The organism is Stenotrophomonas sp. LST15-1-1.1, from assembly GCF_040815575.1.
GTDB lineage: Bacteria > Pseudomonadota > Gammaproteobacteria > Xanthomonadales > Xanthomonadaceae > Stenotrophomonas > Stenotrophomonas lactitubi_B.
The window spans coordinates 225183-453773 of sequence record NZ_JBFPNJ010000001.1 but is presented as its reverse complement, the minus strand read 5'-3'; the positions used below and the strand labels follow the sequence as shown (position 1 = coordinate 453773).

Below are 228591 nucleotides of genomic sequence, written 5' to 3'. Positions count from 1 at the left end.
GCGTGACAGGGTAGCGCCATAGCTGAAGCGGTCGTCCCGCGATGAGATGCCATTGGTCGACAGCTGCGTCGCCGGCTCGCCATTGCGGCTGCGGGTATGCATCAGGTTGCCCAACGGCGCACGCGGAGACCTGCCCAGCGGCAGCGACACCATCAGCATCAGCCGGTTGTCCACCCGTGCCTGCTGAGCCCTTGCTGCCGGCATCTCCACGCCGGGAATGCTGTCCTGCAGGTAGCCGCGGCCGAAGTCGATCGAATCGCGGGTACGCTGGAAGTTGACGCTGTAGCTCAATGCCTTCCACTGGTTGCTGTAGCCGATGCTCAGGTCGAGCTGACGGCCGGGTGCGTTCCAGAAATCGCGGCGGGTGCCGATCACGAACAGCTGCCCACCGCGCTCACCCAGCTGCTGGTTCATGCTCAGGTCCATGCGGTTGCGCTGGCGCGCTACGGTGTCGATATGCAGATCGCGGGCGCGCGCATCACGCAGCGATGCCCAGTCGCGCAGGCTCACGTAGTCCCGGGTGGCATAGCGGTAGGCGGCCACGGCAAAAGACGTTCCGGTGCGCACGACGTTGCGGTTGTAGGCCAACCGGAAGCTGCTGCCGGACATCGGCGGCAGCCCCTGCACCGCCGTCCGCGCCAGCGACACGTCTGCGGCCACCGCGCCGAAGGATGTGTTGATGGCCGCACCTGCAAGGCCGGCACGGTAGTCCTCACCCACGACCATGCCGCCGTAGGTGCTGAGGGTGTTGCTGAGGCCGCGCTGGTATTGCAGCTGCAGCAGCTCTGGCGCCGCACGCAGCGAGCTTTCGTCGACCCGCCCGGCGGACATGCTCCAGCGCGACTGGCCCGGTCGCAGCAGCTGCGGTACCGCCGAGTACGGCACGGTGAAGCGGCGCGAGCGGCCATCCGCCTCGCGCACCTCGACTTCAAGGTCACCGGCGTAGCCGGTTGGATACAGATCGTCCAGTTCGAACGGCCCCGGCGCGACGCTGGCCTCGTGCAGCACGCTGCCGCGCTGGCGCACGATCACCCGTGCGTTGGTTTCGGCCACGCCGCGGATCACCGGCGCGAAACCCCGCTGCGACTGCGGCAGCATGCGATCGTCGCTGCCCAGGCGAACGCCACGCAGGCGTACGCCTTCGAACAGGTCGCCCGGCGTGGAGGTGTCGCCCAGCATCAGCTGCGCCTTCCACCGCACGATATCGTGCTGCAGATACGCGGCCGTTGAGCGGTAGCGCTGGGGTTGGTTGCCCCCCAGGGTCATCGCGCCCTGGTGCACCAGCTGCCATCCGGCGACGCGGCCGGTGGCGTTCAGCCCCAGGAAGCCCGAATAGCGGGCCGTGCTGCCGTTGTTGTAGTGATACGCGTTGGCGTTGTAGCTCAAGGCGAACGCGGGCACGCCGGCATCCCACTGGCTGGGATCGACGTAGCCGCGCGCTTCGTTGCGCAGGTAGAGCTGCGGCACCTGCAGGTCCAGCGTCTGGCTGCCCGCATCGAACGTTGCCGAGGCACCGGGCACCAGATCGCCCAGGCTTCCGCAGAACACCTCCTGCGGCCATGGCAACACGGGCAGCTGCTGCGCGTCGGCCTGCAGTCGTGCCGGAGCGATGCCGTACGCCTGCAGGTTGGCCGGATCCAGGCACAGGCGGGAACTGCCCTCCACATCGCGGTAGAGGATGTCGGTACGCGCCTGCCACTGTCCGTTGAGACGGACGTCGCCACGGTAGGTCCCCGGCGCGACATAGTCGGCCTGCGCGAAGCGTTCAAGATCCAGGCGGGCTGACGCACCGGCCGGCAGGAACGCTGCATCGAACGTCACTGCGTCATCGGCACCGGGTTCGGTCGCCCATGCGGTGTGGGTGAACAGGATGGTGGCCACCAGCATCGGCAGTCGGGCATGCCGCAGGCGACAGGCGCCGTTGCCCGGCGCCCGGATCGGGGCGTTCATCAGGGTGTCTCCGCGGGGACAGGGAAAGGCGCGCAACTGGTGCGCGCTGTAATCAGGGCTGCAAGGCAACCTGGGTCGGCACCAGGGCGCCGAAATCGTTGATGACGGTGATCGCGCCCTTCACCTCGCCCTGCGGACGAACTGAGAGATCCTCCAGCGCGAACTCGGCCTGTGCGAACGGTGCGACCATGCCACCGCCCTGCATGCCTTCTTCCTTGCCATTGGCCCACAGGCCGACGCTGGCGAAATTGACGTGGTAGGGCGTCGGGTTGTCCGCCCGCAGCACCAGTCCACCGGACGCGGAGTGCAGCGACCAACGGACCTTCTGGTGCGCCAGCACCGGCTCGCCAGCCAGGTTTGGCGGGCGGTAGAAGACCTTGATGCGGGTACGGAAGGCGAACTGAAGGATGTTGGCCGTGCTGCCACCGGTCTTCGGCGGGATCTCGAGCATGTTCAGCCAGTACAGCGTTTCACGATCGGCAGGCAGCGTGGCACCGGTGAACAGGATGCGGGCCGTCTGCTGCTTCTTCGGGTCGAGGCGGAACACCGGCGGTGCGACCGCGAACGGCGCCTTGGCGCTGTCCGGCGTGGACTGGTCGTCACCATCATCCAGCCATACCTGGACCAGCGCGGCGCGCTCGCCTTCGTTCATGAATTTGAGAGTGACTTCCTTGTCCTGCGCGGGATAGACCACGCGGGTGCCACCGATCACTACCGACGCGTCGGCAGTCTGGGCGAACAGTGCGCCAAGGGCGAGAACGCCGGCACAGAGCGTGCGGTTGAAGGAAAGCATGGATCACCTCTTCGATGAGGCCGGCCACAGGGCCGCCGGCACGTGCCGACGGCCCCGCGCGGCATCAGTTGTAGACAACCTTGTAGTTGACGTACGACTGCACGAAGCCGGGCGCAGCAGCGCCGTTGACGGCGACGTACTGGCTGGCCATGTCGATCACGGCGGTGTTGTTGGCGATGGTCACCGGATCGGTCTTGAAGGACGGGTCACGCAGATCGACCACGGCGTTCTTGTACAGCACCTGGATCTGGGTGTTGACGGCCGGTGCATTGGCTTCCTGGTTGCGCAGGTTGCCGTTGCCCGCGTCCACCTGGCCAGCGGTCGGGTCGAAGTACAGTTCGGCGATCTTGCCGTTCTGGCAGGTGCCCTGGCCCGGGCCGCCGATGACCAGCTGGAACGGGTGCAGGCCCGCGATGTCGCCGGCCGCTGCCAGCTGGTTGGCCTGGACCGGATCCATCGGCACGGTGATGTTGGTGGTGCCGATGGCGCCTGCACCGCCGGAGATCGTGCAGGTCAGGTCGGTCACTTCACCGGTGAATTCAATGACGCCCGAGCCATAGGACTGGGCATTGGCGGCCGCAGCGGCCAGCAGCAGGGTTGCAGCGGAAGCAATCGGGAGGAGCTTCATGGTGTTGGATTCTTCTTCACAGGTGTGATCCGCGCGAGGCGGTGGAAAGGCCCCGCCGCCGGGGAGGACGGCGGGGCCGGGGACGGGCGGGACACCTGGGGAGAAGCGTCCTTCCCGGCAGACCGGTTCATTGGCCTACGGGAGGAATGCTAGGAATCGAAGGCGATTGCCTCCATCGGACCCGGCCGAGATTTCGGCTGCGGTCGCTGAACGCGGGTTGCCCGCGGATCACGCGTCATCACGCTCGTCGTCGGCAGGCGCACGCAGATGCCAATGACGGCGCAGCTGGCTGCGGCGCCTCGGGGAGGCGAACAGGTAGTGATTCAGCAGTTCGAGGAAGTGCGCCTGCGCGGCTGCGGGCAGCTGGGTGAAGTGCAACAGCAGGGCAGTCAAACGGGGGTCGTCTCGAACGGACACATCATCACCGCAGCAAGGGATACCCCTCCGAGCCTAGGCATGGACAGCGGCAGGTCCATCGGACCCGTCCTCAATCAGTCGGCAGATCCTTCGCCACCAGCACCCGCGCGTGCGTTCTGTGACGCCTGCACAAGGCCGTGCGTCAGTGCGTACTCGAAGATCTCCGCATCGCGCTGCAATCCAAGCTTGCGCATCGCGGCGATCTTCTGCGTGCTGATGGTCTTGCGGCTGCGTCCAACGCGCTGGGCGATCTGCATCACGCTCAGCCCCTCGGCGAACATCCGCAGAACCTCCGACTCCCGCTTCGACAGGGCTTCTACCTCCTGCACATCACCCTGCGACTCAACCTCAGCGATCAGCCGTGCGATCTCCGCTGAAATGAAGGCCTGCCTGCGGCTGGCGGCATGCACGGCGGGAACCAGCTGTTCCAGCGGATCGCTCTTGCTGACGATGCATGACACCCCGGCCCGCTGGATCGAGCGCAGGACCATGGGACTTTCCATGCCGGTCAGCACCACCAGGTGCAGCGCCGGAAAGCGACGCTGCAGGAACCGCAGCAGGGTAACCCCATCCCCATAGCGGCCGTTGGGCATCGAGAAATCGCAGACCGCCACATCAACCGGTGTGCGGCTGAGCAGATCGACCAGTTCGGTGGAGTCGCGTACCAGTCCGGCGATGGCCAGGTCCGGCTCGGCCTCCACCAGGTGCTCCATGCCGGCCAGCAGGACCGGATGGTCATCGGCCACGACGATGTTCAACGGCATGCTCGCTTCCTCTCCTGATGGTGAACCGCACGACCTGCCCGGGGGCGGTCGGCTGCCTTATAGTGGTCCGCGCCAATTACGGCAATTTCTGTCGGTTTAATCAACAGAGACCCTCCATGTCCCATCCGATCATCCGCGTCGCCATCGCCGACGACCATCCGGTCATCCGCATGGGTATCGAAGCTGCCATCGACGAGATCCCCACCCTGTCCTGCATCGGCGCGGTAGGCGATTCCTCGGCCCTGGTCGCGCTGCTGCAGCAGACTGCCTGCGATGTCGTGGTGACCGACTACGCAATGCCCGGCGGCGCCTTCGGTGACGGGCTGCAGCTGCTCGACCATCTGCGCACGCACTTTCCCGACCTGCGCCTGATCGTGATGACCGGGCTCGACCAGCCGGCGATGATCCAGGCGCTGCACGCCAGCGGCATCGACCACATCCTGAGCAAGGCCGATGACACCAGCCACGTGCCAGCGGCGATCGCCGCAGCATGGGCCAACCGTCGCTACCTGTCGCCATCGATCACCCAGCTGCTGCCTGCACGCGGGGCGCCGCGCGCCATCGCAGCGCTGTCGCCCCGCGAGCACGAGGTGCTGGTGCTGTTCGTCTCGGGGCTGAGCGTCAATGAAATCGCAACCCGGCTGGACCGCCGCAAGCAGACGATCAGTACCCAGAAGACCGCCGGAATGGCCAAGCTCGGTATCGACAAGGACGCCGACCTGTTCAAGTTCGCCAGCGAACTGGGGCTGCGCACCCCCAGGCCGGATACGGAGTAGCCGCAGCCTGCTCACACGTCGTCCCGCAGGCCATCGCGATAGGCGTCGATCAGATCGCGCAGATCGGACAGCAGAGCAATGCGTTCGTCCTCCGGCAGCAATTGCCCTTCGCGCAGCAACCGTTCGGCATCGCCAAAACGCGTGCCAAGCGGTTTCTCACCCATCATCAGCAGCACGCCCTTCAGCGCATGCAGCTGCTCCAGCAGCACCTCGTCGTCGCCGCTCTCGCCTGCGGCCTGCATCCTGTCCAGATCGCGGGTGCTGCTTTCCACGAACAATGCGCGCAGCTTGTGCGGCTTGTCCTTGCCTGCCGGCGAAGGCGAGCGTGGTGGCGACGGCAGCGCCTGCAGGTAGCGGTCCAGCATCGCCAGCAGCCGGGCCAGGTCCAGCGGCTTGAGCAGCAGGTCGTCGATGCCCGCCGCGCGGCAGCGTTCGCGTTCGCTTGCCAGCGCAGTGGCGGTCACGGCGAGGATCGGCAGCGTTTCGCCGCGACTGCGGAGCGCCTGTGCAAGCTGGTAGCCATCAAGTACCGGCATGTTGATGTCGGTCATCACGATATCCCATGCGCCCGATTGCCAGCCGGTCAACGCCACCTGTCCGTTCTCCACCGCATCGACCTTGCAGTCCAGCTCCTCCAGCTGCTGCTGGATAAGCTCGCGATTGACCGGGTTGTCCTCCACCAGCAGAACACGGCCGCGCGCGCGGCGTACTCCGGCCTGCGGCGCAGCGGCGGGCACCCGCGGCACAGGCATCCGCTCCCCGCGCAGCGCCTGCAGCAGTGCCGGGCTGGCATAGCAGGAGACGTGCACTGCATCATCGCGCTGCTCCGGCGACAGCGGCCCCCTGGGATAGGCCCGCACGACCCTGGCATAGCTGGGCAGCACCGCCAGCTCTTCGTCATCGCTCCAGGCGCGGCGCTCGCCGAAGATCAACAGCGTGGCGTCTGGAGCGCCGTCGGCGGGTCGCTCGATCACCGTTACATCAGCGCCCCAGCGGTGCAGCAGCTGCCCGATTTCCTGCCGCCACTCCTGCGCCGACGACAACAAGGCAATGCGGCGAGCGGACAGCGGCTGGTCCGGCGCTGTCGCAACCGCTGAAGGCTGAACCGGCACGTCGAGGGTGAACACGCTGCCCACGCCCAGCGTGCTCTGCACCTGGATACGCCCCCCCAGCAGCTGCGCCAGCTGCTGGCACAGCGCCAGGCCCAGCCCGCTGCCGCCGTAGCGCCGCGAGACGCTGGCATCGCCCTGCTGGAAGGGCCTGAACAACGTGGTCACCTGTTCCTCGGAAAGACCAATGCCCGAGTCGACCACCTGCAGGCGCAGCTGCCGCTGCTCTCCCGTACCACCACCCGCCTCGGCGCGCAGCGTGATGCGACCGGAGGCAGTGAACTTCACCGCATTGCTCAGCAGGTTGTTGAGGATCTGGCGGATGCGGTGGACGTCGCCGATGAAGACCTCGTCCAGCGTTGGATCGATGGCGAAATACAGCTTCACGTCCTTGCGCTGGGCTTCGGGGGCATACAGCAGCGCAGCCTGTTCGATCAGCGGACGCAGAGCGAACGGCAGCGGATCGATGTCCAGCTGCCCTGCTTCGATCTTGGAGAAATCCAGCACGTCGCTGATGATCGCCATCAGCGAATCGGCCGACAGTCGAATCCGCTGCAGGCGCTCATGCTGGTCCGGCTGCAACGGCGACCGTGCCAGGAGTTCAAGATGCCCCAGCACGCCATTCAGCGGCGTGCGGATTTCATGGCTCATCGTCGCCACGAACGCTGTCTTGGCACGACTGGCAGCCTCGGCCGCTTCGCGCGCACGCTCCGAGTCCTGCCGCGCCTGTTGCAGCGTGTGCTGGAGTTCCACCTGCGCGGTGGCGTCGCGCATCGCGCACACCCAGACCGCCTGGTCGTGGTAATTGGCTGCCGCCAGGGCGACCTGCAACTGACGGGCGTCGTCGGTGCCGGCGTCCAGCGCCCAGTTGAATTCACCGCCACGGGCTGGCAGGCCACGTGCATGGGCGATCAGCTGCGCATAGAGTTCCGGGACGGCTTCGTCCTGACCGGATTCTCCGACCAGTTCGCGCGCCACCTGGTTCTGCAGCAGTGCGGCACCATCACGCCGGCGCAGCAGCGCCAGTCCCACCGGCGCGGTACCGATGATGGCTTGGCTCAGCGCCTCGCTCTCATACACCCGCGAGGCGTCGGCCAGCGCCGGTGCGAACACTCGACGGTCCATCCGCCACAGCAGCATCCACAGTGCAGCCAGGATCAGCAGTGCAGTGAACACGCGCAGCAGGATCGCCGCGTGTTGCTCGCGCCACAGGTCAGCCCAGCCGTAGAGGTGGGTAAGGCGCCAATCCACCCCGCGCAGCGCGCCGCTGACCAGGAACCGGCCATCATGGTACTGGCGCTGCCCGCTCGCCGAACGCGCATCCGACAGCGCCGCAGCCAGCGTGGCAGGTGACCGCGCCAGCGCCCCGCCCGCCATCACCACACGCCCGTCACCGGTGGTCACCAGGTAGCTGCCGGGATCGGTCGCTTCGAGTCGTCCCTTGAGGTTGTCGATGGATTCGAACACCACCCGGCGGAAGTACGGTACGTCCGCACGCGCCATTGTCATCACGCCAACCAACGCAGGCTGGCCGTTGAGCGGATTGTCACCGAGGAACGACACCAGGCGACGACCCTGCGCTGCGCCCACCACCGGACCGGGCGCGGGAAGCCGATCGCCCACGACAGCTTCCACCTGCATCAGCTTCTCGAATGCCTGGGCACGGGTCGGCACCTGCAGGGTCTGCAGCAGCTGGGCCTCGTCGATCACGCCGGCTACTGCCAGCAGTCGTCCCTTCGGCTCATAGGCGTACATCGTGATCGGCCCCTGCGTCTGCAGAGCGGTGATGGTCGCAGCCGTGTACGCCGAATACTCGTGCAGCATGCCCAGGTAGGCTTCCAGCTCGCCCTGTGGCATGGGCTGCGCAGGATTGCCCAGCACCAGCCAGGGCACCGATGCCCGTCCCTCCGCCCGCACCACATGCTGCCCCCCCTGCGACAGGAACTCGCCACGCAGAGGAGCACCCAAACGGCGCAGCTCGTCCTGCTGGTCCGTCCACAACGCGTCGTTGGTATTGATGCTGCTCGCATAGGCGCGATCGCGCTGGGACAGGAAATAGTCCAGCGCCGACTGCGCCTCCTGGAAGGTCTGCCGCTCGCGCGAATGGAACGCGCCGATGCCGCCGACAAGACTGGCTACCGCGGTCAGCACGATCAGGACGCTGATCAGCCCGCCACCACCGAACAGCAGGCGTCGCTGCAGCCTGCGCAGTGCGTCGATCTGGTTGATGGGCGCTGCAGGCACGGCCGGATGCATGATGTTTCCCCTTGAATGGTGTCGTGCGGTGGCGCCCGCGATGAATCTAGTCCAAGCCCTGCCCGACCGCCAGCAGCCGCTGCTCCGGCAAGGCCGGTGCCAGCAGCGCCTGCAGCAGTGACTCGCCGGAATAGCAGGATACCCGCCAGGTGACTCCCCGCCGTTGCGCGCGCAGGGGGCCATCAGCACTCACCCGCACCACGCACCGCCCGTCCTCGCCCAGAACCGGCAGTTCCCGCCCCGGCCCACGCTCGAACAGCACCAGCGGCGTGGCCGCATCGACATGGTGCTGGGCCAGCAGAGCGGGATCCTCAATCACCTGCACATGGGCGCCCCATGCCTGCAGGCGCCGGCTCAGTTCATCACTCCAACCGGCGGCGGCCGAGGCGAGTAGCACGCTGCGTCCTGCAAGCGGCCGAGGCGACGCGCCAGCCACGCGTTCCACCGGCACGGCAAAGGTAAACACACTGCCCACGGCGGGCGTACTGCGCGCATGGATCTCCCCGCCCATCCGCAGGCACAGTTCGCGGCACAACGACAGCCCCAGCCCGGACCCGCCGAAGCGGCTGATGATGCTGGCATCGGCCTGCACATAAGGCTGGAACAGCCGCTCCAGCTGCGACTGACTCAGGCCAATGCCGGAGTCAGCCACCTCCATCTGCAGCAACAGGGCATCGTCCTTCACGTCCACCCGCGCCCGCAGCGCGATGCGCCCGGAAAGGGTGAACTTCACCGCATTGCTGACCAGGTTGCGCAGTACCTGTTCGATCCGCGCCTGCGCGCCTTCCACCTGCGCAGGCACTGCCGCATCCACCGACAGGTCCATCACCAGTCCCTTGGCCTCGGCCAGCGGCGAGAACAGCACGGCAACCCGCTCCAGCAGGGCGATCGGCTCGAACGTCTCGGCCTGCAGCTCCAGCTGCCCCGCTTCGGCACGGGAAAAGTCCAGCACGTCGTTGATGATCTGCAGCAGCGAGTCGGCCGATTGGTTGATGCGGCGCAGACGCGCCTGTTGATCTTCATCGAGCGAGGACCGGCCAAGCAGTTCCAGGTGGCCAAGAATGCCGTGCAGCGGCGTGCGGATTTCGTGGCTCATCGTCGCCAGGAAGGTGCCCTTGGCGCGGCTCGCCGCTTCAGCGGCCTGGCGTGCCTGCGCCTGCTGCTGTTCGAGTTCCACACGCGCGCTGAGATCGCGCAGTGCGCACAGCAGCACGCTGCGCCCCTGGTAGGTGGCGCCCACCGCGCCAACCAGCAGTTGCCGGGCGGGTGATTTGTCGTTGGCGGGAACAGGGAGCTCGAACTCCACGGGCGCCTGGAACACGCCGGCCCCGGACTCATGTTCGGATGCCAGCTGTACCAGCTGCAGATACAGCGGTATGCCGCTTCGCTCGGCTGCCGCGGCATAGTGGCGCATCAGCTCGTTCTGCAGGACAGGACGGGCCTCTCCGCGGTCGATCAGGCAGAGCCCTACCGGCGACAACTGGATGAGGGACCGACTGAGCTGCTCGCCCTGGTAGACGCGTGCTGCGCGCGCCAGCGTCGGGCCGAACACGCGCCAGTGCAGCCAGGCGAGCAACGTCCAAAGGCCCAGCAGCAGTCCGCCGCCCAGCACGGCGGCCACAACGTACAAGCGCTTGCCATCCTGGGCGATGTCGCCCACGCAATAGGTATTCACCAGCAGCCAGTCGGTGCCGGCGACACGCAACGCCTGGTAGAAGCGCAGCCCTTGCCGGAACGCCACTACGGACTGATCACCCTGCCCGCCAGCGCGCAGCACATGCAACGCGCTGCCCAGCGGCAACCCGGCGGCATCCGCGGTGCCGGCAACCACCCTGCCATCAGCGGTCACTACGAAAGAGGTGCCGCGATCTGCAACCGCCATTACCCGTGCGAGCCGATCGGTGGGCTCCAGGGTCACGAATGTACCAATCGCGCCTCCCTTGTCGTGCGCCGAAAGCCGTACCGCGATCGAAGCGGCGGCGCTTACGGGATGGCGCACCAATGCGATCTGCATGGCGCTGTCCGTGCCGGGCGCAGCAGCTGCGGAGGGCGCCGACAGCCGTTGCAGCTGCTGGAACAGACCAGCGCGATGGCCGGCGCCGGTGGCAGCCAGCAGGCGCTGTTCGGTCAGCCCGTCTCCCAGCACCAGGAACTGGTGGCTGGGATCGAAGAAGAAGCCACTGGCGGCCGTATCCGGCTCCCCCTGGGGCGTACTCAGCCTGCGGATCACCGACAGCGAATGGGCCAACGTGAGATAGCGATCCAGGCGGGCAAGCGGCCAGGTGTCGGTACCGACCCCCAGCACCATCTGCGGAGCGCTTTCGGGCCCTGCGCTGACGATCATCCGCTGGCCACCAGACAGGTAGCGCTCGCGCTCCGCCAGGCGGGTCGCGGCATCGCTGTCCGGGCGATGCCGCCAGGCATATTCGGCCATGTTCAACATGCGCTGGTGTGCCGCATCTGCCGCCACCAGATGCGCCTCGACTGCGGCATGGGTGCGCTGCAGTCCTTCCAGACGACGTGTCTGGAAGCCGCTGGCATGCAGCAGCACCAGCGCGACCGCCCCGGCAACGATGGCGAGGCTGAGCAGGCAACCGCCCCACAGCAGCACGCGGTGCTGGTAGCGGCGCAGAGCACTGACGTCGCAGTCCTCGTCGTCGAAGGAGCCGCGTCCGCGCAACAGGGGGGGAAGGGAGGGAAACCAGTGCATGGGAGCAGGAGGCGACCCCGGCGCACAATGTCGGGGTGGCGCTCTCGTGGAAGGGCCGGTGATGGGATCACGAGGCTATCGGCGCCCTGCCTCGCTCCCCATAGGACAGGGCTGAGTTCGTTCCACCGCGACCTGCCTGGCGCCCTCGTGGCAGGCGGTCAGTCCTGCGGCAGGCGCCGCTGCTTCAGCCGTGTATCGGCCAGCCCCACCGCCAGCAGCACGATGCTGGTCAGCCACCCTGCGGCCAGCAGGTGCATCCATGGCAGCACGAAGCCGAGTACGACCAGCGCCGCCGCCCCTGCCAGGTGCGAGCGCGGCACGCGGCCGTAGACCGCCCGCTTGTACAGTGCGCTGCCCAACAGGTAGATCAACGGTCCCGCCGCAAGCATCGCGGCATACGGCAGGGTCACTGCCGCCTCCGGCTCGTCCATCACCAGATCATTGCCGACGGCGGTGGCGATGATGCCGGCGATCAACAGCGCGTGCACATAGTGGAAATAGGCGCCGATGCGACCCGGGTCGTCGGAGCGGGTGATGGTGTCGGTGGCGTCCCGGCTGGAGATGCCGAAGTACAGCCACCACATCGCGATCGTACCGGCGAAGGTCGCCAGCACCGCCGAAACCACCGCGCCACTCCAGTGCTCCACTTCGCTCAGCACGCCGCCGGTTGCCAGCAGCGTCTCACCCAGTGCGACGATCACGAACAGCTGGCAGCGCTCGGCCAGATGCCCCCCTTCGATGGTCCACTCGCGGGTCCGCGAACGGCCGAGGCCAGGAAACGCGAAGCCGAACATCGGCGAGATGTATTCGCAGGCTACGGCCAGCGCCCACAGCGCCAACCGCGCATGGCCTTCGACCGCCGCACCGGCCAGCCAGAAGCAGGCCGACACGCTGACCCAGGCCAGCATGCGCCTGAAATTGGCGGCCAGCGGGTGCACGCGCCCTACTTCCAGCAGGACGAACAGCGTCCGCCCCACCTGCATCGTGGCGTACGCGCCGGCGAAGATCCATGCGCGTCCGGCAAAGGCTTCGGGGATGGACGAAGACATCAGCAACGCCAGCAGCATCGTGACGAACAGCAGGCCGCGGATGCGCGGCGCTTCCGGGTCGAACCAGTTGCTGACCCAGCACGCGTACTGCCAGCCAAGCCAGACCGCAAACCACAGCACCAGCGTCTGCAGCACGCCCAGCAGGCCCAGGTGGTGCAGCAGGTGGTGGCTGAGCTGGGTGACGGCGAACACGTAGACCAGATCGAAGAACAGTTCTTCGTAGGTCACCCGTGCATGATGGCCATCGCGACGACGCAGGGCGGGAAGACGGGGCGTTGCCGGCATCACGGCTCCTTGGTTCAGCGGCCCAGCCGCCAGAAAATAACACCGGCTACCAGCGCCGGGACGGCAAACACCAGCAGCAGGATCGGCAGCTCCTCGCGCACCGTATAGCCCGCCCGGCTGACCCCCACCCACATGTTCGCCACCGACACCAGCAGCCAGGTGCCGATGAAGGCCAACAGCGCCGTGGGCAGCTGCGAGCTGCCCGTGCTCCAGAGCCTGCCGAACAGGGCGAAGACGCCCAGCAACAGGAACCCGCCGACGATCACCAGAAGCACGTGCATGGTCACTCTCTCCGATGGCTGCCCTGCAGCCTATCTGCAGCCAAGTGCGCGCTGCAGAGGGTGATCGTGGATTCACTTTCCCGAAGCGGCGAACAATCCCGTTGTCCGTCACCAGGGCCACACTGGATGACGCTGCACTGGCGTTGCCGCACGGGCCCATGGCGCCCTTATGGGTGCCATGAAATCTATGCGTGACGCGGCGAAGGAGGCCCATGCTAGTTTCTGGGCCTCCTTCATCGGTGTCCTCCCATGCGCCTGCAGACCCTCGCCATCAGCCTCGCTGCCCTGCTTCCCGCTGCAACTTCTGCCGCCGAACCGCCGCTGCCGCAACTGCGTGCCTACACCGTGGATGCGTCCTGGCTGAAGCCGATGGCACCACTGCAGATTGCCGACCACACCTGGCAGATCGGCACCGAAGACCTGACCGCGCTGCTGGTGCAGACGCCGCAGGGCGCGGTGCTGCTCGATGGCGGCATGCCGCAGATGGCCGACCACCTGCTGCGCAACATGAAAGCGCGCGGTGTTGCGCCGCAGGATCTGCGCCTGATCCTGCTCAGCCATGCCCACGCCGACCACGCCGGCCCGGTTGCAGCGCTCAAGCGCAGTACCGGCGCGCAGATCGTGGCCAATGCCGAATCGGCGGTGCTGCTGGCACGCGGAGGCAGCCACGACCTGCACTTCGGTGATGACATTACCTATCCGCCGGCAACTGCGGACAGGATCATCATGGACGGCGAGGTGGTCTCGCTCGGTGGCATCGACTTCACCGCGCACTTCGTGCCCGGCCACACCCCGGGCAGCACCGCCTGGACCTGGACCGATACCCGCCAAGGCACGCCGGTGCGCATCGTCTACGCCGACAGCCTGAGCGCACCGGGCTATCAACTGCAGGACAACCCACGCTACCCGCACCTGATCGACGACTACCGTCGCAGCTTTGCCACGGTGCGCGCCCTGCCCTGCGACATCCTGCTGACCCCGCATCCCGGTGCCAGCGGCTGGAACTACAGCGCTGGTGCCAAGGCCGGTGCCAAGGCCCTGACCTGCAAGGGCTATGCGGATGAGGCCGGGAAGAAGTTCGACGCGCAGCTGGCCAAGGAAGCGGCCGGGGCCCGCTGATCCTGTAGAGCCGAGCCGATGCTCGGCTTGCCGGCCGAACGCAGCCGAGCGTGGGCTCGGCTCTACACGCGGCGCGCCGAAGAAGGACTACGAGGATGCAGCCGAACGGGCGCTCGACACGCAGCTGGCCAAACGGCCGGGGCCCGCTGATCCTGTAGAGCCGAGCCGATGCTCGGCTTGCCGGCCGAACGCAGCCGAGCGTGGGCTCGGCTCTACACAGGCCCCGTGGAAGGGTGCCGGTCAGACCGACCGGCACCGCCACTGACTGTCAGCCTCCCTGGCCGTGCTGGGCGAAGGGCTCGGTGCTGCCGTCGGTGCGTACCAGCTCGACGGTGTACGGCTGCACATAGCCATCAGGCATTTCCATGCCCGGCGAGCCGGCCGGCATGCCCGGCAGCACCAGGCCACGCGCCGTCGGCCGTTCCTCCAGCAGCCGCTTGATGTCCTCGGCCGGAATATGGCCTTCCACCACGTAGCCAGCGATCTCGGCGGTATGACAGGACGCCTTGCCGGCCGGCACGCCGAGGCGCTGCTTGACCGGATGCATGTCATCGGTGTCACGTATCTCAACCGGGAAGCCGGCAGCCTTGAGGTGGTCGGCCCACACGCCACAGCAACCACAACTGGCCGTCTTGTGCACGATGGCCAGCGGCAATTCGGGATCGATCGTCGGCCCAGCCGCGACCGCGACTGCCGAGGCGGTTGTGATTGCGGTTGCGGACGAGGACACGGCCTCTTCGGAGGCGCGCGCGCAGGCAGTGCCCAGCAGAACGGTGGTAAGCAACAGGCTCAGGGAAAGCGTGCGGTTCATATGTCAGGTGGTCCTTTGCAATCGCAGGCGCGAGCGCCTGCCACCCACACGACGGATTCGCGTGGGTCAGGTAGATGAGGGGGTACTGCAGGACGGCAGGCACGCAATGCCTGCGCGCGATCAGGCGATCGGCGGACGGATCAGGTGCGGCAGCGCAGGCGCGGGATGACCGGGTCGCAGCGCGTCGCCGGGCACTGCACGCAGCGGCCATGCGGCAAGGCTTGCCGCCAACGGCAGCATGGCCACACTGGCCGGCACGCATTCGCAACCCTCGCTGCTGCACGCGCCTGCGTCCTGGTCATCGCAGCAGGCGGGCGCGGCAGAGATCGCAGTGTTGGCGCTCTCGTGAGGTGCACCGCAATGACCCTCGCTGGCCTGGCCGTTGATGCCGCCCGAGGCAAGCGCCAGCGCCGGTGCATTCAGCACCAGGGTCAGGAGCAGCATCAGTCGCAGCAGCAGGCCGGATATATCCACGGCTTGATGATAGCCGACGCACGAGGCACCCGTCGCCGCTGCCGGATGTCATCATGGAGGACGTTCATTGGAGCTTTTCCATGCCTGCCCGCTGCGCCTCTGCTGCTCTCCTGCTGTCTGCATTGCTGAGCCTTCCGGTGATGGCAGGCGAACGGCAATGGACCGTGCTGTCCAGCGGCGATGCTGACGACACCCATGAGCGCTGGCAGGTGAGCGCGACGCGGTTGCATACACTGCCCGCCTTCGACCCGGCACGCGCCGAGGCGCCGCTGTCGGTGCATCAAGCCACGGCGGCAGCGCTGGCCCACGCACGCCTGCGTTATCCCAGCGATGACTTCGTGGTCTCTGAGGTCAGCCTGCAGCGGTTCACCGCCGGCGCGGCGCCGCCTGCCGAAGACGCAGCGCGCGGCTGGGTGTACCTGGTCAGCCTCGATTACAACGCCAAGGGCTGGACCCAGATGGTGCCGGTACTGCTGGATGGCAGCATCGTGCTGAGCGACAACGAGGAACCTTAGGCACGGCGTCTCACGCCGGCACCTCGGCCTGCGCGCGCATCCGTACCGGAATGGATTTCGCCGCCGGCGTACCGCTGATCCGATCGTAGTAGTCCAGCGGCAGCAGCGGGTTCAGCTCCGGGTAGTAGCCGGCCAACGCGCCGCGCGGCATCGGATAGTCCAGCACGGTCAGGCCTTCGATGCGCCGCGTCACGCCATCGTCGCTGATCGTTTCCAGGCTCACCAGGGCTTCCTTGCCGAGCCCGCGTGCCAGACGGTCTTCGATGTTCATGAACACCACCATGCGGTCGTTGTACACGCCCCGGTAGCGGTCGTTGTAGCTGTAGATGGTGGTGTTGTACTGGTCGTGCGAACGCACCGTGGCCAGCCGCAGCATCTCCGGGTCATCGACCACCGTGTTCACTTCCAGGCCCGGCATGACGAGGATGTTGGCCTTTCCGTTCGGCGTCGGCCACACGCGCCGGCGCGGTGGAATATCCAGGTGGAAACCGTGCAGTGCCTGGATGCGTTCGTTGAAGCCTGCGTAGATGTCCGGGTAGACGGCGGCGATCAGGTCGCGGATCGGACCGTAATCATGCATGTACGCGGCCCAGTCCACCTTGCTGTCCGGCAACGCCGCCATCGCCATGCGGCAGACGATCTCCACTTCCGGCAGCACGTGCTCGCTGGCCGGCTCCAGCACGCCGCGCGAGGCGGTCACGTTGGACATCGCATCTTCGATGGTGACGAACTGTTCCCCCAGCGGCGTGCGGATCCACTCCGAGCGCGCCACTACCGGCAGGATCAGCGCGTCGCGGCCGTGCACAAGATGGCCTCGGTTGAGCTTGGTGGCGATGCCCACGGTCAGCTCCAGCCTGCGCATGGCCGCGTAGGCGCGTTCGGTATCGGGCACCGCATGGATGAAATTGCCGCCCATGCCGATGAACACCTTGGCGCTGCCATCCAGCATCGCCGCGATCGACTCGACCACGTGGTGGCCGTGTTCGCGTGGCGGATCAAAACCGAATACCTGCTGCACGCGATCCAGGTAGCGCGCGGTGGGCTTTTCATCGATGCCGACCGTGCGGTCGCCCTGCACGTTGGAATGCCCGCGGATCGGGCCGATGCCCGCGCCCGGCTTGCCGAAGTTGCCGCGCAGCAACAACAGGTTGGCCACCTGCTGCAGCAGCCGCGAACCCTGCTGGTGCTGGGTCAGGCCCATTCCATAGCAGATGACCGTCGCGCGCGAACGGATATAGATCTCCGCGCAGCGCCGTATCTGCTCCTGCGCGATGCCCGACACCCGCACGATCTCATCCCAGTCCTGCGCCAGCACGTCTTCGCGCAGTGCCTCCAGGCCAACGGTATGCTCGGCCAGGAAGGCATGATCCAGCACCTGCTCGCCCTGCGCTTCGCGCTCGAACATCACCTTCATCATGCCCTTGATCAGCGCCAGGTCGCCGCCGATGCGCACGTGCACGAACTCGCTGGTGATCTCGGTGGAACCGAACGTGGCCATCTGCACCACATCCTGCGGTTCGGTGAAACGGATCAGGGCGCGCTCGGGCATCGGGTTGACCGCCACGATCGGCACGCCGCGTTTGCGTGCTTCCACCAGGTTGCTCATCATCCGCGGCGAGTTGGTGCCGGTGTTCTGGCCCATCACGAAGATCGCCTCGGCGTGTTCGAAGTCGTCCAGCACGATGGTGCCCTTGCCCACGCCGATCGCCGGCGGCAGGCCCCGGCTGGTCGGCTCGTGGCACATGTTCGAGCAGTCCGGGAAGTTGTTGGTGCCGAACTCGCGCACGAAGATCGAATACAGGAAGGCCGCCTCATTGGGCGTGCGGCCGGAGGTGTAGAACTCGGCCTGATCGGGGCTGTCCAGCGCCTGCAGATGGCGGCCGATCAGCGCGAACGCCTCGTCCCATTCGCAGGGCACGTAGTGGTCGGTGGCAGCGTCGTAGCGCATCGGCTCGGTCAGCCGGCCCTGCAGTTCCAGCCAGTAGTCGGTCTGCGCCATCAGCTCGGTGACGGTGTGCTGGGCGAACAGCTCGCGGGTCACCCGGTGCTGGGTCGCTTCCCAGGCCAGGGCCTTGGCGCCGTTCTCGCAGAATTCCAGTTTCTTGCGATGGTCGGCATCGGGGAACGCGCAACTGGGGCACTTGAAGCCACCCGGCTGGTTCATGGCCAGCAGTGCCTTCGATCCCTTGCCGATCACGCTCTGCTGCAGCAGCACCTTGGCGGTCGCACCGGCGGCCCCCCAGCCGCCTGCCGGTTGGTTGTAGGGCTTGTAACGCGGCGGCTTCTGTTCGGACATGGTCGGACCTGCGTTGGTGGAGTGCCTGCCTGCAGTGCCGGGCCCGCGCCCGGCTGCCGTGGCCAGTCAAGCACGCCGGCAACCGCGGCGCCATAGCCAGGCTGTGGTAACGCAGGCTGCCATGGCAACGGTTATCGCCACGTCTTCACTGGAGGGCTGCGCTATTCTCCGGGCGTAGCCTGCCCTTCTGCTTTGCCCAGGATGTGCCGCATGCCCGGATCGACGCCGCCCTCCCCTCCACCCGCCGGCACGGCACTGCGCACGTTGCAGCGCTGGCGCAGCACGGGGCAGGAGCATCAGGTGGACGTGATCGCCGAAGAAGTGCCGGTGGCGATGCGCTACAACGGAGCCGCCTTCGCGGTGATGATGGCCACGCCGTGCGACCTGGAGGATTTCGCCCTGGGTTTCTCGCTCAGCGAAGGATTGATCGAGCGCCCCGACCAGCTGCTGTCCGCCGAGGTGCAGCCACAACTGGAAGGCATCGAGCTGAAGATGACCGTGTCCGCCGACGCCCCTGGCGCAGGGCTGGACCCCAACAATGGCCGCCTGCTGCCTGGTCGTGGCGGTTGCGGATTGTGTGGTGCGCGTCTGCTGGAAGACGTGCTGCGTCCGCTGCCGCCGCTGAAGGACCGCCGCACCTACCAAACGGCTGCGCTGCAGCGGGCGCTGGCCGGGCTGGCCGCGCAGCAACCGATGAATGCTGCCAGTGGTTCGACCCATGCAGCGGCCTGGGCCGATGCCAGTGGCCGCATCGGCTGGGTGCGCGAAGACGTGGGCCGTCACAACGCGCTGGACAAGCTGATCGGTGCGCTGCACCACAACGAGCACAGCATCGATGGTGGCCTGCTGGTGGTGTCCAGCCGCGCCAGCTACGAAATGGTCAGCAAGGCAGCGCGGGCCGGGGCCAGCGTACTGGTTGCCGTTTCGGCCCCCACCGCGCTGGCCATCGATCTGGCCCGCAGTGCCGGTCTGTGCCTGGTAGGGTTCGCCCGCGAAGGCGGCTTCAACGTGTATACGCACCCGGAGCGACTGCAGGGGGATGGCCTGCACGGCCATCCGCCTGCCTGATGAGGCGCCCTCAGCGGATGGACTGGGTGCTACACCTTCCGGGGCCGTTCGGGAGAGAGCAGCCCGCCGATCCGCTCGGTCAGCTGCGCGCGCACGTTCTCGTCCAGCTGGCCTTCGTACATGGCCTCGTAGATCCACAGGCCGTCGGCGGCCAGCCGCGCCACGAAATTGTCCAGCGCCGCAGGGTCGTCACTGCCGGCGGCCGGTGGCGATGGTGCCCAGCGCTGCACTACCGGTGCCCACGGCCGATCACTGGGAAACTCGGGGTCCACCGAGTCGAGCATGAACATCAGCTCGGCACGGGTGGCACTCTGCGCCGAAACCCGCACGAACGTCTGGTAGCGCTCCAGCGCAGTGGCCTCGCCAGCCGATTTGCCCAGCAGCGCCTCCATCGATGCTTCCCAGCTCTGCACCAGGTGCTCGTCGATGCCGCGCAGCAACGCTTCGCGCGACGGGAAGTGGTACAGCAGGCCGCCACGGGTCAACTGCGCCTCGGCCGCCACCGATTCAAAGGTGACCGCACGCACGCCGTCGCGGTTGATCACGCTGACGGCGGCGTCGAGGATGCGCTCGCGCTTGCTGGTTCTCATTGCCGTTATTTTACGCGATCGGAAGCGCCGTCGCGGCCGCCAGCACGTCCACGCAGCAGGCGCGCGATGATCACCGCGCCGGCCGCCAGCACCGCGCTGATCACCAGCAGCACGATCTGGTAACCGCGATCGTAGGCCGCAGTGGCCAGGGCGAACCACTCACCCTGCCCCGTGTCACGCGCCACGTGCAACGCCTGGGTGAACCCCTCGCGCGCGGCCGCGGGAATACCCGCCGACTCCGGCAGGAACGCGCCGTACATCGCGGCGCTCAGGCTGCCCAGCAGCGCGACCGCCAGCAGGCCACCGAACTCGTAGGACACCTCCTCCACCGACGAGGCCATGCCCGCACGATGCGGCGGTACGTTGTTGAGGATGGCGGTGGACGCTACCGAGATCGCAGCGCCCATGCCGAAGCCGGTGATCGCCATGCCGGCCACCACCCAGCCCAGGCCGTGCGGGAAGCCCAGCGCCACCACGCCCACACCGACCGCACCAGCCGCAAGGCCGCCGCAGATCAGCGGGCGCAGGCCGACGCGATGCAGCACGCTGCCGCCCAGCAACGCGCTGGGCAGGCTGCCCAGCGCCGCCACCGATACCAGCAGGCCGGCCTGCAACGGGCTGAGGCCGGCCACCAGCTGGAAACGCTGGGTGGTGAGCAGCTGCAGCCCGGCCATCGCAAACAGGGTGAACACTGCCGAGAGGGTGCCGGCAAGGAAGGCCGGGTTGCGGAAGATGGCGAAATCCAGCAGCGGATAAGGCAACTGCTGCTGGCGGCGGCTGAAGGCGAAGCCGGCGATGAGCGCCAGCAGCAGCGAGACAGCGCCCACACCGTACGAAGGCGGGGTGGCGATCAGCGACTTGATCGCCAATACCAGACCCGACAGCGCGGCCAGGGCCAGCAACGAGGACAGCAGGTCCCACGACCGCGTGCTGTCGCGCTGCCCTTCCGGTGCCAGCACCAGGGTCGCGATGAAGGCGACCACCACCACCGGCACGTTGATCAGGAACACCGAGCCCCACCAGAAGTGCTGCAGCAGCCAGCCACCGATGATCGGCCCCAGTGCCGCACCGACGATGGCCACCGAGCCCCAGATCGCGATGGCGATGTTGCGCTCGCGCTCTTCATGGAAGCTGAGCCCGATCAAGGCCAACGTGGCCGGCATCATCGCCGCCGCACCCACGGCGAGGAATGCACGCGCCGCGATCAGCTGCCCTGCGGTTGCGGAGAACGCCGCTGCCAACGAGGCGATGCCGAACACCACCAGCCCGACCAGGAACATCCGGCGGTGGCCGAGGCGGTCGCCCAGGGTGCCCGCCCCCAGCAGCAGGCCGGCCATCACCAGCGGGTAGGCGTTGATGATCCACAGCGCCTGCCCGGCACTGGCCGACAGCTCCTCGGTCAGGGTCGGCAGCGCGGTATACAGCACCGAGTTGTCCAACGTGACCAGCAGCAGGCCGGCGGCGACGGTGAACAGCAGCGACCAGCGTCGGGCGCGCGACAGGGACGGAGCACCGTCCAAGGGCTGGGAGAGAGCCATGGGAACCTGGAGGGGAAGGAGTATGCCCATAACTATACAGGACGTCCTGTATAGTTATGGATATCCCAGCGAACGCCATTCAGCTTCCGGGAGGCGCCATGCCTGGTGCGCCAAGGCCCGGGCTTACCTGCACTCCGCGGGCAATGCAGCGACCGCCTGCACTATCGGGTCCTGCATGCCCTGGCCTACTTCGGCATCCAGCTCGCCACGCAGATGGCCGTGTTGCCGCTGCATCTCGTCTTCGCACAGCGCACGCACCCGCGCACGGGCGTTGCTGCGCAGCGTGCTGCAGCGCCAATCCACCCCTCCCAGCGGCAGCACCGAATACACCACGCTGTTGCAGGCGTTGCCGGCGCGCTCTGGCAGCGGGCGCCCGCCGAAGTCACGCGGCGCACTGCTGCGCTGCGGGTCGAAGTAGCTGTCCGGGAAGGTGCGTGCGTACTGTTCGATATCCACCTCGATGCTGCCGCCATCGCCTGCCGGCAGGCGCAGTGGCTGGCCGCAGCCGGTGGCGTCGGCGCGGTGCTGGATGTACTGGTAGATCGGTCGGTCCAGGCTCGCATCCTGCGTGGTCACGGTGCTCACCGCCGCCAGCACCGGCAGCGACGCACGGTTGGCCATGCGTGCCAGCACTCCCGCCTGCGCCGGTTCGCAGCGATCGCGCAGCGTCGCCACCAGCAGGAACAGCAGGTCGTCACGAAAGGCTTTGTCGGCAGCCATGTGATGTTCGATGCGTGCCTGCGCTTCCGCCGCCGGTGCAGGGAATGCCACTGCCGGTGGCGAGGGCGCGTGCGTTGCATTCCACAACAGCGCCACGCCGGTCCCTGCCAGCAGCAGCACCAGCATCAGCAGCGCGACGGTGCGTGCGCGGAGCTTCGTCATCGGGTGCTCGTCATCGGGTGATCGCGGAAAGCGTTGCCGCAGCGGCGTCATAGGACGCGCTGGCGATATCCGCCTCGAAGTGCTTCACCTGCAGGCGCCCTGACAGCCGATAGGGGTCCCACAACGCGCCCATCGTGATCGGGGTGGCCAGGGTTACATGGATGATCTGGTTCGGCGGTGGCGGCGGTACGTGGATGCACGCGCCATAGAACGGCACGAACAGCAGTTCGTCCACCTGCCCCGCATCGTTCATCGCCAGTGGCACCACATAGCCATCCAGGTCCAGCGCCCGTCCATCCACGCCATCGACCACCGCCGACGAACCGAACTGCTGCGCGCGCAGAGGGCTGGAATGATCGATGGCCTGCCCGGGCAGCGAGCCCGAACCGGTGTCGTCGATCAATCCGCCTACCCCATCCATGCCGTTGCCACGCGACAGCCCGATCTGCGGCGGTGGACGCTGGAAGCTGTCCTCTCCAGGCATCAGCGCGTCCCAGCGGTCGATCACTGCAGACGGCGCCGCTGGCGAAGCGGCAGCGCTGCTGGCCTGTGGCTGCGGAGCCTCCACGGCGGGCCGGCCACAGCTGGTCAGCAGTACACCGGGAAGCAGAACGGCAAGCACCTTCGCGCTACGGTTCATAAGGCCTCAATTCGGCGTCGGCCATGCTGTAGGCCGAACCTGCAAGATCATCGTCCACCCGCTCGGCGCGCAACACGCCGGCCAGGAAGAACGGCGAGTACATGTCGGGCATGGCGATCGGCCGCGGCAGCACCACGTGCACGATCTGGTTCGGTGGCGGTGGTGGCACGTGGATGCACGCGCCGTAGTACGGCACGAACAGGAATTCGAGCAGTCGACCATCTGCGGCATTGGCCAAAGGCACGACATAGCCCGGCAGCCGCACCGCGCGATCCAGTACCGCGTCCACGGTACGGAAGGTACCGAACTGGGCCATGCGCCGGTTGCCGCTGTGCTGCACCTCCGGCCCCTCGCCGCGCTCCAGTGCGGCCAGTTCATCGCCCGGCAGCATCTGCAACCAGTCCAGTTCCTGCTCGCTTTCGGTGCGGGCACTGTCCTGCACCGGCGACGGCGGCAGTGCCTGCAAGCCGGTATCGGTCGGCCGCGTGCAGGCGACCAGCAGCATGGCCGCAGCCAGCAGCAACACGCGGACGCCCGTGCTCATGACGCAGGCGCCAGGCCATCGGCCAGGGTGCGCCGGTAGGCCAGCAGCGCAGGCAGCAGGCCTGCGACCGCGCTGATCAGCAGCACGCCCCCTACCCAGGCCAGTTCGCGCGCGTCCGGCCAGACGTGGGTGATCGACAGACCGAAATTGGCCAGCGCCCAGCTGCGCCCCACCACGCTGGCGCAGGTCAGCACCGCCAGCGCCAACGCACAGGCCATCGCTGCGGTGGCCACGGCTTCAACCACCAGCAGGCAGGCCACATAGGCTGGACGCGCACCGGTAGCACGCAGCACCGCCATCTCGCGACGGCGCTCCTGCAGCGTCGCTACCAGCAGCGCCATCAGCGAAACCATGCCCAGCAGCACCACCATCGCACTGATCAACTGCAGCGCGCGCTCAGCGGTGCCCAGCGACTGCCACAGCTGCTGCAGGGTCACGCCGGGCAGGATCGCCTGCAGCGCTTCGTCTGGATACTCGTTGATGCTGCGCTGCACGCCGAACGTGGCGATGCGCGAGTTCAGGCCGAGCATGAAGGCGGTGATGCTGGTCGGGGTCAGGTCGAGCTGGCGTGCCTGTTCGGCGCTGACATGCTGGCTGCGAAGCTGCACGCCGGAGCGCCAGTCGACATGGATCGCCTCGATCGCCGGCAGTGACACCAGCACGGAAGAATCCACCGGCGTGCCGGTCCGCTGCAGGATGCCGACCACGCGGAACGGCTTGTCGGCATGCGTGGCCAGCGTTACCGCACCAGTGCCATGGGCCAGCACGATGTCAGCGCCCACGCCGATGTGCGCCGCCTGTGCCACTTCAGCACCAACCACCGCGTCATACAGGTCGTCGAACGGCCTGCCCTGTGCGAACGCCAGCGGATGCCCTGCGCCATGCCGGTAATGTTCGAAGTAGCCGGCGGTGGTGCCGATCACCCGATAGCCACGCCAGGAGTCACCCAATGACAGCGGCACTGCCCATTTCACCTGCGGCAGCGCGGACAGTTCCTGGTAGGACTGCCAGGACACGTTGTTGGTCGGGTCGCCGATATGGAACACCGAGTACAGCAGCAGGTTCACCGGCCCCGAGCGCGCGCCGACGATCAGGTCCGTGCCCGAGACGGTGCTGGCAAAGCCCTCGTGGGCCTGCGTGCGGATGCGCTCCACCCCCAGCAGCAGGACCACGCTCAGAGTGATGACCAGCACGGTCAGGCTCACGCTCAGGGCGCGGCTGCGCAGGCTGGCCCAGGCCAACTCAAACATGTACACCCCCTGCCCGGTTCAGATCACCCAGCGACAGCACCTGGTCGAACAACGGCTGCAGGTGGTCATCGTGGCTGACCACCAGCGCGGTGGTGCCGGCGGCGCGGCACTGCGCGGACATCAGCTGCAGGAAGGCCGTGGCCGCGTCGGGGTCCAGCGCCGAAGTCGGTTCGTCGGCCAGCAGTACTGCTGGGCGGCCGATCAAGGCACGGGCAGCGGCAACGCGCTGCTGCTGGCCAACGCTGAGCGTGCCCGCCGCACGCGGCATCAGTGCCGGGTCCAGCTGCAGCGCGCGCAGCAGGCGGGCGATCTCGGCATCCAGCCCACCTTCGATGCGCGCATTGCGCAACGGCGAGAAGCGCACGCCAAGGGCGATGTTGTTGCGTACGCTCAGGAAAGGCAGCAGGTTGAACTGCTGGAAGATCACGCCCAACTGGTCGGCGCGGAAACGATCGCGCGCGGCGGCACCGAGCGTGTTCACCGCGTGGCCGGCGACACGGATACTGCCGCGACCCGGCAGCAGGATGCCTGCCAGCAGGCCCAGCAGCGTGCTCTTGCCCGAGCCGCTGGTGCCGCGCAGCAGCACGCTGCTGCCCGCGCTCACCTGCAGCTGTGCGATGTCCAGCACTGCTCGGTCTGCGTAGCCGAACTGCACGCCCTGCAGGTCGATGATGGCGGCCTCGTTCATGGCGCCAGCGGCACCCGCAGGCTGTCGGCGGTCACCACGCTGCGGCCTTGCCCGGTCGACGTCGCGGTATTGACGATCACCTCATGCAGACCTGGAAACAGCGTCGGCAGCGGCAATGCCAGCCCACGCAATGCCGCTGGGTTGGCGCAGTGGTAACGCAGTGCTGCGGTGAATCCGGCGTGCGTGTGCTGGCCAGGCTGCGTTGCCACTACTACTGGCGCAAAGCCCTTCGCAGTCGCCTCGGCATGGTCCAGCCGGCACTGAGCAGCGCTCGGCAACGTGACCCAGCTGCCGCTTTGCAGGATCGATCGCGCCCGCGCCAGTGCGCCCTGTTCGCGGCTGTCGGCAGGTGGTCGTTCGAAATCGAGGATGCCGATGCCCGGCGCACGCAGTGCCAGCTCCAGCGTTCCCTGGTCCACGGCCAGATCGACATCGGCCTGGCCATGCACATGCGCATCGTGATGGCGCACGTCGTGGGCGTTCGCAGAATGGGCAGCAAGCAGCAATAGAAGGACAGCAGAACGTTTCATGGGGGCAGCTCCGAATTGTTACTATGTAACATTATGGACCACATCCCGACCTCGCCCGCAAGGGCCCGCACCCAGCCGCCAGCTTCGGCACGCTGGCATCCCCGCTTCGATCTTGCAGGCGCCTGGCTGTCGCTGGCCTGTGCCGCGCATTGCGTGGCCCTGCCCTTGCTGCTGGCCTTCACGCCCGCGGCGATGATGGCGCTGCGCTCGTTCCAGCACCCTGGCCACGCGACGATGACCGCGCTGCTGGTGATGTCGCGCTGGGAATGGCTGTTCGCGCTACTCGCCTCATCGATCGCTCTGCTCAGCACCACCGCTGGCCGGCGCCGCCATCGGCGGGCACTGCCGCTGTGCGTGGCCCTTGCAGGCGCGATCCTGCTGCTGTCCGCTTCGCTGTACCTGCCGTTGAAGGAATCGCTGCTCTGGCATGGCGTTGCCACCGCCTGCGGCGGGGTGATGCTGGCCGTCGCACATCTGCGCAACCGGCGGGCCCTGCGGTCCGCCGGCTGATGACCCTTCAGAACCGGTAGCCGACCTCGGCGCCGACAATGCGCGGGCTGTCCACCGGCCCGTAGTAGTTGCCATCGCGGCCGAAGGCCAGGTTGTCGAAGATCAGCCCGTTGATGCGGCGCTTGTCGGTCAGGTTCTGCACGAACACGCGCGTACTCCACGGGCCCCGCTCGTAGCCCAACTGCACGCCCAGCACGGCCACGGCCGGCTGGAACGCGCGGTTGCGCTCGTCCAGCGCGCTGGAACCGGTGAACTGCGATTCCACACGGGCGTAGATGCCGGAGTCGAACTGATACCGCGCGGCCAGGTAGCCGGTGTAGTGCGGCGTCAGCTTGACCCGCTTGCCGTGCAAGTTCTCCTGCGGGCTGACCCACAGTTTGGTGTACGTCGCATCGACATAGCCGACATTGGCCATCACCGTGAACCCCGGCGCGACTTCAAAAACGCCTTCCAGCTCTGCACCACGCGACCGTATCGAGGCATCCGATCCCACGTAGTCGGAGGAGATCGGCCGGCCGTTGGCATCGGTGGCCACCTGGATTTCCTGCCAGTTGTCCGAGCTGATATGGAACAGCGCGCCGCCGATATGGCCACGGCCGCCCGCCAGGTTCATCTTGAAGCCCACTTCATGGCTCCACATGCGTTCGGATTCGTAGCGCAGCACCTTGTCGTTGATCACATCGCTCTGCGCGGCGGCCAGGTTGAAGCCACCGGGGATGTAGCCCTTGGCCGAGGCCGCATAGAACGACAGATCATCGCTGGCGTCATAGCGCAACGAGACGCGCGGCAACGTGGCCGAGAACGTATGCGCCAGGGCTGCGTCGCGGTAGCGCACCAGGCCCCCGGCACCCAGGTCGAGGAATCCGGCCCGCTGTTCGGTGGAGCGGCGGGCCTGCTCGTGGCGGATGCCGAGGCTGGCGGTCAGCTTCGGCAACGCCGGCAACGTGTAGCTGGCGGTGGCGAACACACTGTAGTCCTCCCCCTTGGAGGTCTGCCGCGGCGCCAGGTTGTAACTGTCCAGCCCGCGCAGCGCCGGGCCGACGAAAGTGCCCTGGATCGAATCCTTGTCGATGCGATAGGTCGATACACCGGCCATCCAGGTCAGCGCCTGGTCGCTGGGCGAGCTGAAGCGCGCCTCGGCATTCCATGCATTCTTCTTGTCGTAGATGTAGCCGGCCAACGCGGAGCTGGCGGTCATGTCGAAGTCATAGCCAGCCGAGGTGGTTTCTTCGCTGCGGTACGAGGCGGCAACATCCAGGGTGCCTGACTGCAGTTGCCACTGCGCGCTGAGGCCGGCAACGGTCTCGTCCTTTTCGGTGCGCTTGGGCGCATCGTTGATGTAGGTGAAATCACCTGCATGGCGGCCACCATTGAGGCGGTCGCCATAGGTGCGGTTGTACAGGCCGGTATCCAGCGGCAGGTACTCGTACTCGAACATGCCTGGTGCGCGCGTGCGCAGGTGATAGGCCAAAGCGTTGACGGTCACGTAATCGCTGGGCCGCCAGCGCAGCTTGCCCTGCAGGTAGCCCTCTTTCACTTCGCCGCGCGCGCCGTAAGGGGTCAGGTTCTTCAGGTGGGCATCCTCATCGGACCCCATGAACGCCACCGAGCCCGACAGCGTGCCGTCCTTGCTCAGCGGGCCTGCCAGGAAGCCATCCACGGCCGTGCCGTTGCCGTTGCCGAACCAGGTGCTGCGCACGTTCACCTCGCCCTCGCGGGTATCGGCCGGGCCGCGCGTGCGCACCAGCACCAGCCCCGACTCGCTGTTGGCGCCGTACAGGGTTCCCTGCGGCCCCCGCAGCACCTCGACCGATTCCACCTGGTTGAGCACCGCGTTGCTCAGCTCGCGGAACGGAATGCCATCGATGTAGACCGACGCGCGGTTGACCAGGAAAGGATTGGATTCGATGCCGCGGATGGAAATGAACATGTTGCTCAGCTGGCCCATCACGTTGAACTTCACATTGGGGGCCAGCTTGTCCAGGTCACGGAACTCGGTGACACCGGCTTCTTTCAGCGCCTGCCGGTCAAGCACGGTCACCGACAGGTCACTCTTCAGGTAGGGCGTATCGCGCTTGGAGCCGGTGACCACCACGCCGTCAAGGGTGGTGGCATCGGCGGACTGCGCGTGGGCGGGAAGAACAGGAACGAGCAACGACGCTGCGACGAGGGCAACGGAGGAAACGGGGACTTTCAAGGGCAACCTCATGAGGAACGGAAACGCGCCTGGCGGGCCGGCTGGCGCAAACTGTTATCCTGTAACATTCGACGCTCGCCGCCACTCCATTGCAGTCAGCGCTGCTCCATTCCTGGACCCGCCATGCCCGCCCTCGCCGACCAGCTGCACCGGGAAGCCGCCCAGCCCATGGAGGGAACCGTGACCAGCGAGGATGGCTCGGTCGTTCTGCTGCGCCATGGCTTCCGGGCCAGCGAAGGCCCCATGGGGCACCCGCACCAGCTGCGGCTGGGCCTGCTGCTGGCCGGTGGCGGCTACCTGTACCAACGCACCACTGCCGGGGTATTGCAGGCACCATGGCATCCGGGCCAGTTCAACGTGGTACTGCCTGGCGATCATGGACACTACGCCAGCCCTTCGGTGGAGCTGCTCGGAATGGCCATCGATACCGCGCAGTGGCGCGATGCGCCTGGCGGCTTCCCGGACATTCCTTCCCTTTCCCTGCGACTGCATCGCGACCCGGTCATCGCCTCCGTACTGCACGCGCTATGGTCCAGCGCGCAGGTTGACGCCTGCCTGCCCGGGTTCCTGCAGTACGGTGCAGAAGTGGTGGTGCGGCGATTGGCCCAGCTTGCCGGCCAACCGCACGCCCAGCCACGCATGGCCGCACCGCTGTCATCGCGGCAACTGCGCCATTTGCAGGACTTCATCGATGAACACCGTTCGCAGCCGCTGGATGTCGCAGCGCTGGCCGGCGTACTCGGCATGGAACCCACCACCTTCAGCCGCGCGCTGCGCGCCGCCACCGGCATGCCACCTTATGCCTACCTGACCCAGCGCCGCATGCACTGGGCGCAGCAGGCGCTGCAGGGCGGCCTCAGCGTGACCGAGGTGGCCATGGCCTGCGGCTACGCCAACCCCAGCAAGTTCAGCGCTGCCTTCCGCCGCGTTGTCGGCACCCTCCCGTCAGCATGGCTACCGTAGATCCACGCCATGCGTGGATGGGCCGCCGTGCGCGCGCTCCGGCTCGAACACACCCGCCACCCAATCGATGAATACCCGTAACCGTGGCGACGGCGTGCGGTTGCGCGGATAGACCAGGCTGACCGGGCTCGGCGTGGGTGGCATATCAGGCAACAGCTCCAGCAACTGCCCGCGCGCGATGTACGGGTCCATCCGGTAACGCGGCGCCTGGATGATGCCCAACCCGGCCAGCGCGGCACCCAGGAAGGCGTCGGCACCGGACACCCGCACGCGTGCCGGCAACGGCATATGGCGCACCTGGCCGCCCTGCTGGAACTCCAGCGGAATCAGCTGGCCGGTGGCACTGGAGCGGTAGCCCACCATCTGGTGTCCCGCTGCCAGCGACGCGATGTTTTCCGGCTGCCCGTGCGCCTGCACGTAGGCAGGCGACGCCACCGTGACCTCGCGCAGCAACGCCAGGCGCCGCGCGGCCAGATCGCTGTCGGCCAGGGTGCCCACGCGGATGGCCGCATCCACGCCCTCGCGCAGCAGGTCGACATAGCGGTCGCCCTCGCTGACCTCCAGTTCGATGTCCGGGTAACGCTGCAGGAAATCCGGCAGGTGCGGGAACAGCAGGTGACGCCCCAGCGTACCGTGCACTTCGATGCGCAGCGGCCCGCGCGGTGGCACGTCACGGAACGCGGCCTCAGCATCGTCCATGTCCGCGATCAGGCGCAGGCAGCGGCCGTAGAAGGCCTCGCCTTCCAGCGTCGGCACCACCACGCGCGTGGTCCGGTGCAGCAGGCGCACGCCCAGGCGCTGCTCCAATGCCTTGATCGCGTCGGTCACCGTGGCCCGCGGCAGGCCCAGGTCTTCGGCGGCGCGGCTGAAGCTGCGGCGCTCGACGATCCGGACGAAGGCACGCAAGGCGGTGAATCGATCCATTGTTCGGCTGGCCGGATGATGTTTCCGGATTATCCATGATTATCCGCGACGGCGGAGAGACGAAGATGGCCCTGCGCCATCCCGGCGTGACTCCCTGGAACCTGCCATGACCTCCCCCGCTTCCCGCTCTGTCGCCCTGGTCACCGGCGGCTCCCGTGGCATCGGCGCTGCCATCTCGCGCCGCCTGGCCGCCGACGGCCACGCCGTGGTCATCAACTATGCCGGCCGCCGCGACGAGGCCGAGGCACTGGCTGCCGAACTGACCACCCATGGCGGCCACGCCGTGGCCCTGCGGGCCGACGTGGCCGACCCGCAGGCCGTGCATGCCTTGTTCGACGCGATCGAGGCGCGCTTCGGTGGCATCGACGTGGTGGTCAACAGTGCCGGCGTGCTGCAGTTGGCCGCGCTGGCCGACAGCGATGATGCCCTGTTCGACCGCGTGATCGGCATCAACCTCAAGGGCGCATTCAACGTGCTGCGCGAGGCCGCGCGGCGCGTGCGCGACGGTGGTCGCATCGTCACCCTGTCCACCAGCGTGGTCGGCATCAAGCTTGAAAGCTACAGCGTGTATGCCGCCAGCAAGGCCGCCGTGGAGACGATGGGGGCGATCCTCAGCAAGGAGCTGCGTGGGCGCGGCATCACCGTGAACGCGGTGGCACCGGGGCCGACCGCCACCGATCTGTTCCTGGACGGGAAGTCGCCGGAGCTGATCGAGCGGCTGGCGAAGATGAACCCATTGGAGCGGCTGGGTACGCCGGAAGACATCGCCGCTGCGGTGGCGTTCCTGGCCGGTGCCGATGGCGGCTGGATCAATGGCCAGGTGCTGCGGGCCAATGGTGGGATGGTGTAGATCGCATGCCAACCAAGGTTGGCATCTACCAGCGGTGTGCGCGGTTCCGGTAGACGCCAACCTTGGTTGGCGCCGTCCATCAACGCCGGGCATGGCCCGGCGCTACCGCGGGTGCTACCGCGACATCGAATACGGCGCCTGCGCGCCCTGCCCCGGCCAGTCCTTGTTCGGTTCGGCCTGCATGGTGAAGTGCAGCTCGCCACCGGCCAGGATCTCATCGTGGCGCAGGAAGGTGCGCTGCAACGGCTTGCCGTTGAGGGTCACGCTGCCGACATAGGTGTGCTTGTCGTCCAGGCCTTCGGCCACGATGGTGAAGGTCTTGCCGTTGGGCAGTCGCATTGCGGTCTTCGGCAGGAACGGACGGCCGAGGATGTACTCTCCGCTGCCCGGCGCCACCGGGTAGAAGCCCAGCGCGGTGAACACGTACCACGCCGACATCTGGCCCACGTCATCATTGCCGGCCAGGCCATCTGGGCGATCGGCATACTGCGTGTCCATGATCTGCTTCAGGCGTGCCTGCGTGCGCCACGGCTGGCCGGCATACGAGTACAGGTAGGCCACGTGATGGCTGGGTTCGTTGCCATGCGCATACCAGCCGATCAGGCCGGTGATGTCTTCCATGTGTTCGAAGATGGCCGGATCGACCTTGGCGTTGAACACTTCATCCAGGCGCGCCAGCAGCTTGTCGCTGCCACCATGCGCGGCCGCAAGGCCTGCCACATCCTGCGGCACGTACCACGAGTACTGCCAGGCATTGCCTTCGGTGTAGTCGGTGCCGTAGCCACTGGCGCTGGGGTCGAACGGCGTACGGAAGCTGCCATCGCGCTTGCGCGCACGCATGAAGCCGGTGTCCTTGTCGAAGGCATTGCGCCAGTTGCCGGCACGCTTGTCGAAGGTTGCCGCCACATCGGCCTTGCCCATCGCCTGTGCCATGCGCGCGATGGTCCAGTCATCGAAGGCGTATTCCAGCGTCTTGCTGGCCGCCTCACCTTCTTCGTCGATCGGCACGTAGCCCAGCTCACGATACTGCGCGATGCCATCGTAAGGACCGTAGTTGGCGGTCTCCACCATCGCCTTCAGCGCCTTGTCCGCATCGAAACCGCGGATGCCCTTCACGTAGGCGTCTGCGATCACCGGCACCGCGTGGTAGCCGATCATGCACCAGTCTTCCAGGCCATGGAACGACCACACCGGCAACATGCCGTAAGGGCTGTGCTCATGATGGGCCAGCATGGAATTGACGAAATCGCTGTTGCGCTTCTCCGGCTGCACCAGGGTCAGCAACGGATGCAGCGCCCGATAGGTATCCCACAGCGAGAACGTCGAATAGTTCGTATAGCCCTTGGCCTGATGCACCGCATTGTCAGAGCCGCGATATTGGCCGTCGGCATCCATGAACAGCGTCGGCCCAAGCAAGGTGTGGTACAGCGCGGTGTAGGCACTGCGACGCGCGTGCTCCGGCGCGTCGATATCCAGCACCGACAACGCCTGCGTCCACTCCTGCTTTGCCTGCACGCGCACGCGGTCGAAATCGAAGTCGGCCACTTCGGCATCCAGGTTGGCGATGGCGCCGGCCTCGCTGACCGGCGAGATCGCCACTTTCACCACCAGCGGTGCCTCCAGCTTGCCGAAGTCGAACGTGCCTACCAGCTGCCGCCCCTCGATCTGCGCCCGCTGCTTCGGGTCCTTCTCGCCCGGGGGCGCAAAGCCCTTGTAGACGATGTCCTGCTCGGTGTTGTGCAGTTCATGGCCGGCCAGCGGCCGCGAGAAACGCATCGCGAAATACAGCTGGCGGCCAGCGGCCCAACCGCGGGTCTCGCGGAAACCGGTGACGGTGCCATCGGTGCGCACGCGTACCCGCGACCACAGGATCTTGCCAGGGTAGTCATACATGCTGGTGCGCATGTCCAACAGCACCTTGGCCTCGGTGCCCTTGGGGAACGCATAGCGATGCACGCCCACGCGCGCGCTGGTGGTCAGCTCGGCGCGCACCTTGTAGTCGTCCAGGGTGACCGCGTAGTAGCCCGGCTCGGCTTTCTCGTCGTCGTGGCGGAAGCGCGAGGCGTAACCACTCCTGGGCTTTTCCGGGTCGCCGCGCTCCAGGCCCGGGTTGCCGGTGAACGGCATCAGCAGGATGTCGCCCAGGTCGGAATGGCCGGTGCCGGAAAAATGCGTATGCGAGAAGCCGACGATGCTGCTGTCGTCGTAACGGTAGCCCGCCGCCCAGCCGTAGGCCTTCTCTCGCGGCTGGATGCGCGTATCCGGGCTGAGCTGGACCATGCCGAACGGCACCGTCGCACCAGGGTACGTGTGACCCTCGCCGCCGGTACCGATGAACGGATCGACCGAGGCATAGGCCTTGTCGGCAGCGGTCTTGGCCGGGGCCGCCGCAACCAGGCCGGAGGCGAACATCGCCGAAGCGGCGACAGCGAGCAGGAAACGGCGTTCCAACATGGGCATCGGCATTTGGATCGATTCAGGTGGTAGTCAGATCCTAGCACCGGGGTAGCGCTGTCGCATGTTGCGCTGCGGCTGAACGGTTCCAAACGCGACAAAAGTTGTCCTGTTTCATCTGCAACTTTTTGCATGGATGCGCACCCGGCTGATCACCAGACTGTGCCCGTTCCTGATGCACTGCAGCAACGCGGTCTGCGTCAGTTGACGTCGGAATGTGACCAACACCCCTCTTCCAAAGTCGCGTTCAGAGAAATCCCGCCCAATTCACCTCGTCATCACCGCTTCTACGCGTTTGATTCACACCGACGAAGTGAATGCGATCCCCTACGGACGTTTGTTCCCCCACAGGAGTTCTGCCATGAAAATCGCTGTTCGTCGTTCCCTTTCGCTGGCTGTGGCCTGCTCTCTTGCTCTGTCGGCTTCCGCGTATGCAGGGAGCCTCAATCCCGGGGACTCGGCAACCGTTCAACCCGGCGACCCAAGTGAGGCCTGGTCGCTGCGCGGCGCCACATTAACTGTGAATCCAGGAGGCCGGACTTCGGAAATCTTCGCTGGATCCGCATCCAGACTTGTACTGGCAGGTGCAACGACTAATGCGTCACGGACAACGGGCGCCGTTGTCCTCAACAACAGCGATGGCGACATCAGCGACTCAACCATTCAAAACACACTTGGGCGCGCGCTTACTCTGTCTGACGACAATTTTGGCGGCATCAGCAGGCCCGCTTCGACAGCGACCGTTCGCCGAAGTGAACTGGTCGGCCTTGGGATTGGCGCCAGTGTAGCAACCGTCAATCCCGGCCAGCGCGCCCTTCTCGTCCTGGATGCAACACGAGTCGAGGCACTTGCCAACGCTAGCGCCAGCCCGACGCAATCGGGGAATGGACTGCTTCTGATCGGGACCGCAGATGTGTCCATTCAGAACGGCAGCAACATTATTGGTGCACAGAACGGCATCTACGCAATCGACACTGACGTAGACGGCGCATCCAACGTCAACATCGACAACTCCAAGGTGGAGGGCCGATCCGCAGCTGCCATTCACGTCGCTCCGTCACGAACACCGACAGCGCCCCGAAGCAATGTCAACTTTACGGTTCAGAACAACAGTCAGCTTATCGGCGGGGATGGAAATCTACTCTTCGTCGAGGCGCCGGACGCCACGGTCGGTCTCAATGTCGACGACTCGCGCCTGACCGGCAACATCGTCAACACAGTGGGTAGCACTGTGGACGTCTCACTGTCCAACAACGCCAGCATCACCGGCACGATGACCAACGTTACCCGTGTGGCGCTGGATTCCGCCACCTGGAACATGACCGGAGATTCCTCGGTCGGCACGCTCAACCTCGGCAACGGCACCATCTCCCTCGGCGACGGTTCGGCCTTCCACACCCTCAACGTGGCCGGCAACTTCGCCGGCAACGACGGCACGATCCTGTTCAACACCGTGCTGGCCGGCGATGATGCAGCCACCGACAAGCTGATCATCGGCGGCGACACCAGCGGCACGGCCAACGTGCGCGTCAACAACGTCGCCGGTGCCGGCGCGCGGACCGACAAGGGCATCGAGCTGATCCAGGTCGGCGGTGCGTCCAACGGCCAGTTCAATCTGGCCGGTCGCGCCGTGGGTGGCCAGTACGAGTACTTCCTGCACAAGGGCACCGGCGCCGATGGCAACTGGTACCTGCGCTCGGTGCTGCCGACCCAGCCAGACCCGTGCGTGGTCGACCCGAGCCTGCCAGAATGCAACCCGGCGCTGCCGGGCCCGGATCCGGATCCGGTGCTGCGCCCGGAGCCCGGCGCCTATCTGGCCAACCTGCAGGCAGCGCAGAGCATGTTCCGCGTGGGCTACCACGACCGCCATGCCGGCCAGAATGCCGGCCGCGCCTGGGCCCGCGTGGACGGCTCGCGCAACGGCTTTGATGCCATCAGCCGCCAGCTCGACATTCGTGGCAACAGCCAGGCACTGACCGTCGGCGCCGACGTGTGGCGTCACGATTCGGGCAGCAGCGTGGGCGTGATGCTGTCCACGGGTAATGCCACCAGCACCTCCACCAATGAGCTGACCGGTTACTACGCACGCGGCAAGGTGAAGGGCGAGGCCCTCGGCCTGTACGGTACGCTGCGCGCGGGCAACGGTGCCGATCCGTATGCGGGCTTCTATCTGGACGGTTCGCTGCAGCGCGCCCAGTTCCGCAACCGCGTGGTAGGCATCGGCCTGGCCGATGAACGCTACGACAGCCGCGCCTGGCAGGGTGCGGTGGAAACCGGCTACGCCTTCCGTGTGGGTGGCGCCAGCAACGGCGGCATCTACCTGGAGCCGCAGCTGCAGGTGGGCTACAACCGTTGGGACAACGCCCGCCACACCGAAGTAAACGGCACGGTGGTGACTGCCGAGAATGCGAACGGCATGTTTGGGCGTGCGGGCGTTCGTCTTTCCGGCGTGACCCGCTGGGGCAATGGTGCCGCCGAGGTGCAGCCGTACCTGGCCGCCAACTGGCTGCACACTCGCAGCGAATCGCAGATCCGCATGGACGATGAGGTGGTGGATGCGCGCATCCCGCGTAACCGCGGTGAGTTCAGCGGTGGTGCGTCGGTGAAGTTCGGCAACGGCATCGGTGCCTGGGGCGGGTTGTCGCTGCAGAAGGCCAGCGGCTATCACCAGACCAGTGCGCAGGTGGGCGTGAGCTACAGCTGGTAAAGGCGTTTTTGGCCTTGTGAGGGCGGCCCCGGCGTGCGTTCGGGGCTGCCCTTCCTGTTTTTTTCGTTTGCACCCGCGAGCGCCCTCGACCTTGTGAAACGGGCGTGTCGCGCCGCGTTGTGTCGCTATCAGGCCATTGGTTCGGCCGCGGGCGACATGCGGATGCCCGCGCTTCAGTTGGAGAAATCTCGGCATGAAGAATCTACTGGAACTGCGCTGGCTGGCGTGTGCAGGATGCCCTCGCAGCGCGAACACCGCTGCCGGGATTGGAACCCCCGAAATTCAATTGAAGATTCGCCTGTCGTAACTGCGGTGGGCGATGCGTGTGGCCGCAAGGCCATCCGGTTTTCTTCAGTTGCGCCGGGGTTCCAACCCGCATCGCCCGCCACCCTTCCGGTGGCCACGTCCTTCAAGGAGCCATCGCATGTCGCATGAACCGCCCATCCTGACCCCGGAAATGGAATCCCTGTTCTTCCGCATCGAGCACGCCCTGAACACCGCCGAGGGCATGGCGATGATGATCGGCGAGAACGAACCGGCCGACCCGCAGGCGCATCTGCGCCCGGGCTACAACCTGCAGAAGATCACGGTTGCGATGATGGCGCTGAGCCAGCATGGTCGGCGGTTGCTGCATGAACTGCGCGAGCAGCATGTGCGGGTGACACTGCATTGACGCGTGTAGAGCCGAGCCCATGCTCGACTCTGGTGTGATCGAGCACTACGGTTGGTGACGGAGCAAGCCGAGCATGGGCTCGGCTCTACAGGAGCCGCTCAATCCGGCAGCGCGCCCTCAAGTGTGGCCAGATCTGCCGCATCCACCGGCCGCACCACGCGCGCCACTTCCTTGCCGTCATGCAACAGGATCACCGTCGGCCATAGCTTCACCTGGAATGAGCGGCCCAGCGGTTTGCCCTTGCCGTCTTCGATCTTCCAGTGCGGCAGATCATGCGCATCCACGAAGGCCTGCAGCGCCGGTTGCGCGGCCTGGCAATGGCCGCACCACGGGGCGCCGAATTCCAGCAGCAGCCAACCAGCCTGCGCATCCACCTCCGCGCGGGCCGGCTCGGCGGCAACATGATCACGCATGAAGGGCATGCCGTTACGCCTGCAGCGTGCGCTGGATGTCTTCCAGCGGCGCGTTGGTCAGATCCTTGGCGATATCGACCAGCAACCGCGCCTGCGTCTCTTTATGCAGCAACGGACGGATGCGGCCCAGCGTGGTGGGATCGGCGATCAGCACCAGATGCGCGTAACGGTTGTTGAGTGCGTCTTCGTTGAGCTGTTCGGCCACCTGCTTGGCGAAGGTCGCTTCGTTGAGCTGCGAGATCGACATGTCCTTGGGCACTGCGCCCGACGGCCCCTGTCCGGACACACCCTGCTCGCTGATGTCCTGCAGGCGCAGCTCGCCTTCCTGCTTCAAGGTGAGCTTCTGCTCGCTGCCGACGTTGGTGAACACGCGGGCCGAGCCACCATCGGCGACGATAACCAGGGTGCCTTCGGGAATGCGACGGGTCATGCGTTACTCCTTGCGTTGGTTCTTGACCACCGTAAAAGGCATGGCGTGAGCGAGGTGAGCACAACATGTTCATTCGATGTGCTTGGGTCATCTGCATGAACAGGCAACATGGAACGCTGCGTTCGTGCTGGCGCGATTCTCGGCACGCTCACACTGTAACCGTTATCATGAACGCATGATCGACACGACCCACTGCGCGTCAGCACCTGTTGCTGGCATGCGGGAAGCACTGCCGACCGGCGCTTCGCTTTCCATCATTGCATCCCCGTCGCCTTTCCATCGCCTCGCGCTGGATCCCGGCGGATGACGCCTGCGGGCCCTGCCCCGCCTGTCCCCTGCGCCTGCCACCACCCCACGTGCACTGACGCGGTCTGACACGTAATCGGACCCATCCGTCCGTCCTGCATGTCGTCCCGCGTTCTGGCAGCGGGCACTGCTTGTCGCGTGCGCGGCGTTTGATCGCACACACCTTTCGCCCCGTTCCGGGCCTTCCATTCGATGCCCCTGCGCCTGCTGCGCCAGCATCGCCGTTTCCGACTTTCGGGACATCCGTACCGCCCACTCCATCTCCATTTCCATTCTTCCAAGGGAGTCCCCATGCAGGACAACTCCGATGCCCATGCCCATTTCGGCTGGTTCAAACGCCGCCGCCATCTGAAGGTCGACGAGATCACCGTTGTCGACAAACCCATGCTCAAGCGCGCCGTGGGCGCCGCTGCACTGGGCAACGCGATGGAATGGTTCGACTTCGGTGTGTATGGCTATCTCGCCGTGACCATCGGCCAGGTGTTCTTCCCCTCCAGCAACCCCACCGCGCAGGTGATCGCTGCGTTCGCCACGTTCACCGTGGCCTTCCTGGTACGCCCGCTGGGCGGCATGGTCTTCGGGCCCCTGGGCGACCGCTATGGGCGCCAGAAGGTACTGGCCTTCACCATGATCATGATGGCGCTGGGCACCTTCGCCATCGGCCTGATTCCCTCTTACGAACGCATCGGCATCTGGGCACCGGTACTGCTGCTGCTCGCGCGCGTGGTGCAGGGCTTTTCCACCGGTGGCGAGTATGGTGGCGCGGCAACGTTCATCGCCGAGTACTCCACCGACCGTAACCGCGGCCTGATGGGCAGCTGGCTGGAGTTCGGCACGCTGGGCGGCTACATCGCCGGTGCCGGTACGGTCACCGCACTGCACATGCTGCTGAGCAGCGCGCAGATGCTGGACTGGGGCTGGCGCATTCCGTTCCTGGTGGCCGGCCCACTCGGCCTGCTGGGCCTGTACATGCGCATGCGGCTGGAGGAAACACCGGCCTTCCGCGCCTATGCGGAAGAGGCCGAGAAGCGTGACCACGAGCGTCCGGGCCTGGGTGAGCTGCTGCGCGTGCACGGCAGGCAGTTGATCGTGTGCATGGGTCTGGTGCTGGTGTTCAATGTGACCGATTACATGCTGCTGACCTACATGCCCAGCTACCTGAGCGTGACCATGGGGTATGCGGAGAGCAAGGGCCTGCTGCTGATCATCATCGTGATGCTGGTGATGATGCCATTGAACATCGTCGGTGGCCTTTTCAGCGACAAGCTGGGCCGGCGCCCGATGATCATCGGCGCCTGCATCGCGTTGCTGGTGCTGGCGGTCCCGAGCCTGCTGCTGGTGGGCAGCGGCAACGACTGGCTGATCTTCCTTGGGCTGATGCTGCTGGGCCTGGCGCTGGTGTGCTTCACCAGTTCGATGCCGTCCACGCTGCCGGCACTGTTCTATACGCCGGTGCGTTACAGCGCGCTGTCCATTGCGTTCAACGTATCGGTCTCGCTGTTCGGTGGCACCACGCCGCTGGTGACCGCGTGGCTGGTGGAGCGCACCGGCGATCCGCTGGTACCCGCGTACTACCTGATGGGCGCAGCAGTAATCGGCCTGATCACGATGATCTTCGTGAAGGAGACCGCCGGCCTGCCGCTGCGTGGTTCGCCGCCGGCCGTGGGCTGCAACAAGGAGGCAGCTGCGCTGCTGAAGAGCGATGCGCCGGTGACAGTGGACCGCGCCCTGCCGCCGTTGCCGGACGTAGCCGAGCCGGAACAGGTAACCCCGGCCTGAGTGGTTGAGGTGGCGCCAGGCATCGCCTGGCGCTGCCGGTAATGCGATTACTCGGCGCGGGTCAGCTTGCCCGGGGTCCAGCGGTACACCCAGGCATGCTGCCCTTCCGGCGGGCAGGCCACCTTGCCACGCACGCACAGCTTTGAATTGCGGGTGCTGTTGAAGGTGACGCGGATACGGTCGCCCTCCATGGTGATCGCTTCCATTTCGCCGGGAATGTGCACGGCAGCGTCATCGGCGTAGCCGGACGCGCGGATCAACGCGTAGGTTTCGTCGTCATAGGCGGATTTGCCCGGTGACGCGGTCTGACCCCGTGCATCGCCTTCGGCCAGCGGGGTCATCACTACCAGTTCGTTGAGCTGCGTCGCGCTGCCGGTCTGGGTCGCGGTGTACAGATAGATGATTTCCGGGCGGCCGTCGCCATCGAGGTCGGCATTGCCGGCCCACAGCGGACGGTAGTCGTACTGGCTGTCGGTACCCGGATGCAGCCGCAGGGACGCCTCGGCGGTACGACGTGCCTTGTCGTAGCTCATCGGCTCGTTCTTCGGCTCGTTCTTCGGCTCATCCTTGGCGTTAGCCGGCGTTGCATCCTGTGCCAGCAGCGGCGCCGCCACCGTCAATGCCATGGCCGCCACCAGCGCGCGCAGGCCGATGGCCTGCCAGTGCTTCCGCTCGTACATCCCTGTTCCTCGATCACTGAATCTGCGGAGTCGGATCATCGCACAGGCGGGCCGGCCAGCGGCGTGCTGTCGGCATGCAGGTCCATCGCGCGCATGACGATGGGCTTGGCCCAGTCCGGGGTGTGCAGCAGCTCCACCACCGACACCGGATACTGCAGGCCCTGGCGATCCAGTGCCAGCACCGGCAAGGGGGCAGCATGCCCGTGGCGATCTGCTGGCGCGCTGTTGTCATACACATGCAGTTCGGCCAGGTGCGGCATCAATACCAACAGGTTTTCGCGTGCGGAATCGAAGCGTGCGCGGATCTTGTCCTGCGGAATGTCGTGGCCACCGGCGGCAACGCGGGCAGCCACGCGGTCCACATGCAGTTCGACAGTGGCCAACCCGCAGAACCAGATTGCCACATCGTGCTCGTTGCAGGCCTCGCGCAACAGTCGCGGAATGGTGTTGCCGCCCAGGGTGGTTTCAAAGGCGAAGTCGCTGCCGTCGGCGATTGCCTGGCGCAGCCGTCGTGCGCCCTCCTGCCACGCTTCAGCGTTGGCGTCGGCCAACGGCCAGCCCGCCTCCACCAGACGTCGGGTGAAGCTGTCCGGGTTGTACCAGCCCAGGCCGTCGGCCTCCAGCCAGGTACCGAGCAACGAACTCTTGCCGGCGCCGTTGACGCCGGCCAACGCCAGGATGCGCCCCATGAGTCAGAGCGGACGGCCGAGCGCGACCTTGTGGCCGCGGCGGATCGGCTTGCCCATCACCTTGCCCAGCCCCTCACCCTGCTGCAGCCCGGCCAGCGCCTGGTCGAACTCGCTGCGCAGGCGCGAGAGCACCTCGCTGCGCTCTTCGGTGTCGCTGCCGCTGGCCCTGGCCAGCAGCTCCTGGTAGGTCTTGATGTCCACGATCACCGCTTCGGGGTGATTGTGGTTGGTGATGACCAGCGCCTGCTTCTCGCGCACGGTACGCATCAGGCTGGGCCAGCCACGGGTCTTGACCGAGGATGCCGGGGCCTTGTCGAGGCCGGGCAGGTCGAGCGGGAGGGTCATGGCACGGCTCCAGCGGAAGGATATGAGGCCACTATACCCAATTTGGCCAAATTGGGGATAAATGGACGCTCCCGCTCTCCGGACCCGGCCGACGACTCAGAACGCCCGTTCCCATTTCAGGCTCAGCAGGCTGCGGTCGTGGCTGTACAGCCAGTCCACGTTACTGTCGATGCGCGCGTAACGCAGGCTCAGGCTGGGCACCAGCCCGGCCACGGCCAGGCGCTCGCTGCGCACGATGGCGATCAGGTTCTGCTCGCTGTCCTGCCGGCGCGCTTCCAGCAACGGGCTCCAGGCATCGTAGTCACGCTCACGCAGCGACACGAACACGGTGGCCGTGGTACCGCTCCACTGGCGTGCGGCGCCCAGGCGCAGGCCGCGTTGCCGGTAGCCATTGGCGGGATCAGCGGCACTGCTGTCACTCAGGTCGACCCCGGCGAACACCGTCCAGCGCGGGTTGAGCGCACGGAACCAGGTGGCATAGATCGCCGCCAGTTCACCGTCGTAGTTGCTGGCCACCCCCGGCTGTCGATAGCGCTGGCGTTTCCAGTCGGCTTCCAGCTTCAGCAGGCTGCGCGCATCGGCGGCGAACTGCCAGTCGCCATGAACACCGGCACCGCCCTGCAGCGCGTGGTTGCCCAGCCCCTGGTAATCGTAGCTGGGCGCCAGCAGCACGGTATGCCGTGCGCTGCGCCAGCTGTAACCGGCCTGCACGCTGGCATTGAGCTCGTTGTAGTCGCTGTGCCCGCGCCACGCCTGGCCGAACGCCAGCCCGCGCAGGTACAGCCCATGGTGGCCGGCCAACGGCAGGCGCCGTTCCAGGCTGGCGTCGTAGTCCAGGCCGAATGCTGCCTGTGCATCGGGCAACCGGCGTTCGATGAAGCAGGTGGTGCCGTCACCGAACAGGCAGGTGCGGCTGGCCGAGCTGCGGTTGATGTTGTCGCTCCACGCCGGGCCAGCGGCGATCCCACCCTTCCAGCGCTGACGCGCATGCAGGGCCTGCAGGTAGCCGTCCACCCGCGTACGCACACCCGCCGTTGCCGGGTCGTCGCCATCGATGCCGGCTGCGATCGCCTCGAACAGGGCGATGGCATCGCGGTCGCGCTGGTCTTCGGCATGGACACGTGCCAGTTCCAGCCGCGCCGGCAGGAAGTCGGGTTGCGCGGCGAGCACGGCCTCGTATTCGGCGGCCGCCTTGCGGTGCTGGCCAGCCACCCGCGCCAGCGCACCCTGCGCGTAGTGGCGCAGCAGCGGATCGTGGCCGGGCAGTTCGATGTACTCGGCCAGGAAGGCGGCCACGGCCTGCCATTGCTGATGCTGCAGCGAGAGATAAAGCGCCTGGCCGAGGTCGTCGACAGTGCGCTCCACGCGGTACCGCTGGCCGTCGAGGGTGATGGTCGGCCGCTCGTGCTCGGCCTGGCGCAGGCGTTGCTGGTCCTGCTGCTGATGACGCAGCTCGCTGCCCTGTTCGAGCACACGGCGCAGATCATCCTGCTGGGCGCGGGCATCATTGACCGGCCATGCCAGCAGCAGGACGACAAGAAAGAGAAGGTGGCGCATGTTCGATCCGGTTGAAGCACCATCGCAGGCCGAAGCAGGGACTGGCGGATCGCGGCTTGTCCCTGCCCTGCCCCGTCAGGGGCGTGGCGATCAGTTCTTGCTGCCGCCGAAGGCGGTGTCGTACTGGCTGTTGCCGGCGAAGGTGGCGATGCCAGCCAGGGTGGCGGCGTTGGCGCCGAAGAACTGGCCCTGACTGGTGCCGGCAACCGTACCGTTGGCCGTGGCCGAACCGGCGAACGACGCGTTGGCGCTGTTGATCGTTGCAGCCACGGCCACGGTCAGGCCCGAGCCGACCAGCGCGCCGTTGAGGCGGCCGGTGCCGAAGTCAGCGCGGAAGGTACCGCTGAGCAGGTTGCTGCCGTTGAACTTGTTGAGGCCTGCGACGGCGTAGGTGGCCACGCCTGCCGGCAGCGTGGTGCCCGCGCGGTCACCGGCGAAGTAGACCTGGCGGTTGTTGAAGCCGCCAGCCGCGCCATCCTTGGACCATTCGCCGAACCAGACATCGCCGCTACCGACCTTGACGAAGTTGAAGTGGCCCATGCCGGCGTGGCTGCCCGGGGTACCGGTGATCGGCATGGCGAGGGTGCGCACGGTGGTGCCGTTGATGACGGTGGGTGCGGAGTAGGCGCTCAAGCCCTGGAAGTCCACACGCGTGCCACCCGAGACGGTGCCGACGCCAATACCGGCCTTGCCTGCCGAGTGCGGGCCGCCATTGACCTGCGATTCGCCGACGTTGACGTTCAGCTGCGGATCGGTGACGGCACTGGCCGCACCGACGATATCGGCAGCGTGGGCGGCACCGGCCAGGACCAGGCTGGCGGCGACGGCAAGCATGGAACGGGAGATCATTTTCATGGAAAAACTCCTTGGATTGAGGGAACTACAGGTACAACGCTTGCAACGGTGGAACTCAGAAGCGCGCAGTGAGCGCAAGCTTGACGGTGCGCCCCGGCGCCGGCAGCGTGGAGCGCGTGGCCGGGTCGACGTAATAGCGGTTGCCGAGATTGCTGCCGACCAGTTCAACGCTGGCGTGTTCGTTGAAGCGCCAGCGCGCATAGGCATCCACGGTGGTGATGTTTCCCCAGGTGAACGGCACGTTCTGCCAGAGCAGGCTGCTGCCACCTGCCAGCAGACGATCGCGGTAGACCTGCAGGTCGGGGTTGTCGTGGCGCCGGTAGTGCACGATGCGGCTGCCCAGTTCCAGCCGCTCATCGAACAGGCGCGTGCCCAGTGACAGATTCACCGACAGCTTGGGAATCGCCTGGGTCAGCAGGTAGCCGCCCACGAAACCGTCCTGTACGCAGTTCGGCACCAGCCCGCGGTTGGCGTCGAGCAGCACCGCGCTGCTCTCGTCGCACACCTCGTTTTCCAGCGTGCGCGCGATACCCAGGTCGCTGAAAAAGCGTCGATTGTCGAAGCGCGCCTGCAGTTCGATGCCACGGATGGTCTGCTTGTCGATGTTGTCGAACAGGAAGTAGGCGTCGCGCTCGATCACATCGCGCGTCTTGTGCACGTAGTAGGCCAACTTGACGTCGGCATCGGCGGTGCCGCCGAACAGCGCGGACAGATTGTGTACATAGCCCAGCTCGTAGTTGTAGGCGTGTTCGGGCTTGAGCGGATACAGCGGATTGAGGCTGCTGGAGAATGCGATGGTGCTTTCGAACATGCTGGGGAAGCGCTTGGCCTCGGTGTAGCGGGCATACAGGCGCGCGCCAGGCGAGAAGTGCACGGTGGCCGAGAACGTCGGCAGCCAGGCATGGTCGCGGCGGCGGCTGTTGTGCGCCTGCACCGCCCGTCCCTGCACGGCGTTCTGCACCCGGCAGGTCTGGTCGGTACCGAGCACCATCGGCAGCAGACCGGGGATCGCTGCCACCTGGCCGTTGAGGCAGGGGTTGCTGGCACGTGTGTAGTTGCCATCGGCATCGGCTGCCCAGGCGATGCTGTGCTCCACCGGCACCGGCGTTTCGTACTTGCTCAGCAGGTTCTTCAGCAGGTCGTCGACCAGCGAGCCCATGCCGATGCTTTCCCAGAACTCACGCTCCGATTCGATCGCATCGATCTCTCCCTGCAGGCTGGCTGGGCGTGGCGGCAGCTCATTGACCCGGTAGCGCGCCTCCTTGCTGCCGACACTGCGGGTCAGCAGCTCCGGATGCTCCTGCAGGAAATCGTCGAACGCCCAGTAGCGGCTGTAGCGCACGCCGGCATTGAGGGTGAGGAAATCGACCGGCCGCCACTCCAGCGTGAGGTAGCCCTCGCCTTCCTGGCGACGGCCCGCGCGCGGGTACATGCGCCAGCCGTCGGTCACGCCAAAGTACGGATCGCCCGAACGCAGCGTTTCGTACTGCCAGTTGCCACCCACGGTCAGGTCAAGCGTGGAATGCAGGCCGAAGCGGTTGCTCAGCGTCAGGCCGGTACGGTCGTTGCGGGCATTGGCCAGTGCGGTGTTGCGCAGGATCGGGCTGCGGCTGGGATCCCAATCGGGGTTGCCCGAGGCGAAGTTGGGGAAACCACCGGCAGTGTAGGTATCGCTGTTGGTTTCGGTCCGCCACAGGTTGGCGCGCAGGTCGAGCCACCGGCTGCCAGCCGGCTGCCAGCGGTACTCCAGGTTCCAGGCATCCGAATCGACCCGGCTGAGCGGCCACTGGATGCGCCCGTAATCCGGCGCGGACAGGATGCGCGAAGGCATGATCTCGCCGTAGTGCGAGAGCGTGTGCCGCCAGGTGGCCTTGAGCTGCTGGTCGTCGGTGATCTGCCAAGTTGCCTTCAGCAGCCACGACTCCTGTTCGCTGGACGTGTTGGGGACTTCATCACCCGGCTTGAAGTAGCGCGCCAGCGTGGTGATGTAATCGATGCCCTGGTATTCGTACTGCTCGCGCGGGTCCTGGTCGTAGTAGGCACTGCCCTTGCTGCCCGAAAAATAGTTGCCGCGCTTGCGCCACGCGTAGGCCGCCATCACGTCCACCCGCTCACCGCGCCAGCCCAGCGCCAGGCGCCAGGCCTGGTCATCGCCATCGAACGGGTTGTCACCGCTGCGCGATTTCACCGGCACCACCAGGGTGCGGTCAGCATAGGGCGAGGCCGGCGACTGCTGCGGGAAACCCTCCACCGTGCGGTAGTCCTCGCCGGTGTGCAGCCGTGGCAGGCGCGGTGACACCGCATTGCTGCTGCCTTCGATCTTCAGCTCCCCGCCGAAGCGCTCGCCGGCCGGCACGATGTCGTCGACATCGAGGGTCTTGATGACCATCGCTCCGCCGATACCGCTGTGTACATCGCGCACCAACGCTGGCCCCTTGATGACCTGGATGCCACCAATCAGGTTGGGATCGATGTAGTTGCGGTTGCTGACGCCGTTGTAGCCCCTCCATACGGTCAGCGCCTGCTCGCCACCGTCGATGCTGACCGGCACCCGCCCCGGCCCCTGGATGCCGCGGATGTTGAGGTCCAATGCGCCGCTGTTGCGGGCGTCGCCGCTGAACACACCGACCAGGTCCTTGACCACGTCGGCCGGGTTGGCGCCGCGATAGCGCTCCACCCGGTCACGCCCGGAATAGGCCGTGCTCAGGTCGAGCGCGAACACGTCGTCGTATCCCCAACGATCACGTGTTTCGCCGCCGTCGGCCTGCAGGCGCCCGCCCACTTTCAGCGTGTCGGTGACCACCACCCCGCCGTCATCGCCGCTGGCCAACAGGGTCCAGGTGCCACCCGGCTCCTGCTGCGCGCGCAGGCCACTGCCCTGCAGCAACTGATCCAGCGCTTCGGTGGGGCTGTACTGGCCCTGCACTGCGCGCGAGCGCCGCCCTTCCACCAGATCGCTGCGGAACACCACCTGCACCTGCGACTGGCGGCCGAAACTGCGCACTGCGTCGGCCAAGGGTTGTTCGGGAATGGCATATGCGCGCACGGAGGCGGTAGCGGCCTGGGCGTGGGCGGTCGGCGCCCATGCGAAAGGAACCAGTGCCGTGGCGATCGCCAGGGCGAGGACGGTGGCGCGGCGATGACGGGCGGCTGCCGGGAACGGCATGAACGGTGACTCCTCAAGGTGGCGGGACCGTGCGCACATCGGGTGCACGCGGTTCGGTTGGCTTGAGAAGAAACGCGGTTTCGCTCTGGCTATACCACTAGAGACAACGCGGGATCGGATCTGCCCACGGTTTTTTGGTTGATCGCCAGATCATCGAATCACACCAGTAGATCCACGCCATGCGTGGATGGGTCCACCCGCCCCCCGAGACATCACCACAGCAACAACGCGCCGCCCGGCAGGCGCTGGCTGCGCAGGCCGGCCTGCTGGGCCACGGCGGCAATCGCCGCATCCGGCTGCTGCAGGTGGAACAAGCCGCTCACCGCCACCTGCGCGCCCTGCCCGCGCAGAACCCAGACCGGCGCACGCCGATAGCGGGCAAGACGCTCGATTGCCTGTTGTGCAGGCAGATCATCAATGACGATCTCGCCGCGTCGCCACGGTGCAACGGCATCCACATCGGTCAGCTGCAGCGGCTGCAGCCAGTGGCCATTACGGAACGCGCGTGCCTGCCCGGCCTGCAGCCGCTGCGCTGCGACCCGGCCCGGCCGAATCTCCACTTCGCCCTGGCTGACTTCGGTGGTCACCACGGCATCGTGCAATGCAATGCTGAAGGCCGTCCCGATGTCACGGATCTCGCCGCCGCCGGCCTGCACCCGGAACGGTCGTGCTTCGTGCGCGACCTGGAACCAGGCGCTGCCACGCAGCAGCTGCAGGCGGCGCTGGCCGGCGCTGAAATCAAGCGCCAGCGCGCTGACTGCATCCAATATGGCGGTGCTGCCATCCTGCAGCTGCACCGTGCGCGGCGCGTTGCCGCTGCGCACATCGCTGCGGACAAGCAGCCACGCGTGCGGCGCCACCGTCACCGAAAGCAGCAGCACCGCCGCACTGGAAAGCAGCCAAGGCAGCCGACGACGCGGCTGCAGCGGCCGCAGCGCGGGTTCGGCAGTCAGTTCCGGAAGCGCAGCCAGGACATCCGGGCCGGCAGCATCCAGGCCTTGCCAGAAGGCGTGCTGCTGGCGCCAGGCATCGGCATGCCGGGGATCGGCCTGCAGCCAGCGTTGCAGGGCGCGTTGCTGGCGCTCCGGCAACCGGCCCGCATTGCACCGTATCACCCAGCGCAACGCCTGCCTGGCCTGACGCGGCGAGGGTATGGACGTAGTCATGATTGTGGCCTGCGGCACCACCGACGGGTGCGCCTTACAGTTGAGACAGCGGCAAGCGGCATCTGCCCACGGCACCTGCAGGTCATGCGTGGCTTCCCCGCTGGTGCTGCTGGATGAGCAGGGCCGCGCGCAGCACGTACTTGCCCACCACGCTCTTGGAAATACCCAGGCGCACGGCGATCTCGCGCTCGCTCAGCCCCAGGTAGCGGTTGAGCACGAAGCACTCGCGCACCTGTGGCGGCAGCGCCAGGATGGTCTGGCTGATCTCGCGCAGCTGGGCCTGGTCCAGCGCCTGCGCCTCGCCATCATTGCTGGCATCGGCCAGGTCGCTGGCGTACTCCGCCATCGCCCGCCGTTCGCGCGCGTCGGCCTGGCTGCGGTTGAGCGCGTGGTGATAGGCCATGCGGTACAGATACCCGCGCGGTTCCAGGATCGGCGGGTCGCCGGGCACGCTGCTGGCCTTCAGATAAAGGTTCTGCAGGGTGTCTTCGGTACTGGCCGGGTCGAGGTAGCGGGCAATGAAGCGCGACAACGCGCGGCGCTCGCGGATCAACAGCTCGATCAGCGCCAGGGCATTGGGAGACATGAGTGCCAAGGCCGGACCGGGGAATGATGGGCGTGATGGCGACGGTCCGGACCGGGAGTGTAGGCGGCAAGCGTCGATCCTGCACCCCCGGGCAGTCGCCCCATCCACGCATGGCGCGCCGCTACGGCTCTTCCAGCGCCTCGAAGCGCTCGGCCAGGTAGTCGATCAACGCGCGCACCGCCGGCAGCAGGCCGCGCCGCGAGGGGAACACGGCATGCACGATGCCGTGCCTGGGCTGCCACTGCGGCAGGATCGGCACGAGCGCGCCGCTGGCCAGTTCGTCGGTGATCATCATGCGCGGCAGCATCAGTACGCCAACACCGGCCACCGCCGCACTGCGCAGGGCGATCATGTCATCGCTGACCAACCGCGGGCGGTGGTGCACGCTGGCCGTCACCTCCTCTGGGCCGGCGTACTCCCAGGCGTGCACCTGCGCCGGCGATGCCAGGTCCACGGTCGGCATCATCGCCAGATCGGCAGGCACTTTCGGCGTACCCATCTGCTTGAGCAGGGCCGGGCTGGCAGCGGTACACCAGATGCGACGGGCCAGCACGCGCACCACCAGGTCGCTGTCCTCCAACGGTGGCGGGCGCACGCGGATGGCCACGTCCACGCCCTCGCCCACCACATCCACGCGCCGGTTGGTGGCATCCAGCTGCAGGGTCACCTGCGGATGCAGGGCCAGGAAGTCAGCCAGCATGCCGCCAATGCGCGCGTGCAGCAGAGCGATCGGACAAGCCAGCCGCAGCACGCCCCGCGGCTCGGCGCGTGAGAGCGCGATGGCCTCCTCGGCTGCTTCGGCCTCCACCAGCATCGCCTTGCAGTGCCGGTAGTAGTCCTGGCCGATCTCGGTGACCGAAAAGCGGCGGGTGGAACGTTGGATCAGGCGCACACCCAGCCGTTCCTCCAGCAGGCCGATGCGCCGGCTGAGCTTGGACTTGGGCATGGCCAGTGCGCGCCCTGCCTGCGAGAAGCCGCCGTGCTCGACCACCATGGCGAAGTAGAACAGGTCGTTGAGGTCGCAGCGGCGGATGTCGGCGATGAACACGGGACGATCTCCTGCGGCCCTTGCCGGGCCTTCATCGTTCACGAAATAGGACTATGACGGCAAATTCTGCCGACTACCGGGTCCATTGTCACGGCGATATCGTCTCCGCAACGAAAAACAGCGACCGGTTGCCCCGGTCAGGAGATCGCCATGAAGCGTGTCACCGGTACCTACAGCGCCCCCCGCCCGCACTGGGTGGGCGACGGCTTTCCTGCCCGTTCGATGTTCTCCTACAACACCCATGGCCAGCACCTGAGCCCGTTCCTGCTGCTGGACTACGCCGGGCCGTACAGCTTCCCGCCCAGCGAAACCCCGCGTGGGGTCGGCCAGCATCCGCATCGCGGCTTCGAGACCGTCACCATCGTCTACGAAGGCGAAGTCGCCCATCGCGATTCGACCGGTGCCGGCGGCACCATCGGCCCGGGTGACGTGCAGTGGATGACCGCTGCCTCCGGCATCCTCCATGAGGAATTCCACACGCCGGAATTCAGCAAGCGTGGCGGCACGCTGGACATGGTGCAGCTGTGGGTGAACCTGCCGGCCAAGGACAAGATGGGTGCGCCGGGTTACCAGACCCTGCTCGATGCGCAGATTCCTTCGGTGGCCTTGGCCGACGGTGCCGGCCGCGTACGCGTCATCGCCGGGGCATTCGATGGCCATGCTGGACCGGCACGCACCCATACCCCCATGGACGTGTGGGACATCCGCCTGCTGCAGGGCCAGCACGCCGAACTGCCGGTGGCCGATGGCCGCACCCTGGCGCTGGTGGTGTTGAAGGGCACGGTGCGGATCAACGGCGGCCAGGCCGTCGGCGAAGCACAGCTGGTGACCTTCGACCGCAGCGGCGAAGACGTTTTCATCGATGCCGACAGCGACGCCACGATGCTGCTGCTCAGCGGCGAACCGATCGATGAGCCGGTGGTGGGCTATGGGCCGTTCGTGATGAACACCCAGGCCGAGATCAGCCAGGCCGTCAACGATTTCAACGGCGGCCGCTTCGGTCAGATCGCGCACTGATCCACTGCATTGCGGCGGGCAATCGCCCGCCGCCTTCCGGGCTTTCGCCCCCTCCCCCAGGAAACTGACAATGAACACCCCCGCCAACTTCAACGGCGCCCGCCCGGTGATCGACCCGGACAACGCCGCGATGCTGCTGATCGACCACCAGAGTGGCCTGTTCCAGACCATTGGTGACATGCCGTTCACCTCCGTACGTGCGCACGCCACCGCCCTGGCGAAGATGGCCACGCTGGCGAAGATGCCGGTGATCACCACCGCGTCGGTACCGCAGGGTCCGAACGGCCCGCTGATCCCGGAGATCCACGACGCCGCACCGCATGCGCAGTACGTGGCACGCCGCGGCGAGATCAACGCGTGGGACAACCCCGAGTTCGTCGCCGCGGTGAAGGCCACCGGCCGCAAGCAGCTGATCATCGCCGGCACCATCACCAGCGTATGCATGGCCTTCCCCTCGATTGCCGCCGTCGCCGACGGCTACCAGGTGTTCGCGGTGGTCGATGCCTCCGGCACCTATTCGAAGATGGCCGAGGAAATCACTCTGGCGCGCGTGGTGCAGGCGGGCGTGGTGCCGATGGATACCGCTGCGGTCGCCTCGGAAATCCAGCGCACCTGGAACCGCGAGGACGCCCAGCAGTGGGCAGCGATCTACACGCAGATCTTCCCCAACTACCAGCTGCTGATCGAGAGCTACCAGAAGGCGCAGGACGTGCAGAAGCACCACGAGCAGCTGGATTCGCAGCGCAGCTGAGCCCACTGCATCCACGGCAATTCCCGCCTGCCGGCACACCGCCGGCTCCACCGCAAGCCACCCCCGACCAGGACACCCTCATGGCCAGTGAACCGATCCGTGACCCCGTCAGCGACCACCTGCTGACCCCGCAGAATTCCGCCTTCATCATCATCGACTACCAGCCGGTACAGGTGAACTCCATCGCCTCGATGGACCGTCAGCTGCTGGTCAACAACATTGTCGGCACCGCCAAGGCGGCGGTCGCCTACGGCCTGCCGATCGTGCATTCGACCGTGAACGTGCAGACCGGCCTGAACAAGCCGCCGATCCCGCAGCTGCGCAAGGTGCTGGGCGACTACCCGACCTACGACCGCACCACCATCAATTCCTGGGAAGACGTCGAGTTCCGCAAGGCGGTGGCAGCAACCGGCCGCAGGAAGCTGATCATGACCGCGCTGTGGACCGAAGCCTGCCTTACCTTCCCCGCGCTGGATGCGCTGAAGGAAGGCTATGAAGTCTACGTGGTGGTCGATGCGGTGGGCGGCACCTCGCTGGCCGCGCATGACGCCGCGCTGCGCCGCATCGAACAGGCCGGTGGCCAGTTGATCAGCGTGACGCAGCTGTTCTGCGAACTGCAGCGCGACTGGGTACGGGCGGAGACGGTGCCAGCCTTCATGAATCTCTTCATTGAAACCGGTGGCACGGCCGGCATCCAGTTCTCGTACGATCGTACGGAGTGATTCCGTGGCGGCCCCGGCTCCGGCTGGCGCCGCCTTTTCCTGCAGCCGGGCATGGCCCGGCGCTACAACCGGGGATTCCCATGGCTTACGCACGCATTGTTTCGACCGCCGACAACTACCTGCACCACATCAGCAACGGCCATTTCGATGTCGCGGCCGATGAGCCGGCCTCGCTGGGCGGCCAAGGCAAAGGGTTTGCTCCGTTCGACCTGTACCTGGCCTCGCTGGCCGCGTGTACCGCCATCACCCTGCGCATGTATGCCCAGCGCAAGGGCTGGGAGCTGGGCGAGTTCCACGCCGAGCTGCGCTCCGAACGTGATGCGGACGGACGCTTCCACGTACACCGCGTGCTGCATGCCACCGCCGAGCTGAGTGATGCGCAGTGGCAGCGCCTGCTGGAGGTGGTGGAAAAGACCCCGGTGACGCTGGTGATGCGCGAGGGTGCACGGATCACCAGCGAGCGCGGGGCGACAGCCTGATCGCCGGGTATGGCTTCAACGCCGTGAATGCAGCACGGTGCGCTGGCGCATGGCGTTGAACTCCTGTTCGACCTGCTGGATGTCTTCGGCCTGGAAGCCGGCGGCATCGAGCAGCTGATCGGCGGCAGCCGCAGCCAGCGGATCATCCTCGCGCTGGCGCCAGCAGCGTGCCGGCAGGAAATAGCCGACCTCGCTGCGCCCGCGCATGATGACCACCGGGCGCCCTGCATACAGCAGGAATTCGGCAAGGTGCTGGCGCAACCCCTCCACCGAGACATAGGCCGGCCCGATGCCCAGTGTGTGTGCGGCGGGCTCGGAACTCTCGAACAGCTTGCGACGGCTCATCCACTCCTCCTTTGTGCAACGCGTGGTCTTCCTTCCTTAGACGGGCGCGTCGCCGCGCCCCCGCCACACGTGTCGTGACTGCGATCACGCTGTCCGATCAGAAACCGGTGTTGAACTCCAGCTGGAACACGTCGATCGACAACGGCGGGCCCGACACTTCCTTGGCCGCCATCCACTTGCCGCTGATCCAGCTGCGCGCATCCAGCGCATAGGCGCCGCCGACGTAGTAGCCGCGCGCATTGGTACCGCCGAGGTGGAAGTTCGGATCGTTGTAAGCGTCGGGCAGTGCATCGGCCTCGATCCGCTTGTAGCCCAGCAGGGCCTGCCACTGGCCCTTCTCCTTCAGCTCGGTTGCGCCGAAAGTCGCCTGCAGCATCCAGGCGGTGTCGCCGCTACGGAAGGTGTCGATGCTGGCAGTGCCGCCGGCGCCGTAGTTGTTGACGATGCCGTTGTTGGCCCGGGCGAACATGGCCTGCTTGTCATAGGCAAGGTTGCGGATGTAGTCCGCGTCCAGGCGCATGCCGATGTCCTGCGCAAGCTGTGTATCCCAGCGCAGGTTGAAGGTGGCCAGGCGGAATGCCGAGGCCAGGCCCACGTACTGTGGCGTGGGCGTGTTGGCCGGATCCAGCGGATTGCGGGCGATGTCGCGGATCAGCATCAGGGTGTTGCCCTTCTGCATGAACGCCGGCCGCGACCAGTCGGTATCGCAACCGACCGCGCCTGCATACAGCGCGCACGGCGACGACAGGCGCCCACTGATGTTCTTGAAATCGTAGTAGCCCAGCGCCGCACGCAGGCTGTTGTCATCGTTGAAGCGCCAGTTCACCCCCACCTGTGCACCGGACAGCCACTTGTTCTCGTTGGGCGTCTTCACTCGGCTCTGGCTGGGCGCGCTGTCGGAGGTGTACTCCAACGGCACCACCGCCAGGTTGCCGAACAGGCCGACGTCGTCAGCGATGTCGTACCTGAGATTGGCCGCCAGGCCATCGAAGTTCAGGTCGTTGGAGAACAGCGTGTCGCTGGTCCAGAACGGATTGCCGAAGCGTCCGCCACGCACCGTGACCCAGTCGGCCGGGCTGTAGGCCAGCCATGCCTGGTCCAGCCACACGTCCTTCTTGCCCAGGCCGCCGCCAAGTTGTTCGGTGGTGGACACCGGCCCGTTGCTGCTGCCGCTGGCCAGGCGCACGCCTGCGGTGGTGTGCTCGCCGATCATCGCTTCGATGCCCAGCCGTGCCCGGATGCGCCACAGGTTGCGGCGGTCCTGGCGGGTATTGAGCAGCGGCGGCAACTGCAGGTTGGTGTTGTTGTTGGTATCGAAACCGTTGCCAGAGTTCACCGAGGCCCAGTTGGTCTCGATGTCGCTGTTGCGCTCGGAGTAGAAGCGCGACTCGCTGCGCACGCGCATGTCACCGGTGACCTTGATGCGCTTGGTCCACTCGGCCACCTCGTTCGGCGCGGCCCAGCCCTCGGCCTTGGCCTGCGCCATCACATCCTGGCGTACTTCATCGCGGATGCCATCACGCACGCTCTGCGGCACGTACGGAACACGCACGTCGCCGGCTTCCAGCGCCACGCCGCCGCTGCTGGCTGTGCTGCCCGCGGTGCCGCGCTGCGCAGCCGCCGCCTCTGCTTCGGCCTGAACCAGCAGGGCTTGGCCGTCTTCGGGCTTGAGCGCGCCACTGGCAATCAGCCCCTTGATCAGCTTGACCATGGTGGTTTCGGCAGCCATTGCACTGGCCGGCACGGCCAGGCTGAGCAGTACGGCGCAGCACAGCAGCGCCCGTCGGGCCGGCCGCGGGCGGTGGGATGCGGTTCGAGCACGGTCGTGGTCGTTCATCACGGTTCTCATCGAAAGAGTGGAAATCACGGAAGTCATCGGTCAAGCGCCGGGGCGACGGCCCTGGATCAGCACGCGCGCGGGAAAATCCAGCGACGCCGGGGGCATCTGGTCGACTTTGCCGATCTGCCGCAGCGCATCGAGCACGGCCACGTCGGCCTCCTCGTTGCCGCTGCCACGCACCAGCTCGACCTTCTCCAGCCGGCCATCCGGCGCCAGCCACACATTCACCTGCAGCTGGAAGGCCAGGCGCTTGACCCGCGCATCGCGCGAGATCGCCTGTTGCATCAGATAGCCCAGGTAGCGGCCATAGCTGGCATTGCCGGCACCGCCACGGCCGACACCGGACGAACCACCACCGCTGCCCGACTGGATGCCGAAGTTGTCCCCACCGGCCTGCGCATCGGCGTCCATGGTTACCGGGTCGGCGTTGTCCGGCGTCGGTGTCGGCTCTTCGGCCGGCGTTGGCTGGTCCAGCGGTTCCGGCTCAGGCACGGTTTCTTCCGGCGGCGTCTCCGGCTCGGGCGGTTTTTCCGGTGGCGGCGGTGGCGGTGGTGGAGGCGGCAACGCCAGCATCGGCGGCTGCACTACCGGCCGGCGGGTGCTGGCGGTGTCCTTGAACAACAGCCACCACACGGCAACTCCCAGTGCCAGCAGCGCGGCCAGCACCAGCGCGATCGTCACCAGCAACTGGCGTCCGCGCGTACCAGGCTCCTGCAGGGGCGGTCGATGGCCGGCCATGCCTCAGCCCTGCGCCTTGCCGGTGACCAGGCCGACCTGGGCCAGCTCCAGCCGCCGCAGCAGATCCAGCACCTCCACCACGCGTGCGTACTGCACCTGCGCATCACCGCGCACGATCACCGGGAAATCCGGCGAGGTTGCGCGTTCAGTGCGCAGGCGGTCCTCCAGCTCGGTCATTGTCACCGGATAGGCATCCAGGAACACCTGGCCGCTGGGATCGATGGTGATCGCCTTGGTCTTGGGCTTCTCCAGTGCGGTGCTGTTGCTGGCCTTCGGCAGGTTGACCTCGATCCCGGGAATGGAGGCGTTGCTGGTGAGGATGAAGATCACCAGCACCACCAGCAGCACGTCGACGAAGGGCGTCACGTTGATGCCCTTCTCGCGTTTCTTGATGCCGAACTTCGCCTTGTAGGCCATGGCCGGTTCCTCAGCCCTGGACCGCGGCCGGGCCGCGCCCGTCCTGCTCTTCGGCCAGGCGGGCGGCGAACTCGTCGATGAACACCGCCATGTCGGCACCGATCGCTTCGGCGCGTGCACCCAGCCAGTTGTAGCCGAACAGTGCCGGGATCGCGACGCCGAGGCCGGCGGCGGTACACAGCAGCGCTGCCGCCATGCCCGGGGCCACCGAGTTGATGTCCACCGCACCGGCCATCGCCGCCACCACGAACACCAGCATGATGCCGATCACGGTGCCGAACAGACCCACATACGGTGCACCCTCGATGGTGGTCGACAGCCAGTTCATGCGCCGCGCCATCGCCTCCTGTTCGCGCACCATCACCGCGTCCATCGACGCGCGGATGGCGGCGATGGTGGCCGCGCTCAGATAGCCGGAGTTGCCGTCGCGCTGATGGCGCTGCTGCATTTCATCGATGGCCACCTGGTAGATGCGCCACAGCGAGCCGTCGTGCATCGCCGTCGGCACCTTGCCCTGCCGGTCCATCTCCGACAAGGTGCGCAGCGGCACGCCGGAGAGCTTGCTGAAGCTCTCGGTGAACACCGCATTGGCCTTGCTGGTGCGACCGAAATGGCGGCTCTTGGCGATCATGATCGCCCACGACAACAGCATCATCAGGCCGAGGATGGCGACCACCACCCAGGCGTCGAACGGCATCGCCTTGAGGATGAAGGCGAAGTGGCTCTGCCCGGCCGATTGCTCGTCGGCGCCGTAGCTGATCAGACGCGAATCGGCTCCCTGCGCGGTGGCATCGGCCAGCAGCAGCGCCGCCGGGCGCGCCACGCGTGAGATCCGCAGTTCATCCAGTGCACCATCGAAGTTGGCCAGCGGCTGCGTCGCACCCGGGGCATCAGCACCCACCACTGCGGCGGTGGTCAGTGCCGGCAGTTCACCACTGAGCTGGGCCACCACGCGGCCGTTCAGATACAGCTGCAGCGAGCCCTTCTCGGCAGTAAGCGCGAGATGCGCCCACTGTCCTTCCGGAATCGGCTGCGCTGGCGTGCTGCGCTGGCCGTTGAGCTGCACGAATGGCACGCGGTTGTCGATGCCCAGCACCAGCTCGGCGGCGCCATCGCGTCGAGCATAGATCGCCTGCGCGGTGGTCAGTGCGCCCGGTTTGATCCAGGCCGAAACGGTGAGCGGCGCGCCCGCTTCCTGTGCCAGCGAAGCACTGGCCGGCAGCGGCAGCGGGCCAGCGCCCAGCTGCACGCCACGCCCGATCACCGTGCTTTCCGCCGCAGGCACTACCACCCCGGCCGTGTTGCCGTAGGCCGTGGTATCACGCGCCGGCGCATTGGCTTCGGCAAAGTGGTAGACCAGCGTGTAGTCCGGATCGAACACCTGCTGGCCGTTACCGCTGGCAGGCGCCTTCGCGTTGCCGTAGTACATCCAGATCGTCTGCGGCGCGCTGGCGCTCAGTGCCGGAACGTCCACCCATACCAGCGCCAGGCCCAGGTTCGGGTCGAACTGCTCGATCTGATGGGCCAGCACAGTGCGCCCGTCGGCAGAAACGAAGCGCAGGTCGTTGCCACCCTCCTGCGTGCCATCAAAACCGAAATTGCCGGTATGCAGGCGCAGCAACAGCGGGGTACGCCCGGGATTGCCTGCCAACCCCGCGCCCTGCGGGCCGGCGTCGACGGTGATCGGCTTGCGGTACTTCCATTCGGCCTGCCACCAGTTGGCATCGGCCGCGGCGGCGGGCAGCGCGATCAGCGCAGCCAGCAGCAGCAACATTCGGGAAAGCAGACGGTCCATGCAAAAGGTCTCCGGAGAACGCATCTCAAGGGAAGGGTCAGTAACTGGTGCTGATGTTGAAATGCAGGCGCGGGTCGTCCTTCCGCGTGACCGGGCCATCGGCGTAGGGCCAGGCGTAGTCCAGGCGCAGCTGAAGGTGTTCGCCCAGGCGCAGCTGCGCGCCCAGCCCGACCGACGCCAGGTTGTACTTGTCGCGCTGTTCCGGCAGCGGCTGACGCAGGCGCAGGTAGGCCGCGTCGGCGAAGCTGTACAGGCGCAGGTCGGTACCGCTCCACAGCGACCACGCCGGGGTGCGCCATTCCAGGTTGGCCAGGCCACCGTAGTCGCCAATCGCTTCGGCCGAGAGGTAGCCACGCACGGTGTACATGCCACCGGCGGCGAACTGCTCCGCCGAGACCAGCGGCGCATCGGTCGCCTGCAGCGAGCCACGCGCATACCACTGCCAGTCGTTGCCGAAGGTATGCGTGTTGGAAACATCGGCCTTGAACGCCACGAAACTCGGGTCGGCCCAGTAGCGCTTCTGACCGAAATCGGTGGCATTGCTGCCATAGCCGAGCAGACGCCGGGTTCCCGCCACCAGCTGCGTGCTGATGCTCAGCTGATCGCTCTCGCCCTGGCGCACGCCGACGAAGGCCAGGGTGATCGGCGCGTACTTCAACGGCGTCTTCAGGCTGTCCTTGCCCATCTGCGTGTCTTCTTCGGTGTCCTTGAAGTCCACGCCGAGACTGAGCTGGCGCCACCACTGGCTGCTGCCGACCAGGCGGTAGTTGAGCTTGAGGCCAATGGAATGACCGTTGCCGATCACGTTGGTGCCGGTGCCGGTGCCGACCTGCCCACCTGCATTCAGTACGCGGCTGTCGGACGTGTAGCCGGACGCTTCCAGGCTCCACGGTGTGCCTTCAAAGGGCATCGTGTACGAGGCCGAAAACACCTTCGCCTGTTTGGTATCTTCCGGTGCAAGGTACACACCGATGTTGGCGCTGTGCCCGCGCTTCCACAGGTTGTCGTGGGCCAGCGATGCACTCAGGCGCAGCTTCTCGGTGTCGGCACTGTGGTCGTTGTTGAGTGCCGCGCTCGCGCGCCACGGCGACTTCTCTTCCACCTGCAGGTCCACATCCATGGTGCCCGGCACCTGGCCTTCGCGCACCAGCGGAAGCACCTGGCGACGACCACCCTCGTTCAGCGCAGTCAGTTCCTTCTGCGCCTGGTCGAAGTCCGGCACCCGCCCCTCAGCCAACGCCGGTACCCGCTCGCGGATGCGTTCGGGTGAGTCATGGCGGGCACCGACCACGCGCAGCTGGCCAATGGGCGTCTGCTGCACCTTCAGCAGCACCACGCCCGCGTTGACCTGCTGTTCGGGCAGCTCCACATAGACCGATTGGTAGCCGGCCTGCTGATACAGCGCGTTGACTGCATCACGCGCCTTCTCGACATCGGCGAGCGTTTTGCCGGGGCCGAGGAACGGCTCGACCGCACGTTCGATCTGGCGCGCATCGAGCACGGTGTTGCCGCGCACGATGTACTCGTTGATGTTCACCGTGGGCGCTGGTGCGGCGTCCTGCGCGAGCACTGGAAATGGCAGCGACGCCAGGGCCAGCATCAGAGGATGCAGGCGCAGCGGAAGGCGAGCGGCACGGCACGGAACGGGAGTCATCGAAGGCATCGCGTCGTATCGAAGGGAATGGCCAGGGAGCGGCGCGTGGGTCTACCAACAGGACGTGCAGGCCGCGTCAAAACCGCCAACAGTTTTGTGACAGCACTGTCATCTGTTGACGATGCTGAAACAGGCGCAGGCGGACACTTCGCCTGGTACACGTCTTCATTGCAGAACGCCTGCTGCCTCAGGAGATTCAAGATGCACGCCACCCTGCTTACGCCAGACCGCCCTGCCCTCTGTGTGACGTTGGTTCTGGCACTGGCCTCACCCTGGGCGCGGGCCGACCAGGCTGCCAAACAGGCAGATGCAGCGCCATGCATCGAAGTACAGGTCAATGGCGAGCGCATCCCCGCCTGGGACTGCCTGCAACGCAAGCTGGCGCCGGCGGAGAACGCAGCCGCCCGCCCTGCTCTTCCCGAGGCCGAACGCTTGATGCGCAAGCCCGGCAACCAGATGCTGCAGTACAACCTGGAGGGTACGCGGCAACGCATGGGCGACGCGTTCGGGCGTTCGGTGGTGCCGCAGCGCCCAGCGCGCTGAGCCGTGTTCAGTGCCGCCCCAGCGCGGCGGGAACGATGCCATCGGTGGGCAGCGGCGGCAGTTCGGGCACGGGCAGCGAGCGCGGCTGTCCTGCCTGCTGCAGTTCAACCGCGTTCGCGCTGATCGCTGCCAGTACGGTAGATGGACCCAGACGTTGGCCCGGTGCATAGGCCTGGGGAGGCGCCCCATCCACCGACAGCAGCGCCAGTGGCGCCTGTTGCCCGGCCATTACGCCCAGCACGGCCACGTCGGTCTGCACCGCGCCGGGCGAGAGCAGCCGCACCAGCGGTGCGCTCGCAGCGTCGTCGAAGGCCGGGGCAGCGGGTACGGCGACCTGCACCGTGGCGGCGGCAACGCGAACCGGCGCCATGAACAGGGCCATGCCCCAATATCCCGCCACGGCCAGCAGCAGCATGGCCGCCAGCAGGGTCAACATGCGATTGCGATCCCAACGCCTGCCGTCCATGTTCCGCACCTTCGCCATGTTCCTGTGCGGCCACGCTAGCAGCTGCCGCTGACGCTTTTGTTTCATCATCCGCACCTACGCTGGCAGGTATCGGCAAGGACGGGAGGCGATGTCCGATGCAACGCAGACCACGCGGCTTCACCCTGATTGAACTGATGGTGGTACTGGTCATCATCGGCATCTGCACGGCGGGCATCGGTCTTGGCCTTGGCAGCCTGCTCGACCCTTCGCGGCAGCTGCGGCAGGAGGCCGAGCGGCTGGCGCAGCGCCTGCAGGTCGCACGCGATGAAGCACGCATCGATGGTCGACCGATCCGCTGGCAGGCCACTGCAGAAGGCTATCGCTTCAGCCGTCGCGACAGCGAAGGCTGGGTCGATCTGCAACGGGATGACCTGCTGCGCCCCCAGCAGTGGCAGACCCACGGCATGAAAGTGGAGCCGACGGCCGTCATCGAATTAAGCCCCGAATGGATCGGCGTGCCGTGGGAGCTGGCGTTGTCGCTGGACGGCCGTCGACTGCGTCTTCGTGATGATGGCAGTGGACAATTGCAGGTCGTGCAGTGAAGCGGAAGCAACACGGATTCACGCTGATCGAGGTGCTGATCGCGTTGGCCATCGTGGCCATCGCCTTGGCGGCGGTGATGCGCTCGGTGGCGGTGGCGACCGATGACCAGTCGCGCCTGCGTGACCGTCGGCTGGCCCTGCTGTGTGCGCAGGACCGCTGGCAGGAGCTGCGCCTGGCCGCACAGCCACCCGGCGATGCACGCCTGCTGTGCCTGCAGGGGCGCACCCGTTTCCTGGTGCAGCAGCACCTGGGCAGCGGCGCCGACGGGCAACCGCAACTGGAGTTGAGCGTGGTGGCCGAAGATGCGCCGAAGCAATCGCTCGCGCGGCTGCAGCTGCCATGGACGGCGGTGCCATGAAACGCGCTGCGGGTGGCTTCACCCTGATCGAAGTGATGATCGCCATCACCATCATGGGCGTGCTTGCGGTGATCTGCTGGCGCGCCCTGGACAGCGTTGCCAGCACCGATCAGCGCCTGCGCCAGGCCGATGCCGAGACCAGCACGGCGATGCGGGTGCTGCAGCAGTTCCAGCGCGATATCGAGATGCGGGCCGACGATGCGCTGATGAACGGCGCGGTGCGTCCGGCCGATCAACCTGCGCGGCTGCTGCCGCCGTCGTTGACCAGTGAGCGCCACACTGATGGTGGTATCTCGCTGGAGATCACCCGCAGCGTCGGTAGTGATGGGCTGCAGTGGCAGCGCGTTCGCTGGTGGCGGCAAGGCAGCACGCTGTGGCGCGCCAGCGGTGCGCCGTCCGATCACTATCCGTTGCCTGCGCCTGAGCCGACGCGCGGGCTGTTGGTGGCGCGTGATGTGCAGCGCTTTGAGGTGCGGGCATGGCAACCGGGGGTTGGTTGGGCGATGCTGCCGAGCCAGGGGGAGGTATTGCCGGCGACCGGTCTGGAATTGCGGTTGGGGTTGCGTGATGGACGCGGGCCGTTGAGTTACCGGCGGGTGTTGGCGCTCTGAAGGAGCATCCACGCATGGCGTGGATCTACTGGGCTGCATCCACGCATGGCGTGGATCTACTGGGCTGCATCCACGCATGGCGTGGATCTACTGCCCCCCGGTCGCCGGGCGCTGTCCCGCGCCCGGCGACGCCGTGTCGGTGGTCCTCACCGCTGATGGCTGCTCCCTGCCCTCGGTGCCGTCCTGGCTGGGGCCGCCACCGTTCCCTGGCAGCTGGCCCGATCCTGTGTCTGCGCGTGGTGGGTGCGGTCCGTGGTCCGCACCTTTCCTCCATCCACGCATGGCGTGGATCTACTGGGTCGGCTGCTTGCCGGTGTCTACCCGGGCCTGCGGGAACTGGAAGGCGCTGTTGTCGTCGTAGCCCGTCGCGGCGGCCGTGTTTCCGCGTGCTGGAGGGTCGATGCTGCTGCTGGCACTGCCGAAGCCGAGAATCTGCACGCTGATCACCGATGGCTGGTTGCGCCGCGCATCATCCTGGCTCTTGCGCATCACGTCCTGTGCGGCCTGGCTGGCGCTGTTGGCCGCAGCGCTGGCCGACGCCAGCGCGTTGACGTTCACCGAGGCCAGCACCGGCAGGCCCTTGCTGTCGCCCTGCACCTGGATGTTGGCAGCGTTGAGCACCTGCAGTGCCGCCAGGTTGATGTTGCCCGACACGCGGATACCTGCCTCGCCCGCGTCGATGGTGCCCAGCGGCGCGATCAGGTCGACATCGCCCGGCGCCACTTCGGCGATCGGATTCAGCGTTGCAATGCCGGCGCCGCTGGCGGGGGCCTGCGGCGACAGGATCACATTGCCCCAGGTGTCATAGACGCGGCGCGGCGGGGTGTACAGCAGCGTGGTCTGCGAACCGCGGCCGGCATTGATGTCGCCCTGCTCGGACCACGCCAGGATGTCACCCCCAAAGGTGGTCATCACCCGCGACAGGCCCAGCAGCACGCTGTCCTGGCTGAACAACCGGATGTCGCCCTGGCCCTGGGTGACCAGGCCCGCACTGGCCGGAGGCACCACGCCCTGCACACCCACCACGATCTGCCCGCCCGGTGCCATCAGCTCGATGTTGCCACCCGCTTCGGTGCGCACGCCGGAACCGCCGTACATCACGATATCGCCAGTGCGGTTGATGGTTGCGCCAGTCGCATCCTTGTCCGGCATCAGCGTGGCGATCGCTTCGCGCCCGCGCAGGTAGGAACCAAACCGCGGCCCTTCTGCATTGGTGTATTCACGACCGCCTTCGCGCAGTTCAGCGTAGTAGACCTGGCGCAGGAAGATGCGCTGCTGCTCCTTCGGCAATGCATCGAATACGGCCAGCGCCTCGGCACCGTCGGCAGCCCTGCCGAAGCGCTGCTGCAGCCACTGTTTCAGTTCCTTGTCGTAGATCTTCACCGCCTTGCCCGGCTGCGCCGCCAGCGACTGCGCCGGGTCGGCCAGGTTGGCGCTGTCCAGGTAACGTGCGCGCAGTGCTTCGAAGTCGATGCTCTGGTTGCCAGCGGTCAGCGCGATGCTTGCGCCCGGCCGCGTATCACCCTGCACGATACCGCCGAGCGTGACGATGCTGCCGGCCTCTTCCTGGCGCAGCTGCCGGCCGGCATTCACCTCGACGTTGCCGGGGCCGGCGACCGTCAGGTTGCTGCGGATGATGTCGCGGCCCGCGTCGATCCTGCTGATGTCTGTGCCGCTGGTATTGAGCGCGGTGACATTCGCGTTGATCACATCGCGACCGGCGCGCAGTTGTACCGCCGATCCCGCTTCATACCAGTCAAACAGCGTCCGATTCGCGGCACCGGTGTTCTGCATCAGCTGCCGGCGGCCACCACTCCCCAGCCCGATGATGTCACCGGCCACGGCATAGAACCGGCTCGCCACGGTGGGAGCGCTTGGCAGCAGTGTGCCGAGCGCGGTATTGGGACCGAACGCGAAGAACGGCAGTGAGGCCTGGGGACTCACGCCGGTGCCGTCCACGGACACATTGCTGCGCACTGTCCCCACGTTTCCTGGGCCCTGCGCGATGAAGCCAGGATCAAACGGGGTGGGAATGCGCGCATCGCTGCTGGAGCGTGCGATCTGGGTAGCGCGGTCGGCGGCCAGGATGGATCCTCCTGCCAGCACTTCCAGCCGCCCCGTCACCGAGGGTGCCAACAGGATGATGTCCTGGGCATCGGTGCTGCTGATGCTGCGCAGGCTCGCCAGATGGATGTTGCCGGAGGCGGCAACGGCCGCGAACCGGGATGGATACAGCCAGTAGTTGAGGTAGATGTCCCCATTGCCGGGACGGACGTTCAGCTCCTCCTTGCCCTGGTTGCTGCCCGTGGCGTGCTGCGTTCCCACCAGGCCAGGCGAGAGATTTCCACCTGCGGAGAACAGGTCGAGCGCAGTACGCGGCGTCCACAGCGAGAACCAGCTCGAACCGGCGGCATGACTGCCGTCATCCAGCACGATGTCGTTGAAATTGGCCACCGGCACGCGGCCTGCGTCAGCGGCGCTGCCCAGTACCACATCACCTCGCGCCTGCACCTGTACGGTGGAATCACCCAGCACCAGCACCGGACCGGCCATCGCAGCCGGGCTGTCGGCCACGAACGGATCCTTCAGCCCGAGTTGCCCGTAGCTGGTCTGCACCGCGCTGATACCGCCGATGCGCGAGGCATCGATGCGCGTATTGCCGCGGGTATTGGTCACCGCGCCGTTGATGTCCAGGTCCTGCAGATCAGGCGCACCGCCACGGCTGCTGGCGCGCAGGCCGGGATTCAGGGCGCCGCCACCGCGTAGTTCCAGGTCACCGCCACCGGTGAGATGCAGCACCCCGCCCACCATCCGGCCGGTGGAGCCGACCGCGGCTGACAGCGCGCTTGAATGGGGTGAGACCTCATAGCCCAGCGCATTGCCCATGCTGTCCAGCATGCCCATGTGACGGCCTGCATCCAGACTCAGATTGCCACCGCCCAATGTGCCGAAACCGGTGAAGCCGACCAGGCGCGGCGTCGCGTCCCGTTCGGTGCCGACGGTGCTGTAGGCTCCGAAATTGATCCACCAGCTGGTAGCACTCTGCACGACACCACCGGTGGTCCCGGAGCCCTGGCGCCAGAGCCAGTTGCCTACTGCAGCGCTGGAATGCCCGGCCTGATCGCGCTGCGGTGTACCCGATTCGGCACGGAAGCTCCAGGTATCGCCAATGATGTCGCGGCCTGCTTCAACGCGCAGATTGCCACCCTGGTCCGGATACCACGCCTGGTAACCGGCGATGGCCGCATTGTAGGAGCCCGACGCCTGCGTCGCACCCAACAGCAGCGTGTTGCCCGGCGATGCCGCGCGCGCCACATCGAACTGCGCATCCGCGCCATCTCCCAGATGGGTCGGCGCGCCTGCGGTGTATACCCCGAAGCCGGACTTCATGCGCACGTCCTGCGCGGCCAGCAGCGCGAGATCGCCCTTGCCGGTGCGCAGTACGCTCCAGGCAGGGGCACCCAGACGCTTGCCGTAAGTGGTCACTTCGGTCAGCGTGCCGCCGCCGTAGCAGTAACCCATTGCCGCACAGATCTCCTCTTCCGACATGCCCATTTCGGCACCCAGTTCCGATGCCGGGCGGCCGACCCAGGACTCATCACCCCACCAAGCCAGTGAGCCGTCCTTGTCGACCAGGCGTGGCGCGGGGCCGCAGTTGGGTCCGGAGTCACACACTTCGCTCTCGGTCAAACCGAGCTCCCGGGCCAGATCGGCCACGGGCTTCCCAACCCACGATTCATCGCCCCACAGATTCAGCGAGCCGTCCAGGGTGATCACGCGATCCCCTTTCCATTCCGTCGTCGTGGTCACCGTGCCGATGGTGCTGTAGTGGCTGTCAGCCAGCACGATGCTGCCCTCGCTGCCCCAGCGGCGGGTACGCGGATCGGCGGCGGCGATATCCGCACCCGCCACCGCGGTCAGATCCCACGACGTGGTTCCTTCGGGCAGCATCGCGGCCAGCGCCCAGTTGCGCCCCTGACGGCCGCTGGCATCCGCGGTCCGCAGCTTCACCGGCGCGTCGCCGGCAAGCTCCACCTTGGTCATCGACGGGATGATCGCGCCGGCATGCAGATCCAGTGCGCCGTAGAGCTTCATTGCCATGGGTAGGGCGACACCGGCCGGCCACACCTGTGCGGCCACCGGCGCTGGCGTGCGCAGGCGGAAGCCTGCACCCAGGCGGGCACCGGACTGCAATGCCAGCGCCTGTGCCAGCACGGTACCGGCCGCCATCACCTGCCCGCTGCCTGTCGTCACTGCCGCGCTCAGCACAGTACCGGCCGGCAGCAGCAGCGGCCCGGACAACACCATCTCCACCGGCAGCACGGTTCCTGCCGGCAAGGTCACGCCCTCGAATGGCAATGCATAGTTCAGCGTGGCGCCGGCACGGAACTCGGTGCCGCGCTGCAGCTGGACACCCTCGCCGGGCACGATCAGGTCGCCGCCGAACGCGGTGTTGGGCGTACCGCCACTGCGCCCTTCCAGCAGCACCCAGCCATCTTCATCGGGATTGGCAGGCGGCGGCGCGAAGCCGTCGTTGATGCTGCCGTACACATTGATATCGCCTTCGGCACGCAGCACCAGCGCGGCGGATTCACCGAAGCCACGGCGGGCAGGATCGACCCGGTTCGACTGCGGTCCGTAGCGGTAACCGGACAGATCGATGTCGCCGGCTACCACCAGATCGCCACGCGGGTTATCACTGCTGGTCCGCGCCACGATCTGCACACCCGGGCGCAGCCGATACCCGCCCAATGGGGCGATGCGCTGCTGCAGGCCGGCGTTGGCCAGTGCGCCGTTCATCCAGACGCTGTTGTCCGGGTCCACCACCGAGTCCAGCCAGCGCTGGTTGATCACTTGCGGGCGATGGCCATGCACGTCCGGTGCGCTGGCCAGCGGCGCAGAATCATAGATGCGCACGGCGTTGACCTGGATATCGCCGGCACCGGCGATGCGGATGCCGTTGGCCACGTCGATGGCCGCATCATCGGCGCCCACGCGCGGCACATTGAGCTTGACGCTACCGCGTGCGCGTCCATCGCTCTGGCCCGCAGCGGTACCGGCCGGCACCGAGGTGCCGGCACGCAGATCCAGCGCCGACGCACCGCCCAGCTGCAGGCCTCCGTTGGTCGACGTCAGCTCGATCGTGGCCCGGTTCGGGCTGTCGATGATCTTGCCGTAGCTGTCCACACGCAGGCCGCTGCCATGGGCATCCAGCGTGCCGTCCACGCGCAGCACATCGCGTGCCGACAGGCGGATGCTGCCGACCTGTTCACCGCTGGCATCGATGCGGCCGTTGACCTGCAGGCTGCCACCATCGACGCTGATATCGACGTGGCGGGCCTTCACTTCGTTACCGATCGCCAGGTCACCTTCGCTCAACTGGAAGGTACGGCCACCCGTAATGCCACCGCTCGTCAGCCGTGTGTTGAGCCCGGCAAAGTCCTGCAGCTGGCGTGCACGCAACACCAGTTCAGCGCCATCGTAGGGCACCTCGGTGCCGCCGGCATCGTAGCGCCCGCTTGCACCGCCCAGCAGTGTTCCGGCCAGCGCCACGCGCCCCCCATGCTTGCCGAGTGCCTGCACCGTCAAGCGACCGCCACGGTTGTTGCGTGCCGATACGTCGATGCGCGATGCCGCATCGGCGCTGATATCGCCCTCGCCGGATGACAACGTGACATCGCCACCCCAGCTGTACTTGTCCACGTCGTACAGGCTGACCTTGCGGCCGGCCAGGTCCAGCACAGCGCTGCCGCCCAGCGAAATCCCCTCGCGTGCATTGGCATCGAACCGGCCGGAGGCCAGCGCCACCCGGCTGTCGATCGCGATGCGCTCGGCCTTGATCGACAGTTCCGCACCCAGCGCGTCATTGCCTGCGGTGGCGGCTGCGCCGCGCACCTGCACGTTGCCGCCACTGCGTATCGCCAGTTGCGCGCCCGCATCGCCCGTCAGCAGCGGCGTGACGATATCCAGCGCGCCTCCCGTCAGCTGCCAGCCGCTGCCAGCCACATATCCACCTTGCTGCTGGAAGACATCAAGGCTGCCTTTGCCCGAGAACAGCATCCGCTCGGACGCTGCCAGCGTGACCCCGGCAAAGCCGAGGACCTGGCGATCGGCGGCCACCGACGAATTGGACCGGGTGAACGGCGCGCGCGCCAACTGCAGCGTGCGTGTGTTGATCTCCAGCTGGCCACTGCCGAGACGACCGACCATTGCGTCCCCGCCCGGCTGTGCCTGTTCGCCGCCCGGCAACGTCGTGCCCGCCAGCGTGCCGTCCCAGACCAGCGTATCGGCAAAGATGCGCGCGCGGTCGGTGGTGGCACCGTAGCCATGGATCGCCGGTGCACCCAGCACCAGGCTGCGCAGGCTGCTGCGCCCGGTGGTGCTGTCGCGGGTATCCAGGTCCACGCTGCCGAACACGTTGATCGCATCACGTGCGGTAAGGCTCAGCGCTTCCAGCGCAGGGGCGCCAGACGCGGTGTTGCCGCGCAGCAGCCGTTGCAGGACTTCCTGGTTCATGGTCATGCCGGCCGGCAATCCGCCCGTCGCCGCCGCCGCTGCAATGGCTTCGGCACTGCCCAGGTTGAGCGCGGACATGCCCAGGCCCAGTTGGCGAGTGCCATAGCTCACCGCATCACCGATGTTCAAGGCGCCGTCGGTGACCACATTGATGCTGCCAGCAGACAGCAAACGAGTCTGCCCACTGCAACCCGCCACGCAGCCACCGATATCGATCGCCACCGCCCCTGCCGCCAAGCCGCCCTGGGCGCTCAGCGCCGTCAGGCGCTGGTTGGACACCGCCAGCAATCCGCCCGTGACCAGGTAGGGCGCCGTGGCCTGGTCCACGCGTGAGGGATCGGCCTGGGACAGGGTGTCGATCGAGGCACCCTGTTCCAACAGGATGCCTTTGCCGCCGAAGGCAGCCGCGAGCAGCACCTCCTGCGCCACCAGATTGACACCGCTGCGCACGGCCACGCGGGTTGCGTTGCCTTCCACCGTGCTGGTGGTCGCATCGCGGCGGAACGTCCCGCCGATCAACAAGGTAGCCGGGCGCAACGCATTGAGCGCTGTGTCGAAGACGGTGGCACCGCGTTCGGTGCTGGGCGCACCGCGCCCGTCGCCGACGATCTCCAGCGATGCATCCTGCGGGACAAGTAGGTTGACCGAGAGAATGCCGCCGCGCCCCTGCGCGCTGCCTGGATTGAAGCGGGACAGTCCATCAAACGTGACGGCCGGCGAGCCCGTACGGCCCGCGCCATCACCGAGCATCAGGCCGAGGTTGCCGGCATCCACCGGTCGCCAACGCAGCGCTTCACCGCGACGTTCGGCCACGCCCTGCACGAATGCGCTGTAGGGTGTTTCGTTGTAGCTGGCATGGCGCCGTACGGTCTCCGCTGGCGTCAACAGCAGGTCGGTAAGCAGCGGCGAGACCGCACCGCCGAAACCGTGACCCTGGTGACCGCTGAGCCGCCAGGAGCCGGTGCCCGTCGATACCGGCTGGGCGCTGCCGATCGCACTCTCTGCCCCGATCTCGACGCGGAACGCGCCGGGCTGCAGAGCGTAGCTGGCCGGCAGCAGTGTATAGGTGCCGGCCGGGAGCCCGGGCACGCCTGCGGGTACGGTGATCTGCTGACCCACACGCGGGTTGGCGCTGCCGTCGGCTGTCGCCAGCGGTGCCTGCGCGTCCGTTCGCCCCGGCACGATGGCATAGACCGCGTTGCCAGCGCGACTGAAGCCATAGCGCGGATTCGCGTCTGCCAACGTGTGTCGCAGGATATCGACCGAGCCGCCGCGCCCGGCCACGAAGGCAGCGCCGGACAACTCACCTCCGCCGGAAACATCCACGACGCTGCCTGTGGCGCCGTTGAACGCATTGGCCACGATGTCCACACCAATCGGGATATTGACCGACCCGGGGCCAAGCACATCGAATTCGGCACCGCCCTTTCGCCAGGTCACACCATCCACCGTGCCGCCGAAAGGCAGCGTCAAGCCGGCGCCACTGATCGAGGTCACGCTGCCGGCCAGCAGGTCGACGCGGCTGCCGCGGTTTGCGTTGAACTGACGGCCACCAAGTTGCACCCGTCCCCAGGGAGCCTGGACATTACCGCCCTGTACTACTGTCGCCGCGACCAGTTCCAGACTGCCGAAGGCCGAGTCCGGCAAGGCCTGCGCCGCTCCGCCAACACCATGGATGCGCAGTACGGCGTCTGGATTTTCCCAGGTCGGCAATCCAGAAGGGCCGATCGCCGGAACACCCGCAACGATGCGCCCGCGGGCCTGGGCCGCCGGATACAGGCGCGCGGCGCTGATATCAATCGACCCCGGGCCTGCCAGCGTGGATTCCTGCGAACTGCTGGCGACCGGGGCCAGCATGCGGATGTCGCCGCTGCTGCGCAGGTCGATGTGATCGAAGCCGGCCAGCCAGGTGACATCGCGCAGGTCGATCAGGTCAGCCGTGAGATCGAAACGATGTTGCCTGCCCGCGTCGAACGCTGCCTCCAACGGGCGCAGCGTTCCTTCGCCGGCCGGCTGCCACCAACGCCCCTGCGCAAGGCGGACGTAGGGCGCACTCAACTGCAGGCGGCTGCCCTCGCTGTTGCCCGGCGCGAACCCCAGGGAGCGCTCATTCACGCCGTGGATCCGCAGGCTCTGGTCCATGCGCAGATTGACATCCCCCTGCGCGCGGACCTCGCCGAACAGCGAGAGATGATCGAAGCCACCCGCAGTGATCTGCTGGACCGACAGCGCCGCGTGACCGTACTCAAGAGGCGCGGGCAGGACCTCCGTCTGCAGCGTGTTCTGGGTGAGCGAGATCAGCCGTGGCGCCAGCACCTCCGAGCCCTTTGCCGTGCTGCCATAGGTGCCGCCGCCAAAGGCCACGCCCAACGTGCCACCACGCGCCTGGTCACCGCCTGCCGCTGCATCCAGCGCACCGTGCAGATACAGCGCATTGGCCGCGCGCAGCACGATGCTGCCGCCGTCACTGTCCACCCGCGTACGCCCGCCGCCATCGATATCGAGCAGCGCCGATGCTCCCGAGGCATCCAGCCGCGCCCCGCGCTCGACCACCACGAAGGTGTCCGGTGGCAGGTGGCGCACGTTGTCCTGGTCTTCCCAATCCAGTGCGCCGCCGATCTCGATCGTGCCACCCTTGCGCACCTGCCCGCGCAGCTGCCCGCGCGCATCGGCGGCGGCAACCGCGTCGCCGCTCACGTCCAGCAGCGCCCCGTCGGCGATCGTCCAGCGGCGTTCGCGGCGTGCATCGGCGCGCACCCCAGAGGGATCGAAGGCCTCGTCCAGGCGGATGCGGCCACCGGCGGCCTTCAGGGTACCGGCCACGTTGATATCGCCGGAACTGAACAATTCGATCGACTGCCCCGGATCGACGTTGAGCACGGCCTTGCTGCCGATGCGCAGGTCGCCGGCGGACAGCAGGTGCCCGGCGCGCAATGTCAGACGTGCGCCGGCGCGCTGGCTGATCCGACCGCTGACCGGATCGGCCATGTACAGCGAGGGCGACCATGCCTGCAGGCCCTGCTCGCGACTCGATGCGCCCTGCGCACCTTCGGCCAGGCGCAGGGCGGGTTGTTCCACATTCAACTGCACGCCGTCTTCAACGGTCAGCCCGTTGTGGCCACCGATGTCGTAGCGGGAAAAGCCGCTGCTGAACAGCGCTGCCTGCAACCGCAGCGCTTCCGGCGTCGATGCTTGACCACCAATGGCGACCTTGCCCCCGGTCGCAAGGTTGAAGGCGCCGCTGCCGCTGCCGAGCGCGCTGAAGCGGGCGCCATCGCTGATACGCAGCCGGCCGCTGCCATCGGTAGCAACATCGGTGCTGGCCGCCAGCAGGCTGACGCTGCCGCCCCTGCCCACCTGGCCCTTGCCGTTTGCATCGATGCTGCCGCCAGCATCCACCGAAATGCGTGCGCCCTCACCCACGGTGATGTCATGGCTGACATTGATGCGCAACTGTCCGCCGTCGATCCACGCCTGGGTGCCGCCTGCATCCGCCACAGCAAGGGGATTGCTCCAACCACCCGCAAGCTCGAACGCAGCACCCGGCGCAACATCGACCGCGCCACGTCCAGCGGACAGCAACGCAGTGGGGCGACCGAGAACGGAAAGCAGGTTGCCGGCCTCAACCTGTCCACCCGCAATCTGCACCGTACCGCCAAAGCTGACCCGGCTACCGGTGAGGACCAGCTGGCCACCCTCCTGCAAGCTGAGCGTGCCATCCAATGCAACCTGTCCCGCCGTGGCGATGTCGATGCGGCCCCAGCGCTGTGCGCTCAGGACATCGCTGTCCAGCGACACCGTGTTGCGCTGTGACTCCTCCACCGGCGCCTGCAGCGACCATTTCCGCGCATCGGCCTGGTTCTCTCCGATCCGTACCTTGGCGTCGTACACCGCATTGCGGCCGGTACTGTCATAACGGCCCAGCCAGAGTTGAGCGTTGCGGGCGGCAGCCGTCTGCGCCTGCGCGTATCCCTCCTGCCCCTGGTCGGGGCGGCGCGTCTGCTGCAGCCCTTGGAAGGCAGCCGTGTCCACCTGTCCCTGCAGAACGGCGGTGGGTGCCGAGATCAGCAACCGGCCGGCGTCGCGTCCCACGGTATAACCATTGTCGTAGCGCTGCCCCGGCGCCACCAGCGGATTGCGGAACGTTTCGGTGACGCCCCAGCGCTCCTGCTTCACCTCGAAGCCCCGGTACAGGCCGTCGTACAGCATCTCGGCCGGGGCATCATCAAGACGGTACAACTGCCCATCGCGGCCACGCAGCCAGCTCTGCTGGACCACGCCGGACTGCACATCGAGGCTGCCGCCCGCCAGATTGATGCGCGAACCCGCGTGGCTGACAACTTCCTTGCCAGCCAGCTGGACGGTGCCGCCCTGCGCCGCCCATTCGCCTATCGAATGCCCCTGGTTGTCCAGGTAGCCACTCACTTCCAGCAAACCGCCACCGGCATACCAGCGCGTGCCTTCATAGCCACCCGTGCCTGCGGCCACCTCGGTCAACTGGCGACGGTCGATCCACACCTCGCTGCTGATCATCTTGCCGCTGTCACGGTTGTCGGGCGAATCGCGCAGTTCGTTGCCCTGCACCTTCACCTTGACGTTGTTGCTCTCCATGGCCACCTGCACACCGACCGCACCAGACACGTCCACGCGGGCGCCATCGTCCAGATAGCTGCGGCGGCTGGCATCGGAAATCAGCTGACCACCGGTCGCCACCGCCAGCGAGCCGGTCTGGAAGTTCACGTCGCCGCCGGAAACAATCTCGATGCGCGATTGCTCGCGTCGATCCTGCAGGCGCGAAAGGTTGTCGAAGGTGCCGCTGTTGCTGGCCCCGCGCAGCTTGTCCTGCTCACCGGACTCCTTGATGAGCGCATCGCGCTGGCTGTCCAGCGCAGTGGTCTTGCCATCATCTTCGATCAGCACCGCCGTGGTCGAACCCGTGGCCAGGGTCACGCTGCCCTTGCTGTCGGAGGAGGAACTCAGCAGATGCACGGTACCGCGCTGGTTCAACGTCGTGGTGGCCACCGCTACACCGGCCTGTTCGACCGTGCGGCCGGCAAGAGAGACGTCGCCCTCCCGCGCCTGGATCAGGCCGCTGTTGCGGACGCTGCCGGCCGTGCTGCCGGTGACGAAGCGCGGCGCGATCTCATTGCCCCGCGTGGTCGACGCCGTGTTCTGCGCCGTGCCCACGCCGCGGCGGATCACAAAGCTGTCGCCGGCCGCCAGCTGGGTCTGGCCCTTGCGGGTTTCGATCTGGCCCGCATTCTCCACGCTGTGGCCAGCCAGCAGCACATAGCCACCGCCACGCGTTGCGCTGGTGGGCTCATGCGTAGTGATGCGCGCGCCGCGTTCAACCATGACCTTGCCCACCGCATCGGTGAGGGCCGACGTGTTCGCATCAACGCTGTACAGGCCGTTGTCACGGAACTGCGCGTCACTGATGCGTGCTGCAGCAGCAACCAGGTTGCGGACGTTGACCTGGCTGTTGTTGCCGAACACCACACCGTTGCGGTTGGCGACGAACACCGTGCCGTTGGCCTTCATCTGGCCAAGGATCTGGCTGGGCCGGGCGTTGGGGTCGCTGACCCGGTTCAACACCGCCCAGTCGGGATTCTGCAGGAAATTGAGGGTGGTGTTGCCACCGACGTTGAAGGTCTCCCAGTTCAGGATCGCCTGGTCAGCGGTCTGCTCGATGCTGACCTGCACCCGGCCGTCGGCGCCCTGCGACTGCGTCGCTTCGCGGGCATTGATCCAGCCGCGGGTCAGCGGATTCTCGTCCACCTTCAGGCCATCCTTGCCCAGCCCGTCGGCCACCACGAAGCCCGCCTCGCGCCGCGCCTGCCTGGCCTGCTCCTGCATGCGCTGCTGCAATGCGATGGCCTGCGCAGCCGTGCCGAGGTTGTCGATCGACTGCTGCAGCTTCTGTCGTGCCGCATCCTGCTGCTGTGCAGGCAGCTGGAACTGGATCGGCACGCCATTGGGCATGCGCCCGCTCTGCGCTGCCGCACCCTGGGCGGCGCCGCGGTCGGCGAACCAGCCGGGGCTGAACGCCTGCTGCGCCTGGCTGGCCGGAGCGACCACGGTGCCCAGCGCCACGGCCACGGCCCAGGCCATCGGATGGCTGCGCCAGAGGGAGGCGGAGAAACGGGCAGCGGGCGAATGCGGGTGCGACATCGGGGACCTCGTCAACCTGATGGGCCGCGTCGGCCGCGGCGAGTACGAAGGGGGCCTGCGCTACGCACGCCCTGCACCTGATAGACGGTGGCGGCGGCGTGAAGACGACAGTTCAGCGCAGGGGCTGTGCCCCCGGAAACAGAAAGCGCCGGCATTTCGGCCGGCGCTTCGATCAGCAGGTGTTGCGTTGCAGACCGTTACAGCGGACGGCCGATGTTGGCGCAGGTGCTCGGGTTGTTCACGGCGCCGGCATTGCTGGCGGTCGCGAAGCGGGTACGGACCGCATCACGCCAGGCCTTGGTCAGCGGGATGAACTTGTGCGCACGGATGGCCGCATCGTTCGGGCCCTGCTCGACACCGTTCACCACGGTGCTGCCGTAGTGGCGGGTCAGGAAGCCACGGACGTTGGCGCCGACGGTGGCGTTCTTGTAGCACTGGCCGAACACGAAGTTGGTGTAGCCAGCGATCGGATAGCCCGCGGTCGGATTGCCGAACACCGGCACCCAGTTGGCGGGATTTTCAGCAGCGGAGCCGGTCGGCGGAGCAGCGGTTTCCAGGGTCGCCTGCACGCTCACTTCATCCGGCGAGAAGCCCTTGACCTTGGCCACCTTGGTGGCGTCAACCAGGCTCGGGATCACGTCCGGGCCAACGTAGCCGACGCGGCCGTCAACGGCGTACACGGCGTTGTACAGCGAGGTGCCACCGGTGGCCGGCGCGGCGATGAAGTTCGACGGCACGGTGGTGAACAGGTTGGCGAAGGTCGACTGCACCGAGAACGCCGGCACGCCGTTGGTCAGCTTCAGGGTGGTGCCGGAGACGTCGACCGGCTGGCAGGCGCTCGTCAGGAAGCGGGCCAGCAGTTCGGTGGTGCCGCTGCTTTCGCCACGATAGACGACCTGAATGTTGCCGCTGCGGTTGCTGTCGATGCTCGACCAGCTGGTGATCTTGCCCGAGAAGATGCCGCAGATCTGTGCGACCGACAGGTCAACCGCCGAGCCGGCCTTGTTGAACGGGATGGTGACCGAGGTGGCAACCGACGGGATCTGCACCAGCGCGCCGTAGCGGTTGGCATCGGTGGAGACGTTGTAGGTGCTGTTGTAGATGCTCAGCTCGGTGCCGCTCAGCACCGAGTCGCTGCCTGCGAAATGCACGGTGCCGGTGGTCGAGAACAGCGCCGAGTTGTTTTCCAGGAAGGCCTTCTTGCCGGTGCCCGAACCGGTCACGGCGTAGCTGAAGTTGGCCGGCAGGATGCTGTCGGCCTGGCCCTTGTACAGGTCGGCCGGCAGCGAAGCGCCGCCGCCGGTGACAGCGGTCTGGGCCGAAGCGGCACCGGCAGTGGCGAGCAGCGCGGTAGCAACCAGCGCGGCCAGGGTCTTGTACTTGTTCATGATCTTCTCCTGAAGGGTTTACTGCGAAGGTGAAACACCAAGGGAGGAACGGTCACTACACGCCTGCTGCCGCCGAGGGCCTCCCAGCCCACTCTGCGGCGACGTAGCCATGCTGGTCGTCGCCGATGACAGGCCGCTTAAGAAACCTGTGGAAGATCGAGAAAAGGTGTGGAGGATTGTGTGGAGAAACCGGGCATCAGTAGATCCACGCCATGCGTGGATGCACGTCATTGCACCAGCTGGTTCATTTCCATGATCGGCATCAGCACGGCCAGCACGATGGTCAGCACCACTCCCCCCATCACCAGGATCATCGTGGGCTCCAGCAATGCCGTGAGTGCCATCGCGCGGCGCTCGATCTCGCGCGAGATGGTCTGTGCAGCGCGGTCGAGCAACGGTGCCAATGAACCGGTCTTCTCGCCACTGGCCACCAGATGCACCAGGATCGGCGGATACACTTTCTGCACCTTCAGCGCAGCGCCCAGCGACGTACCTTCGCGCACGCGCGCGGCCACATCCTCGGCACAGCGCGCCAGCAACACGTTGCCCAGTGTCTGTCGCGCGGCGTCCAGTGCACGCAGCAGGGGCACACCGGCATCCAGCAGGATCGCCAGTGTCGAGGCGAAGCGAGCGCTGTTCACGCCCAGCACGAAACGGCCCACCATCGGTACGCGCAGCAGCAGGCTGTCCCAGCGCAGGCGCAGATCCGGCCGCCGCAGTGCCAGCCGCCAGCCGACCACCAGCGCGCCGATGCCCATCCCCGTCCATACGCCCCACGCGCGCACGAACGCACTGGCCGCCAGCATCACCTGGGTCAGCATCGGCAGCGTCTGCCGCGCCTGCACGAACGCGGTCACTACCTGCGGCACCACGTAGCTGAGCAGGAAAATCACGATCGCCACCGACACCAGGCTGATCGCTGCCGGGTAGATGAATGCCGTCAGCACCTTCGCCTGCAATGCGTTGCGCTCTTCGATGTAGTCGGCCAGGCGCTCCATCACCCGCGCCAGATCGCCGGAATCCTCGCCGGCACCGACCAACGCACGATAGATCGCGGGAAAGTCGCGCGGCCGCGCCGCCAGCGCCACGGTCAACCGTTGGCCGCCGCGCACATCGGCACGTACCGCAGTGAGTGCCTGCGCGACATGTGGCCGTTCGGCCTGTTCGATCACCGCACTCAATGCGCTTTCCAGCGGCAGGCTGGCTGCCAGCAGGCTGGCCAGTTGCCGCGTGGCCCAGGCCAGTTCGCTGGCCGACAGCCTGCGCGCGCCCCAGCCACTGCCGGCGCTGCGTGCGGCTGACACCTGTACCGGCGTCAATCCGCGTCCACGCAGCTGCTGGCGCACGCCGCGCGCGGTGTCGGCGTCCAGCTGCCCCTTTTCGATGCGCCCCTGTGCATTGGCCGCCTGGTAGTCGAACAGTGCCATGCGCGCCTCAGTCGTCGCCGGTCACGCGCAGGATCTCCTCCAGCGTGGTCACCCCGCTTTCGACCCAGCGCTGCCCGTCCTGGCGCAGGGTGCGCATGCCGGCACGCCGCGCGGCCTCGCGCAGCGCGGGTTCGCCCTGCCCTTCATGGATCAACGCGCGCACGCGCTCATCCACCACAAACAGTTCATGGATGCCGGTGCGCCCGCGGTAGCCGCTGTTCGCGCAGGCGGAGCAGCCTACCGCCCGCCACACCGTGCGGCCATCGGCATCGACCTCGGCACGCCGGCACTGCAGGCACAGCCTGCGTACCAACCGCTGCGCCAGCACGCCGCGCAGCGACGAGGCCAGCAGGAACGGCTCCACGCCCATATCCGCCAGGCGGGTCACCGCCGAGATCGCATCGTTGGTATGCAGCGACGCCAGCACGCCATGACCGGTCAATGACGACTGCACCGCGATCTGCGCCGTTTCCAGGTCACGGATCTCACCGATCATGATGGTGTCCGGATCCTGGCGCAGGATCGCGCGCAATGCGGTGCCGAAGCTCATTCCGATGCGCGCGTTGACCTGGATCTGGCCGATGCCGGCGAAGTCATACTCCACCGGATCCTCCACGGTGAGGATGTTGCTGGTGCTGCTGTCGAGCTGCCCCAGTGCCGCATACAGCGAGGTGGTCTTGCCACTGCCGGTCGGCCCGGTCACCAGCACGATGCCATGCGGCTGGCGGATCAACCCGGTGAAGGTGGCCAGGGTGTCGTCGGCCATGCCAAGGCGTTGCAGCTGCAGGCGCCCGGCATCCTTCTCCAGCAGGCGCAGCACCGCGCGCTCGCCATGTCCGGTCGGCACCGTGGACACCCGGATGTCCAGCGGCCGGCCGCCCACGCGGATGGCGATGCGCCCATCCTGCGGCAGGCGCTTCTCGGCGATATCCAGATGGGCCATGATCTTGATGCGCGAGACCAGCGCCGCATGCAGCGCGCGCCGTGGCTGCACCATGTCACGCAGGGTGCCATCGACGCGGTAGCGCACCACCGAATGCGTTTCGAAGGGTTCGATGTGCAGGTCGCTGGCGCCATCACGCGCGGCCTGCGCCAACAGCGCGTTGATCATGCGGATCACCGGCGCGTCATCCTGCGCGTCCAGCAGATCGGTCACCTCGGGCATGTCCTGCATCAGCCGGTCGAGATCGACTTCACTTTCGGCCGCGCCGACCACCGCAGCGGCATCGCCACCGTCACGATACTGTTCGCCCAACCGCTGTTGCCAGACCGCCGCATCCAGCACCTGGAACGGTACTGGCCCGTGCCGGCGGCGCAGCTCGGCCACCGCCCAGGCGGCGGTCTCGGCGGTTCCCAGCAGTACCGGCGCGCCGCCTGATTCGGCCAGCATCAGCCCGTGGCTGCGCACCCAGGCATACGGCAGCAGTGGCAACGGCGCGGGCATGCTCATGGCCCGATGACCAGTTCCGGGGTGTAACCCAGCCCGCGCAGCTGCTGCAGCGCAGGGTCGAGCGCGGCCGGGTCGCGCGCCACCCGCACCCGCAGACGCTGTCCCGTTTCACCCGGCGTGGTCTCGGCATAGGCCTGCAGGCCAAGCGCACGCACCTGTGCCACGGCCTGGGTGGCACGCGCCGCGTCCACGCCCTGCGCGAACTGCACCACTTGAACATTGCCCTCGTTGGCCGGATACAACGCCGCAAGGCTGCCGTTCTGCAACGGCTGGCCCTGGCCGTCCCGCGCATTGCCCTGGCCAAGCACCGACAGGTCCTGCGGCGGCAGCTGCGGTGCCGACAGTGCCGGCAGCGCCCAGCTCTGCACGGGCTGGGCAGCGGCCTGTGCATTGCGCATGTAGTCGTAGCGGTCGCGGGTCAGGCGCTGCCCGGCGGCCGGGTCGCGCACCACGTGCGGGCGCAGGAATACCATCAGGTTGGTCTTGGCCCGCTTGCGCGTGTCGCTGCGGAAAAGCGCGCCCAGCACCGGAATCTTCCCCAGCCCCGGCACGGCATCGCGGCCGTGGCTGACGCTGTCTTCCAGCAAGCCGCCCAGCACCATGATCTGGCCGTCATCGAGCAGAACGCTGGTATCCAGCGCCCGCTTGTTGGTGATGATGCCGGCGCTGCCCAAGCTCTGCGCATCGATGCTGCTGACTTCCTGGTAGATGTCCAGCTTCACCGTGCCGCCCTCGGAAATCTGCGGGCGCACCCGCAGCTTCAGGCCCACGTCCTCGCGTTCGATGGTCTGGAACGGATTGTTGCTGCCACCGCCACCGTCGGTCACATAACGGCCACTGACGAAGGGCACGGTCTGCCCGACCATGATGCTGGCCGCCTCGTTGTCCAGGGTCATCAGGTTCGGCGTGGAGAGGATGTTGGCGCCGCCTTTGCTCTGCAGGGCGTTGGCCAGCGCCTTCATGTTGAGGATCTGGCCGACGCCCGGCAGGTTGATCGTGCCGTCGATCACGCCGATGTTCAGGCCGTCCTTCGGCAGTACATCCAGCGTGGTGCGCGCAGTGGTGCTGATGCCACTGCCACCGGTGGTGCCGCCGAAATGGGTGCCACCGAACGTGCGGCCGTTGCCCAGCATCCATTGCACGCCCAGTTCAGCGGCATCGGTCTGGTTGACCTCCACGATCAGGCTCTCCACCAGCACCTGCGCCCGACGCTGGTCGAGCTGGTCGATCACCCGCCGCAGGTTGCGGTACACCGGCTCCGGGGCGGAAATCAGCAAGGTGTTGGTAGCGATGTCAGCCTGCACCGAGATGCCGTTCTGGCTGAAACCGCTGCTGCCGGCGTCGATCGGATCACGACGGCCCGGGTCAAGCCGTGGCGATTCAAGCGCATTGCCCTTGCTCTTGCCCCCCTGTGCGGGTTGCGCCGGCGTGCTGGCGCTGCGGCTGGCCTCGCCCGGCAATGCGGTGATGCCGTCGGTGCTGCCCATCGCCGGCGCATCGCTCTGCCCTGCCACCACGCCACGCAGCACTCCGGCCAGCTGGGTGGCCTGGGCATTGCGCAGGTACACCACATGCAGGTTGCCGGACTCGTCCTGGGCCTTGTCCAGCTTCTCCACCAGCTGCCGCGCCAGGCGCGTGCGGCCCGGGCTGCTGGAGCGCAGCAGCACGCTGTTGCTGCGCGGGTCGGCCATCACCACCACCTTCTGCGCCGGCTCCGCGCCCTGCGCATCCAGCAACGGTGCGACCATCGCCGCCACGTCCACGGCAATGCCCTGCTGCAGCTTGACCACGTCGGTGTCCATGCCGGCCGGCGTATCCACGCTGGCGATTACCCGCGCGATGCGCTCCAGGTTGTCGGCGTAGTCGGTGATGACCAGCGTGTTGTTGCCTGGGTTGGCGGTGATCGGATTGTCCGGGGTGATCATCGGCCGCAGCACCGCCACCAGCGCCGCCGCGCTTTCGTAGCGCAGGGCAAACGTGCGCGTGGTTATCTCGCCTCCCGCACCGCCTGCACCAACGCGCCCGCCCAGCAGCTTGGCATCGGCCTGCGGTACCACCCGGCTGACGCCCCCGCTTTCAACCACGGCAAACCCGCGCATGCGCAATGCACCCAGCAGCAGCTGGTAGGCCTGCACACGGCTGACCGGCCCGTCGGAGACCACGGTCATCTTGCCGGTCACCCGTGGGTCGACCAGGAACTGGCGGCCGGTGAAGCGTGCCGCCATGCGCAGCACTCCGCCGATGTCGGTGTCCACCAGGTTCAGCTGTACCGGTTCGCCACTGGCGTCCTGCGCCTGCACCGCCGCCGGAAGATGGGCCAGGCCCACCACCAGTGCCAGTACCGCGCTGCAGCCCAGGCTGCGCATCGACTTCATGGATGGGTACCGCCATTGGCGGCCATCACGATGTTTCCGGAAATCCGTGCCGCCGGCATGTTCGCGTCCCCTGTGCGTTGCAGTTGCAGTTGCTGCAGTTCGATGGCCGGGTCGGCCAGCAAGGGCAGCAGCCAGTTCCAGAGCGCATCGGCGGGCACACTGCGCACCTGCAGGTGCCAGCGCCCGTCACGCATTTCGATTTGCAGGCTGCCGGCCAGGCCGGCAGCGGTGATCTGTTGGCGCAGCCCGTCAAGCGTCGGCCGATGGCCGTGCGCCTGGCGCTGTTGTTCACGGGCGCGCAGCAGTGGTGCAAGTGCTGCCGACTGCGCCCGCAGCCGGGGCAGTTCAACCTGCCAATGGCTGCGCTGCTTGAGCAGCGGCTGCAGCCAGCCCAGCCACAGCGCGGCCGCCACTATCGCGGCAGCCATCAACAGCAGCATCGCGCGCTCGCGCGCCGCCAGCCGCTGCCAACGCTGCTGCAGTCCATCCAGGGAAACGGCTGGGCGCAACCCGGGTGCGGTCACGGCATAGCCCCGCTGCTTATCCGCAACCGGCCACCGGCCTGGCGGGCAAGCTGCAGCCCCTGTGCCTGCATCGCCTGCTGCCAGCGCTCCAGCCGTTGCGCGTCCTCGGCCAACGCCGGCGCGTCGGCGTCCAGTTCCATGTCCAGCTGGCCCGGCTGATAGCGCAGGCTGCGCACCTGGCCCGCCAGCTCGGGTATGGCCTGCAGCACACTGGCAACCTGCTGCTGCACGGCAGGAAGCGCCCGTGGCGCTGCCGGCACCGCCAGCGCCCGTCGTGCCTGCACCACCGGATCGACCACATCGTGGATCTCCGGGAAATGCGTGCTGAAACCTTGCGCCATGTCCTGCCGCAAGGCTTCAGCCTCGCCATGCCAGCGCGATACCTGGAGCTGCAGTCCCAGCGCAGCCAGCACCGCCGCCGCCAACGCAAGGCCGATGGCCAGCCGTGGCGCACCTGTACCCGTGGCCGGCAATGGCAGCGACCAGCCGGGCAGCGGACCGCTGGACTGCAGCGCCTGCGCCAGCACGCTGGCCGGCAAGCGCTCCGCCCACGCAGCTGGTACGGCATCGATCCACTGCACCGCCTGCACCCCGGCCTGCTGCAACCGCAGGAACAGCATCTGCATCACCGAGCCCAGGTCGCGCCCGCTGCACCACTGCACGAAGCCACGATCACGGCCGCAGCGCACCAGCACATGCTCGCCACACACCTGCAAGGTGGCCTGCCCGGGCGACCACGGCAGCAGCAAGGGCGTTGGATGCAGCGCCTGCAACTGCAGCCCACCGTCCTGCAACTGCTGTTGTACCCGCGCAATCGCCTGCAGGCCAAGCCACGCCACCGCCACCGTGCCATCGACCGCCTGTGTGCCATGGCCCAGCACTACCTCCTGCAGATCATCCAGCAGCATCGCTTCCACTTCGCCCTGCAGGGCCGCCTGCAGGCGTCGCCCGGACAGCGGCGGCAGCTGCAGCTCCAGCAGGATCAGGTCCTGCGGGTCCAGGCTCGCATGCACCCTCGCCTGCGGAAAGCGCTGGCCCAGCGTCGACAGGCGGTCGCTGCCCGTTGCCAGCACACGGTCCTTGTGCAGCTGCGCCCATTCAACCGCGCTGTCCTTATCCAATCGTTCCAGCGCCGGCAGGCGCATTCTCAGCTGCGTGCTCATGCACCGATCCTTGTCCATACCCGTTGCACGCGCACGCTGTCGTCGCGGTACTCGCGCCAGATCAATGCGCGGAAATCCACCGATGCGCCGTCTGCCTCCACCTGGCCTACCGCCAGGAACCACTCGCTGTGGATCCCCAGCGGCATCAGCGCCATCTGTTCGTTGCTCAACTGCAGCCGGTTGGCGATGTCACCGCGATTGAGCAGCCAGTGGCCACGATCGCGCTCGCCCAGCAGCGCCTGCAGGCGCCCGGCATCCACCCCGGGCGCAATCGCCTGCAGCACGGCGATATCACTTGTATTGGCGTTGACCAGGGTCTGCGCAGGCAGCACCACCGTGCGCCGTGCCAGTGCCTGTACCGCCACCGGATCGGCGCCGGCCAGCACCTGTTCGATCAGCGACTCGCGCGGCAACGGCGCACGCGCCTGGCGCTCGCCATCGCGCAGGCGCGACTGGATCTGTGTTGCGGCGCTGGCACAGGCGGCGCGAGGCAGCCCCTGCCCGGCACACAGGGTGGTGAACGCACGCAGTGCCTCCACTGCAGGTTGGCCGTCGGCCAGCAGCGTGCGCAGGTTGAACCTCGACTGCGCGTCCACCAGCTGCAGGTGCACCGGCAGTGGCACCTGCAGCTGCAGCGGACGCGCCCAGCGTCCGCTGCCAACGGTCGTCAACTGCTCGCGCGCGTCGTCACGCAACTGCTGCGCCGCGCGTTCCAGGGTGGCATCCACCGCCATGCGCACCTGCATGCGCAGCTGATCGCTGCGTACCGCACGCAGCTGCGCCGCTTGACGGGTCAGCAGTGCCGTGGCGATCACCGCCACCAGTGCCACCACCAGCATCGCCACGATCACCGCCATGCCCTGCTGGCGGGCAAACGCACCTGGAATTTTACGGCGTGCCATTGTCTGGCCTCACAACTGCCAGGAGCCGATGTCCGCGTTGCCGGCCTCACCGCCGGGCTTGCTGTCGGCGCCCAGCGAGAACACATCGATATCACCGTGCGCACCGGGGTTCTGGTACTGATAGGGGTGCCCCCACGGGTCATCCGGCAGGCGGTCCAGGTAGGGTGTGGCCGGCATCGCAGCGCTGCCCTGCGGCGGTTTCACCAGCGCCTGCAGCCCCTGCTCGGCACTGGGGTAACGACCATTGTCCAGCCGGTACAGCTTCATCGCCTGCATCAGCGCGGCGATGTCCTGGCGTGCCGCCACCACACGGGCCTGGTCGGGGCGATCCATCAACCGCGGCACGATCAGCGCAGCCAGAATGCCGATGATGACCACCACCACCATGATCTCGATCAGGCTGAAGCCCTGCTGCCGAGCCCTGCGACCACCCATCTGCGTTGCCATTGTTCCGCCCTCATCATCCTGGAAGAGACCGCTGCCACATGGTCAGCGGCGCATGTGTCAGTACGATAAACATCCCGCGGAAATCCGCTGTTCCTGCAGCCGATCACCCACGCGACGTGCGTTCGGCACGCAGGCAGCGTCCAGCAGCGACGAAGGAGCACGCGCAAGCGTGTCGTCCACGCAGTGCTGCAGCAGTGGCGTGGCACACGCCTGCAACAGGCGCAGGCACTGCAGGGGCGACCAGGCCATGCCATGGCCGAATCCGATGAACTGCCGGTACACCTGGTGATAGCGCAGGTCGTCGTGCAGGCGCTGCACGCTGACGGGAGCGCGCAGCGCGACCAGCAGCACCGCACGCTGCACCATGCGCACCTCCCCGCACTCCTGTGCAAGACTGGCCATGGCCGATTCCGGCCACGGCTGCAGGCGCGCGTCCAGCGCCTGCCGCAGCAGCAGCAACGGATGCCCGCTCGCATCCAGCGCCGACCACCGTGCTGCGTCGGTCCAGGCATCGCTGGACAGCATCCACACCCACGGCTGTCCGTAGCGATGCACATTCACGGGTGCATGCCGTGCCTGCTCCAGCGACTGGCTCAGGTGGCGATCCAGCTCAAGCATGCTGATCCTGCGACTGTCGTTCATCGGCGTCGCCTGTGCTCCCCGACGCGGGAGCGTCGTACTCTGCAGAAGACGTCAGCAAGGCAGCCGAAGCGACAGCACGAACGCGATGTTGAGCAGTGCGTGGCAGCGTCGCGGGAATGTCACCGCAGCGTCATCCGCTTGCAGGCTTCCAGGTCCAGGCGCGGAGCATCGCCGCCGCAGCGTCGGGCCAGCACGGCAACGTCGCTGCGCAGTGCGAATGTGGCCAGCGCGTGCATCGCATCCGGGTCATCCAACAGTGCCGCCATCGACGCCTGCAGCAGCGGCAGCTGCCAACCCTCCATCTGCGCATCGCTGGCGGCCACGAACCAGTGCCACAACCGGTGGTAGCGCACGTGATCGTGAAGCGTCGGAAGCCCCTCGATGCCATGCATCGCCATCAGCAGCAGCGCGCGCGCCAATGCAGCTGCAGGCAGCGCCCCCGATTCGGAAAGCGGCAGTGCCTGCCGCTGCAACCGCAACAGCATCGCCAACGGATGGCCCTGCGGCTCGAATTCCAGCAGCACCGCCTGCTGTCGCCACTGCGGGTCGGACACCACGCAGACCCACGGCGCGCCGTAGCGGTGCACCATCAACGGCCGGCGCTGGGTGGTTTCCAACAGTGCCGACAGATTCCGGCGCAGATCCAACACACCGATGGTCTCGTTGCGCATCCTTGGCCTCTCCATGCGTGCAGCGGCCGTGCGCGTCGCGCGCAGCCAGGGTCTTACCCCAAGACGGCAATTCCACCCGGAAAGCGACGCAGGCCGAGTGACATCGTCTGCCCGAGCTGCTCCAGCGCAGCGTCCGGATCATCGATGCGGAAACGCCCGCTGACCGGCGCCCGCGCCAGTGCCGATTCGCCCAGCAACACCTTGCCGCGCCGGTAGCGGTTGATCTCGGCCACCACCTCACGCAGCGACGCGCGGCGGAACACCAGCATGCCTTCGGTCCACGCGCTGACTTCGGCTGCCACGGCTTCGGCCACCACACCACTGAGGCGCTCGTCATACACCGTCTGCTGGCCGGCCTGCAGCTGCAGGCGACCCTGCGGATGCTCGATGCGAACGCTGCCGCGCAGGCAGGTCACACGCACCTGGCCGTCGGTGTTGCGCACATCCAGGCGTGCTGCGCCCTCGTCGGCTACAAGACAGCCCGGCCCGGCGAACAGTGCCAGGCGAGTCCCCGCTGCGGCGTCGATCGCCGCCTGTCCCTGCACCAGCTCGTAGCCCTCACCCTGCGCGTCGCTGCGCCGGCGCAGGCTGCTCTGCGTATCCAGTTCGATCTTCAGATGTGGCGTCGGCGCAATCAACAGCCGCTCGCCGGTACCGGTGTGGAAATCGGCCGACATCGCCGTCACCGAAGGCCACAGGCCCAACGGCGGGTGCAGCGCGGCCACCACGGCCAGGCTTGCAGGTGCCGCCACGGCCGCACCCAGGAATGCGCGCCGGCTCCAGCGTTGCGCCGGGGTTGCCACTTGTGGCTGGCGTGCGGCGGCAGGCAGCTGCTCGCCGGCCAGGCGTACCTGTTCCCATTGCCGCTTCGCGCGTGCAAAGGCCTGCCGATGGCCGGGATCGGCCTCGCACCATTGGCGGAATTTCCTGCCATCGGCCGCCGTGGCCTCGCCCGAGGTCAACCGCACCACCCACGCGTGGGCCTGGCGCTCCACGGCGTCGAGCGGGCGGTGCGGTTGATCGTCAGCGTCCATGAGGGCTCTTGCCGTCCCCGCACGCTGCGGGGTTCTGCTCGGCGTCAAAGTGTAGACGGATGCCGCGCCTCAGAACCGCACCTGCCGCCCCTGCCCGCTGCGTTCGGCCAGATAATCCTGTGCGGCTTTCAGCTCACGCTGCACCAGCCGCAGCGACACCCCCAGATGCTCGGCCACATCGCGCTGCTGCAGGCCGTCCACGCGGATCGCCAGCAAAATCCGGCGACGGCGCTCTGGCATCCGCTGCAGCAGGCCGACCATGTCTTCCAGCGCCATCTCCTGCTCGGCCGCCTGTGCCGGCCCCGGGCCGGGATCGGCCATGTCCATCAACGTATCCACTTCTTCCAGGCTCAGCAGGCGATGGTCGGCGCGCTGGCGGTCGATCACGGTGTTCATCGCCATGCGCAGCAGATACGCCGCGGGGTTCTGCACCGGGTCCAGGCGGTGTCGACGCGAGCTCAGGCGCATCCAGGTGTCCTGCAGCGCGTCGCCGGCCAGCTCTTCCGAGCCCAGCTTGCGCACCAGCCGGCGCTTCAGTTCGTCGTACGCGCCCAGCAGGTGGTCCATCAGGTCCACCGCCCCAGCCGTGCTGTTGCTCATGTTCGATTCCTTGACGTCATGGTTGGGGCGGGCGCCGGCCACAGTCGTGGCCCGCGCTGGAAGGACGGATCTGCAGGGTCACCGGCTGCGGCAGCGCGGCAGCATCGGCGCCCAGCCGCAGGGCCTGCATCGCCTGCAGAAGGCGCGCATCGCGGCGTGTGCTGCCGCTGCCGGCAAGCAGTTCGGGCTCCTGCACCTGGCCGTCGTTGGCGATGCGGAAGCGCAGCGTCGCCGCATAGGCGCCGGGCACAAGGTCGGGGTCCCCACAGAAAGCGGTGCGCAGCCGTTGCTGCAGGTCGCCGAAGCGGCGACGCTGCTCCAGGTCGGCGGCCACATCGGTCTGGGAGGATCCGGTGACCGCGTGTGCACCGCGGCGCAGCACCACGCGTTGTGCACCGATCAGCTCGGCCTCGACACCCGTGTCCTGCAGCACCACCTGCAACGCCTGCAGCGGCGGCAGGCTGGCCTGCAACGGATGGCTGCTGCGGCCCGTACCCAGATCGCCGGGATACATCACCGACCACCCGCTGACGACACTGAAGCGCTCGACCGCCTGCTCCAGCGGCTGCGCGGGAATGTCATAGGATCGGATGTCGTCCTGTGCGGCAGCGGCGAAGGCGAACAGCAACCCGGCGGCGGCGGCCACCCTCCAACGTCTGATCGCATGCTGTCCATTCAGCCCCCTGACGTAGAACACATGACCCTCGGCAGCGACATCAGCTGCAGCGGCGGAGCGCGGCACGACCAGGTGGGTCGGCCTGCACACGGCCGGCAAGCGGGTCACACCGTAGCGGCGTCACGTGTCATTGCGATGACGGCGGCGCGCAGGGGGACGCGCCGCGCCGGTTCAGACCGGCAGTTCAGTGGTCTGCTTGATCCGCTGCATGGGGATCTCGGTCTTCGTGTTCTGCACCCCGGCGATGCGGTTCAGGTGCTGGATCTGGAACCGCCGGTACGCGTCGAGGTCGGCCACCTCCACCCGCAGCAGGAAGTCACAGTCGCCAGCCATCAGATGGCATTCAAGCACTTCCGGGAAGGACTTGATGCTGTTGATGAAGTGATTGGTGGTGTCTTCGTCCTGGCCGCGCAGCCACACACGGACGAACACGGTGAACCCTCGTCCGATCCTGGCCGCATTCAGCAGGGCCACGTAGCGATCGATGTAGCCGCCCTCTTCCAGCAGGCGAACCCGGCGCAGGCAGGCCGACGGCGAGAGCCCCACCTGGCGGGACAGCTCCAGGTTCTGCAGGCGACCGTCGCGCTGCAGGGCGTCAAGGATGCGACGATCCAGGTTGTCGAGCTGGTACTGCATGGAATTCCACTCCCTGACCGGATCACCGCATGATATTGCACATTCCGCCGAACCAATGGCATCAACGCAACCCGATTTCGTGATCGGACCGTTAGCATGGGTCACCCCCACTCGTTGTTGATCCATGGACGCCCGAACCACCCTGCCCCTGCCTGATCCCGCCTGCGACACCGCACCACGCGCCGAGTTCCTGCGCGGTCTGCGCGCCGCCGTACCGGTGATGATCGGCTTCATTCCCTTTGCCCTGGTGCTCGGCGCCCAGGCCGCGCAAAAGGGCCTGTCGGCGCTGGAAGTGCCGCTGATGACCGGCCTCAACTTCGCTGGCGGGTCTGAATTCGCCGCGGTCGAGCTGTGGACCTCGCCGCCGCACATCGCGTTGATCGTGGCGATCACCGCGCTGGTCAACAGCCGCCACCTGTTGATGGGCGCCAGCCTGGCACCGTTGCTGCAGCACCTGCCGCGCCGTCGCGTGCTCCCGGCGCTGTTCTTCATGTGCGATGAAAGCTGGGCACTGGGCGTGGCCGATGCGCGCCGTCGCGCACTGGGCTTCAGCCTGTCCTACTACCTCGGCGTGTCGGCCGGCCTGTACACCGTGTGGGTGCTTTGCACCGCACTGGGCGCGATTGTCGGCCCGCTGCTCGGCGACATCCATGCCTACGGCTTCGACATGGCCTTCCCCGCCGTGTTCCTGGTGCTGCTGCGTGGCATGTGGCAAGGCATGCGCGCCGCCCGGCCATGGCTGGTCAGCCTGCTGGTGGCAGCGGGCACCTACCTGCTGGTGCCCGGCGCCTGGTACGTAGCCAGCGGCGCGCTGGCCGGTCTCGCCGCCGCCTGGCTGCTGGCGGAGGACGCGGCATGATCTTCAACGGCCTGATCCACTGGACCTCGGTGTTGACCATCATCCTGATGGCCGCCGCCACCTATCTCACCCGCATCGTTGGCTTTCTCGCGCTGCGCAACCGCACCCTGAGCAAGCGCGCGGTAACGGTGATGGAAGCCGCCCCGGGCTGCGTGCTGATCTCGGTGATCGCCCCGGACTTCGTGGCCGACAAGCCTGCCGACCTGGCCGCGCTGGCCATCACGTTGCTGGCTGCCACGCGGCTGTCGATGCTGCCGACGGTGGTGATCGGCGTGGTATCTGCGGGTGTGCTGCGGTATGTGATGGGCTGAGCAGGATTTCCGGTAAAGCCGAGCCCACGTCCGGCGTTACAGACCATCGATACCTGCCCCTGCGACACCCAGTCGCAGGCCCCTCCCGGCACACGCTTGACCTATATCAATCCGTCCACCGCCACGGGCGCGTATCTCTATGCAGAAACCCAACACGCCGGCGTCACCGGCATCCAAAGGACCTGCAATGAGCTACACCCCCGACAACGCCCAGCTGCTCAACGCCATGCAGAACGTCATGGTGATCTCCACCACCGACCTGCAGGGCAACATCACCTATGCCAATGACCTGTTCTGCACGCTCACCGGGTTCGCGCGCGAAGAACTGATCGGCCAGCCGCACAGCATCGTCCGCCATCCGGACGTGCCCAAGGCCGTCTACAAGGACATGTGGGACACCATCAAGGCCGGCAAGACCTGGACCGGCATCGTGCCGAACCTGGGCAAGGGCGGCGTGCTGTACGTGGTCGACACCACCGTGCAGCCCCTGTTCGATGCCGATGGCAACATCACCTCGTACATCAGCATCCGACGCGTTGTGAATGACCTGATGCAGAACTACGACCTGGTCGAGTTCAGCAAGGAAAAGTTCGACGACGTCTACGAGGCGGCGTGAACGCCATCCCCACATGCACGCCCATCAGCCGGCTGCTGGTGGGTTTTGCCTCCGAGTCGGGCAACGCCCGCGCCCTGGCCCAGCGCCTGGGCGCGGACCCGGACCTGCAGCCGCATGGGCCGCAGGTTCTGCCGTTCAATGACATCGATGTGGCCAGCCTGGGCCAGGGCGATGTGCTGCTGGCCATCTCCAGCTCGTTCGGCGACGGCGAGCCGCCCGCCAATGGCGAGCGCTTCTTCGAATCGCTGCGCCAAGCGCCGGTCCTGCCCGGGCTGCGCTACGCGGTGTTCGGCCTGGGGGATACCGGCTACCCCAGCTTCTGCGGTTTCACCAAGGCGCTGGATGCAGCGCTGAGCGAGCGTCAGGCGCAGCCACTGCTGCACCGTGTCGATGCAGACCTCGGCTACGAGCAGTTTTTCCAGCAGTGGCGGCCGGTGCTGGGCCAGGTGCTGGAGGGTGATTCGACCGCAGGCCAGGATCTGCGCCTGCAGGTGACGGCCTATGGCGAAGACAATGCGTTCAACGCCCGCATCGTCGAACGGCGGCGCCTGAGCCGCAGTGACCCTGCCGCCTGGCACCTGCAGCTGGACATCGCCGGCAGCGGCATGGTCTACCGGGCCGGCGACACCCTGCATCTGGTTCCGGAAAACGATCCGGCATTGCTGCAGGCACTGGCCACCTGGTTGGGCGATTCCAGCGCCGTCGACGCCCTGCGCGACCGCGAACTGCGCCTGCTCAGCAAGGGCGTGCTGCGCGAGCTGGCAAAGCTGGGCGGCAGCGACGTACTGAAGGGCCTGCTGAAGATCAGCCAGAAGCGTGAACTGGACGCCTACCTGCATGGCCTAGACCTGCTGGATGTGCTGCAGGACCACGCCAGCCCAGGCAGCGTGCCACTGGCCCGCCTGCGTGAACTCCTGTCACCACGCCTGCCCCGCGCCTATTCCATCGCCTCGCATCCGCACGATGATCAGCTGAGCCTGTGCGTGCGCGAAGTGCGCTACACCCTGCGTGGCCGCGAACGCTTCGGCACCGCCACCGGCAGCCTGCTGCACGGCGACGACACAGCCCGTGTGTACTGCCGCTCCAATCCGGGCTTCCACCTGCCCGACAGCGGCAACGCGCCCCTGCTGCTGGTCGGCACCGGTACCGGCATCGCGCCGCTGATGGGCCTGATGCAGGAACTGCAGGCAACCGGCGAGGCACGCGAGGTCCATCTGGTGTTCGGCGAGAAGCGCCGCGAGCACGACTTCCTGTACCGCGAGCAGCTGCATGACTGGCAGGCGCGTGGCGTACTGGCTGGCCTGCACACCGCGTTCTCGCGCGATGCTGCGCAGAAGGTCTACGTGCAGCATGTGCTGCAGCAGCAGGCCGCGCAGATGCAGGATGTGCTGGCCCGTGGCGGCCACATCTACCTGTGTGGCAACAAGGGCCACCTGGAAGGCGCGGTGCGCGAAGCCATCGACGCGATCGGCGGTGAGGGCCATTGGGACGCCCTGCGCGGCGAGGGCCGCACCCACTGCGAGCTGTACTGAGGGGAGCCTCGCCCGCGGCCAGCGGCCAGCGGCCGGCACTACCGCCACCCGTCAATCGCCGACGATGCGCCCATCAACCACGCGTGCCACCTGCTGGCCGAACACCGCCACATCCTGCGGATCGTGGCTGATCAGCAGCAGCGGAATACCGGTTTCATCCAGCACGGTTTCCAGCTCCTGGCGCAGGTGCTGGCGCAGGTCGTGATCGAGCGCTGCAAACGGCTCGTCCAGCAGCAAGGCCTGCGGCCGCGTCACCAGCGCTCGCGCCAACGCCGTACGCTGGCGCTGGCCACCGGATACCTGTGACGGCAGCAGATCCGCCACATGCTCGATACGGAATGCCTGCAACCACTGCTCCACCGCATCGACGCGGGTACCGCGCTGCGGATTCAACCAGCCGCGCTCAAGCCCGAAGGCGACGTTCTGGCGCACGCTCAGGTGCGGAAACAGCGCGTAGTCCTGGAACACATATCCCAGGCGACGACGCTGCGGCGGCAGATCAACTCCCGCTCCCGCATCGAACAGCGCCTGCCCGTGCAGGCGCACGTGTCCGTGCTCCGGGCGCAGCAGGCCGGCCACCGCTTTCAGCGTCAGGCTCTTGCCGGCGCCCGAGGGCCCGAACAGCACCACCTGCCGCTGCGTGCACTGAAGTGCCACGTCCAGTTCGAAGGTCTGTCCGGACGCCTGCAATCGCCGCTTTACCTGCAGGTCAAGCCACATCGCGCAGCTCCCGGCGGCGCCCGCCCACCAGCCGTGCGGCCAGCAGCAGGATCACGATGCATACCACCGACGTCAGGATCACCAGCGCATTGGCCTTGCCGTCCTGCCCGGCCTGCACGGCTTCATAGATGGCGATCGACAAGGTCTGCGTACGGCCAGGAATGCTGCCGGCCACCATCAGCGTGGCGCCGAACTCACCCATCGCCCGAGCGAACGCCAGCAGCAGCCCAGCCAGAATCCCGCGCCAGGCCAGCGGCAGGGTGATGCGGAAGAATACCGCTGCTTCGGAAACACCCAGCGTGCGCGCGGCCTGCTCCAACTGACCATCCACTTCTTCGAATGCGGCGCGTGCCGGCTTGAACACCAGCGGCAGTGACGCTACCGCGGCAGCGATCACCGCCGCCTGCCAGGTAAATACCAGGTTGATACCGAACCACGACTGCAGCCAGGCACCGATCGGGCCATTGCGCCCGATCAGCACCAGCAGGTAGTAGCCCAGCACCGTCGGTGGCAGCACCATCGGCAGGGTCAGTATCGAATCCAGCAGTTCCCGACCGGGAAAACGCCGTCGCGCCAGCAGCGCGCCAAGTGCCACGCCTGCTACGAGATTGATCGCGGTGGCCCAGCCGGCCACTTTCAACGACAACCCCAATGCGCTCCAGTCCAGGTCCATCCGTCAGGGCTTGCCGAACCCGTGCTTCTGCAGGATCGCCTGGCCCTGCGCCGAGCGAACGAACGCCGCGAAGCGCTTGGCTTCCACCGGCTGCGTGCTGGCCTGCACCACCGCGAGCGGATAGGCGATGCGTCCGGCAACCGGAACGTCGAACGCGCGCCGCACGCGATCCGGCATCGCCTGCGCGTCGGTAGCGTAGACAAAGCCCGCATCCACCTCGCCCCGTGCCACGTAGTCCAGCGACTGCCGCACGTTCTGCGTACTGATCACCTTGCCCTGCACTGCCGGCCACAGCTTTGCGGCCAGCAGCGCACCCTTTGCATAGCGGCCCACCGGCACGCTGTCCGGGTTGCCCAGTGCGATGCGCTGCACACCGGCGCCCGCCAGGTCGGCCAGTGCGCGCGGCGGCGCCTTCGCCTGCGGCGGCACGACCACCCACAGCGCATTCACTGCGAAGACCGCACGCGTACCCGCTGCCAGCAGCTTCTGCTGCGCAGCCTGGTCCATCGTTGTTTCATCGGCCGAGGCGAACACATCCACCGGTGCGCCCCGCGCGATCTGCTGCAGCAGCACGCCGGACGCAGCAAAATTGAAGTCGACCTTGCTGCCCGGGTTCGCCTTCTCATAGGCAGCGCCCAGCTCGCGGAAACTCTCGGTCAGGCTGGATGCCGCCGACACGGTAAGGTTGCCAGCCCACGCAGGCAGCGTGACCAGCAGACCCAGAAACACCATTGCGCATCGCTTCATCGTCGGCTCCCTGGTCAGGTTCAATCGGGGTCGTTCTCATCGGCCACGGCCAGCGCCGCCAGCCGGTCGGGTTGCAACAGCAGGATCTCGCGCTGCTTCACCGCAATCACGCCGTCATCGCTCAGCCGCCGCAGCACACGACTGGCCGTCTCCGGTGCCATCCGCAGATAGTTGGCGATCTCGGTGCGGGCCATGGTCAGGTTGAAACGGGTCGCGGAAAAACCACGCCGCGCATAACGGGCCGACATGTCCAGCAGGAACGCGGCCATCCGCTCTTCGGTGCGGTGGTTGGCCGCCAGCGTGGCAACCTTGCCGATCTCCGCACTGAGCAGGCTGAACAGCTTCGCCTGCAGCCCCGGCATGCGGGTCGCCAGCAGGCTCAGCTTGGGGAACGAAATACGGCACAGGTGCACCGTATCCAGAGCCACCGCATTGCAGGGGAAGCGCGAGCCATGAATCGCGTTGAGCCCGATCACCTCGCCCGGCAGCGCAAAGCCCAGCACCTGCTCGTTGCCCTGGCTGTCATCGACGAAGGTCTTGACCATGCCTGCGCGCACCGCCGCGATGGAATCGAAAGCCTCTCCCGCGCGGAAAATGTAGTCGCCCGCATGGAACGGCCCTACATGGTCAACCAGCACATGCAGCTCGCCCAGCGCCGTCTTGTCATAGCCCTGCGACATGCACGCATCGGAGAAGGCGCAGGTGCTGCAGAAATGCAGCGCATCGCCATCATCGGCGGCGGCGGGATTCGGCGTGGTGCGGCCGGGTCTGGCCTGGGAAGGCGGAGTCGAAGACATCGGGACAGCACTCAAGCGATGGCGGCCGCCGGCCGGAAGCATGCGGCCATCATACGCCACAGCAACCGCCCTTCCTCGGCCAGGCGAAGCACGCGGCCGTCCCAGCGCGCCCAGCCACGCGCGAGCAGCGGTGCGAGTGCGGGCAGGGTCTCGGCGAAGCATTCATCGAACGGAACATCATTGCGCCACTCGAAGGCGGCAGCATCCAGCGCATGGTCGCAGGCGATGCTCTGCGCGACCTCGGCAGCCAGGCGTTCCCCCTCGGACAGGATCAGGCCCGCGGCAACGCCCACATGCCCCGCCTGCAGGCGGGCCTGCCAGCACTCAAGGTCATCCTCCGTCCGGTAGAACACCTCACCGATCTGGCTGCACGCCGCCAGGCCGATGCCGATGAAATCGCTGCGATCGCGGCGCGGCACGCCGGCCAGATCGCAATGACGCTGACCGTCACCCGGGCCGTTCGGATCCGGCAGGTCGCCGCGCTGATGATGGTCGCCACCGATACCCACATAGCCCGCCTCGCGCAGCAATCGCCACGCCTGCAGCCAGCGTTCAGATGAGGGATGCTCAGGCAGCGCGCATGGCGCCGGCAGCAGCACGCGCTCGGGCGCATCTGCCAGCACAGCCTGCAATCGCCCGATGAATCCCGTATCCTCCGCCGCAGGCACACGCAACTGGTAGTAGCGCGCGGTAAAGCCCGCGTCGCGCGCCTGCGCCAGCACTGCCGGGCCAGGTGCATCGGCTCGATCGATCACGTTCAGCCGGGTGCAGCCCACCGCGCGCAGTTCTGCCGGCGCCACGGCACTGCCGGCATCCAGCCGCACCTCCACCTGCGGCCGGGCCACGGTGCGCAGGTGCCGCGGCACTGCATCCAGCAACTGCCCCAGCAGCGACGGCGGCAGTGCTTCGGCAAGGCCCAGCTGCAGCACCATCGCCACCACCTCACGGTCCTCGGCCAGAGCATCAGCCTGCAGGCGCAACGCGGCCAGCAACGTGTCCAGATAGCGTTCGGCCGGCACGTCGCGGCCCATGCGGCCGGTCTGGAAACCCAGCGTCAGCCCACGCGGAATCAGGTGCTCGTTGCTGGCGCGCACGGCGGCACGCCAGCCGCTTTCACCGAAGCCGGCACTGAACTGGTCGGGCGGCGGAAACAGCACGTGGCGGGGTTGCCGCAGCAATGCCGCCTGCAGCGCCGTGTTCTCGCTCGCATCAACATGGAAGCTCATGACGGTCATCCTCGCGCGTTCCTCTTCGCACAGCCCTGATTGAAATCAAGCGTGGCGCATTGCGTTGCTGGTGCCGGCCAGCGGCCGGCACCACCGTTCAGGTGCCGCGCGCACGATCGACCGCCGCCGCATCGATGGCCTCCGGCAGGTCGGTCTCCCGATCGATCTGCGGGAAGTGTCGACGCTCCATCCGGCGGATGGCGAAGTGCATCCACGCCAGCGCGGCGGACACCACCACGAACAGCAGCATGAAACAGCTGCTCCAGATACCCAGCGCATCGTTCAACGCACCGAACACGATCGGCAGGATGAAGCCACCCAAGCCACCGATCATGCCCACCACGCCACCCACCGCCCCCACGTGCCTGGGGTAATACACCGGGATGTGCTTGTAGACCGCAGCCTTGCCCAGCGACATGAAGAAGCCCAGCACGAACACCAGCACGGTGAACATCACCACGCCGATGGCCAGGTGGAAGTGGATCGGACCATGGATGCCCTTCACCACATACTCGGTATCGGGGTAGGCCAGCAGGAAGGTGCAGATGGCCGACACACCGAAGGTCCAGTACATCACCCGGCGCGCCCCCATCCGGTCCGACATCCAGCCGCCCACCACGCGGAACAGGCTGGCCGGGATCGAATAGCACGCGGCCAGCATGCCCGCGGTGCCGACGTCCATGCCGTACGCGCCCACCAGGTAATGCGGCAGCCACAGGGCCAGTGCCACGAAGCCACCGAACACGAAGAAGTAATACAACGAGAACCGCCACACCTGCAGATTCTTCAACGGTGCCATCTGCTCGGCGAACGGCACCGGCTTCACCCCATCACGGCGGCGTTGCTCCAGCGAGGGGTCTTCCTTGCTGAACAGGAAAAACAGCACCGCCGTGATCGCCAGCGCCACTGCCCACACCTTGGCCACCATCATCCAGCCCGCCGCCACCATCACCATCGGCGCCAGCAGCTTGGTGACCGCCGCACCGATGTTGCCGGCACCGAAGATACCCAGCGCCGTGCCCTGCTTGCTGGCCGGGAAGAACTTGGACACGTAGGCCACGCCCACCGAGAAATTGCCACCGGCGATGCCCACGCACAGCGCGGCGAACAGGAACTGCGGGTAGGTGTGCGCGTAGGTCAGCATCCACGTGGCGACCGCGCCACACAGCATCACCAAGGCCATGACCTTGCGGCCACCGAACTGGTCGGACCAGATGCCCAGGAACACACGGCTGACCGAGCCGGTCAGCACCGGGGTGGCGATCAGCAGGCCGAACTGGGTGTCGGTCAGGCCCAGCTGCTCGCTGATCTGGATACCGATGATGGAAAAGATCATCCACACCGCAAAGCACACCGTGAACGCGAACGTGCTCAGCCACAGCGCACGCTGCTGCTGCCCGGCACTGGCGGGGGCAAGGGCCTGGTTCATGCAACCTCCTTTCTCAAGAGTGGGTCAGCCGATTTCGGCTTCGGCTTCGATCTCATCCAGCCCGCGTACCGGGTAGCGCTCCTGCAGCTGCAGCAGGTAGGCCTGCACTTCGCGTTGGCGCACCTGCAGCTCCAGGTAGTCACGGATCTGCGGCAACACTGCGTCGAACGGCAGCGGCTGCCCTTCCTCGCGCCCATCGATGCTGACCACGTGGTAGCCCCAGCGTGACTCCACCGGGAAGCCGGCCAGGCCCTCGCGCAGGCGGAATACCTGGCGATCGAACTCCGGCGTGGTCTGCCCACGTTGCAGCCAACCCAGGTCACCGCCCTCGCTGCTGGATGGGCAGCGCGAATGGCGCAGGGCGAAGTCGGCGAACAGGTGCGGCGCTTCCTTCAGTTCGTTGGCCAGACGTTCGCCCTCGGTGCGCGCCTCCAGCCGCCCGGCCACATCATCGGCCGGCGCGGCCAGCAGGATATGGCGCAGGCGTACGCGGTCCGGCGAGCGGAATCGTTCCGGGTTCTGTTCGAAATACCGTTGGCAGTCCTCGTCGGTCGGCACCCGGTCTTCAATTGCGTCTTCCAGCAGTTGCTGGATCAGCACTTCCTCATCGCTGACCCGGCCGCCGGCTGGCGCCAGCAGGCCCAGGCGCTGTGCTTCCAATCGCAGCAGTTCACGCACCACCAGTGCGCGTGCAGCCTCGGCACGCGACTGTTCCGGGCGCAGGGCCCGATGGTGCTGCATCTCGCGAGCGATGTCGGCCTCGCTGATCGCCGTGTCCTCCACGAACAACCGGCACGGTGCCGGCTGCCCAAGCGAGCGCGGCCCCTGCTCTGCCCCGTCATGCTGGTGCTGGTGGGCCTCGGCCGGAACAGGCTGGGTGGAATCGATCACGGTGATCGGCAGGAACTTCGGCAGGCTGCCCATGGCTTACTCCCGCGGTCCGTAACGCAGCGCCGCCTGGCGACGGCGCACCACCTGGTATGGCCGCCACAGATAGCTGACCGGAATGCTCCAGACGTGCACCAGACGGGTGAACGGCGCGATCAGGAACAGGGTCAGGCCCAGGAAGATGTGCATCTTGTAGACCCAGCTGACGCCCTGGATGTAGTCGGCGGCACCGGCACGGAAGGTCACGATGTGCTGCGCCCACTCGGCCAGCTGCACCATCACCCCACCGTCCAGATGTCCGGCCGACACGCGGATGCTGTACAGGCCAAGACAGAGCTGGGCGAACAGCAGCACCAGCACCAAGGTGTCACCGAAACTGCCGGTGGCGCGCACACGGGCGTTGCTCAGCCGGCGCACCAGCAGGATGCTGATGCCAATGAAGCACAGTGCGCCGAACACGCCGCCCACCACCATCGCCAGCATCTGCTTCTGCGAGGAGGTGATGAAGTGCTCGTACACCGCGTGTGGGGTCAGCAGGCCCACCAGATGACCACCCAGGATGGCCAGGATGCCGATGTGGAAGCAGTTGCTGCCGATCCGCATGCCCTTGTCCGACAGCATCTGGCTGGAACCGGTGCGCCAGGTGTACATGGCCTTGTCATAGCGCGCCCAGCTGCCGATCAGCAGCACAGCCACGGCGATGTATGGGTAGTACTGGAAAGCGAATTGATGCAGGTAGTAGTTCATGGCTGGACCTCTCGATGCACAGGGCGGGCCGGTGAGCGTGTCGGTGGCTTGCAGTCTTCGGCAGGAGCTTCGGCGCCGAAACGCACGGCTTCCTCTTCCCACAGCTTGTCCATCGCCTCGGCCGTATCGTCGCGGGGCTCTTCGCTGGCGCGTTGCCGCAGCGCCTCCAGGTTGACCTTGCCGTCGCCGGCCTCCACCAGGATCTCCAGCAGCGGCACATGTGGCAGCTCGCGCTCGGCGGCGCGCGCGGCCAGCATCCCGGCGATATGGCCGATGTAGTGCAGCCATTCCCGCGCCTCTGCCTCAGGACGGTGCGCCAGGAACTCCAGCAGCAGCGGCAGGTAGTCCGGCAGTTCGCGTGCATCCAGCTCGAAGCCGTGCTTGCGATAGGTTTCCACCAGATCGACCATGGCCTGGCCACGGTCACGCGATTCGCCGTGGATGTGTTCGAACAGCAGCAGACTCATCGAACGGCCGCGGTCGAAGGTTGCCAGCCACGCGGCCTGCGCATCCAACGGATCGCTGTCCAGCAGCTGCTGCACGAAGCCGCGCAGCTGCCTGCGCCGCGTCGGCGTCAGTGCCACCTCGTCACAGGCCGCCAGCAGTTCCTCGCCGTGCTGCCACAGTTCCTCGCGGGGGTAATCCAGCAGCACCCCCACCAGCTTCAGGACGCTCATCAGACCACCTCCTTGCGGCGGTGGTTGGGCCCGTTGTTCACCACGAAGCTGGTGCTTTTGCGCTGGCCGAACAGGTCGGCCGGGCTGTCGCCGTTGCAGCCGTTGCCGAAGGTGAAGCCGCAGCCGCCGCGTTCGCCGAAGGCGTCGTTGGCGTACTCGCGGTGAGCGCTGGGAATCACGAAACGGTCCTCGTAGTTGGCAATGGCCAAGTAGCGGTACATCTCTTCAACCTGGGCCACGGTCAGCCCGGCCTGGTCCAGCACCGCGGTGTCCTCAACGCCGTCCACGTTCTTGGCCCGGCGCCAGGCGCGCATTGCCATCAGGCGTTCCAGCGCCCGCACCACCGGTGCCTCGTCACCGGCCGTCAGCATGTTGGCTAGGTACCGCACCGGAATGCGCAGCGAGGCCACGTCCGGCAGCTCGCCACTCATGCCGATGCGGCCACGTTCGGCGGCCGACTGGATCGGCGACAACGGCGGCACATACCAGACCATCGGCAGCGTGCGGTACTCCGGGTGCAGCGGCAGCGCCAGCTTCCAGTCAATGGCCATCTTGTACACCGGCGACTGCTTGGCCGATTCCAGCCAGCTGTCCGGAATGCCTTCCGCACGTGCGGCGGCAATCACCGCCGGGTCATGCGGGTCCAGGAAGATGTCCAGGTGGGCCTGGTACAGATCCTTTTCGGCGGCCACCGATGCGGCTTCGGCAATGCGGTCGGCGTCGTACAGCATCACGCCCAGGTAGCGGATGCGGCCGACACAGGTCTCCGAACATATCGTCGGCTCACCCATCTCGATGCGCGGGTAGCAGAAGATGCACTTCTCCGACTTGCCGCTCTTCCAGTTGTAGTAGATCTTCTTGTACGGGCATGCCGACACGCACATGCGCCAGCCACGGCACTTGTCCTGGTCGATCAGCACGATGCCGTCTTCCTCGCGCTTGTAGATCGCGCCCGATGGGCACGCCGACACGCACGCCGGGTTCAAGCAGTGCTCGCACAGGCGTGGCAGGTACATCATGAAGGTCTTTTCGAAGGCGCCGTAGATCTCCTTCTGTACTTCATTGAAGTTGTAGTCGCGCGAGCGCTTGCTGAACTCCGAACCCAGGATCTCTTCCCAGTTCGGGCCCCACTCGATCTTCTGCATGCGCTCGCCACTGATCAGCGAGCGCGGCCGTGCGGTCGGCTGGTGCTGGCTGTCCTTGGCGGTGTGCAGGTTCTGGTAGTCGAAGTCGAACGGCTCGTAGTAATCGTCGATCTGCGGCAGGTCCGGGTTGGCGAAGATCTTGGCCAGCATCCGCCAGCGACCGCCAGCGCGTGGCACCAGCTTGCCGCTGCCGGTACGCACCCAGCCGCCGTTCCACTTCTCCTGGTTCTCCCATTCCTTCGGATAGCCGATGCCCGGCTTGGTTTCAACGTTGTTGAACCAGGCGTACTCGACACCCTCGCGCGAGGTCCAGACGTTCTTGCAGGTGATCGAGCAGGTGTGGCAGCCGATGCACTTGTCCAGGTTCAGCACCATCGCGATCTGTGCACGGACCTTCATCACACCACCTCCTTGGCGGCGGCCGGGACGGCCTCGCCATCCAGCCAATCCACCTTGTCCATCTTGCGCACGATCACGAACTCGTCGCGGTTGGTGCCGCAGGTGCCGTAGTAGTTGAAACCGTAGGCCAGCTGCGCGTAGCCACCGATCATGTGGGTAGGCTTGAGCACGATGCGGGTCACCGAGTTGTGGATGCCGCCGCGGGTACCGGAAATCTCCGAACCCGGTACGTTGATGATGCGTTCCTGGGCGTGGTACATCATCGCCATGCCCGGCATCACGCGCTGGCTGACCACCGCACGTGCGGCGATCGCGCCGTTGACGTTGAACAGCTCGATCCAGTCGTTGTCGACGATGCTGGCACTGCGCGCGTCGTCCTCGCTGATCCACACGATCGGGCCGCCGCGCGACAGCGTCTGCATGATCAGGTTGTCGCTGTAGGTGCTGTGGATGCCCCACTTCTGGTGCGGGGTGATCCAGTTCAGCACGATCTCCTTGTTGCCGTTCGAGCGCTGGTTGAGCAGCGGCTCGATGGTGCGGGTGTTGACCGGCGGCCGGTAGCTCATGAAGGCCTCGCCGAAGTCGATCATCCACTCATGGTCCTGGTAGAACTGCTGGCGGCCGGTCACCGTGCGCCACGGAATCAGCTCGTGCACATTGGTATAGCCGGCGTTGTAGCTGACGTTGTCGTCTTCCAGCCCGGACCAGATCGGCGAGGAGATGATCTTGCGCGGCTGCGCCTGGATGTCACGGAAGCGGATCGCCTCGTGCTCCTTGCCCACCGCCAGATGGGTGTGCTCGCGGCCGGTGAAGCCGCCCAGCGATTCCCATGCCTTCACCGCCACGTGGCCATTGGTTTCCGGGGCCAGGTGCAGGATCACTTCGGCCGCGTCGATCGCGGTCGAGATGGCCGGCCGGCCCTGGCTGACGCCCTCCTCGTGCACGGTGTGGTTCAACTTGCCGAGGAATTCCACCTCGTGCTTCGTGTCCCAGTTCATGCCCTTGCCGCCATTGCCGTGCTTGTCCAGCAGCGGCCCCAGCGAGGTGAACTTGCGATACAGGTTCGGGTAATCGCGCTCCACCACCGTCATCGACGGCATGGTCTGGCCGGGGATGGCCTCGCACTCGCCCTTCTTCCAGTCGGCCACGCCGAACGGCATGCCCAGCTCGTTGGGGGTGTCGTGCAGGGTCGGCACCAGCACCAGGTCCTTCTCCACGCCCAGCACGCCGGGCGCCATCTCGCTCACGGTGCGCGCAACCTCCTTGAAGATGTCCCAGTCACTGCGCGATTCCCACGCCGGGTCCACCGCCTTCGACAGCGGATGGATGAACGGATGCATGTCCGAGGTGTTGAGATCGTCCTTCTCGTACCAGGTGGCCGTTGGCAGCACGATGTCCGAATACAGCGCGGTGGTGCACATGCGGAAGTCCAGCGTCACCAGCAGGTCGAGCTTGCCTTCCGGCGCCTCGTCGCGCCACTTCACTTCCTCCGGCTTCACCGCCCCCATCTCGCCCAGGTCCTTGCCCTGCAGACCGTGGCGGGTACCCAGCAGGTGCCGCAGCATGTACTCGTGGCCCTTGCCCGACGAACCCAGCAGGTTCGAGCGCCAGATGAACATCATCCGCGGGTGGTTCTGCTGCGCGTCCGGATCGGCGAAGGCGAAGTCCAACGAACCGTCCTTGAACTTGCCCAATGCGTAATCGGCAGGGGCCACGCCGGCCGCTTCGGCCTCGCGCACCAGCTGCAGCGGATTGCGGTCCAGCTGCGGCGCGCATGGCAACCAGCCCATGCGCACAGCGCGCAGGTTCAGGTCGGCCAGGCTGCCGCTGTACTTGCTGGCGTCGGCCAGCGGTGACAGCAGCTCGTCCACCTGCAGCTTCTCGTAGCGCCACTGCCCGGTGTTGAAGTAGAAGAACGACGTACCGTTCATATGGCGCGGCGGCTTGCTCCAGTCCAGGCCGAACGCCAACGGCTGCCAGCCGGTCTGCGGGCGCAGCTTTTCCTGGCCCACGTAGTGCGCCCAGCCGCCACCGGTCTGGCCCACGCAACCGCACATGATCAACATGTTGATCAGGCCGCGGTAGTTCATGTCGTTGTGGAACCAGTGGTTCATCCCCGCGCCGACGATGATCATCGAACGGCCATGGGTCTTGTCGGCGGTACGCGCGAACTCGCGGGCGATCTCGATCACCTCGCCACGCGGCACGCCGGTGATGCGTTCCTGCCAGGCCGGCGTGCCCGGCACGTTCTCATCGAAGCTCGTGGCGACATTGGCGCCGCCGAAACCGCGGTCCACGCCGTACTGCGCCAGCAGCAGGTCATAGACCGTCGCCACCAGGGTGTCGCTGCCATCGGCCGTGGCCAGGCGGCGCACCGGGATGTTGCGGTCCAGTACTTCCTCGGCCGGGGCGGCCGTCCAGCCGTCACTCTCGATGCCACCGAAATACGGGAAGCTGACCGCCTCGATGCCATCGTTGGCATCGGACAGGCTCAAGCGCAGGCGCGTATCCGCGCCGTTGCTGGCCTTCTCCTCGATGTTCCAGCGACCCTTTTCGCCCCAGCGGAAACCGATCGAACCGTTCGGCACCACGATCTGGCCACTGGTCTCGTCGTAAGCGAGGGTCTTCCAGTCCGGGTTGTTGGCCTCGCCCAATCCACCCAGCTCACTGGCGCGCAGGAAACGCCCGGCCACCAGGCGGCCATCGGCACGACGCTCCAGGCGTACCAGCATCGGCATGTCCGAGTACTGGCGGCAGTAGTCCTGGAAGTACTGCGACGGCGAATCGACATGGAACTCGCGCAGGATCACGTGGCCGAAGGCGAACGCCAGCGCGGCGTCGGTGCCCTGCTTGGGGTGCAGCCAATGATCGGTCAGCTTGGCCAGCTCGGAATAGTCCGGGCAGATCGAGACCGTCTTGGTGCCGTTGTAGCGCGCCTCGGTGAAGAAGTGCGCATCGGGCGTACGCGTCTGCGGCACGTTCGAGCCCCAGGCGATGATGTAGCGGCTGTTGTACCAGTCGGCCGACTCGGGTACGTCGGTCTGTTCGCCCCAGACCTGCGGCGAGGCCGGCGGCAGATCGCAGTACCAGTCATAGAAGGACAGACAGGCACCGCCCAGCAACGACAGGTAACGCGCACCGGCGGCGTAGGACACCATCGACATCGCCGGAATCGGCGAGAAACCGACCACGCGGTCCGGTCCGTACTGCTTCACCGTGTACAGATTGGAGGCGGCGATGATCTCGTTGGCCTCTTCCCAGTTCAGCCGCACGAAACCGCCCATGCCGCGCCGGGTCTTGTACGAGCGCGCCTTTTCCTTGTCCTCCACGATGCTGGCCCACGCATCCACCGGCCCCTGGGTTCTGCGCGCTTCGCGCCACAGGCGCAGCAGCGTGCCGCGGATCAGCGGGTACTTCAGGCGGTTGGCGCTGTACAGGTACCAGGAATAGCTGGCGCCACGCGGGCAGCCACGTGGTTCGTGGTTGGGCAGGTCCGGGCGCGTGCGCGGGTAATCGGTCTGCTGGGTCTCCCAGGTCACCAGACCATTCTTGACGTAGATCTTCCAGCTGCACGAGCCGGTGCAGTTCACGCCGTGGGTGGAACGCACGATCTTGTCGTACTGCCAGCGCTGGCGGTAACTGTTCTCCCAGTCACGGCCTTCGCTCTTGGCAAACCCATGGCCATCGGCAAAGGGCTGGGGGTCACGCTTGAAGAACTGCAAGCGATCAAGGAAATAACTCATCGGGGGTCTCCCTTTGCGGACATCTGCATCGTGGCTGTGTGTGTCATCTGGCTGCGGTGCGTTTTCATGTCAGCAAGGCGTCTCTGCGCCGCGCCGGTAGTACCACCACCAGGTCACGGCCAGGCAGGTGACATAGAAAACGACGAACCCGTACAGCGCCATGTCCGGGCTGCCGGTCAACGTGATCGAAGAGCCGTAGCTCTTGGGAATGAAGAAGCCGCCGTAGGCACCGATCGCACCCGAGAAGCCCACCACCGCAGCCGATTCGATGCTGGCCTGGTGCGCCGACGCGGCCTTGCCTTCGGCATTGGCACCTGCCGACAGACGCTCATGCAGCGTGCGGAAGATCACTGGAATCATGCGGAAGGTGGTGCCGTTGCCGATGCCACTGAGCACGAACAGCGCCATGAAGCTGAAGAGGAAGCCGTAGAAATTGCCACCCTGGCCATCGCTGGGCAGGAAATGCAGCACGCCGAACACCGCCGCGATCATCAGCGCGAACACCCAGAACGTCAGCCGCGCACCACCCCAGCGGTCGGCCATGCTGCCGCCGACCGAGCGCATCAGCGCACCCAGCAACGGACCGATGAAGGCGTAGGCCAGCGGGTTCACGGCGGGGAACTGGCTCTTCACCAGCATCGGGAAGCCGGCCGAAAAACCGATGTAGGAACCGAAGGTGCCGATGTACAACCAGCACATCAGCCAGTTGTGCTTGCGGCGGAAAATCACCGCCTGTTCGGCGAACGAGGAGCGGGCGCTGGTCAGGTCATTCATGCCGAACCAGGCCGCCACCGCACAGATCGCAATGGCCGGCACCCAGATGAAGCCGGCATTCTGCAGGTACAACGGCGCACCGCCCTCCACCACCGGCTGCGGCGCACCACCGAGGGCACCGAACACGCCCACCGTGATCACCAGCGGAATCACCGCCTGCGCCACCGATACGCCGACATTGCCCAGGCCGGCATTCAGGCCCAGCGCCAGGCCCTGCTTCTGCTTGGGATAGAAGAAGGAAATGTTGGACATCGACGAGGAGAAGTTCGCCCCACCAAAGCCACACAGGATCGCGATCACCACGAACACCCAGTAAGGCGTCGCCGGGTTCTGCACGGCAAAGCCAAGCCAGATCGTCGGTGCCAGCAGCGATGCGGTGGACAGCGCCGTCCAGCGGCGACCGCCGAAGATCGGAATCACGAACGAATAGAAGATGCGCAGCGTCGCGCCGGACAGGCTCGGCAGTGCCACCAGCCAGAACAACTGATCGGTGCTGAAGCCGAAGCCGATCTTCGGCAGGCTGATGGTCACCGCCGAGAACAGTACCCAGACCGAGAAGGCCAGCAGCAGCGAGGGAATGGAGATGACCAGGTTGCGGGTGGCGACCCGCTTGCCGGTGCGCTCCCAATAGCCGGGATCTTCCGGCGTCCAGTCGCTGATGACGCGACCAGGACTGGCAGTGCTGCGGACAACAGGATCGCTACCGACGGTCATACATGGCTCCAAGGCTGTGGAATGACGTGGGTACTGCTTTCAAGTTGTAACCCGTCGTCATGCAGCCATTAGGCCGTGCAGCAGTAACGACGGGGTTGATCTGGATCAATCAGGCGCGGGTTTCCCCCTCGCCCCTGACAAATGTCAAACCGATGATGCGGAACTGCGGCGGGTCACCCCGCGCTGGCGCACGCTGTCGCGTACATCCACATCGAACTGCAGCTGCAGCGTGGTGCCGTCGTCCAGGTACAGCGCAAAGGCCAGGCCATCGCGGCATGGCAGGCGCCCGGCCAGGTCTTCCACGGAAGACCGGGGCAATACCAGGCGGCAATCGGTGCCGCTGTCGAGCAGCACGGCCGATTCGCCACCATGCAGCGAAACGGCCGTACCCCAGCCGCCGCTGCCACCGAACCGGGTCAGGTTTTCCACCGTTTCACCGGCCAGCAGCTGCGCGAGTTCGGCTTCGTCCAGGCGCAGGCGCATTGTCTGTTCTTGCAACTGCACCTTCATGAGGCAACGTCCTCCCATTGGGTGGGGGTATTGCAGTTGACCAGGGCGCTTTCATCAGCGTGGGCAAGGCGCAGGGTCTGCGCGTCCAGCCGGTGTTGCAGGGCCTGCAGGGAACGCGGGCCGAGGGGATCGTGGATCATGTTTTCGAGGATCGTGCGACTTTCATTGTCCACATTAAACAGCATCGGAAGCGGATGCCCGTCAAAGATCGTGCAAGCGCTGCGATGCCCGTCACGCAATTGCTGCAGCAGATCCGGGGTCAGACGGGGCGTATCCACCGGCACCACCCAGGCCGGGCCATCAGGCATCTGCATCGCCACGCTGTACAGGCCACCCAGCGGCCCACAGCGCGTGACCTGGTCGGGCACGCCGCCGAAGGCCGGGTAACGTCCGCTCACCCAGACGCGGTCTGCCCCGGCCAGCCGCAACGTGCCGCGCATGTGCTCCAGCAGCGTGCGCCCCTGCCAGGGCAGCAGCGCCTTGTCGCGGCCCATCCGGCTGGACAGGCCACCGGCGAGCACGATGCCGGCGATGGTCATCGGTGACCGCCATCCACGCATGGCGTGGATCTACTGGGGTCAATGGTGGTGCTCATGTGCCGGTTCACTGTCGGCGTGGCATAGCGTGCATCCTTCGCTCCACTCGCTGTCGCCGTCTTCGTAATGTTCCTGTTTCCAGATCGGGCACTGGTGTTTCACCGCCTCGATCAACTGCCGGCAGGCCCTGAACGCTTCATCACGGTGCGGGCTGCCTGCGGCCACCACCACCGCCACATCGCCAATGCCCAGACGACCCTTGGCATGTGCCACGTACAACTTCAGCTTCGGCCCGAACGTCGCCTCGATCTCCGCCGCCAAGCGCTGGATCTCGTTCAGTACCAGCGGTTCGAACAGGTCGTAGGTGATGCCGGTCACCGGCCGCCCCACATTGAAGTCGCGCACCTTGCCGATGAACACATCGATGCCGCCGAATGCCGGGTCGGACACCGCTGCGATGCCCTCGGCCGGATCGATGGTGCGCTGCGCGCGGTCCACCACTTTCGCAGTCACGTTGCTCATGGCTCAGCCCCCACTCACCGGCGGCAGGATCGCCACCTTGCCATCGGCGGGCAACGCCTCGTGGTCACGCAGCACGCGCTGCTGGTCGGCGAAGGCCGAATAGTCCAGCAGCCCCGCGCGGAAACCGGGAAAGCGCACCGGCAACAGTTCACGCAACGCCTGGCGCAGATCGGCCACGGTGCCACCGGCCACCTCCAGCGCGATCTCGCGGCTGGCATCCAGATCGGAAAACGCACCGAACAACTGCAGATTCACCTGTTTCATCATGACTCCTGGTTCGCCAGCTGCAGCGGGTCCTGATGGCCCCAGCCCTGCACGCGCACCGGTGTGCCGGCCGTGGCAACGTCACCCTCGCCCTCGAGCACCACCCAGGCGTTGGCCTGCAGCATGGATTTCAAACGGAACGATTCCTGGCCGGCCAGCACGCGCGCGCTCAAGCGCCCCTGCGCGTCCACTTCCACCCGCGCCCGCGCGTGGAAGCGCAGGCCCGGCGGCTTGCGCACGTCGGCCTGCAACGGCAGCTGCAGCAGCGGCTCGGCGGCCAGGCCCAGCAGGCGACGCAGCACCGGTTCAACGAAGAAGCGCTGCCCCACTGCCGCCGACACCGGGTTGCCCGGCAGACCGAAATACAGCGCGCCGTCCGGAAGCACCGCAAACAGCAACGGCTTGCCCGGGCGGATCGCCACTTTGTGGAACACGATGCGGGCGCCACGCGCGCGCAGCGCATCGGGAATGAAATCGTAGCGGCCGGCCGACACCGCGCCGGTACTCACCAGCACCTGTGCCCCTGCCGCCAGCGCGTCATCCAGCACTGCATCGAAGGCAGCCACCTCATCGCCCACCGTGCCCTGCCACACCACCTCGGCACCGGCGGCCTGCAGGCGGCCGATCAGATAGGGCCGGTTGCTGTCACGGATCTGTCCGGAGTCCAGCGCCTGCGCCGCTTCGGTCACCAGCTCCTTGCCGGTGGCAATGACGGCGACCTTCGGCCGTGCCACCACCGCCACCTCGGCCACGCCGATCGCATGCAGCAGGGTGCGCGCATTGATATCCAGCGCCTGCCCGGCCTGCAGCACGCGCTCGCCTTCTTCCACGTCCTGCCCGCGCAGGCGCACGTTCTGGCCAGGCTTCACCACGCTCTTCAACGCAATGCGGGTCGGCCGGCCATCCTCGCTGGCGAGGATCTCCACGTTCTCGATCGGCACCACCGTATCCAGCCCGACCGGCATGCGCGCGCCGGTCATGATTTCCCATGCGCCCTCGCCGCCCTCGGCACCGGCATCGCCTGCGGCCTGCCAGCCCTGCACCGCAAACGCGGTACCGCTTTCGAAGGGCGTGCCATTGGCGCGCAGCGCGAAGCCGTCCATCGCCGAATTGTCGAACGGCGGCAGCGACTGCCCGCTGATGATGTCCGTGGCCAGGATGCGACCACCCGCCTCATGCAGCGCCAGGCGCTCGGCCGGCAGCGATGTGGCTGCCTCCATCAGGTGCTGCAGCGCTTCGCTGTAGGCGATCATGCGTGGCCACCGCCATCGACCATCGCCAGCGCGTGGCCCAGCACCGGTGCCAGAATGTCCAGACACTGCGCGGCCGCACGAGGGCTGCCCGGCAGTGCAAACACCAGCATGTCATCCAGCTGCACCACCTCGGCACGGCTCAGCCAGGCCATCGGCGTGTGCTGCGCACTCAACGCACGCACCATCTGCGCCAGTCCATGCACCGGGCGCGCATTCAACGAACGCAGCGCCTCCGGGGTCAGGTCGCGCGGGCCCAGCCCGGTGCCGCCGGTACACAGGCACAGGCGGACGCCCTCGCCCGCCAGCGCACGCAGGCGGCCCGCCAGTGGTTCGACGCCATCGGGCAGTACTTCGGCAGCCACCACCTCGCCACCAAGCGACTGCAGCCCGCTCACCAGCTTCGGGCCGGACTCGTCGGCATACGTGCCCTCGCTCGCTCGATCGCTCAGGGTGATCACCGCGCAGGCAGCACCGTTCAAGCCCTTCGGCGGACGCGGCCTGAAGCGCTCGCGCTCACCCTCGGCCATGCCATCCGGATGCAGCCAAAGACCACGCTTGCCGCCTTCCTTGAACAGCAGGCGGATGCCCTCGATGCGCAGTGCTGGCTCCACCGGTTTGCTCAGGTCGTACAGGGTCAGCAATGCCGCGTTCACGCCGGCCAGTGCTTCCATCTCCACACCGGTGCGGGCCTCGCTCGCGCACTCGCACCACACGCGGATCGACTGCCTTTCCGGCACCGGCGCGCAGTACACCTGCACCAGCTCCAGCGGCAGCGGGTGGCACAACGGCATCAGCATCGAGGCCATCTTCGCGCCTTGCAGGCCGGCAATCTCGGCCATCACCAACGCATCGCCCTTGGGCAGGCGGCGCTCGACAATCAGCGGGTAGGCCACCGCTCCGGCATGCAGCTCGCCCACCGCCACCGCGCGGCGGCGGGTAACGCGCTTGTCGCGCACATCGGCCATGTGGAAGGCCGCAGTCAATTCACCACTCATCGTGTTCCTCATCCTCCGATCGACGCCAGGTGCGGGGTCAACCCGGTCTGGCCCTGATGCAATCCGTGCCCGGCCGCTTTCAGGCCAAGCTGTGTGGTGATGCGTGCCAGCAGCGCGTCCTGGTCATCGTCGCTCTGCAGCAGCGGGCGCAGCGGCACGCCGAATTCCCCGAACAGACACAGCCGCAGGTCGCCCTTGGCGGTCACCCGCAGGCGGTTGCAGCCCTTGCAGAAATCACGCGAGTACGGGGCGATGATGCCTACCGTGCCGCGTTGCTGCGGGTGGCTGAACTCACGCGCCGGGCCGGCATCGGCTGCGCGCGGGCGCTCATGCCAACCGGCGGCATGCAGCTGGTCGATCACGTGTTCGGCACGCAGGTGGTGCCGCTGGAAATAAGCTTCGTTGTCGCCGGTACGCATCAGTTCGATGAAGCGCACACTGAAGGGGCGGTCGCGCAGGAAGTCCATCCATTGCGGCAGCTCGTCGTCGTTCAGGCCGCGCAGCAGCACCGCGTTGAGCTTGATGGCCGGCAGGCCCAGTGCCTGCGCCATCGCCAGCCCCTGCTGGATTTCCGGCAGGCGGTCGTGGCCGGTGATGGTCCTGAAGCGCTCGCGCTGCAGGCTGTCCATGCTCACGTTCAGCGCGGTCAGGCCGGCGCGGTGCCAGCCCGGCAGGCGGCGCGGCAGTAACGTGCCATTGGTGGTGATGGCCACCTTGCGGATGCCGGGCACGGCAGCCACCGTGGCGATGATCTCGTCCAGGTCCTTGCGCAGGCTGGGCTCACCACCGGTAAGACGGATCTTGGTCATCCCCAGCATGGCAAACGCGCGCACCAGGCGCGCGATCTCGTCCACCGCCAGGAAGCGCGGGCGGCCATCGGCCTGGTAACCATCGGGCAGGCAGTAGCTGCAACGGAAGTTGCAGGCCTCGGTCAACGACAGGCGCAGGTAGGGAAAGCTGCGCCCGAATCCGTCGGTGAGTTGGCTCATGGCTGGTCCACCTTGTTGTTCCACCGTCTTGCCTGTGCCCGGAACGGCCCGGATACCCTCGCCTGCTGAGACTGACGCCAGCCTACGCGGCAGGCATTGGCAACGGGATGACTTAAATCAATCGCCGCCGGCCACGCCGCGCGGGCGTTGTGGCAGCATGCGGCTTTCCGTGCCGTGTGCGTGTGACAGCCATCATGATGATGAACGATTTCCAGCAATTGCTGCAGGCCGCCGGCGAACAGGCCGAACCGCAACGCCTGCTGTTCGTATTCGCCCGCGCCGACCTGCCCGAATCGCCCACCGACGACCAGCGTGACCGGCATGACCGCCGCGAAGGCGGCACCCTGTCGCCGGTGCTGTGCGTGGACAAGCTGCCGGCCGAGGTGCCCAGCTTCCAGGCGTTGGCCAGCGAATCCACCACCACCGGCGTGGAGTGGGACATGGTGTTCGTGGCCGCGATGGACGGCCGTGCGGGCTTCGCGCCCACCACCGACGAAGCCACGCGCCCGCTGCGGCTGATGGTCAACGCCATCAACGACGGCCAGATCGGCCGCTTCGCCGCCTTCGACCGCAGCGGTGAGCCGATCCAGTTCTATTGAGCCACCAGCTGCAGGGTCAGGAAGAAAATCACCAGCACCGTGTTCAGGCCCCAGGCGACGGTCAGCCCGCGCGCGGCAACGCCCAGGTTCGGGGTGCGCGCGGTGGGTGCCGCCCGCCAGACCGCGGGGATGATCCAGCCGGTATAGAGCAGCAGCACGGCGAACACCGCCAGCACCAGTGTGGTGCGCTGGTTGGCCAGGGCCCAGAGGGCAACGGCCCAGAGAATGTTGCTGGGAATGACCCCCTGCAGCCAGAAGACGTTCCAGAGGCGTGAACGGCCTTGAGTGTCGGGCGTGGGGTGCAGAGACGCGGTGGCTGTCATAAGTCTCCTTGGTGTTTAGGAAACGTGCTGGGCAAGCCTGCGCTCGGTGGCTGGGAACGTCAAGGCACGACGGAATCGGTAGCGCCGGGTCGTGCCCGGCGGAATGCATCCGGGTTCATGGTGCCGCGCTCGCCGGGCACGGCCCGCCGCTTCCGACGTGATGTCGCCTTCGCCCCGGCCGCCCTGCTCTCTTCATGCCCACAACCACGACACCTGTCGCAGATTGCCTGGTCGCGCTGGACCAACGCGGCAGCCAGCGCTGCCAGTACTTAACAGCGTGGTTCAATGCCGAAAGCGTCTCCAATCGTGAGCTATTTGCAACTCTTCTGATTGGCATTGCATAGCGACGCGGGCTGAGATGGCGTGCCACCGAAAACGGGTGGCCGGGTTTCGAATCCCGTGTTGGCGTTGAGTGATTGCGCTTGCCAGCCGGCGTCCACATTCCGTGGCGCCGGCTGGCAATCCGTCTGCCGGCTATGGCGGGCGGTGCGTGGGGGCGTTCGCGCCCACCGGCTTGACGTCAACCCGGATTCGAACCACGTACCGTCCGCCACCTCTTGTGTGGCGGCTACCGATTGCCTTGCACGGAGCCTCGCCATGAACGGATCTGACCTTCCCCATCTGCACGCCTACAGTGACCCGGCCAATGCCGACGACCTGGCAGAGGCTGTGCCCTGTGCGGATGCGAACACCCTGATTGCCAACCTGAAGCGCATCGGCAAAGGCGCTGCGGCCGACGGGCAGCCCTGGCCGGAGCGGCATCAGTTGCCCGGGCGCTGCATGGCACTGGCCGATGCGGATTGCGCGTTGGCCGGGTTGCGGGTGGTACAGGAGGTGCTGCTGGCGGCAGAGCGGACCCGGCAGAACGGCGAGCCCGAGGACTATGTGGGCGACCGGGTGATGGAGGGGCTGATGCTGGCGTGCCTGGCGTTGAGTGCGCAGGCTGTGGGGCGGTTGCAGGTGGAGCGGTGAACGGGACTCGCCTGGAATGCACCTTGCGCCTCCAGGCTCACCAGCGAACGGAAAAAAGCCCACCGGTACTGCAGCCCCCCCCCCCTTTGGCTCGCGTTTTCCTCCGTCTCAACAACAGCATTGCCCCACGCTCACTCGCCTGCCAGCCTCTTTCCGGATAGAGCAACCAAGAAGATCAGAACAAGGGCGATGCATACCGCCAGGTTGAACAAGAGGATGGGGCGTATGGCGAGGTAGAGCTCCCCGACTCCCATGGAATAGCGCCCATGATTGGACTGCGAGCCCAGCGCTCTGGCAATGATCTGAATCCACACAAGCGAAGCTATCTGAACCGCAATGATTCCAATCGCGGAGAAGAACCGCCTGGTGGGAGTTCTAGCGACCATTGCGAAATACGCGAGCACCGAGAGGGCCGCATAGAAAACAACCAACATCCAAGTCATCACCGCTTCCGTGCGGAATCCTCCGCCCTCATGCAACCCGTGCTCGCTGAGCTTTCATCAGGCCTTCGCTGGTACGCGGAAGCCAATGCGCCTCGCCCTGGCAAACGGCGGCCCATGCCCCTTCCGCCTCTGGCATGAACCCATGCATGCCGCCCCGCAGCTGGGAACGCCCAACCCGTCAGCCTTGGGGGGGGCTTGGTCATCTCCGGGATCGACAGCTGAGCCGGCCGCATGATGAGCAGTGCTGCTCGTACTCCTTGATGCACGATGGCTTGCAGCACTACGCCGACGTCCGTAGAACTGAAAAGTCTTCATCGTTGACGCCGTTTCTTTCCTGACTGGGCTGATGGACTGTCGCGCAGCCCTTGTCGGATCGCGATATCCAACGCTACTGCAGCCGCGACGAAGCACATCGCCGCGACGGCCCTCTCATAGGCCAATTGGCCAAAGTACTGCTGAATCGCAAATCCAAAACCACAAAGTCGACCGCACAGCGTGCCGCTATTGTTGATTCCAAACTTCAGAACCAAGACGCCCATGAAGGCAGCCAGACTGCAGAATACCAAGCCCGGAAAGAAAACGAGGGGGCGCCAAGCTCGCTTGGGTTTCGACATCAACGACTCCAGCACCGATGAAATATATCGAAACAAATACCAACTTCGGGAACGCCGCACTTTGAAAATTCCACCCCCGATCATAACGCTACGACTCTACCGACCCAAATGGCGGCAAGTCGCCATTGCAGTATGGCTCCAGAAATTGAACCGTGCAAACGGAGGATTTGAGGGCAAACCGACGGATCGCAATCCCGCCGCCAGTTGTAGAGAAACCTACTCACATCCATCACCTACTGCGCCGGGGAAGCGCAGCGCCAGTTCGAGTGCCACACTATCCGCACCCGGTCATTCCGCAACCGGTCATTGACCGGCGCTTGATCCCAAACACCTCGCTCCTGTTGTTCCACTCCCAGATCGCGATATTCCGCACTGAGCCAATCGCCACGCGCGGTGCACCCAAGCGACCTTGCTGAATGGGCGCACCAACCAAGCGCCCACCACGATGGCGATGCACCTCACAAGCCAAGGGAATGCTCTTGATGAAGTTGAAGGCTTGCGGCGCTTGAAGCAACAGTTGAGCCGATCAATTCAAGAGGAGAATGCGGCCCATTCACACGAAAAATCAGAAAATTGAATGCGGATCTCGCCCTCGTGATCAAAAACTATTTGATGCTCAAACAATCCCGGCCGAAGGACAGAGAATTCATGCCTCAAAACATCAGCATGGGCATGCTCCTTTAAACTGGACTCCTTCAAAAATAAGTCATGCACAGAATCGTAACTGAGGACAAACTTTCCCTCGAATAGCTGATCGACAAGACTGATTTCCACGAACGTCCTAGAGCCAGAGAATTTATCCGCATAGTTCTTTGAAACCATCAATGACAACAATCTCGAATCGTGCAGCGTCCCCTTGCCATGGAGCGAATAGCTCCGTGCATTCGCGGCAAAATCCCTCAGTCCAGGAGGCATGCCATCGGCCACTTCATCAATATAGTCGAAATACTCGGTGAAGTTCCACGATACACCGTCGTGATAGATCCTACTCATAATTCTCACATGTTCTCACAGCCGGGATAGTCGGGGGCATCTTCGCAAATTCTCTTCGGGCTCGGCGTTGACATCTCGTTTATAAGCGTCCCCAGTATAGGCCAGCCACGCAGAGCCGATTTCAATTTCGAAGCTCGCTTCTCGGCTCGCCCCATATGGACTCCAATTCGACGAGAGTAGTCGGCGGAAATTGTCTTGCACTGATCCTCTACACCACTAGGCAGACCTGATGGAGCGCCTTTGAATCCATGCTTATTTATCCAGCCGTCGGGCCCGTAGACGCCAACCTCATTTCCGCGAGGTCCAAGAACGTGAATTTCAAAGGACGCATCGCCACGATAGTTGAATGTGTCAACACGTCCTGTATAACCATCTCCGAGATCAACCGGCTTCCCAGCCATACCTAGGGGGTCAACAAGGCTGACGGGGTTACCGCTGACGTAGCCGAAGGTGCCTACGCCACCGAGCAATCCAATCGGATCGCTCTGGGAATACCGCCCCACTGCCGGGTCGTACTCCCGCCGGTAGTTGTAGAACAACCCACTCGCATCCGTCGCCTGCTGGCCCGGGAAGCGCAGCGCCAGTTCAAACACCACACCATCCCCATCCGGGTCGGCACTCGGCATCTGGTTGCCGAACACCTCGCTCTTGTTGCTCCACTCCCAGATCGCCACATCGCGCACCGGATCGATCACCACGCGCGGCGTACCCAGGTGGTCCGGCTGGATGTAGGCCAGCTCCGGCACGCCGGTGCCCGGCACATTGATCAGTGCCACCGGATAGTTGTCCAGCCAGATCGCCTGCTGCTGCGCCTGGCCCGTGGCCGAGTAGTTGCCCAGCCACTGCCCTGCTTCGTCGTACAACGTGATCTGAGTCGCACCACCGGCTGGGGTGCGCAGCACGCGCTCGCCCCGATGGTTGTAGGCGTAGCTCTCCAATGTGGCGTTGCCCTGCTTCACCGCGTTCATGCGGTTGGCATCGTTGTAGGTGAACGCCTTGCTGCCGATGCTGGTGGTGTTGCCCACTGCGTCATGGTTGCGTGCTTCACCGTCCACGGCGGTCAGTCGGTGGCTGGTGGCCGGATAGGTGTAATTGGCGGTTCCTGCCGAAGTGGTCAGCGAGATGCGGTTGCCGGTGGCATCGTAGCCGTAGGTTTCGATCGGCGTGCCGGTCGCGCCGTCCTGGGTCTGGGTCAGGCGGCCCAGGCTGTCGTAGGCGTACTTGGCCAGCACTTCGGACCCTGCGCCGTTCTTCAGCTCGGTGATCGAACCCACCGGATCATAGCCATAGCTCAGCGACAGCCCACCTGTTGCCGGATCATGCACGGCCTGCGGACGGTAGTCCAGGTCCAGCGGCCGCTGCAATTGACGGCCGTTGCCATAGGTCCAACCGGTCGCTGGGCCAAAGGCCACGTAGGTCACGTTGTTCACCACGATCTGCCGCGACTGCCCAGGGCGGGTCAGGCCGATCTCGCTGATGCGCCCCTGAGTATCGCGCACGTAGTCGGCCACGCTGCCGTCCGGGTAAGTCAACGCCGTCAGGCGGCCCGACTTGCTGTAGGCGTAGCGCAGCGTACTGGCGACACCGTTGACGGTCTGCACCTTGCGGGTGATCTGGCCGAAGCGGTTGTGGCAGTACTGGGTGCTGCCATTGGCGTGCAGTACCTGCCCCAGGCGCCCCTTGGCGAATCGCTCATCAGCCACGCAGACGGCCGGCGCCACATCAGAGCTGTAGCCCACGTCCAGATTGGGGTCCGGATAGGCAATACCAGTCAGGCGGTTGAGTGCATCGTAGTGATAGGTGGCAGTGACACCGCGCGCGTCGGTGGCGGTCTTGCGGTTGCCTGCCGCATCTACGGTGAAGCTGCTTGCGCCACTGTCCGGGCTGACCTGGCCGGTCAGATCGCCAAAGCCGTTGTAGGCGTAGGTGGTGTGCAGGCCCTTCGGGTCGGTTACCTGGGTGACCTGGTCCAGCGCGTTGTACTGGCTGCGGATTTCCGCAGCAACACCGCCGACGTCCTGCAGGGTCCGCGCCAGCCGGTTCAGCGGATCGTACTGCTGGCTGGTGACGCGCTGCAGGGCGTCGGTCACCGTCTGCGGGTTGCCGTTTGCATCGTAGGTGAAGCCGGTCGCGTGGTTGCCGGCGTCTTTCAGCGCCGTAAGCTGGCCAATCGTGTTGAAGGTGCGTGCCAGAGTGCGGCGCAGGGTGCCGCCCGCATCCAGAGTGTCCTCCTTCAGGCGATTGCCGGCATTGTCCAGCGTGTAGTGGACGGTGTTGCCAGCGTTGTCCTCGATGTCGGTCAGTCGTTGTGCAGCGTCATACACGTAGATCACGCTGTTGCCATCGGGCTCGGTGATCTGTTGCACCTGACCGGTGGGCCAGTAGCTGATCTGGGTGGATCGATCCTCGGCGGTGGTGGCGCCGCGTACGGTCACCGAGGTGGGCCAGCCACGAGCATGGTAGGCGTAGTCGGTGACCACGCCATTGGCATCCTTCACCGACAACGGTCGCCCGTAGGCGTCGTAGGCCAACGTCTCCACCGTCTGACCGAGTGCATTGGTGACGCTGCGCAGGTCGCCCTTGCGATAGGTGCAGGCCCCATTGGTCGCGCACCCTGCGTCGTCTACGGCGTAGTAGGCATAGGTGCTGACGTCGGCCACGTCGGTGCGTGCGCCGTCCACGCTCTTCAGCAGCCCCTCCACGGGGCAACTGCCGGCTGCGGCTACATCCGCGGCCTCGCAATAGGTATACGTGGCCGTACGCGTCTGCCCGGACGCCAGGTCCCTCAGGGTCACGCTCACAGGCTGTCTACGGGCGTTGTAGGCGGTACGCGTCTCACGCTGAGCGATGGTCGTAGCCAGCACCGCGTTGGTCACACTGTCGCGCGTGGTCTGCACAACACGCTGCTCAGGCAGGCCGACCGCATCGGTGATGGTATGGGTGTTGACCGGTCGGCCCGTCACCGCGTCGACGCCTTCGCTGTAAGTGTGCTTGGTCTGGACGCCGCGCCGGTCCGTATAGGTATCCAGACGCCGGCGGAAATCGACCGCGCCGTCATAGTAGGTGCGGCTGATCGAACCCTGGGCATCGGTCGTGCCCGACACCTTGCGGGGAGGAGCGCTGTCGCCACCGGGCGTCAGCGTGTAATCGGTCTGATGGCCCAATGCATCGGTGACCACCGCACCGCCATTGGGGCTGTAGGCAAGGGTTACGCCATCAGCGCCACCCGCGTGCTGGCTCGAAATGACGCGACCGATGGTGTCATAGGTGAAGGTGCTGTAGCGGCGCCCATCCTCGGCGGTAATGCCGGTCAGGTGCTGGGGGAAATCCTGATTCTCGTAGTGATAGGTGCGCACCCCGCCGCCCGCGTAGGTGACGGTAGCGACCTGCCCATGCGCAGTATAGGTATAGCTCGCCTGCGGCACGCCCGCGACCAGAACGGAGCTGATCAGGGCTTCGTAGTCGTTGGACTGGTAGACGAATTCAAGCGTACGGCCGCTGCTGTGCACGACGGCAGCGAGGCGCTGGCTATCGTCATAGACGAACGTGAGCGAGGTACCGTCCACAAAGCGCTTCGCGGCGAGCCGACCCGCATCGTCGAATGTCGAAATGGCGTCGGACGCGTACAGCGTCCAGTTCCCATTCTGGACCAGGCGATCGCCACTGCTGTCGGCGGCCTCGTAGACCTGCCCGATCTTCTTGAAGGCGCGCTGGAAACCAGTGGCTTCAACGATGCCAGCGCCACCCGCCCCATCCAGTGCCAGTTGCGCTCCAAGCGAATGTGTCCAGCCGTAGCCGAACCCTCCGGACGAGGTGGATATTCCCGAATGGTAATAGCGCGTCAGTGCGATCCAGCCCAGATCGAAGTCCTGCGCGATCTCGTACTTCTCGCCGGTCTTTACGTCGCAGGGGTTGCCTACGGTGCCGTTGCACGGGGCCTGATCCTCATCGGGGCAGCCGGCGCTCCCCCCATCCTTTTCGCACTGCGTCGTCTTGGAGGTGATGGTTGCTACGAACTCTTCGCTGACACACGCTTCATGCTTGTTGGACCACTGGGTGAGGGGGACCGGGCAGTTCAGACGCCGGGTCCGCGTCATATGGAGATCGCTTGGATAGGGCGTGCACGGCGACTCCGCCGTGTTGTGGCCGATCATGTACGTGGCTTGGAAATCCCGGGTCTCGATCGTCCCCTCCATGTCGGGGCTGAGTGCATACCATTCACTTGTCGGGGTGACCGCCGCGCCGGGACATACAGGATTTGCCTCCTGAACCTTGGCCAGGTAAGCGGCAACCATCGCCTCTTCGGTCGGGAACATCGCGGTACTGAGATACGACCAATCAGGGTCGGAGGGCTGGGACTTGCCCATCCAGTACGTGATTGAGGTATTGCCTTCCAGGTCCACGGCCTTTGACTTGATCGAATTGACGGACTTCCAACCGAACTGGAACTCCGGCGGGAACGGACTCGGCGCGGGCAGGCTCTGGATCGCCTGCACCGCCTGCTGTTGGGTCTTGTACTGGGTCGAATTCCCGCTTGGCTGGGAGATGCGCCAGGTTGTCTTGCTCTCCTGCGCCTGCGCGGCAAGGGGGGCCGCGCAGCCAAGCGCGGCCATCGTCAGCGCCACACGCGCCAGCTTCATTGTCCGTCCGAACATCCGTGTTCTCCTTCCTGGGCGAATACCGCGCCGGGAGGGACGAAGGTGCACAGGCGGATCACCGCCCTGTCGCGCCCTGCTTCGGATCGTCCCTGTTCCGGAATGCGGCCATGCCGCACGGGGCAGTTATCGCGCAAGCCCATTACATAATCAAGTCAAGCCGCGGGATGTCGGTCACGATTATCGATATCGGCAACGACCCTGCCCTGGTGATCAGGGTACCCCCCCCCAAACTGCCTCCAGTCTTCATTAGTGCTAGCGTGCCCCGTCAAGCCAGTGATGCAAGGATGCGCTGTAGGATCGTCTATGACCCCGACATTACCTCCATTTTCAGACCGCATGAGGCTGCTCCTCCTCTTCGCACTCTGCTTGATACTCACCTCCTGCGATCTGGTGATGGACAGCTCCTACGCCACGAAGCAGGAAGCCGTCGACGCCGAGATGATTACCAAGGGCTGGATTCCCGCGTGGGTGCCCGATGAGGCGACCGACCTGCGCGAGGTGCACGACCTCGATTCAAACGTGAGCGCGCTTGCCTTCAGCAAACCACGCAGCAAGCAGCTGCTCTTGCCGTCCGGTTGCCGGCCCATCAACCACAGCGCTACCCGGCCGGCGCTGTTCAATCGAAGCTGGTGGCCGAGTGAGACCGCTCTGAAGCGCTCCTACTCCTTCTTTCGCTGCGAGCACGAAATAGACAGGTCGGTCTTCGTCGCAACAAGCAGAGCGGGCGATCATGTGCTCTTCTGGCGCACGTACGCTCGCTGATGCGTGTGCCCGCCCTCTCCTTCAACCCGACACTACAGATGCAAATTCCAGGAACGGTCCTCACCACCCTCGCCCTTTGCCTGTTGCCCAGCCTTCCGGCTTGCGCAGAGCAACACATGCCTGTCGATGTGGAAGCGATCGAACAGGTGATCGAGTCCTTCCGCACCTCGCTGATCAACAAGGACAAACCGACCTACATGGCACTGTTCTTCTCTGACAAGCCGGAAGACATCGGCTGGCAGTTCGTGTCCGAGGACCGGCGATTGGCGGACATCCGCAGGGCCAAGCCCGATGCGATCAAGGCACGAAATATCCCATCGAACAACTTCATTTCGCTCATCGATGAGGCCGTGGCCACTGCAGAGCCACGAGAGGAGAAGTTCTTCAACACGAAGATCGAAACAGACGGCGATGTGGCATCGGTGTCGTTCGACTACAGCTTCCACGCCAACGGTGCGAAAGAAAACTGGGGAAGGGAAATGTGGCAGCTGGTCCGCACCGAGCAGGGCTGGAAGATCTTTTCAGTGATCTATTCGATACGCGACAAACGCAGCTCCGTGGAGAGCTGATACTCCGTTTCAGCCAGTCAACGTCAATCGCTACGAGCAGCGGAATCCTGATTCCGCAGCCGCGCCGCAAAATACCGCGTAGGCGACTGCCCCAGCGCTTTCTTGAACATCGTGATGAACGCTGTTACCGACTCGTAGCCCAGGCTTTCAGAAACCCGCTGCACCGCCGCGCCGCCTGCGAGCTCGCGAATCGCAACCAGCAGATGCAGCTGCTGTCGCCAGCGTCCGAACGATAGACCGGTTTCCCGATCAATCAGGCGCGTCAACGTGCGCTCGCCCAGCGCCAGGCGTTTGGCCCATTCACTGATGGTACTGCGGTCCGCCGGATTGGCCGACAGCGCCGCAGCCAGCGCACGGATCTTGGGGTGATCGCTCACCGGCAGGTACAACCGCTCGGCCGGCATCTCCACCAGTTCGTCCAGCAGCACCCGCGCCAGCCGCTCGACGTGCCCGCCGCGCGGGTAGTCCTGCGGCACATCGGCCAGGTGCAGGATCATCTCGCGCACCATCGGTGAGATCGACAGCGTCACGCAGTGCAGTGGCAGGTCGACGACGCCCGGCTCGACGAACAGATAGCACAGGCGCGCGTTCGCCGTGGCGCGATTGCTGTGCGGCAGGCTGCCGGGAATCCACACGCCGCACTGCGGCGGCACGATCCACAGGGCATTGGCCACCTCGCAGGTCACCGCGCCATGAAGTGCCAGGATCAGTTGTCCCTTGCGGTGGTCGTGCACCGGAATCTCGGCAGCGTGGTCGGCCACCTGCAGGCGGCTGGCCACTGCTGGCCGATCCGTCGCGTCCGGGTCCAGATCAAAGCCAGGCAGCGAAATGCGAGTCATTCTCAATGACCAGATTCAGCGATAGACTGACATTCTAGCGAAATTCGGCGGACGGTCTCGCTGAATACGATGGCGGCATGCAGATTCCCGCCCCTATCCTCCCCTGGCTTTCGCGCCCCAGTGCGCTGCTGACGTCGCCCGCATTGAAGGTCGACCGCGAAGCGGTGCTGTTCTCGCTCAAGTGCCTGCTCGCCGCGATCCTCGGACTGTATGTCTCGCTGCGCATCGGCCTGACCCGCCCGTTCTGGGTGATCGGCACGGTCTACCTGGTGTCGCAGCCGATGTCCGGCGCAACGCTCAGCCGGGGCCTGTTCCGCCTGCTGGGAACCGTCGGCGGCGCGGTTGCTACGGTGCTGCTGGTGCCGCGGTTCGCCAACGCGCCCTTGGTGCTGAGCGTGTTGCTGGCGGCCTGGATGGGCCTGTGCCTGTACCTGGCCATGCTCGACCGCACACCGCGTGCGTATGCCTTCCTGCTGGCCGGGTACACCACCAGCCTGATCGGTTTCCCGGCGGTGATGGTGCCCGGTGACGTCTTCACCATTGCCATCACCCGCGTGCAGGAAATCTCCATCGGCATTCTTGCGGCAACGCTGGTCCACGGGCTGGTGCTGCCGCGCCGGGTTTCGCCGCGTGTGCACGCGCGTGTGGCGTCGATCCTCGGCGATGCGGAACGCTGGACGCAGGACATGCGCGCAGGCGCCAACGACACGGTACTGGCGGAGGATCGCTCCAAGGTAGCCGCGGACCTGCTCGAACTGCATACGTTGTCCATCCACCTGCCGTTCGACAGTGTGCATGGCGTCGCCCAGGTGCAGATCCTGCGCGCGCTGCATGACCGGATGCTCGATGTGCTGATGCTGTCCAGCGCGGTAGATGAATCGATGGCCCAGCTGCGCGCACAGCCTGTTGGCACGACAGACACAGCATGGCCGGACCTGCTGCGTGCAGCACTTTGCACCCGTCAGGCCGAACTCGATGCTGCGCATCACGACTGCCGGCTGCTGGAAGAGCAGCTGCACGCCGCCCGCCCGGACTGGCGCCGGCGAGTGCCCGTGCACCTCGCCAGCAAGGCGAATGGCCATGTGCTGCACCGTGATCACCGGATCGCCCTGCGCAGCGCCTTGGGTGCTTTCGTCGGCATCGTACTGAGCTGCGCGCTGTGGATCGCTACCGCGTGGTCCGATGGTGCAACTGCCGTCTCCATCATCGGCACGGCCTGCGTGTTGTTCGGGACCGCCGAGGAACCTGCGGGGCATGTCATGCGTTACCTGATCGGGTCGACCGTCGGCGTGGTCATCGGGCTGTTCTACGCGCTGGTGATTTTTCCGGGCCTGTCCGATTTCGTCGGCCTGGCCATGGCGCTGGCGCCCGCGCTGCTGGTGTGTGGCTCGTTCCTCGCCCGCCCACCGTTCATCATGGCGGCGTTGGGGGTAGTGCTCACCTTCCCGCTCATTGCAGGATTGGGCGCGACCAATGCCAGCAACATCGTGGGGGCGCTCAACAGCGGCGTCGCGCTGTTCGTCGGCACGGCGGCGGCGCTGTGCAGCATGTCGCTGTTGCAGACGCTGGACAGCAATCGCAGCCGCGCGCGCTTGCAGGACGTGATCAGGCGGGACATCGCGCGCCGGGCGACCGGGCAAGTGCGAAATGCCAGCGACTGGACAAGCCGCATGGTGGATCGGCTTGCGCTGCTTGCTCCTCGCCTGCGCGGCCATCCGGATGCAGCCGCCACATTGCGGACGATGTTTGCAGACATGCGCGCGGCCAGTGCCGTGGCCGAACTGCGTGTGATCGGCAGGACGCTCAAGGACCGGAGCAGCCGCGAGTGTCATGCGCTGCTGATGCACAGGGCTATCGCCCACTTCCGCACTCCCGCTCCCCGCCTGGTAAATGCGCCGCTGCTGGAATCGCTCGAACGCACACGCGACGCCGTCAGCACTGGCAGCGCGCCCGGATCCGAGCATGTTCTTGCACTGCTTTCCAGCCTGCGCCGCGACCTGCTCGTTCATGAGGACTGATGCGATGTTCTCCGATATCTCCATCGATGGCGTCTTCATTCCCGGCCTGCTGGTGGTGGCGCTCATCGCGCTGGCGCTGTCGATGATGGCCTCGCGGCTGCTGGCAAGCCTCGGGCTGTACCGGCTGTTCGCCTATCGCCCGCTGGTGGGCCTTTCGCTGTTCGTGATCCTGGCGGAGCTGTTGATCCAGCTCGCGCCCCTGTTCGAGAAACTGAAATGAAACACGTGCTGAGTGTCATTGGCCGCTGGAGCGCAACGCTCTGCCTGTTCGCCGTCGCCGTCATCGCGGCCCTGTCCCTGTGGAGCCGATACGAAACTCAGCCCTGGACGCGCGATGGCCGGGTACGCGCGGATGTGATCCGGGTGGCGTCGGACATGGGCGGACTGGTGACCCAGGTGCTGGTGCAGGACAACCAGCGAGTGAAAGCCGGGCAGCTGCTGCTGGTGCTGGACCAGCCGCGCTTTGCCGCCGCGCTGGAGAAGGCGGATGCCGCAGTGAGCAGCGCGCAGGCCACGCTTACCCTTGCCCGCCGCGAGTCGAAGCGGGATATCGCGCTGGGCAATCTGGTCGCCTCGGAGACACGCGAGCGCAATGCGGCGAAGGTCGATACCGAAGTGGCCGGTCTGGCGCAGACCCGTGCGGAGCGGCGGGTGGCACTGTTGAACGTGCAGCGCACCGAGGTGCGCGCCAGCGCCGATGGCATCGTCACCAATCTTGATCTCCATCCAGGTGACTTCCTGCAGCCGGGCGCCCAGGCCCTGGCCCTGATCGACAGCAGCAGCCTGAGGGTCGAGGGCTATTTCGAGGAAACCAAGCTCAACTGCATCAGCGAAGGCGATGCCGCGGTCGCGCGCCTGATGGGCGATGGTCGCGACCTGCGTGGGCACGTCGAGAGCATCGCTGCAGGTATCGCCGACGACCAGCGCTCAAGCACCCACAACCTGCTGCCGTCGGTCGCGTCGACCTATACCTGGGTGCGGCTGGCGCAGCGGATACCGGTCCGCATCCGCCTGGATGACGTTGCACCGGATACCCGCCTGATCGTCGGCAGAACCGCCAGCGTGACCATCACTCCGCGCGCGCCGGGAGCCTGCAAGTGATCGGCAACGCATCACGCGCGGGTATGCTCGCCTGTGCACTGTCGCTGGCCGGCTGCGTGTCCGGCCCCGACTACACACTTCCGGCCAACGCGGTCGCCGCCGACCCGGCCGCCCGCCGCGCATTCGTATCGAGCCACGAGGCGGCCTACGCACAAGCCGAGCCGCCGGATCGCTGGTGGCAGCTGTACGACGATCCACGGCTCGATGCCTACGTCAGCGAAGCGCTGCGGGCCAACACCGACCTGCGCGCGGCCGACGCCAACCTGCGCCGCGCCACGGCGATGGTGTTGCAGGTCCGGGCCGAGGGCTCGGTAGGCACCGACGCCGACGCATCGGCCACGCTGGCCCGCGCCGGTGGATACACCTCGCCTTCCTCGCCACCGCAGGTATACGCGCTCGGCATCCACCTGTCCTACCCGCTGGATCTGGCCGGCGGCATCCGCCGCGGTATTGAAGCAGCCAGCGCGGATGCGGAGGCCGTCGCTGCAGCGCGCGACCAGGTACGGGTGGTTGTCGCTGCTGCCGTCACCCGCGCGTATGTTGGCATCTGTTCGACCAACCTCACCCTGGCGGCGACGCAGCGGGTGCTCGATACGCAGCGCGCCACGTTGGACGCCACCACTCTCTTGGCCACCGGCGGACGCGGAACCGAATTCGACGTGAGCCGGGCGCGCGCGGCGGTCAACCGCAGCGCGGCGGCAGTGCCGCATCTGGTTGCCCAGCGGCAGGCAGCCCTGTTCGAACTGGCAGCGCTGATGGGCCGACTACCAGCGGACTACCCGCAGGAAGTCGCCAACTGCCAACAACCGCCGCGCCTGCAGCAGCTGATTCCTGTCGGCGATGGCAGCCAGCTGATCCAGCGTCGCCCGGATATCCGTGCGGCGGAGCGCAGCTTGGCGGCCGCCACTGCGATGATCGGCGTGGAAACGGCGGCGCTGTATCCACAAGTGAGCATCGGCGCGTCCGCTGGCATGGCAGGTTCATTCAAGAAGCTGCTGGGCAGCGACAGCATCGGCGCGTCCATCGGACCGCTGCTGTCGTGGCGCTGGCCGAACCGCCGCGCAACCCACGCACGGATCGACGCTGCCGGGGCCAACGCCGATGCTGCATTGGCATCGTTCGATGGCGCGGTGTTGGACGCGTTGCGGCAGACCGAAACCGCGCTGTCGGCGTATGCGCAGGAGATCGATCGCGAGCACAGCCTTGCCCTCGCCCGCGACGACGCGGCACGTGCGAGCGGCCAGGCCGGGCAGCTGTACCGGTTCGGCAGGATCGGCTTCCTCGATGTGCTGTCTGCCGAGGCCGCCCTGGCCGATGCAGAATCCGCGCTCGCAGCGTCGCGTGCGCAGCGGGTGGATCGTCAGGTGGATCTGTTCCTGGCGCTGGGCGGGGGTTGGGCCGCGCAGGACGCAGTGCCAGAAGCCGGCACTGACCAGCCGGGTAACTTTTGATGAACACCCGTCAGGTACCTTTGGCCTTCGATCACATCGCCTGGCCTGCAAATCCGCGCCGCGAGGCTGCGCGGCCCGGCAACTATAGTTTCTTCACAACAACTTCGCTGCCGGTCTTGTTGGCAATGGTAATGCCCCCCAGATCCAGCCTTCGCTCCTTCAACCAATCAGAGATGAAAAGGAAAGATAGCCGGCATCACCGAGAGCCCCTTGCGGTTGCCCATGCCACCTCAAAATCCGACTCGGCCACTTCATCCTCCGGCCCCAGGCCAAGGTTGGACAAAGGCTGGTCGGCCAGCATGAAGCGATCATCGCTTTGCCCCATCCTGTCACACCAGATGATCGTCTCGCCGTAGATCTCCACTTGCCTGGTGACCTCATCATCTACTGCCTCAAGAAGGATGATGCCCTCCCCAAGGATCGATTCAGCCCAATGCTTGAAATATTTTCTGATCATGGCTCTTACGTCGCATCCTTGCTGTCAATGCCGGACCCTGCTGCTGTAAAAGAACTTCCCTGAACCTGCTCAGCAAAACCTCGCTTGTCACCACGGCGCAACAGAGTCATTTTCTCTCCGCAACGAACGGCACACCATTCGCCGCACACATCTGAGCCAACGCCACGTCAAGCCGCGCCCGGCAGCTCACATCCGTCAACACCACTTCAATTGCACCACCGATTCCAAGCTTCTTTCGTGCCTCCCCAGAAATCAACAACTCGAGGGACACTTCACGCAGAACCACGCTTTCCAATCCGCCGTAGCAGGGTTGAAGCGCACCGCCAATCTCGAGATGGAGGCGATCCATGCCGAGCCTGATGTCCTGCTCGTCAAAATCCCTGCTGCTCTGCAGAATCAGGTAGTGGGACGGATCATCAGCGCCATCTGCAAGCCCAACAACGAGGCAGTGGCTGTCATCTTCTATAGAAACAACATTGGCATTGAAGGTGTAAATGGCTTGAGTCCTCTTTCATTGTCAACCAGCAGTCCAATGCCCCGCCGGCCCCAGGCCAGAGACCTGCCATTTCCATACCTGGAAGATCACCATTCCGGATGGTATCGGTCCTTGAACTCATCCTGGATCAAACCCTGATTTACATAGCGGTCATGACGTGCTTTCAGAGTGTTCCCCGCGAACTTCAAAGCACTCTCAATGGAATCAAACATCCATTCGTCTCCGAATGGAAGATCAGGATCCACTGGCTCGAATTCGTATACATCGATGAACCCGGGGGTTCCGTTGTCAAGGACCTCGCAAAGGCGAACCCTCCAGGAACTGGGCTTGTTGCGCTCGATGGAGACATAGCGAATCACAAGCTGATCCATCTCATATCGCTCAGGGAGAAGCTGTTCAATGTCGCGCCCAGCGGCCAGATAGGTTGTTACGTCCAGATCAACCAGATAGCGCATCCCTCCTCCCAGAGGCGAGTCCCCATTTCGATACGAGACCTCGGCCAGAGAATCCGGGTATCGGAAGCCTGCGCCTCAGTTGTTGCCCTTTGGTTTCCCGGGCCGGGACGGGCGCAGGACTACTATAGTGCAGTAGTGGAACGTCATCGATCGCGCTTCCGCCCCGGCTCAATCCAGCACCACGACAAACGTCGTCACAAGCGCCAGCGGCCTGACCCTTGCCCCGACCCGTCGCAGCTCGACCAGGCCGTAACCCTCCATGAGCCGGAGCGTGCGCGACAGACTCGGCACCTTTCGACCACAGATTCCGGACAGTTCGGTGAGCGAGCGCGGCTGCAGCTTGTGCAGGGTGCGCAGAAGTTCACGATTCTCATCACAGAGCACCGCCGCCAGAGATGAAAGCGAAGGAAAGGTGATCACATCGGATCGCCCCTGCGGTGGTGCGCTGCGTTGCCGTCGCTCACCACTGATGATGCAGCGCCGCGGCGAGGGCGTAGCGGGAAAGGCGGGGGGTCTCGAATCGAGCACGGCAGTCCTGCTTGCCTGGAACCAGCGCCATCATCGCGCAACGCCCGCACCGGCGCTTGAACAAACAACGCATTCTTCCGTGCGCCGGCGCTAGGGAGTGGGAGCACGCCTTGTGCCTTTCCAGGCACGGACAAGAACGGCGCGCTCGGCGGCAGTGAGCAGCGACTCCTCCGCACCGACGCCGATCAGCGCATGCTGCAGGCAGGCGGCCGCCCGTGACCAGCTGGCGTTGAACACGGGCTCTCCCTCGTCTTCGATGAACGCGCCCTCCCCCGCCGTGTCGCGTGCGTGCCTGCGCAACGCGGCATGCAGGATCGAGGGCGCGGCGCCCACCGGCGACCGGGACGCATGCGCCCCCATTGCGAGGACGCCGGCATGCTCCTCGCCGATGAACGGCGAGCCGGGGTCAACGCGGGCAAGCCATCTATCCCAGGCCGCATTGTGTACAGCCGCTGCCTGCGCATCGACCTGCTCGCCCAGAGCGGCGATCACTGTTACCGAAAGACCCGGAATAGCGTTCAGCAATTCAACGACGGCTTCGCCGCTGCTACCGAAAAGCATCGCCAACGGCAGCGCCTCCAGAACATCCACGGCAGTCGCACGGGTGTAGCCGGCGTGGACGAGCGGCTGCTCGGCTGCCGAACGCAGTACGCGGACCTTCAACAGCCTGCCCGGCCATTTCGCAACGATCACCGAATGCATGTGGTGATCGACAACGATCCACGGCGGGCGGTCGTCCGGGCGATCGACGCGCTGCCCGGCAGCGGCGGCCGCCATCGGGCCTTCCTCACCATCGGCCACATAGACGAGGCCCACGGCCCCCACTTCTTCAGGCGGGCAAGCCGAGCCGCCCGCAGGCGGTTCGCCGGACAAATGGTTGATGTTGGCCATGTGATTCGATCCATTGATCCTGCACACCGGCGCAGCAGACCGGGCGCACAGGGGGCGGCGAGCCAGGCCTGCCTCGGCTCGACCGCGTCCCGCTCAGTGCGCCAGGGCGAAATCCAACCCCGCACACACCGCTGCCACCTGGGCGTCGTTGCATTCCTGCGGGTTGGTGCGCGGGCTGTCCGGGTACACCTCGGTGGTGGTGGCATACAGCGCATCGGTGAAGCCAGCACATGCACCAATGGAACGCGACTCGCCCCACACCACGCCCAGCGACTGCAGCGGCATGCCCACCAGATTGCCCTCGGCGTCGGCAGGGGCAATGTGGGTGATCGGGGCCACGGCGGCGATCAACGCCTTCTGGAATTCGTGCTGCGGGTCTTCGCTGTTGCCGATCACATAGAAGCCATCGGGGATTGTGTCGCGCTCGAACGGCTTGCCGTCGCGGGCGCAACGGGCCGGGTCGAACTCGTGCAGGTCGCTGTCGGTGGTCTCGTGCAGGTCCAGGTGGACCCGGATGCTGGCCTTGCGCTCGGCCACCCAGCGCATCAGCGAGGCGGCTTCTTCGATCAGGCCGCCGTCACGGAAACTACGGTTGGGGTCGATGGCATTGGGATTCCAGCGCTGGATGCGCTCGTAGCCCCACGGGCTCACGCACGGGGCCACGATCAGGTTGAAGCGGCCCAGGTAACGCTCGGCATGCTGTTCCAGGAACTGCAGGGCGCCATGCACGCCGCTGGTTTCGTAGCCATGCACGCCGCCGGTGACCAGCGCGGTGGGCAGGGCCGGGTTCCAGTCGTGGTTCACCACCGCAAACAGCGGGTAGTGGTCCGGGGCGTAGTCAAGCTGGCCGTACTGCACCACGTCGAAACGCTCGTCCAGCCGCTCCAGCGCGGTCACCACGTCTTCGTGGTAGCTGCGCTGCCGCTGCTGGCGGGCCCGCCACTGCGCGCGTTCGGCGTCGCCCCAGGGCTGTCCGGGGGTGCCGATCGGGTAGAACTGCGCAACGGTCATCTCAAGCTCCAGAAGTCGGGGTGCGGTGGTACAGCCGACCATTTTAAGCCTTGTGGCCCGATCGTTGCTGCCCCCGCGCCCCGCCTTCATACGGCCGGCTTCATCTGGTTGTAAAATCAACGGTTTTTGGCCCCCACCCCCTTGATGGCGAACGCAGCGCAGCCGGTCCTGGGTGGACCGGACTTCCTCCGTCTGCTCGCCCGTCTCAGCGACGGCGCGATGCCGGCCTCCAGTCCCGCCCTGACCGATCGCCTCGGTCAGTGGGTGGACTGGAGCCGTGCCGTGGCCCTTGCGGGCGCGCTCGATGGCCGCCTGGCTGAACCGGCCGAGGCCGCCGAAGCGCTGGATGATCTGCTGGCCGACTGCGCTCAAGCCGAAGCGAGCCTGTTGGCCTCGCTGAGCGAGGATGCCGAGGCCGAGCGCTTGCTGGACCTGGCCGAGGCCGCTGCGGCACCCAACTTCGCTTCGCTGCGGCAGCGCTACCGCGTGCTGCAGCAGGCCATCCAGACCGCCACCGGTCGCTTGCGCGGCCGCCTGCGTGACCAGCTGGTGCTGGCATCACCGGAGCTGGCGCGGCTGGCCGAGGTCGATGCGGTGATGGAACAGACCTTGAGCCCGCGCGAGCACAGCCTGCTCGCCACCGCCCCAGCAGTGCTGGGTGCCCGATTCGAACGCGTGCACGGCCAGCCCGGCTGGCGCGCGTCCTTCCGCCACGACATGCGCACGCTGCTGCTCGCCGAGCTGCAACTGCGCTTCCACCCGATCCAGGGGCTGCTTGCCGCCCTGCGCTCACACTGACCGGAACACCATGTCCAGAACTGTTTTCCACGTCCTTGTCTTCCTTGCTGGCCTGCTGGCCGTGTGCTGGATCGGTGTCGGCTATGTCTCGGTTCACCCGCTGGGTGCGGCCGTGGCAGCGATCATTGCGGCCTGCTACATCGCCGGTGGCGTGGAGCTGTACCGCTACCGGCAGGCCAGCAATGGCCTGCGCGCGGCGCTCAATGACGTTTCGCTGGCCCAGGACAGCCTGGCGCCGTGGCTGGAGCGTGTGCCGCTGGGCCTGCGCAACGCCGTGCGCCTGCGCGTGGAAGGCGAGCGCACCGCCCTGCCCTCGCCGGTGCTGACCCCCTATCTGGTGGGCCTGCTGGTGCTGCTGGGCATGCTCGGCACGCTGCTGGGCATGATGGACACCCTGCGCGGCACGGGCCTGGCCCTGCAGAGCGCTACCGACATGGCGGCCATCCGCGGCTCGTTGGCCTCGCCGGTGCAGGGCCTGGCCGTGGCCTTCGGCACGTCCATCGCCGGTGTCGCCAGTTCGGCCATGCTGGGCCTGCTGTCGGCGCTGCTGCGCCGCGACCGCCTGCAGGTGGTGCAGCAGCTGGACCGCGCCATCGCCACTGACCTGCATCCGTATTCGCAAGCCTGGCAGCGCGCCGAGTCGCTGCGCCTGCTGCAGTCGCAGTCCGCTGCGCTGCCTGCGCTGGTCGATCGCCTGCAGGTGATGACCAGCACCTTTGAACAGCACAGCGCGGCCGCCAATGAGCGCCTGCTGGCCGGTCAGGCCGAGTTCCTGACGCAGAGCCAGGCGTTGCAGGAGCGCCTGGCCACCTCGCTGCAACAGTCGCTGCGCGAAGGTGCCGAAGCCAGCGCCGCCGCCATCGGGGGCGCGCTGCAACCGATGGCCGAAACCACCTTGGCTGGCCTGGCCAGCCACGGCCAGGCGCTGCATTCGCGCGTCGAACAGGCCGTACAGCAGCAGTTGAACGGCCTGGCTGAGGGCTTCGAGCGCAGCCGCGTGGCCACCGAGGCCAGCTGGGCCAACGTCGTGGCCGAACAGACCGGGGCGCAGCAGGCACTGGTTGCCGAACTGCGCCAGCACCTGCAGGCCTTCAGCGAAGGCCAGAGCGCGCAGAGTGAAGCCCTGGTGGTGCGCATCGGCGAGCGTCTGCAGGCCGACGCCAGCGGCAACGCCGACGCCTGGCGCGCCGCTGCCGAACAGCAGCATGCGTTGAACAGTGAACTGGTCGAGCGTCAGCAGCAGGCACTGCAGCGTGCCAGCAGCCATCTGGACGAACGTGCGCAGACGCTGCTGCAGGCGATGGATGAGCGTCACGCCGCCGGCCAGTCGCTGCTGCAGGACCACGAACAACAGCGCCTGCAGGACTGGCAGGCTGCACAGGCCGCCACCGCCACGGCGCATGCCGAACTGCAGGCGGGCCTGGATGCGCGCGAACAGCAGCGCCAGCTGCGTTGGGACGCGGTGAGTACCGAGCTGCAGCAGGCGCATGCCGCGTTGCAGGCTCAGCTGGTGGCCGCTGACGAACAGCGCCTGCAGCGCTGGAGCGATGCGTTGCAGAATGTTTCGACCAACCTGGCCGAGCGCCTGCAGGCCGATGGCGAGCGCTTGTCCATGCAGCAGCAGCAGGTGTGCGACACGCTGGCGCAGACCGCGCAGCAGATCGGCGAGAACGGACGCGCACAGGCCAGCGCCACGCTGGCCGAAGTGTCCACCTTGTTGCAGACCGCGGCTGAAGCGCCGAAAGCCGCGGCCGAGGTCATCAACGAACTGCGCAGCACCCTGTCTGAAAGCCTGGTGCGCGACAACGCGATGCTGGAGGAGCGTGGCCACCTGCTGGCCACGGTGCAGACCCTGCTGGAGGCGATCAACCACGCCTCGCACGAGCAGCGCACGGCCGTGGACGCGCTGGTCGGTGGTTCGGCTGAACTGCTGGAACGCGTCGGCAACCGCTTCACCGACCACATCGCCGCCGAGACCGGCAAGCTCGATGGCATCGCCACCCTGCTCAACGGCAGTGCCGGTGAGGTGGGTCAGCTGGCCGGCACCTTCGGGTCTGCGGTCGAGCAGTTCGGCACCGCCTCGGCGGAGCTGTCGGGACGCCTGGAGCAGATCGGCGGTGCGTTGGATGCCTCGCTGGCGCGCAGCGATGAGCAGCTGGCGTACTACGTGGCACAGGCGCGCGAGGTGGTCGACCTCAGCCTGCTGTCGCAGAAGCAGGTGATGGAAGAACTGCAGCAGCTGGCCGCGCGCCGCGGCAAGGCCGGCAGCGCATGAGCGACGAGCTGGAGGTCGATGGCGGCTCGCACGCCCCGATCTGGGCGGCATTCGGCGATCTGATGTCGGTGCTGCTGGGTGCGTTCGTGCTGATCCTGGTCGGCGTGGTTGCCGCGCAGCTGGAGCTGTCGCAGCGGCTGGACCAGGAGGTCAAGCAACGCCAGGCCGAGGCCAAGCGCCTGCAGACGCTGGAACAGGCGTTGGCTGGCCCGCTCGCCGCCGGACGGGTGACGCTGGTGGATGGCCGCATCGGCATCAGCGGCAACGTGTTGTTCGCGCTGAACTCCGACCAGCTGCAGCCGGAAGGCCAGGAGCTGCTGCGCAGCCTTGCCACGCCGCTGGCGGCGTATCTGGGTTCGCGCGAAGAAATCCTGATGGTCAGCGGCTTCACCGATGACGCGCCGGTGCGCGAAGGCAACCGCCGCTTCGCCGACAACTGGGAGCTGTCCGCACAGCGCTCGCTGACGGTGACCCGTACCCTGATCGCCGACGGCGTACCGGCCGATGCGGTGTTCGCCGCCGCGTTCGGCAGCGAGCAGCCGGTCAGCTCCAATGCCAACGAAGAAGGCCGCGCGCGCAACCGCCGCGTGGAGATCGCGCCGATTCCCAAGCCCAAGGCGGCTGCACCGGGCGAAAAGAGCGGCGATGGCAGCTGAGTCCTCGCCATTGGATGGATTGCGTGCGCTGGTGCGCGATCTGGATGCCAGCTCGCATGCGCTTGCGCACTATCCGCAGGTGCCGATGCTGGACGACGTGCGCCGCGAGTGGTCCGAACTGCGCAGCGAACTGCAGGTACGCCGCTCGCTCCGCACCGAGGCCCCGGCCGACGGCGGCCCGCTGAACTCGGCAGTGCTGGTGCAGCGCATGCTGGATACGATGCAGGCGACCAGCCCCGGGTATCTGCGCCACTTCATCGACTACGTCGATACGCTGTCTTGGCTGCAGGCGTTGCAGGATGGTGCAGCCAGCAGCGGTGATACGGCAAAGCCCAAGCGCACGCGCAAACCCCGCAACGCGGGTTGAGTGTACGTTGACGCCGACCTGGATCGGCGATTCTGGTAGAGGCCAACCTTGATTGGCGCTTCTCCATCAATGCGACGCATCGACAATTCGGCGCCGCGCATGCCGACCAAGGTCGGCATCTACCTTGCCCCTGAAGCTCCTTGTAGAGCCGAGCCCATGCTCGGCTGCACCCGAAAGCAGCCGAGCATGGGCTCGGCTCTACAGGTCTGCGCCTCACAACAACTGAACATGTCACCAGACAGTCATCTGTCTAGCGCACCATTTTCACGTTGATCGAACGGCGCCTCCGGCGCCCGCGATCGCATCGCGTCTTCCCCCTTTCATCTGCCTGAGCTCCGCTTCCATGCGGGGGCTCGCGCCTGCCTGAGTGCCTGTTCCATGACCAAGACCCTGTTGGCTGCTGCGTTGTCCCTTGCCCTTGCGCCGACCGCATGGGCGCAGCAGGCGCCGTCGGCCACCGACCTCGATGCCGTTTCAGTCATCGGCAGTGGCGAGGCACGCCAGGTGCAGCGCATCACCCGCGAGAACCTGGACATCCTGCCGCCAGGCACCAGCCTGCAGAAGACACTGAACCTGCTGCCCGGCGTCAACGCGCAGTCGGCCGACGCGCTGGGTACCAACGAACAGTCGATGACCCTCAGCCTGCGCGGCTTCAACGCCACCCGGCTGGGCTACACATTGGACGGCGTACCTCTGGGCGATGGCGCGTACAACAACTACAACGGCCTGACCATCAACCGTGCGTTGATCAGCGAGAACATGGCAGGCGCCGAACTCGCGGTGGGCATCGGCAGCCTCGGCACGCCATCCACCAGCAACCTCGGCGGCACCATTTCCTATACCTCCGACCGACCGGCGCAGGAACTGGGCGGCCGCGTGGTGCAGACCTTCGGCAGCGATGCCAACCGCCGCACCTTCGTGCGCGTGGACAGCGGCGAGTACAACGGATTCTCCGGCTACGTGTCGGGCATGAACGCGGTCTCGGACCTCTGGAACGACCAGACCGCGTACAACACATCCACCACCAGGCAGTTCAATGCCAAGGGCGTGTGGAACTTCGGCAGCGGCCAGATCACCGGCTTCGTCGACACCTCGCGCACCAGCCAGGCGGACTACTTCTACCTGTCCAAGGACGAGATGTCCCGCGGCCTGGGCTGGGACTGGGGCGGCTACGCACCGGACTGGAACAAGGCCGTGGCCAAGGCCTACTGCAACACCGCCAGCCTCAACGCGAAGAAGTGCGACAACAGCGGTCCTGACAAGGACGCCGACGGTGCGTTCACTGCCGGGCAGATCCTGCGCGATGACAACCTGTACTATCTGGCCGGCGACTTCTTCCTCGCCGACGGCTTCACCCTGCGGGCGCTGGCCTACCACCACGACGACCGTGGCGAAGGCCACAACTGGAACAGCGGCGCGTGGTCGAACAAGGGCACTGCGCAGGAAATCCCGATCATCTTCCGCAACACCATCTACACCATCGACCGCGATGGCGGCACGCTGTCGTTCGATTGGGAGCTGGGTGCGCACCGCATCGAAGGTGGCGTCTGGTACGAACGCAACACCAGCAGCGCCGAGCGCTACCAGACCGCGGTGGACGGACCACGCGACCTCAGCGTTATGAACACCCTGCCCTCGGATGTGGGTGTGTTCGCCCAGCGCACGCGTTGGAAGACCCACCAGTTCTTCCTGAAGGACACCTGGCGCCTGCTTGACGACCGTTTGACGCTGGAGTTCGGCGCCAAGAGTCCGCGTGCCACCTCCGACGCGCAGGCACTGCCCGGCGATGCGAGGACACCGATCTCGCCGAGCTCGAACAACCAGTTCGCCACCGGCTCGCTGAAGGCCAGCAAGAACTTCCTGCCCAGTGTCGGCGCCAACTTCCGCCTCAGCGAGCATCACGAAGTGTTCGCCAGCTACGCCGAGAACATCGCCATGTTCCAGGGCGGCTTCAAGCTGGGCCCGCAGGCGGTCAGCCAGGCCACCTGGAACGCACAGGGCAACCTGAAGCCGGAGGAATCACGCTCGCTGGAAGCGGGGTATCGCTTCGTCACCGACACCCTGCAGGCATCGGTCGCTGCCTACAGCGTGCGCTTCGACAACCGCCTGCTGCAGTACAACCCCTGCGACTCGCGGCAGCCGGTCGGACCGACCTGCGGCAACCGCTTCTACAACGTCGGCGGCGTCGACAGCCGCGGTGCCGAACTGACCGTGCTGTGGACACCGAACGAGCACTTCAGCTGGTACACCTCGGCGTCGCTGAACCGCTCGACGTATGCCTCCAACTACATCCAGGCGGGCGTCGAGCAGCAGATCAAGGGCAAGGTCCAGACCGACACGCCCAAGCAGCTGCTGGCCACCGAGATCACCTGGCGCGACAACGGCTGGTTCGCCAGCCTGCGCGGCAAGTACACCGGCGAGCGCTTCTACACCTATACCAATGACCAGGGCTTCGGCGGCTTCACCGTGTTCGACCTGGCCGGTGGCTACGATTTCGGCCAGGTTGGCTTCGCCAAGGGCATGCGCCTGTCGCTGAACGTCACCAACCTGGGTGACAAGCGCTACGCCAGCAACCTGGATTCGAGCGTATTCGCACCCAGCGACCCGTCGGGCAAGCTGTATGTGTTCCATGCGTCGGCACCGCGCCAGGTGTTCGGTACCATCGACATCCGCTTCTGATCACCGGCCGAGGAGTCCATTGATGTCCGCAACTGCCCTGCTGTTGGCCGCGCTCTCGGTCAGCGGCTACAACGCACCGCATGAAGCCCGCGGCATGCCACCACGCGCGGTGGACGTGGGCAGCTTCACCTACGTGGACAAGGGATTGGTCGCCGCCGGGCGATTGCCGGCCGGCACGGTGGACTTCCTCGGCGATACGCTGGGCTCGTTCTCGTCGTTGGCGATACAGCCGGGCACGTGGCGGCGCACCGCGCGGGGCTACCAAGGGGTGCTGTGGACGCTGCCCGACCGCGGCCGCAACGATCCGGAGGCCGGCCTGTTCTACGACTACGCCGGCCGCCTGGAACGCATGAAGCTGCGCATCGAATGGCCGCAGGGAACGGCCAAGGGCTTCGGCGTGGTGACGATGACGCCCGACAAGGGCCTGGTGCTGAAGGACTACAACGGCCAGCCCTTCACCGGTGCAGACCCGGGTGATCACACGATCAACCAGCGTGGCGTGGTGCTGCCCTCGCCCGCCGTTGGCGCGGGGGCCGGCAAGGTCGCCCTCGATGCGGAATCCCTGCAGTTCACTGCCGACGGCCACTTCTACATCGGCGACGAGTACACCGCCAACGTCTACTACTTCGATGCACAGGGCCAGCTGCAGGGAGTGATCGTGCCGCCGCTGGCGATCCGACCACAACGTGATGGCAAGCCTGCCTTTGGATCGTTGGCCGCGCCGCAGACCGGGCGCCGCAACAACCAGGGCGTGGAAGGCATGAGCCTGTCGCCCGACGGCACACGGCTGTTTGTTGCCCTGCAGAGTGCCTTGATCCAGGACAGCGCGCCGGGCAATGCCGCCGGCCGCATCAATACCCGCGTGCTGGTCTACGACGTGTCCACCAACCCGACGCCGACGCAACCGGTCGGCCATCACGTGATGATCCTGCCCGCCTATGCCCATGACGGCAAGGGCAAGCTCGACCGTACCGCTGCACAGAGCGAGCTGCGTGCATTGGACAACGAGCGCTTCCTGATGCTGGCCCGCGATGGCAATGGCCTGGGCAAGGATGGCGATGACCCGATCGTGTACAAATCGGTGCTGCTGGTGAACGTGGCGCAGGCGTCCAATCTGGCGGATACGGAATATGAGACCGGCACGGCATCGGTGCTGGCCGATCCGGCTGATGCGATCTTGAAGACCGGTATCGTGCCCGCCCAGGTCAAAGAGGTGCTGAACCTGCTCGACCGGCCACAACTGGCCCGGGCTGGGCTGGACCTGGATACAGGGCGCGGCCCGCACCCGGGACTGCTGTCGGAGAAGTGGGAGGCGATGGACGTGTTGCCGGCGCTTGATCCAGAGCACCCGAATGACGTACTGCTGCTGATCGGCAACGACAACGACTTCATCGCCCGCAGCTGCCGCATGCAGGGCGAGCACTGCGACAGCGCGTACGACAACGACAACCGGGTACTGGTGTATCGGCTAACCCTGCCGCAGCCGCTACCCGTCACGCCACGATAGATTCTGTAGAGCCGAGCCCATGCTCGGCTGCTCTGCACGGAATGTTCCCGCATTGAGCAATAAGCCGAGCATGGGCTCGGCTCTACAGAGTGCATTCCTACCCGCGCAGCGTGGCGCCACCATCCACGTACAGGTCACTCATCGCCACGTGCCCGGCCTGCTCGGACAGCAGGAACATCACCGCCTGTGCGATGTCCTCCGGCGTGGCCAGCTTGCGCAACGGAATGCCGGCCTTGTAGGTGGCCGGATTGCCAGCAATCACCCGCGCCGCGCCTTGCTCGTCTTCCCACATGCCAGTCTGCATCGGGGTCAGCGTGGAGCCAGGCGCAACGATATTGCAACGGATGCCCAGCGGCGCCAGCTCCAGGCCCAGGCAGCGGGTGAACATCGTCGCCGCCGCCTTCGAGGCCGCATAGGCGGCCATGCCGTGCCGTGGCACACCCGCCGCGTTGGAGCTGACGGTCACGATGGCGCCTTGCCGGCGCGGTGACATCACCCGCGCCAGTGCACGACCGACATGGAACACACCATCGGCATTGACCGCGAATACCCTGCGCCAATCCGCGTCGCTGGTGTCCACGACTTCGCCGACATGCAGCACGCCGGCCACACTGGCTGCCAGCGTGATCGGTCCCACCGTGGCTTCCACCTGGTCGACCAGGGCGTCCACCGCCGCACCGTCGGTGACGTCGAGTGCGAAGGCCTGCACGCGCCCATCGTCGATCGCCAGCGCAGGCCGCTCACGATCGGTTGCCACCACCCGGCATCCTGCGTCCAGCAGCTGCCCCACCAGTGCCGCGCCGATACCGCCCGCTGCGCCGGTGACCAGCGCCACGTTTCCTTCAAAACCGGTCAACTGCACGTTGCATTCTCCTGTTGCCTGTCCCATTGCTGCAGACGCGCCGACAACCACGGTGCCAGCTGTGCCACGGCATCGCGACCGGTCAGTTCGGCGTGCAGGAACGGCAGCTCGATGGCGTCCACCTGCAGCGCATGGGCCTTCCACAGCGCGGACTGCAGTTGCGGCCTTGCCTGATGATCGCGTCCGGCGCGCACATGCGCCAGCGTTCCCACGAAGGGTCGGTGCTGGTGTTCGCGGATCAATCGATTGGTTCCGGTCACCGCCCGCACTACGCCGTCGAGCACCACCTCGGGCAGGCTGCCCAGCGCGCTGCCGCCGCGCCGAAGGAAGGCGAGGATGCGCGCGCGGTCGTCCAGCTCAGGATGCGCGTCCGGATCATGCCCTGCGATGGCCAGCAGCGCCCGCAGCGCGGCAATCGGGTCGGGCTCTGGTTCGGCACGCCAGCACTCGCTGGGATAGGCATCGAGCAGCACCAGTTCGCCGACCTCGCGGCCGATGTCGTGCAGGCGAACCGCCATCGCCTGCGCGAGGATGCCGCCCACCGACCAGCCGAGCAGGTGGATCGGCCCCTGCGGCTGCAGCGTGATCACCCGCTGCACATAGTCATTGGCCATGGCCTCGATGCTGCCTGGCAGGGGTTGCGCAGGATCCAGCGCGGGTGATTGCAGGCCGTACACCGCGCGCGTTGGCTGCAGCGCCCGGGCAAGCGCACGATAGTTCCATGCAATGCCCCCGGCCGGGTGCAGCACGAACAAGGGCGCCACGGTTGGCTCGTCGGACGCAGACAACGCAATCACCGGTCCCAACGCGTGATCGGCATGTGCAGGCGGCTCGGCAATGCGTGCCGCCAGCGCGGCAACGGTTGGCTGCGCGAACAGCGCGCCGAGACCCAGCTCGCAACACCAGCGCTGCTCGATGGCCAGCAGCAGGTGCACGGCCGACAGCGAGTCGCCTCCGAGACTGAAGAAATCCACGTCGACGGCCACCGGCGATTCACGCCCCAGCGACTGCGCGAACAACCCGGCCAGTTCCTGCTCCAGCGGCGTGCGCGGCGCCTGCCCCGCGACCTTCTGTTGCGGCGGCTTCGGCAGCGCAGCCCGATCCAGCTTGCCATTGGCCGTCACCGGCCACTGATCCACGCCGACGAACGCAGACGGCACCATGTAGTCCGGCACCCGTGTCAGCAGATGACTTCGCAGCACGGCTGCATCGGCCAGGGCCATGGGCACATAGGCGACCAGCCGCGCCTCGCCGGGAAGATCATCGCGCAACAGTACTTCCACCCGGTCCATGCCAGGCAACTCGCGCAACGCCGCTTCGATCTCGCCCAGCTCGATGCGCAGGCCGCGCAGTTTCACCTGGTGGTCGCTGCGCCCCAGGTACTCGACAGCACCGTCGGCCCGCCAGCGCGCCACGTCGCCAGTGCGATAGATGCGCTCCCCCGGCAGGAACGGATCGGCCAGGAAGCGCTCGGCCGTCAGGTCATCGCGACCGAGGTAGCCGCGCGCCAACTGCACACCGCCAAGGTAAAGGTCACCTGCCACGCCCACCGGCACGGGCTGCATCCGTGCGTCCAGCACATACAGCCGGGTGTTCCAGACCGGGAAACCGATCGGCACCGGGCGCGAGCAATCATCGGCCGACGCCGGCCACCAGCTCACATCCACTGCCGCCTCGGTCGGCCCGTACAGGTTGTGCAGTTCGGATTGCATTCTCGCGTGGAAGCGATCGCGGAGCGTGGCGTCCAGCGCCTCGCCACTGGTGAACACGCGCCGCAGCCGCAGGTCCTGTGAGGCCGGTGCCGCCAGGAACGCATCCAGCATCGACGGCACGAAATGCGCGGTGGTGATGCCATGCACACGGATCAATCGCGCCAGCTCGGTCGGGTCGCGGTGCGCGTCCGGCCCCGCCAGCACCAGCGTCGCGCCGCACAGCAGTGGCAGGAAGAATTCCCAGACCGATACGTCGAAGGTTGCCGGGGTCTTCTGCAGAATCCGGTCGTCGGCGCCGATGCCGTAGTGCTCGCGCATCCACAGCAGGCGATTGACGATGGCGCGATGCTCGATCACCACGCCCTTGGGCTCGCCGGTCGAACCGGAGGTATAGATCACATAGGCCGCGTCGTCGCCCATCGGGCCGGGCCAGGGTGCGGCGAAGCTCACATCGGTCCACTGATCCGGCGGCAGCACCGTTACGTCTGCCAACCGGGATTGCGCGCTGCTCTCTGCCAGCACACAGACCGGCTGCGCCGACGCCAGGATGCGCGCCAGGCGCTCCGCCGGATGGGCAAGGTCGAGTGGCAGGTACGCGCCACCTGCGCGCAGTACCGCCAGCAGCGCCACCACCAGTTCCAGCGAACGCGGCAGCGCTACGGCGACGATGGTGCCCGGCCCCACGCCCAGCGAACGCAGCTGCGCGGCCAGGGCGAAGCTGCGCGCCTCCAGCGTGGCATGGTCCAGCGTCGTATCGCCGAACACCAGCGCCGGTGCTGACGGATCACGGTCCATGCCCTGCTGCAGCAGTTCGACCAGGGTGGTGTCAGGCAGCGGATGGGTGGTGGCATTGAAGCCATGCACGAGCTGTTTGGATTCTTCCGGCGTGGCCAGCGGCACCGCCGCGATGTCTTCGGCCTGCAGCGCCGCCGACACGAAATGCAGCAGCCGCCGGGCATGCGCCTTCACCTCGTCCAGATCGTACAGGGCGGGGTTCGCTTCAATCTCCAGATCCAGCAGGGTCTGTCCATCGCCACGGAAGCCCAGTGTCAAATCGTCCACCGGCCCGGTGCTCAGCACCTCCAGCGAGGCCCGCACACCCGGCAGCGCCAGCGGCTTGTAGAAGGGCTGTACGTTGATCAACGGCCCATGCAGGCGGTGCTGTGCGCCGACCAGCCCAAGGTCACGACGCAACTGCTCGCCACGGTAGCGGCCATGCTTGCGGCCCTGGCTAAGCTGGCGCCCGATGCGCCGGCAGAATTCCTCGACGCTGTCCTCGCCGCCCGCCACCCGCAGCGGCAACACGTTCATCACCATCGCCGGCACCCGCGCCGCGACGCTGCCCAGCCGCGCCATGTAGGGCACGCCGAGCACGACTTCCTCGGATGCGCTCATGCGGCGCACATACTCGGCGGCCAATGCAGCGAGCACATCCGGCCACGGCTGCAGCCACGATGCCGAAACCTGCAGCAGGCGCTCGCGGAAGGATGCGTCCACCGGCTGCACCCAGCGCACGGCATCGTCACTGGCAGCGGCGTTTCCGGCCAGGCCAGCGCAGGCCGGCGCGCCCTGCAGTGCCTGCAGCCACCACTGCCTGTCCGCGTCGCGGCGCGCATCGCTGCGATAGCTGGCATCGTCGGCCAGCACGCCCGCCAGCGCAGGCAACGCGCTACCGGTGCGACCCGCATACAGTGCGCAGACACGGTCAGTGAACAGCGCCATGCCATAGCCATCGGTGGCCAGGTGATGCACGCGCAGGTACCAGGCCCAGCGCTGGCCACCCAGGTTGAACAGCACCTGCTGGCTCAGTCGGTCGCGGGTGGGATCGACCGCGCTGCAGCGATCAGCCTGCATCGCGGCGCGTACCGTCTGCTGCGGATCAGCCGCAGCAGCGACATCGCGCAGCTGCAGAGATGGCACCCACGTGGATTCGTGCCATTGCACCGGCTGGCCATCCTCGGCCTCGGCGAAACGCAAGGCCAGCGCCTCGGCCTCGGCGGCGGCCTGGTTGGCGGCGGCAGTGAACGCCACCACATCCAACGGACCCTCGATCCACACCGCATGCGCGGTATTGAATGCAGGGTTTTCCGGTGCCAGCCGCTGGGCAAACCACAGCCCGGCCTGCGCCTCGGTCAGCGGCAGCGGCGCTCCGTTCATGCTGTCTGTGCGGCCTGCAGCTGCTGCACCATCGCCCACCACTGGCGCAGCGTGGTGTGTTCGGCCAGCTGCGAAAATTCCAGTGGCAGCCCGGTGTTGCCCCAGGCCAGCACCAGCCCCAGCATGCGCATCGAATCCAGGTCCAGATCGATCAGGTTGTCATCGTCGCCGATGTCAGCCGCCTGGCAATCCAGTACGCGGGCGACGTCGGCGCGCATGCGCTCCAGGGTCAAGGCTTCGGTCGTCGCTTTCATCACAATCCCTCCAGCAACTGATCGGTGGTCATCGGTACGCCGCAGGTGCGGGCGATCCAGTGCAGCGCCTGATCGTGGTCGGCACGCGAGAAATCGGCCACGGCATCGGCAGCGATGAAGGTTTCGATGTCGCGCTGGAACGCCTCCACCGCCGTGGCGGTGCATCCGATGTGCGCGTAGACGCCGGTGATCAGCAGCTGATCACGGCCACGCACGCGCATCAGCGTCTCCAGATTGCTGCGCTGGAATGCGCTGTAGCGGTGCTTGACCAGCACATGCTCGCCCGATGCCGGTGCCAGCGCGTCGATGATCGGCTCGTGGTCGGCACGACGGCCCATGCCTGGACCCCACAGGTCTGCCTGCAGGCCGCGGTCACGGCGGTCCTGGTCGCCATGCTGGGCGGTGTAGAACACCGGAATGCCGTGCGTGCGGCAATGTCCCAGCAGTCGCGCGATATTGTCCACTGCTGGACGCAGCGGCGCGTTTCCCGCATCAAAGGCGGCGAGGAAATAGCGCTGCATGTCGTGCACCAGCAAGGCAACACGATCACGCTGGGGACGCCAGGCACCACGCGCCTGCGGCAGTTCCGGGGCGGTCGGCAGGGAATACGGGGCAATACGGGGCAGCGCCATCAGCGCGTTCCTCCTGTCTGTTGCAGATGACGCGCACGCAGCTGCGCGCGCAGTTCACGGCGGCTGATCTTGCCAACCGCCGTGGTATCGAAGCTGTCCACGAAAACAATCTGATCGGGCACCTTGAACGCGGCCAGCCCACGTCCGCGCATCCACGCCTTCAGCGCCGGTGCCTTGATCGCCTCGCCCTGCTGGATCACGAAGGCACAGCTGCGCTCGCCCAGATAGTCGTCCGGAATGGAAACCACGGCGGCATCGAACACACTGGCATGGGCCAGCAGATGGTCTTCGATCTCCTCGGCGGAGATCTTCTCGCCGGCCCGGTTGATGTGGTCGCCGGCACGACCCTGCACCACCAGGTAGCCCCCGGGCAGCTGCTGCACGCGGTCGCCGGTGCGATAGAAACCATCGTCGGTGAACGAGCGCGCATTCGCCGCCGCATCGTTGTGGTAGCCGCGGATGGTATACGGGCCACGCGTGAGCAGATGGCCAACCTCGCCTGCGGTAACAGGCCGGTCATGGTCATCGACCACGAGTACTTCGTCATCGGCACTGATCGGCCGCCCCTGGCAGGCGACGATCAGTTCCGGCGGATCATCCAGCCGGGTGTAGTTGACCAGGCCTTCGGCCATGCCGAACACCTGCTGCAACGTGCAACCGAGGCCATCGATGACCCGCCGCGCGGCTTCCGGCACCAGCTTGGCGCCACCAACCTGCAGGACCTGCAGGCTGGACAGATCGTGCCTGCTGGTCGCCGCCGCCTGCGCCCACAGCAGTGCCAGCGGTGGTACCAGACCACAGCAGGTCACCTTCTCGCGCGCGATCAACGGGAATGCCGCATCCGGGCCGGGGCCCGGGCTGAGCACCACGCGGGCGCCGGCGTACAGCGCACCGAAGAAACCCGGTGAACTCATCGGGAAGTTGTGTGCCGCCGGCAGCGCGACCAGGTACACGCTGTCGCGGTCGATGCCGCAGATTTCGTTGCTGGCGCGGAACGAGTAGATGTAATCGTCATGCGTGCGCGGAATCAGCTTTGACAGCCCGGTACTGCCGCCGGAGATCTGCAGGAAAGCCACCGACTGCGGGTCAGGATCGGCCGGCAGCTGGCTGCGGTCGCCCTGCAGCGAGTCCAGCGCGACGAACTCGGCCGCGTCGCCATCGATCAACACGTGGCGCACCGCCGGCACCTCCACCTGCAGCGCACGCGCCAGGCCACGATGGTCGAAACCCTCATGTACATCGGTACTGATGTAGGCACTGGCCTCGGCCTTGCGGGCGAAGTGGGCCAGCTCGGTGATGCGATGCGCCGGCAGTGCGTACACCGGCACCAGCCCGGCGCGGAACAGACCGCAGATGGTGCTGATGAAACTGGCGGTGTTGCCCAGCTGCACCAGCACGCGCTCCCCGGATTGCAGGCCCAGCGCCAGCAGGCCGGCCCCGATACGCCCCGCCTCATGCCAGAGCTGCGCATAGCTCAAGCGCACATCGCCCGCCACTACCGCGATGTCATCGGCGTGGCGCTCGGCGCGTTCGCGCAGGAAACCGGGGAAGGTTTCGCCACGCCAATGACCTGCAGCCCGATAGCGCGCGACCAGCGCTTCGGGCCATTGCTGCTGCAGCGGCAGGTGGGAGTCAACGGCGGACGGCGTCATGCGGATACCTCGATCAGGGGCAGCGGGTCCTGCACGCCCAGTGCGTTCAACAGCGCAGCGAATTTGGCGCCGGTCTCGGCGACCTCGGCGGCAGGCTGCGAGTCGGCGACGATGCCGGCGCCGGCATACAGGCGCAGCTGGGTGCCCTGCAGGCGCGCGCAGCGGATCGCCACGTACCAGTCGCCGTCACCCTGTGCATCCAGCCAGCCCACGGCACCGGCATAGAAGCCGCGCGGCACCGGTTCCAGCGCACGGATGCGCTGCAGTGCCTCCATCCGCGGGGTACCGCAGACCGCCGGGGTGGGATGCAGCTCGGCCAGCAGGGTCGCCGCCGAGGTGGCAGCGTCCTTCAGCGTGGCGTGGATGCGCGTTCCCAGATGCCACATGCTGGCGGTAGCGTGCAGCACCGGGCGCGGCTGCGCCTCGATGTGGCTGCACCAGGGCGACAGGCCATCGACGATGGCTTCCACCACATGGCGGTGTTCATCGTGATCCTTTGCCGATGCCAGCAGCGCCTGTGCGGCGCGCTCGTCGGCCGCCGGGTCGGCACTGCGCCGGGCCGAACCGGCAAGCGGATGCGACAGTACCTGCGCACCGCGCTTGCGCAGCAGCAGCTCCGGCGTCGCCCCCACCAGCCACGCCGGTGCCTGGCCGACGTCCACCGGCAGTGGCACGGCGTAGGTCGCCACCGAAGGATCGGTGCCCAGGCGGGCCAGCAGCATTTCCGGCGACAGCGCCTGCTGCGTGTGCGCCACCAGGCTGCGCGCCAGTACCACCTTGTGCAGCGCCGGGTCGGGTGTGCGCATCACGCTGACCGCGTCGGCCACCGCCGCTGCATAGTCCTGCGCGGACGGCTCGGCGCTCAGCGCTCCGGCCAGCGCCGGCGCCGCCTGTGACTGCACAGGCAATGCCGGCAGCAGGCGCTCGGGCTGGTACAACGCATCATCGGCACGCGGCTCGAACGGCACCGCGCCGACCAGCAGGCCCGGGCCACCGCGCTGCTGCGCGAAGAACGTCGCCACGCGCTCGGCCAGCGTGGCCAGCGCGCCCGCCGGCAAAGGTGCGCGGCAGCCCCGCGCGTGCATCTGCTGATCGGCCTGCCGCAGCAGGAACAGCGATGCTTCAGCGGTGGGCTCCGGCAGCATCGACGCAGCCTCCGGCCACGCGCCCTGCATCAGGGAATCGTTCATGTCGTCTCCTTCATCCGATACGCCGCGGCCAGCACGCACAGCACCAGCAGCAATACGCCGACCAGCAGATAAGGCAGGCTGGCCCCGCCGCGATACAACAGGGTGCCGAGCATCGGCCCGGCCACCATGCCCAGTCCCTGTGCCGCCGCGACCGTGCCAGCCGCCGCACCCTGTTCGTGCGCCTGCACCGCATCGGCGGCCAACGCCTGGAACGAGGGAAACACGAAGCCCATGCCGAACGCCGCGAGCGCGTAGGCCGCGGGCAACTGCCAGGTCTGCTGCACCGCGGCCACCGACGCGAAGCCGATGCCAGCGATCAGTGCGCCGAGGATGATCCATCGTCGGGGATGCACGTCCAGCTTCATCACCAGCCCCTGCGCGAGGATCAGGCCCACACCCACTGCAGTCAGTGCGATGCCGGCCATGCGCGCGCCTTCGGCTGCATCCAGGCCGAAGCGATCGATGGCGAAGAAGCCGACCGTGACCTGGGCGATGGTGACCGACACCATCGCCACGAATGCAGCCATCTGCGGCAGGCGCAGCCGCGGGTCGAGGCGCGACAGTGGTACGCGCTCGCGGTTCTGCGCGGCAGCGACCGGTGGCGTGGCCGGCAAGCGCCAGGCCAGCAGGCCCAGCGCGAGCAGCGGCAACAGTGCCGCCACATACAGCGCCAGCGGCAGGTTCTTGTAGGCAAGCCATCCGGCAGCAGCTGGACCCAGCACCATTCCCAGCGCGTTGGCGCTGCCCAGGCGGGCGAGGAATTTCGCACGTTGGCCGGTGGGTGCCTTGTCGGCAATCAGCGCGGCAGCGGTCGGCGGCACTGCCGCGTAGAACAGGCCGATCAGGCCACGCGCCCCTACCAGCACCAGCACCGAGACCAGCACCGGCGGTATCGTCTGCAGTGCGACATCGATGAACACCGCAAGCGCGATGTAGACCACGGTGTAGGCACTCATCGCCAGCATCAGCACGCGCTTGCGGCCGATGCGGTCGCTGAGCTGGCCCCAGGGGCGAGCGGCCAGCATCCACAACACACCCGCGGCCGTGACCGACAGACCGGCATGCCATTCGGACAGGCCCAGCAGGCGGACCACCGGACCGATGACGGCGACGAAGGACATCATCGCCATGGTGCCGATCAGGGCTGCCAACACCAGCGCCGGCAAGCCGGGAACCACGGGACGTGCATGCATGGAACACCAACCGTAACCAAGGAGGGAACGCCGGGCGCCTATGCACCCCACGCGACGTCGCCCTGTCAGGCGGCGACGCCATCCTTAAATGATAACGGCTCGCATTTGCATTTGATACCCATTCGCTTAACGGGCACGCACCCGCGGGTGCATCACTGCCCTGCGCGTACCGACAGAAGGCCGCGACGCTTGAACCACCATTCCAGCGGCAGGGTCACCAACGGCGGAACTGCGGCCAGCAAGGCCAGACCCGTTGCCCACCAGGGCCAGCGCAGGCGCAGCGCCGCAAACAGGGTCACCGCCACGTAGACCATGAACGCCACGCCATGCAGCGGCCCGAACAGCTTCACCAGCGCGACGTTGGCCTGCGGGCCGTACTTGAGCCACATGCCGGCCAGCAGACCCGCCCAGGTGATGGCCTCGATGAAGGCGACGATCACGAACAGGCGTCCGGTCGGATGCAGCGGGTTGCGATGGGTCACGCAAGGCTCCAACAGTGGATGTCAAATGCGAATGATACGCAGATGCGAACGATTCGAACACCGAGGGTAGCGCCGGGCCATGCCCGGCGAACGGTAGAGGCGAACGTTAGAGCTGTGTCCAGCGAGATGGACACCTACCGACGCGTATCCGGCAGGATCTGCTCCCCGATCTCACGCAGCACCTCGTCCATCGGCCGGCCGTTGTCGACCAGGTTGAACATCACATGCGCCACGCCCTGCGCATGCACCCGCAACAGGTAGTCGCGCAGGCCATCTCGGCCCACCTTCAAGCCCAGCGGCAGTGGCTCTGCCGGCGCAGCCGGCTCGGCCTGCAGGTCCAGCAGCATCGACTGCACGAACGGTTTGGGCACGCCGCCACGCTGGACCTGGGCCTGCTGCCACAGACCAATGCGCCCTTCCTGCGCGGTTTCTTCGCGGTGATAGGTCGCCCAGCCTTCGGCTTCCCGCGCGATCCATTGCAGGCTCTGCCGTGCAGTACCGACCACCAGCAGCGGAATGCGCCTGGCCGGCGCGGGAAGTACATCGTATCCACCGGTTGCCTGCAGCACCGGCGCACGCTCGGATGGTTCGGGCGACAGCGCCGCACGCAGCAGCGACCAGCGTTCGCGGAAGGTCGCCGCCCTGCTTTGCAGATCCTCGCCGAATGCCGCGAACTCCTCGGGTCGATCACCCGAGCCAAGACCCAGCACGAAGCGTCCACCGCTGATCCGGTCCAGGCTCAGCGCCGACTTCGCCACCTGCAGCGGTTGCCGCAATGGCAGCACGATGGCCGCAGTACCGATCACAATGCGTTCGGTCGCCGCGGCCAGCATGCCCAGCCACAGGAATGGATCATCCAGCGCGCTGGCAGTCGCATCCGGCCCCTGCGGCACCATCAACGGCACATCCCGGGTCCACAGCGCGGCGAAACCCAGATCGTCGGCCAGCCGCGCGATGCGTCGCGCTTCCACTGGATCGGCCAGGCCGTGTGCGGCCACCGGCGTCATCAGGCCAAGGCTGAGGCCCTGCGTTGGAAACAGGCGGGCATGGGCGGGATTGAAATCAGTCATGCCGCCAGCTTAGCGTGGGGCATTGATGCCGTCCCGCCACAGGAAGTACAGCGCATGACCAGGATCCGCGCCGCCCATGTCGATGACCTGCCCGCGATCAGCGCGGTGTGCATGGCCGCCTTCACTTCGGCCGTTGCGCCCATGCTCACCGCCGAGGGCATCGCCACATTCGGCACGGTGGCTGCCGCCTCCGCGTTCGCCGAACGCCTGCAGGGCGACAACCACATTCTTGTGGCCGAAAAGGCAGGCCAGGTGGTCGGCGTGGTGGAACTGAAGGCCGGCCAGCATCTGGCAATGCTGTTCGTCGCACCGGAACTGCAGGGGCAAGGCATTGGTCGTGCCCTGCTGCGGGCGGTGCTGCCGCAGGTGCGTGGCCCGCAGATGACCGTGCGCGCCTCCCTCAACGCGGTGCCGGCCTACGAACACTATGGATTCGTGCTGGATGGTGAGGTTGGCCAGTTCAACGGCCTGATCTACCAACCACTGGTGTTGACGGTGCCCGCTTCGATGGGTGCGGACCTTGGCCCGCACTGATCTCCAGCCCACATGCCGTGCTGCGCGTGCGACATAAGCAAACTGCATCAGCCAGCACCCCGACCGTTCCTACAATGGCCCCATCACCCTGTCCTTCGAGATGCTGCCGATGCGCGTCGCGCTTTCCATGTTGCTGCTGGCCTCGGCCCTGAGCGCCTGCTCACCCGCTTCCGCCCCGGTGCCGACGGCGCAGGCGGCAGCCACCGCCCCGGCCTCCGCCATCGCCTGGCGCCAGGGCGATGTGGATGATGCCTTCAACGAGGCCGCCGAGAGTGGCAAGCCGGTGCTGCTGTACTGGGGCGCGGTGTGGTGCCCGCCGTGCAACCAGCTCAAGGCCGGGCTGTTCAAGGATCCGGCCTTCATCGCATTGACCGGCAAATTCGTGCCGGTGTACCTGGACGGCGACGAGGAAGGCGCGCAGGCGTGGGGCGAACGCTTCGGCGTGCGCGGCTATCCGACCCTGATCGTGCTCGACCCGCAGCGCAACGAAATCACCCGCGTCGCCGGCGGCAACGACGCGGCCGAACTGACCCGAGCACTGACCGTCGCCGCCAGCCGCCGCAGCGCCGTTGCTGAAACGCTCGCGACCGCGCTGGCCACGCCGGCCAAGCTTGGTGCCGAAGACTGGCAGGTGCTGGGTGACTACGGCTGGGAAGTGGATGCAAACCGCCTGGCCGGCAAGCGCAGCACGCAGGACGTGCTGCAGCAGCTGGCCAAGGCCGCACCCGAACCTGCGCTGCAGCGTCGCTTCGCGCTGCTCGCCTTGGCTACAGCCGAGAAACCGACGACAGCACCCACCCAGGTACGCGAACGGTTGCAGGCCGTGCTGGCGCAGCCGGCGGAAGTACGTCGCAACCGCGAGCTGCTGGGCTATGCCGGCGCCGGGCTGGTCAAGCAGGCCAGCGCCGGTCCGGCCAGCAGCAATGCCCTCGGCCAGCAGCTGCTGGTCGCGCTGGAACGCGCCGATGCCGCGCGTGGCGATCGCGCTGACGATGCGTTGTCACGCGCACTGACCGAGCTGGCGCTGGCCCGCCAGCAGCAGCCCGAAGGCGCGCTGCCGGCAGCCCTGGTTGAGCGGGTAAAGCAGCGCGTGGCCGCCGCTGATGCCGCCGCCACGGACGCACACGCGCGCCAGGCCACCATCAGCAGCGCCGTCTACGCGCTGCGTAAAGTCGATGACGATGCAGGCGCAGAGGCCTTGCTGCTGGCCGAGCTGAAGCGCAGCGAGCAGCCTTACTACTACATGCCGGAGCTGGCCGAACTGGCCGAGCAGCGCGGTGATACCGCCGGCGCCCTGGAGTGGTTGAAGCGTGCCTACGAAGGCGCGCAGGGGCCTGCCACGCGCGTGCAATGGGGTGTGCTGTACGTGGAAGGCCTGCTGCGGCTGGCGCCCGACGATGCTCCGCGCATCGAGCAGGCCACCGAGGCGTTGATCGCCGAGCTGGACAAGCAGCCGTCCGGCTACCACCAGCGCACGCGCCAGCGCTTCGAACGGCTGGCCGTACAGCTGCAGGCGTGGAGCGCGAAGCACAAGGGTGCGGAGACGCTGGCACGGTTGCAGCAGCGGATGCAGACCGCCTGTGGTGATCAGGTTGATAGCGCCTGCAAGGATTGGTTGAGCTGACGCCAGACGCAGGATTCGACGGATACAGGTAGTGCCGGCCGCTGGCCGGCAGCCCCGACCAACGCGAGTTGCCGGCCAGCGGCCGGCACTACCCCTGCTGCTCTCGCCTTTGACGTCGCCTCCGCGCCGGCGCGAGGACCTTTCTTGCGTGGGCGGATGGGCGCGTGCAGGACCGTTGGCGCCATGGATGGCGCCATCGAGCCCCCATGGATGGGTTTACGGCGTGTCCTGCATGCGCCCATCCGCCCACGCGATCACGGGACCGTCAACGCGCCGACAGCGCCCGCTTTTCAATCACTCCTCTTGACCTCAACCAATGTTGAGGTGCGATAACAGTCTCCCCACGGCCACACCCCTGGCCTTCCCCACGGAGACTGTCTCGATGTCGTACTCGCTTCCCGCCCTCCCCTATGCCTACGACGCCCTCGAACTGCACTTCGATGCGCGCACGATGGAAATCCACCACAGCAAGCACCACCAGACCTACGTCAACAACCTCAATGCCGCGCTGGAACAGGCGGGCCTGCCGGCGCAGCCTGTGGAGACCCTGATCGCCGATCTGGATGCCCTGCCCGAATCGATCCGCGGCGCGGTGCGCAACAACGGCGGCGGCCACGCCAACCACAGCCTGTTCTGGACCGTGCTCAGCGCCACTGGCGGCACACCCGATGACGAACTTGCCGCGGCCATCGATCGCGACCTCGGCGGCTACGACGCCTTCAAAGAGACCTTCAGCAAGGCCGCGCAGACCCGCTTCGGCAGTGGCTGGGCGTGGTTGACCGTCGATCGCGATGGCCGCCTGCAGGTCGAAAGCAGCGCCAACCAGGACAGCCCCCTGATGGGCGCAGCGGCGGGCGCCTCCGGCAATACCCCGATCCTTGCCCTGGATGTGTGGGAGCACGCCTACTACCTGCATTACCAGAACCGCCGCCCGGACTACATCGGCGCGTTCTTCAACCTCATCAACTGGGCCGAAGTCGGCCGGCGCTACCGCCAGGCCAGGGCCGCATGAACGCGGACTCTGGCGCATACGCCGGGCCGTGGGCAGGGGTCTTTCCCGCTCCGGCACCGGTGCCGTCGGTCAGCCTGCCGCCGCGTGCGCTGCGGCGGTTGCTCGGCCATTTCCCTACCGGCGTGGCGATCGTCTGCGCCCGTGACGCACAGGGAAAGCCGCAGGGCCTGACCATCAATTCGTTCGTGCCGATCTCGCTGCAGCCGCCACTGGTGCTGTGGAACCTGGCCCTGCATGCGCAGAGCCTGTCCACGTTCCAGCGCGCCACCCGGTTCGCGATCAGCGTGCTCGGTGCCGGACAGGAAGCCCTGGCGCGCCGTTTCGCCGACCCGCAGGTACGCCATCGATTCACCGATGTGCCCCTGCTGGACGACGGCGAGGACGCGCCACCGCGGATCGCGGGTGCCGTCGTCCACCTCACCTGCACCCGCCACGCGCAGTGGCCGGTCGGCGATCACCTGCTGCTGGCCGGGCGCATCGTCGACGTGCGGGAAGAAGGCGGCGCACCGCTGCTGTTCCATCGCGGGCGCTTCCAGGCGGGGCCGGTGGAAACCCTGGTGGAGGTGCGCTGATGGACATCGAAACGCTGGAAAAGATGCTCGCTGCCGGCAAGGACGGCGCGCTGCTGCGCTTCGGCCTGGGCAAAAGCTGGCTGGACGCCGGCGATCCGGTGCGCGCAGCCACCCACCTTGGGCGCTGCGTGGTGCTGGACCCGGACTATTCGGCAGCGTGGAAACTGCTGGGCAAGGCATGGCTGGCCGGTGGCCAGCCACAGGCGGCGCGCGAGGCGTGGCAGCGCGGGCTCAGCGTGGCCGGCAGCAAGGGCGACCAGCAGGCCCGCAAGGAGATGCAGGTGTTCCTGCGCAGGCTGGACCGCCAGTCGCCTGCGCTGTTGGCGAAGGCCGGCTGAACGATCAGCCGGCGTTGGCCGACGCCGGTGCCGGCATGATGTCCGGCATCGGCAGGCGGCGCGGCTTGCTCGGGAACGCGTGCCGCAGGATGCGCCAGACCACCTGGGTGAACTGCCGCGGCAGCGAGCCGTTGTTGTAGTGCTGGCCGTAACGACGGCAGATGTCCTTCACTTCCTTGGCGATCGCCGCATAGCGGTTGGCCGGCAGGTCCGGATAGAAATGGTGCTCGATCTGGTGGCTGAGGTTGCCCGACAGCACGTTGATCACGAAACCACCGCTGATGTTGGACGAACCGCGCAGCTGGCGCAGGTACCAGTGGCCGCGCGATTCATTGCGCAGGCATTCCTTCGGAAACGTTTCCGATTCGGCGGTGAAGTGCCCACAGAAGATGATCACGTAGGTCCAGATGTTGCGCAGGCCGTTGGCCACCATGTTGCCCAGCAACACCGGCAGGAAGAACGGACCGGCCAGCAGCGGGAAGAACACGTAGTCCTTCAGTACCTGGCGGATCATCTTGCGTGCCACCGGACGGGTCTGCAGCCACATCGCGCGGCTGCTGATGCGGCCCTTGAACCAGCGGCCCAGGCGCAGATCCTGCGCAGCCACGCCCCACTGGAACAGCAGTGCGAAGATCGGTGCGATGATCGGCTGCAGCAGGTAGAACGGCTTCCAGCGCTGTTCCGGGAAGATGCGCAGCAGGCCATAGCCGATGTCATCGTCCATGCCACGCACGTTGGTGTAGGTGTGGTGGCGGAAATTATGGGTCTTGCGCCAGTTGTCGGCGGTGGCAACGATGTCCCATTCGTAGGTGTTGCCGTTGAGCTTGGGGTCGCCGGTCCAGTCGTACTGGCCGTGCATGACGTTGTGGCCCAGCTCCATGTTTTCCAGGATCTTGGCCAGCGCCAGCAGCAGGGTGCCGGCGATGCAGGCCGGCCACAGCAGCGGTGCCCAGAACAACGGAGAGAACGCGCCCAGGAACAGCAGGCTGCGGCCAAGCACGCCGGACCAGCGCACAGCCGCTGCGACGCGGCGGATGTAGCGGGTGTCGGACGCGCCGAGGCTGCCGATCACACGGTCGCGGATCGCATCGAGTTCCTCACCAAACGTCTGCATCTCGGCAGGGCTCAGGGCACGGTCGGTAGCGCGGGTCATGGCAACGGAGTCCTCAGAGATCCAGGGTCAGGTCGGTGGTCGGCGCGCTCACGCAGATCCGCACCGGCACGGCCGTTTCGGACTGGGTGTCGCCAGTGCGCAGGTGGCGGGTGGTGCCACTGACGCGTTCACAGGTGCAGCTGTTGCAGATGCCCATGCGGCAGCCGTGCTTGGGCGCGATGCCCTGCGCCTCCAGGCTTTCCAACAGGGAGCGGCCACGCGGCACGATCAGCCGCCGGCCACTGCGGGCCAGGGTCAATGCCACCTCGCCGAGGCTGTCGGCATCACTGAGTGCGGCCGGAGGGGTAAAGGCTTCCGCCTGGAAACCGGCCACCTGCTGGGCCAGCCGCGCGCGCGCGGCGGCAACGAAACCGTCCGGGCCGCAGGCCAGTACATGGCGCTGCGCCAGCGGAGTGTCGTCACCGGGTACGGCCAGCGTGTGGCTGTCGATACGCGCAGCGGGCGCGTCGCCTTCGCGGGTGGCCAGCAGGTGCACGCGCAGGTTCGGATGCGCCGCAGCCAGGGCCAGCAGTTCATCGCGGAACTGGAACGCCGCCGCGCTGCGCTCCCAGTAGAACAGGTCGACCGGTGCAGCCAGCGGGCGCTGGCAGGCGTCGCGCAGCAGGCTGCGCATGGGCGTGATGCCGCTACCGGCCGCCAACAGCAATACCGGCGCGGCGGCAGGCATATGGAAATCACCAAAGGCCGCGTCCAGCCGGAACAGGTCGCCCGGCTTGGCGTGTGCGACCAGATGCTGGCTGACCTTGCCGCCTTCCACCGCCTTGACGGTAATGGCCAGCTCGCGGCGGCCCAGGCGGGTCGGGCTGTAGCTGCGGCGCAATACACGCCCCTCAAGCTCAACGCCGAGGGTGACGTGCTGGCCGGCGCGCATCCCGGCCCAGTGCCGGTTGCAGCGCAGGACCAGGGTCGCGGCGCCCTCGCCGGCCGGCTCGCGCCGTACCAGGCGGGCCATCGGATCACGCAGGGTCCACAACGGATTCAGCTGGCCCGCCCAGAAGTCGAACAGCGACGGCGACAGCCAGCGGTACGGAGAAAGCAGGGAAGGTCGGACGACAGCGCTCATGGGCGCACTATACGGCCGCACACACAGCTGTGTATACATGTGTATATTGCACCGGATTGGGTATGATTCAGCCTTGCCCCTCCGGAAGTGCCATGGCCGCCGCCACCGTTCTGTCTCCGCCTGAAGATGCCAACAGCCCGGCCCGCCGTACGGTGAGCCGCGAGGATCTGTTGGCCGCCGCGTTGAAACTGATCGGCCCGCATCGCAGCCTGTCCACCCTCAGCCTGCGCGAAGTCGCGCGCGAGGCCGGCATCGCACCCAACAGCTTCTACCGCCAGTTCCGCGACATGGACGAACTTGCCGTCGCCCTGATCGACGTCGCTGGCCGCTCACTGCGCACCATCATCGGCGAAGCCCGCCAGCGCGCTACGTCCAGCGCCACCAGCGTGGTGCGCGTGTCGGTGGAAACCTTCATGGAACAGCTGCGCGCCGACGACAAGCTGCTGCACGTGCTGTTGCGCGAAGGCGCGGTCGGCTCGGACGATTTCAAGCACGCGGTCGAACGCGAACTGCACTACTTCGAAGAAGAGCTGCAGCACGACCTGGTGCGCCTGGCCGCACTGGATGGCGCGGTGCTGTACAAGCCGGAACTGGTGTCGATGGCGATCACCCGGCTGGTGTTTGCGATGGGCGCTTCGGCCATGGACCAGCCCCCTGAGAACGACCCGGAACTGGTCGAACAGATCTCCACGATGATCCGCATGATCATCGTCGGCGCGCGCACTCCCGCCGCCTTCCGCCGCGGCTGACCCCTTCCGGTGCACGACCACCGGCACGTTTGCGCGCGCAATATGTAATGTTATAACACTTGCATTCGAGTAAAGGCCATGGTCCCGGCACGAGTAGAGGCATCATTATAGCAATTGCTATATTGATGACCATCTGCTTTCATGTGCGCCAGCCAGGTCGCCCTCGCCGCCCTCCCTCCCCAAGGACGACGCCCCCATGCGCATTGCTGCCTCCCTTCTCCGCCGGCTGCCGCTGGCTGCCGGTATCGCCGCCGCCCTGCCACTGGCCGCAGTCGCTGCACCGCCCTCACCCACCGAGCTGGACCGGGTGCAGGTGAAAGTCAGCACGGCCACCCGCAGCGAACGCCTGCTGTCGGACGTGCCGATCCGCACCGAAGTGCTGCGCAAGGAAGACATTGCCCTGCGCGCGGCCACCGATTTCTCCCGCGCGGTGGAGCTGATCAACGGCCTGCGCGTGGAAAGCAACTGCCAGAACTGCAACAACAGCGAGGTGCAGCTGCTGGGTCTTCCCGGTGCCTACAACCAGCTGCTGTTCGATGGCATTCCACTGCTGTCCACACTGGGCAGCGTGTATGGCCTGGAACAGATTCCCGCCGGCTTCGTCGACCGCATCGAAGTGGTCAAGGGCGGCGGTTCGTCGCTGTACGGGCCGGGCGCGGTGGCAGGTGTCATCAATCTGATTCCGCCACTGCCTGCACGCAGCGGCGGCCATGTGCAGGCCGGCGTGGATGTACTGAAGGGCACGCCGCAGAAAAACGCCGACGTGCGTCTGGATCTGGTCGCCAGCAAAGCCGACGCGGGACTGTCGGTGATCGCCCAGCGCAACTGGAACAGCGGCATCGACTACAACGGCGACGGCTATACCGAGATCACCCGCAAGAACCTCAAGGTCGGTGGCCTGCAGGCCTGGTATGCACCGAATCCGGGAACGCGCCTGCGGCTGGACCTGCAGGTGACCGATGAGAGCCGACGCGGCGGCAACCGCCTCGACCAGCCCGAACACCTGGCCAACATCGCCGAGTCACTGGATACGAACTACCGCCGCGGCAGCCTGTCGTGGGACCAGGAAGTGAACAGCGACGTCGACTTCCGTCTCGCCTATGCCTTCGCCGACATCGACCGCGACAGCTTCTATGGCGGTCTTGGCGATGTGGTCACCGACCCATCGGCGCCCGGCTACGATCCTTCGCAGCTGGACCCGAACGTGCCCGGCAGTGCCGCATCACGCTCGTGGCGCCAGTACGGGCGCACCCACAACCCGCTGCACTACATCGACAGCCAGTTGAGCTGGCGGCTGGGTGCGCACACGCTTGCGTTCGGCGTGCAGTACAAGCATGAGGGCCTGCGTGACGACAACCGCGATGGCGCCGGCCAGCGCCTGGCCGTGCTTGAGGATGCGACCTTCCACAACCTCGGCGCGTTCGTGCAGGACGAATGGAGCGTACGCGATGACATCGACCTGGTGCTGGGCGCGCGCGTGGACAAGAGTTCGGAACTGGACAGCGCCGTGTTCTCACCGCGTATCGCCCTCGCCTGGCAGGCGACACCCCGGCTGAAATGGCGTGCGGGCATCGCCACCGGCTTCCGTGCGCCGGAAATCTTCGTCGAGGATGTCCACGTCGATACCCTCGGTGGCGAACAGGTGCGCGTGCGCAACAGCCGTGGCCTGAAGGAGGAGCGCGCGCTGACCACCCTGTTCGGGTTCGACTGGCGCTCGGACCCGGCCGATCCGGTATGGAGCTGGGATGCCACCGCGTCCTACGCACGCATCCGTGACACCTTCGCGCTGGGCGAGATCCAGCGCGGCGACGATGGCCAGCTGACACAGCTGCGCTACAACGCGTCGGGTTCGAACGTACTGGGCATGGAAACCAACGTCGGCTGGCAGCCCTCTCCGCAATGGCGGCTGACTGCCGGTGCGTCGTGGTACCGCTCGCAGTTCCGCGAGCCCCAACGCATCTTCGATGACACCGCCGACGGCGGCGATACGGTGATCGACAGCCGCGACTACCTGAAGACGCCGCGCTGGACCGGCGTGGCCCAGCTGAGCTGGATGCCGGCCGAACCCTGGGAGACGTTCCTGGCGCTGCGCCACACCGGATCGATGCCGGTGCTCAACAACCGGCTGGGCGAGCTGCACCGCACCCGCGCGTTCCTGGTCACCGATCTCGGCGCGCGCTGGCATCGCCATCTGGGCGCGCAGGCACAGCAGGAAGTGTCGGTGGCGGCCGGGGTCAAGAACGTGTTCGACCAACGGCAGAAGGATCTGGAAAGCGGCGCGCTGCGCGACAGCGACTACGTGTACGGTCCTCGCTTCGCCCGCTCGTGGTACGTGAACCTGCGTTATGCGTTCTAGCTGGCTGCCCGCACTGCTGCTGGCACTGGCATCGCCGGCCGCGGCGGCCGACCTGCACGCGCAGGTCTCCGCGTCGCTGATGCGGCCCGAGCCACGTGCCCTGCGGCCGGTGCAGTGGTCGCCACCGCCGAAGCTGATCGCGCTGTACTTCGGTGCCGACTGGTGCGCGCCCTGCCACGCCTTCGTGCCGACCCTGCGCGGCGTGCGCGACGCGCTGCGCGAGGCCGGCGCCGATACCGAAGTGGTGTATGTCAGCCTGGATGAAAGCGAGGCGGCGTTGCGTCGCTACATGCAGCTGCAGGACATGCCGTGGCCGGTGCTGGACCCGCGTCGCGCGAAGCGCATGCCGGCGCTGCAGGCATTGGCGGGCCCGGCCCCGCCCAACCTGGTGCTGATCGATGCGCAGGGCACGGTGCTGGCCAATGGCTGGCAGGGGCGGCGCTACGGAGGCCTCCAGCCGGTATTGAAGGAATGGCGGAAGCAGGCGTGTGCTCAGGAACAGGCGCGCTGCCCGCCTGAATTGTAGAGTCGAGCCATGCTCGACTCATTTCATCACCGCGCGAACAGCAGCCGAGCATGGCACGGCTCTACAGAAAGCAGATTGCGCGAGTAGATCCACGCCACGCGTGGATGCACTCATTCCATACCGCGCGAACAGCAGTAAAGAAGCCGCGACTCAGCCGCCCTCGGCCTTGCGTACGAATTCGTCGAACAGGGCCAGTGTCTGCTCACTGACATGGTGCTCGATGCCCTCGGCATCACGCCGCGCGGTATCCGGGTCCACGCCCAACGCCAGCAGGAAGCGCTCCACGGTCTGGTGGCGCTGGCGGCTGGCATGGGCCAACGCCTCGCCCTCGGGGGTCAGGAACACACCGCGGTACGGGCGCTGCACCACCCAACCGTCACGGGCCAGCCGGCGCAGCATCTTTGCCACGGTCGGCTGGGCCACGCCCAGGCGGGTGGCGATGTCGACCTGGCGGGCCTCGCCGCCGTCGGCCAACAGGTCGGAGATCAGCTCGACATAGTCCTCCACCAGTTCCATCCGGTGTGCCTCGCGCACTTGCCGGAAGCTCTCGACCTGGCGCTCGGCCTCGATCAAGGGGGTGCTTTTCAGCGATGTCGAATCGTCCGTCTTGCCCACGCGTGTGCCTGTCCTGCAGTTGTCATCGGGTGCGAACCTGAATTCTGGACCAGTGACGCAGTAAAGACGATTGTTTCACATTGCTATGCGATATAGCAGTGGCTATATTGGAAGCCATGAACACCGTCGCACCCACCGATTCTGCCGCCTCCACTCCGGCCAGCCTGGGTGCGCTCAACGCTTCGATTGCCGTACCCGACAAAGGCCATTGGTGGTTCCGGCTGCTGGCCTTCCTTGGCCCGGGCTACATGGTGTCGGTCGGTTACATGGACCCGGGCAACTGGGCCACCGATCTGGCAGGCGGCTCGCGCTTCGGCTACCTGCTGCTGTCGGTCATCCTGATCTCCAACCTGATGGCGGTGATCCTGCAGGCGTTGTCGGCACGGCTGGGCATCGCCACCGGCATGGACCTGGCGCAGGCCTGCCGTGCGCGTTACCCCAAGCCGGTGAACCTGGCGCTATGGGCGCTGTGCGAAGCGGCGATCATCGCCTGCGACCTGGCCGAAGTGATCGGTACGGCCATAGCCTTGAAACTGTTGTTCGACCTGCCATTGCTGTGGGGCGCGGTGATCACCGCACTGGACACGCTGCTGGTGCTGCTGCTGATGAACCGTGGTTTCCGCGCGCTCGAAGCCTTCGTGATCGCGCTGCTGCTGGTGATCTTCGGTTGCTTCATGGTGCAGATCGCGCTGGCCGCGCCGCCGGTGATGCAGGTGCTCGGCGGTTTCATTCCGCGCGCGCAGGTGGTCACGGATCCGCACGCGCTGTACATCGCCATCGGCATCATCGGGGCCACGGTGATGCCGCACAACCTGTACCTGCATTCGTCCATCGTGCAGACCCGTGCCTATCCACGCACCGATGAAGGTCGTCGCAGCGCGCTGCGCTGGGCCGTCACCGACAGCACCGTTGCCTTGACCCTGGCACTGTTCATCAACGCCAGCATCCTGATCCTGGCGGCGTCGGTATTCCATGCCAATGGCCGCTTCGATGTGGAAGACATCGAGCAGGCGCACCAGTTGCTGGCGCCGATGCTGGGCGTTGGCCTGGCCTCGACATTGTTCGCCGTGGCGCTGCTCGCGTCCGGCCTGAACTCAACGGTGACAGCGACACTGGCCGGGCAGATCGTGATGGAAGGGTTCCTGCGCCTGCGCCTGCCGCCATGGCTGCGGCGCTTGATCACCCGCGCGCTGGCCATCATCCCGGTGGTGGTGGTGATCATGCTGTTCGGCGACCAGGGCGCGGTGAAGCTGCTGGTGCTGAGCCAGGTGGTGCTGTCGATGCAGTTGCCGTTCGCGATCATCCCGCTGGTGCGGATCGTGACCGACAAGGTGACGATGGGCGCGCTGGTGGCCCCGCGCTGGCTGGGCAGCATCGCCTGGGTGATCGCGCTGGTGATCGTGGTGCTGAACGTGAAGCTGCTGGTGGATACGTTCGCTGGCGGTTGATCCACGCGCCCGGGGTCGGATCCCTTGCCACAGGCAAGGGCTCTGACCCCGATGATCGAAGCCATGCGTCGAAGTGGGGTCAGAGCCCTAGCCTGCGGCGAGGGATCCGACCCTGATCCTGGGCTACAAAAACTCGGCGATCGCCGCTTCGATCTGCTGCGGCGACTGGAAGCCCGGCATGCGCATGCGCTCGTCACCGTCCAGGAACAGCGACAGCGTGGGGGTCTGCCGCAAGCCCAGCTCGCGGAAGAACGCCTCGCCCACCACTTCCAGCTGCACCCGCAGCAGGGTCGTGCCCTGCCCTGCAGTGCCGCTGGCCACCCGCTGCAGCGACATGTCCAGCATCCGGCACCCCGGGCACTGGTCCTTGTGGAAGTCCACCAGCACGCGCGGATGGTCGGCCAGCAACTGCTGGAACTGCTCAGGCGTGGTGGCGTCGATGATCTGCATCGGTGGTACTCCAGTAATGATCCAGGACCGCGTCGGTCCAGCGGTTGATGGCCGCGGCATGCCGCTGGCCATGGGGCATCTGTTCGATCTCCAGCGGCGGGTAGCCACTGTGGAAATAGCGGATCAGCCGGTGCACCGCACCGCAGTAGTACTCCTGCCCCCACTGCGTTTCGCCGGTACCGAACACCGCCACCTGGCGCGGCCGCTGGCCGCGTTCGGCGATACCTGCCACCCAGGCCTTCATCTCCGACGGCGTGCGCCCGGCGTTGTCGGTCCAGCAACCGAGCAGCACCAGGTCGGCCTCGTCCACCGGCAGCGGCGGGCACTGGCGCGGGTCGTCGGCGTCCTGCCAGTGCACGGCGTGGCCTGCGGCCCGGCATCGCTCGGCGATGTGGCGGCCGAGCTCGCGGGTGTTGCCACTGAGCGACGCCACCACGATCAGGATGCGCAGCGCCGGGCCGCGTTCAGAGATCGTCGAAGCCGTTGTCGACGTTGGTCTTCTTGTAGCTTGCATTGCGCATCTCGAAGAAGTCGGTCTTGGTCTCGGTGAAGTTGTCGGCGTAGGCCTTGATCCACGGCATCACGTTGTCGGTGGTGTCGCTGTACAGGCGCTCGATGCCGAGCATGCCGGCCATCTTGTTGGCGCGGTACTTCACGTAGCGCACCATCTCGTCCACGTCGATGCCGTCGATGCCGTCCAGCACCTCCGCCGACCACTGCGTTTCCAGTTCGATGGCATGTTCGAACGATTGGTGCACGTAAGCGGTCAGCTCGTTGGTCTGCAGCTCCGGGTTCTCACCGACGATGGCGCGGATCAGCTCGCTGATGAACTTGGTGTGGGCCAGTTCGTCACGGTTGATGAAGCTGATGATCTTGCCGGTGCCGTTCATGCGGTTCTGCCGCACCATGTTGTAGAAGTACGCGAAACCGGAATAGAAGTTGATGCCTTCCAGGATCGAGGACTGGATCAGCGACTTCAGCAGGGTTTCGGCGGTCTTCTCGCGCATGAAATCGTCATACGCCCCCATGATCGGCGCGTTGCGCTTGATGATGGTCGGGTGGGTGCGGGCGATCTCGAAGATGCGGTTCTGGTTGGGAAGATCGGTGATCGAGGCCAGCACGTAGCTGTAGCTCTCGTTGTGGATCACTTCCTGCTGGCCGATGATCGCCGCGTTGGCGTGCGCGGCCGGGTCGGTGATGTATTCGGCGACGTTGTAGATGAAGCGCGTCTGCGGCGAATCCAGCGTGGCCAGCAGGCCGATGATGGAATCGTAGGCATTCTTCTCGCGCGCGTTGAGCTCGCCGTACTGGCGTGCATCCACCTTCATGTCCACCTCGTCGGGGATCCAGAAGTTGGTCGACAGCTCCTTGTAGGCGCGATAGAACGACGGGTAGGGAATGTCGTTCCAGTTCAGGATGCCGCTGGTGCGCCCGTTGATGATGCCGGTGCTGCGGTTGGGGTGGCGCGGTTCGAGGATCTTGATGCGGTCGAGGGGTGTTGCCATGGTCTTCTGCCTTCGTATTGCGTGCGTTGCGGATGTGGAGCCGAGCCCATGCTCGGCTGCTCTTCGCGCCTGAGCCGAGCGTGGGCTCGGCTCTACAGGGGGTGCGTCGATCAGCTCGAGCACCACTCGCATTCGCTGATGTCGATGTCGTTGGAGCGCACGTAGTAGGTGGTCTTCAGTCCTTGCCGCCAGGCACTCAGGTGCAGCTCCAGCAACGTGCTGGCGCGGATCGTGCTCGGCACATAGAGGTTGAAGCTGATCGACTGGTCGACATGGCGCTGGCGGCGCGCGTTCTGCCGCACGCTGGCGAACTGGTCGACCTTGTAGGCGCCCTTTTCGTAATACGGCCAGGTTTCCAGCGACAGCCCGGGCGCAGCCACCGGCCGCCGGAAGTCCTTCTTTTCCTCGTAGTAGAACGCGCTGTAGATCGGATCGATCGACGCGGTGGAACCGGCGATCTGCGCCGTGCTCATGTTCGGCGCCACCGCCAGCAGCCAGCCATTGCGCAGGCCGTTGCTCGCCACCTCGCGCGCAAGACTGTCCCAGGCTGCACCGCTGTAATCGCGGTCACGGAAATAGTTGCCGTTGTGCCAGTCGCTGCCGGCGAACATCGGGTAGCTGCCCTTCTCCCTGGCCAGTTGCGCGCTGGCCTGGATGGTGAGGAAGTTGATGCGCTCGAACAGGCGATCGGACAGCTCCTCGGCCTCGGGCGACTCCCAGTGAATCGCCTGCTGTGCCAGCAGGTGGTGCCAGCCGAACGTGCCCAGGCCGATGGCGCGGTACTTGTGGTTGGTGATGGTGGCCTGCGGCACCGGCAGCGCATTGAGGTCGATCACGTTGTCGAGCATGCGCACCTGGATCGGAATCAACCGCTCCAGCACATCGGTGGCCAGCAGATCCTCAGGAGCGGTGATGGCACGGCCGAGGTTGATCGATGACAGGTTGCAGACCACGAAGTCACCGGCACGACGGGTGGTGACGATCTGGTCGCCGCTGACGATCTCCTGGATCATCCGCGTCGGGCTCATGTTCTGCAGGATCTCGGTGCACAGGTTGCTGGAATAGATCATGCCCGCGTGCTTGTTCGGGTTCTTCCGGTTCACTTCGTCGCGGTAGAACAGGAACGGGTTACCGGTTTCCAGCTGGCTGAGCATGATCCGCTTGAACAGGTCGATCGCCTTCACCGTGCGGCGGCTGATGCGCTCGTCGGCGACCAGTTCGGCGTAGCGGTCGCGGAAGCTGCCCTGCCCGCGCTTCTCGTCATAGAAGTCCTGCAGGTACCAGCCCTTGGCCTGCTTCACCTCGTGCGGATCGAACAGGTACCAGTCGGCCCGGCGCTCGACCGCCTCCATGAACAGATCGGGCACGCAGATCGCGGTGAACACGTCGTGCGCGCGCAGGCGCTGGTCGCCGTTGTTCAGGCGCAGGTCCATGAAGGCTTCGATGTCGCGATGCCAGAAGTCCAGGTACACCGCCACCGCGCCCTTGCGCTGGCCGAGCTGGTCGACCGACACCGCGGTGTTGTTGAGCTGCTTGATCCACGGCACGACGCCGCCGGACGAGTTGGGCACGCCGCGGATCGGCGCACCACTGCTGCGCACGTACCCCAGGTACGCACCCACACCGCCGCCGTGCTTGGACACGCGGGCGATATCGGTGTTGGAGTCATAGATGCCCTGCAGGCTGTCATCGACGGTATCGATGAAGCAGCTCGACAGCTGGCCACCGACCTTGCCGGCGTTGGCCAGGGTCGGCGTGGCCACCGTCATGTACAGGTTGGACAGTGCCCAGTACGCCTCGCCCACCAGCTGCATGCGCCGCACGCGGCCGCTCTCACCCGGCCCGCCCTCGTTCTGCATCAGGTACAGGGCGATGGTCAGCCAGCGCTCCTGCGGCAGCTCATACACCTCGCGGCTGCGATCGGTGGCGAGGTAGCGCGTAGCCAGCAGGTACAGGCCGTTGTAAGCGAACAGCCGATCGCGCTCGGGGTCGATCATCTCGCCGGCCTGCTGCAGCTCTTCCTTCGAATAGCAGCGCAGGATGTCGTTGCTGTAGACGCCGCGGTCGGCCAGGCTTTCCTGCAGGCCTACGAAGGAGCCGTATTTCAGGCTGACGTCGTAGAAGCGATTGCGGCTGGCGCGCTTGTACAGCCGGCGCAGGTACAGGCGTGCGGCGAACTGTTCCCATTCGGGCGCGACAAGATCGACGCGCGATTCCGCTTCACGGATCAGCAGATCCACCAGATCATCGGCACTGATGCTGGGCTTGCGCTCGACCATCGCCAGCACCACGCGGCGGTAGTCGGCCACATCCAGCTGCGGCAGCTCGGCGTGGATGGTGTCGATGCTGCGCAGCAGGCGTGCCGCATCGTACGGCAGGCGACGATTGCCGGCTTCCTTGGTGATCCAGGTCGGCACGCGCTCGCCGCTGGCGCGCATGGCGTCGCCGGCGCCGACCAGGTCGGCCACGCGGAAGGTACTGTCGGTCATGGTGGTGGAACTCCAGGCTCGTAAGCGCGTCGGCGCCCGATGCCATGGCGGCCCTGCACGCGATACCGGCGCGCGGGGCGAACGGGTGAAGTGCCAGGGTGCAGGAACGTAGGTCGTCGGCATCTGCCTGCGCCTGCGGCCGGTATCCGGGCCGTGGGGGCGACCTGCGTCCGCACGATGGCGGCCGCGTCGACACGGCAAGCCTTCAGGGGCGGGCCGCGGGACGTTTGCTGCATGTCCGGCGGCGGCGGCTGACCGGGAGTGACAGCCACAACATAGTGGGGATATTCCGAGCCGTCAACACAAGATGCGGTGATCGCGCGCCAACGCGACCATCGGTCGCAGGATGCCGTGTTGCACGTGCGCGGCCTTGTCGACGCCGGGGGCATCCCCAGTTCGGTACAACGTCAACTTTCATTGGAACACTGCCCATGCGCGCTGCCCTGTACTCCTCCTTCGGCGATCCGGCCCAGGTCCTCGCCGTTGCCGATGCCCCCCTGCCCGAACCCGGTCCCGGTGAAGTACGCATCCGCACCGTGCTGGCCTCGATCCACAACCACGATCTGCTGACCGTGCGTGGCCTGTATGGCTACAAGCCGACGCTGCCGGCGATCGGCGGCAGCGAAGCACTGGGCGTGGTCGATGCGCTCGGCGAAGGCGTCGACGGCCTGCAGATCGGCCAGCGGGTTGCCGCCGCCTCGGTGCACGGCACCTGGGCCGAAGCGTTCATCGCACCGGCGCGGATGGTGATCCCGATGCCGGACGCGATCGCCGATGAAATGGCCGCACAGCTGATCGCCATGCCGCTGAGCGCGTTGATGCTGCTGGAATTCCTGCACGTCGAGCAGGGCCAGTGGATCGTGCAGAACACCGCCAACGGTGCCGTCGGCAAATCGCTGGCGATGCTCGCAAAGGCACGCGGCGTGCACGTGGCCAACCTGGTGCGCAATGCCGAGGCCGTGGCGCAACTGCAGGCACTGGGCATCGATCACGTGTTCGATACCTCGGTGGACGGCTGGAAGGACCGCGTGCGCGAAGCCACCGGGCAAGCGCAGGCCGCTGCTGCAGTCGACTCCATCGGTGGCGATGCCAGCGGCGACCTGGTCGACCTGCTCGGCCACCACGGCACCCTGGTCTCTTTCGGTGTGATGAGCGGCGAACCGATGCGCATTCCCGCCGGCGGCCTGATCTACAAGGAAGCCACGGTGAAGGGCTTCTGGGGCAGCAAGGTCAGCCAGGCAATGGCGGTGGAAGACAAGCGGCGGTTGGTGGGTGAACTGCTGAAGCGTGCGGCCGGGGGTGAACTGACCCTGCCGGTGGAGCAGATCTTCGCATTGGACGACATCGCCCAGGCGGCGAAAGCCGGCGCCGGTTCGGGCCGCAATGGCAAGGTGCTGCTGCGGCCTTGATGCAAGGCGCTGGATCCGGCGGCGCTGCGCGCCGCCCCCATCCCAATGGATAATGTCTACATCGTCTTTGCTGAAGAAGGAATCACGTTGAGCGGAATGAATGGTCGGAAGGTGCTGCTGGCGACCTTTCTCGGGAGCAAATCCCCTCCTGACGATGTTCGGCCCTCCGAAGACTACTGGAGGTTGATCGGTACCAACGGGACCATTGTTCTTGAGGAATCCCAGACTTCCATGACCAGGCATCAACGTGGCATGCGGGTGCTGGTCCAGTTTCCTGAAAGCATCACGGATATGGGGCTTGCTTGCCACAACGACATACCGGACAGCCTCTGGATTTTCGTCTCCGACCTGATAATTCACCCAGTCGATTGAATGGATCGGGCTTGAATGCAGTAGCGGCGCCCGGATACGGTCCGCCGCTGCCTGCTCCGGTCGTTAAGAACCTGTGATGTATAACTGAATGCGCTTTCGTCATTGGAAGGCGCAGGTATCTGCATGCGGTACTGACGGCTCCTCCCCCGTTCGGCGTTGTCGCTTCCATGTACCGCACCACCCTGAACCTGCTTGCCGGCGCGATCGCGCTCGGCCTCACCGCCGGCGCTGCCGGCGCCGCTGAAACCGCCGATGCCGGCAAGGACAGCACCACCCTCGGCACCGTGCTGGTGACCGGTTCCAACATCAAGCGCAGCGACACCGCCGGCCCCAACCCGGTGCAGATCGTCACCCGCGAGCAGATCCTGCAGACCGGCCGCTCCACCCTTACCGACGTGCTGCGCAACCTGTCGGCCAACGCCGGCAACAGCTTCGACGAGCAGTACACCGGCAGCTTCGCTGCGGGCTCGGCGTCGATCGGCCTCCGCGGCCTGTCGCCGAAGAACACGCTGGTGCTGGTCAATGGCTACCGCGTGGCCAACTTCGGCTTCGCGCTCAACACCCAGGACACCTTCGTCGACCTCAACGCGCTGCCGATCAGCGCGGTGGAGCGCATCGAAGTGCTGAAGGATGGCGCCTCGGCGGTGTACGGCTCGGACGCCATCGCCGGCGTCATCAACATCATCCTGCGTCGTGATTTCCATGGCGTGGAGGTCGGCGGTGGCTTCGGCACCGCCACCCAGGGCGGCCTGAACGAGCGCAAGGCCAACCTGCTGGCCGGCTTCGGTGACCTCGAACAGCAAGGCTGGAACGTGCTGTTCGGACTGGATCTGCTCAAGCGCGACCGCCTCGATGCCGACCAGCGCGCGTACACCCGCGACGGCGATTTCCGCGACAAGCCCGGTGGCCGCCTGGCCGGCTGGTCCACGGCCGGTGGCAACTGGCTGTCCAATCCGCGTGCGCCGCAGCCGTTCTCGCCCTGCCCCGATGGCAGCGAGCCGCGTCCCTACAGCGACTTCGGCAGCACCCTGCCCGGCCAGGCCTGCGCCTTCAACGCGCAGCCGTTCAAGACTCTGCAGCCCGGCGCCGAGCGCCTGCAGGCGTCGCTGAGCGCGACCTACCGCTTCAATGACAGCGTCGAAGCCTTCGCTGACGTGCTGTACAGCCACAACAAGGCCGACCAGATCTTCAGCGCGCCGCTGACGGTCGGCCCTGGCCTGCGTGCCTACAATCCCGCCACCGGCACGTTGACCGATATCGCCGCCGTGCTGCCGGTCGGCCATCCGAACAATCCGGGCAGCGCGCCGCTGCCGTTCGAATACACCTTCTTCGATCTCGGCCCGCGCCTGAAGGACAACACCCAGGTGTTCTACCGCGCCCTGGCCGGCGTACGTGGCACCGGTGAACGCTGGGACTGGGAAGTGGCCGCACTGACCTCGCAGAGCGCGCAGCGCGAGTACGTGGACAACTTCGTGGACCGCTACGCCTTCCAGCAGATCCTGCGCGATGGCAGCTACAACTTCCTCGATCCGTCCAGCACGCCGGGCGCACTGGACGATCTGCGCCTGCAGACCAAACGTCCAGGCTGGTACAAGCTGCACTCGCTCAACGTCAAGGCATCGACCTCGTTGTGGGAACTGCCGGCCGGTGCGATCGGCTTCGCCTGGGGCGCGGAATTCCGCAAGGAATCGCTGGACGCGCGCACCAGTGCGCAGGTGCTGTCCGGAACCGAGCTGCGCCCGGCGATCAACATCGTCGACGGCGAACGCCAGGTCAGTGCCGCCTATGCCGAGTTCAGCGTGCCGCTGCATCGCACGCTGGAGCTGCAGGTTGCCGGCCGCGGTGACCACTACGATGACTTCGGCAAGGCGTTCTCGCCGAAGTTCGCGCTGCGCTGGCAGCCGCTGGACAGCCTGCTGCTGCGCGGTTCGTTCTCGCGTGGCTTCCGTGCGCCGTCGCTGCCGGAGATCGCACCGGGGCAGACCATCAGCTACGGCTCGGTGGTCGATCCGTTCGATCCGCTGCAGCCCGGCGGCAGCCGTGGCGTGACCAACCTGCGCACCGGCAATCCGGACCTGAAGGCCGAACGCTCGCGCAATCTCAATGTCGGTGCGGTGTGGTCGCCCGATGCCGATTCCAGCATCGGCCTGGACTGGTATCGCATCGAACAGGACAACCTGGTCAAGCCGGACAGCGCGCAGTTCATCGTCAACAACCCGGACCTGTTCCCCGGCCGCGTGCAGCGCGATGCACAGGGCCGCATCCAGATCATCACCAACCAGTACGCCAACCAGGGCGAGCTGACCACCTCGGGCATCGACCTGGAAGCGAACCGTACTTTCCGCACCGATGGCTGGGGCAACTTCACCGTGGCCGGCAGCTGGACCCACCTGCTCAGCTTCAAGCAGCCGCTGGTGGCTGGACAGGCGCCCTATGACGGCGCCGGCAACAACCGCCATGGCGCCCTGCCACGCACGCGCGGCACCACCTCGTTGAACTGGGCGGTGGGTGACTGGAGCAGCACGCTGAGCCTGCAGTACGTGAGCGGCTATGACCAGCGCGTAGCCACGGCCACCAGCAATCCGGGCCTGCGCGACCGGGTCAAGCCGTACCACCAGCTCGACCTGTACGTGGCCTATGAAGGCATTCCGAAGACCACGCTGTCGCTGTCGGTGCTGAACCTGACCGACAAGGACCCGCCGTTCGATCCGGCCGGCGGTTCCAACGGCTTCGACATCAGCCAGTACAACCTGCGCGGGCAGTTCGTTTCGCTGGGCGCACGTTACCGGTTCTGACCGCCGCTGTAGAGCCGAGCCCACGCTCGACTCTACAGGAGTGTGCGGACCAACGGTCCGCACCCACCACATCAACGGCTCAGGTGCAGGAACTGCAGGTGCCGTTCGTACTGACTGATGATGTCGTTGATGATCTGCTTGCGGCTGTAGCCGACCAGATCGTAGTCCTGGCTGCCTTCGTACAGATGCACTTCGGCGCGGTAGTAGCGCTGGTTGCGCAGCTGCTGCGCGGCGAAGGACGGGGTCAGGTAGCCACTGAGGATCACCCGGTACAGGAAGTCCTGCTGCTCGCCGTGGTTGACCGACAGCTCCATGTCGCCCGCTTCGAAGCGCGTCTGCACGTCCCAGCCCTGCTCACGCAGCTGCTCGGCCACCGCCTCCATCGCCGGCTTCACCGTGTCATCCATGAAGCGGTATACCTGGTCGCGTACCGGAAAGTGCATGGCCTGGGTCAGGCGCTGGCGCCAGCCCTGGTGGTGGCGATCATCGCCGATCAGCGGCGATGGCCTGAACTGCTGCGCACGTTTGCGGTGCGACTCGTCACTGAAGGCACGGGTCAGGCCCCACATCATCAACAGCAGCACCGCAGAGAACGGCAACGAGGCCAGCACCACTGCGGATTTCAGCGCATCGATGCTGCCGGCCAGCAGCAGGCCGGCGGTCAGCACCGCGATCACCGTGCCCCAGAACACACGCAGCCAGCGTGGGCCATCGTCCTCCGGCGCACCACCATGCGAGGACAGCGTGGACAGCACCACCGCCCCGGAATCGGCCGACGTCACGAAGAAGATGAAGCTGACCAGCACGGTCACCCCGATCACCGCCTTGCTCCACGGGTAGCCATCCAGCAACGCATACAGCACCGTCGGTGGATCATCCACCGCCAGCTGCGCCAGCTGCTGCTGGCCATGATGCAGCACCTGGTCCAGCGCGCTGTTGCCGAAGATCGACAGCCACGCCAGGGTGAAACCCAGCGGAATCAGCAGCACGCCGAACACGAACTCGCGGATGGTGCGGCCGCGCGAGATGCGCGCGATGAACAGGCCGACGAACGGCGCCCAGCCGATCCACCAGGCCCAGTAGAACACCGTCCAGCCGCCCAGCCATTCCGGCCGGCCACCATAGGCGTACACGTCGAAACTCTTGCCCACCACGCTGCCCAGGTAATCGCCCAGGTTCTGCATCAGCGTGCTGAGCAGGTACTGGGTGGGGCCGGCGCAGAGCATGAACAGCACCAGCGCGATCGCCAGCAGCATGTTGATGTTGGCCATCCAGCGCACGCCCTTCTCGACCCCGGACACGGCCACCGCGACGGCCGCGCCCATCATCGCCACCACCAGCAGGATCTGCACCAGGTTGGAGTGCGGCACATTGAACAGGTGTGACAGGCCGGCGTTGAGATGCAGCACGCCGAAGCCCATGTCCGCACCGATGCCGAACACCGTGGCGACGATGCCCAAGGCATCGACGGTGTAACCGATCGGGCCGTTGATGCGCTTGCCGATCAGGGGATACAGCGCCGAGCGCAAGGCCAATGGCAGGTTGTGCCGGTAGGCGAAATAGGCCATCGCCATCGCCGCCAGCGCGAATACGCCCCAGCCATGCAGGCCCCAATGCAGGAACAGCAGCTGCATGGCCTGGCGCGCACCGGCCTCGCCCGCTGCGCCATCACCCTGTGGCGGCTGCAGGTAGTGGGTCAGCGGTTCGGAAACGCAGAAGAAGAACAGGGTGATGCTGATGCCGGCAGCGAACAGCATGCCGGCCCAGGAGAGATAGCTAAACTCCGGTTCGTCATGGTCGGCACCGAGCTTGATACCGCCGTACTTGGACAATGCCACGCCGACCACGAACACCAGGTACAGGGTCATCGCCAGCAGGTAGTACCAGCCGACGTTGAGCGCCGCCCAGTCCTGCGCCTTGACCAGCAGGCGACCGGCGCCGAGTGGAAACAGGCTGACGAACAGTGCGAAGGCAACAACGACGATCGCCGCGAAGGCGAAGACAGGCCGCAGGGTTCGCACCGGCTGATGTTGAGGCTCCAGTGCTTCCATGGGCAGCCATCTCCGGATCGATCAGAAAGTAAGCCGGCGGATTCTGGATGAACAGCAGTGGACACAGGATGAAGTCGTGGCACCGCGCAGGCATGATCGGCCGGTGTTCCGTGCTACGCGCGCGCCTGGGGCCTTGCGGGCGCGTCGGGCGCCGGGGTCACGCTGGCCCGATTACGACACGCCGCGTCCAGCGGCGATGATTCAACCCATCACATGCACGGCGCACAGCTTGTTGCCGTCCGGATCACGCAGGTAGGCCAGGTACAACTGGCGCCCGGCCTTCTGCCGCACGCCGGCCGGGTCTTCCACCGCAGTACCGCCATGGGCCACGCCCGCTTCCTGCCAGGCATGCACCGCCTGTGGGTCTGCCAGCGCAAAGCCGATGGTGCCACCGTTGGCGTGGCATGCCGCCTCTCCATCGATGGGCGGAATGACCATGAACATGCGCCCATCCTTGATGTAGACCAGCTTGCCCTCGTCATCGAACACGCCTGCGCGGCCGCCGACGGCGGTGAACAACGCATCGTAGAAGCGGCGGGAGATCGCCATGTCGTTGGTTCCGACGGTGACGTGACTGAACATGCGGGCACTCCGTTGCGGGAAAGCCCAAGTGTCGGCGACCTCACTGATCGCCGCAATCAAGCCGGGTTCAAGACGTACTGAGCAGCAACACCGCCACAGTGACCAGGCCAATGCCAACCCAACCAATCGGACGCAGGCGATTGCCGAACAGCAGGCGACCACAGGTGGCCGTGCCGATCACGCCGATCGCGCCCCACATCGCATAGGCGGTGGCCAGGTCCATGTAGCGCACGGCCTGGCCCAGCAGGGCGAAGGCGATCCAGACCAGCACGATGGCGCCGACACCCCAGCGCCAGCGACGGAAGCCATCGGACTTGGCCACCATCATGTTGGCGGCCACATCGATCAGCGCCGAACAGATCACGAAAAACAGGGCCATCATGTTCATCAGTGCGCCTCCCCGAGGGTGACGCAGACGATGCCGACCACCGCCAGCACCAGACCGGCCAGCTGCTGCAGCGACAGGCTCTCGCCGAACACGCTGATGCCGACCACGGTCAGCAGGGTCAGGCCGAGGCCTTCCCACACCGCATAGGCCACGCCGACGGCGATACGGCGCACCGACAGCGCGAGGAAGTAATAGGACAGCGCCAGCGCGGCGGCCATCACCAGATAACCGGTCCAGCCGCCATCGCGGGCGGCATGGGCCATGAAGGACGTGCCGACCACTTCGGCGACGATCGCCACGGTCAGGCAGGCCCAGGCGACGACGGCGCCACGGGCGGGAACAGTACGGGACATGTGAAGCTCCTTGCGGGACGGGGACCGCGCCCCATCCTCAGTAGATCCACGCCGTGCGTGGATGATCCGGAACGCCCCCGCAGACAGGGGCGACGGCGGCCAGTATCATCGCCTTTTACGGTGGTATCAAAATGGATTCCATCGACAGGAGCGATGGATCAATGCCCTATTCCCCCGAATCGCTGCAGGCGTTCGTCGAGGCCGCCGCGCTGGGCTCGTTCTCGGCGGCCGCGCGCCGGCTGCGCAAAACCCAGTCCACGGTCAGCACCGCCATCGCCCACCTGGAAGCCGACCTCGGCATGGTCCTGTTCGATCGTAGCGGCCGCTACCCGCAGCTGACCGACGCCGGCCGGCAGGTGCTGGGCCACGCGCAGGAAATCCTTGCCGCCGACGCGCGCCTGCAACAGCTGAGCGTGCGTCTGGCCGCACCCGTAGAGCCACGCCTGACCGTGGTGTTCTCCGATGTCTACCAGCTCGATCCGGCGCAACGTGTGCTGCAGCGGTTTGCCGAGGCATTTCCCGAGATCGAACTGGAATGGCTGGATGCCGAAGGGCGGGACGTACTGGAACTGGTGGATGCGGGGCGCGCCGGGCTGGGACTGCTGCCGCGCCAGGCGCAGTACCCCGATGCACTGGTTGCCCAGCCACTGGCCCACCACAGCGAGCTGGCGGTGTATGTGGCCAGCGACCATCCACTGGCGCAGGCAGGCGTGCGCGCGGCGGCGCAGCTGGCCCGGCACCGGCAGGTGCGGCTGAGCGCGCAGGTCGACCACGCGCCGCCGATCAGCGGGCCGGCGTGGACCGCGTCGGACTACCTGATGGTGATGGAGATGGCCGAGGACGGCATAGGCTGGGCCGAGCTGCCGCGTGCGCTGGTGCAGCGCTACGACCGTGGCCGCCTACTGGAACTGCGCGTGCCGGGCTGGCCGCGCCGCATCCACAGCGACCTGGTGTGGCGCCGCGATACGCCGCCGGGGCCGGCGGCGTTGTGGTGGGCCGAGGCATTGGGGTGAGTAGAGCCGAGCATAGGCTCGGCACTACAAATCAACGATGGGCGAGCGCGTAATCCAGCGCGGAGCGCACCGCTGCCACCTGCGCGTCGTTGCACTGCTGCGGCGTCGCCCGCGGGCTGTCCGGATAGACCTCGGTGGTGGTGGTGTACTTCGCCCCGGTGATGCCGGCGCACAGGCCCAGCGGCACCAGCGCGTACTCGATCACGCCGTGCGCGACCACCGGCGAACCGATGATCTCGCCCTTGTCGTCGGCCGGTGCAATATGGGTGACCTTCTCCACTTCCGCGACCACGGCCTGCTGGAACGCCGGCTGCGGATTCTCGCTGTCGTCCACCAGGTAGAAGCCGTCGGGAATCAGGCCCGGTTCGAATGGCTTGCCATCGCGCGCGGCGAGTGCGGGACGGAACTCGCTCTCGTCGCTGTCGGTGGTCTCGTGCAGGTCGATGTGCAGCACGAACTGGCCCTTCAACGGTGCAATCAGTTCGATCAGCGCCGTCGATTCGCGCGCCGGGCCATCAGCGCGGAAGTTGCGGTTCGGGTCGATCGCATCGAAGTTCCAACGGTTGATGCGCTCGAAGCCCCACGGATTCACGCACGGCGCGACCAGCAGGTTGGCCTTGCCGGCGTAGCTGGCGGCGTGTTTTTCGAGGAACTCCAGCGCGCCCAGCACGCCACTGGTCTCGTAGCCGTGCACACCGCCGGTCACCAGCGCGGCCGGCAGTGCCGGATTCCAGTCGCGGCTGCGCAGGGCGAACAGGGTGTAGGTCTCGCCTGCATAGTCGAGCTGGCCGTAAGCCACCTTGTCGAAGCGCCCGGCCAGTGCATCGATGCGCGGCAGCACTTCCTCGTCGTAACGGCGCAGGCGCTGCTGGCGCGCACGCCACTGCTCCCGTTCCGCCACGCCCCACGGCTGGCCAGGGGTACCGACGGGATAGAAAGCAGCAGTGGACATGGCAGATCTCAGCGGGTCAGGAGGCAATTGATCACTTTAGCACCCGGTCAAAGCGCTGAACCGCACGTCGATTCCAATGGCGAATGGAATCAGCAATAATTCTCATTTACGCCCTTCACTGCCCGCAACGATGCCCATCCCTGCCCTGCAACCGGCCCGCCTGCCCCTGGCCGCCGCCCTCGCCCTGTGCCTGCTCCCGGCCGCCAGCGTCTTAGCGCAGGACAGCGCCACCACGCTCGACAGCATCCAGGTATCGGGCAGCTGGCTGGGCACCGGCCTGCACGACAGCGTCAAAAGCTTCGCCGGCGCACGTACCGTGGTTGATCGCCAGCGCATCGAGGCCAGCGGCGCCGCCAGCCTGGGCGATGCCATGCGCCGCATTCCCGGCGTACAGGTCACCGACAACTCCGGCACGGCCGGCAGCTCGGTGTCGCTCAACATCGGCGTGCGTGGCCTGACCGGTCGCTACTCGCCGCGCTCGACCGTACTGCTGGACGGCGTGCCGCTGGCGGTTGCGCCGTACGGCCAGCCACAGCTGTCGTTCGCCCCGGCCAGCCTGGCCAACATCGAGTCGATCGACGTTGTGCGTGGCGGCGGCGCGGTGCGCTACGGGCCGCAGAATGTCGGCGGCATCATCAACTTCAGCACCCGTGCGATTCCGACCGCGGCCGGCCTGCACGGCGAGGCGGGCGTGCGCTACAGCGCCTACGACCACGGCGGCGGCGACAGCACGCAGTACAACGCGTTCCTCGGCGGCACCGCCGGCAACGGGCTGGGTGCCGCCCTGCTGTATTCCGGGCAGGACGGCCGCGGCTGGCGCCAGGGCAGCGATGACCGTTTCGACGACCTGGCACTGAAGTTCGCCTATGCCATCGATGCGCAACAGGAACTGCGCGCCAAGCTCTCGTACTACGATGTGCGCTCGCTGACACCCGGTGGCCTGACCCGCGCCCAGTACGGGACCGATCCGTTCCAGAACACCCGGCCGACCGACTTCTGGAAAGGCCATCGCACTGGCATCGATCTGGGCTACACCAACACGCTGTCGGAGAACAGCGAGTTCGAGGTGCTGGCGTATTACAACGAGAGCAACCGCGCCAGCTCGCTGATCAATGCCGCCAACACACAGATCACCGTGCAGCCGCGCGACTACCGCGTGCTCGGCATTGAGCCGCGCTACACCCAGCGCCTGCACTGGGGCAGCAGCGTGCACGACATCACCGCCGGCTACCGCTTCCTGCGCGAGCGCGGCAATGACCGCAGCTACACCGTGACCCGCCGTACCGGTGCGGCCAGCGCGACCACCCGCTTCGACAACGCCACCGATGCGCACTCGTTCTACGTCGATGACCGCATCGCCATCGGCCAGTGGCGGATCACGCCCGGCGTGCGCATGGAGTGGATCGACATGGACCGCCAGCAGGCCGGTGGCGGCGCGACCTTCAGCAGCCGCAACGACAAGGCCCTGCCCTCGCTCAACGTCGCCTACCTGCTGACCCCGCAGCTGACCGTGTTCGGCAACTACACCACCTCGTTCGGGCCGGTGCAGAACATCCAGCTCAACTCGCAGAGCGCGACCAATCCGCTGAACCCGGAAATCGCCAGGACCACCGAGCTGGGTGCGCGCTGGCAGGATGGCGCGCTGCGCGCGGAAGTGACCGTGTTCAAGATGCGCTTCGACAACCAGATCCTGCAGATTCCGGGCATCACCCCGCCCACCTTCCAGAACATCGGCGCCACCGACCACAAGGGCGTGGAAAGCGCGATCGAGTACCGCTTCGCCGAAAGCAGCGCGCTGGCCGGGCTGGAGCTGTACGCGAACTACACCTGGACCAAGGCCATCCAGCAGTCCGGCGACAATCGTGGCCTGGATGTGCCCTTCTATTCGCGCGATACCGACAGCATCGGCGCGCGCTATGCGCTGGCCGGCTGGACCTTCAATGTGTCCAGCACCCACCAGAGCGGCCAGTTCTCCGATGCCGCCAACACCTGGAACGAAACCGCCGATGCGCGCGTGGGCCGTGTGCCGGGCGTACGCCTGTGGAACGCGCAGGCGGCCTGGCAGCTGCCCTGGCTGGCCGACAGCGAGGTCGCGGTGGGCGTGAACAACCTGGCCGACAAGCGCTGGTACACCCGCAACGTGGATGGCAACGCCGGCCGCATGGTGGCCGCACCGCGCACGTTCTACGTGCAGGGCCGCTACCGCTTCTGAGTGCGGTAACCGCCTGATGCGGTGACGGTAGCGCTCACGGTGGCGGCGTATCATGCCGCCACCATGTCCTCCACCGCTTCGCCATCGCGCCTGCATCTGGCCTTCCAGGGCCTGCGCCTGCGCCTGCGTGGCAGCGACCTGTGGTTCATCGCCCTGGCCCTGCTGGTCGGGCTGATCGCCGGTGGCCTGACCCTGTTGCAGGCTGGGCTGGCACGCACCCTGCAGACGGCGCTGTATGGGCTGGACGAGGGCATGCGCCTGAGCTCACTGCCCGCACTGGCCTGGACCGCGCTGCTGGTACTGCCGCTGGGCGGCCTGGTGGTGGGCCTGGTCAGCCTGGCTGCAACGCGCCTCAAGCGCCCCTTGCTGGACGCCGTGGAAGCCAATGCGCTGCACGGCGGCCGCATGTCGATGCGTGACAACCTGATCGTGTTGACCCAGACCCTGGTCTCCAACGGCTGCGGCGCGTCGGTCGGACTGGAAGCGTCGTACACACAGATGGGCGCGGGCAGCGGCTCGCAGCTGGGACGGGTGATGCGCCTGCGCCGCAACGACGTGCGCATCCTGGTCGGGGCCGGCGCGGCCGGTGCGATCGCCGCGGCCTTCGGTGCACCGTTAGCCGGGGCGTTCTACGCCTTCGAGATCGTCATCGGCGCCTATACGCCGGCGGCACTGGCGCCGGTGGCGGTGGCCGCGCTGGCCGGCGCCTTCGTTGCCGACCAGGCCGGCGTGGAGGCCTATCTGCTGCCGGCGGCATCCACCATCGACGTGCGCGCAGCCGACTATGCGATCTACGGCCTGCTCGGCTGCTGCTGTGCGATGGTCGGCATCGTGGTGATGCGCCTGATCGCCTCCATCGAGGGCACGGTCAAGCGCAGCCCGTTGCCGCTGTGGGGACGGCCGGTGGTGGGTGGCCTGCTGCTGATCCCGCTGGCGCTGGCCAGCCCGCAGGTGCTGTCGTCCGGCCACGGCGCGCTGCACCTGGACCTGACCACCCATCTGCCGCTGATCTGGATCGGCGGACTGCTGACCCTCAAATGCCTGGCCTCGGGCATTTCGCTGGGTTTCGGCTTCCGTGGTGGCCTGTTCTTCGCCTCGCTGTTCATGGGCACGCTGGTCGGCACGCTGTTTGCCGGGTTGCTGGCGATGGCCACCGGCGTGCCGGTGGTCGACGCCACCTCAGCGGCGCTGGCGGGCATGGCCGCACTGGCCGCAGCCGTGGTTGGCGCGCCGATGACCATGGCCATGCTGGTGCTGGAAGGCACCCACGATTTCCTGCTGACCAGCGTGGTGATGAGCGCGGTGCTGGTGTCCAGCACGCTGGTGCGGCAATGGTTCGGCTACTCCTTCTCGACCTGGCGCATGCATCTGCGCGGGGAAACCATCAAGAGCGCACGTGACATCGGCTGGGTGCACAACCTCAATGCCGGGCGGATGATGCGCAAGGGTGTAGCCACCGCGCCGGCCGACCTCGATGCCGCCACCTTCCGCCAGCGCTTCCCGCTGGGTTCGGGCAGCCGGGTGATCCTGATCGACAGTGAAGGCCACTACGCCGGCATCGTGCAGATCCCGCGCCTGTTCGGCGACGGCGTAAAGCCCGAGGACGTGGTGGGTACGTTCGCCGAGAACCGCGACGTAGCGCTTGCCACCAGCGCGGACGTGGTGAGCGTGATGCAGCGGTTCGACCAGACCCAGGCCGACGAGCTGGCGGTGGTGGCCGACGATGGCCAGGTACTGGGCGTGGTGTCTGAAGCATTCGTGCGCAAGCGCTATGCGGAGGAGCTGGACAAGCGCCAGCGCGAAATGATGGGCGAGCGCGTCGACGAGTAGATCCACGCCATGCGTGGATGATGTTCCCGGAAGCCCCACCCATCCACGCATGGTGTGGATCTACTGTCACCTGCGGGAGGTAGACTGCGGCCATGCGCTTCATTGAAACCTTCCAGTCCGGCCCCTTCGCCGACACCGTGGTCAGCCTGCTGGCGGCGTTCGTGCTCGGCACCCTGATCGGGGCCGAACGCCAATACCGGCAGCGCACGGCCGGCCTGCGCACCAACGTGCTGGTGGCCGTCGGCGCCGCCGCCTTCGTTGATCTGGGCATGCGTATCGCCGGCAGCGCCGAGGCCGTGCGGGTGATCTCGTACGTGGTCTCGGGTGTCGGCTTCCTCGGCGCCGGCGTGATCATGAAGGAAGGCATGAACGTGCGCGGCCTGAACACCGCCGCGACGCTGTGGTGCTCGGCGGCCGTGGGCAGCTGTACCGGTGCGGACATGCTGGCCGAAGGCGTACTGCTGACCGTCCTGATCATTGCCGGCAATACCCTGCTGCGGCCACTGGTGAACGCGATCAACCGCATCCCGATCAACGAAGCCGCCAGCGAAGCGACCTACGAAGTGCGCCTGAGCGTGGATGCCGACGCGGTGCCGCGCGTGCGCGAGCGCCTGGTCGATGCACTGGAAGCAGCGCAGTATCCCGTCGGTGACATACAGCTGGTCGAGCACGCCGATGCACCCACCGATGTGATCGCCGTACTGGTCAGCACGGCGGTCAGCGCCGACGAACTGGACGTGGTGCTGGCGCGGATGGAGCAGGTGCCGGGCGTCCTGCATGCCACGTGGGAAGTCAGCACCCGCGATTGAACGCGTGTCAGCAGTTCATCCACGCATCGCGTGGATCTACTGCTCATGCACGCGCCAGGCGCTGCTGCGCACGCAGCAGTCTGCGGAACGAGGCGCAGCGCCGCGCATCCTCGGCGTGTGGACAGGCCGCAGCCCGCTGCAGCCGATCCTGCACCCGCTGCAGCTCGCGGATCTGCCGCTGCAGCGCATCGGCCTGGGCCAGCAATGCCGTGCGGTCCAATGCGAGCCCTGTTCCCTGCGGCATCGCCGCGCCGATCTGCTGCAGTGACAGGCCTGCTGATTGCCCCAGGCCGATCAGCGCAAGCCGTTCCAGCACCTGTTGGTGGTACTGCCGGCGCAGGCCGCGACGCCCCAGCACCTGCACCAGGCCCAGCTGCTCGTAATAGCGCAGTGTCGAGGCCGGCACGCCGCTGCGGCGCACCACCTCACCGATATCCAGTTCCCGCATCGTGCTTGACCTCAAGGGGGCTTCAAGCGCCACCATGGTCGTACTCTCCGCGCAAGGCAAGCCCATGGCCGATTCACTCCCGCTCGATCAGCACACGCTCTGGAACGGCCCTGCTGGCGAGAACTGGGTCGCGCAGCAGACGCTGCTGGACGGCCTGTTCCAACCGATGGCCGATGCGCTGCGCGACGAGTTGCCCGCTACCGTCACGGAACTGCTGGACATCGGCTGCGGCACCGGCGCCAGCACGCTGATCGCCGCCACGGCGCGTCCTGGTGCTCACTGTACCGGCATCGACATCTCCGCCCCCATGCTCTCCCTCGCCCGCCAGCGTGCCGTCGCGATCGGGCGCAACATCGACTTCATCGTTGCCGATGCCCAGCGCCATGACTTCGCAGCAGCGCGCTACGACTGGATCCAGTCGCGGTTCGGGGTGATGTTCTTCGAGGACACGCTGGCCGCCTTCGCCAACCTGCGCCGTGCCGCCCAAGCCGGCGCAGGCCTGCGCTTCATCGCCTGGCGCAGCGCGCAGGAGAATCCATTCATGACCACCGCCGAGCGTGCGCTGGCAGACCAGCTGGTGCTGCCGGCACGAACAGCCGGCGCGCCGGGGCAGTTCGCCTTCGCCGATGGCGAGCGGGTGCGCCAGATGCTGCAGAGCACCGGATGGCAGGACGTGGACGTATCGCCGCTGGACCTGACCTGTTTCCTCACCCGTGACGCGCTGCCCAGCTACGTTGGCCAACTCGGACCTGTGGGCCTGGCCCTGCGTGCGCTGCCCGCCGAGCGCGCCGATGCGCTGCTGCAACAGGCACTGGCCGCGTTCGCCCCGTTCATCGACGGTGATTGCGTGCGGGTGCAGACCGCCTGCTGGATGATCCGCGCCCGCGCCTAGCAACAAAAATGGGGACGGAGGGGATCAAGTCGTTCATTCCCCGGCGGTGCGGGAAACGACTTGCCCCCCTTTCTCTACAACGCTTCGCCGGCGTCGGCCAGCCGCGATTCGATCAGCGCGTACCACTGCTCCAGCATGTCGACCAGCATGTCCAGTTCGGCGTCGGCGCGCTGCGCGCGGCCGCTGCGCAGGCAGGCCTGCGCTTCCTGCAGCTGGGTGAGGAAGCCGGCAACGGTGTCGGCCTGCAGGATCAGGCCCGGCAGCCGGCGCCCGGGAATGCGCACCACTGCATGGTTGCCGAGCTGACCGTACACGCTGAGAGTGGCTTCCGTCTTCATGGACAAGGGCAGGAATTGGGCATTCATCAGGTGCACCAGGGAAGAAACCTGCCCACCGGCAGGCGTGGAAAACGGGGGAGACGTTTCCACGGCCTGCCGGCAGAACAGGGGGGACTCGGGATGCCGGGGCGCGCCCCGGCACGGGGATTCAGTGCGGCCGGGCCACGCCGGCGATCTGCACCCGGCGGTTGGGCGCGAGGCAGGCAATCAGTTCGCGCCGGTTGCGCTGGTCGCACTGCACCAGCGGTTCCGCCGCGCCGCGACCTTCAGCGCTGATGCTCGCCGCTGATACGCCGCCCTGTACCAGGGCCATGCGCACCGCCTCGGCGCGCCGCTGCGACAGCGCCTGGTTGTAGGCAGCGCTGCCGATGCGGTCGGTGTAGCCGACCACCTGGATCGACTGCACCTGGCTGGCCTCGCGCACCTGCGCCAGCACACCCTGCACGGCCTGCTGGCCGGTGGCGCTGAGCACCGCACTGTCGAAACCGAACAGCGCATCGGCAGCCAGTCGCAGCGGCTGCTCCGGCAAGGGCGCCGGCGGTGGCGGTGCAGGCGGACGCGGCGGATCCAGTACGGCAGCGCACGATTCAGGCTTCCAGTAGCCGCCCTGGGCGATGCCCTTGTTATCGAAGCGCACCTGGAACTGGCAGGTGAAGTATTCGGCGCCCTGTGCGGTGCGGAAGTTGAACAGGTAGTTCCACTCGCGCACACCCCACATGCCTTCATTGAAATGCGGCGTGCCCAGCAGCGTGTACAGCTGGCGCTTGCTCATGCCCGGCGCGAACCGGCGCAGGTCGGCGATATCGGGATAGATGCCTTCCTTCAGCGATGCCTTGCTGGCCTCCGGGAAGGTGACGGCAGTGCTGCCGGCGGGGCCGTCAGCGGCGGGTGCGTGGCTGCGGCAGGCCACCAGCAGCCCTGCGGCCAGGATCAGCCCCAGCGTGGTGGCGACGCGGCCACTGCGAGCGATGCGATGCGATTTCATGTCATTCCCCCTGTAGACGTTGCCAGCTGCGCCGGGCCGCGCGTGCGACCCGGCGCGGGCGATCACCACTGGATGCCGGCACCGACGGCCACACCGGCCTCGCCACGGCTGTTGGTGGAACCACTGAACTTGTAGATCCAGCGCCCGCCCTCGGACACACCGGAGATGCCCAAGGCCACGCCGGATTCGCCGTTGTAGCTGCCCGCCGCGATCGAAGCCATGTTGCGGCCGGCTTCGCTGGGCTGCGGCAGCGACGCGGTTGCCATCGCCGAGGCGATACCGGCCGAGGCACGGTTGTCGGTCTTGCGCAGGTCGCGTTCGAAGCCGCCCATGCGCTCATCGGTGTAGGCCTTGGACCAGTCCAGCGTCTGCGCCATGCCCGACTTCAGCTGGTCGACATTGACCGCGTCGGTACCGGCGGTGCCGGCGGCGACGTTGCGCACCGTGGTCGGGCCGCTGCTGGTGCTGCCCAGGGTCACGCTGTTGTAGTTGGTGGTGCCGTTGGTGGTGGTGTCATAGCGGATCGTGCCCTGCTGCGAAGCCTGCAGCTGGCGCACGTTGACCGCGTCCGTTGCCTGCGAACCATCGGCCACGTTGACCACCTGGCGTTCGGCACCCGCTGCCCCCACCGACACCGTATTGGCGCGGTTGGCGACCGAGCCTGCACCCAGCGCCACCGAATTGTCGGCCTGCGCCTGAGAACCGTTGCCCAGTGCGGTCGAGTTGGCCCCGGCGGCGGTTGAGCCGGCACCGCCCGCGGCGGAGTTGGCGCCGCTGGCGGACGGATCGGCCAGGTTGTTGCTGTTGTTGGCGCGGAAGCTGCCCGCCACGTTGGTGATGTTCTGGATTTTCTGGTCGGTGTAGGACTTGGACTGGTCGATGGCGTAGTTGACGCCGTTCTTCAGCTGGCCGACGTTGGTCGCATCGTGGTCGTCGGAGCCATCGGCCACGTGGGTGATCTTGCGCTCGCTGCCGCTGCTGCCCACCGCCACTTCACCGGACGAGTTGCTGGCACCGGCCTGGCCGTAGGCACCGGTATAGCCGGTCTGCGCGCCGACGCTGGCCACCGAGCCGGCACCCAGCGCAACACTGTTGCCTGCGCTGGCATTGGCGCCGTTGCCAACCGCTACGCTGCCGGCACCCGCTGCGCTGGCCTGCGGGCCGACCGCCAGTGCTTCGGCACCGGTGGCCGTAGCCGCCGCCGCAGTAGAGTTGACCGCCAGGTACGGGCTGCCGCCACCGTTGCTGATGCGCTGGTTGAGCACCCGCAGCGAGCCATCCACGGCGGAGAACGCCGCGGTGACGTTGCTGTAGTCGTTGCCGGTGATGGTGCCATCGGTGGCGATGGTGGAGATGTTGAAGGTCGGCGCGGTCCACAGCCCGGTGCTGCCGTTGTACACGGTGCTGCCACCGAAGTAGCTGGCCACCGTCTGGTGCGTGCTGAACAGCTGGTCGCCGGTGATGGCATCGCTGCTGCCCGCCAGGATGCTGCCGGCGGCCACGTTGGTGACCTTCACTGGTGCGCCGCCGGTGCCGCTGAGGGTCACGGTATCGACCACGTTGCCACTCCCGTCCACGTCATATTTCACGGCGCGCTTGTCCAGGTCATCGGTCTGGTCGGCCACGTTGGCCAGCGAAGTGCTGACCGCATCGAAGGCGGTGCCGACGTCGTTGTAACTGCCCTGGCTGACGGTGCCATTGGCGGCGACATTGTTGAGCGTGTAGGTCGGTGCAGTGACCACGCCATTGGCATCCACCGCAGCGCCGCCGCCGAGGTGGGTGGCCACGGTCTGGTTGGCCGCGAACAGCTGCGCACCGTTGATCGCTTCGCTGCTGGCCGCGCTGATCTGGCCCGGGCCGAGGTTGCGCAGCGTGGTGGCCGTGCCGGACTGGCCGAGCGTAGCGCTGCCGTAGTTGACGCTGCCGTCGCCGTTGAGGTCGTAGCGCAGCGCGCCCTCTTCCGAGGCCTGCAGCTGCCCCAGGTTGACCGCATCGGTGCTGGCGGTACCGGCGGCGACGTTGGTGACCTGGCGTTCGGCGCCTGCGGCACCGATCGACACGCTGTTGGCACGGTCGGCCAGGCTGCCGGCACCGACCGCGATGCTGTTGGCGGCGGTTGCGCTGGCACCGGCGCCGACGGCGATCGCTTCGGTACCGCTGGCCACGGCGTCAGCACCGGTCGAATTCACCCGCAGGTACCGGGTGCCGGTGTTGCGGATGTCGTTGATCTGCGTGTTGAGGTTGACCAGCGAGCCGTCCACCGCATCGAAGGCGTCGGTGACGTTGTCATACAGCCCCGAGGCGACGGCGCCACCGGTGGAGATGCTGCTGATCTCGAACAGCGGTGCGGTGAACGTGCTGGTGAGCGGATCGAATGCGGCGCGTCCGCCAAAGAACTTCGCCATGGTGTCGTTGCTGGCGAACAGCTGCCCACCGTTGACCGCCTCGCTGCTGGTGGCATTGACCGCGCCGGCGGCCAGGTTGCCGATGGTGGTGGTGCCGGTGCCATTGCCGAGGGTGACACGGCGGTAGTTGGGGTCGCCTGCACCATCCAGGTCATAGGTGACCGCCGCTGCGCCAACCGCATCGATCTGGCTGATGGCGCCCTTCAGCTGAGCCACGTTGACCGCATCGGTGTTGGCGCTGCCGGCCGCGAGGTTGGTGATCTGCCGCTCGCCGCCACCGGCGGTGCCTACCGACACTTCACCGGCCGACACCTGTGCGGCGGTCAGGCCGTAGGCGCTGTAGCTGGCCTGGGCGCCGCGCAGTGCAGCCGAGCGGTAACCCAATGCCACCGAATTGGCCTGGTTGGAGGTGCTCTCCGCGCCGAGCAGGGTCTGCCCGTTGGCGGTGCCGCTGGCACTGTCGCCGACTACTACCGAGTGCCCCATGCGTGCCGCGTAGTCGGCAGTGGGAACGCCGGTCGGATCGCTCGGATCATTGGCACCCGCGCCGGGGAAGGCGACGTTGGCATCAACCTTCGGCAGCTCATGGCGGGCATTTGCACCGATCACCACCTCCTTGGAACCGTTGGCATAGGCGCCATCGCCCATCAGCACCTGGTAGTCCTGCGCGGCGTTGACCGCCCAGCAGGAGATGTCAGCCAGTGCGATGTCCAGGCACTTGGCCGCCCAGGCCGGCGAATCCGTCGGCAGCAGCAGGCCGAGCAGGCCACCGGGGTTGCCGTTGTTGATGTTGTAGATATAGCTGTCGGAGGTGACGCCGCCGATCAGGGTCAGGTGCGAGCTGCCGCCGGTGACCGCGCCACCCAGGCCATTGAGCGTGGTACCGACCGGCGTGGCATTGACCACCGGCAGGCCGAGCACGTTGACCGTGGAATAGGTCTGCATGACGTTGGCGGTGCTGAGCTTGAGGTTGCCGTTGGACAGGTAGCCAGTGCCGCCGAACAGGCTGGCGGTGGTCGGGCCCAGCAGTTCGGTGACACCGCCCACCAGGCCACCTGTGCCGATCACCAGGCCCGCGTTCGGGTCGGCAGCGGCCGGCGCCTTCGGGCTGGTCGGCGGGATGGCCGACGGCGAGGTCAGGCCGAGGCTGCCCAGAGTATTGCCGACCAGGCCGCCGACGGCGCCGGTCAGGTTGCCGACAGTGCCATTGAGGTCACCATTGAGCAGGCTGCCGACCGCGCTGCCAACGCCGTTCAGCGCAGTGCCGACGCCGTTGAGCAGGCCGCCCAGGCCAAGCGCGCTGTTCTGCGCGGCGACGGTTGCGGTGCCGGCCAGCTTGAGGTTGCGATCAGCGACCAGTTCTTCGCCGTCCTTGCCCTGCACCCGCACCTTGCCTGCCACACCGGTATCGAACGCTGCGGTAATCGCGCGGTCATCGGTGTCACCCGGCAGCTCTTCCTTCGCCGGCAGTGTGACCGCGGCGGTGGCCCCGGCCTGGCCTTGTCCTTCGATGTGGTTGCCCGCCACGACCAGCTGCGAATCGACCTTGCCGTCGACAGCCGTCTTCAGCCCGGACGGCGTTGCAGTCACGGCGGTGGCAACCTGGGTGCCGGCGTCGACGCTGGCAACCGGCGTACCGGCGATGCCGACGTTGGCCTTTGCTGCCGCATTGGCAGTCAGGCCCAACGGTGCCTGGGCAGCCGATGCGGCATTGGCGGCAAGCGCTGCATCGACACGGGCGGAGGCTGCGTTGCCGACGCCGATGTTGGCACGTACGTCGGCGCCGAGCGCCGGTGCGGGCACCTGGCGCGGCGTAGCGCCGGCCGCCAGCTTGACCTGCACGGTGGCCGGCAGGACGTCGCGCACGATCGGCAGTGAGGTCGTGCTCAGCTGCAGGCCGACGCGTGCGTTGGCACTGATCGCCGGGTTCGCCTGGGCCTGTCGTGCGGCCGCCGCCAGCGCCACTTCGGCATCGACCTTCACCGGCATCGGCTGGGTGTACTTGGCCGCCAGCGCCTGCAGGTCGCGCAGCGATTGGTTGGACTCCGTTGCCGCCGCAGGTCCGCTGGCCAGCGCGCACAGCAGTGCCAGGGCCAGGGTGCTGGGCACCAGGAGGCTGGCACGACGGTCACGCGGTGCGGTACCACCGCTATCGCCGGTGGCCAGTTCCGAGGCCACAACCAGAGCATTGAGCTGGCGGTTCCATACACGCCGGTAGATGCGGTTCATGAGCATTTCCCCCGTAGGCGGACAACTTGAATGTCAGTGGACTTGCCGTTAGGCAGGTGACTGACATTTCGCGCCTTTCAGCGGGGGCTGAGCACTTCATTCCGGCAGGGCAATCGCGCATTCCGGCAAATCCACGGCCGGATTCGGCAGCCGCATATGCAAATCCGGCAGGGAGGGCTGGCCGGGCTGCGCCCGGCACCCGCAGAGGCGAAAACCAAAGCCAAAGCCAAAGCAACAGCCGGCTCTGGGTTTTCTGGGGGTTGGCGGAGCGGTGTGGGCTTGCAGGACACGCCGTAAACCCGTCCATGGGGGCTCGATGGCGCCATCCATGGCGCCAACGGTCCTGCAAGCCCACACCGCCCCACCTGTGACAGTTTCCCCATGACGGTTGGATCTGCCGTCGTGCATTCACTGCCGACATGATCGATCTTTGATTTTCAGTGATTATTTCGATCTAAATCGAAATTGATGATCCGACTTTCCCTCGGCCGGGCATTGCCCGGCGCGACATCTGAAGCGCGCGGGAAACTGTCGAAGGCGGGGTGGGTCCGGTTGCGGGGGTGTCCGCGGCATGGATGCCGCGGCCAAGCCCCCAGGGATGGGTTTACGGCGTCCCCCGCCACCGGACCCACCCCGCCATTCCACAGGAAACCCGCTTTTGCTTTCGGCAGTTGACCTTGCCTCTGCGGGTGCCGGGCGGCAGCCCGGCCGATACCCTCAGGCCGGTTGGCCGAGCTGTGCGGGCGCGCGCATCAGGGTGTCGCGCGGCAGTTCGCCAAAGACTTTCCGATAGTTGTCGGCAAAGCGCGACAGGTCCCACAGCCCGCAACTGAGCGCGATGGCCTTGACCGAACGCCGGTTGGAATCGGCCATCGACAGGCTGCGGCAGGCCGCGCACAGCCGCAGCATCGACAGGTAGCGATTGGGCGAGGTACCGAACAGATCCTCGAACGCATAGCGCAGGCCACGTTCGCTGACGCCGGCGGCGTCGCAGATCTCATTCATGTAGATATTGCGGCGCAGGTTGAGGCGCATGAAGTTCTCCGCCCGCTGCGCGATCAGGTAATGCGTGCGGCGGGCGCGGCTGCAGCTGGGCCGATCGGCGGGGCCAGCGCCCAGCAGTGCCTGGACATGCTCGTGCAGCAGGCGCTCGGTTTCTTCCGGTTGCAACCCACCACCCTGCCCCAGCTGTGCATGCAGTTGCTGGTAATGGCGTACCAGGGGCATTGCCTCATCGCCGAGGTTGAACAACGAAAGTGCCTGTCCCGCCGGCGGCGTGCTGCGCAGGCTCAGTTCGGTCAGCTTGCGCTGCACGCGCGCCACCGGCACCAGCATCAGCGTCATCTGCGTGCCGGGGCTCAGCGTGAATTCACTGATGCCTTCAGGCATCACGGCCAGCGCCATGCCAGGCGTCAGCGGCACGCCATGGCACCAGCTCAATGCATCGTCGGTGGTGTGCAGGTAACCGAGCATTGCCCAGTCGGGGGGCAGCATGAATCGGCCGCGGCAATGGAAGCCGCAGGTGATGCTGCAGAACAGGGCTTCCTCGTGAACGCGCGAAGCGAATGCCGCGCGCGGACCATTGCCATCCAGCAGCAACAGTTCCACATCGCACACGCGGAGCACGCCGCTCAGCGTGGCCAGGTCTATCGACCTGAGATCGCCGTCGTCGTTGTGTTCCACCCCACCATCGACCATGACAGTGTCGTCCCCCGTTTGGTCTGCTGCACGACTCCGCCCCCACTGCCTGACAGGGCGCACGCCGTTTCCAAGAGCATCGTCCGTTGCCGTGACGGTCGCTGCGCAGCGCGCGCGCCCATCCATGAAAATGCAAAACCTTGAATGCGAGTATGCCCGATAATCCGCAGCCGTAAACAGGATGTTTCGACGACAGCCGATTATCGACGACGTGAAGAAAATGTGCGCGCGGATGGCACGGTTTTCGCATGTGCGCAGATCGACCTCACATTATCTACACGACCATGAATCGTTTTGCGCAGGAACGGATTTGCGTCACAGATCCGCGCCTGAATATTCAGCAATGCACCGAATCTGCCGAATTTGCATATAGGTTCCGGTTGCAGGGAACCGCCATTCAGGCAAAGTCAAATACAAATACACGGTGATCGGGCACGCAGATGGCGGCCACACCCAGGGGGACAGCATGACCATGCACCTGCGAAATACCGTTTCGACCACCGGCCCGGTGCCGTGCGGTCGCGGTTGCGCGGCCGCTGCCCTGCCCGGGAATGATCACCCTGCTTGAGCACAGCGGGATTGCCCGCCGTGCCTCCTCCGCCAGGATGGCAGAGGCCTACGGACGGTCCCGGCGGAGCCGGGCCACCGCCCATGCAGGTGTCCTGCAGTAACTGACAGGTAGAGGGAGACAACCGTCATGAACGCATCGATCCGCAAGTTCCTGAAAGAAGAAGATGGCGTGACCGCGCTCGAGTACGGGCTGCTGGCCGCCGTGATCGCCGGCATCCTGATCGTGGTGGGCAGAACCCAGATCACCGCGTTCTTCACCACGCTGTTCACCCGCCTGCAGGCCATCGCCACCGACGCCACCACCACCTAGCCGTCGCGCGGGGTACAGCACCTGCGGTCGCTTCGATGGCGACCGCGGTGGCCGATGAAGGGGGTCTGCAACTGTCCAATGACGGACGAAGAGGGTGTGCGATGACACTGCTGGGATTGCTGGCCATGGGAGTGTGCCTGCGGATCGCGATCAGCGATCTGTACGCCCGCCGCGTGCCCAATACCTGGCTGCTGGCCGCATGCGCGATCGCGGTGCCACTGATCGTCGCCGACCAGTTCACTGCGACGCGCACGACCTGGGCGCCCCACCTGCTGGGCGCGGCACTTGGCCTGCTGGCACTGCTGCCGTTCTATGCGGTGCGCTGGATGGGCGCCGGCGATGTGAAGTTCTTCGCCGTGCTCGGCCTGCTGCTGGGCTGGAAGGCACTGCTGCCGGTATGGGTGCTGGCCAGCCTGGCCGCAGGCGCCCACGCCATGCTGGTGATTGCCGGACGGCAGTTGGCCGGTCACCTGCCGCTGCGCCTGCAGATGCAGGTCAATCGTGCCAGTACGCACTGGAATGGCCACCCTGCCCTGCGCGAGCTGCATGCCGCGCGGCAGGGTCGACAGGGTATTCCCTACGCCGCCTACCTGGCCTTCGCGGCGATTGGCTGGGTATTGGCAACGACTTATGGAGGCGTGGCATGAAAGCGTTCGCACGTCGCCGCCAACGCGGCGTGGCCAGCATTGAATTCGCGCTGATGCTGCTGCTCGGCCTGGTGCCGCTGTTGCTGTTCACCTTTTCCGGCGTGCTGATCATGGCCGCACAGCAGACCCTGGCCACGGCCTCGGCCGAGGGCGCGCGCGCGTCGCTGCGCTATGGCAGCGCCGGCGAGCGTCGCACTGCAGCGTGCCTGGCGGCCCGTCGCTCCATGCAATGGCTGTTGCAGTTTTCCAGGCAGAACCCGGACTGCAGCACTGGCGGCGCCGGTGCCATCGTGGTCTCGCCGCAGACGCCCTGCGCCGGCCTGGCCACGGTGCAATGCATGACCGTGACCGTGAGCTACGACTACAACGCCCACCCCTTCCTGCCCGGCACCGCCACGCTCTATGGCTGGGTGATGGGCGCCCCCATTCGCAGCGTCGCGGTCGCCCAGCTGGACCTTGGCAGCAACTGACGATCGGTACAGGAGAAGAATTCCATGCTCAAGTTGACCCGCATCGCTGCCATCGCGCTGATCGCACTCGCCGTGCTGCTTGCCGTGGTGGCCTTCGTGATCGGTCGCAAGCCTGCGGCTTCGGCGGACAATCCGAGCACGATCGTAAAGGCCGATGCGCAGACCTTCAGTGTCGTTGAAGCCACCGCGCGGCTCCCTGCCGGCGAGCCGATCAGCGCCAACGGTGTGCGGCTGACGCAACGCACCGCAGAAGTGCCGGGAGCAGTGACCGATCTGGCGGCAGTGGTCGGCAAGGTGCCGGTACAGGACATCAGCGAGGGCAGCGCGATTGGCGCCAGCCTGCTCGCGCAGGGCTTCTCGCTGCAGCTGCGGCCGGGTGAACGGGCACTGGCGGTGCCGGTCGATGAGCTGGTCGCGGCAGGCAACCGCATCCTGCCCGGCGATTTCGTCGACGTGTTCCTCAACCTGCGCAGCGCCGCCACCAGCTACAACGGCCAGCAGGACATCGCACAGACCCGTTTGCTGCTGTCGCGCCTGCGCGTTCTCAGCTACGGTCAGCAGGACATCGCGGCGGCCCCCAGCCCTGCCCAGGGTGCGGCACCGGCCACGGCCAGCAACGACTCACGCGCGGCCGATATCACCAATGGTTCCAGCAGCGGCGACAGCAACGGAAACGGCAGCGATGCCACGCAACCGGCACGCACCGCAGTGCTGGCGGTACCGGTGGCCGACGCCAACCGCCTGCTGCTCGGCGCGCAGCAGGGCAAGCTGTTCCTGGCCCTGCGCAATCCCGCCGATACCGGCCTGCCGGACCTGGCGCTGTTCCCGCAGGCACGCGGCGTACTTGACCCGGTGCGCGGCCTGGACAACGAACAGCAGCAGGCTCTGCAGCGACCGGAGAACAACGCCTACGCAGGCCTGGATGGCGACGCACTGGCTGGCCGCGGCAGCAGCGTGCAGCGCAACGCTCACGAAACGCCGGCGCGTGCACCGGTGCAGCGCCGCTCGCCACCGCGACCGGCGGGCATCGAGATCATCCGCGGCGACACCGCCGCCCCCCGTGGCTCCCTTTGACCCTTGCCGAGAGCGCACATGACTGAACGTCGCTACTGCCTACGCCCCTCTGTCCGCCAGCGCTGGCTGGCCCTGCTGCTGGTGCTGCTGGCACCGGGTGCGAGCGTGGCTGCCGACGACCTGCTGCTGCAGACCCGCGAACAGCGGCCATGGACGCTGCCAGCCGACCTGGAACGGGTCGCCATCGCCGATCCCGGCGTGGCTGACATCTTGATGCTGCGTGGCGCACGCCAGGCGTTGCTGGTCGGAAAGGCGCCAGGCACCACGACCCTGCTGCTGTGGCACCGCAAGCAGAGTGAACCGCAGCGCGTGCAGGTGCGCGTGCAGAGTGCCGTGCAGGGCGCCGCCGATACTGGCTCCAACGGGCTGGTGTTCACCCAACAGGACCATCAAGGGCTCCTGCAGGGAACCAGCGACAGCGTGCTGGCGCACATGCAGGAACAGAAGACCGCCGTGATGGCGCTGGGCAAGGACGGCAGCCTGGCCGACGCCTCCACCATCAGCAGCGGCGGCGTGGTGCAGGTCGAGGTCAAGGTGGTCGAATTCAACAAGACCGCGCTGAAGCAGATCGGCATCAACTTCCAGAACCGCAACGGTGGTTTTGCCTATGGATTCGCCCGACCCGGTGGGCAGCTGCCAGGCAACACCGGCATCCTGCCGGGCATGAAGGAAGGCGAGTCCAGCAACGAAAGCGAATCGCCGATCTCCTCGGCATTCCGGCTGGTGTTTGGCTCGACCAAGGGCCTGTGGAATGCCGATGTGGACCTGCTGCAGGCCAACGGCATGGCGCGCGTGCTGGCCGAGCCGACCCTCGTTGCGCTGTCCGGGCAGAGCGCCAGCTTCCTGGCCGGTGGCGAACTGCCAATCCTGGAGCCGCAGGGGCTCGGCACGACCACGGTCACCTACAAGCCCTTCGGCATCGGCCTGACCGTGACGCCCACCGTGCTCTCACCGAGCCGTATTGCGTTGAAGGTCGCGCCGGAAGCCAGCGACCTGGACTACACCAACTCGATCGCGCTCAACGGCGTGCAGATCCCGTCGATCACCACCCGCCGTGCCGATACCACTGTCGAGCTTGGCGATGGCGAGAGTTTTGTCATCGGCGGTCTGGTCAGTTCCACCGTGGCCTCGACGGTCAACAAGATTCCGCTGCTCGGCGACCTGCCGATCATCGGTACGTTCTTCCGCAACTTCGACTACAAGCGCCAGGACAAGGAACTGGTGATCATCGTCACGCCACGGTTGGTACAGCCGATTGCGCGCAATACCGAACTGCCGCTGCCCGGCGATCGCGAAGCCAAGCCGAACATGCCCGAGTGGGGCGCGTGGCTGCTTGGCCCGATCAGCCGCGATCCGGTGCCCGGTTTCTCGCGCTGATCCACATGACGTCTCCGGTACCACGCCCATGCCCTACGCCACTGCCCTGCCGCTGCACCCGCAAGGACCACCGATGAATCTGGTCCTGTACGGGATCGACCGTGAACTGCTGCCGCGCCTGGCTGCCAAGCTGCCGCCGGCCACGGCACTGCATTGGCAGGACAGCGGCGAGCCGACCTCGGCACAGGACCTGCAGCGTGGCCCGCAGAACCTGGTTCTGCTCGACTTCCGCCCGGAGCATGCGTCGGCATCGACGGTGCTTGCCCAGCAGCTGCAGCAGACCCAGCCCGACTTGACCCTGGTGGCGGTGGGCGCCACCAGCGCCGGTCAGGTTGAAGGTGTGGTGATGGCACTGCGCGCCGGCCTGCGCGATGTGCTGGACCTGGACAGTGACAACACCGGCATCGAGGCCGCCCTGCGCCGCGCCCTGTCGCCGCGGCCCGCCGCAAGCGCACAGCAGGCGCACAAGGCGCGGCTGATCGTGCTGCTGGGCGTGCGCGCCGGCGTCGGCACCAGCACCCTGGCTGCACATCTGTCGGTGCTCGCGCAACAGACTCATACCCTGGCGCAAGGCGATGCGGCCGTGCAGGACGGGCTGCTGATGGAGCTGGCGCAGCCGGCCGGCGACCTTGCCCTGTACCTCAACCTTGACAGCCGCTTCCACTACGAAGACGCGCTGCGCAATGCCAGCCGCATCGATGCCACGCTGGCGCGCACCGCGATGGCCCGGCATTCCAGCGGCCTGGTCCTGCTTGATCGTGCCAGCGGCAGCGATGCATTGCCGCCGTCCGACCCTGGAGCGCTGCTGCAGCGCCTGCGCAGCGTGTTTGCCAGCGTGCTGTGTGATGCTGGCGGCTGCCCGCTGCGGCAGTTGCCGCCGCTGCTTCTGGACCAGGCAGATGAAATCTGGCTGGTGGCCGACGCCTCCATCGCCACGCTGGTGTCGCTGGACCACGCCCTGAAGCACCTTTCCGGTCAGCGCGATCGCGAGAAGCGCCTGCAGCTGCTGATCAACCGCCACGACGACAACAGTGGCATGAGCCCCGAACAGATCGCGCGCCGCTTCGAGCTGCCGCTGCTGGCCACCCTGCCTGAGCGGCCAAGGGTGCGCACGGCCGCCAGCCATGGCCATCTGCTGCTGCAGGATGCGCCGCGCGACCCGTACCTGCGTGCCCTCGCCCCGCTGGTGCAACGCCTGGACCCGGCTGCCTGCCCGGTCCAGGCACATGGCCTGCGGGAAAGACTTGCCCTTGCCCTGGGTGGATCGCAATGGAAGACAAAGTGACCCCGTTCCCGCACGTTGTCGCCCGCAACTCGGTGCCGGAGCATGCACCGGGCAGCCTGCCGTTCGCACAGACCGAGCAGTACCAGAAGGTGCTGTCGGCCGCGCACGAGCATCTGCTCAACAGCATCGAAGACGAGCGCATCGACATCGACTCCTGGGCTCCTGACACCATCGCCCGCTGGGTGGAGGTGCAGACGGTCAGTTTCATCCAGGAATGGCGCATCCCCATCAACGAAGAAGAAATGCAGGTGGTGGCCGAAGGCCTGGTCAAGGAGCTGACCGGGTTCGGCCCGCTCGATGACCTGCTGCATGACCCCACCATCGAAGACATCCTGATCAATGGCTTCAAGGATGTGCATGTCTCCCAGGGCGGGCAACTCAAACGCGCGCCACAGCGCTTCACCGACGACACCCACCTGCTCCGCATCCTGCGTCGCATCATCGCCCCGCTCGGCCGCCGCCTGGATGACTCCAATCCGATGGTCGATGCGCGCCTGCCCAACGGTGGTCGTCTCAACGCGATCATCTCGCCCTTGGCGGTGGACGGGCCGATGGTGTCCATCCGCAAGTTCCGCAAGGACCCCTTCACCCCCGATGAGCTGCTGGCCAAGGGCACCTTCGATGCACCGATGCAGGCGCTGCTGAAGGCGATGGTGCTGGGCCGTTGCAACATTCTCGTGTCCGGCGGCACCAGCTCGGGCAAGACCTCGCTGCTCAATGCGCTGGCCAGCTACGTGCCGGCCAATGAACGCGTCATCACCGTGGAAGACACCGCCGAGCTCTCGCTCAACCACCCGCATGTGGTGCGCCTGGAGAGCCGCATCGGTGGCGCCGAGGGCCAGGGCGCGGTCAGCATCCGCGACCTGGTACGCAACAGCCTGCGCATGCGCCCCGACCGCATCGTGGTCGGCGAGGTGCGTGGCGCCGAAGTACTGGAAATGCTGCAGGCGATGAACACCGGCCATGACGGATCGATGGCCACCATCCACGCCAACTCGCCTCGCGACTGCCTGTACCGCATCGAGATGCTGGCGGGTTTTGCCGGCTTCCAGGGCAGCGAAGACAGCCTGCGGCGCCAGATCGCCAGCGCGATCGACTTCATCGTGCAGATCTCGCGCCTGGGCAGCGGCCGCCGCGTGCTGGTGTCGATCACCGAAATCACCGGCGTCAGCGACAACCTGATCACCACCCAGGAGATGTTCCGCCACGAAGTGCAGATCGATGGCAGCGGCAAGGAAATCGATCGCTGGATCGGCCTGGGCTTCCAACCGCATTCGCACAAGCTGGAACCGTTCCGGCAGTTGCTGCGCGAATCCCTGTACGGAGACTTCTGAGCATGAGTACCGGCCTGCTGCTGGGTGTGCTGAGCATCGTGTCGGTGCTGCTGGCGCTGGGCGTGTGGTTGTGGGGGACGGCCAACAGCCGCGAACAGCGCCAGGCCTCCCTGCAGCATGCCGAGCAGCAGCTGGCGCGCGGCACCGGCCCTGGTGCCAGTACCACCGCCGACGCGGCGCGGCAGGCCCCGTTGCCTGCACCTGGTCGGCGCACCCTGCCCTGGGACGGACAGCTGCAACGTGCCGGCCTGACGCCTGGCTGGAAGCTGCCGTTGCTGATGCTGCTGCCGGGCATCGCCCTGTCCGCATTCGCGGTGCTTCGCCTGGGCACTGCCTGGATGTTCCCGTTGACGCTGCTGCTGTACCTGCTGGGCTGCTGGCTGTGGCTGATGCGCCGCACCGGCAAGCTGCAGGCGCAGCTGCTGCACCAGCTGCCGGACTTCCTCGATAACCTGGTGCGCCTGACCGCGCTCGGCAACAGCCTGCAGGCCGCCTTCCAGGTCGCCTCGATGCAGACCAACGCCCCGCTGCGCGGCCTGCTCGACACCACCGTGCGCTATGCCCGTGGCGGCATGGACCTGGACCGCGCGCTCAACCTGGCCGCACAGCCTTACCGCATGGACGTGCTGAAGGTGCTGGCGGTGGTGATGGGCGTGAGCGTGCGCATCGGTGGCCGTGCCGACCAGATCCTGCAGCGCATGGGCGACTTCATGCGTGACCTCGAACAGGCCCAGCAGGAACTGGCCGCGACCACGTCTGAAACCCGCATGTCGGCCTGGGTACTGGGCCTGCTGCCACCGGCCAGCGCGGTGTTGATGGCGATCTCCAGCCCCGAATTCTTCCAGCCGGTGCTGCACGATCCGCTGGGCCACAAGATCCTGTTGATCGCCCTGTGCATGGAACTGACCGGCGCCTTCCTGCTGTACCGCCTGGCCAAATCGCTATGAACATCCCCGTCCACGCAGGAGCCATCCAATGAGCGCCAGCATCTGGTTCGTGGCCGCCCTGCTGGTGCTCGCTGCCGGCGTGGCCCTGCTGGGCCTCGGCAGCTGGGTGCGCAGCCATCGCGAGGACCGCAGCGCGGCCACATTGAAGATGGCGCTGCGTCCGCGCGAAAACGAAGATGGCGCTGCCGATGCGCGCAAGGATTCACTTGGATGGCTGGAGCAGTTCGGTCGCGGCCTGAGCGGTGGCCGCCTGGAAGCGGCACTGCTGGCCGGTGAAGATCGCCTGCTGCTGGACCTGGCCGGCTGGAACACCCGCCGCGGCACCGCCATCTACCTCGGCCTGCGCCTGCTGCTGGCGGTGCTGGTGCTGGGTATCGCGCTGGCGATCAGCGATGCCACGGGGCTGTCCAGGATCATGGTGGTGATCGGCGCGCTTGCTGCCGGCCTGTTGCTGCCGAAGTTCGCGCTCAGCGCGTGGGTCAAGCGCCGCCGCCGCGCGGTGAACAATGAACTGCCGTTGTTGATCGACCTGCTTCGCCTGCTGCAGGGCGTGGGCTTCAGCATGGACCAGAGCCTGCAGACACTGGGCGACAAGCTGCGCGATGCGCTGCCGGTGCTGGGCGGTGAAATCCAGGAAGCGAATGCGTCCTACACCCACGGTCGCACGCGTGCGCAGTCGCTGCGGCGGCTGAGCGATGTGTACGGTGACGACGACCTGTCCAGCCTCGTGCAGTTGATCCTGCAGGTGCACGCGCATGGCGGTGCCGTGCAGGAACCGCTGCGGCAGTTCAGCATCCGCCTGCGTGAGCAGCGCCGCAATGCACTGAAGGAAAAGGTCGGCAAGCTCTCGGTGAAGATGACCGTGGTGATGATGCTGACCCTGCTGCCGGCACTGATGCTGGTGCTGGCCGGACCGGCGCTGGTCGCGCTGGCCACTACCTTGTCGAAAATGGGATGACCTTCATGCCTGTCCTGCGCCCCGCCTGCCTGTTGCTTGCCCTGGTTGCCGCCGCTGCCGGCTGCAGCTCCACCACGCCGAAGTACCTGCGTGCGCCGAGCCTGGCCGAGCCGACGCCGGCCCCGCAGGACAGCCGCAACGCCTATCTGGAGCTGATCCAGCGCATGCAGCAGCAGGGCGCCTGGTACGCCTCTCTGGCGCACGTGGATGCCTTCCGCCAACGCTACGGCGATACCCCGGCACTGCGCCTGCTGCAGGCCGATGCACTGCGCCAGACCGGCCAGATCGATGCGGCGCTGGTGTTGTACCGCGAACTCGGCAACGGCCCACAGGCCGCGGCCGCCGCGCATGGCATCGGCCTGATCGCCGCCCACCGTGATGATGACGACGGCGGCGAACAGGCACTCGCACGTGCCACCCAGTTGAACCCCCTGAACACCGACTACCTGGGCGACCTCGGCTATGCACGGCTGCGCGCCGGTCGCTTCGAACAGGCACGCGAGCCACTGGCCAAGGCGCTGGAACTGTCGCCGGGCAACGCCAAGGCCACCGCAAACCTGGCCTTGTGGGCGCTGCTGCGTGGCGACACGGCCACCGTCGAACGATTGGCCCAGCAGGCGAGCTTCAGCGAGCAGACGCGCCGCAGCGTCGAACAGCAGGCACAGCAGATCCGCGCGCGGCTGCAGCAACGCCAGGCAGCCGCCACTGCTGCAGCGGCGGCGGCGACGCGGCCCGTTGCCGCGGCGACTGCCAGCCAAGCCGCCACGGGCCCGCGCCTGGCCGCCGAACCCCGCCGCGATGGCCGCGACCAACGCGAGCCGCCACGACTGCCGCCCTCGATGCTGGAACGCTTCGGCACCACCGACCATCCCACCGGGAACACGCCATGACCTCGACGCCACTGATCCGCTGCCTGCTGCCAACGCTTGCCGGCTTGTCGTTCGCTGCGGTTGTGCAGGCGCAGACGCCGCAGCAGCCGTTGACCGGGCAGATGCTGGGTGGTGCGGCGCCCGCACCGGCAGCCGCGCCCCTGTACAGCGAGCCGCTGGCCACCGTGGACGTATCGCCGGAACAGGCTCCGCCGCCTCCGCCAGTCCCTGCAGCCAGGCCTGATTTCGGCGGCACGCAGCTGCGGCCCAATACCTCACAGATCGGCGACACCACACGCAGCCTGTTCCGCCTGCAGGCCTCCGGCGAGGTAGCCGGTGCCCGCCTGCCGATCCTCGGCGACCAGGCCACATCCAGCTACGCGCGTTACCTGAAGAGCTTCCAGTACGACATCCCGCAGTTCTTCGAAACCGACGTCGCCAAGTCTGCAGGATCCTCCCGGTCCGGACGCTGAGGTCTGCCATGAACCGAGCACGCCACATCAGCTTCAGTCGCCCGCGCGGCGGCATGTCGGTCACCATGATGCTGGTGATGATCGCGTTGCTGGCAATGCTCGGCCTGATCGAGATCGGCTTCCTGTTCTGGGCCAAGCGCGATGCACAGAAAGTAGTCGATCTTGCCGCGCTGGCAGGCGCACAACGGCTGGACCTGTGCAACGCCAGCAATGCCGACAACAGTGCTGCCCGGCAGAGCGCACTGTCGCAGAACCGCTTCCGCGGCCAGGTGCAGATCCAGTGTGGCAACTGGAATGCCACCCGCGGAACGGCTGACCACTTCAGCCCAAGCGTGGACGCCAGCAACCCACGCAACGCGGTGCGCGTCGTTGCCGAACGCGGCGTGCTGCCATTCTTCGGCCAGAACCGCACGTTGCCCACCCTGCGCGTGCATGCCGTGGCCAAGCGCTCGGAACCCACCGCGGTGTTCGCAGTGGGCTCGCAGCTGCTGCGCACCAATGGCAACTCACCGTTGATGGCGACCCTTCGCCTGGTCGGCCTGGACGTCACCAACGCGACGGTCTTGTCCTACGATGGCCTGGCGCAGGCGACCATCACTCCATCCGGGTTGCTGGCCGCACTGGGCATCCCGGTCACCGCCGACCTCAGCGTGGCCGACTTCAACCGGCTGCTGTCGATCAACCGCATCTCGCTGGCACAGCTGGTCAATGCCACCGCGACTGTCGTTGGCCGTGACACCGCCGTCGGCGTACAGCTGCAGGCGTTGTCCAACCTGGTCGGCACCCGGCTGGACATCAACCAGCTCAATATTCTGCTGGGCAGCCAGAACGGGGGCGGCGGCCTGTTCGCGCAGGTGATCTCACCGGATGGCACCATCGGCAGCGCGCTGGAATCACGGGTCAACGTGCTGGATCTCGTCACCGCCGCGATCTCCATTGCCAACGATGGCAATGGCGTGCAGGTGCAGGGCCTGAACCTGCTGGGCATCGACGTCAAGGCCGGCGTAGTGGAGCCGCCGTCGATCGCCATCGGCGGTGTCGGCGCACGCGCCTACAACGCGCAGGTGCGGCTGATGGTGGACGTCGACAGCGACCGCCTGTTCGCGATCGGTCCGCTGCTGAACCTGCTCGGCACCCGACTGCATCTGCCGCTGCACGTGGATGTGGCCAATGCGATGGGAACATTGACCAGCATCCAGTGTGGCGCGGCACCTCCCACGGCCACCGTCCAGGTCGATTCCTCGGTGCTGCGCGCCTGCGTCGGCAAGGTCAACGCAGCCGATCGCTTCTCCAAGAGCAACGTCTGTGACGCGACCCTGCAGAACGAGCAGCTGTTGAAGCTGCTGGGGCAGCCCTTGATCAACGACAGGATCACCCTGCCGGCACTGACCAGCACGCAGAGCCTGACATTGGCCGCCGGCCAGACCGGCTCGACCCGGATCAACCCGCTGGCCGTCGGCACCGCCGTGTCGGATCTGGTCAACGAACTGCTGCGCGTGCTGTCGGGCATGCTGACTCCCTCATCCAAGGGCATGAGCGCAAGCGACACGGCCAAGGCGCTGGCCGATCGTTACCTGGCGGCCGCCTATCCCACGGGGGGGCGCTATGACATCAACAAGATCGTTCCATTTCTACGTGACGGCGACCCCGCTCAACAGCTGAACCCCTTGAACGACTGGACGGTAACCAATGGCGTGCCCTATGCCTGCGGCCTGCTGAACCTGCTGACCTGCCACCGCGACGGTTCGGTCTGGGAAGGTCTGAAGGTGACCGTCACCGGGCAGGGCCTGGGCGTACTGGATGGTGCGCTAGGTGCGCTGCTGGGTGGCCTGCTGATCAACCGCTGCGACAGCCTCATTGGCAACCTGGCCAATTACAACGGATGCATCCGCAACAATCTGGCGGCGTACATCCAGACCGCACCCGCTGGATTCCTCGACGGTCAGAACGGGGGTGGGGTAACCACCCCGGGCAACAACGTGACCTGCAGCGGCCTGCTGTGTGCGCTGCTGAGGCCGGTACTGGCCGCGCTCAAGCCGGTGCTCAACAGCGTCGGCACCCTGTTGACCAACACCCTGGCCAGCCTGCTCGGGCTGGAACTGGGCCGCACCGATGTCAGCATGCAGTCGATCCAGTGCAGCTCGGCGCAGCTGGTCTTCTGACCCGCGTGGGCGCGGGTTGGCGGCGCCCGTGCCCATGCTAGACTCGCGGCGGGGAACCACTTTCAACTCAACCCACACTACATCCGTGGATGGTCTAGACATGCGAGAAACTTCAGGGGGCACCGTCTTCGCCCGGTATCCGCGCGGCGCAGCTCTGCTGGCCGTGGCCATGATCGTGGTGGCGCCGTCGGCGCTGGCCGCACGTGGCGATCGCACTGCCACCGTCGAGCCGGCCAAGGCCGCACCGGTGGTACGCAACACCGTCGACGAACTCAAGCAGTTGATGGATGCGCAGCAGCTCACCGAGCTGCGTACCACCTACAACGGCAACTACGGCGCCAGCCTGCTGTTCAACGCCAATACCCTGACCTACTACGTGGCCCTGTTCCAGGAGAAGAACTTCTGGCGGGTGATCAAGACCGATGCCGTCGACAACGCCGAGCGTGTCTACCGCACCTTCGCGCAGCAGTCCGAACAGCTGGCGCAGGTCTACATCGACACCACCCGGCTGGAAGCCGGCAAGCGCTACACCGAGCGCCTGGTGGCCTACAACGAAGAACGCCTGCGCACCCTGCAGCAGGAAATGGAACAGCAGCAGGCGCAGTCGGCGCAGGTCAGTGCAGCGCTGCAGCAGGCCCAGCAGCAGGCGGTCAGCCTGAGCACCGACGTGCAGAGCACCAACAGCCAGCTCGATGCGCTGCAGCGCCGGATCCAGATCCTGCAGGCCGAACAGGGCAACCCGGAGCTGAGCCTGCCCAAGCCGGATGCAGCAGCCGCGCCGGCCGCCGCCAGCGACGGCCGCTGAGGCTTACCCGGCTGCAGACCAGAACGGCACCTTCGGGTGCCGTTTTTCGCTGTGCTCAACGACAGGCTTCGCGAACCGCGTCATCCAGCTGCCTGCGCTGCAGGTAGTCGAGCCTGCGTGGCTTGGCCAGCGTCTTCACCTGCTGCTGGCGCGCCCGATCGCAGGCTTGCGGGTCGGCCGTGATCGATATCAGCGCGCCCTGAGCGCGTCCGCGCCGTGGCGTCCGCGTGGCTGCGCTGCGGGCAGGTCGTATGACTGAAGGCGTCGGCCCACGCGCCCTCGACTCCACAGCAGGCACTTCCCAGCGCCACTCCGCCCGACCCTGGCAGGGCGTCTGCTGGTAGACCGGCTGATCACCATCGGTGCATTTGTAGACGTTGGTCTGCGCCATTGCGACAGCCGCCAACAGCAGTCCAGGCAGCACTCCCCATATCGTCATCTTCATGACTGGCCCTCGCGCGTCCGATGACCATGGTTGCCATCAGTACCGGCCTGCCGCCAGAGCGAGTCGCGTCAGCGCAACGAACCCGTCAATCCGCCACAGCCGTGCAATGCACACGGCGCATCGTGCGCTGTACTGCCGCAGGCGCCGGCGAACCCGCAGGCGTCTTCCCTCCCTTCCGCCAAGGAACCTCCAATGAGCAATTTCGTGACCGTCAATGATGGCGCCCGCATCTTCTACAAGGACTGGGGCACCGGCCAGCCTGTCGTATTCGCCCATGGCTGGCCGTTGTCGTCCGACGCCTGGGACCCGCAGATGCTGTTCATGGGCCAGAACGGCTACCGCGTGATCGCCCATGATCGCCGCAGCCATGGCCGCTCCAGCCAGACCTGGGACGGCAACAACATGGACACCTACGCCGACGACCTCGCTGCGGTTCTGGATGCGCTGGACGTGAAGGACGCGATCTTGGTCGGCCATTCCACCGGCGGTGGCGAAGTGGCCCACTACATCGGCCGCCATGGCAGCACGCGCGTGGCCAAGGTGGTGCTGGTCGGCGCCGTGCCGCCGTTGATGCTGAAGACCGCCGGCAATCCGGCCGGCACGCCGCTGGAGGTGTTCGACGGCATCCGCAAAGGCACCGGCGGCGACCGTTCGCAGTTCTTCAAGGACCTGGCCACGCCGTTCTTCGGCGCCAATCGTGATGGCAACAGCGTCACCGAAGGCATGCGTGATTCGTTCTGGCTGCAGGGCATGCTGGGCGGCGTGAAAGGCCAGTACGACTGCATCCACGAGTTCTCGGAAGTGGACTACACCGAAGACCTGAAGAAGATCGACGTGCCGGCCCTGGTCGTACACGGCGATGACGACCAGATCGTGCCGTTCGACGCCTCGGCCAAGCTGTCCTCGCAGATCATCAAGAACGCCGAACTGAAGGTGTATGCCGGTGCGCCGCACGGCCTCACCCTTACCCATGCAGATCAGTTCAACGCCGACCTGCTGGCGTTCGCACGCAGATGAGGTATCGCGGCGGCGCTCCGGCGCCGCCGCTCCTGCGGTCGTGCCGGCCGCTGGCCGGCAACCGCATCAACGCCGCTCGAAACCGCGTTCAGCCGGCCAGCGGCCGGCTCTACCACGGGGCCATCAGATGTCGCTGTGGTGATGTGGCGCCGCCGCCGGCAGCGGATCATGGCCGCCGACGAAATGACGCACCACCGGGGCACGCTCACCGCGGTGCAGCGCGCGCAGCGCCTCCTGGATCGCCTTGTCGTCGGCGGTGATGCGCTCATGCTGGCGCAGGTGCTCCAACCACGACGCCGCCACGAAATATTCCAGATGGATGCCCGGGGTCGCCACATCCTCGACCACGCCCCAGACCACGGCGCCATCGCGTCGACGGATCGCCCCCAGCGTGCGCATCTGCGCCTGGAACGCGGCACGATCGGCGGCATCGATGCGATATTCGATGGTCACCAGCACCGGCCCACGATCATTCGACACCGGTACCGACAGCTCCGGCGCTGGCCAGTGGCCGGCCGGGCTCAGGTTCAGATCTTCGGCACCGGCTATGCGCACGCGCCATACCAGCAGGCCGCCGATGACCGCACCTGCGGCGGCCACCAGCAATGCCAGCTCCGGCGATGTGCGCTGCGCCAGCGCGCCCCAGCTCAGGCCACCGGCCGCCATGCCGGCCGAGAACACCATGATGTACAGGGCAAGCGCCCGCGCTCTCACCCAGGCCGGCACCGCGGTCTGTGCTGCAATCTGCAGCGAAGACAGTACGGTGATCCAGGCGAAGCCATTGACCAGCATCACGAGCGGCAACACGTACCAGCTGCGGGTCAGGGCCAGGCCGGCCAGGCTTGCAGCCAGCGACAAGGTGGCCAGCAGCACCAGCAGGTCGCGGTCGAGCTTCGCCCGCAGCTTCGGCAGCAGCAGTGCGCCGCCCACCGCACCGATGCCGATGCAGCCCAGCAGCACGCCATACTGCCCTGCCCCACCGTGCATCTGTCCGCGCACCACCACCGGCAGCATCGCGTTCATCGCTGCGGCAAAGAAGAAGAAACCAGCCGATTTGATCAATACCGCCTGCAGGCGTCCGGCACGGCTGGCATAGCGCAGGCCTGCCTTCAGGCCAGCACCGAATCCCTCCGGAGGCAGGCTGGACGCCTTTGGATCGCGCTTCCAGCCCCACACCACGAACAGCATTGCCGCAAAGGTGATGGCGTTGAACCCGAAGGCCCATACCGCACCCAGCTGGGCCACGATCACGCCGCCGATGGCTGGGCCGATCGAACGGGCGATGTTGATGCCGATGGAATTGAGTGCCACTGCCGAGGCCAGCATCGGCTGCGGCACCAGCTCGGAGACGATCGCCGCCTGCGCCGGCATCGCCATCGCCGCGCCGCAGCCCATGCAGAAGGTCAGCAGCACCAGCAGCTGTGGCGTCAGCAGATCCATCGCCGTAAGCATCGCCGTCACTGCCGCTACCAGCAGCATCCAGCCCTGGGTGAACAGCAGGTACTTGCGGCGATCGACGATGTCGGCCAGGGTGCCGGCCGCCAGCGCCAGCAGCACGATCGGCACGGTGGTGGCGGACTGCACCAGTGCCACCATCAACGCCGAACCGGTGCGTTCGGCCATCACCCAGGCGGCGGCGACGTCGTTGACCCAGGTACCGATGTTGCTGGCCAGGATCGCCAGCCAGATCGAACGGAACATGCGGATCTTCAGCGGCGACCAGGCGCCATCGGCCTGTGGGGAGTGTTGTGACGCGGATGCGTTCACCATTGCCATGCTCCAACGATTGAGGCGAACAGCGTGTCCCGGCCACCGGCCTGCTTCAGTGCAGGGCCCGCATCGACCCAGGCCAGCTGCAGCTGCCATTGCCAGCGGTCATTGACCTGCCAGCGGGTTTCGGATTTGTACTGGGTGCCGATGCGGCGTGCGCCACCGGTACTGCCGGGCAGCGCAGCCAACGGTGCCGGCGTGGTGTAGACCGCATCGGCGCGCCGCTGCTTCCAGGCCAGCTGTACACCCAGTTCGGTGGTCACCGCGTCATGCAGGCGCAGCGCCAGTGTCGGTTGCAGATCCATCAGGTTGGCCGGTGCCAACAGGCTGGCTTCGCTGAAATAAGCGGATTTGGGAAACAGTGCATTGAACGTCCCGAGCCGGCCATCTCGCGGATCTGCATCGCCGCTGGCGATATCGGCTTTCAGGCCCAGGCGCGGTTGCAACGGCAGCTCTGCCCAGCGCCAGCCGGTATCGGTGGCCAGGGTCCATGCGCGGATGTCCAGATCGCCGGTCACGGCCTTCAGCTCACCACCCTGCACCACCACTTCGGTATTCCAGTCCAGCGCACCGGACTGACCGAACCAGCGCGCGCCCAGGGTCTGCCGCCGCTCGGTACCGCTGCCTGCGGCGAAGCGCGCGCCCTCGCGACGATAGTCCAGCAGATAGAGATCCCACTGGCTGCTGCCTGCACCCTTCGCCGTCGTGGCATACACGCCGATCAGGTGTGCACCGCGCTCACCGCGGTCATCGAACGCACCCGCGCGGTTCTCCACCGGGCGCAGCGCCATCAGGTCCAGCGCGCCCAGCCGGCCCTGCCAACCTACCCGTGCACCATCAAACGCCAAGCGGATGTTCGGCCCGTCGCGCACCGACAGCAGGCGCGAGCTGCCATAGCCCGCTTCCTGCCTGCCCAGCTGCACGTGCATGCCACCAGCAGCCCAGCGCCAGTACGCCTGCTGTACGTCCAACGCACCGCGATCGGTACGACCTGGACCGCCGGCCTTGCCGCGCTCGGCATGTGCACCCAGCTGCAGCTTCGCCTGCCAGTCATCGCGGGCGAAGGTGGCCGACGCCAGCGCACGCAGCAGGCCGTAGCCATCCTCGCCGCCACCAACGCCGAACCGGGTCGGGTCGTAGTACATGCCACGCAGGCGCAGCGATGCATCCCACTGCCACTGGCCATCGCCAACTGCGGTACAGGCGCCACCGTCGCAGGCCAGTGCCAACGACGGCAATGCCAGTGATGCCAGGGTCAGAACGCGAAGCACGAACATCCCATCGCGCCCCAGAAGGCGGTCAGGTCATCGGTTGGCGCGGCATGGCGGGCCGCATGTCCGTGCGCACCATGGGTGCTGCACGCTGCGCCGTGATGATGATGGTGGGCCGCCGCGAGGCCAGTGGCGGCGCCGCCGACGTGGTAGCCACCGAACCGGTTCACCGGCGACCAGTCCGGCATTGCTGGAGGCAGCTGCGGCGCCAACCCGGCGTAGTCGCCGTCGCCATGCACGATGCGGCCACCCACCACGGTCAGCAGGCTGGTGATGTCGGCGATCTGCTGCTCATCGACGCGGAAGAAGTCCGCCGACAACAGAATGAAGTCGGCCAGCTGGCCCGCCTTCAGCGTGCCCTTCACTGCTTCGTCGCCGGAGAACCAGGCACTGCCCTGCGTCCACAAGCGCAAGGCCTGCTCACGTTCCAGCAGGTTTTCATCACCGTACAGGGCCAGGCCACCGACGGTGCGCCCGGTCACCAGCCACGACAGCGCCACCCAGGGGTTGTAGCTGGCCACGCGGGTGGCGTCGGTACCGGCGCCGACCGGCACGCCCTCGGCCAGCATCCGCTTCACCGGTGGCGTGTGCCGCGCCGCCTGCACGCCATAGCGCTGCACGAACGCCTCGCCCTGGTAGGCCATACGGTGCTGCACGGCGATGCCGCCGTTCAATGCGCGGATACGCTCGATGTTGCGCGGGGTGATGGTCTCGGCGTGGTCGATGAACCAGTGCAGGCCATCGAACGGCACCTCGCGGTTGACCTGCTCGTAGACGTCGAGGATGCGGCTGATGCTCTCGTCGTAGGTCGCGTGGATGCGGAACGGCCAACGCTTCTCCACCAGCAGCTTGACCACGTCGTGCAGTTCCGGCTCCAGCTCCGGCGGCAGCTCCGGGCGCGGCTCGTTGAACAGTTCGAAATCGGCTGCGGAGAACACCAGCATCTCGCCGGCACCGTTGTGGCGCAGCAGGTCATCGCCCTGGCGCGGCTGCAGCATCTCGCTCCAGCCGCGGAAATCGCTGACCTCGCGGCCCTTGTTCTGGGTGAACAGGTTGTAGGCGATGCGCACGGTCAGCTGCTGGTCGCGGTGCAGCTGCTCGATGACCTGGTAGTCCTCGGGGTAGTTCTGGAAGCCACCGCCGGCGTCGATCACCGAGGTGATGCCCAGGCGGTTCAACTCGCGCATGAAATGGCGGGTTGAATTGGCCTGGTATTCGATCGGCAGTTTCGGCCCCTTGGCCAGCGTCGCATACAGGATCAGTGCGTTCGGCTTGGCCAGCAGCAGGCCGGTGGGATTACCCAGCGAATCGCGCACGATCTGCCCACCGGGCGGATCAGGCGTTTCCTTGGTATAGCCGCAGGCACGCAGCGCGGCGCGGTTGAGCAGCGCGCGGTCGTACAGGTGCAGCAGGAACACCGGCGTATCCGGGGCGATGTCGTTCAGTTCCTGCAGGGTCGGCAGGCGCTTCTCGGTGAACTGGGTCGCGGTGAATCCACCGACCACGCGCACCCACTGCGGCGCGGGCGTGCGGTCAACCTGCGCCTTCAGCATCGCCATCGCATCGGCCAGCGAACGCAGGCCGTCCCAGCGCAGTTCCAGGTTGTAGTTCAAGCCGCCGCGGATCAGGTGCGTATGGCTGTCATTGAGGCCCGGCACCAGGCGCCGTCCCTGTGCATCGATGAGGGTGGCTTCGCTGCCCCAGTCGCGCATGATCTGTTCATCGCTGCCGACGGCGACGATACGACCTTCCTGCACGGCCAATGCCTGCGCATGCGGTTGCTGCGGGTCGAGGGTGGTGATGCGTGCGTTGCGAATGACCAACGTGCTCATGCGGCGCTCCTTGGAAGGGGATTCGATGGCCGCGGCGGTACCGCCAGCCAGTCCCAGCGCCAGCGCGGCACCGGTGGCCAATACCACGTTGCGACGGCCAGGATCGAGAGGGTCGTTGCTCATGCGATGTCTCCAGAAAGAACCAGCCCATCCACCGCCCATGCACCGGGCCCGGCCAGGGCGATGGCCAGCAATGCCAGCGTCCACAACAACGGATACTCGGCACCGCCGCGCATCCAGAACCAGCCTTTGGGCAATGCCAGCAGTGCGGTGAAGGCGATGAACGCAGCAGCGACAAGCGCGGCGATCCGGGCCTGCCAGCCCAGCATCACCGCAGTGCCGGCCACCACCTGCAGCAGCGCCAGCAGCAGTGGCAGCGGGGCCGCCGCAGGCAGGCCGAAGCCACGCAGTTCGCCGGCGAAACCCGCCAGCCCAGGACCGTTGAACCAGCCGAACAGTTTCCCCAGCGCGTGCGGCAGCAGGAATCCTCCCGCCGCCACCCGCAGGATCAGCAAGGCCAGGTCAAGGCCATGGCCGTCGCGCACGCTCAGTGCCCGCCTTCCTGCGCGCCGAACATGGTCTTGGCGTACTGGATGCCGACGCCATAGCCGCCCGCATGGTCGCGGGCGATGCCGGTGGTCAGGTCGTAGGTTTCACCGCGCGCCCAGTCGCGCTGCAGTTCCAGCAGGTACTGCACGCTGGTGATCGGCACTGCACCGGCCTGCACCATGCGGGTGATCGCGCGTTCGTGCGCCTCTTCGCTCACATCGCCGCAGGCATCGGTGATCACGTATACCTCAAACCCCTGCTCCAGCGCCGACAGCGTCGGGCCCACGATGCAGACGCTGGTCCACAGCCCGGCCAGCACCAGCCGACGCTTGCCGATACGGTTCACCTCATCGATCACCGGCTGGTCTTCCCAGGTGTTCATCGAGGTGCGATCGAACACCGTCTGGCCCGGGAAGATCGCCGGCAGCTCCGGGAACATCGGGCCGGAGAACGACTTCTCGGCCACCGTGGTCAGCAGCACCGGCACGTTGAAGCCCTTTGCGCCCTTGCTGATCAACGACACGTTGTTGCGCAGCGCGGAGATGTCGATGGTGTGGGTGGCGAACGCCATCTGCGACTGGTAGTCGATCAGGATCAGGGCGTGGTCGGTGGGTGACAGCAGTGCGTTGGCGGGGGTGGCGGTGGCGAGGCTCATGGGTGGACTCCAGTGGAGGAAACAACAAGGGGAAGCGCGAGCGCCGCATCGCCGGCCAGATACTGGCCGGGGCTGCAGCCGGTCTCGGCGCGGAAGCTGCGAACGAAATGGCTCTGGTCGAAAAAACCCAGATGCTGGGCCAGGCAGGTCATCGACTGCCCGTGGGTCGCCAGCAGCTGCCGCGCGCGTTCAATGCGCCGTCGACGCACGTAACGCAGCGGGCTGATACCGGTGCCACTGCGGAACAGGCGCACCAGATGGAAACGGCTGACGCAGGCGACCTCGGCCAGCTCGGTGACCCGCAGCGGCTGCGACAGGTGCTCATCGATGTAGCGCAGCGCACGCTGCAGGGCGGCCGACTGCTGGGGCGCCAGCATGGGCGTGGGCTGGGCGGGCGAAAGAACGGTAGCCATGCTCGGACGCGCAGCGGGGGTGGCCCATGGTGCGGCGCCGCCCGTCGGCGCCCTACCCCCAACGGTCGAGGTCAACACTCACCCGATCGGGGGAGGCGGCCGTCGCAGGCGTCGGCGGCCGAACAGCCGCGCGTCCAGCGAATAGGCGCCCGGTCCCAGCAGCAACAAGGCCAAAGGCAGCAGCGACCATGGCAACGCCGCGCCCTGCCAGTAGAGCCCCGGCACCGCCAGCGCAACCGCCAGCGGCGTCAGCAGGCCAGGCAACAGCAAGCCCGTTGCCGCCAGGCACAGCCACCACGACCCACCTGCAGCGGTACCTGGCAGCAACAGCGCGCTGGCCACGCACATTCTCAGCCACAGCAATCCCAGGCCCGGGCCGCGATCGGGAAACATCACATACAAGCGCTGCATCGCCGGCCTCCATCATCCATGTCGGCGTGATAGCCGACCCCGCTGCATCACGCCTACCCCATTCGGGTCACCTGCGCCTGCCCCGCACCTGCCAGAATGCGCTTCATGCGTGGCCACATCTTCCCTCTCCCGCGTCGCCTGCCGGCGCTGCTGTCGTGCCTGCTGTTGTGGATCGCCCTGCCCGTGCTCGCTGCACAGCATCCGGTGATCAGCGACGGCATGCCCGGCTACCAGCACACCGCGTGGCGGGTGGGCCAAGGGGCGCCCGGCGATATCTGGGACATCGCCCAGGATCGTGAGGGCATGCTGTGGCTGGCGACCGGCTCGGGCCTGTACCGCTTCGACGGTCGTCGTTTCGAACGCCAGGCGGCGCCGGCCGGGGCCAGCTTCCCCTCCACCAACATGGTCACGCTCGGCCTCGACGGCGAGGGCGACGGCCTGTGGATCGGCTATTTCCAGGCGGGCATCAGCCAGTTCTCGCCGCAGCGGCTGCGCAGTTTCGGGCGAGCGCAGGGCGTGCCGGTGGGCGTGGTCCCGCGCTTCGCGCATGACCACAACGGACGCCTGTGGGCAGCAGTCAATGGTGGCCTGCGCTGGTTCGACGGACAACGCTGGCAGGCGCCGGCCGCCGATGAAGGCGTGCCACAACGTCGTGTGCAATGGCTCCTGCAGGACAGCCACGGCACCTTCTGGGTGCTGGCCGACCTGCGCATCTGGAAGCGCCCGGCGGGAAAGACCGCATTTGAGAACACCGGCATCGCGGTCTCGCAGATGGCGTCCCTGGTGGAAAGCCCGCAGGGCGAGATCTGGCTGGCCGACCGCATCCGCGGCACCTCACCACTGGCCAACGCGCAGGGGCTGCTGCCCCCCAGCGAACGTGAAGCGCGGCGCATGCCGGACCTGATAGCCGCGCGACTACAGTTCACTGCCGACGGCGCACTGTGGGCCACACTGAGCCCGCACGGTGGCGTCGCCCGCGTCACCTTCGAAGGTCAGCGTGCCGTGCGCATCGAGCGCTTCGACACGCCACAGGGCCTCACCGCGACCTCGGCGGTGCCGGTCATCGCTGACCGCGAAGGCAACCTGTGGGTCGGCACCAACCTCGGCCTCAACCGCTTCCGCGCACGCAGCGTGCAGACGCTGGCCGTCGGCCCCAGCGATCCTTACCGCTCGCTGGTACGCGGTAGCGACGGCCGCGTATACGGCTATGGCGAAGACCTCAAGCTGTTCGACCTGCAGCGCCCGCTGCTTGCCGAAAGCGCAGCGCAGCTGCAGGCCGCCGCGCAGCGGGCGCCGACCCCGATCTGGCAGTTCGACTGGATCAACCTCGCACGCACGGTCGGCGGCGACACCACGCGTATTCCACTACCCGCTCCATTCACCGGCCAGCCGCTGCATGCCCTGCTGTTTGCCGACGATGACCAGGCCTGGGTCTGCGCCGGCGAGCAGGCGGTGCTGCAGTACGCGGATAGCCGCTGGCGACGGGAGACACGGCTGCCCGAACAGGCCTGCTCGTCGCTGGCGCGTGCCAGCAACGGCGCGCTGTTGCTTGGCTATTCCGACGGCACGCTGCGCCGCTTGGATGCCGCATCGATCAGTACGTTCGGCGCAGCACAGGGGCTGTCGGTCGGCCCGATAACCGCGCTGCTGCAGCATGACGATCTGCTGCTGGTTGCCGGTGAGGCGGGTCTGGCCGCGCGCGTCGGCAACGGCCGGTTCCTGCCCGTGCGCACCAACACCACCGGTATCCTCGAAGGCATTACCGGCATGGTCGCCGATGCGCAGGGGCGGCTCTGGCTCAACGGCAGCCGCGGCCTGGTGCGGCTCGAAGTCGCGACCCTGCGCAGCGCACTGCGCGACGGTCAGCCGGTTGCTCCGCGCCTGTTCGATGCCGTCGATGGCATGCCAGGCATTGCTCTGCAAAGCGGCCCCATCCCGACCGCCGTACTGGCCGCGGACGGCCTGCTGTGGCTGGCCACCAATCAGGGGCTGGCGTGGCTGGACACCCTGCAGCCGCACATCAACACCATGGCGCCCGGGGTGCGCATCGGCGACGTGCTGTATGGCACCACCCAGACGCCGTTGCAGGAGGGATTGCGCCTGCCGGCCGGAACCTCCCAGCTGCAGATCGACTATGTCGCGCTGTCGCTGGCGCGGCCCGAGCGCAACCGCTACCGCTACCGCCTGTCCGGCGTGGACGAAGGATGGCAGGACGCCGGCGGCAGCACGCGCGCGTACTACACCAATCTGGCCCCGGGGCATTATCGTTTCGAGGTGGAGGCTGCCAATGAGGACGGCATCTGGAGCCGCGCGCCAGCCATCCGTACCTTCCGGATCGCGCCCACGTTCCTGCAGAGCGTCTGGTTCAAGTTGCTGTGCGTGACGCTGGTGCTGGCCGTACTGATGTTGGCCATCCGCATCCGCAGCGGCCAGCTCGCGATGCTGTTCCGCGCCCGCCTGCAGGAGCGCAACGGCGAGCGCGAACGCATCGCACGCGACCTGCACGACACCCTGCTGCAGGGCAGCCAGGGGCTCATCCTGCGGTTGCACGCCATCAGCCAGTCCGCGCAGACACCGGGGCCGGTGCGCACCCAGCTGGAGGCGGCGATGCAGTTGGCCGAACGGAATCTTGCCGAAGGCCGCGAACGGGTCAACGCACTACGCGAAGGACCGTTTGCCGGTCGCGACCTCGCCTCGGCGCTGGCCGATGTGCACGCCGAATACGCGGGCCAGGGCACCAATCCGCTGCGCCTGACCGTGGAAGGCAGCCCTCCGCCCCTGCAGACCGATGCTGCCGAAGAGGTGTTCCTGATCGGACGCGAGGCCATCCGCAACGCGTTGCGACATGCGCAGGCCAGTGCCATCGAAGTGGAGCTGTCCTACGGCACCCGCTGCTTCCTGCTGCACGTACGCGATGATGGTGTCGGTATTGCCGACGAGGATGCCGGCCGCGGTCACTGGGGCATGCAGGGCATGCGCGAGCGCGCACAGCGGCTGGGCGCGGAACTGCAGCTGTGGACCCGACCGGGACTGGGCACCGAAGTGGCGCTGTCCGTGCCGGCCCGCCGCCTGTATCACCGCCGTCCATCGCGCTGGCGCCGGCCCTGGAGCAGACCCACCCATGACTGAATCCCTTCCTCCCATCGGCGTACTGGTGGTTGATGACCATCCCCTGCTGCGCGATGGCCTGGCGGCATTGCTGAGCACGCACACGGACCTGCGCCTGCTCGGCGAAGCGGCCGATGGCGAAGAGGCGCTGGCCCGCTACCAGCAACTGCAACCGGATGTGGTGCTGATGGACCTGCAGATGCCACGCATGGACGGCGTGGAAGCGATCGTGCGGATCCGCGCCCTTGATCCACGTGCACGCATCATCGTGCTGACGACCTACCGCGGTGATGTGCGTGCGGTGCGAGCCCTCCAGGCCGGCGCCAGCGCCTATCTGCTGAAGGACACGCTGCGCCACGAACTGGTGGACACCATCCGCACCGTGGCCAGCGGCCGCCGCGCACCGATACCGGCAGAGGTGGCGGCCAGCATCGCCGCGCATGTCGTGGAAGACCGGCTGTCGCCGCGCGAAACCGAAGTGCTGCGCCACGTGGCGGGCGGCCTGTCGAACAAGCGCATCGGCGAACGCATGCAGATTTCCGAGCAGACGGTGAAGGCGCACATGAAAAGCCTGATGGACAAGCTGGGCGTCGGCGACCGCACCCACGCGGTCACCCAGGCGCTGCGCCGCGGAATCATCAGCCTGGATGACACCGGTCAGGATTGAGGGGGTTCGGCCGGGCTGCGCCCGGCACCCGCCGAAGCAACGTCAACGTCAAAAGCGGGCTGCCCGTGGGATGGCGAGGTGGGTCCGGTTGCGGGGGACGCCGTAAATACGTCCCTGTAGGCTTGGCCGCGGCATCCATGCCGCGGACACCCCCGCAACCGGACCCACCCCGCCTTCGACAGATCTCCGCGATCTGCCCGGATGACATGACCTGCTCTTGGTAGGTGTCGACCTTGGTCGACACGTAGATCCACGCCATGCGTGGATGCTCTTCGTTCAATTGTCGAAATATTAGATTTCGATGGAGATTCATCCACACATGGCGTGAATGTGTCAGACACCGGAAAACTGTCGAAGGTGGGGCGGTGTCGGATTGCGGGGTGTCAGCCGCATGGATGCGGCTGCCAAGCCTACAAGGACGTACTTGCGGCGTCCCCGCAATCCGACACCGCCCCGCCCTCCCACGGAATCCAGCTTCTGCCGTTGCCGTTGCCGTTGTTTCGGCGGGTGCAGGGCGCAGCCCTGCCGAACACACCCTCAACGCAGGCGAATCAGCAGGCTGCCACCAGCACAGATCGTCGCCAGCCACGCCACGCCCTGCCAGCCCCACTGCGCCAACGCCAGGCTGCCCAATGCACCGCCACCGGCCATGCCGATGAACATGCCGGTGAACAGCAGCGCGTTGAGGCGACTGCGTGCCGGCGGCACCAGACCGTAGACCAGAGTCTGGTGCGCGACCAGCGCCGACTGGAAACCGAAATCGAACAGCAACGCGCTGACCACCAGCAACGGCAGCAGCGCGGCGGCCGGCAGCCATGACTCGGCCAGCAACAGGGCAAAGCCTGCCAGCGCGACGGCGATCGCCAACCGCGCTACCGCAGGGCTGCCCAAGCGATCGGCGAAGCGGCCAGCAACGGGCGCAGCCAATGCACCCGCAGCACCGGCAATGCCGAACGCACCCGCAGCGGCACTGCCCAGACCCAGGCGTGCGTGCAGCATCAGCGCCAGCGTCGACCAGAACGCGCTGAAGCCCACCGCCAGCAGGGACTGGCTGGCCACGGCGCGGCGCAACTGCGGCTGCTCGCGCCAGAGCGCCAGCAACGAGCCCAACAGCGCGGGGTAGCGCAACGTGCTGGTCGCGGCGAAGTGCGGCAGTGCCCGTGCCATCACCGCGCCCATCGCCAGCACCGAGAGTGCAGCAAGGCCAAACTGCACGCGCCAGCCCCAGGCTTCGGCCACCACGCCGCTGACCACGCGCGACAGCAGGATGCCCAGCAGCAGGCCGGTCATTACCCTGCCCACCACCTGCCCACGCTGCGCATCCGGCGCCAGCACCGCAGCGGCCGGCACGATGTCCTGCGCCAGCGTGGCCATCAGCCCGACCAGCAGGCTGGCAACAAGCAGCCCCGGCAACTGGCCGGCCAAAGCCGCCCCGCCCAGGGCCAACGCCAACAGCACCGACTTCAGCAGGATCAGGTTGCGCCGGTCGAAGCGGTCGCCCAGCGGAGCCAGCAGCAGGATGCCCAGCGCATAACCCAGCTGGGTCAGGGTCGGCACCAGGCCCACGGCACGCTCGCCCGCACCGAGATCCTGGGCGATCAAGCCCAGCATCGGCTGACTGTAATAGAGCGAGGCCACCGAGAAGCCCGCGCCGGCGGCCATGGCCAGCACCAATGATGGGGCGGGCGCAGCGCTGGGCGCAGTGGTGCTGGTTGAGAGCGAGGGAGTGGCCATGGGGGCATCCGGGAAAGAAGTGGAGCGTAGCTTGACGATATTCGCGACACGTCTGTAGTAGGCTCACTTACATACTTGTCATACGTCATGCGCATGAACGATCTTGCTTTGGGTGGCGACCGCCTGGACCTGCTGCGCACTTTCCTGCGCATCGTGGACAGCGGCAGCCTTTCTGCTGCTGCCCTGCAACTGGGTACCACCCAGCCCACCGTCAGCCGTCGGCTTCAGGCCCTGGAGCGGCAACTGGGCCTGCGCCTGCTGCAACGGTCCACCCACGGCCTGCTGCTGACCGAGGACGGCCAGCGCTGCCAACGCCATGCGCAGCGGGTGGTGGACGAATGGGAAGCGCTGCAGGCCGAGCTGCACGGCCAGGCCCAGATGCTCAGCGGACGCCTGCGGGTGATGGTGCCGCATGCATTCGGCCAGGCGCAGCTGCTGCCCACCATGCTCGATTTCCTGGCCCAGCATCCACAGTTGAGCCTGGAGTGGATCCTTGAGGACCGCCGTCCGGACTTCATCGCCGAAGGCATCGACTGCGCGGTGCGGGTCGGCACGGTCGACGAACCGCGCATGGTCGCCCTGCCGCTGGCCGAAGTACCGCGCATCGTGGTGGCCGCACCCTCGCTGGCCGATGCAGGCTCGATCACCACGCCCGAGCAGGCGCAGGCATTGCCATGGATCTCGCTGGTCACCTATTACCGTGAACGTCTGCTGCTGCACGACGCGCAAGGCCGCGCACACACGCTGTCCATCATGCCACGCCTGCTCAGCGACAACCTGTTCGTGGTGCAGCAGGCCGCACGTGCTGGATTGGGCGCGGCGGTGGTTTCGGCCTGGCTGGTGGCCGACGATCTGGCCGAGGGGCGATTGGTGCAGCTGCTGCCGCACTGGCAGGCACCGCCGCTGCCGGTGCATCTGGTGTTCCCTGCCGCACGACAGCAACCCCTGCGCCTGCGCGCCTTCATCGACGCGATGAAAGCCGCGCTGCCGCAACTGCATGGCATGCGGCCGGCGCCACGCTAGGCGCTGCCGGCGACATCAACGCGGGCGTGGTTCTACTTCGCCGCGGCATTCCAGCCAGCGACCTTGGCCTTGGTGTCGGCCAGCATCCTGTCCAGCGCCGCGCGATCGTACACATCGCCGCGCAGGATCACGCTGTCGATCTTTTCGGTCGCGGCGATGTCCTGCAGCGGATTGGCCGTCAGCAGCACCAGATCGGCCGCCTTGCCCGTGGCGACTCCGCCATAGCGCTGCATCTGGCCGAACCAGGACGGGCCGGAGCGGGTCGCGGCGGACAGCGCCTGCGGTGCGCTCAGGCCTTCCTTCACGAACAGCTGCAACTCCTGATGCAGGCCGATACCCGGGTAGTTGAACGAATTGAGGAAGCCCGCATCGGTGCCGGCGATGATCGTCACCCCCGCTTCCTGCAACAACGGCAGCACTGCGGCCACCTGGTGGTACTGCGCATGGCGCGCCTCGATCTGCGCGGGCGTCGCCTTGGCCGCGCGCTCCACGCGCCAGGTATAGGTCGCACGCAGGCCCGGGCCGATGTAAGCCAGATATGGGTCGTTGGCGTGGTCGTCCTGGTCGAGGAAGTCGAGGATACGGCCGCCGTTGAGCGTGGGCGTCACGAATACGCCGCGCTTGGCGAAATCACGATAGGCATGCAGCGCGGTTTCGCGATCGAAGCTGGCGTCGAGCCGGCGGTTGGCCTCGGCGCGGTCGATGCGCCCGGCGCCGAAATCGGCGGCGATCCGCGCTTCATCCTTGCTGCCCGCCTTGAAGGCATAGTCCAAGTGTTCGATCGAGGCCAGGCCTGCGTCCACTGCCTGTTCCACCGTCAACGCCATCGGAATATGGCCTGACGCCTTGAAACCGGCCTTGCGGGCGGCGCTGGCCGAGTACAGGAACAGCTCCGGGGTCAGCGTGCTGTCGGTGATCTTCACGAAGTCGACCTTGTCGTGCTGCAGGCGCTCGATCGCCTTGTCCGCGTCGGCCTTGCTGCCCACCTCGATCGTGCCCTTCCAGACCGGCTTGATGCCTTCGATCTTCGCACCCGACGTCAGCAGGCGCGGACCGAACAGCGTGCCGTTGGCGATTTCGCCGCGCCACTGCAGTACCTGCTGCGGCAGATCGCCGGAGCAGTCACGGATCGTGGTGATGCCGTGGGCGATGTACAGCGGCAGCAGCGCCTTGTTCTCTTCCACCAGCGCCGGGCCGCCGCCGAAGTGCACGTGCATGTCCCACAGGCCCGGAATCAGATACTTGCCCTTGGCGTCGATCTGGCGGCTGGTACTCCACTGGCTGCGCACCTGCGCATCGGGACCGACCGCAACGATGTCCTCGCCACGGATGACCACGCTCTGCCCGGGCACGCTGCGTGCGTGCTCGACATCGACCACCGTGGCGTTGCGGATCAGCAGATCGGCGCGTTCGGCGGCAGACGCCGACAGCGGTGCAACGGCAAGAAGGATGGCGAGGGACAACGGACGGGAACGGAACATGGAGAGCATCCTGGTGGGCACGGCAGCGTGCGGGTGGAAGGGGGGGGGTCAGCGCGTCGCGCCGTGTTGGCGCAGCAGGGTTTCGATGTTGGCGTAGCCGCGTTGCCGGGCGTGTGCCAGCGGCGTTACGCCTTCGCCATCGGCAAGCTCGGGGTTGGCACCGGCCTCCAGCAGCAGCTGCACGATCTGCACGTGGCGCGCGCCGCCGTCGCCGAGCAGGATCGCCTCCAGCAGCGCAGTCCAGTGCAGGCGATTGACATGGTCCACCGCTACGCCGGCGCGCAGCAGCGTGCGCACGGTGGCAACATGCCCGCGCTCGGCCGCGGGAATCAGCGCGGTACCGCCGTAGCGGTTGGTGCTGCGCAGGTCTGCGCCGTGCGCGAGCGTCAGCGCCAGGATCTCGTCCAGGCCGCGCGCGCCGGCGAACAGGTAGGCGCTGTCCTGCATCGCGTCCTTGGCATTGACGTCGGCGCCGGCCTCGATCAGCTCACGCGCCACGTCCACGTTGTTGCCGTGGGTGGCCAGCAGCAGGGCCGTGCGGCCCTGGCCGTCACGCGCCTCCAGATCGGCACCCGCGTCCAACGCCTCGCGCACGGCCTCGACATCGCCGCGGCTGGCGGCATCACGCAACTGCGCATCGGCATCGCTGCTGGAAGTCGCCGTGCACGCTGGAATCACCATGACCAGCAGGCACAGCAACAGCATGCGAGCCACTGCCGAACGACGCTGCCGGGAGCGAGGGTGGTGCATCGTGACTCTCCTCATGCGCGATGGCGCCGGCCATTGCCGGCCCCTGCCCTGCATGGTAGAAGTCGGCACGGGTATCCAGAAGTGAAATGTTCAAATGCAAGACAGTGCCAAATCGAATAGAACAGTGTTCGAACTGGACCTGCTGCGGGCCCTGGTGATGGTCGCCGACTGTGGCAGCTTCACCACGGCCGCCACCCGCCTGCATTCAACCCAGTCCACGGTCAGCCAGAAGGTTCGGCGGCTGGAGGAACTCGCCGGTCACCGCCTGCTCGAGCGCGGCCACCGCGACGTGCATCCCACCGATGCCGGGCACACCCTGCTGGGCTATGCCCGGCGCATGCTCGACCTGAACGAGGAGCTGGCCCAGGCATTGGCCGGCGCCACCGTGGAGACCGCGGTGCGCATCGGTGTGCCGGAGGACTTCGTCAACGCTCAGACCACGCGCATGCTCGCCGCCTTCAGCCGCCGCCACCCGCAGGTCAAGCTGGAAATCAGCAGCGGCCTCAGCCGTGATCTGGCCCACGGCTTCGACCATGGCGAGCTGGACCTGGTGCTGGTCAAGCAGCGTCGCAACACCCGCCAGGCCGTGCATTGCCGGCGTGAACCCATGCACTGGATCGACAGCCTGCGCAGCAGCAGCCTGCTGCAGGACCCGCTGCCACTGGTCACCTTCCCGCCGCGCGGGCTGTACCGCGACGAGATGATCCAGGCCGTGGAGGCGCTTGGCCTGCGTTGGCGCATCGCGTTCACCAGTTCCTCGCTGAGCGGCATCCAGGGCGCGGTAGCCGACGGCATCGGCATCAGCCTGCTGCCACGTCGCGCGGTCAACCGCGAACACCGCATCATCGATGGCGAGCGCGATCTGCCGGTGGTCGACAACTACGAGATCGGCCTGCTGCATCGCGCCGATGCCGATGATGCGGTGCGTGCGCTGGCCGCTGAACTCTGGCGGCAGGTGCAGCGCGAGCCGGAGTGAAGGGTTGGCAGGGCTGCGCCCTGCACCCACGGGTAGTGCCGGCCGCTGGCCGGCAACCTCAACAGCCGAAGCAACAGCAACAGCAGGCTTCCTGAGGGATGGCGGGGTGGGTCCGGTGGCAGGGGCCGCTGCAAGTACGTCCATGTAAGCTCGGTCGCCGCATCCATGCGGCTCACGCCCCTGCCACCGGACCCACCCCGCCTTCGATAGATTCCCGCGATCTGTGGGAATGGCATGGCCTGCTCTTGGTGGGTGTCGACCTTGGTCGACACGTAGATCCACTCCATGTGTGGATGCTCTTCGTTCAATTGTCGAAATATTCGATTTCGATGGAGATTCATCCACGCATGGCGTGGATCTACCAGACACCGAAAAACTGTCAGAGGTGGGGCGGTGTCGGATTGCGGGGTGTCCGCGGCATGGGCCCGAGGCATGCCTCGGGCGGGTTGGGCAGGATGCCCAACCCCGGTCTTGCCGTGTGCGCAGGACAGCGCACACGAGCAAGCGGCGGCCAAGCCTACAGGGACGTACTTGCGGCGTCCCCGCAATCCGACACCGCCCCGCCTCCCACGGGATGCACGCCTTTGCTGTTGCTGTTGCTGTTGCTGTTGCTGTTGCTGCTGCTCTTGCTGTTGCTGTTGCTGAGGTTGCCGGCCAGCGGCCGGCACTACCGCGGGTGCCGGGCGCAGCCCGGCCGCTACAGCCAGCGTCCGTCAACCACCACGCGACGCTCGCCCGGCACCCCGGCCACGGCCGCCGGGCCATGGTCGGCACGCACCGCCACGAAGGTGGCCGGAAGACCTTCCGCAATGCCGTACTGCGGCAACCCGATCACCTCCGCCGCATGGGTGGTGACCATGTCCAACGCCAGCATCAGGTCCGCATCGGTGTAGAAGCCCGATCGATAGCCCAGCAGCATCGCCCGCTGCAGCAGGTCGCCATTGCCGTAGGGCCACCAGCAGTCGCGGATGTTGTCGTTGCCGGCAAACACGCGTACACCCGCGTCGTGCAGTGCGCGCAACGGCGGGAACGGATGGTCGCCCGGTGCGTTGCTCATGATCGCTACGCCTGCGGCAGCCAACGCCTCGCCGACCTGCAGCGCGCGTGCCAATGGCACCTCACCCAGCGCATAGGCATGACTGACTGCCACCCTGCCCTGCAGGCCCGACGCGCGCGTGCGCGCCGCGATCCGCAGCAGCTGCGCCAGCCCGGTCTCGCCCGGCTCGTGCAGGTGGATGTCCAGTCGCACGCCATAGCGCTCGGCCAGCCCGAACAACAACGCCAGCTGGCCTTCGGCATCCCCGTCCAGCGTACTCGGGTCGATGCCGCCCAGTACTTCCACCCCTGCAGCAATCGCCTGTTCCAGCACCGCCGCCGTACCCGGGCACGACATCACCCCCGCCTGCGGGAACGCCACCAACTGGATGCGCATGATGTCGGCACAGCGCAGCGCCGCCTCGCGGACGGCCTGCAGATGGTGCAGGCCGGTGCTGCCATCGATGTCGACGTGGCAACGCATCGCCACCGTACCGAATGCGCTGCACTGGCGGATCAGCGCTTCGGCACGGTCCGCCATCGGTGCAGCGGCGGCAATCGCGGTCTTCTCCACCGCCAGGCGTTCGCGCAGGCTGTTCACTGGCTGATGCGGATGCCAGCGGTCGCCGACGAAGCTCTTGTCCAGATGGATATGGCCGTCGACCAGTCCAGGCAGAACGGTAAAGCCGGTCAGGTCGACGCTTTCGGCCTCCTCCGGTGCGGCATCGTCGCTGTTGATGCCGACGAAACGGCCATCACGGACATGGAAATGCAGGGGGGCACCGTCGCGATCGACGCCACCATGGACGAACTGCAGGGTCATCTGGATCTCCCGGAAAGCCAATACTGGCGCCATCCTGCCCGCCGCCGCTGCCATCGGCCAACGAAATATCTGCATGCCATGCATTCACCGGCACGATGAATCCCGTCCGCGACCGTGCGCCACGGGGACGCCGGATACACGCCTGAACGGGTAACATGGGCGCCTGTTTCCGCTGTGATGCCGCATGGGCCCGTCCGACCGCCACGATCGTCTTCGCCGCTGGCAGGCCGCGTCCCTGTTGGCCGCCGCCCCGATCGCCAGCCTGTCCGCTACCGATGCCAACGCCAGCGCGCCCCTGCAGGCGCCGCCGGGCCAGCAGCGGATCGCCTCGGCCGCGCTGGTGGAGGTACTGCACCAGCGCGTGCTGGCCGGCCAGAGCGCCACCGCCACCCTGGAAAGCTGGTGCGCCGAGCACGGCCTGGCCGAGCAGGCCCGGGTCCGCGCGGTGCGCGTGCATGGCCAGGAAAAGCCCGCGCCGGCCGACGTGCTGCAGGCCTTGGGCGCCGATGCCTCCACGCCCCTGCGTTACCGTCGCGTGCAGCTGGCCTGCGGCAGCCGCGTGCTGTCCGAGGCCGACAACTGGTACCTGCCCGATCATCTCAGCGCGGCCATGAACCAGGTGCTCGACACGACCGACGAGCCGTTCGGCCGCGTGGTCGGTCCGCTTGGCTTCCAGCGCCAGACCGTGACCGACCAGACGTTCTGGCCGCCGCGCGGCGAAGGCGACCATGGCGTGATCCTGGAAGTGCGCGCCCTGCTGCGCGACCGCCAGCAGCAGCCTTTCAGCTACGTCATCGAGTCGTATCTGGTGCAGGCCCTGCCCTGATCGACGCGTAAACAGTGAAAAGCCCGGCAATGCCGGGCCTTTCGTTCTGCGTTTCGATCAACGGAACCGGTAATCCAGCTCCACCCAGAACTGACGACCATACGGGTCGTAGTTGCCCACCGGATAGAACGGCCAACCACCCCCATTCCTGTCTGCCGGCGGCCGGCTGTCGCGCAGGTTGTTGACGATCACGCCCAGTGTCAGGTTCTCGCCGAACTGGCGGAACACACTGGCGTTGTAGGTCATGTACGGCGCGATGCGGCCACTGCCATCGCTCTTGGGCAACGAGCCATAACGGTTGCCATAGATCGTCGCGGTCCAGTCGCCCTGGTTCCAGGTGATGCTGCCGTTGGCCTTGCTGCGCCACTGCCAGTCATCCAGCGAATTGCGGATGTCGCGCACTTCATCATCGGCGAACTGCTTGTACTCGTGCTCCAGCACCAAGGTGTAGGCCAGGCGGGTGGTGAAGCGGCCATAGCGGCCCGCATCGAAGCGCCAGTTGCCCTTCAGGTCGATGCCGCGCACCGATTCGGACGCCGCATTGATCGGGTTGATCAGTACGCGGGTCACCTGGTCCGGCTGCACGGTGGCATTGGAGGGATTGCGGATCACCCGCGACAGCGCGTCCTGGCACAGCGGCGAACCGATTTCGCGCGCTTCGCCGCCGAGGGTACGACCCAGCCGGCAGTCGGCCTCATCACGCAGGATGCGGCTGGTGTCGAGGCTGGTCACCTCGTTGTCGATGCGGATGTCGTAGTAGTCCGCACTGAAATCCAGCCCGGACAGCGGCGACCAGACCACGCCGAAGCCATACGACTTGGCCGACTCCGGCTGCAGCTGCGGGTTGGCGCGGTTGCTGTAGTCGATCGAAAGGCCGTTGTAGTCGCAGTTGTCGTACGACTGGCCGGCGGTGCGGCAACGCCAGTAGTCGGTCATGCCCGGGTTGTAGCCACGGGTCTCGGTAGCGAACACATAGTTCATGTCCGGCGCACGGAAGCTGGTGGCTGCTGTGCCACGGATCAGCAGGCTTTCGATCGGACGGAATTCGACACCGAAGCTCCACGTTGCCTTGCCGAGATGCTCGCCACCGGCGCGGTACTGGTCGTAGCGGCCTGCCAGGGTGGTGGTCAGCGACTGCAGCAACGGCAACTGCAGTTCAATACCCGCGGCATAGCGGTCACGTTCGCCACCGGCACCGATGCCGGCGCTGGTGTTCCAGAACTCGCCGGTTCCCAGGCGTGGGTCCGGGCGGTTGCGGTAACCCTGGCTGCCCGCTTCGACCACCGCGGCCAACGCGGCATCGCCCCCCGGCAATGCAAACAGGCGACCATTGACCGTCGCGCTGAAGGTCTGCAGCCACGCAGCGTTACGGCTTTCCTGGTAGTCGGACAGGCGACCGTACTCATCGGGTGTCAGCGGCCGGAAAAGACGCGACGGATCCGGCGCGTAGACCTCCACGCCGTTGCGTACACCCAGCTGCGGACCCAGCAGGTACTCGTTGATGCCGGCCAGCAGCACCGGGCGGCGCGTGCGGTTCTCGTAACGCGAGCGGCTGTAGACCGCTTCGTAGTCCCAGCCGCTGTCACCGAACTGGCCACGCGCACCGACGTTGAACGACCACGAGCTTTCCAGGAAACGATTGGCGTTGCGTGGCAGGCCGCCGATTTCCTCCGGCGCGAAGCGGCGGTACCAGCTCTCCAGGTTGCCCGTGTTCTGGTTGTAGAAATAGTTGCGTGACGAGGTCCAGGTGGGCGCGCGCGTGTTGTTCTGGATCCGTGCGCTGCCCACGGCGACATCGGCGAACAGGTCGGTGGTGTCGTTGACGTGGAAGGTCAGCAGGCCGTAGCCGTTGAGGTTGCGCTTCTCGGTCTGCACGGTCCAGTAGCTGGCAGCGGCTTCGTTGCTGCCGCAGTACGCGCCCTGGCGAGGGTTGTTGGCGCGGAACACGCTGCCGCCGTAGATGGCCGAGGCCGCATCGCAACCGGCAACGCCCGGATCGATGTTGCGACCGGTGGCGGCGTTGCGACGATAGGCGACGGCCGTCGGCTGCGGCGCCTTGCCGGTGGGATCATCGTCCAGCGAATCCATGAAGTCGCGCTGCCGCGCGTGGATCGCCTTGCGCACATCCAGTTCGAAGCCGAACAGGCCTTCCCAGCGTTCGCCCGAGCTGCCACCCACCACCTGCACGCGCTGGTTGTCACCACCACCCTGCTGGGTGCCGCCGGCACGCACGTTGACGTCCACGCCGTCGAAACGGTCCTTGAGGATGATGTTGACCACGCCGGCGATCGCATCGGAGCCGTACACCGCCGATGCGCCTGCGGCCAGCACCTCGATGCGCTCGATCAACGCACTGGGGATGTTGGCCAGGTTGACCACGTTCACCGAGCCTTCGTAGGCCAGCGGATAGTCCGCCTGGCGACGACCGTTGACCAGCACCAGCGTGCGGTTCGGGCCCAGCCCACGCAGGTTGATGGTGTTCGCCGCCGGGGTGAAGGTGTTGCCGAAGTCCTCGCCCTGCACGTTGCCGGTATTTTCAGTCAACGCGCTCAACGCATCGAACGCATTGCGGTAGCCCTGCGCATCGATCTGCTCGCGGCTGATCACCGTGACCGGCGATGGCCCCTCGACGCTGGCACGCGGGATGCGCGAGCCGGTGACCTTCACTTCCTGCAATGAGGTGGGTGCGCTTTCCTGCGCGAAGGCGGGCAACGAGGCCAGCATCAGGGACGACAAGGCAAGCACCAGCGGACGCGGGCGCAGCGCCAAGGAAGAGGCGGACATGGGCTTCCTGGGGGAGTTGGACGGGTGGTCCGGGGCGCCGGCGACGATGCGCGCATAACGATCCCGTAACGAAATTGTCCTGAACGGATGGTTGCAACGGAAATGACCAGGCCTGATGGCCTTATGCCTGAACCGACTCAGAACACAGCCAGCGACGGCGCAGCGTTTGCAACTTCTTTCATTGTCTCATTTCGCCCTGGTACGGCATCGTCCCACCCCATGAACCGGTATCTCCCTACTTCACGGCCTCCGCTGCGGCCGGTGCTGCGCCGCCATCTCCTGCGACTCCAGCATGACCCCATCGTCCTGCGCCCTCTGCAGCGCGCTGATCTGTTCGCTTGGCGCCGGCATCACCACCAGGTCGAACGCAGCGTCGTCTTCCCCGACGGCTTCGACGCTGAAGCGCGGTTCCTGGCCGGCGTGCAGCGCTCGCAGCTTCAGTACGACAATGATCGCCTGCTGCTGGGCACCTTCGATGCCGATGGCAAACTGCTGGATCAGTTGAATGTCCGATTGGACTGCGCGCACGCCCGCAGCGCGGAACTGCACTGGCTGCACACGGTGGGCTGCGCGCAGCAGCGTCAGCTGCAGGCAACCCTGAGGGCGCTT

199 protein-coding genes (2 of these 199 running past the window's edge) are annotated in these 228591 nt (G+C 66.7%); 73 read left to right on the top strand and 126 right to left on the bottom strand.

The window, feature by feature from the left end; all coding sequences use genetic code 11:
- The 5 genes from MRBLST15_RS02105 to MRBLST15_RS02085 form a co-directional block, all read right to left on the bottom strand.
- Nucleotides 1-1950, bottom strand: the 5' portion of a protein-coding gene (locus MRBLST15_RS02105; protein ID WP_367784988.1) for a fimbria/pilus outer membrane usher protein. The gene continues 729 nt to the left of window position 1, outside the view; the window shows 1950 of its 2679 coding nt (coding positions 1-1950); it begins with the start codon at nucleotides 1948-1950; the stop codon falls past the left edge of the window.
- Between the two features lie 52 nt (nucleotides 1951-2002).
- Nucleotides 2003-2743 (bottom strand): fimbrial biogenesis chaperone, encoded by a 741-nt coding sequence (locus tag MRBLST15_RS02100; RefSeq protein ID WP_367784986.1) that lies wholly within the window; start codon nucleotides 2741-2743, stop codon nucleotides 2003-2005.
- Nucleotides 2744-2807: 64 nt separating this feature from the next.
- Entirely contained in the window at nucleotides 2808-3371 is a 564-nt protein-coding gene (locus tag MRBLST15_RS02095; RefSeq protein WP_230109317.1) for a fimbrial protein, read from the bottom strand.
- 228 nt (nucleotides 3372-3599) lie between these two features.
- Nucleotides 3600-3764: a hypothetical protein gene (locus MRBLST15_RS02090; protein ID WP_312704028.1), complete on the bottom strand. Its 165-nt coding sequence runs from the start codon at nucleotides 3762-3764 to the stop codon at nucleotides 3600-3602.
- A 98-nt stretch (nucleotides 3765-3862) separates the two neighbouring features.
- Nucleotides 3863-4552: a response regulator gene (locus MRBLST15_RS02085; RefSeq protein ID WP_367784983.1), complete on the bottom strand. Its 690-nt coding sequence runs from the start codon at nucleotides 4550-4552 to the stop codon at nucleotides 3863-3865.
- Nucleotides 4553-4668: 116 nt separating this feature from the next.
- Between MRBLST15_RS02085 and MRBLST15_RS02080 the strand changes: the two genes are divergently transcribed.
- Nucleotides 4669-5328, top strand: coding sequence for a response regulator (locus MRBLST15_RS02080; RefSeq protein ID WP_367784981.1), 660 nt, complete (start codon nucleotides 4669-4671; stop codon nucleotides 5326-5328).
- An 11-nt stretch (nucleotides 5329-5339) separates the two neighbouring features.
- On the opposite strand, the gene MRBLST15_RS02075 is transcribed toward MRBLST15_RS02080, so the two are convergent.
- The 4 genes from MRBLST15_RS02075 to MRBLST15_RS02060 all read right to left on the bottom strand — a co-directional run bounded on the left by MRBLST15_RS02075 (nucleotide 5340) and on the right by MRBLST15_RS02060 (nucleotide 13018).
- Nucleotides 5340-8681, bottom strand: a complete 3342-nt coding sequence (locus MRBLST15_RS02075) for a hybrid sensor histidine kinase/response regulator (protein ID WP_367784979.1) — start codon at nucleotides 8679-8681, stop codon at nucleotides 5340-5342.
- A gap of 58 nt (nucleotides 8682-8739) precedes the next feature.
- Entirely contained in the window at nucleotides 8740-11403 is a 2664-nt protein-coding gene (locus MRBLST15_RS02070) for an ATP-binding protein (RefSeq protein ID WP_367784977.1), read from the bottom strand.
- Between the two features lie 158 nt (nucleotides 11404-11561).
- The gene (locus MRBLST15_RS02065; protein WP_367784975.1) at nucleotides 11562-12737 is read right to left on the bottom strand and encodes a low temperature requirement protein A; all 1176 of its coding nucleotides are present in this window, start codon (nucleotides 12735-12737) and stop codon (nucleotides 11562-11564) included.
- Between the two features lie 14 nt (nucleotides 12738-12751).
- On the bottom strand, nucleotides 12752-13018 hold the full coding sequence (locus MRBLST15_RS02060; protein WP_312704023.1) for a hypothetical protein: 267 nt from the start codon (nucleotides 13016-13018) through the stop codon (nucleotides 12752-12754).
- Between the two features lie 249 nt (nucleotides 13019-13267).
- Between MRBLST15_RS02060 and blaL1 the strand changes: the two genes are divergently transcribed.
- Nucleotides 13268-14137, top strand: a complete 870-nt coding sequence (blaL1, locus tag MRBLST15_RS02055; RefSeq protein WP_367784973.1) for a L1 family subclass B3 metallo-beta-lactamase — start codon at nucleotides 13268-13270, stop codon at nucleotides 14135-14137.
- Between the two features lie 268 nt (nucleotides 14138-14405).
- Here blaL1 and MRBLST15_RS02050 read toward each other — a convergent pair whose 3' ends face one another.
- Entirely contained in the window at nucleotides 14406-14948 is a 543-nt protein-coding gene (locus MRBLST15_RS02050; RefSeq protein WP_367784971.1) for a DUF411 domain-containing protein, read from the bottom strand.
- 120 nt (nucleotides 14949-15068) lie between these two features.
- Nucleotides 15069-15422 (bottom strand): CopL family metal-binding regulatory protein, encoded by a 354-nt coding sequence (locus MRBLST15_RS02045; RefSeq protein ID WP_367784969.1) that lies wholly within the window; start codon nucleotides 15420-15422, stop codon nucleotides 15069-15071.
- An 80-nt stretch (nucleotides 15423-15502) separates the two neighbouring features.
- Between MRBLST15_RS02045 and MRBLST15_RS02040 the strand changes: the two genes are divergently transcribed.
- Entirely contained in the window at nucleotides 15503-15937 is a 435-nt protein-coding gene (locus MRBLST15_RS02040; RefSeq protein WP_265952495.1) for a hypothetical protein, read from the top strand.
- Between the two features lie 10 nt (nucleotides 15938-15947).
- On the opposite strand, the gene MRBLST15_RS02035 is transcribed toward MRBLST15_RS02040, so the two are convergent.
- Nucleotides 15948-18233: an FdhF/YdeP family oxidoreductase gene (locus MRBLST15_RS02035; RefSeq protein ID WP_367784967.1), complete on the bottom strand. Its 2286-nt coding sequence runs from the start codon at nucleotides 18231-18233 to the stop codon at nucleotides 15948-15950.
- Nucleotides 18234-18443: 210 nt separating this feature from the next.
- Here MRBLST15_RS02035 and fdhD point away from each other — a divergent pair, with 210 nt between their 5' ends.
- Nucleotides 18444-19301, top strand: coding sequence for a formate dehydrogenase accessory sulfurtransferase FdhD (gene fdhD, locus MRBLST15_RS02030; RefSeq protein ID WP_367784965.1), 858 nt, complete (start codon nucleotides 18444-18446; stop codon nucleotides 19299-19301).
- Nucleotides 19302-19330: 29 nt separating this feature from the next.
- Here fdhD and MRBLST15_RS02025 read toward each other — a convergent pair whose 3' ends face one another.
- The 8 genes from MRBLST15_RS02025 to MRBLST15_RS01990 form a co-directional block, all read right to left on the bottom strand.
- On the bottom strand, nucleotides 19331-19891 hold the full coding sequence (locus MRBLST15_RS02025) for a TetR/AcrR family transcriptional regulator (protein WP_265952491.1): 561 nt from the start codon (nucleotides 19889-19891) through the stop codon (nucleotides 19331-19333).
- A 5-nt stretch (nucleotides 19892-19896) separates the two neighbouring features.
- On the bottom strand, nucleotides 19897-21429 hold the full coding sequence (locus MRBLST15_RS02020) for an MFS transporter (protein WP_367784963.1): 1533 nt from the start codon (nucleotides 21427-21429) through the stop codon (nucleotides 19897-19899).
- 123 nt (nucleotides 21430-21552) lie between these two features.
- A complete protein-coding gene (locus MRBLST15_RS02015; protein ID WP_367785525.1) occupies nucleotides 21553-22275 on the bottom strand; it encodes a hypothetical protein in 723 nt (240 codons plus the stop codon).
- A gap of 46 nt (nucleotides 22276-22321) precedes the next feature.
- Nucleotides 22322-22951, bottom strand: a complete 630-nt coding sequence (locus MRBLST15_RS02010; protein ID WP_367784961.1) for a DUF3299 domain-containing protein — start codon at nucleotides 22949-22951, stop codon at nucleotides 22322-22324.
- Nucleotides 22941-23495 carry a DUF3299 domain-containing protein gene (locus tag MRBLST15_RS02005; protein ID WP_367784959.1) on the bottom strand — a complete coding sequence of 185 codons (555 nt, stop codon included), beginning with the start codon at nucleotides 23493-23495 and terminating at the stop codon, nucleotides 22941-22943. The genes MRBLST15_RS02010 and MRBLST15_RS02005 overlap by 11 nt, the downstream gene beginning before the upstream one ends.
- Nucleotides 23492-24745 (bottom strand): ABC transporter permease, encoded by a 1254-nt coding sequence (locus tag MRBLST15_RS02000; protein WP_367784957.1) that lies wholly within the window; start codon nucleotides 24743-24745, stop codon nucleotides 23492-23494. The genes MRBLST15_RS02005 and MRBLST15_RS02000 overlap by 4 nt, the downstream gene beginning before the upstream one ends.
- Nucleotides 24738-25433: an ATP-binding cassette domain-containing protein gene (locus MRBLST15_RS01995; RefSeq protein ID WP_367784955.1), complete on the bottom strand. Its 696-nt coding sequence runs from the start codon at nucleotides 25431-25433 to the stop codon at nucleotides 24738-24740. Before MRBLST15_RS01995 ends, MRBLST15_RS02000 begins: the two co-directional genes overlap by 8 nt.
- A complete protein-coding gene (locus MRBLST15_RS01990; protein WP_367784953.1) occupies nucleotides 25430-25963 on the bottom strand; it encodes a ZrgA family zinc uptake protein in 534 nt (177 codons plus the stop codon). Before MRBLST15_RS01990 ends, MRBLST15_RS01995 begins: the two co-directional genes overlap by 4 nt.
- A 33-nt stretch (nucleotides 25964-25996) precedes the next feature.
- Here MRBLST15_RS01990 and MRBLST15_RS01985 point away from each other — a divergent pair, with 33 nt between their 5' ends.
- Nucleotides 25997-26473 (top strand): MerC domain-containing protein, encoded by a 477-nt coding sequence (locus tag MRBLST15_RS01985; RefSeq protein ID WP_367784951.1) that lies wholly within the window; start codon nucleotides 25997-25999, stop codon nucleotides 26471-26473.
- Between the two features lie 7 nt (nucleotides 26474-26480).
- On the opposite strand, the gene MRBLST15_RS01980 is transcribed toward MRBLST15_RS01985, so the two are convergent.
- Nucleotides 26481-28670, bottom strand: a complete 2190-nt coding sequence (locus MRBLST15_RS01980; RefSeq protein WP_367784949.1) for a TonB-dependent receptor — start codon at nucleotides 28668-28670, stop codon at nucleotides 26481-26483.
- 123 nt (nucleotides 28671-28793) lie between these two features.
- On the opposite strand from MRBLST15_RS01980, the gene MRBLST15_RS01975 reads away from it, so the two are divergent.
- Nucleotides 28794-29633, top strand: a complete 840-nt coding sequence (locus MRBLST15_RS01975; protein WP_367784947.1) for a helix-turn-helix transcriptional regulator — start codon at nucleotides 28794-28796, stop codon at nucleotides 29631-29633.
- Here the strand turns inward: MRBLST15_RS01975 and MRBLST15_RS01970 are convergent.
- Nucleotides 29625-30557: a LysR family transcriptional regulator gene (locus MRBLST15_RS01970; RefSeq protein ID WP_312703999.1), complete on the bottom strand. Its 933-nt coding sequence runs from the start codon at nucleotides 30555-30557 to the stop codon at nucleotides 29625-29627. The genes MRBLST15_RS01975 and MRBLST15_RS01970 overlap by 9 nt on opposite strands.
- A gap of 106 nt (nucleotides 30558-30663) precedes the next feature.
- On the opposite strand from MRBLST15_RS01970, the gene MRBLST15_RS01965 reads away from it, so the two are divergent.
- Entirely contained in the window at nucleotides 30664-31407 is a 744-nt protein-coding gene (locus MRBLST15_RS01965) for an SDR family oxidoreductase (protein ID WP_367784945.1), read from the top strand.
- A gap of 114 nt (nucleotides 31408-31521) precedes the next feature.
- Here the strand turns inward: MRBLST15_RS01965 and MRBLST15_RS01960 are convergent, their stop codons facing one another.
- Nucleotides 31522-33873, bottom strand: a complete 2352-nt coding sequence (locus tag MRBLST15_RS01960; protein ID WP_312703996.1) for a GH92 family glycosyl hydrolase — start codon at nucleotides 33871-33873, stop codon at nucleotides 31522-31524.
- 901 nt (nucleotides 33874-34774) lie between these two features.
- On the opposite strand from MRBLST15_RS01960, the gene MRBLST15_RS01955 reads away from it, so the two are divergent.
- Nucleotides 34775-36568, top strand: a complete 1794-nt coding sequence (locus MRBLST15_RS01955; protein ID WP_367784943.1) for an autotransporter outer membrane beta-barrel domain-containing protein — start codon at nucleotides 34775-34777, stop codon at nucleotides 36566-36568.
- 424 nt (nucleotides 36569-36992) lie between these two features.
- The gene (locus tag MRBLST15_RS01950) at nucleotides 36993-37241 is read left to right on the top strand and encodes a hypothetical protein (protein ID WP_099818616.1); all 249 of its coding nucleotides are present in this window, start codon (nucleotides 36993-36995) and stop codon (nucleotides 37239-37241) included.
- A 98-nt stretch (nucleotides 37242-37339) separates the two neighbouring features.
- Here MRBLST15_RS01950 and MRBLST15_RS01945 read toward each other — a convergent pair whose 3' ends face one another.
- Both MRBLST15_RS01945 and MRBLST15_RS01940 read right to left on the bottom strand, forming a co-directional pair.
- Nucleotides 37340-37663: a thioredoxin family protein gene (locus MRBLST15_RS01945; RefSeq protein WP_265952478.1), complete on the bottom strand. Its 324-nt coding sequence runs from the start codon at nucleotides 37661-37663 to the stop codon at nucleotides 37340-37342.
- Nucleotides 37664-37667: 4 nt separating this feature from the next.
- On the bottom strand, nucleotides 37668-38084 hold the full coding sequence (locus MRBLST15_RS01940) for a host attachment protein (protein ID WP_089235798.1): 417 nt from the start codon (nucleotides 38082-38084) through the stop codon (nucleotides 37668-37670).
- A gap of 597 nt (nucleotides 38085-38681) precedes the next feature.
- Here MRBLST15_RS01940 and proP point away from each other — a divergent pair.
- Entirely contained in the window at nucleotides 38682-40169 is a 1488-nt protein-coding gene (gene proP / locus MRBLST15_RS01935) for a glycine betaine/L-proline transporter ProP (protein ID WP_367784940.1), read from the top strand.
- A 47-nt stretch (nucleotides 40170-40216) separates the two neighbouring features.
- On the opposite strand, the gene MRBLST15_RS01930 is transcribed toward proP, so the two are convergent.
- The 9 genes from MRBLST15_RS01930 to MRBLST15_RS01890 all read right to left on the bottom strand — a co-directional run bounded on the left by MRBLST15_RS01930 (nucleotide 40217) and on the right by MRBLST15_RS01890 (nucleotide 50261).
- Nucleotides 40217-40849 (bottom strand): hypothetical protein, encoded by a 633-nt coding sequence (locus MRBLST15_RS01930; protein WP_312703989.1) that lies wholly within the window; start codon nucleotides 40847-40849, stop codon nucleotides 40217-40219.
- A 35-nt stretch (nucleotides 40850-40884) separates the two neighbouring features.
- Complete coding sequence (locus tag MRBLST15_RS01925; protein ID WP_265952474.1) at nucleotides 40885-41538, bottom strand: hypothetical protein; 654 nt, start codon at nucleotides 41536-41538, stop codon at nucleotides 40885-40887.
- A 3-nt stretch (nucleotides 41539-41541) separates the two neighbouring features.
- Nucleotides 41542-41883, bottom strand: a complete 342-nt coding sequence (locus tag MRBLST15_RS01920) for a type II toxin-antitoxin system prevent-host-death family antitoxin (protein WP_312703983.1) — start codon at nucleotides 41881-41883, stop codon at nucleotides 41542-41544.
- Between the two features lie 96 nt (nucleotides 41884-41979).
- Nucleotides 41980-43440 carry a surface lipoprotein assembly modifier gene (locus MRBLST15_RS01915; protein ID WP_367784937.1) on the bottom strand — a complete coding sequence of 487 codons (1461 nt, stop codon included), beginning with the start codon at nucleotides 43438-43440 and terminating at the stop codon, nucleotides 41980-41982.
- Nucleotides 43441-43530: 90 nt separating this feature from the next.
- Nucleotides 43531-44295, bottom strand: coding sequence for a Slam-dependent surface lipoprotein (locus MRBLST15_RS01910; RefSeq protein ID WP_367784935.1), 765 nt, complete (start codon nucleotides 44293-44295; stop codon nucleotides 43531-43533).
- Between the two features lie 55 nt (nucleotides 44296-44350).
- A complete protein-coding gene (locus MRBLST15_RS01905; protein ID WP_367784933.1) occupies nucleotides 44351-47461 on the bottom strand; it encodes a TonB-dependent receptor in 3111 nt (1036 codons plus the stop codon).
- Between the two features lie 212 nt (nucleotides 47462-47673).
- A complete protein-coding gene (locus tag MRBLST15_RS01900) occupies nucleotides 47674-48627 on the bottom strand; it encodes a FecR family protein (RefSeq protein ID WP_367784931.1) in 954 nt (317 codons plus the stop codon).
- A gap of 82 nt (nucleotides 48628-48709) precedes the next feature.
- Nucleotides 48710-49213: an RNA polymerase sigma factor gene (locus tag MRBLST15_RS01895; protein ID WP_089235807.1), complete on the bottom strand. Its 504-nt coding sequence runs from the start codon at nucleotides 49211-49213 to the stop codon at nucleotides 48710-48712.
- A 121-nt stretch (nucleotides 49214-49334) separates the two neighbouring features.
- Complete coding sequence (locus MRBLST15_RS01890; protein ID WP_265955277.1) at nucleotides 49335-50261, bottom strand: LysR family transcriptional regulator; 927 nt, start codon at nucleotides 50259-50261, stop codon at nucleotides 49335-49337.
- A 150-nt stretch (nucleotides 50262-50411) separates the two neighbouring features.
- Between MRBLST15_RS01890 and MRBLST15_RS01885 the strand changes: the two genes are divergently transcribed.
- The 4 genes from MRBLST15_RS01885 to MRBLST15_RS01870 all read left to right on the top strand — a co-directional run bounded on the left by MRBLST15_RS01885 (nucleotide 50412) and on the right by MRBLST15_RS01870 (nucleotide 53230).
- Complete coding sequence (locus MRBLST15_RS01885) at nucleotides 50412-51278, top strand: pirin family protein (protein WP_367784928.1); 867 nt, start codon at nucleotides 50412-50414, stop codon at nucleotides 51276-51278.
- Nucleotides 51279-51348: 70 nt separating this feature from the next.
- Nucleotides 51349-52029 carry a hydrolase gene (locus tag MRBLST15_RS01880; protein ID WP_367784926.1) on the top strand — a complete coding sequence of 227 codons (681 nt, stop codon included), beginning with the start codon at nucleotides 51349-51351 and terminating at the stop codon, nucleotides 52027-52029.
- A gap of 80 nt (nucleotides 52030-52109) precedes the next feature.
- On the top strand, nucleotides 52110-52751 hold the full coding sequence (locus MRBLST15_RS01875; protein ID WP_100465563.1) for a hydrolase: 642 nt from the start codon (nucleotides 52110-52112) through the stop codon (nucleotides 52749-52751).
- A gap of 80 nt (nucleotides 52752-52831) precedes the next feature.
- Entirely contained in the window at nucleotides 52832-53230 is a 399-nt protein-coding gene (locus tag MRBLST15_RS01870; protein WP_265955270.1) for an OsmC family protein, read from the top strand.
- Nucleotides 53231-53245: 15 nt separating this feature from the next.
- Here MRBLST15_RS01870 and MRBLST15_RS01865 read toward each other — a convergent pair whose 3' ends face one another.
- The 6 genes from MRBLST15_RS01865 to MRBLST15_RS01840 all read right to left on the bottom strand — a co-directional run bounded on the left by MRBLST15_RS01865 (nucleotide 53246) and on the right by MRBLST15_RS01840 (nucleotide 60019).
- Nucleotides 53246-53575 (bottom strand): hypothetical protein, encoded by a 330-nt coding sequence (locus tag MRBLST15_RS01865; protein WP_100465565.1) that lies wholly within the window; start codon nucleotides 53573-53575, stop codon nucleotides 53246-53248.
- Nucleotides 53576-53672: 97 nt separating this feature from the next.
- The gene (locus MRBLST15_RS01860) at nucleotides 53673-55412 is read right to left on the bottom strand and encodes a putative porin (protein ID WP_367784923.1); all 1740 of its coding nucleotides are present in this window, start codon (nucleotides 55410-55412) and stop codon (nucleotides 53673-53675) included.
- 42 nt (nucleotides 55413-55454) lie between these two features.
- Nucleotides 55455-56153, bottom strand: coding sequence for a TonB family protein (locus MRBLST15_RS01855; protein WP_367784921.1), 699 nt, complete (start codon nucleotides 56151-56153; stop codon nucleotides 55455-55457).
- Nucleotides 56154-56156: 3 nt separating this feature from the next.
- On the bottom strand, nucleotides 56157-56570 hold the full coding sequence (locus tag MRBLST15_RS01850; RefSeq protein WP_265951371.1) for an ExbD/TolR family protein: 414 nt from the start codon (nucleotides 56568-56570) through the stop codon (nucleotides 56157-56159).
- A 10-nt stretch (nucleotides 56571-56580) separates the two neighbouring features.
- Nucleotides 56581-58365 (bottom strand): DUF2341 domain-containing protein, encoded by a 1785-nt coding sequence (locus MRBLST15_RS01845; protein WP_367784919.1) that lies wholly within the window; start codon nucleotides 58363-58365, stop codon nucleotides 56581-56583.
- Between the two features lie 37 nt (nucleotides 58366-58402).
- The gene (locus tag MRBLST15_RS01840; RefSeq protein WP_367784917.1) at nucleotides 58403-60019 is read right to left on the bottom strand and encodes a ShlB/FhaC/HecB family hemolysin secretion/activation protein; all 1617 of its coding nucleotides are present in this window, start codon (nucleotides 60017-60019) and stop codon (nucleotides 58403-58405) included.
- Between the two features lie 201 nt (nucleotides 60020-60220).
- On the opposite strand from MRBLST15_RS01840, the gene MRBLST15_RS01835 reads away from it, so the two are divergent.
- Entirely contained in the window at nucleotides 60221-60562 is a 342-nt protein-coding gene (locus MRBLST15_RS01835; protein WP_367784915.1) for a hypothetical protein, read from the top strand.
- Nucleotides 60563-60569: 7 nt separating this feature from the next.
- On the opposite strand, the gene MRBLST15_RS01830 is transcribed toward MRBLST15_RS01835, so the two are convergent.
- Nucleotides 60570-61028 (bottom strand): hypothetical protein, encoded by a 459-nt coding sequence (locus tag MRBLST15_RS01830; protein WP_312703945.1) that lies wholly within the window; start codon nucleotides 61026-61028, stop codon nucleotides 60570-60572.
- A 116-nt stretch (nucleotides 61029-61144) separates the two neighbouring features.
- Here MRBLST15_RS01830 and gspH point away from each other — a divergent pair, with 116 nt between their 5' ends.
- From gspH to MRBLST15_RS01815, 3 genes are read left to right on the top strand one after another with little or no spacing between them, the layout of a single operon-like run.
- Nucleotides 61145-61591 (top strand): type II secretion system minor pseudopilin GspH, encoded by a 447-nt coding sequence (gspH, locus tag MRBLST15_RS01825; RefSeq protein WP_265951366.1) that lies wholly within the window; start codon nucleotides 61145-61147, stop codon nucleotides 61589-61591.
- Nucleotides 61588-61950: a type II secretion system minor pseudopilin GspI gene (gene gspI, locus MRBLST15_RS01820; RefSeq protein ID WP_367784912.1), complete on the top strand. Its 363-nt coding sequence runs from the start codon at nucleotides 61588-61590 to the stop codon at nucleotides 61948-61950. Before gspH ends, gspI begins: the two co-directional genes overlap by 4 nt.
- Nucleotides 61947-62561 carry a prepilin-type N-terminal cleavage/methylation domain-containing protein gene (locus MRBLST15_RS01815; RefSeq protein ID WP_367784910.1) on the top strand — a complete coding sequence of 205 codons (615 nt, stop codon included), beginning with the start codon at nucleotides 61947-61949 and terminating at the stop codon, nucleotides 62559-62561. The genes gspI and MRBLST15_RS01815 overlap by 4 nt, the downstream gene beginning before the upstream one ends.
- Before the next feature lie 291 nt (nucleotides 62562-62852).
- On the opposite strand, the gene MRBLST15_RS01810 is transcribed toward MRBLST15_RS01815, so the two are convergent.
- The 15 genes from MRBLST15_RS01810 to MRBLST15_RS01740 form a co-directional block, all read right to left on the bottom strand.
- Entirely contained in the window at nucleotides 62853-75248 is a 12396-nt protein-coding gene (locus tag MRBLST15_RS01810; RefSeq protein WP_367784908.1) for a filamentous haemagglutinin family protein, read from the bottom strand.
- 197 nt (nucleotides 75249-75445) lie between these two features.
- Nucleotides 75446-76636 carry a substrate-binding domain-containing protein gene (locus tag MRBLST15_RS01805; protein ID WP_312703937.1) on the bottom strand — a complete coding sequence of 397 codons (1191 nt, stop codon included), beginning with the start codon at nucleotides 76634-76636 and terminating at the stop codon, nucleotides 75446-75448.
- A 227-nt stretch (nucleotides 76637-76863) separates the two neighbouring features.
- Nucleotides 76864-78063 (bottom strand): type II secretion system inner membrane protein GspF, encoded by a 1200-nt coding sequence (gspF, locus tag MRBLST15_RS01800; RefSeq protein WP_312703935.1) that lies wholly within the window; start codon nucleotides 78061-78063, stop codon nucleotides 76864-76866.
- A gap of 7 nt (nucleotides 78064-78070) precedes the next feature.
- Complete coding sequence (gene gspE / locus MRBLST15_RS01795) at nucleotides 78071-79513, bottom strand: type II secretion system ATPase GspE (protein ID WP_367784905.1); 1443 nt, start codon at nucleotides 79511-79513, stop codon at nucleotides 78071-78073.
- On the bottom strand, nucleotides 79510-81888 hold the full coding sequence (gene gspD / locus MRBLST15_RS01790) for a type II secretion system secretin GspD (protein WP_367784903.1): 2379 nt from the start codon (nucleotides 81886-81888) through the stop codon (nucleotides 79510-79512). The genes gspE and gspD overlap by 4 nt, the downstream gene beginning before the upstream one ends.
- A complete protein-coding gene (gene gspM / locus MRBLST15_RS01785) occupies nucleotides 81885-82412 on the bottom strand; it encodes a type II secretion system protein GspM (protein ID WP_367784901.1) in 528 nt (175 codons plus the stop codon). Before gspM ends, gspD begins: the two co-directional genes overlap by 4 nt.
- Nucleotides 82409-83575, bottom strand: coding sequence for a type II secretion system protein GspL (gspL, locus tag MRBLST15_RS01780; RefSeq protein WP_367784899.1), 1167 nt, complete (start codon nucleotides 83573-83575; stop codon nucleotides 82409-82411). Before gspL ends, gspM begins: the two co-directional genes overlap by 4 nt.
- A complete protein-coding gene (gene gspK / locus MRBLST15_RS01775; protein ID WP_367784897.1) occupies nucleotides 83572-84477 on the bottom strand; it encodes a type II secretion system minor pseudopilin GspK in 906 nt (301 codons plus the stop codon). The genes gspL and gspK overlap by 4 nt, the downstream gene beginning before the upstream one ends.
- Before the next feature lie 9 nt (nucleotides 84478-84486).
- Nucleotides 84487-84924, bottom strand: a complete 438-nt coding sequence (gene gspG, locus MRBLST15_RS01770) for a type II secretion system major pseudopilin GspG (protein ID WP_265951358.1) — start codon at nucleotides 84922-84924, stop codon at nucleotides 84487-84489.
- A 57-nt stretch (nucleotides 84925-84981) separates the two neighbouring features.
- Nucleotides 84982-85566 (bottom strand): hypothetical protein, encoded by a 585-nt coding sequence (locus MRBLST15_RS01765; protein ID WP_367784895.1) that lies wholly within the window; start codon nucleotides 85564-85566, stop codon nucleotides 84982-84984.
- Nucleotides 85567-85685: 119 nt separating this feature from the next.
- Complete coding sequence (locus MRBLST15_RS01760; RefSeq protein WP_367784893.1) at nucleotides 85686-86237, bottom strand: hypothetical protein; 552 nt, start codon at nucleotides 86235-86237, stop codon at nucleotides 85686-85688.
- Between the two features lie 53 nt (nucleotides 86238-86290).
- Nucleotides 86291-87271, bottom strand: a complete 981-nt coding sequence (locus MRBLST15_RS01755; protein ID WP_367784891.1) for a FecR family protein — start codon at nucleotides 87269-87271, stop codon at nucleotides 86291-86293.
- 69 nt (nucleotides 87272-87340) lie between these two features.
- Nucleotides 87341-87871, bottom strand: coding sequence for an RNA polymerase sigma factor (locus MRBLST15_RS01750; RefSeq protein WP_367784889.1), 531 nt, complete (start codon nucleotides 87869-87871; stop codon nucleotides 87341-87343).
- A 16-nt stretch (nucleotides 87872-87887) separates the two neighbouring features.
- On the bottom strand, nucleotides 87888-88568 hold the full coding sequence (locus MRBLST15_RS01745) for a TonB-dependent receptor (RefSeq protein WP_367785524.1): 681 nt from the start codon (nucleotides 88566-88568) through the stop codon (nucleotides 87888-87890).
- Between the two features lie 150 nt (nucleotides 88569-88718).
- Nucleotides 88719-89183 carry an Lrp/AsnC family transcriptional regulator gene (locus MRBLST15_RS01740; RefSeq protein WP_367784887.1) on the bottom strand — a complete coding sequence of 155 codons (465 nt, stop codon included), beginning with the start codon at nucleotides 89181-89183 and terminating at the stop codon, nucleotides 88719-88721.
- Between the two features lie 124 nt (nucleotides 89184-89307).
- Between MRBLST15_RS01740 and MRBLST15_RS01735 the strand changes: the two genes are divergently transcribed.
- From MRBLST15_RS01735 to MRBLST15_RS01720, 4 genes are all read left to right on the top strand, one after another.
- Entirely contained in the window at nucleotides 89308-90042 is a 735-nt protein-coding gene (locus tag MRBLST15_RS01735) for an AzlC family ABC transporter permease (protein WP_367784885.1), read from the top strand.
- Nucleotides 90039-90353, top strand: coding sequence for an AzlD family protein (locus MRBLST15_RS01730; RefSeq protein WP_367784883.1), 315 nt, complete (start codon nucleotides 90039-90041; stop codon nucleotides 90351-90353). Before MRBLST15_RS01735 ends, MRBLST15_RS01730 begins: the two co-directional genes overlap by 4 nt.
- A 187-nt stretch (nucleotides 90354-90540) precedes the next feature.
- Nucleotides 90541-90969 carry a PAS domain-containing protein gene (locus MRBLST15_RS01725; protein ID WP_127563307.1) on the top strand — a complete coding sequence of 143 codons (429 nt, stop codon included), beginning with the start codon at nucleotides 90541-90543 and terminating at the stop codon, nucleotides 90967-90969.
- Nucleotides 90966-92501, top strand: a complete 1536-nt coding sequence (locus MRBLST15_RS01720; protein ID WP_367784881.1) for a diflavin oxidoreductase — start codon at nucleotides 90966-90968, stop codon at nucleotides 92499-92501. Before MRBLST15_RS01725 ends, MRBLST15_RS01720 begins: the two co-directional genes overlap by 4 nt.
- A 51-nt stretch (nucleotides 92502-92552) precedes the next feature.
- Here MRBLST15_RS01720 and MRBLST15_RS01715 read toward each other — a convergent pair whose 3' ends face one another.
- The 19 genes from MRBLST15_RS01715 to moaA all read right to left on the bottom strand — a co-directional run bounded on the left by MRBLST15_RS01715 (nucleotide 92553) and on the right by moaA (nucleotide 112249).
- A complete protein-coding gene (locus MRBLST15_RS01715; protein ID WP_367784879.1) occupies nucleotides 92553-93221 on the bottom strand; it encodes an ATP-binding cassette domain-containing protein in 669 nt (222 codons plus the stop codon).
- Nucleotides 93211-93894: a molybdate ABC transporter permease subunit gene (gene modB, locus MRBLST15_RS01710; protein ID WP_089235839.1), complete on the bottom strand. Its 684-nt coding sequence runs from the start codon at nucleotides 93892-93894 to the stop codon at nucleotides 93211-93213. Before modB ends, MRBLST15_RS01715 begins: the two co-directional genes overlap by 11 nt.
- 3 nt (nucleotides 93895-93897) lie before the next feature.
- The gene (gene modA, locus MRBLST15_RS01705; protein ID WP_367784877.1) at nucleotides 93898-94641 is read right to left on the bottom strand and encodes a molybdate ABC transporter substrate-binding protein; all 744 of its coding nucleotides are present in this window, start codon (nucleotides 94639-94641) and stop codon (nucleotides 93898-93900) included.
- Between the two features lie 20 nt (nucleotides 94642-94661).
- A complete protein-coding gene (locus MRBLST15_RS01700) occupies nucleotides 94662-95438 on the bottom strand; it encodes a helix-turn-helix domain-containing protein (protein ID WP_089235841.1) in 777 nt (258 codons plus the stop codon).
- A gap of 11 nt (nucleotides 95439-95449) precedes the next feature.
- Nucleotides 95450-96664, bottom strand: a complete 1215-nt coding sequence (locus MRBLST15_RS01695; RefSeq protein WP_367784875.1) for a coproporphyrinogen III oxidase — start codon at nucleotides 96662-96664, stop codon at nucleotides 95450-95452.
- 97 nt (nucleotides 96665-96761) lie between these two features.
- Complete coding sequence (locus MRBLST15_RS01690; RefSeq protein WP_089235842.1) at nucleotides 96762-98093, bottom strand: MFS transporter; 1332 nt, start codon at nucleotides 98091-98093, stop codon at nucleotides 96762-96764.
- A 24-nt stretch (nucleotides 98094-98117) separates the two neighbouring features.
- Complete coding sequence (locus MRBLST15_RS01685) at nucleotides 98118-99017, bottom strand: peptidylprolyl isomerase (RefSeq protein WP_099818662.1); 900 nt, start codon at nucleotides 99015-99017, stop codon at nucleotides 98118-98120.
- A gap of 3 nt (nucleotides 99018-99020) precedes the next feature.
- Nucleotides 99021-99728: a respiratory nitrate reductase subunit gamma gene (gene narI, locus MRBLST15_RS01680; protein WP_367784872.1), complete on the bottom strand. Its 708-nt coding sequence runs from the start codon at nucleotides 99726-99728 to the stop codon at nucleotides 99021-99023.
- On the bottom strand, nucleotides 99725-100405 hold the full coding sequence (gene narJ, locus MRBLST15_RS01675) for a nitrate reductase molybdenum cofactor assembly chaperone (RefSeq protein WP_367784870.1): 681 nt from the start codon (nucleotides 100403-100405) through the stop codon (nucleotides 99725-99727). Before narJ ends, narI begins: the two co-directional genes overlap by 4 nt.
- Nucleotides 100405-101949: a nitrate reductase subunit beta gene (gene narH, locus MRBLST15_RS01670; protein WP_100552687.1), complete on the bottom strand. Its 1545-nt coding sequence runs from the start codon at nucleotides 101947-101949 to the stop codon at nucleotides 100405-100407. Before narH ends, narJ begins: the two co-directional genes overlap by 1 nt.
- The gene (locus tag MRBLST15_RS01665) at nucleotides 101949-105692 is read right to left on the bottom strand and encodes a nitrate reductase subunit alpha (RefSeq protein WP_367784868.1); all 3744 of its coding nucleotides are present in this window, start codon (nucleotides 105690-105692) and stop codon (nucleotides 101949-101951) included. Before MRBLST15_RS01665 ends, narH begins: the two co-directional genes overlap by 1 nt.
- 69 nt (nucleotides 105693-105761) lie before the next feature.
- Entirely contained in the window at nucleotides 105762-107180 is a 1419-nt protein-coding gene (locus MRBLST15_RS01660; RefSeq protein WP_033831277.1) for a NarK family nitrate/nitrite MFS transporter, read from the bottom strand.
- Nucleotides 107181-107324: 144 nt separating this feature from the next.
- Nucleotides 107325-107690 (bottom strand): hypothetical protein, encoded by a 366-nt coding sequence (locus MRBLST15_RS01655; RefSeq protein ID WP_205404321.1) that lies wholly within the window; start codon nucleotides 107688-107690, stop codon nucleotides 107325-107327.
- The gene (gene mobA / locus MRBLST15_RS01650; RefSeq protein ID WP_265951344.1) at nucleotides 107687-108229 is read right to left on the bottom strand and encodes a molybdenum cofactor guanylyltransferase; all 543 of its coding nucleotides are present in this window, start codon (nucleotides 108227-108229) and stop codon (nucleotides 107687-107689) included. The genes MRBLST15_RS01655 and mobA overlap by 4 nt, the downstream gene beginning before the upstream one ends.
- A 39-nt stretch (nucleotides 108230-108268) precedes the next feature.
- The gene (locus MRBLST15_RS01645; RefSeq protein WP_089235850.1) at nucleotides 108269-108748 is read right to left on the bottom strand and encodes a molybdenum cofactor biosynthesis protein MoaE; all 480 of its coding nucleotides are present in this window, start codon (nucleotides 108746-108748) and stop codon (nucleotides 108269-108271) included.
- Nucleotides 108749-108751: 3 nt separating this feature from the next.
- The gene (locus MRBLST15_RS01640; protein ID WP_049463966.1) at nucleotides 108752-109012 is read right to left on the bottom strand and encodes a MoaD/ThiS family protein; all 261 of its coding nucleotides are present in this window, start codon (nucleotides 109010-109012) and stop codon (nucleotides 108752-108754) included.
- Nucleotides 109012-110265, bottom strand: coding sequence for a gephyrin-like molybdotransferase Glp (gene glp / locus MRBLST15_RS01635; RefSeq protein ID WP_312703892.1), 1254 nt, complete (start codon nucleotides 110263-110265; stop codon nucleotides 109012-109014). The genes MRBLST15_RS01640 and glp overlap by 1 nt, the downstream gene beginning before the upstream one ends.
- Complete coding sequence (gene moaCB, locus MRBLST15_RS01630) at nucleotides 110262-111260, bottom strand: bifunctional molybdenum cofactor biosynthesis protein MoaC/MoaB (RefSeq protein WP_312703891.1); 999 nt, start codon at nucleotides 111258-111260, stop codon at nucleotides 110262-110264. The genes glp and moaCB overlap by 4 nt, the downstream gene beginning before the upstream one ends.
- 8 nt (nucleotides 111261-111268) lie before the next feature.
- Entirely contained in the window at nucleotides 111269-112249 is a 981-nt protein-coding gene (moaA, locus tag MRBLST15_RS01625; RefSeq protein ID WP_367784863.1) for a GTP 3',8-cyclase MoaA, read from the bottom strand.
- A gap of 194 nt (nucleotides 112250-112443) precedes the next feature.
- Between moaA and MRBLST15_RS01620 the strand changes: the two genes are divergently transcribed.
- Entirely contained in the window at nucleotides 112444-112848 is a 405-nt protein-coding gene (locus tag MRBLST15_RS01620) for a ribonucleotide reductase subunit alpha (protein WP_089235854.1), read from the top strand.
- Here the strand turns inward: MRBLST15_RS01620 and MRBLST15_RS01615 are convergent.
- Nucleotides 112842-113171 (bottom strand): hypothetical protein, encoded by a 330-nt coding sequence (locus tag MRBLST15_RS01615; protein ID WP_089235855.1) that lies wholly within the window; start codon nucleotides 113169-113171, stop codon nucleotides 112842-112844. The genes MRBLST15_RS01620 and MRBLST15_RS01615 overlap by 7 nt on opposite strands.
- 597 nt (nucleotides 113172-113768) lie before the next feature.
- On the opposite strand from MRBLST15_RS01615, the gene MRBLST15_RS01610 reads away from it, so the two are divergent.
- Entirely contained in the window at nucleotides 113769-114143 is a 375-nt protein-coding gene (locus tag MRBLST15_RS01610; protein WP_367784860.1) for a hypothetical protein, read from the top strand.
- A 131-nt stretch (nucleotides 114144-114274) separates the two neighbouring features.
- On the opposite strand, the gene MRBLST15_RS01605 is transcribed toward MRBLST15_RS01610, so the two are convergent.
- The 4 genes from MRBLST15_RS01605 to MRBLST15_RS01590 all read right to left on the bottom strand — a co-directional run bounded on the left by MRBLST15_RS01605 (nucleotide 114275) and on the right by MRBLST15_RS01590 (nucleotide 120833).
- Complete coding sequence (locus MRBLST15_RS01605; protein WP_367784858.1) at nucleotides 114275-114586, bottom strand: hypothetical protein; 312 nt, start codon at nucleotides 114584-114586, stop codon at nucleotides 114275-114277.
- Between the two features lie 311 nt (nucleotides 114587-114897).
- Nucleotides 114898-115200, bottom strand: a complete 303-nt coding sequence (locus MRBLST15_RS01600; protein WP_367784856.1) for a hypothetical protein — start codon at nucleotides 115198-115200, stop codon at nucleotides 114898-114900.
- Between the two features lie 531 nt (nucleotides 115201-115731).
- Nucleotides 115732-116193 (bottom strand): hypothetical protein, encoded by a 462-nt coding sequence (locus MRBLST15_RS01595; protein WP_367784854.1) that lies wholly within the window; start codon nucleotides 116191-116193, stop codon nucleotides 115732-115734.
- A 5-nt stretch (nucleotides 116194-116198) separates the two neighbouring features.
- Complete coding sequence (locus MRBLST15_RS01590) at nucleotides 116199-120833, bottom strand: RHS repeat-associated core domain-containing protein (RefSeq protein WP_367784852.1); 4635 nt, start codon at nucleotides 120831-120833, stop codon at nucleotides 116199-116201.
- A 354-nt stretch (nucleotides 120834-121187) separates the two neighbouring features.
- Between MRBLST15_RS01590 and MRBLST15_RS01585 the strand changes: the two genes are divergently transcribed.
- Both MRBLST15_RS01585 and MRBLST15_RS01580 read left to right on the top strand, forming a co-directional pair.
- A complete protein-coding gene (locus MRBLST15_RS01585; protein WP_367784850.1) occupies nucleotides 121188-121613 on the top strand; it encodes a hypothetical protein in 426 nt (141 codons plus the stop codon).
- Nucleotides 121614-121651: 38 nt separating this feature from the next.
- Nucleotides 121652-122182: a nuclear transport factor 2 family protein gene (locus MRBLST15_RS01580; protein WP_367785523.1), complete on the top strand. Its 531-nt coding sequence runs from the start codon at nucleotides 121652-121654 to the stop codon at nucleotides 122180-122182.
- Nucleotides 122183-122205: 23 nt separating this feature from the next.
- On the opposite strand, the gene MRBLST15_RS01575 is transcribed toward MRBLST15_RS01580, so the two are convergent.
- The gene (locus MRBLST15_RS01575) at nucleotides 122206-122916 is read right to left on the bottom strand and encodes an AraC family transcriptional regulator (protein WP_367784848.1); all 711 of its coding nucleotides are present in this window, start codon (nucleotides 122914-122916) and stop codon (nucleotides 122206-122208) included.
- A 182-nt stretch (nucleotides 122917-123098) separates the two neighbouring features.
- On the opposite strand from MRBLST15_RS01575, the gene MRBLST15_RS01570 reads away from it, so the two are divergent.
- The 4 genes from MRBLST15_RS01570 to MRBLST15_RS01555 are packed head-to-tail and all read left to right on the top strand — an operon-like array spanning nucleotide 123099 to nucleotide 127591.
- Nucleotides 123099-125039, top strand: coding sequence for an FUSC family protein (locus MRBLST15_RS01570; RefSeq protein ID WP_367828590.1), 1941 nt, complete (start codon nucleotides 123099-123101; stop codon nucleotides 125037-125039).
- Nucleotides 125040-125043: 4 nt separating this feature from the next.
- Nucleotides 125044-125259 (top strand): DUF1656 domain-containing protein, encoded by a 216-nt coding sequence (locus MRBLST15_RS01565; protein ID WP_367784846.1) that lies wholly within the window; start codon nucleotides 125044-125046, stop codon nucleotides 125257-125259.
- Nucleotides 125256-126140: a biotin/lipoyl-binding protein gene (locus tag MRBLST15_RS01560; protein ID WP_367784844.1), complete on the top strand. Its 885-nt coding sequence runs from the start codon at nucleotides 125256-125258 to the stop codon at nucleotides 126138-126140. The genes MRBLST15_RS01565 and MRBLST15_RS01560 overlap by 4 nt, the downstream gene beginning before the upstream one ends.
- 23 nt (nucleotides 126141-126163) lie before the next feature.
- The gene (locus MRBLST15_RS01555; RefSeq protein ID WP_265955551.1) at nucleotides 126164-127591 is read left to right on the top strand and encodes an efflux transporter outer membrane subunit; all 1428 of its coding nucleotides are present in this window, start codon (nucleotides 126164-126166) and stop codon (nucleotides 127589-127591) included.
- Nucleotides 127592-127787: 196 nt separating this feature from the next.
- Here the strand turns inward: MRBLST15_RS01555 and MRBLST15_RS01550 are convergent, their stop codons facing one another.
- The 6 genes from MRBLST15_RS01550 to MRBLST15_RS01525 all read right to left on the bottom strand — a co-directional run bounded on the left by MRBLST15_RS01550 (nucleotide 127788) and on the right by MRBLST15_RS01525 (nucleotide 131429).
- Nucleotides 127788-128048, bottom strand: coding sequence for a hypothetical protein (locus MRBLST15_RS01550; protein ID WP_265955542.1), 261 nt, complete (start codon nucleotides 128046-128048; stop codon nucleotides 127788-127790).
- 106 nt (nucleotides 128049-128154) lie between these two features.
- Nucleotides 128155-128514 (bottom strand): Imm10 family immunity protein, encoded by a 360-nt coding sequence (locus MRBLST15_RS01545; protein WP_236508874.1) that lies wholly within the window; start codon nucleotides 128512-128514, stop codon nucleotides 128155-128157.
- Between the two features lie 116 nt (nucleotides 128515-128630).
- Nucleotides 128631-128999, bottom strand: a complete 369-nt coding sequence (locus MRBLST15_RS01540; protein ID WP_265955544.1) for a hypothetical protein — start codon at nucleotides 128997-128999, stop codon at nucleotides 128631-128633.
- A gap of 168 nt (nucleotides 129000-129167) precedes the next feature.
- A complete protein-coding gene (locus tag MRBLST15_RS01535) occupies nucleotides 129168-129419 on the bottom strand; it encodes a helix-turn-helix domain-containing protein (protein ID WP_198512170.1) in 252 nt (83 codons plus the stop codon).
- A gap of 198 nt (nucleotides 129420-129617) precedes the next feature.
- Complete coding sequence (locus tag MRBLST15_RS01530) at nucleotides 129618-130418, bottom strand: hypothetical protein (protein ID WP_265955547.1); 801 nt, start codon at nucleotides 130416-130418, stop codon at nucleotides 129618-129620.
- 93 nt (nucleotides 130419-130511) lie between these two features.
- The gene (locus MRBLST15_RS01525; protein ID WP_367784841.1) at nucleotides 130512-131429 is read right to left on the bottom strand and encodes a M14 family metallopeptidase; all 918 of its coding nucleotides are present in this window, start codon (nucleotides 131427-131429) and stop codon (nucleotides 130512-130514) included.
- A 144-nt stretch (nucleotides 131430-131573) separates the two neighbouring features.
- On the opposite strand from MRBLST15_RS01525, the gene MRBLST15_RS01520 reads away from it, so the two are divergent.
- The 6 genes from MRBLST15_RS01520 to MRBLST15_RS01495 all read left to right on the top strand — a co-directional run bounded on the left by MRBLST15_RS01520 (nucleotide 131574) and on the right by MRBLST15_RS01495 (nucleotide 139711).
- On the top strand, nucleotides 131574-132227 hold the full coding sequence (locus MRBLST15_RS01520; protein WP_180167276.1) for a DUF3348 family protein: 654 nt from the start codon (nucleotides 131574-131576) through the stop codon (nucleotides 132225-132227).
- Nucleotides 132228-132237: 10 nt separating this feature from the next.
- The gene (locus MRBLST15_RS01515; RefSeq protein WP_367784839.1) at nucleotides 132238-134502 is read left to right on the top strand and encodes a DUF802 domain-containing protein; all 2265 of its coding nucleotides are present in this window, start codon (nucleotides 132238-132240) and stop codon (nucleotides 134500-134502) included.
- Nucleotides 134499-135158, top strand: coding sequence for an OmpA family protein (locus tag MRBLST15_RS01510; RefSeq protein WP_367784837.1), 660 nt, complete (start codon nucleotides 134499-134501; stop codon nucleotides 135156-135158). The genes MRBLST15_RS01515 and MRBLST15_RS01510 overlap by 4 nt, the downstream gene beginning before the upstream one ends.
- Nucleotides 135055-135525, top strand: a complete 471-nt coding sequence (locus MRBLST15_RS01505) for a DUF2894 domain-containing protein (RefSeq protein WP_414716120.1) — start codon at nucleotides 135055-135057, stop codon at nucleotides 135523-135525. The genes MRBLST15_RS01510 and MRBLST15_RS01505 overlap by 104 nt, the downstream gene beginning before the upstream one ends.
- Before the next feature lie 378 nt (nucleotides 135526-135903).
- Nucleotides 135904-138204: a TonB-dependent receptor gene (locus MRBLST15_RS01500; RefSeq protein ID WP_367784834.1), complete on the top strand. Its 2301-nt coding sequence runs from the start codon at nucleotides 135904-135906 to the stop codon at nucleotides 138202-138204.
- 22 nt (nucleotides 138205-138226) lie between these two features.
- Entirely contained in the window at nucleotides 138227-139711 is a 1485-nt protein-coding gene (locus tag MRBLST15_RS01495) for an esterase-like activity of phytase family protein (protein ID WP_367784832.1), read from the top strand.
- 97 nt (nucleotides 139712-139808) lie between these two features.
- Here the strand turns inward: MRBLST15_RS01495 and MRBLST15_RS01490 are convergent, their stop codons facing one another.
- From MRBLST15_RS01490 to MRBLST15_RS01450, 9 genes are all read right to left on the bottom strand, one after another.
- Nucleotides 139809-140573: a 2,3-dihydro-2,3-dihydroxybenzoate dehydrogenase gene (locus MRBLST15_RS01490; RefSeq protein ID WP_312703874.1), complete on the bottom strand. Its 765-nt coding sequence runs from the start codon at nucleotides 140571-140573 to the stop codon at nucleotides 139809-139811.
- A complete protein-coding gene (locus tag MRBLST15_RS01485; protein WP_367784830.1) occupies nucleotides 140564-144442 on the bottom strand; it encodes an amino acid adenylation domain-containing protein in 3879 nt (1292 codons plus the stop codon). The genes MRBLST15_RS01490 and MRBLST15_RS01485 overlap by 10 nt, the downstream gene beginning before the upstream one ends.
- Nucleotides 144439-144696 (bottom strand): phosphopantetheine-binding protein, encoded by a 258-nt coding sequence (locus MRBLST15_RS01480; protein ID WP_367784828.1) that lies wholly within the window; start codon nucleotides 144694-144696, stop codon nucleotides 144439-144441. Before MRBLST15_RS01480 ends, MRBLST15_RS01485 begins: the two co-directional genes overlap by 4 nt.
- Nucleotides 144696-145328: an isochorismatase family protein gene (locus tag MRBLST15_RS01475; RefSeq protein ID WP_367784826.1), complete on the bottom strand. Its 633-nt coding sequence runs from the start codon at nucleotides 145326-145328 to the stop codon at nucleotides 144696-144698. The genes MRBLST15_RS01480 and MRBLST15_RS01475 overlap by 1 nt, the downstream gene beginning before the upstream one ends.
- Nucleotides 145328-146980, bottom strand: coding sequence for a (2,3-dihydroxybenzoyl)adenylate synthase (locus MRBLST15_RS01470; protein WP_367784824.1), 1653 nt, complete (start codon nucleotides 146978-146980; stop codon nucleotides 145328-145330). Before MRBLST15_RS01470 ends, MRBLST15_RS01475 begins: the two co-directional genes overlap by 1 nt.
- Nucleotides 146977-148170: an isochorismate synthase gene (locus MRBLST15_RS01465; RefSeq protein WP_367784822.1), complete on the bottom strand. Its 1194-nt coding sequence runs from the start codon at nucleotides 148168-148170 to the stop codon at nucleotides 146977-146979. Before MRBLST15_RS01465 ends, MRBLST15_RS01470 begins: the two co-directional genes overlap by 4 nt.
- Entirely contained in the window at nucleotides 148167-149363 is a 1197-nt protein-coding gene (locus MRBLST15_RS01460; RefSeq protein WP_367784820.1) for an MFS transporter, read from the bottom strand. Before MRBLST15_RS01460 ends, MRBLST15_RS01465 begins: the two co-directional genes overlap by 4 nt.
- 152 nt (nucleotides 149364-149515) lie before the next feature.
- The gene (locus MRBLST15_RS01455) at nucleotides 149516-149845 is read right to left on the bottom strand and encodes a DUF3817 domain-containing protein (RefSeq protein ID WP_367784818.1); all 330 of its coding nucleotides are present in this window, start codon (nucleotides 149843-149845) and stop codon (nucleotides 149516-149518) included.
- A 134-nt stretch (nucleotides 149846-149979) separates the two neighbouring features.
- The gene (locus tag MRBLST15_RS01450) at nucleotides 149980-150915 is read right to left on the bottom strand and encodes a TIGR03571 family LLM class oxidoreductase (protein WP_367784816.1); all 936 of its coding nucleotides are present in this window, start codon (nucleotides 150913-150915) and stop codon (nucleotides 149980-149982) included.
- A gap of 54 nt (nucleotides 150916-150969) precedes the next feature.
- On the opposite strand from MRBLST15_RS01450, the gene MRBLST15_RS01445 reads away from it, so the two are divergent.
- From MRBLST15_RS01445 to MRBLST15_RS01425, 5 genes are all read left to right on the top strand, one after another.
- Complete coding sequence (locus MRBLST15_RS01445) at nucleotides 150970-151449, top strand: GNAT family N-acetyltransferase (protein WP_312703866.1); 480 nt, start codon at nucleotides 150970-150972, stop codon at nucleotides 151447-151449.
- 100 nt (nucleotides 151450-151549) lie between these two features.
- Nucleotides 151550-153073 carry a thioredoxin family protein gene (locus MRBLST15_RS01440; protein WP_367784814.1) on the top strand — a complete coding sequence of 508 codons (1524 nt, stop codon included), beginning with the start codon at nucleotides 151550-151552 and terminating at the stop codon, nucleotides 153071-153073.
- A gap of 382 nt (nucleotides 153074-153455) precedes the next feature.
- A complete protein-coding gene (locus MRBLST15_RS01435) occupies nucleotides 153456-154085 on the top strand; it encodes a superoxide dismutase (RefSeq protein WP_367784812.1) in 630 nt (209 codons plus the stop codon).
- A complete protein-coding gene (locus MRBLST15_RS01430; protein ID WP_265956116.1) occupies nucleotides 154082-154657 on the top strand; it encodes a flavin reductase family protein in 576 nt (191 codons plus the stop codon). Before MRBLST15_RS01435 ends, MRBLST15_RS01430 begins: the two co-directional genes overlap by 4 nt.
- Nucleotides 154657-154995, top strand: coding sequence for a tetratricopeptide repeat protein (locus MRBLST15_RS01425; RefSeq protein ID WP_312703863.1), 339 nt, complete (start codon nucleotides 154657-154659; stop codon nucleotides 154993-154995). Before MRBLST15_RS01430 ends, MRBLST15_RS01425 begins: the two co-directional genes overlap by 1 nt.
- 4 nt (nucleotides 154996-154999) lie before the next feature.
- On the opposite strand, the gene MRBLST15_RS01420 is transcribed toward MRBLST15_RS01425, so the two are convergent.
- Nucleotides 155000-156148: a fatty acid desaturase family protein gene (locus MRBLST15_RS01420; protein ID WP_100552731.1), complete on the bottom strand. Its 1149-nt coding sequence runs from the start codon at nucleotides 156146-156148 to the stop codon at nucleotides 155000-155002.
- 13 nt (nucleotides 156149-156161) lie between these two features.
- A complete protein-coding gene (locus MRBLST15_RS01415) occupies nucleotides 156162-157232 on the bottom strand; it encodes a ferredoxin reductase (RefSeq protein ID WP_414716119.1) in 1071 nt (356 codons plus the stop codon).
- Between the two features lie 92 nt (nucleotides 157233-157324).
- On the opposite strand from MRBLST15_RS01415, the gene fabR reads away from it, so the two are divergent.
- The 3 genes from fabR (at nucleotide 157325) to MRBLST15_RS01400 (ending at nucleotide 160863) form a co-directional block, all read left to right on the top strand.
- The gene (fabR, locus tag MRBLST15_RS01410) at nucleotides 157325-157981 is read left to right on the top strand and encodes an HTH-type transcriptional repressor FabR (RefSeq protein ID WP_033831321.1); all 657 of its coding nucleotides are present in this window, start codon (nucleotides 157325-157327) and stop codon (nucleotides 157979-157981) included.
- A 196-nt stretch (nucleotides 157982-158177) separates the two neighbouring features.
- Nucleotides 158178-160337 (top strand): TonB-dependent receptor plug domain-containing protein, encoded by a 2160-nt coding sequence (locus tag MRBLST15_RS01405; protein ID WP_367784807.1) that lies wholly within the window; start codon nucleotides 158178-158180, stop codon nucleotides 160335-160337.
- The gene (locus MRBLST15_RS01400; RefSeq protein WP_367784805.1) at nucleotides 160327-160863 is read left to right on the top strand and encodes a thioredoxin-like domain-containing protein; all 537 of its coding nucleotides are present in this window, start codon (nucleotides 160327-160329) and stop codon (nucleotides 160861-160863) included. Before MRBLST15_RS01405 ends, MRBLST15_RS01400 begins: the two co-directional genes overlap by 11 nt.
- A gap of 150 nt (nucleotides 160864-161013) precedes the next feature.
- Here MRBLST15_RS01400 and mntR read toward each other — a convergent pair whose 3' ends face one another.
- The gene (mntR, locus tag MRBLST15_RS01395) at nucleotides 161014-161478 is read right to left on the bottom strand and encodes a manganese-binding transcriptional regulator MntR (protein WP_089235893.1); all 465 of its coding nucleotides are present in this window, start codon (nucleotides 161476-161478) and stop codon (nucleotides 161014-161016) included.
- Nucleotides 161479-161594: 116 nt separating this feature from the next.
- Here mntR and MRBLST15_RS01390 point away from each other — a divergent pair, with 116 nt between their 5' ends.
- The gene (locus MRBLST15_RS01390; protein WP_165377369.1) at nucleotides 161595-162926 is read left to right on the top strand and encodes an Nramp family divalent metal transporter; all 1332 of its coding nucleotides are present in this window, start codon (nucleotides 161595-161597) and stop codon (nucleotides 162924-162926) included.
- Nucleotides 162927-163049: 123 nt separating this feature from the next.
- Here the strand turns inward: MRBLST15_RS01390 and MRBLST15_RS01385 are convergent, their stop codons facing one another.
- The 4 genes from MRBLST15_RS01385 to MRBLST15_RS01370 all read right to left on the bottom strand — a co-directional run bounded on the left by MRBLST15_RS01385 (nucleotide 163050) and on the right by MRBLST15_RS01370 (nucleotide 167319).
- Nucleotides 163050-163376 carry a thioredoxin family protein gene (locus MRBLST15_RS01385; protein ID WP_032975313.1) on the bottom strand — a complete coding sequence of 109 codons (327 nt, stop codon included), beginning with the start codon at nucleotides 163374-163376 and terminating at the stop codon, nucleotides 163050-163052.
- Entirely contained in the window at nucleotides 163348-163827 is a 480-nt protein-coding gene (locus MRBLST15_RS01380) for a flavodoxin (RefSeq protein ID WP_367785521.1), read from the bottom strand. The genes MRBLST15_RS01385 and MRBLST15_RS01380 overlap by 29 nt, the downstream gene beginning before the upstream one ends.
- 13 nt (nucleotides 163828-163840) lie before the next feature.
- A complete protein-coding gene (locus tag MRBLST15_RS01375; RefSeq protein ID WP_265952995.1) occupies nucleotides 163841-164881 on the bottom strand; it encodes a ribonucleotide-diphosphate reductase subunit beta in 1041 nt (346 codons plus the stop codon).
- A gap of 110 nt (nucleotides 164882-164991) precedes the next feature.
- The gene (locus MRBLST15_RS01370) at nucleotides 164992-167319 is read right to left on the bottom strand and encodes a ribonucleoside-diphosphate reductase subunit alpha (RefSeq protein WP_367785520.1); all 2328 of its coding nucleotides are present in this window, start codon (nucleotides 167317-167319) and stop codon (nucleotides 164992-164994) included.
- A 482-nt stretch (nucleotides 167320-167801) separates the two neighbouring features.
- Here MRBLST15_RS01370 and MRBLST15_RS01365 point away from each other — a divergent pair, with 482 nt between their 5' ends.
- The 3 genes from MRBLST15_RS01365 to MRBLST15_RS01355 all read left to right on the top strand — a co-directional run bounded on the left by MRBLST15_RS01365 (nucleotide 167802) and on the right by MRBLST15_RS01355 (nucleotide 171946).
- Nucleotides 167802-168779 carry a zinc-binding dehydrogenase gene (locus MRBLST15_RS01365; RefSeq protein WP_088100148.1) on the top strand — a complete coding sequence of 326 codons (978 nt, stop codon included), beginning with the start codon at nucleotides 167802-167804 and terminating at the stop codon, nucleotides 168777-168779.
- Nucleotides 168780-168824: 45 nt separating this feature from the next.
- Nucleotides 168825-169151, top strand: a complete 327-nt coding sequence (locus MRBLST15_RS01360) for a hypothetical protein (protein ID WP_095377111.1) — start codon at nucleotides 168825-168827, stop codon at nucleotides 169149-169151.
- 167 nt (nucleotides 169152-169318) lie between these two features.
- On the top strand, nucleotides 169319-171946 hold the full coding sequence (locus MRBLST15_RS01355) for a TonB-dependent receptor (RefSeq protein ID WP_367784801.1): 2628 nt from the start codon (nucleotides 169319-169321) through the stop codon (nucleotides 171944-171946).
- Nucleotides 171947-172017: 71 nt separating this feature from the next.
- Here MRBLST15_RS01355 and betT read toward each other — a convergent pair whose 3' ends face one another.
- From betT to MRBLST15_RS01335, 4 genes are all read right to left on the bottom strand, one after another.
- Nucleotides 172018-173997 (bottom strand): choline BCCT transporter BetT, encoded by a 1980-nt coding sequence (gene betT, locus MRBLST15_RS01350; RefSeq protein WP_265952999.1) that lies wholly within the window; start codon nucleotides 173995-173997, stop codon nucleotides 172018-172020.
- Between the two features lie 201 nt (nucleotides 173998-174198).
- Complete coding sequence (locus MRBLST15_RS01345) at nucleotides 174199-174579, bottom strand: VOC family protein (RefSeq protein WP_367784799.1); 381 nt, start codon at nucleotides 174577-174579, stop codon at nucleotides 174199-174201.
- A gap of 67 nt (nucleotides 174580-174646) precedes the next feature.
- Nucleotides 174647-174967: a DMT family transporter gene (locus tag MRBLST15_RS01340; RefSeq protein WP_312703857.1), complete on the bottom strand. Its 321-nt coding sequence runs from the start codon at nucleotides 174965-174967 to the stop codon at nucleotides 174647-174649.
- Nucleotides 174967-175320 (bottom strand): SMR family transporter, encoded by a 354-nt coding sequence (locus MRBLST15_RS01335; protein WP_312703856.1) that lies wholly within the window; start codon nucleotides 175318-175320, stop codon nucleotides 174967-174969. The genes MRBLST15_RS01340 and MRBLST15_RS01335 overlap by 1 nt, the downstream gene beginning before the upstream one ends.
- A gap of 161 nt (nucleotides 175321-175481) precedes the next feature.
- On the opposite strand from MRBLST15_RS01335, the gene MRBLST15_RS01330 reads away from it, so the two are divergent.
- On the top strand, nucleotides 175482-176333 hold the full coding sequence (locus MRBLST15_RS01330; protein WP_033831329.1) for a LysR family transcriptional regulator: 852 nt from the start codon (nucleotides 175482-175484) through the stop codon (nucleotides 176331-176333).
- Between the two features lie 31 nt (nucleotides 176334-176364).
- Here the strand turns inward: MRBLST15_RS01330 and MRBLST15_RS01325 are convergent, their stop codons facing one another.
- Nucleotides 176365-177285, bottom strand: a complete 921-nt coding sequence (locus MRBLST15_RS01325) for a M14 family metallopeptidase (RefSeq protein WP_312703854.1) — start codon at nucleotides 177283-177285, stop codon at nucleotides 176365-176367.
- 130 nt (nucleotides 177286-177415) lie between these two features.
- On the opposite strand from MRBLST15_RS01325, the gene MRBLST15_RS01320 reads away from it, so the two are divergent.
- The 3 genes from MRBLST15_RS01320 (at nucleotide 177416) to MRBLST15_RS01310 (ending at nucleotide 182136) form a co-directional block, all read left to right on the top strand.
- Nucleotides 177416-179497 (top strand): TonB-dependent receptor family protein, encoded by a 2082-nt coding sequence (locus MRBLST15_RS01320; RefSeq protein ID WP_367784795.1) that lies wholly within the window; start codon nucleotides 177416-177418, stop codon nucleotides 179495-179497.
- A gap of 63 nt (nucleotides 179498-179560) precedes the next feature.
- On the top strand, nucleotides 179561-181327 hold the full coding sequence (locus MRBLST15_RS01315) for a chloride channel protein (RefSeq protein WP_367784793.1): 1767 nt from the start codon (nucleotides 179561-179563) through the stop codon (nucleotides 181325-181327).
- A gap of 92 nt (nucleotides 181328-181419) precedes the next feature.
- Nucleotides 181420-182136 carry an MgtC/SapB family protein gene (locus tag MRBLST15_RS01310; RefSeq protein ID WP_265953025.1) on the top strand — a complete coding sequence of 239 codons (717 nt, stop codon included), beginning with the start codon at nucleotides 181420-181422 and terminating at the stop codon, nucleotides 182134-182136.
- Between the two features lie 43 nt (nucleotides 182137-182179).
- On the opposite strand, the gene MRBLST15_RS01305 is transcribed toward MRBLST15_RS01310, so the two are convergent.
- Nucleotides 182180-182584 (bottom strand): MerR family transcriptional regulator, encoded by a 405-nt coding sequence (locus MRBLST15_RS01305; RefSeq protein WP_265953028.1) that lies wholly within the window; start codon nucleotides 182582-182584, stop codon nucleotides 182180-182182.
- Nucleotides 182585-182648: 64 nt separating this feature from the next.
- On the opposite strand from MRBLST15_RS01305, the gene MRBLST15_RS01300 reads away from it, so the two are divergent.
- Complete coding sequence (locus MRBLST15_RS01300; protein ID WP_367784790.1) at nucleotides 182649-183476, top strand: class I SAM-dependent methyltransferase; 828 nt, start codon at nucleotides 182649-182651, stop codon at nucleotides 183474-183476.
- 74 nt (nucleotides 183477-183550) lie between these two features.
- Here MRBLST15_RS01300 and MRBLST15_RS01295 read toward each other — a convergent pair whose 3' ends face one another.
- From MRBLST15_RS01295 to MRBLST15_RS01280, 4 genes are all read right to left on the bottom strand, one after another.
- A complete protein-coding gene (locus MRBLST15_RS01295; protein WP_170929478.1) occupies nucleotides 183551-183841 on the bottom strand; it encodes a DUF6959 family protein in 291 nt (96 codons plus the stop codon).
- Nucleotides 183842-183962: 121 nt separating this feature from the next.
- Nucleotides 183963-184799 (bottom strand): OmpA family protein, encoded by an 837-nt coding sequence (locus MRBLST15_RS01290; protein ID WP_312703851.1) that lies wholly within the window; start codon nucleotides 184797-184799, stop codon nucleotides 183963-183965.
- Nucleotides 184800-184861: 62 nt separating this feature from the next.
- On the bottom strand, nucleotides 184862-189433 hold the full coding sequence (locus MRBLST15_RS01285; protein ID WP_367784787.1) for a YadA-like family protein: 4572 nt from the start codon (nucleotides 189431-189433) through the stop codon (nucleotides 184862-184864).
- Between the two features lie 717 nt (nucleotides 189434-190150).
- Nucleotides 190151-191131: an AraC family transcriptional regulator gene (locus MRBLST15_RS01280; protein ID WP_312703849.1), complete on the bottom strand. Its 981-nt coding sequence runs from the start codon at nucleotides 191129-191131 to the stop codon at nucleotides 190151-190153.
- A 697-nt stretch (nucleotides 191132-191828) separates the two neighbouring features.
- Between MRBLST15_RS01280 and MRBLST15_RS01275 the strand changes: the two genes are divergently transcribed.
- The 13 genes from MRBLST15_RS01275 to MRBLST15_RS01215 all read left to right on the top strand — a co-directional run bounded on the left by MRBLST15_RS01275 (nucleotide 191829) and on the right by MRBLST15_RS01215 (nucleotide 204412).
- A complete protein-coding gene (locus tag MRBLST15_RS01275) occupies nucleotides 191829-192011 on the top strand; it encodes a Flp family type IVb pilin (protein WP_025878547.1) in 183 nt (60 codons plus the stop codon).
- A gap of 101 nt (nucleotides 192012-192112) precedes the next feature.
- Nucleotides 192113-192658 carry an A24 family peptidase gene (locus tag MRBLST15_RS01270; protein ID WP_367784784.1) on the top strand — a complete coding sequence of 182 codons (546 nt, stop codon included), beginning with the start codon at nucleotides 192113-192115 and terminating at the stop codon, nucleotides 192656-192658.
- A complete protein-coding gene (locus MRBLST15_RS01265; RefSeq protein ID WP_367784782.1) occupies nucleotides 192655-193128 on the top strand; it encodes a TadE/TadG family type IV pilus assembly protein in 474 nt (157 codons plus the stop codon). Before MRBLST15_RS01270 ends, MRBLST15_RS01265 begins: the two co-directional genes overlap by 4 nt.
- Before the next feature lie 24 nt (nucleotides 193129-193152).
- Nucleotides 193153-194202, top strand: a complete 1050-nt coding sequence (gene cpaB / locus MRBLST15_RS01260) for a Flp pilus assembly protein CpaB (protein WP_367784780.1) — start codon at nucleotides 193153-193155, stop codon at nucleotides 194200-194202.
- An 18-nt stretch (nucleotides 194203-194220) separates the two neighbouring features.
- Entirely contained in the window at nucleotides 194221-195579 is a 1359-nt protein-coding gene (locus MRBLST15_RS01255; RefSeq protein ID WP_367784778.1) for a type II and III secretion system protein family protein, read from the top strand.
- Nucleotides 195580-195607: 28 nt separating this feature from the next.
- Nucleotides 195608-196864 (top strand): AAA family ATPase, encoded by a 1257-nt coding sequence (locus tag MRBLST15_RS01250; protein ID WP_346560069.1) that lies wholly within the window; start codon nucleotides 195608-195610, stop codon nucleotides 196862-196864.
- Complete coding sequence (locus MRBLST15_RS01245) at nucleotides 196849-198198, top strand: CpaF family protein (RefSeq protein ID WP_180167321.1); 1350 nt, start codon at nucleotides 196849-196851, stop codon at nucleotides 198196-198198. The genes MRBLST15_RS01250 and MRBLST15_RS01245 overlap by 16 nt, the downstream gene beginning before the upstream one ends.
- 2 nt (nucleotides 198199-198200) lie before the next feature.
- Nucleotides 198201-199145: a type II secretion system F family protein gene (locus tag MRBLST15_RS01240; RefSeq protein WP_367784776.1), complete on the top strand. Its 945-nt coding sequence runs from the start codon at nucleotides 198201-198203 to the stop codon at nucleotides 199143-199145.
- 28 nt (nucleotides 199146-199173) lie between these two features.
- Nucleotides 199174-200103 (top strand): type II secretion system F family protein, encoded by a 930-nt coding sequence (locus tag MRBLST15_RS01235; RefSeq protein ID WP_367784774.1) that lies wholly within the window; start codon nucleotides 199174-199176, stop codon nucleotides 200101-200103.
- A gap of 5 nt (nucleotides 200104-200108) precedes the next feature.
- Nucleotides 200109-200993, top strand: coding sequence for a Flp pilus assembly protein TadD (locus MRBLST15_RS01230; RefSeq protein ID WP_367784772.1), 885 nt, complete (start codon nucleotides 200109-200111; stop codon nucleotides 200991-200993).
- A complete protein-coding gene (locus MRBLST15_RS01225; protein ID WP_265953550.1) occupies nucleotides 200990-201445 on the top strand; it encodes a DUF3613 domain-containing protein in 456 nt (151 codons plus the stop codon). The genes MRBLST15_RS01230 and MRBLST15_RS01225 overlap by 4 nt, the downstream gene beginning before the upstream one ends.
- Nucleotides 201446-201453: 8 nt before the next feature.
- Nucleotides 201454-203607, top strand: coding sequence for a TadG family pilus assembly protein (locus tag MRBLST15_RS01220; protein ID WP_367784770.1), 2154 nt, complete (start codon nucleotides 201454-201456; stop codon nucleotides 203605-203607).
- A gap of 100 nt (nucleotides 203608-203707) precedes the next feature.
- A complete protein-coding gene (locus MRBLST15_RS01215; RefSeq protein WP_088100167.1) occupies nucleotides 203708-204412 on the top strand; it encodes a DUF2968 domain-containing protein in 705 nt (234 codons plus the stop codon).
- Between the two features lie 55 nt (nucleotides 204413-204467).
- Here MRBLST15_RS01215 and MRBLST15_RS01210 read toward each other — a convergent pair whose 3' ends face one another.
- Complete coding sequence (locus MRBLST15_RS01210; protein ID WP_312705889.1) at nucleotides 204468-204857, bottom strand: hypothetical protein; 390 nt, start codon at nucleotides 204855-204857, stop codon at nucleotides 204468-204470.
- A 192-nt stretch (nucleotides 204858-205049) separates the two neighbouring features.
- On the opposite strand from MRBLST15_RS01210, the gene MRBLST15_RS01205 reads away from it, so the two are divergent.
- Nucleotides 205050-205874: an alpha/beta fold hydrolase gene (locus tag MRBLST15_RS01205; RefSeq protein WP_367784767.1), complete on the top strand. Its 825-nt coding sequence runs from the start codon at nucleotides 205050-205052 to the stop codon at nucleotides 205872-205874.
- A 123-nt stretch (nucleotides 205875-205997) separates the two neighbouring features.
- Here the strand turns inward: MRBLST15_RS01205 and MRBLST15_RS01200 are convergent, their stop codons facing one another.
- From MRBLST15_RS01200 to MRBLST15_RS01170, 7 genes are all read right to left on the bottom strand, one after another.
- On the bottom strand, nucleotides 205998-207644 hold the full coding sequence (locus MRBLST15_RS01200; RefSeq protein ID WP_265953539.1) for an MFS transporter: 1647 nt from the start codon (nucleotides 207642-207644) through the stop codon (nucleotides 205998-206000).
- Nucleotides 207638-208921, bottom strand: a complete 1284-nt coding sequence (locus MRBLST15_RS01195) for an alginate export family protein (RefSeq protein ID WP_367784765.1) — start codon at nucleotides 208919-208921, stop codon at nucleotides 207638-207640. The genes MRBLST15_RS01200 and MRBLST15_RS01195 overlap by 7 nt, the downstream gene beginning before the upstream one ends.
- Nucleotides 208900-210747: an amidohydrolase gene (locus tag MRBLST15_RS01190; RefSeq protein ID WP_265953564.1), complete on the bottom strand. Its 1848-nt coding sequence runs from the start codon at nucleotides 210745-210747 to the stop codon at nucleotides 208900-208902. Before MRBLST15_RS01190 ends, MRBLST15_RS01195 begins: the two co-directional genes overlap by 22 nt.
- A gap of 119 nt (nucleotides 210748-210866) precedes the next feature.
- Nucleotides 210867-211292: a DoxX family protein gene (locus MRBLST15_RS01185; RefSeq protein WP_180167332.1), complete on the bottom strand. Its 426-nt coding sequence runs from the start codon at nucleotides 211290-211292 to the stop codon at nucleotides 210867-210869.
- A gap of 2 nt (nucleotides 211293-211294) precedes the next feature.
- The gene (locus tag MRBLST15_RS01180) at nucleotides 211295-211951 is read right to left on the bottom strand and encodes a hydrolase (protein ID WP_265953535.1); all 657 of its coding nucleotides are present in this window, start codon (nucleotides 211949-211951) and stop codon (nucleotides 211295-211297) included.
- Nucleotides 211948-212328, bottom strand: coding sequence for a helix-turn-helix transcriptional regulator (locus MRBLST15_RS01175; RefSeq protein ID WP_312705894.1), 381 nt, complete (start codon nucleotides 212326-212328; stop codon nucleotides 211948-211950). The genes MRBLST15_RS01180 and MRBLST15_RS01175 overlap by 4 nt, the downstream gene beginning before the upstream one ends.
- A 114-nt stretch (nucleotides 212329-212442) precedes the next feature.
- The gene (locus tag MRBLST15_RS01170; RefSeq protein ID WP_099818750.1) at nucleotides 212443-212775 is read right to left on the bottom strand and encodes a hypothetical protein; all 333 of its coding nucleotides are present in this window, start codon (nucleotides 212773-212775) and stop codon (nucleotides 212443-212445) included.
- A 96-nt stretch (nucleotides 212776-212871) separates the two neighbouring features.
- Between MRBLST15_RS01170 and MRBLST15_RS01165 the strand changes: the two genes are divergently transcribed.
- Together MRBLST15_RS01165 and MRBLST15_RS01160 are read left to right on the top strand one after the other, a co-directional pair.
- Nucleotides 212872-215904 carry a sensor histidine kinase gene (locus MRBLST15_RS01165; protein WP_367784761.1) on the top strand — a complete coding sequence of 1011 codons (3033 nt, stop codon included), beginning with the start codon at nucleotides 212872-212874 and terminating at the stop codon, nucleotides 215902-215904.
- Nucleotides 215897-216550, top strand: coding sequence for a response regulator (locus MRBLST15_RS01160; RefSeq protein ID WP_165377408.1), 654 nt, complete (start codon nucleotides 215897-215899; stop codon nucleotides 216548-216550). The genes MRBLST15_RS01165 and MRBLST15_RS01160 overlap by 8 nt, the downstream gene beginning before the upstream one ends.
- A 537-nt stretch (nucleotides 216551-217087) precedes the next feature.
- Here MRBLST15_RS01160 and MRBLST15_RS01155 read toward each other — a convergent pair.
- Nucleotides 217088-218323: an MFS transporter gene (locus MRBLST15_RS01155; protein ID WP_367785519.1), complete on the bottom strand. Its 1236-nt coding sequence runs from the start codon at nucleotides 218321-218323 to the stop codon at nucleotides 217088-217090.
- 54 nt (nucleotides 218324-218377) lie between these two features.
- On the opposite strand from MRBLST15_RS01155, the gene MRBLST15_RS01150 reads away from it, so the two are divergent.
- Nucleotides 218378-219307 carry a LysR family transcriptional regulator gene (locus MRBLST15_RS01150; protein WP_367784758.1) on the top strand — a complete coding sequence of 310 codons (930 nt, stop codon included), beginning with the start codon at nucleotides 218378-218380 and terminating at the stop codon, nucleotides 219305-219307.
- A 32-nt stretch (nucleotides 219308-219339) separates the two neighbouring features.
- Here the strand turns inward: MRBLST15_RS01150 and MRBLST15_RS01145 are convergent, their stop codons facing one another.
- Nucleotides 219340-220788, bottom strand: coding sequence for an amidohydrolase family protein (locus MRBLST15_RS01145; RefSeq protein ID WP_367784756.1), 1449 nt, complete (start codon nucleotides 220786-220788; stop codon nucleotides 219340-219342).
- Between the two features lie 48 nt (nucleotides 220789-220836).
- Nucleotides 220837-221538, bottom strand: coding sequence for an ankyrin repeat domain-containing protein (locus tag MRBLST15_RS01140; protein ID WP_367784754.1), 702 nt, complete (start codon nucleotides 221536-221538; stop codon nucleotides 220837-220839).
- 94 nt (nucleotides 221539-221632) lie between these two features.
- Here MRBLST15_RS01140 and MRBLST15_RS01135 point away from each other — a divergent pair, with 94 nt between their 5' ends.
- Complete coding sequence (locus MRBLST15_RS01135; RefSeq protein WP_265953093.1) at nucleotides 221633-222514, top strand: LysR substrate-binding domain-containing protein; 882 nt, start codon at nucleotides 221633-221635, stop codon at nucleotides 222512-222514.
- Nucleotides 222515-223211: 697 nt separating this feature from the next.
- Here the strand turns inward: MRBLST15_RS01135 and MRBLST15_RS01130 are convergent.
- Entirely contained in the window at nucleotides 223212-224372 is a 1161-nt protein-coding gene (locus tag MRBLST15_RS01130) for an amidohydrolase family protein (RefSeq protein WP_367784752.1), read from the bottom strand.
- A 184-nt stretch (nucleotides 224373-224556) separates the two neighbouring features.
- Between MRBLST15_RS01130 and MRBLST15_RS01125 the strand changes: the two genes are divergently transcribed.
- Nucleotides 224557-225198 carry a hypothetical protein gene (locus tag MRBLST15_RS01125; protein ID WP_367784750.1) on the top strand — a complete coding sequence of 214 codons (642 nt, stop codon included), beginning with the start codon at nucleotides 224557-224559 and terminating at the stop codon, nucleotides 225196-225198.
- A 57-nt stretch (nucleotides 225199-225255) separates the two neighbouring features.
- Here the strand turns inward: MRBLST15_RS01125 and MRBLST15_RS01120 are convergent, their stop codons facing one another.
- Nucleotides 225256-227982, bottom strand: coding sequence for a TonB-dependent receptor domain-containing protein (locus MRBLST15_RS01120; RefSeq protein ID WP_367784748.1), 2727 nt, complete (start codon nucleotides 227980-227982; stop codon nucleotides 225256-225258).
- 219 nt (nucleotides 227983-228201) lie between these two features.
- On the opposite strand from MRBLST15_RS01120, the gene MRBLST15_RS01115 reads away from it, so the two are divergent.
- On the top strand, nucleotides 228202-228591 hold the 5' portion of the coding sequence (locus tag MRBLST15_RS01115; RefSeq protein ID WP_367784746.1) for a GNAT family N-acetyltransferase. 216 nt of this gene lie beyond the right edge of the window; only the first 390 of its 606 coding nucleotides appear in the window; the start codon lies at nucleotides 228202-228204; its stop codon lies beyond the right edge, outside the window.

Bases quoted from the DNA above. Each gene is read 5' to 3' on its own strand.
- MRBLST15_RS02100 (WP_367784986.1), bottom strand. From the start codon at position 2,743: ATGCTTTCCTTCAACCGCACGCTCTGTGCCGGCGTTCTCGCCCTTGGC.
- MRBLST15_RS02095 (WP_230109317.1), bottom strand. From the start codon at position 3,371: ATGAAGCTCCTCCCGATTGCTTCCGCTGCAACCCTGCTGCTGGCCGCT.
- MRBLST15_RS02085 (WP_367784983.1), bottom strand. From the start codon at position 4,552: ATGCCGTTGAACATCGTCGTGGCCGATGACCATCCGGTCCTGCTGGCC.
- MRBLST15_RS02080 (WP_367784981.1), top strand. From the start codon at position 4,669: ATGTCCCATCCGATCATCCGCGTCGCCATCGCCGACGACCATCCGGTC.
- MRBLST15_RS02070 (WP_367784977.1), bottom strand. From the start codon at position 11,403: ATGCACTGGTTTCCCTCCCTTCCCCCCCTGTTGCGCGGACGCGGCTCC.
- MRBLST15_RS02065 (WP_367784975.1), bottom strand. From the start codon at position 12,737: ATGCCGGCAACGCCCCGTCTTCCCGCCCTGCGTCGTCGCGATGGCCAT.
- MRBLST15_RS02060 (WP_312704023.1), bottom strand. From the start codon at position 13,018: ATGCACGTGCTTCTGGTGATCGTCGGCGGGTTCCTGTTGCTGGGCGTC.
- blaL1 (WP_367784973.1), top strand. From the start codon at position 13,268: ATGCGCCTGCAGACCCTCGCCATCAGCCTCGCTGCCCTGCTTCCCGCT.
- MRBLST15_RS02050 (WP_367784971.1), bottom strand. From the start codon at position 14,948: ATGAACCGCACGCTTTCCCTGAGCCTGTTGCTTACCACCGTTCTGCTG.
- MRBLST15_RS02040 (WP_265952495.1), top strand. From the start codon at position 15,503: ATGCCTGCCCGCTGCGCCTCTGCTGCTCTCCTGCTGTCTGCATTGCTG.
- MRBLST15_RS02035 (WP_367784967.1), bottom strand. From the start codon at position 18,233: ATGTCCGAACAGAAGCCGCCGCGTTACAAGCCCTACAACCAACCGGCA.
- fdhD (WP_367784965.1), top strand. From the start codon at position 18,444: ATGCCCGGATCGACGCCGCCCTCCCCTCCACCCGCCGGCACGGCACTG.
- MRBLST15_RS02025 (WP_265952491.1), bottom strand. From the start codon at position 19,891: ATGAGAACCAGCAAGCGCGAGCGCATCCTCGACGCCGCCGTCAGCGTG.
- MRBLST15_RS02020 (WP_367784963.1), bottom strand. From the start codon at position 21,429: ATGGCTCTCTCCCAGCCCTTGGACGGTGCTCCGTCCCTGTCGCGCGCC.
- MRBLST15_RS02015 (WP_367785525.1), bottom strand. From the start codon at position 22,275: ATGCTGGTGCTGCTGCTGGCAGGGACCGGCGTGGCGCTGTTGTGGAAT.
- MRBLST15_RS02010 (WP_367784961.1), bottom strand. From the start codon at position 22,951: ATGAACCGTAGCGCGAAGGTGCTTGCCGTTCTGCTTCCCGGTGTACTG.
- MRBLST15_RS02005 (WP_367784959.1), bottom strand. From the start codon at position 23,495: ATGAGCACGGGCGTCCGCGTGTTGCTGCTGGCTGCGGCCATGCTGCTG.
- MRBLST15_RS02000 (WP_367784957.1), bottom strand. From the start codon at position 24,745: ATGTTTGAGTTGGCCTGGGCCAGCCTGCGCAGCCGCGCCCTGAGCGTG.
- MRBLST15_RS01995 (WP_367784955.1), bottom strand. From the start codon at position 25,433: ATGAACGAGGCCGCCATCATCGACCTGCAGGGCGTGCAGTTCGGCTAC.
- MRBLST15_RS01990 (WP_367784953.1), bottom strand. From the start codon at position 25,963: ATGAAACGTTCTGCTGTCCTTCTATTGCTGCTTGCTGCCCATTCTGCG.
- MRBLST15_RS01985 (WP_367784951.1), top strand. From the start codon at position 25,997: ATGGACCACATCCCGACCTCGCCCGCAAGGGCCCGCACCCAGCCGCCA.
- MRBLST15_RS01975 (WP_367784947.1), top strand. From the start codon at position 28,794: ATGCCCGCCCTCGCCGACCAGCTGCACCGGGAAGCCGCCCAGCCCATG.
- MRBLST15_RS01970 (WP_312703999.1), bottom strand. From the start codon at position 30,557: ATGGATCGATTCACCGCCTTGCGTGCCTTCGTCCGGATCGTCGAGCGC.
- MRBLST15_RS01965 (WP_367784945.1), top strand. From the start codon at position 30,664: ATGACCTCCCCCGCTTCCCGCTCTGTCGCCCTGGTCACCGGCGGCTCC.
- MRBLST15_RS01960 (WP_312703996.1), bottom strand. From the start codon at position 33,873: ATGCCGATGCCCATGTTGGAACGCCGTTTCCTGCTCGCTGTCGCCGCT.
- MRBLST15_RS01950 (WP_099818616.1), top strand. From the start codon at position 36,993: ATGTCGCATGAACCGCCCATCCTGACCCCGGAAATGGAATCCCTGTTC.
- MRBLST15_RS01945 (WP_265952478.1), bottom strand. From the start codon at position 37,663: ATGCCCTTCATGCGTGATCATGTTGCCGCCGAGCCGGCCCGCGCGGAG.
- MRBLST15_RS01940 (WP_089235798.1), bottom strand. From the start codon at position 38,084: ATGACCCGTCGCATTCCCGAAGGCACCCTGGTTATCGTCGCCGATGGT.
- proP (WP_367784940.1), top strand. From the start codon at position 38,682: ATGCAGGACAACTCCGATGCCCATGCCCATTTCGGCTGGTTCAAACGC.
- MRBLST15_RS01930 (WP_312703989.1), bottom strand. From the start codon at position 40,849: ATGTACGAGCGGAAGCACTGGCAGGCCATCGGCCTGCGCGCGCTGGTG.
- MRBLST15_RS01925 (WP_265952474.1), bottom strand. From the start codon at position 41,538: ATGGGGCGCATCCTGGCGTTGGCCGGCGTCAACGGCGCCGGCAAGAGT.
- MRBLST15_RS01920 (WP_312703983.1), bottom strand. From the start codon at position 41,883: ATGACCCTCCCGCTCGACCTGCCCGGCCTCGACAAGGCCCCGGCATCC.
- MRBLST15_RS01915 (WP_367784937.1), bottom strand. From the start codon at position 43,440: ATGCGCCACCTTCTCTTTCTTGTCGTCCTGCTGCTGGCATGGCCGGTC.
- MRBLST15_RS01910 (WP_367784935.1), bottom strand. From the start codon at position 44,295: ATGAAAATGATCTCCCGTTCCATGCTTGCCGTCGCCGCCAGCCTGGTC.
- MRBLST15_RS01905 (WP_367784933.1), bottom strand. From the start codon at position 47,461: ATGCCGTTCCCGGCAGCCGCCCGTCATCGCCGCGCCACCGTCCTCGCC.
- MRBLST15_RS01900 (WP_367784931.1), bottom strand. From the start codon at position 48,627: ATGACTACGTCCATACCCTCGCCGCGTCAGGCCAGGCAGGCGTTGCGC.
- MRBLST15_RS01895 (WP_089235807.1), bottom strand. From the start codon at position 49,213: ATGTCTCCCAATGCCCTGGCGCTGATCGAGCTGTTGATCCGCGAGCGC.
- MRBLST15_RS01885 (WP_367784928.1), top strand. From the start codon at position 50,412: ATGAAGCGTGTCACCGGTACCTACAGCGCCCCCCGCCCGCACTGGGTG.
- MRBLST15_RS01880 (WP_367784926.1), top strand. From the start codon at position 51,349: ATGAACACCCCCGCCAACTTCAACGGCGCCCGCCCGGTGATCGACCCG.
- MRBLST15_RS01875 (WP_100465563.1), top strand. From the start codon at position 52,110: ATGGCCAGTGAACCGATCCGTGACCCCGTCAGCGACCACCTGCTGACC.
- MRBLST15_RS01870 (WP_265955270.1), top strand. From the start codon at position 52,832: ATGGCTTACGCACGCATTGTTTCGACCGCCGACAACTACCTGCACCAC.
- MRBLST15_RS01865 (WP_100465565.1), bottom strand. From the start codon at position 53,575: ATGAGCCGTCGCAAGCTGTTCGAGAGTTCCGAGCCCGCCGCACACACA.
- MRBLST15_RS01860 (WP_367784923.1), bottom strand. From the start codon at position 55,412: ATGAACGACCACGACCGTGCTCGAACCGCATCCCACCGCCCGCGGCCG.
- MRBLST15_RS01855 (WP_367784921.1), bottom strand. From the start codon at position 56,153: ATGGCCGGCCATCGACCGCCCCTGCAGGAGCCTGGTACGCGCGGACGC.
- MRBLST15_RS01850 (WP_265951371.1), bottom strand. From the start codon at position 56,570: ATGGCCTACAAGGCGAAGTTCGGCATCAAGAAACGCGAGAAGGGCATC.
- MRBLST15_RS01845 (WP_367784919.1), bottom strand. From the start codon at position 58,365: ATGGACCGTCTGCTTTCCCGAATGTTGCTGCTGCTGGCTGCGCTGATC.
- MRBLST15_RS01840 (WP_367784917.1), bottom strand. From the start codon at position 60,019: ATGACTCCCGTTCCGTGCCGTGCCGCTCGCCTTCCGCTGCGCCTGCAT.
- MRBLST15_RS01835 (WP_367784915.1), top strand. From the start codon at position 60,221: ATGCACGCCACCCTGCTTACGCCAGACCGCCCTGCCCTCTGTGTGACG.
- MRBLST15_RS01830 (WP_312703945.1), bottom strand. From the start codon at position 61,028: ATGGACGGCAGGCGTTGGGATCGCAATCGCATGTTGACCCTGCTGGCG.
- gspH (WP_265951366.1), top strand. From the start codon at position 61,145: ATGCAACGCAGACCACGCGGCTTCACCCTGATTGAACTGATGGTGGTA.
- MRBLST15_RS01815 (WP_367784910.1), top strand. From the start codon at position 61,947: ATGAAACGCGCTGCGGGTGGCTTCACCCTGATCGAAGTGATGATCGCC.
- MRBLST15_RS01810 (WP_367784908.1), bottom strand. From the start codon at position 75,248: ATGTCGCACCCGCATTCGCCCGCTGCCCGTTTCTCCGCCTCCCTCTGG.
- MRBLST15_RS01805 (WP_312703937.1), bottom strand. From the start codon at position 76,636: ATGAACAAGTACAAGACCCTGGCCGCGCTGGTTGCTACCGCGCTGCTC.
- gspF (WP_312703935.1), bottom strand. From the start codon at position 78,063: ATGGCACTGTTCGACTACCAGGCGGCCAATGCACAGGGGCGCATCGAA.
- gspE (WP_367784905.1), bottom strand. From the start codon at position 79,513: ATGAGCATGCCCGCGCCGTTGCCACTGCTGCCGTATGCCTGGGTGCGC.
- gspD (WP_367784903.1), bottom strand. From the start codon at position 81,888: ATGAAGTCGATGCGCAGCCTGGGCTGCAGCGCGGTACTGGCACTGGTG.
- gspL (WP_367784899.1), bottom strand. From the start codon at position 83,575: ATGAGCACGCAGCTGAGAATGCGCCTGCCGGCGCTGGAACGATTGGAT.
- gspK (WP_367784897.1), bottom strand. From the start codon at position 84,477: ATGGCACGCCGTAAAATTCCAGGTGCGTTTGCCCGCCAGCAGGGCATG.
- gspG (WP_265951358.1), bottom strand. From the start codon at position 84,924: ATGGCAACGCAGATGGGTGGTCGCAGGGCTCGGCAGCAGGGCTTCAGC.
- MRBLST15_RS01765 (WP_367784895.1), bottom strand. From the start codon at position 85,566: ATGAACGACAGTCGCAGGATCAGCATGCTTGAGCTGGATCGCCACCTG.
- MRBLST15_RS01760 (WP_367784893.1), bottom strand. From the start codon at position 86,237: ATGCGCAACGAGACCATCGGTGTGTTGGATCTGCGCCGGAATCTGTCG.
- MRBLST15_RS01755 (WP_367784891.1), bottom strand. From the start codon at position 87,271: ATGGACGCTGACGATCAACCGCACCGCCCGCTCGACGCCGTGGAGCGC.
- MRBLST15_RS01750 (WP_367784889.1), bottom strand. From the start codon at position 87,871: ATGAGCAACAGCACGGCTGGGGCGGTGGACCTGATGGACCACCTGCTG.
- MRBLST15_RS01740 (WP_367784887.1), bottom strand. From the start codon at position 89,183: ATGCAGTACCAGCTCGACAACCTGGATCGTCGCATCCTTGACGCCCTG.
- MRBLST15_RS01735 (WP_367784885.1), top strand. From the start codon at position 89,308: ATGGACGCCCGAACCACCCTGCCCCTGCCTGATCCCGCCTGCGACACC.
- MRBLST15_RS01730 (WP_367784883.1), top strand. From the start codon at position 90,039: ATGATCTTCAACGGCCTGATCCACTGGACCTCGGTGTTGACCATCATC.
- MRBLST15_RS01725 (WP_127563307.1), top strand. From the start codon at position 90,541: ATGAGCTACACCCCCGACAACGCCCAGCTGCTCAACGCCATGCAGAAC.
- MRBLST15_RS01715 (WP_367784879.1), bottom strand. From the start codon at position 93,221: ATGTGGCTTGACCTGCAGGTAAAGCGGCGATTGCAGGCGTCCGGACAG.
- modB (WP_089235839.1), bottom strand. From the start codon at position 93,894: ATGGACCTGGACTGGAGCGCATTGGGGTTGTCGTTGAAAGTGGCCGGC.
- modA (WP_367784877.1), bottom strand. From the start codon at position 94,641: ATGAAGCGATGCGCAATGGTGTTTCTGGGTCTGCTGGTCACGCTGCCT.
- MRBLST15_RS01700 (WP_089235841.1), bottom strand. From the start codon at position 95,438: ATGTCTTCGACTCCGCCTTCCCAGGCCAGACCCGGCCGCACCACGCCG.
- MRBLST15_RS01695 (WP_367784875.1), bottom strand. From the start codon at position 96,664: ATGAGCTTCCATGTTGATGCGAGCGAGAACACGGCGCTGCAGGCGGCA.
- MRBLST15_RS01690 (WP_089235842.1), bottom strand. From the start codon at position 98,093: ATGAACCAGGCCCTTGCCCCCGCCAGTGCCGGGCAGCAGCAGCGTGCG.
- MRBLST15_RS01685 (WP_099818662.1), bottom strand. From the start codon at position 99,017: ATGGGCAGCCTGCCGAAGTTCCTGCCGATCACCGTGATCGATTCCACC.
- narI (WP_367784872.1), bottom strand. From the start codon at position 99,728: ATGAACTACTACCTGCATCAATTCGCTTTCCAGTACTACCCATACATC.
- narJ (WP_367784870.1), bottom strand. From the start codon at position 100,405: ATGAGCGTCCTGAAGCTGGTGGGGGTGCTGCTGGATTACCCCCGCGAG.
- narH (WP_100552687.1), bottom strand. From the start codon at position 101,949: ATGAAGGTCCGTGCACAGATCGCGATGGTGCTGAACCTGGACAAGTGC.
- MRBLST15_RS01665 (WP_367784868.1), bottom strand. From the start codon at position 105,692: ATGAGTTATTTCCTTGATCGCTTGCAGTTCTTCAAGCGTGACCCCCAG.
- MRBLST15_RS01660 (WP_033831277.1), bottom strand. From the start codon at position 107,180: ATGACCGTCGGTAGCGATCCTGTTGTCCGCAGCACTGCCAGTCCTGGT.
- MRBLST15_RS01655 (WP_205404321.1), bottom strand. From the start codon at position 107,690: ATGAAGGTGCAGTTGCAAGAACAGACAATGCGCCTGCGCCTGGACGAA.
- mobA (WP_265951344.1), bottom strand. From the start codon at position 108,229: ATGACCATCGCCGGCATCGTGCTCGCCGGTGGCCTGTCCAGCCGGATG.
- MRBLST15_RS01645 (WP_089235850.1), bottom strand. From the start codon at position 108,748: ATGAGCAACGTGACTGCGAAAGTGGTGGACCGCGCGCAGCGCACCATC.
- MRBLST15_RS01640 (WP_049463966.1), bottom strand. From the start codon at position 109,012: ATGAAACAGGTGAATCTGCAGTTGTTCGGTGCGTTTTCCGATCTGGAT.
- glp (WP_312703892.1), bottom strand. From the start codon at position 110,265: ATGATCGCCTACAGCGAAGCGCTGCAGCACCTGATGGAGGCAGCCACA.
- moaCB (WP_312703891.1), bottom strand. From the start codon at position 111,260: ATGAGTGGTGAATTGACTGCGGCCTTCCACATGGCCGATGTGCGCGAC.
- moaA (WP_367784863.1), bottom strand. From the start codon at position 112,249: ATGAGCCAACTCACCGACGGATTCGGGCGCAGCTTTCCCTACCTGCGC.
- MRBLST15_RS01620 (WP_089235854.1), top strand. From the start codon at position 112,444: ATGATGATGAACGATTTCCAGCAATTGCTGCAGGCCGCCGGCGAACAG.
- MRBLST15_RS01615 (WP_089235855.1), bottom strand. From the start codon at position 113,171: ATGACAGCCACCGCGTCTCTGCACCCCACGCCCGACACTCAAGGCCGT.
- MRBLST15_RS01610 (WP_367784860.1), top strand. From the start codon at position 113,769: ATGAACGGATCTGACCTTCCCCATCTGCACGCCTACAGTGACCCGGCC.
- MRBLST15_RS01605 (WP_367784858.1), bottom strand. From the start codon at position 114,586: ATGACTTGGATGTTGGTTGTTTTCTATGCGGCCCTCTCGGTGCTCGCG.
- MRBLST15_RS01600 (WP_367784856.1), bottom strand. From the start codon at position 115,200: ATGTCGAAACCCAAGCGAGCTTGGCGCCCCCTCGTTTTCTTTCCGGGC.
- MRBLST15_RS01595 (WP_367784854.1), bottom strand. From the start codon at position 116,193: ATGAGTAGGATCTATCACGACGGTGTATCGTGGAACTTCACCGAGTAT.
- MRBLST15_RS01590 (WP_367784852.1), bottom strand. From the start codon at position 120,833: ATGAAGCTGGCGCGTGTGGCGCTGACGATGGCCGCGCTTGGCTGCGCG.
- MRBLST15_RS01585 (WP_367784850.1), top strand. From the start codon at position 121,188: ATGAGGCTGCTCCTCCTCTTCGCACTCTGCTTGATACTCACCTCCTGC.
- MRBLST15_RS01580 (WP_367785523.1), top strand. From the start codon at position 121,652: ATGCAAATTCCAGGAACGGTCCTCACCACCCTCGCCCTTTGCCTGTTG.
- MRBLST15_RS01570 (WP_367828590.1), top strand. From the start codon at position 123,099: ATGCAGATTCCCGCCCCTATCCTCCCCTGGCTTTCGCGCCCCAGTGCG.
- MRBLST15_RS01565 (WP_367784846.1), top strand. From the start codon at position 125,044: ATGTTCTCCGATATCTCCATCGATGGCGTCTTCATTCCCGGCCTGCTG.
- MRBLST15_RS01560 (WP_367784844.1), top strand. From the start codon at position 125,256: ATGAAACACGTGCTGAGTGTCATTGGCCGCTGGAGCGCAACGCTCTGC.
- MRBLST15_RS01555 (WP_265955551.1), top strand. From the start codon at position 126,164: ATGCTCGCCTGTGCACTGTCGCTGGCCGGCTGCGTGTCCGGCCCCGAC.
- MRBLST15_RS01550 (WP_265955542.1), bottom strand. From the start codon at position 128,048: ATGATCAGAAAATATTTCAAGCATTGGGCTGAATCGATCCTTGGGGAG.
- MRBLST15_RS01540 (WP_265955544.1), bottom strand. From the start codon at position 128,999: ATGCGCTATCTGGTTGATCTGGACGTAACAACCTATCTGGCCGCTGGG.
- MRBLST15_RS01530 (WP_265955547.1), bottom strand. From the start codon at position 130,418: ATGGCCAACATCAACCATTTGTCCGGCGAACCGCCTGCGGGCGGCTCG.
- MRBLST15_RS01525 (WP_367784841.1), bottom strand. From the start codon at position 131,429: ATGACCGTTGCGCAGTTCTACCCGATCGGCACCCCCGGACAGCCCTGG.
- MRBLST15_RS01520 (WP_180167276.1), top strand. From the start codon at position 131,574: ATGGCGAACGCAGCGCAGCCGGTCCTGGGTGGACCGGACTTCCTCCGT.
- MRBLST15_RS01515 (WP_367784839.1), top strand. From the start codon at position 132,238: ATGTCCAGAACTGTTTTCCACGTCCTTGTCTTCCTTGCTGGCCTGCTG.
- MRBLST15_RS01510 (WP_367784837.1), top strand. From the start codon at position 134,499: ATGAGCGACGAGCTGGAGGTCGATGGCGGCTCGCACGCCCCGATCTGG.
- MRBLST15_RS01505 (WP_414716120.1), top strand. From the start codon at position 135,055: ATGCCAACGAAGAAGGCCGCGCGCGCAACCGCCGCGTGGAGATCGCGC.
- MRBLST15_RS01500 (WP_367784834.1), top strand. From the start codon at position 135,904: ATGACCAAGACCCTGTTGGCTGCTGCGTTGTCCCTTGCCCTTGCGCCG.
- MRBLST15_RS01495 (WP_367784832.1), top strand. From the start codon at position 138,227: ATGTCCGCAACTGCCCTGCTGTTGGCCGCGCTCTCGGTCAGCGGCTAC.
- MRBLST15_RS01485 (WP_367784830.1), bottom strand. From the start codon at position 144,442: ATGAACGGAGCGCCGCTGCCGCTGACCGAGGCGCAGGCCGGGCTGTGG.
- MRBLST15_RS01480 (WP_367784828.1), bottom strand. From the start codon at position 144,696: ATGAAAGCGACGACCGAAGCCTTGACCCTGGAGCGCATGCGCGCCGAC.
- MRBLST15_RS01475 (WP_367784826.1), bottom strand. From the start codon at position 145,328: ATGGCGCTGCCCCGTATTGCCCCGTATTCCCTGCCGACCGCCCCGGAA.
- MRBLST15_RS01470 (WP_367784824.1), bottom strand. From the start codon at position 146,980: ATGACGCCGTCCGCCGTTGACTCCCACCTGCCGCTGCAGCAGCAATGG.
- MRBLST15_RS01465 (WP_367784822.1), bottom strand. From the start codon at position 148,170: ATGAACGATTCCCTGATGCAGGGCGCGTGGCCGGAGGCTGCGTCGATG.
- MRBLST15_RS01460 (WP_367784820.1), bottom strand. From the start codon at position 149,363: ATGCATGCACGTCCCGTGGTTCCCGGCTTGCCGGCGCTGGTGTTGGCA.
- MRBLST15_RS01450 (WP_367784816.1), bottom strand. From the start codon at position 150,915: ATGACTGATTTCAATCCCGCCCATGCCCGCCTGTTTCCAACGCAGGGC.
- MRBLST15_RS01445 (WP_312703866.1), top strand. From the start codon at position 150,970: ATGACCAGGATCCGCGCCGCCCATGTCGATGACCTGCCCGCGATCAGC.
- MRBLST15_RS01440 (WP_367784814.1), top strand. From the start codon at position 151,550: ATGCTGCCGATGCGCGTCGCGCTTTCCATGTTGCTGCTGGCCTCGGCC.
- MRBLST15_RS01435 (WP_367784812.1), top strand. From the start codon at position 153,456: ATGTCGTACTCGCTTCCCGCCCTCCCCTATGCCTACGACGCCCTCGAA.
- MRBLST15_RS01430 (WP_265956116.1), top strand. From the start codon at position 154,082: ATGAACGCGGACTCTGGCGCATACGCCGGGCCGTGGGCAGGGGTCTTT.
- MRBLST15_RS01425 (WP_312703863.1), top strand. From the start codon at position 154,657: ATGGACATCGAAACGCTGGAAAAGATGCTCGCTGCCGGCAAGGACGGC.
- MRBLST15_RS01420 (WP_100552731.1), bottom strand. From the start codon at position 156,148: ATGACCCGCGCTACCGACCGTGCCCTGAGCCCTGCCGAGATGCAGACG.
- MRBLST15_RS01415 (WP_414716119.1), bottom strand. From the start codon at position 157,232: ATGAGCGCTGTCGTCCGACCTTCCCTGCTTTCTCCGTACCGCTGGCTG.
- fabR (WP_033831321.1), top strand. From the start codon at position 157,325: ATGGCCGCCGCCACCGTTCTGTCTCCGCCTGAAGATGCCAACAGCCCG.
- MRBLST15_RS01405 (WP_367784807.1), top strand. From the start codon at position 158,178: ATGCGCATTGCTGCCTCCCTTCTCCGCCGGCTGCCGCTGGCTGCCGGT.
- MRBLST15_RS01400 (WP_367784805.1), top strand. From the start codon at position 160,327: ATGCGTTCTAGCTGGCTGCCCGCACTGCTGCTGGCACTGGCATCGCCG.
- MRBLST15_RS01390 (WP_165377369.1), top strand. From the start codon at position 161,595: ATGAACACCGTCGCACCCACCGATTCTGCCGCCTCCACTCCGGCCAGC.
- MRBLST15_RS01385 (WP_032975313.1), bottom strand. From the start codon at position 163,376: ATGCAGATCATCGACGCCACCACGCCTGAGCAGTTCCAGCAGTTGCTG.
- MRBLST15_RS01375 (WP_265952995.1), bottom strand. From the start codon at position 164,881: ATGGCAACACCCCTCGACCGCATCAAGATCCTCGAACCGCGCCACCCC.
- MRBLST15_RS01370 (WP_367785520.1), bottom strand. From the start codon at position 167,319: ATGCGCGCCAGCGGCGAGCGCGTGCCGACCTGGATCACCAAGGAAGCC.
- MRBLST15_RS01365 (WP_088100148.1), top strand. From the start codon at position 167,802: ATGCGCGCTGCCCTGTACTCCTCCTTCGGCGATCCGGCCCAGGTCCTC.
- MRBLST15_RS01360 (WP_095377111.1), top strand. From the start codon at position 168,825: ATGGATAATGTCTACATCGTCTTTGCTGAAGAAGGAATCACGTTGAGC.
- MRBLST15_RS01355 (WP_367784801.1), top strand. From the start codon at position 169,319: ATGTACCGCACCACCCTGAACCTGCTTGCCGGCGCGATCGCGCTCGGC.
- betT (WP_265952999.1), bottom strand. From the start codon at position 173,997: ATGGAAGCACTGGAGCCTCAACATCAGCCGGTGCGAACCCTGCGGCCT.
- MRBLST15_RS01345 (WP_367784799.1), bottom strand. From the start codon at position 174,579: ATGTTCAGTCACGTCACCGTCGGAACCAACGACATGGCGATCTCCCGC.
- MRBLST15_RS01340 (WP_312703857.1), bottom strand. From the start codon at position 174,967: ATGAACATGATGGCCCTGTTTTTCGTGATCTGTTCGGCGCTGATCGAT.
- MRBLST15_RS01335 (WP_312703856.1), bottom strand. From the start codon at position 175,320: ATGTCCCGTACTGTTCCCGCCCGTGGCGCCGTCGTCGCCTGGGCCTGC.
- MRBLST15_RS01330 (WP_033831329.1), top strand. From the start codon at position 175,482: ATGCCCTATTCCCCCGAATCGCTGCAGGCGTTCGTCGAGGCCGCCGCG.
- MRBLST15_RS01325 (WP_312703854.1), bottom strand. From the start codon at position 177,285: ATGTCCACTGCTGCTTTCTATCCCGTCGGTACCCCTGGCCAGCCGTGG.
- MRBLST15_RS01320 (WP_367784795.1), top strand. From the start codon at position 177,416: ATGCCCATCCCTGCCCTGCAACCGGCCCGCCTGCCCCTGGCCGCCGCC.
- MRBLST15_RS01315 (WP_367784793.1), top strand. From the start codon at position 179,561: ATGTCCTCCACCGCTTCGCCATCGCGCCTGCATCTGGCCTTCCAGGGC.
- MRBLST15_RS01310 (WP_265953025.1), top strand. From the start codon at position 181,420: ATGCGCTTCATTGAAACCTTCCAGTCCGGCCCCTTCGCCGACACCGTG.
- MRBLST15_RS01305 (WP_265953028.1), bottom strand. From the start codon at position 182,584: ATGCGGGAACTGGATATCGGTGAGGTGGTGCGCCGCAGCGGCGTGCCG.
- MRBLST15_RS01300 (WP_367784790.1), top strand. From the start codon at position 182,649: ATGGCCGATTCACTCCCGCTCGATCAGCACACGCTCTGGAACGGCCCT.
- MRBLST15_RS01295 (WP_170929478.1), bottom strand. From the start codon at position 183,841: ATGAATGCCCAATTCCTGCCCTTGTCCATGAAGACGGAAGCCACTCTC.
- MRBLST15_RS01290 (WP_312703851.1), bottom strand. From the start codon at position 184,799: ATGAAATCGCATCGCATCGCTCGCAGTGGCCGCGTCGCCACCACGCTG.
- MRBLST15_RS01285 (WP_367784787.1), bottom strand. From the start codon at position 189,433: ATGAACCGCATCTACCGGCGTGTATGGAACCGCCAGCTCAATGCTCTG.
- MRBLST15_RS01280 (WP_312703849.1), bottom strand. From the start codon at position 191,131: ATGGTCGATGGTGGGGTGGAACACAACGACGACGGCGATCTCAGGTCG.
- MRBLST15_RS01275 (WP_025878547.1), top strand. From the start codon at position 191,829: ATGAACGCATCGATCCGCAAGTTCCTGAAAGAAGAAGATGGCGTGACC.
- MRBLST15_RS01270 (WP_367784784.1), top strand. From the start codon at position 192,113: ATGACACTGCTGGGATTGCTGGCCATGGGAGTGTGCCTGCGGATCGCG.
- MRBLST15_RS01265 (WP_367784782.1), top strand. From the start codon at position 192,655: ATGAAAGCGTTCGCACGTCGCCGCCAACGCGGCGTGGCCAGCATTGAA.
- cpaB (WP_367784780.1), top strand. From the start codon at position 193,153: ATGCTCAAGTTGACCCGCATCGCTGCCATCGCGCTGATCGCACTCGCC.
- MRBLST15_RS01255 (WP_367784778.1), top strand. From the start codon at position 194,221: ATGACTGAACGTCGCTACTGCCTACGCCCCTCTGTCCGCCAGCGCTGG.
- MRBLST15_RS01250 (WP_346560069.1), top strand. From the start codon at position 195,608: ATGCCCTACGCCACTGCCCTGCCGCTGCACCCGCAAGGACCACCGATG.
- MRBLST15_RS01245 (WP_180167321.1), top strand. From the start codon at position 196,849: ATGGAAGACAAAGTGACCCCGTTCCCGCACGTTGTCGCCCGCAACTCG.
- MRBLST15_RS01240 (WP_367784776.1), top strand. From the start codon at position 198,201: ATGAGTACCGGCCTGCTGCTGGGTGTGCTGAGCATCGTGTCGGTGCTG.
- MRBLST15_RS01235 (WP_367784774.1), top strand. From the start codon at position 199,174: ATGAGCGCCAGCATCTGGTTCGTGGCCGCCCTGCTGGTGCTCGCTGCC.
- MRBLST15_RS01230 (WP_367784772.1), top strand. From the start codon at position 200,109: ATGCCTGTCCTGCGCCCCGCCTGCCTGTTGCTTGCCCTGGTTGCCGCC.
- MRBLST15_RS01225 (WP_265953550.1), top strand. From the start codon at position 200,990: ATGACCTCGACGCCACTGATCCGCTGCCTGCTGCCAACGCTTGCCGGC.
- MRBLST15_RS01220 (WP_367784770.1), top strand. From the start codon at position 201,454: ATGAACCGAGCACGCCACATCAGCTTCAGTCGCCCGCGCGGCGGCATG.
- MRBLST15_RS01215 (WP_088100167.1), top strand. From the start codon at position 203,708: ATGCGAGAAACTTCAGGGGGCACCGTCTTCGCCCGGTATCCGCGCGGC.
- MRBLST15_RS01210 (WP_312705889.1), bottom strand. From the start codon at position 204,857: ATGAAGATGACGATATGGGGAGTGCTGCCTGGACTGCTGTTGGCGGCT.
- MRBLST15_RS01205 (WP_367784767.1), top strand. From the start codon at position 205,050: ATGAGCAATTTCGTGACCGTCAATGATGGCGCCCGCATCTTCTACAAG.
- MRBLST15_RS01200 (WP_265953539.1), bottom strand. From the start codon at position 207,644: ATGGTGAACGCATCCGCGTCACAACACTCCCCACAGGCCGATGGCGCC.
- MRBLST15_RS01195 (WP_367784765.1), bottom strand. From the start codon at position 208,921: ATGTTCGTGCTTCGCGTTCTGACCCTGGCATCACTGGCATTGCCGTCG.
- MRBLST15_RS01190 (WP_265953564.1), bottom strand. From the start codon at position 210,747: ATGAGCACGTTGGTCATTCGCAACGCACGCATCACCACCCTCGACCCG.
- MRBLST15_RS01180 (WP_265953535.1), bottom strand. From the start codon at position 211,951: ATGAGCCTCGCCACCGCCACCCCCGCCAACGCACTGCTGTCACCCACC.
- MRBLST15_RS01175 (WP_312705894.1), bottom strand. From the start codon at position 212,328: ATGCTGGCGCCCCAGCAGTCGGCCGCCCTGCAGCGTGCGCTGCGCTAC.
- MRBLST15_RS01170 (WP_099818750.1), bottom strand. From the start codon at position 212,775: ATGCAGCGCTTGTATGTGATGTTTCCCGATCGCGGCCCGGGCCTGGGA.
- MRBLST15_RS01165 (WP_367784761.1), top strand. From the start codon at position 212,872: ATGCGCTTCATGCGTGGCCACATCTTCCCTCTCCCGCGTCGCCTGCCG.
- MRBLST15_RS01160 (WP_165377408.1), top strand. From the start codon at position 215,897: ATGACTGAATCCCTTCCTCCCATCGGCGTACTGGTGGTTGATGACCAT.
- MRBLST15_RS01150 (WP_367784758.1), top strand. From the start codon at position 218,378: ATGAACGATCTTGCTTTGGGTGGCGACCGCCTGGACCTGCTGCGCACT.
- MRBLST15_RS01145 (WP_367784756.1), bottom strand. From the start codon at position 220,788: ATGTTCCGTTCCCGTCCGTTGTCCCTCGCCATCCTTCTTGCCGTTGCA.
- MRBLST15_RS01140 (WP_367784754.1), bottom strand. From the start codon at position 221,538: ATGCACCACCCTCGCTCCCGGCAGCGTCGTTCGGCAGTGGCTCGCATG.
- MRBLST15_RS01135 (WP_265953093.1), top strand. From the start codon at position 221,633: ATGCAAGACAGTGCCAAATCGAATAGAACAGTGTTCGAACTGGACCTG.
- MRBLST15_RS01130 (WP_367784752.1), bottom strand. From the start codon at position 224,372: ATGACCCTGCAGTTCGTCCATGGTGGCGTCGATCGCGACGGTGCCCCC.
- MRBLST15_RS01125 (WP_367784750.1), top strand. From the start codon at position 224,557: ATGGGCCCGTCCGACCGCCACGATCGTCTTCGCCGCTGGCAGGCCGCG.
- MRBLST15_RS01120 (WP_367784748.1), bottom strand. From the start codon at position 227,982: ATGTCCGCCTCTTCCTTGGCGCTGCGCCCGCGTCCGCTGGTGCTTGCC.